236 protein-coding genes and 1 riboswitch (2 of these 237 only partly in view) are annotated in these 218,416 nt (G+C 67.8%); of the genes, 100 read left to right on the top strand and 136 right to left on the bottom strand.

Annotation, left to right across the window (positions count from 1 at the left end; genetic code table 11):
- A protein-coding gene (locus ABD768_RS22920) for a PEGA domain-containing protein (protein ID WP_343981879.1) crosses the window boundary here: on the bottom strand, positions 1-242 show its beginning. Its footprint begins 373 nt before the window's first position; 242 of the gene's 615 nt are visible here — the first part of the coding sequence; it begins with the start codon at positions 240-242; its stop codon lies off the left edge, out of view.
- A gap of 30 nt (positions 243-272) precedes the next feature.
- Positions 273-1,895: a phage tail tip lysozyme gene (locus ABD768_RS22915; RefSeq protein WP_344843781.1), complete on the bottom strand. Its 1,623-nt coding sequence runs from the start codon at positions 1,893-1,895 to the stop codon at positions 273-275.
- A 152-nt stretch (positions 1,896-2,047) separates the two neighbouring features.
- Here ABD768_RS22915 and ABD768_RS22910 point away from each other — a divergent pair, with 152 nt between their 5' ends.
- The 4 genes from ABD768_RS22910 to ABD768_RS22895 all read left to right on the top strand — a co-directional run bounded on the left by ABD768_RS22910 (position 2,048) and on the right by ABD768_RS22895 (position 5,120).
- On the top strand, positions 2,048-2,716 hold the full coding sequence (locus ABD768_RS22910; RefSeq protein WP_343981885.1) for a GntR family transcriptional regulator: 669 nt from the start codon (positions 2,048-2,050) through the stop codon (positions 2,714-2,716).
- Positions 2,717-2,808: 92 nt separating this feature from the next.
- Positions 2,809-3,195 (top strand): phage holin family protein, encoded by a 387-nt coding sequence (locus tag ABD768_RS22905; RefSeq protein ID WP_343981888.1) that lies wholly within the window; start codon positions 2,809-2,811, stop codon positions 3,193-3,195.
- A 19-nt stretch (positions 3,196-3,214) separates the two neighbouring features.
- A complete protein-coding gene (locus ABD768_RS22900; RefSeq protein WP_344843777.1) occupies positions 3,215-3,655 on the top strand; it encodes a low molecular weight protein-tyrosine-phosphatase in 441 nt (146 codons plus the stop codon).
- A gap of 52 nt (positions 3,656-3,707) precedes the next feature.
- Complete coding sequence (locus ABD768_RS22895; RefSeq protein ID WP_344843774.1) at positions 3,708-5,120, top strand: M1 family metallopeptidase; 1,413 nt, start codon at positions 3,708-3,710, stop codon at positions 5,118-5,120.
- A 112-nt stretch (positions 5,121-5,232) separates the two neighbouring features.
- Here the strand turns inward: ABD768_RS22895 and ABD768_RS22890 are convergent, their stop codons facing one another.
- Entirely contained in the window at positions 5,233-6,447 is a 1,215-nt protein-coding gene (locus ABD768_RS22890; RefSeq protein WP_344843772.1) for a pyrophosphate--fructose-6-phosphate 1-phosphotransferase, read from the bottom strand.
- Between the two features lie 90 nt (positions 6,448-6,537).
- Entirely contained in the window at positions 6,538-7,032 is a 495-nt protein-coding gene (locus ABD768_RS22885) for an Lrp/AsnC family transcriptional regulator (protein WP_343981900.1), read from the bottom strand.
- A 63-nt stretch (positions 7,033-7,095) separates the two neighbouring features.
- Between ABD768_RS22885 and ABD768_RS22880 the strand changes: the two genes are divergently transcribed.
- Positions 7,096-8,001 carry a DMT family transporter gene (locus tag ABD768_RS22880; RefSeq protein WP_344843767.1) on the top strand — a complete coding sequence of 302 codons (906 nt, stop codon included), beginning with the start codon at positions 7,096-7,098 and terminating at the stop codon, positions 7,999-8,001.
- Entirely contained in the window at positions 7,998-8,972 is a 975-nt protein-coding gene (locus ABD768_RS22875) for a TIGR03560 family F420-dependent LLM class oxidoreductase (protein ID WP_344843764.1), read from the top strand. Before ABD768_RS22880 ends, ABD768_RS22875 begins: the two co-directional genes overlap by 4 nt.
- Here the strand turns inward: ABD768_RS22875 and ABD768_RS22870 are convergent.
- Positions 8,969-9,967: an acetamidase/formamidase family protein gene (locus ABD768_RS22870; RefSeq protein ID WP_344843762.1), complete on the bottom strand. Its 999-nt coding sequence runs from the start codon at positions 9,965-9,967 to the stop codon at positions 8,969-8,971. The genes ABD768_RS22875 and ABD768_RS22870 overlap by 4 nt on opposite strands.
- 138 nt (positions 9,968-10,105) lie before the next feature.
- Between ABD768_RS22870 and ABD768_RS22865 the strand changes: the two genes are divergently transcribed.
- Together ABD768_RS22865 and ABD768_RS22860 are read left to right on the top strand one after the other, a co-directional pair.
- The gene (locus ABD768_RS22865; RefSeq protein ID WP_328330988.1) at positions 10,106-10,798 is read left to right on the top strand and encodes a response regulator transcription factor; all 693 of its coding nucleotides are present in this window, start codon (positions 10,106-10,108) and stop codon (positions 10,796-10,798) included.
- A gap of 383 nt (positions 10,799-11,181) precedes the next feature.
- Positions 11,182-12,675 carry a sensor histidine kinase gene (locus ABD768_RS22860; RefSeq protein WP_343981911.1) on the top strand — a complete coding sequence of 498 codons (1,494 nt, stop codon included), beginning with the start codon at positions 11,182-11,184 and terminating at the stop codon, positions 12,673-12,675.
- Between the two features lie 80 nt (positions 12,676-12,755).
- On the opposite strand, the gene ABD768_RS22855 is transcribed toward ABD768_RS22860, so the two are convergent.
- Complete coding sequence (locus tag ABD768_RS22855) at positions 12,756-13,079, bottom strand: MerR family transcriptional regulator (RefSeq protein ID WP_343981914.1); 324 nt, start codon at positions 13,077-13,079, stop codon at positions 12,756-12,758.
- Positions 13,080-13,600: 521 nt separating this feature from the next.
- On the opposite strand from ABD768_RS22855, the gene ABD768_RS22850 reads away from it, so the two are divergent.
- Positions 13,601-15,064, top strand: coding sequence for a S1C family serine protease (locus ABD768_RS22850; protein WP_344843758.1), 1,464 nt, complete (start codon positions 13,601-13,603; stop codon positions 15,062-15,064).
- A gap of 105 nt (positions 15,065-15,169) precedes the next feature.
- Here ABD768_RS22850 and ABD768_RS22845 read toward each other — a convergent pair whose 3' ends face one another.
- On the bottom strand, positions 15,170-15,634 hold the full coding sequence (locus tag ABD768_RS22845) for a hypothetical protein (protein ID WP_344843756.1): 465 nt from the start codon (positions 15,632-15,634) through the stop codon (positions 15,170-15,172).
- Between the two features lie 161 nt (positions 15,635-15,795).
- Between ABD768_RS22845 and ABD768_RS22840 the strand changes: the two genes are divergently transcribed.
- Positions 15,796-16,311: a DinB family protein gene (locus ABD768_RS22840; protein WP_344843753.1), complete on the top strand. Its 516-nt coding sequence runs from the start codon at positions 15,796-15,798 to the stop codon at positions 16,309-16,311.
- On the opposite strand, the gene ABD768_RS22835 is transcribed toward ABD768_RS22840, so the two are convergent.
- The 3 genes from ABD768_RS22835 to ABD768_RS22825 all read right to left on the bottom strand — a co-directional run bounded on the left by ABD768_RS22835 (position 16,308) and on the right by ABD768_RS22825 (position 18,521).
- Positions 16,308-17,009 carry a pirin family protein gene (locus ABD768_RS22835; protein ID WP_343981925.1) on the bottom strand — a complete coding sequence of 234 codons (702 nt, stop codon included), beginning with the start codon at positions 17,007-17,009 and terminating at the stop codon, positions 16,308-16,310. The two genes, ABD768_RS22840 and ABD768_RS22835, sit on opposite strands and share 4 nt — an antisense overlap.
- Before the next feature lie 19 nt (positions 17,010-17,028).
- The gene (locus ABD768_RS22830; RefSeq protein ID WP_344843749.1) at positions 17,029-17,928 is read right to left on the bottom strand and encodes a DUF2797 domain-containing protein; all 900 of its coding nucleotides are present in this window, start codon (positions 17,926-17,928) and stop codon (positions 17,029-17,031) included.
- Between the two features lie 263 nt (positions 17,929-18,191).
- A complete protein-coding gene (locus ABD768_RS22825) occupies positions 18,192-18,521 on the bottom strand; it encodes an L-rhamnose mutarotase (RefSeq protein WP_343981931.1) in 330 nt (109 codons plus the stop codon).
- Positions 18,522-18,650: 129 nt separating this feature from the next.
- Here ABD768_RS22825 and ABD768_RS22820 point away from each other — a divergent pair, with 129 nt between their 5' ends.
- From ABD768_RS22820 to ABD768_RS22805, 4 genes are all read left to right on the top strand, one after another.
- Complete coding sequence (locus ABD768_RS22820) at positions 18,651-19,412, top strand: VOC family protein (RefSeq protein WP_344843746.1); 762 nt, start codon at positions 18,651-18,653, stop codon at positions 19,410-19,412.
- 170 nt (positions 19,413-19,582) lie between these two features.
- Positions 19,583-21,490 (top strand): penicillin-binding transpeptidase domain-containing protein, encoded by a 1,908-nt coding sequence (locus ABD768_RS22815; protein WP_344843743.1) that lies wholly within the window; start codon positions 19,583-19,585, stop codon positions 21,488-21,490.
- 41 nt (positions 21,491-21,531) lie between these two features.
- Positions 21,532-21,951, top strand: coding sequence for a nuclear transport factor 2 family protein (locus tag ABD768_RS22810; protein WP_344843741.1), 420 nt, complete (start codon positions 21,532-21,534; stop codon positions 21,949-21,951).
- A gap of 52 nt (positions 21,952-22,003) precedes the next feature.
- Positions 22,004-22,276 carry a TFIIB-type zinc ribbon-containing protein gene (locus tag ABD768_RS22805; RefSeq protein ID WP_343981942.1) on the top strand — a complete coding sequence of 91 codons (273 nt, stop codon included), beginning with the start codon at positions 22,004-22,006 and terminating at the stop codon, positions 22,274-22,276.
- A gap of 6 nt (positions 22,277-22,282) precedes the next feature.
- Here ABD768_RS22805 and ABD768_RS22800 read toward each other — a convergent pair whose 3' ends face one another.
- Positions 22,283-22,594, bottom strand: a complete 312-nt coding sequence (locus tag ABD768_RS22800) for a WhiB family transcriptional regulator (RefSeq protein ID WP_425552233.1) — start codon at positions 22,592-22,594, stop codon at positions 22,283-22,285.
- A 112-nt stretch (positions 22,595-22,706) separates the two neighbouring features.
- Entirely contained in the window at positions 22,707-25,091 is a 2,385-nt protein-coding gene (locus tag ABD768_RS22795; RefSeq protein ID WP_344843738.1) for an immune inhibitor A domain-containing protein, read from the bottom strand.
- Positions 25,092-25,275: 184 nt separating this feature from the next.
- Here ABD768_RS22795 and ABD768_RS22790 point away from each other — a divergent pair, with 184 nt between their 5' ends.
- A complete protein-coding gene (locus ABD768_RS22790) occupies positions 25,276-25,740 on the top strand; it encodes a GNAT family N-acetyltransferase (protein WP_344843735.1) in 465 nt (154 codons plus the stop codon).
- Between the two features lie 29 nt (positions 25,741-25,769).
- On the opposite strand, the gene ABD768_RS22785 is transcribed toward ABD768_RS22790, so the two are convergent.
- Complete coding sequence (locus tag ABD768_RS22785) at positions 25,770-26,639, bottom strand: NAD-dependent epimerase/dehydratase family protein (RefSeq protein WP_344843733.1); 870 nt, start codon at positions 26,637-26,639, stop codon at positions 25,770-25,772.
- 86 nt (positions 26,640-26,725) lie between these two features.
- Here ABD768_RS22785 and ABD768_RS22780 point away from each other — a divergent pair, with 86 nt between their 5' ends.
- Both ABD768_RS22780 and ABD768_RS22775 read left to right on the top strand, forming a co-directional pair.
- Positions 26,726-27,781, top strand: a complete 1,056-nt coding sequence (locus ABD768_RS22780; RefSeq protein ID WP_344843731.1) for a DNA polymerase IV — start codon at positions 26,726-26,728, stop codon at positions 27,779-27,781.
- A gap of 31 nt (positions 27,782-27,812) precedes the next feature.
- A complete protein-coding gene (locus ABD768_RS22775; RefSeq protein ID WP_344843729.1) occupies positions 27,813-28,493 on the top strand; it encodes a hypothetical protein in 681 nt (226 codons plus the stop codon).
- Between the two features lie 286 nt (positions 28,494-28,779).
- Here the strand turns inward: ABD768_RS22775 and ABD768_RS22770 are convergent, their stop codons facing one another.
- The 6 genes from ABD768_RS22770 to ABD768_RS22745 form a co-directional block, all read right to left on the bottom strand.
- Positions 28,780-29,625 (bottom strand): amidohydrolase family protein, encoded by an 846-nt coding sequence (locus ABD768_RS22770; protein WP_344843727.1) that lies wholly within the window; start codon positions 29,623-29,625, stop codon positions 28,780-28,782.
- A 103-nt stretch (positions 29,626-29,728) separates the two neighbouring features.
- Positions 29,729-31,261 carry a sugar ABC transporter ATP-binding protein gene (locus tag ABD768_RS22765; protein WP_344843726.1) on the bottom strand — a complete coding sequence of 511 codons (1,533 nt, stop codon included), beginning with the start codon at positions 31,259-31,261 and terminating at the stop codon, positions 29,729-29,731.
- A complete protein-coding gene (locus tag ABD768_RS22760; protein ID WP_344843723.1) occupies positions 31,258-32,262 on the bottom strand; it encodes an ABC transporter permease in 1,005 nt (334 codons plus the stop codon). The genes ABD768_RS22765 and ABD768_RS22760 overlap by 4 nt, the downstream gene beginning before the upstream one ends.
- Positions 32,259-33,344, bottom strand: a complete 1,086-nt coding sequence (locus ABD768_RS22755; RefSeq protein ID WP_343981969.1) for an ABC transporter permease — start codon at positions 33,342-33,344, stop codon at positions 32,259-32,261. Before ABD768_RS22755 ends, ABD768_RS22760 begins: the two co-directional genes overlap by 4 nt.
- Positions 33,341-34,444, bottom strand: a complete 1,104-nt coding sequence (locus ABD768_RS22750) for a mandelate racemase/muconate lactonizing enzyme family protein (RefSeq protein ID WP_344844029.1) — start codon at positions 34,442-34,444, stop codon at positions 33,341-33,343. Before ABD768_RS22750 ends, ABD768_RS22755 begins: the two co-directional genes overlap by 4 nt.
- Positions 34,445-34,449: 5 nt before the next feature.
- Positions 34,450-35,541, bottom strand: a complete 1,092-nt coding sequence (locus ABD768_RS22745) for a sugar ABC transporter substrate-binding protein (RefSeq protein ID WP_344843719.1) — start codon at positions 35,539-35,541, stop codon at positions 34,450-34,452.
- Between the two features lie 137 nt (positions 35,542-35,678).
- Between ABD768_RS22745 and ABD768_RS22740 the strand changes: the two genes are divergently transcribed.
- The 4 genes from ABD768_RS22740 to ABD768_RS22725 all read left to right on the top strand — a co-directional run bounded on the left by ABD768_RS22740 (position 35,679) and on the right by ABD768_RS22725 (position 38,572).
- A complete protein-coding gene (locus tag ABD768_RS22740; protein ID WP_343981977.1) occupies positions 35,679-36,374 on the top strand; it encodes a GntR family transcriptional regulator in 696 nt (231 codons plus the stop codon).
- 19 nt (positions 36,375-36,393) lie between these two features.
- Positions 36,394-37,245: a fumarylacetoacetate hydrolase family protein gene (locus tag ABD768_RS22735; protein ID WP_344843712.1), complete on the top strand. Its 852-nt coding sequence runs from the start codon at positions 36,394-36,396 to the stop codon at positions 37,243-37,245.
- A gap of 188 nt (positions 37,246-37,433) precedes the next feature.
- Positions 37,434-38,168 (top strand): SDR family NAD(P)-dependent oxidoreductase, encoded by a 735-nt coding sequence (locus ABD768_RS22730; protein WP_344844026.1) that lies wholly within the window; start codon positions 37,434-37,436, stop codon positions 38,166-38,168.
- Between the two features lie 8 nt (positions 38,169-38,176).
- Complete coding sequence (locus ABD768_RS22725) at positions 38,177-38,572, top strand: VOC family protein (RefSeq protein WP_343981985.1); 396 nt, start codon at positions 38,177-38,179, stop codon at positions 38,570-38,572.
- 2 nt (positions 38,573-38,574) lie between these two features.
- Here ABD768_RS22725 and rox read toward each other — a convergent pair whose 3' ends face one another.
- Positions 38,575-39,999, bottom strand: a complete 1,425-nt coding sequence (gene rox / locus ABD768_RS22720; protein ID WP_344843708.1) for a rifampin monooxygenase — start codon at positions 39,997-39,999, stop codon at positions 38,575-38,577.
- Between the two features lie 159 nt (positions 40,000-40,158).
- On the opposite strand from rox, the gene ABD768_RS22715 reads away from it, so the two are divergent.
- On the top strand, positions 40,159-40,536 hold the full coding sequence (locus tag ABD768_RS22715) for a VOC family protein (RefSeq protein WP_343981991.1): 378 nt from the start codon (positions 40,159-40,161) through the stop codon (positions 40,534-40,536).
- Positions 40,537-40,564: 28 nt separating this feature from the next.
- On the opposite strand, the gene ABD768_RS22710 is transcribed toward ABD768_RS22715, so the two are convergent.
- The 11 genes from ABD768_RS22710 to ABD768_RS22660 form a co-directional block, all read right to left on the bottom strand.
- On the bottom strand, positions 40,565-40,936 hold the full coding sequence (locus ABD768_RS22710; RefSeq protein WP_343981993.1) for a hypothetical protein: 372 nt from the start codon (positions 40,934-40,936) through the stop codon (positions 40,565-40,567).
- The gene (locus ABD768_RS22705) at positions 40,933-42,120 is read right to left on the bottom strand and encodes an alpha/beta hydrolase (RefSeq protein ID WP_344843705.1); all 1,188 of its coding nucleotides are present in this window, start codon (positions 42,118-42,120) and stop codon (positions 40,933-40,935) included. The genes ABD768_RS22710 and ABD768_RS22705 overlap by 4 nt, the downstream gene beginning before the upstream one ends.
- 89 nt (positions 42,121-42,209) lie before the next feature.
- Entirely contained in the window at positions 42,210-42,698 is a 489-nt protein-coding gene (locus ABD768_RS22700; protein ID WP_344843702.1) for a hypothetical protein, read from the bottom strand.
- Positions 42,695-43,339 (bottom strand): hypothetical protein, encoded by a 645-nt coding sequence (locus ABD768_RS22695; RefSeq protein ID WP_343982002.1) that lies wholly within the window; start codon positions 43,337-43,339, stop codon positions 42,695-42,697. Before ABD768_RS22695 ends, ABD768_RS22700 begins: the two co-directional genes overlap by 4 nt.
- Positions 43,336-44,661, bottom strand: a complete 1,326-nt coding sequence (locus ABD768_RS22690; RefSeq protein ID WP_343982006.1) for a hypothetical protein — start codon at positions 44,659-44,661, stop codon at positions 43,336-43,338. Before ABD768_RS22690 ends, ABD768_RS22695 begins: the two co-directional genes overlap by 4 nt.
- Positions 44,658-45,428 carry an ATP-binding cassette domain-containing protein gene (locus ABD768_RS22685; protein ID WP_343982009.1) on the bottom strand — a complete coding sequence of 257 codons (771 nt, stop codon included), beginning with the start codon at positions 45,426-45,428 and terminating at the stop codon, positions 44,658-44,660. The genes ABD768_RS22690 and ABD768_RS22685 overlap by 4 nt, the downstream gene beginning before the upstream one ends.
- A gap of 43 nt (positions 45,429-45,471) precedes the next feature.
- Positions 45,472-46,020, bottom strand: coding sequence for a hypothetical protein (locus ABD768_RS22680; protein ID WP_343982012.1), 549 nt, complete (start codon positions 46,018-46,020; stop codon positions 45,472-45,474).
- A 222-nt stretch (positions 46,021-46,242) separates the two neighbouring features.
- Positions 46,243-46,863 carry a histidine phosphatase family protein gene (locus ABD768_RS22675; RefSeq protein WP_343982015.1) on the bottom strand — a complete coding sequence of 207 codons (621 nt, stop codon included), beginning with the start codon at positions 46,861-46,863 and terminating at the stop codon, positions 46,243-46,245.
- A complete protein-coding gene (locus tag ABD768_RS22670; protein WP_344843696.1) occupies positions 46,860-47,630 on the bottom strand; it encodes a CbtA family protein in 771 nt (256 codons plus the stop codon). The genes ABD768_RS22675 and ABD768_RS22670 overlap by 4 nt, the downstream gene beginning before the upstream one ends.
- 40 nt (positions 47,631-47,670) lie before the next feature.
- Positions 47,671-47,874, bottom strand: coding sequence for a CbtB domain-containing protein (locus tag ABD768_RS22665; protein ID WP_328331054.1), 204 nt, complete (start codon positions 47,872-47,874; stop codon positions 47,671-47,673).
- A 54-nt stretch (positions 47,875-47,928) separates the two neighbouring features.
- Positions 47,929-47,993: riboswitch (cobalamin riboswitch) on the bottom strand.
- 111 nt (positions 47,994-48,104) lie between these two features.
- Entirely contained in the window at positions 48,105-48,728 is a 624-nt protein-coding gene (locus ABD768_RS22660) for a hypothetical protein (RefSeq protein ID WP_344843693.1), read from the bottom strand.
- Positions 48,729-48,878: 150 nt separating this feature from the next.
- Between ABD768_RS22660 and ABD768_RS22655 the strand changes: the two genes are divergently transcribed.
- Complete coding sequence (locus tag ABD768_RS22655) at positions 48,879-49,520, top strand: LysE family translocator (RefSeq protein WP_344843689.1); 642 nt, start codon at positions 48,879-48,881, stop codon at positions 49,518-49,520.
- A gap of 72 nt (positions 49,521-49,592) precedes the next feature.
- Here the strand turns inward: ABD768_RS22655 and ABD768_RS22650 are convergent, their stop codons facing one another.
- The 4 genes from ABD768_RS22650 to ABD768_RS22635 form a co-directional block, all read right to left on the bottom strand.
- Complete coding sequence (locus tag ABD768_RS22650) at positions 49,593-50,990, bottom strand: MFS transporter (RefSeq protein WP_344843686.1); 1,398 nt, start codon at positions 50,988-50,990, stop codon at positions 49,593-49,595.
- A gap of 68 nt (positions 50,991-51,058) precedes the next feature.
- Entirely contained in the window at positions 51,059-51,427 is a 369-nt protein-coding gene (locus tag ABD768_RS22645) for a DUF1304 domain-containing protein (protein ID WP_344843683.1), read from the bottom strand.
- Positions 51,424-52,341: a phosphotriesterase family protein gene (locus ABD768_RS22640; protein ID WP_344843681.1), complete on the bottom strand. Its 918-nt coding sequence runs from the start codon at positions 52,339-52,341 to the stop codon at positions 51,424-51,426. Before ABD768_RS22640 ends, ABD768_RS22645 begins: the two co-directional genes overlap by 4 nt.
- Positions 52,342-52,504: 163 nt before the next feature.
- Entirely contained in the window at positions 52,505-54,376 is a 1,872-nt protein-coding gene (locus ABD768_RS22635) for a DEAD/DEAH box helicase (protein ID WP_344843679.1), read from the bottom strand.
- Positions 54,377-54,567: 191 nt separating this feature from the next.
- Here ABD768_RS22635 and ABD768_RS22630 point away from each other — a divergent pair, with 191 nt between their 5' ends.
- Positions 54,568-55,086 carry a DinB family protein gene (locus ABD768_RS22630; RefSeq protein ID WP_344843676.1) on the top strand — a complete coding sequence of 173 codons (519 nt, stop codon included), beginning with the start codon at positions 54,568-54,570 and terminating at the stop codon, positions 55,084-55,086.
- Between the two features lie 3 nt (positions 55,087-55,089).
- On the opposite strand, the gene ABD768_RS22625 is transcribed toward ABD768_RS22630, so the two are convergent.
- The 4 genes from ABD768_RS22625 to ABD768_RS22610 form a co-directional block, all read right to left on the bottom strand.
- Entirely contained in the window at positions 55,090-55,761 is a 672-nt protein-coding gene (locus tag ABD768_RS22625; protein WP_344843674.1) for a TetR family transcriptional regulator, read from the bottom strand.
- Positions 55,733-56,155, bottom strand: a complete 423-nt coding sequence (locus ABD768_RS22620; RefSeq protein WP_343982044.1) for a thiol-disulfide oxidoreductase DCC family protein — start codon at positions 56,153-56,155, stop codon at positions 55,733-55,735. Before ABD768_RS22620 ends, ABD768_RS22625 begins: the two co-directional genes overlap by 29 nt.
- A 6-nt stretch (positions 56,156-56,161) precedes the next feature.
- Positions 56,162-56,605 carry a hypothetical protein gene (locus tag ABD768_RS22615; RefSeq protein ID WP_343982046.1) on the bottom strand — a complete coding sequence of 148 codons (444 nt, stop codon included), beginning with the start codon at positions 56,603-56,605 and terminating at the stop codon, positions 56,162-56,164.
- Between the two features lie 103 nt (positions 56,606-56,708).
- A complete protein-coding gene (locus ABD768_RS22610) occupies positions 56,709-57,794 on the bottom strand; it encodes an amidohydrolase family protein (protein WP_344843671.1) in 1,086 nt (361 codons plus the stop codon).
- Between ABD768_RS22610 and ABD768_RS22605 the strand changes: the two genes are divergently transcribed.
- Entirely contained in the window at positions 57,793-58,158 is a 366-nt protein-coding gene (locus ABD768_RS22605) for a nuclear transport factor 2 family protein (RefSeq protein WP_343982052.1), read from the top strand. The genes ABD768_RS22610 and ABD768_RS22605 overlap by 2 nt on opposite strands.
- Positions 58,159-58,303: 145 nt before the next feature.
- Positions 58,304-59,719, top strand: coding sequence for an ankyrin repeat domain-containing protein (locus ABD768_RS22600; protein ID WP_343982055.1), 1,416 nt, complete (start codon positions 58,304-58,306; stop codon positions 59,717-59,719).
- Here the strand turns inward: ABD768_RS22600 and ABD768_RS22595 are convergent.
- Positions 59,709-60,812 carry a calcium:cation antiporter gene (locus ABD768_RS22595; protein ID WP_343982058.1) on the bottom strand — a complete coding sequence of 368 codons (1,104 nt, stop codon included), beginning with the start codon at positions 60,810-60,812 and terminating at the stop codon, positions 59,709-59,711. The genes ABD768_RS22600 and ABD768_RS22595 overlap by 11 nt on opposite strands.
- 22 nt (positions 60,813-60,834) lie before the next feature.
- On the opposite strand from ABD768_RS22595, the gene ABD768_RS22590 reads away from it, so the two are divergent.
- On the top strand, positions 60,835-61,347 hold the full coding sequence (locus ABD768_RS22590) for a GNAT family N-acetyltransferase (protein WP_344843666.1): 513 nt from the start codon (positions 60,835-60,837) through the stop codon (positions 61,345-61,347).
- Here the strand turns inward: ABD768_RS22590 and ABD768_RS22585 are convergent.
- Positions 61,344-61,739 carry a VOC family protein gene (locus tag ABD768_RS22585; RefSeq protein ID WP_343982064.1) on the bottom strand — a complete coding sequence of 132 codons (396 nt, stop codon included), beginning with the start codon at positions 61,737-61,739 and terminating at the stop codon, positions 61,344-61,346. The two genes, ABD768_RS22590 and ABD768_RS22585, sit on opposite strands and share 4 nt — an antisense overlap.
- A gap of 48 nt (positions 61,740-61,787) precedes the next feature.
- Here ABD768_RS22585 and ABD768_RS22580 point away from each other — a divergent pair, with 48 nt between their 5' ends.
- A complete protein-coding gene (locus ABD768_RS22580) occupies positions 61,788-62,666 on the top strand; it encodes an SCO6745 family protein (protein ID WP_344843663.1) in 879 nt (292 codons plus the stop codon).
- Here ABD768_RS22580 and ABD768_RS22575 read toward each other — a convergent pair.
- The gene (locus ABD768_RS22575) at positions 62,663-62,857 is read right to left on the bottom strand and encodes a hypothetical protein (protein ID WP_343982070.1); all 195 of its coding nucleotides are present in this window, start codon (positions 62,855-62,857) and stop codon (positions 62,663-62,665) included. The genes ABD768_RS22580 and ABD768_RS22575 overlap by 4 nt on opposite strands.
- A gap of 1 nt (position 62,858) precedes the next feature.
- Positions 62,859-63,443 carry a TetR/AcrR family transcriptional regulator gene (locus ABD768_RS22570; RefSeq protein WP_344843660.1) on the bottom strand — a complete coding sequence of 195 codons (585 nt, stop codon included), beginning with the start codon at positions 63,441-63,443 and terminating at the stop codon, positions 62,859-62,861.
- 95 nt (positions 63,444-63,538) lie between these two features.
- Between ABD768_RS22570 and ABD768_RS22565 the strand changes: the two genes are divergently transcribed.
- Positions 63,539-64,765 carry an FAD-dependent monooxygenase gene (locus ABD768_RS22565; protein WP_344843657.1) on the top strand — a complete coding sequence of 409 codons (1,227 nt, stop codon included), beginning with the start codon at positions 63,539-63,541 and terminating at the stop codon, positions 64,763-64,765.
- Here the strand turns inward: ABD768_RS22565 and ABD768_RS22560 are convergent.
- A complete protein-coding gene (locus ABD768_RS22560; protein WP_344843655.1) occupies positions 64,716-65,603 on the bottom strand; it encodes a LysR family transcriptional regulator ArgP in 888 nt (295 codons plus the stop codon). The genes ABD768_RS22565 and ABD768_RS22560 overlap by 50 nt on opposite strands.
- Positions 65,604-65,682: 79 nt before the next feature.
- Here ABD768_RS22560 and ABD768_RS22555 point away from each other — a divergent pair, with 79 nt between their 5' ends.
- From ABD768_RS22555 to ABD768_RS22545, 3 genes are read left to right on the top strand one after another with little or no spacing between them, the layout of a single operon-like run.
- Positions 65,683-66,279: a LysE/ArgO family amino acid transporter gene (locus ABD768_RS22555; protein WP_343982081.1), complete on the top strand. Its 597-nt coding sequence runs from the start codon at positions 65,683-65,685 to the stop codon at positions 66,277-66,279.
- Between the two features lie 42 nt (positions 66,280-66,321).
- Positions 66,322-67,089 (top strand): class I SAM-dependent methyltransferase, encoded by a 768-nt coding sequence (locus ABD768_RS22550; protein WP_343982084.1) that lies wholly within the window; start codon positions 66,322-66,324, stop codon positions 67,087-67,089.
- A 22-nt stretch (positions 67,090-67,111) separates the two neighbouring features.
- The gene (locus ABD768_RS22545) at positions 67,112-67,918 is read left to right on the top strand and encodes an MBL fold metallo-hydrolase (protein ID WP_344843651.1); all 807 of its coding nucleotides are present in this window, start codon (positions 67,112-67,114) and stop codon (positions 67,916-67,918) included.
- Between the two features lie 4 nt (positions 67,919-67,922).
- On the opposite strand, the gene ABD768_RS22540 is transcribed toward ABD768_RS22545, so the two are convergent.
- Positions 67,923-68,840 carry an SDR family oxidoreductase gene (locus tag ABD768_RS22540; protein ID WP_343982090.1) on the bottom strand — a complete coding sequence of 306 codons (918 nt, stop codon included), beginning with the start codon at positions 68,838-68,840 and terminating at the stop codon, positions 67,923-67,925.
- Between the two features lie 52 nt (positions 68,841-68,892).
- On the opposite strand from ABD768_RS22540, the gene ABD768_RS22535 reads away from it, so the two are divergent.
- Positions 68,893-69,594, top strand: coding sequence for a TetR/AcrR family transcriptional regulator (locus ABD768_RS22535; RefSeq protein ID WP_344843647.1), 702 nt, complete (start codon positions 68,893-68,895; stop codon positions 69,592-69,594).
- Here the strand turns inward: ABD768_RS22535 and ABD768_RS22530 are convergent, their stop codons facing one another.
- The gene (locus tag ABD768_RS22530) at positions 69,595-69,978 is read right to left on the bottom strand and encodes a DUF3224 domain-containing protein (protein ID WP_344843645.1); all 384 of its coding nucleotides are present in this window, start codon (positions 69,976-69,978) and stop codon (positions 69,595-69,597) included.
- Between the two features lie 78 nt (positions 69,979-70,056).
- On the opposite strand from ABD768_RS22530, the gene ABD768_RS22525 reads away from it, so the two are divergent.
- A complete protein-coding gene (locus tag ABD768_RS22525; RefSeq protein ID WP_344843643.1) occupies positions 70,057-70,893 on the top strand; it encodes a hypothetical protein in 837 nt (278 codons plus the stop codon).
- Here the strand turns inward: ABD768_RS22525 and ABD768_RS22520 are convergent.
- Together ABD768_RS22520 and ABD768_RS22515 are read right to left on the bottom strand one after the other, a co-directional pair.
- Complete coding sequence (locus ABD768_RS22520; RefSeq protein WP_344843641.1) at positions 70,864-72,132, bottom strand: MFS transporter; 1,269 nt, start codon at positions 72,130-72,132, stop codon at positions 70,864-70,866. The genes ABD768_RS22525 and ABD768_RS22520 overlap by 30 nt on opposite strands.
- A gap of 145 nt (positions 72,133-72,277) precedes the next feature.
- Complete coding sequence (locus tag ABD768_RS22515) at positions 72,278-72,850, bottom strand: DUF4865 family protein (RefSeq protein ID WP_343982104.1); 573 nt, start codon at positions 72,848-72,850, stop codon at positions 72,278-72,280.
- Between the two features lie 70 nt (positions 72,851-72,920).
- On the opposite strand from ABD768_RS22515, the gene ABD768_RS22510 reads away from it, so the two are divergent.
- Positions 72,921-73,802: a hypothetical protein gene (locus tag ABD768_RS22510; RefSeq protein ID WP_344843638.1), complete on the top strand. Its 882-nt coding sequence runs from the start codon at positions 72,921-72,923 to the stop codon at positions 73,800-73,802.
- Here ABD768_RS22510 and ABD768_RS22505 read toward each other — a convergent pair.
- Genes ABD768_RS22505 through ABD768_RS22495 form a run of 3 tightly spaced genes read right to left on the bottom strand, consistent with a single transcriptional unit; the run spans position 73,789 to position 75,524 of the window.
- Positions 73,789-74,184, bottom strand: a complete 396-nt coding sequence (locus ABD768_RS22505) for a GNAT family N-acetyltransferase (protein WP_344843635.1) — start codon at positions 74,182-74,184, stop codon at positions 73,789-73,791. The genes ABD768_RS22510 and ABD768_RS22505 overlap by 14 nt on opposite strands.
- Complete coding sequence (locus ABD768_RS22500) at positions 74,181-75,164, bottom strand: pyridoxal-phosphate dependent enzyme (protein ID WP_344843632.1); 984 nt, start codon at positions 75,162-75,164, stop codon at positions 74,181-74,183. Before ABD768_RS22500 ends, ABD768_RS22505 begins: the two co-directional genes overlap by 4 nt.
- 3 nt (positions 75,165-75,167) lie before the next feature.
- Positions 75,168-75,524 carry a helix-turn-helix domain-containing protein gene (locus tag ABD768_RS22495; protein WP_343982119.1) on the bottom strand — a complete coding sequence of 119 codons (357 nt, stop codon included), beginning with the start codon at positions 75,522-75,524 and terminating at the stop codon, positions 75,168-75,170.
- A gap of 118 nt (positions 75,525-75,642) precedes the next feature.
- Between ABD768_RS22495 and ABD768_RS22490 the strand changes: the two genes are divergently transcribed.
- Complete coding sequence (locus ABD768_RS22490; RefSeq protein WP_425558447.1) at positions 75,643-76,230, top strand: ClpP family protease; 588 nt, start codon at positions 75,643-75,645, stop codon at positions 76,228-76,230.
- Between the two features lie 117 nt (positions 76,231-76,347).
- Here ABD768_RS22490 and ABD768_RS22485 read toward each other — a convergent pair whose 3' ends face one another.
- Positions 76,348-77,508: a trans-sulfuration enzyme family protein gene (locus ABD768_RS22485; RefSeq protein ID WP_344843626.1), complete on the bottom strand. Its 1,161-nt coding sequence runs from the start codon at positions 77,506-77,508 to the stop codon at positions 76,348-76,350.
- 133 nt (positions 77,509-77,641) lie between these two features.
- Here ABD768_RS22485 and ABD768_RS22480 point away from each other — a divergent pair, with 133 nt between their 5' ends.
- The gene (locus ABD768_RS22480) at positions 77,642-78,139 is read left to right on the top strand and encodes an Lrp/AsnC family transcriptional regulator (RefSeq protein ID WP_343982126.1); all 498 of its coding nucleotides are present in this window, start codon (positions 77,642-77,644) and stop codon (positions 78,137-78,139) included.
- Positions 78,140-78,156: 17 nt separating this feature from the next.
- On the opposite strand, the gene ABD768_RS22475 is transcribed toward ABD768_RS22480, so the two are convergent.
- Positions 78,157-79,176: an LLM class flavin-dependent oxidoreductase gene (locus tag ABD768_RS22475; protein WP_343982129.1), complete on the bottom strand. Its 1,020-nt coding sequence runs from the start codon at positions 79,174-79,176 to the stop codon at positions 78,157-78,159.
- Between the two features lie 94 nt (positions 79,177-79,270).
- On the opposite strand from ABD768_RS22475, the gene ABD768_RS22470 reads away from it, so the two are divergent.
- Positions 79,271-79,399: a hypothetical protein gene (locus tag ABD768_RS22470; RefSeq protein WP_343982132.1), complete on the top strand. Its 129-nt coding sequence runs from the start codon at positions 79,271-79,273 to the stop codon at positions 79,397-79,399.
- Here ABD768_RS22470 and ABD768_RS22465 read toward each other — a convergent pair.
- Entirely contained in the window at positions 79,387-79,920 is a 534-nt protein-coding gene (locus ABD768_RS22465; RefSeq protein ID WP_344843622.1) for an NADPH-dependent FMN reductase, read from the bottom strand. The two genes, ABD768_RS22470 and ABD768_RS22465, sit on opposite strands and share 13 nt — an antisense overlap.
- Positions 79,921-80,053: 133 nt before the next feature.
- On the bottom strand, positions 80,054-81,376 hold the full coding sequence (locus ABD768_RS22460) for a M4 family metallopeptidase (RefSeq protein WP_344843620.1): 1,323 nt from the start codon (positions 81,374-81,376) through the stop codon (positions 80,054-80,056).
- Between the two features lie 132 nt (positions 81,377-81,508).
- On the opposite strand from ABD768_RS22460, the gene ABD768_RS22455 reads away from it, so the two are divergent.
- A complete protein-coding gene (locus ABD768_RS22455; RefSeq protein WP_344843617.1) occupies positions 81,509-83,761 on the top strand; it encodes a HelD family protein in 2,253 nt (750 codons plus the stop codon).
- A 193-nt stretch (positions 83,762-83,954) separates the two neighbouring features.
- Here the strand turns inward: ABD768_RS22455 and ABD768_RS22450 are convergent, their stop codons facing one another.
- The gene (locus ABD768_RS22450; protein ID WP_344843614.1) at positions 83,955-84,503 is read right to left on the bottom strand and encodes a hypothetical protein; all 549 of its coding nucleotides are present in this window, start codon (positions 84,501-84,503) and stop codon (positions 83,955-83,957) included.
- The gene (locus ABD768_RS22445) at positions 84,500-86,287 is read right to left on the bottom strand and encodes a PHP domain-containing protein (protein WP_343982147.1); all 1,788 of its coding nucleotides are present in this window, start codon (positions 86,285-86,287) and stop codon (positions 84,500-84,502) included. The genes ABD768_RS22450 and ABD768_RS22445 overlap by 4 nt, the downstream gene beginning before the upstream one ends.
- Positions 86,288-86,431: 144 nt before the next feature.
- Between ABD768_RS22445 and ABD768_RS22440 the strand changes: the two genes are divergently transcribed.
- Positions 86,432-87,103 (top strand): hypothetical protein, encoded by a 672-nt coding sequence (locus tag ABD768_RS22440; RefSeq protein ID WP_343982150.1) that lies wholly within the window; start codon positions 86,432-86,434, stop codon positions 87,101-87,103.
- The gene (locus ABD768_RS22435; RefSeq protein WP_344843610.1) at positions 87,100-87,936 is read left to right on the top strand and encodes a M23 family metallopeptidase; all 837 of its coding nucleotides are present in this window, start codon (positions 87,100-87,102) and stop codon (positions 87,934-87,936) included. Before ABD768_RS22440 ends, ABD768_RS22435 begins: the two co-directional genes overlap by 4 nt.
- On the opposite strand, the gene ABD768_RS22430 is transcribed toward ABD768_RS22435, so the two are convergent.
- From ABD768_RS22430 to ABD768_RS22410, 5 genes are all read right to left on the bottom strand, one after another.
- Positions 87,927-89,057 carry an epoxide hydrolase family protein gene (locus ABD768_RS22430; protein ID WP_344843607.1) on the bottom strand — a complete coding sequence of 377 codons (1,131 nt, stop codon included), beginning with the start codon at positions 89,055-89,057 and terminating at the stop codon, positions 87,927-87,929. The two genes, ABD768_RS22435 and ABD768_RS22430, sit on opposite strands and share 10 nt — an antisense overlap.
- The gene (locus ABD768_RS22425) at positions 89,050-89,985 is read right to left on the bottom strand and encodes a GNAT family N-acetyltransferase (protein ID WP_344843604.1); all 936 of its coding nucleotides are present in this window, start codon (positions 89,983-89,985) and stop codon (positions 89,050-89,052) included. The genes ABD768_RS22430 and ABD768_RS22425 overlap by 8 nt, the downstream gene beginning before the upstream one ends.
- The gene (locus tag ABD768_RS22420; protein WP_344843601.1) at positions 89,982-90,188 is read right to left on the bottom strand and encodes an ASCH domain-containing protein; all 207 of its coding nucleotides are present in this window, start codon (positions 90,186-90,188) and stop codon (positions 89,982-89,984) included. The genes ABD768_RS22425 and ABD768_RS22420 overlap by 4 nt, the downstream gene beginning before the upstream one ends.
- A 27-nt stretch (positions 90,189-90,215) precedes the next feature.
- On the bottom strand, positions 90,216-90,581 hold the full coding sequence (locus tag ABD768_RS22415) for a VOC family protein (RefSeq protein ID WP_343982166.1): 366 nt from the start codon (positions 90,579-90,581) through the stop codon (positions 90,216-90,218).
- Positions 90,582-90,761: 180 nt separating this feature from the next.
- Positions 90,762-90,992 (bottom strand): hypothetical protein, encoded by a 231-nt coding sequence (locus ABD768_RS22410; RefSeq protein ID WP_164602023.1) that lies wholly within the window; start codon positions 90,990-90,992, stop codon positions 90,762-90,764.
- Between the two features lie 265 nt (positions 90,993-91,257).
- Between ABD768_RS22410 and ABD768_RS22405 the strand changes: the two genes are divergently transcribed.
- Positions 91,258-91,809, top strand: coding sequence for a MarR family transcriptional regulator (locus ABD768_RS22405; RefSeq protein ID WP_344843597.1), 552 nt, complete (start codon positions 91,258-91,260; stop codon positions 91,807-91,809).
- Here the strand turns inward: ABD768_RS22405 and ABD768_RS22400 are convergent.
- The 4 genes from ABD768_RS22400 to ABD768_RS22385 all read right to left on the bottom strand — a co-directional run bounded on the left by ABD768_RS22400 (position 91,806) and on the right by ABD768_RS22385 (position 95,154).
- The gene (locus ABD768_RS22400) at positions 91,806-92,684 is read right to left on the bottom strand and encodes a DUF3152 domain-containing protein (protein WP_344843595.1); all 879 of its coding nucleotides are present in this window, start codon (positions 92,682-92,684) and stop codon (positions 91,806-91,808) included. The two genes, ABD768_RS22405 and ABD768_RS22400, sit on opposite strands and share 4 nt — an antisense overlap.
- 146 nt (positions 92,685-92,830) lie before the next feature.
- Positions 92,831-93,592, bottom strand: a complete 762-nt coding sequence (locus tag ABD768_RS22395) for an SDR family oxidoreductase (RefSeq protein WP_344843593.1) — start codon at positions 93,590-93,592, stop codon at positions 92,831-92,833.
- Positions 93,593-93,674: 82 nt separating this feature from the next.
- Positions 93,675-94,442 (bottom strand): SDR family NAD(P)-dependent oxidoreductase, encoded by a 768-nt coding sequence (locus tag ABD768_RS22390; protein WP_344843591.1) that lies wholly within the window; start codon positions 94,440-94,442, stop codon positions 93,675-93,677.
- Between the two features lie 46 nt (positions 94,443-94,488).
- Entirely contained in the window at positions 94,489-95,154 is a 666-nt protein-coding gene (locus ABD768_RS22385) for a TetR/AcrR family transcriptional regulator (protein WP_344843588.1), read from the bottom strand.
- 125 nt (positions 95,155-95,279) lie between these two features.
- Here ABD768_RS22385 and ABD768_RS22380 point away from each other — a divergent pair, with 125 nt between their 5' ends.
- The 4 genes from ABD768_RS22380 to ABD768_RS22365 all read left to right on the top strand — a co-directional run bounded on the left by ABD768_RS22380 (position 95,280) and on the right by ABD768_RS22365 (position 99,394).
- Positions 95,280-96,863: an ABC-F family ATP-binding cassette domain-containing protein gene (locus ABD768_RS22380; protein ID WP_344843585.1), complete on the top strand. Its 1,584-nt coding sequence runs from the start codon at positions 95,280-95,282 to the stop codon at positions 96,861-96,863.
- A complete protein-coding gene (locus tag ABD768_RS22375; protein WP_344843583.1) occupies positions 96,850-97,713 on the top strand; it encodes a Vgb family protein in 864 nt (287 codons plus the stop codon). Before ABD768_RS22380 ends, ABD768_RS22375 begins: the two co-directional genes overlap by 14 nt.
- 63 nt (positions 97,714-97,776) lie before the next feature.
- Entirely contained in the window at positions 97,777-98,688 is a 912-nt protein-coding gene (locus ABD768_RS22370) for a UbiA prenyltransferase family protein (RefSeq protein ID WP_344843580.1), read from the top strand.
- A gap of 34 nt (positions 98,689-98,722) precedes the next feature.
- Positions 98,723-99,394, top strand: coding sequence for a 2OG-Fe(II) oxygenase (locus tag ABD768_RS22365; RefSeq protein ID WP_343982194.1), 672 nt, complete (start codon positions 98,723-98,725; stop codon positions 99,392-99,394).
- Here the strand turns inward: ABD768_RS22365 and ABD768_RS22360 are convergent.
- Positions 99,347-99,862: a MarR family winged helix-turn-helix transcriptional regulator gene (locus ABD768_RS22360; RefSeq protein ID WP_344843576.1), complete on the bottom strand. Its 516-nt coding sequence runs from the start codon at positions 99,860-99,862 to the stop codon at positions 99,347-99,349. The two genes, ABD768_RS22365 and ABD768_RS22360, sit on opposite strands and share 48 nt — an antisense overlap.
- Positions 99,863-99,898: 36 nt before the next feature.
- Between ABD768_RS22360 and pip the strand changes: the two genes are divergently transcribed.
- Positions 99,899-100,852 (top strand): prolyl aminopeptidase, encoded by a 954-nt coding sequence (gene pip / locus ABD768_RS22355; protein ID WP_344843573.1) that lies wholly within the window; start codon positions 99,899-99,901, stop codon positions 100,850-100,852.
- A 22-nt stretch (positions 100,853-100,874) separates the two neighbouring features.
- On the opposite strand, the gene ABD768_RS22350 is transcribed toward pip, so the two are convergent.
- From ABD768_RS22350 to ABD768_RS22340, 3 genes are read right to left on the bottom strand one after another with little or no spacing between them, the layout of a single operon-like run.
- Positions 100,875-101,363, bottom strand: a complete 489-nt coding sequence (locus ABD768_RS22350) for a VOC family protein (protein WP_344843571.1) — start codon at positions 101,361-101,363, stop codon at positions 100,875-100,877.
- Positions 101,364-101,402: 39 nt separating this feature from the next.
- The gene (locus ABD768_RS22345; protein WP_344843568.1) at positions 101,403-102,542 is read right to left on the bottom strand and encodes a Fic family protein; all 1,140 of its coding nucleotides are present in this window, start codon (positions 102,540-102,542) and stop codon (positions 101,403-101,405) included.
- A 56-nt stretch (positions 102,543-102,598) separates the two neighbouring features.
- Complete coding sequence (locus ABD768_RS22340) at positions 102,599-103,567, bottom strand: helix-turn-helix transcriptional regulator (RefSeq protein ID WP_343982205.1); 969 nt, start codon at positions 103,565-103,567, stop codon at positions 102,599-102,601.
- Positions 103,568-103,655: 88 nt separating this feature from the next.
- Between ABD768_RS22340 and ABD768_RS22335 the strand changes: the two genes are divergently transcribed.
- Together ABD768_RS22335 and ABD768_RS22330 are read left to right on the top strand one after the other, a co-directional pair.
- Complete coding sequence (locus ABD768_RS22335) at positions 103,656-104,630, top strand: ATP-binding cassette domain-containing protein (RefSeq protein WP_344843565.1); 975 nt, start codon at positions 103,656-103,658, stop codon at positions 104,628-104,630.
- Entirely contained in the window at positions 104,627-105,439 is an 813-nt protein-coding gene (locus tag ABD768_RS22330) for an ABC transporter permease (RefSeq protein ID WP_344843562.1), read from the top strand. The genes ABD768_RS22335 and ABD768_RS22330 overlap by 4 nt, the downstream gene beginning before the upstream one ends.
- Before the next feature lie 48 nt (positions 105,440-105,487).
- Here ABD768_RS22330 and ABD768_RS22325 read toward each other — a convergent pair whose 3' ends face one another.
- From ABD768_RS22325 to ABD768_RS22300, 6 genes are all read right to left on the bottom strand, one after another.
- On the bottom strand, positions 105,488-106,795 hold the full coding sequence (locus ABD768_RS22325) for an erythromycin esterase family protein (RefSeq protein ID WP_344843559.1): 1,308 nt from the start codon (positions 106,793-106,795) through the stop codon (positions 105,488-105,490).
- Between the two features lie 99 nt (positions 106,796-106,894).
- Positions 106,895-107,335 (bottom strand): SRPBCC family protein, encoded by a 441-nt coding sequence (locus tag ABD768_RS22320; RefSeq protein WP_344843557.1) that lies wholly within the window; start codon positions 107,333-107,335, stop codon positions 106,895-106,897.
- A gap of 33 nt (positions 107,336-107,368) precedes the next feature.
- Positions 107,369-107,683 carry a hypothetical protein gene (locus ABD768_RS22315; RefSeq protein ID WP_343982223.1) on the bottom strand — a complete coding sequence of 105 codons (315 nt, stop codon included), beginning with the start codon at positions 107,681-107,683 and terminating at the stop codon, positions 107,369-107,371.
- A gap of 9 nt (positions 107,684-107,692) precedes the next feature.
- Entirely contained in the window at positions 107,693-108,535 is an 843-nt protein-coding gene (locus tag ABD768_RS22310; RefSeq protein WP_344843554.1) for an alpha/beta fold hydrolase, read from the bottom strand.
- On the bottom strand, positions 108,532-109,068 hold the full coding sequence (locus ABD768_RS22305) for an anthrone oxygenase family protein (protein WP_344843551.1): 537 nt from the start codon (positions 109,066-109,068) through the stop codon (positions 108,532-108,534). The genes ABD768_RS22310 and ABD768_RS22305 overlap by 4 nt, the downstream gene beginning before the upstream one ends.
- Positions 109,065-109,913, bottom strand: a complete 849-nt coding sequence (locus ABD768_RS22300) for an NAD(P)H-binding protein (RefSeq protein WP_344843548.1) — start codon at positions 109,911-109,913, stop codon at positions 109,065-109,067. The genes ABD768_RS22305 and ABD768_RS22300 overlap by 4 nt, the downstream gene beginning before the upstream one ends.
- Positions 109,914-110,005: 92 nt before the next feature.
- Between ABD768_RS22300 and ABD768_RS22295 the strand changes: the two genes are divergently transcribed.
- The gene (locus tag ABD768_RS22295) at positions 110,006-110,947 is read left to right on the top strand and encodes an AraC family transcriptional regulator (RefSeq protein ID WP_344843545.1); all 942 of its coding nucleotides are present in this window, start codon (positions 110,006-110,008) and stop codon (positions 110,945-110,947) included.
- 28 nt (positions 110,948-110,975) lie between these two features.
- Here the strand turns inward: ABD768_RS22295 and ABD768_RS22290 are convergent, their stop codons facing one another.
- From ABD768_RS22290 to ABD768_RS22280, 3 genes are all read right to left on the bottom strand, one after another.
- Positions 110,976-111,926, bottom strand: coding sequence for a hypothetical protein (locus tag ABD768_RS22290; protein WP_344843542.1), 951 nt, complete (start codon positions 111,924-111,926; stop codon positions 110,976-110,978).
- A 4-nt stretch (positions 111,927-111,930) separates the two neighbouring features.
- On the bottom strand, positions 111,931-112,641 hold the full coding sequence (locus ABD768_RS22285; RefSeq protein WP_344843539.1) for a dienelactone hydrolase family protein: 711 nt from the start codon (positions 112,639-112,641) through the stop codon (positions 111,931-111,933).
- A 187-nt stretch (positions 112,642-112,828) separates the two neighbouring features.
- Complete coding sequence (locus ABD768_RS22280; RefSeq protein WP_344843535.1) at positions 112,829-114,064, bottom strand: MFS transporter; 1,236 nt, start codon at positions 114,062-114,064, stop codon at positions 112,829-112,831.
- Between the two features lie 82 nt (positions 114,065-114,146).
- Between ABD768_RS22280 and ABD768_RS22275 the strand changes: the two genes are divergently transcribed.
- The 3 genes from ABD768_RS22275 to ABD768_RS22265 all read left to right on the top strand — a co-directional run bounded on the left by ABD768_RS22275 (position 114,147) and on the right by ABD768_RS22265 (position 116,924).
- Positions 114,147-115,034 (top strand): LysR family transcriptional regulator, encoded by an 888-nt coding sequence (locus tag ABD768_RS22275; RefSeq protein ID WP_343982245.1) that lies wholly within the window; start codon positions 114,147-114,149, stop codon positions 115,032-115,034.
- Between the two features lie 124 nt (positions 115,035-115,158).
- Positions 115,159-116,235, top strand: coding sequence for an ABC transporter ATP-binding protein (locus ABD768_RS22270; RefSeq protein ID WP_344843531.1), 1,077 nt, complete (start codon positions 115,159-115,161; stop codon positions 116,233-116,235).
- Between the two features lie 248 nt (positions 116,236-116,483).
- Positions 116,484-116,924, top strand: coding sequence for a protein-tyrosine phosphatase family protein (locus tag ABD768_RS22265; protein ID WP_344843529.1), 441 nt, complete (start codon positions 116,484-116,486; stop codon positions 116,922-116,924).
- On the opposite strand, the gene ABD768_RS22260 is transcribed toward ABD768_RS22265, so the two are convergent.
- Positions 116,888-117,661, bottom strand: coding sequence for a helix-turn-helix transcriptional regulator (locus ABD768_RS22260; protein WP_344843527.1), 774 nt, complete (start codon positions 117,659-117,661; stop codon positions 116,888-116,890). The genes ABD768_RS22265 and ABD768_RS22260 overlap by 37 nt on opposite strands.
- Before the next feature lie 193 nt (positions 117,662-117,854).
- Between ABD768_RS22260 and ABD768_RS22255 the strand changes: the two genes are divergently transcribed.
- From ABD768_RS22255 to ABD768_RS22235, 5 genes are all read left to right on the top strand, one after another.
- Complete coding sequence (locus tag ABD768_RS22255) at positions 117,855-118,463, top strand: TetR/AcrR family transcriptional regulator (protein ID WP_344843524.1); 609 nt, start codon at positions 117,855-117,857, stop codon at positions 118,461-118,463.
- A gap of 84 nt (positions 118,464-118,547) precedes the next feature.
- Positions 118,548-119,450, top strand: a complete 903-nt coding sequence (locus ABD768_RS22250) for an alpha/beta hydrolase (protein ID WP_344843522.1) — start codon at positions 118,548-118,550, stop codon at positions 119,448-119,450.
- A 69-nt stretch (positions 119,451-119,519) separates the two neighbouring features.
- Positions 119,520-119,876, top strand: coding sequence for a nuclear transport factor 2 family protein (locus tag ABD768_RS22245; RefSeq protein ID WP_343968199.1), 357 nt, complete (start codon positions 119,520-119,522; stop codon positions 119,874-119,876).
- Positions 119,877-119,907: 31 nt separating this feature from the next.
- Positions 119,908-120,303, top strand: coding sequence for a RidA family protein (locus ABD768_RS22240; protein ID WP_343968197.1), 396 nt, complete (start codon positions 119,908-119,910; stop codon positions 120,301-120,303).
- Positions 120,300-120,794, top strand: a complete 495-nt coding sequence (locus ABD768_RS22235; RefSeq protein WP_344843520.1) for a GrpB family protein — start codon at positions 120,300-120,302, stop codon at positions 120,792-120,794. The genes ABD768_RS22240 and ABD768_RS22235 overlap by 4 nt, the downstream gene beginning before the upstream one ends.
- Here ABD768_RS22235 and ABD768_RS22230 read toward each other — a convergent pair.
- Positions 120,787-122,103: an FAD-binding oxidoreductase gene (locus tag ABD768_RS22230; RefSeq protein WP_344843519.1), complete on the bottom strand. Its 1,317-nt coding sequence runs from the start codon at positions 122,101-122,103 to the stop codon at positions 120,787-120,789. The two genes, ABD768_RS22235 and ABD768_RS22230, sit on opposite strands and share 8 nt — an antisense overlap.
- Positions 122,104-122,166: 63 nt before the next feature.
- Between ABD768_RS22230 and ABD768_RS22225 the strand changes: the two genes are divergently transcribed.
- Positions 122,167-123,135, top strand: coding sequence for a helix-turn-helix transcriptional regulator (locus ABD768_RS22225; RefSeq protein ID WP_344843516.1), 969 nt, complete (start codon positions 122,167-122,169; stop codon positions 123,133-123,135).
- Here the strand turns inward: ABD768_RS22225 and ABD768_RS22220 are convergent.
- Positions 123,125-123,532 carry a hypothetical protein gene (locus ABD768_RS22220; protein WP_344843513.1) on the bottom strand — a complete coding sequence of 136 codons (408 nt, stop codon included), beginning with the start codon at positions 123,530-123,532 and terminating at the stop codon, positions 123,125-123,127. The two genes, ABD768_RS22225 and ABD768_RS22220, sit on opposite strands and share 11 nt — an antisense overlap.
- Positions 123,533-123,618: 86 nt before the next feature.
- Between ABD768_RS22220 and ABD768_RS22215 the strand changes: the two genes are divergently transcribed.
- Positions 123,619-124,260: a MerR family transcriptional regulator gene (locus tag ABD768_RS22215; protein ID WP_344843511.1), complete on the top strand. Its 642-nt coding sequence runs from the start codon at positions 123,619-123,621 to the stop codon at positions 124,258-124,260.
- Between the two features lie 11 nt (positions 124,261-124,271).
- Here the strand turns inward: ABD768_RS22215 and ABD768_RS22210 are convergent, their stop codons facing one another.
- Together ABD768_RS22210 and dnaB are read right to left on the bottom strand one after the other, a co-directional pair.
- Positions 124,272-124,634, bottom strand: coding sequence for a VOC family protein (locus ABD768_RS22210; protein ID WP_344843509.1), 363 nt, complete (start codon positions 124,632-124,634; stop codon positions 124,272-124,274).
- A 37-nt stretch (positions 124,635-124,671) separates the two neighbouring features.
- Positions 124,672-125,997, bottom strand: coding sequence for a replicative DNA helicase (gene dnaB, locus ABD768_RS22205; protein ID WP_328335095.1), 1,326 nt, complete (start codon positions 125,995-125,997; stop codon positions 124,672-124,674).
- A gap of 390 nt (positions 125,998-126,387) precedes the next feature.
- On the opposite strand from dnaB, the gene ABD768_RS22200 reads away from it, so the two are divergent.
- Positions 126,388-127,704: an MATE family efflux transporter gene (locus ABD768_RS22200; protein ID WP_344843508.1), complete on the top strand. Its 1,317-nt coding sequence runs from the start codon at positions 126,388-126,390 to the stop codon at positions 127,702-127,704.
- Between the two features lie 50 nt (positions 127,705-127,754).
- Positions 127,755-128,294, top strand: coding sequence for a hypothetical protein (locus ABD768_RS22195; RefSeq protein ID WP_344843505.1), 540 nt, complete (start codon positions 127,755-127,757; stop codon positions 128,292-128,294).
- Position 128,295: 1 nt separating this feature from the next.
- On the opposite strand, the gene ABD768_RS22190 is transcribed toward ABD768_RS22195, so the two are convergent.
- From ABD768_RS22190 to ABD768_RS22145, 10 genes are all read right to left on the bottom strand, one after another.
- On the bottom strand, positions 128,296-128,655 hold the full coding sequence (locus tag ABD768_RS22190) for a YrdB family protein (protein WP_343968177.1): 360 nt from the start codon (positions 128,653-128,655) through the stop codon (positions 128,296-128,298).
- 117 nt (positions 128,656-128,772) lie between these two features.
- Complete coding sequence (locus ABD768_RS22185) at positions 128,773-129,147, bottom strand: DUF4913 domain-containing protein (RefSeq protein WP_164601935.1); 375 nt, start codon at positions 129,145-129,147, stop codon at positions 128,773-128,775.
- Positions 129,137-130,990 carry a type IV secretory system conjugative DNA transfer family protein gene (locus tag ABD768_RS22180; RefSeq protein ID WP_343968174.1) on the bottom strand — a complete coding sequence of 618 codons (1,854 nt, stop codon included), beginning with the start codon at positions 130,988-130,990 and terminating at the stop codon, positions 129,137-129,139. Before ABD768_RS22180 ends, ABD768_RS22185 begins: the two co-directional genes overlap by 11 nt.
- Positions 130,990-132,609 carry an ATP/GTP-binding protein gene (locus ABD768_RS22175; protein ID WP_343968172.1) on the bottom strand — a complete coding sequence of 540 codons (1,620 nt, stop codon included), beginning with the start codon at positions 132,607-132,609 and terminating at the stop codon, positions 130,990-130,992. Before ABD768_RS22175 ends, ABD768_RS22180 begins: the two co-directional genes overlap by 1 nt.
- Before the next feature lie 16 nt (positions 132,610-132,625).
- Entirely contained in the window at positions 132,626-134,146 is a 1,521-nt protein-coding gene (locus ABD768_RS22170; protein WP_344843499.1) for an SCO6880 family protein, read from the bottom strand.
- Entirely contained in the window at positions 134,121-135,668 is a 1,548-nt protein-coding gene (locus ABD768_RS22165) for a TrbL/VirB6 family protein (protein WP_344843496.1), read from the bottom strand. Before ABD768_RS22165 ends, ABD768_RS22170 begins: the two co-directional genes overlap by 26 nt.
- A 1-nt stretch (position 135,669) precedes the next feature.
- Complete coding sequence (locus ABD768_RS22160; protein ID WP_343968166.1) at positions 135,670-136,533, bottom strand: TrbL/VirB6 family protein; 864 nt, start codon at positions 136,531-136,533, stop codon at positions 135,670-135,672.
- Positions 136,533-137,381 (bottom strand): DUF8175 domain-containg protein, encoded by an 849-nt coding sequence (locus tag ABD768_RS22155; RefSeq protein ID WP_344843493.1) that lies wholly within the window; start codon positions 137,379-137,381, stop codon positions 136,533-136,535. The genes ABD768_RS22160 and ABD768_RS22155 overlap by 1 nt, the downstream gene beginning before the upstream one ends.
- Before the next feature lie 45 nt (positions 137,382-137,426).
- A complete protein-coding gene (locus tag ABD768_RS22150; RefSeq protein ID WP_343968160.1) occupies positions 137,427-137,678 on the bottom strand; it encodes a conjugal transfer protein TrbC in 252 nt (83 codons plus the stop codon).
- 32 nt (positions 137,679-137,710) lie between these two features.
- Positions 137,711-138,346 (bottom strand): DUF6668 family protein, encoded by a 636-nt coding sequence (locus ABD768_RS22145; protein WP_344843491.1) that lies wholly within the window; start codon positions 138,344-138,346, stop codon positions 137,711-137,713.
- 249 nt (positions 138,347-138,595) lie between these two features.
- Here ABD768_RS22145 and ABD768_RS22140 point away from each other — a divergent pair, with 249 nt between their 5' ends.
- Complete coding sequence (locus ABD768_RS22140) at positions 138,596-140,002, top strand: PQQ-binding-like beta-propeller repeat protein (RefSeq protein WP_344843489.1); 1,407 nt, start codon at positions 138,596-138,598, stop codon at positions 140,000-140,002.
- On the top strand, positions 139,999-140,241 hold the full coding sequence (locus ABD768_RS22135; RefSeq protein WP_344843487.1) for a hypothetical protein: 243 nt from the start codon (positions 139,999-140,001) through the stop codon (positions 140,239-140,241). The genes ABD768_RS22140 and ABD768_RS22135 overlap by 4 nt, the downstream gene beginning before the upstream one ends.
- Before the next feature lie 70 nt (positions 140,242-140,311).
- Here ABD768_RS22135 and rplI read toward each other — a convergent pair whose 3' ends face one another.
- The 4 genes from rplI to rpsF form a co-directional block, all read right to left on the bottom strand.
- A complete protein-coding gene (gene rplI / locus ABD768_RS22130; protein ID WP_343968152.1) occupies positions 140,312-140,758 on the bottom strand; it encodes a 50S ribosomal protein L9 in 447 nt (148 codons plus the stop codon).
- A 14-nt stretch (positions 140,759-140,772) separates the two neighbouring features.
- Entirely contained in the window at positions 140,773-141,006 is a 234-nt protein-coding gene (gene rpsR / locus ABD768_RS22125; RefSeq protein WP_020390880.1) for a 30S ribosomal protein S18, read from the bottom strand.
- A 78-nt stretch (positions 141,007-141,084) separates the two neighbouring features.
- On the bottom strand, positions 141,085-141,696 hold the full coding sequence (locus ABD768_RS22120; RefSeq protein WP_344843483.1) for a single-stranded DNA-binding protein: 612 nt from the start codon (positions 141,694-141,696) through the stop codon (positions 141,085-141,087).
- A gap of 89 nt (positions 141,697-141,785) precedes the next feature.
- Positions 141,786-142,076: a 30S ribosomal protein S6 gene (rpsF, locus tag ABD768_RS22115; RefSeq protein ID WP_164601910.1), complete on the bottom strand. Its 291-nt coding sequence runs from the start codon at positions 142,074-142,076 to the stop codon at positions 141,786-141,788.
- A gap of 231 nt (positions 142,077-142,307) precedes the next feature.
- Here rpsF and ABD768_RS22110 point away from each other — a divergent pair, with 231 nt between their 5' ends.
- Positions 142,308-143,111: a deoxyribonuclease IV gene (locus ABD768_RS22110; RefSeq protein WP_344843480.1), complete on the top strand. Its 804-nt coding sequence runs from the start codon at positions 142,308-142,310 to the stop codon at positions 143,109-143,111.
- A gap of 33 nt (positions 143,112-143,144) precedes the next feature.
- On the opposite strand, the gene ABD768_RS22105 is transcribed toward ABD768_RS22110, so the two are convergent.
- The gene (locus ABD768_RS22105; protein WP_343968145.1) at positions 143,145-143,558 is read right to left on the bottom strand and encodes a hypothetical protein; all 414 of its coding nucleotides are present in this window, start codon (positions 143,556-143,558) and stop codon (positions 143,145-143,147) included.
- 63 nt (positions 143,559-143,621) lie between these two features.
- Between ABD768_RS22105 and ABD768_RS22100 the strand changes: the two genes are divergently transcribed.
- Positions 143,622-144,161 (top strand): NUDIX hydrolase, encoded by a 540-nt coding sequence (locus ABD768_RS22100; RefSeq protein WP_343968143.1) that lies wholly within the window; start codon positions 143,622-143,624, stop codon positions 144,159-144,161.
- On the opposite strand, the gene ABD768_RS22095 is transcribed toward ABD768_RS22100, so the two are convergent.
- Genes ABD768_RS22095 through ABD768_RS22085 form a run of 3 tightly spaced genes read right to left on the bottom strand, consistent with a single transcriptional unit; the run spans position 144,130 to position 146,658 of the window.
- A complete protein-coding gene (locus ABD768_RS22095) occupies positions 144,130-145,338 on the bottom strand; it encodes an MFS transporter (RefSeq protein ID WP_344843476.1) in 1,209 nt (402 codons plus the stop codon). The two genes, ABD768_RS22100 and ABD768_RS22095, sit on opposite strands and share 32 nt — an antisense overlap.
- Positions 145,339-145,374: 36 nt before the next feature.
- Positions 145,375-146,088, bottom strand: coding sequence for an SDR family NAD(P)-dependent oxidoreductase (locus ABD768_RS22090; protein ID WP_344843473.1), 714 nt, complete (start codon positions 146,086-146,088; stop codon positions 145,375-145,377).
- Positions 146,089-146,097: 9 nt separating this feature from the next.
- Complete coding sequence (locus ABD768_RS22085; RefSeq protein WP_344843470.1) at positions 146,098-146,658, bottom strand: TetR/AcrR family transcriptional regulator; 561 nt, start codon at positions 146,656-146,658, stop codon at positions 146,098-146,100.
- 153 nt (positions 146,659-146,811) lie between these two features.
- Between ABD768_RS22085 and ABD768_RS22080 the strand changes: the two genes are divergently transcribed.
- From ABD768_RS22080 to ABD768_RS22060, 5 genes are all read left to right on the top strand, one after another.
- The gene (locus ABD768_RS22080; RefSeq protein WP_344843467.1) at positions 146,812-147,738 is read left to right on the top strand and encodes an SDR family NAD(P)-dependent oxidoreductase; all 927 of its coding nucleotides are present in this window, start codon (positions 146,812-146,814) and stop codon (positions 147,736-147,738) included.
- Between the two features lie 73 nt (positions 147,739-147,811).
- Positions 147,812-149,152, top strand: a complete 1,341-nt coding sequence (locus tag ABD768_RS22075) for a glycoside hydrolase family 27 protein (protein WP_344843464.1) — start codon at positions 147,812-147,814, stop codon at positions 149,150-149,152.
- 66 nt (positions 149,153-149,218) lie between these two features.
- Positions 149,219-150,349 (top strand): lipid II:glycine glycyltransferase FemX, encoded by a 1,131-nt coding sequence (locus tag ABD768_RS22070; RefSeq protein ID WP_343968130.1) that lies wholly within the window; start codon positions 149,219-149,221, stop codon positions 150,347-150,349.
- Between the two features lie 4 nt (positions 150,350-150,353).
- Entirely contained in the window at positions 150,354-151,355 is a 1,002-nt protein-coding gene (locus ABD768_RS22065) for an alanine racemase (protein ID WP_344843460.1), read from the top strand.
- A 46-nt stretch (positions 151,356-151,401) separates the two neighbouring features.
- Entirely contained in the window at positions 151,402-152,082 is a 681-nt protein-coding gene (locus ABD768_RS22060) for a class I SAM-dependent methyltransferase (RefSeq protein WP_343968125.1), read from the top strand.
- A gap of 8 nt (positions 152,083-152,090) precedes the next feature.
- Here ABD768_RS22060 and ABD768_RS22055 read toward each other — a convergent pair whose 3' ends face one another.
- Positions 152,091-153,248 (bottom strand): NAD-dependent epimerase/dehydratase family protein, encoded by a 1,158-nt coding sequence (locus ABD768_RS22055; RefSeq protein ID WP_343968123.1) that lies wholly within the window; start codon positions 153,246-153,248, stop codon positions 152,091-152,093.
- Between the two features lie 148 nt (positions 153,249-153,396).
- On the opposite strand from ABD768_RS22055, the gene ABD768_RS22050 reads away from it, so the two are divergent.
- Entirely contained in the window at positions 153,397-153,840 is a 444-nt protein-coding gene (locus tag ABD768_RS22050) for a GtrA family protein (protein ID WP_343968121.1), read from the top strand.
- On the opposite strand, the gene ABD768_RS22045 is transcribed toward ABD768_RS22050, so the two are convergent.
- Both ABD768_RS22045 and ABD768_RS22040 read right to left on the bottom strand, forming a co-directional pair.
- Positions 153,770-155,971 (bottom strand): glycosyltransferase family 2 protein, encoded by a 2,202-nt coding sequence (locus tag ABD768_RS22045; protein WP_344843454.1) that lies wholly within the window; start codon positions 155,969-155,971, stop codon positions 153,770-153,772. The genes ABD768_RS22050 and ABD768_RS22045 overlap by 71 nt on opposite strands.
- A complete protein-coding gene (locus ABD768_RS22040) occupies positions 155,968-156,891 on the bottom strand; it encodes an NAD-dependent epimerase/dehydratase family protein (protein WP_344843451.1) in 924 nt (307 codons plus the stop codon). The genes ABD768_RS22045 and ABD768_RS22040 overlap by 4 nt, the downstream gene beginning before the upstream one ends.
- Positions 156,892-157,144: 253 nt before the next feature.
- Between ABD768_RS22040 and ABD768_RS22035 the strand changes: the two genes are divergently transcribed.
- Entirely contained in the window at positions 157,145-161,110 is a 3,966-nt protein-coding gene (locus tag ABD768_RS22035; RefSeq protein WP_344843448.1) for a GH92 family glycosyl hydrolase, read from the top strand.
- A 205-nt stretch (positions 161,111-161,315) separates the two neighbouring features.
- Here the strand turns inward: ABD768_RS22035 and ABD768_RS22030 are convergent, their stop codons facing one another.
- The 7 genes from ABD768_RS22030 to ABD768_RS22000 all read right to left on the bottom strand — a co-directional run bounded on the left by ABD768_RS22030 (position 161,316) and on the right by ABD768_RS22000 (position 170,699).
- Positions 161,316-162,509: a mannosyltransferase family protein gene (locus ABD768_RS22030; RefSeq protein ID WP_344843445.1), complete on the bottom strand. Its 1,194-nt coding sequence runs from the start codon at positions 162,507-162,509 to the stop codon at positions 161,316-161,318.
- A gap of 121 nt (positions 162,510-162,630) precedes the next feature.
- Complete coding sequence (locus ABD768_RS22025; protein ID WP_344843442.1) at positions 162,631-162,996, bottom strand: hypothetical protein; 366 nt, start codon at positions 162,994-162,996, stop codon at positions 162,631-162,633.
- A 41-nt stretch (positions 162,997-163,037) separates the two neighbouring features.
- A complete protein-coding gene (locus tag ABD768_RS22020; RefSeq protein ID WP_344843439.1) occupies positions 163,038-163,763 on the bottom strand; it encodes a M15 family metallopeptidase in 726 nt (241 codons plus the stop codon).
- Complete coding sequence (locus tag ABD768_RS22015) at positions 163,760-166,159, bottom strand: glycoside hydrolase domain-containing protein (protein ID WP_344843435.1); 2,400 nt, start codon at positions 166,157-166,159, stop codon at positions 163,760-163,762. The genes ABD768_RS22020 and ABD768_RS22015 overlap by 4 nt, the downstream gene beginning before the upstream one ends.
- Positions 166,160-166,252: 93 nt before the next feature.
- Positions 166,253-166,684 carry a hypothetical protein gene (locus ABD768_RS22010; RefSeq protein ID WP_344843432.1) on the bottom strand — a complete coding sequence of 144 codons (432 nt, stop codon included), beginning with the start codon at positions 166,682-166,684 and terminating at the stop codon, positions 166,253-166,255.
- 162 nt (positions 166,685-166,846) lie between these two features.
- The gene (locus tag ABD768_RS22005; protein WP_344843430.1) at positions 166,847-169,090 is read right to left on the bottom strand and encodes a transglycosylase domain-containing protein; all 2,244 of its coding nucleotides are present in this window, start codon (positions 169,088-169,090) and stop codon (positions 166,847-166,849) included.
- A 112-nt stretch (positions 169,091-169,202) separates the two neighbouring features.
- Entirely contained in the window at positions 169,203-170,699 is a 1,497-nt protein-coding gene (locus ABD768_RS22000) for a short-chain fatty acid transporter (RefSeq protein WP_344843427.1), read from the bottom strand.
- A 222-nt stretch (positions 170,700-170,921) separates the two neighbouring features.
- Here ABD768_RS22000 and ABD768_RS21995 point away from each other — a divergent pair, with 222 nt between their 5' ends.
- The gene (locus tag ABD768_RS21995) at positions 170,922-171,503 is read left to right on the top strand and encodes a PadR family transcriptional regulator (protein ID WP_343968105.1); all 582 of its coding nucleotides are present in this window, start codon (positions 170,922-170,924) and stop codon (positions 171,501-171,503) included.
- Positions 171,504-171,513: 10 nt separating this feature from the next.
- Positions 171,514-172,593, top strand: a complete 1,080-nt coding sequence (locus ABD768_RS21990; RefSeq protein WP_343968103.1) for an inositol-3-phosphate synthase — start codon at positions 171,514-171,516, stop codon at positions 172,591-172,593.
- 55 nt (positions 172,594-172,648) lie between these two features.
- On the opposite strand, the gene ABD768_RS21985 is transcribed toward ABD768_RS21990, so the two are convergent.
- Both ABD768_RS21985 and ABD768_RS21980 read right to left on the bottom strand, forming a co-directional pair.
- Positions 172,649-173,614 (bottom strand): winged helix-turn-helix domain-containing protein, encoded by a 966-nt coding sequence (locus tag ABD768_RS21985; RefSeq protein WP_344843424.1) that lies wholly within the window; start codon positions 173,612-173,614, stop codon positions 172,649-172,651.
- A gap of 12 nt (positions 173,615-173,626) precedes the next feature.
- Entirely contained in the window at positions 173,627-174,196 is a 570-nt protein-coding gene (locus ABD768_RS21980; protein ID WP_344843422.1) for a hypothetical protein, read from the bottom strand.
- Between the two features lie 140 nt (positions 174,197-174,336).
- Between ABD768_RS21980 and ABD768_RS21975 the strand changes: the two genes are divergently transcribed.
- The 3 genes from ABD768_RS21975 to ABD768_RS21965 all read left to right on the top strand — a co-directional run bounded on the left by ABD768_RS21975 (position 174,337) and on the right by ABD768_RS21965 (position 176,626).
- Positions 174,337-175,200, top strand: coding sequence for a DUF72 domain-containing protein (locus ABD768_RS21975; protein WP_344843420.1), 864 nt, complete (start codon positions 174,337-174,339; stop codon positions 175,198-175,200).
- A gap of 89 nt (positions 175,201-175,289) precedes the next feature.
- Positions 175,290-175,442 (top strand): hypothetical protein, encoded by a 153-nt coding sequence (locus ABD768_RS21970; RefSeq protein WP_344843417.1) that lies wholly within the window; start codon positions 175,290-175,292, stop codon positions 175,440-175,442.
- Complete coding sequence (locus ABD768_RS21965) at positions 175,439-176,626, top strand: hypothetical protein (RefSeq protein WP_343968093.1); 1,188 nt, start codon at positions 175,439-175,441, stop codon at positions 176,624-176,626. Before ABD768_RS21970 ends, ABD768_RS21965 begins: the two co-directional genes overlap by 4 nt.
- On the opposite strand, the gene ABD768_RS21960 is transcribed toward ABD768_RS21965, so the two are convergent.
- The gene (locus ABD768_RS21960; protein WP_344843414.1) at positions 176,598-178,037 is read right to left on the bottom strand and encodes a PEP/pyruvate-binding domain-containing protein; all 1,440 of its coding nucleotides are present in this window, start codon (positions 178,035-178,037) and stop codon (positions 176,598-176,600) included. The genes ABD768_RS21965 and ABD768_RS21960 overlap by 29 nt on opposite strands.
- Positions 178,038-178,161: 124 nt before the next feature.
- On the opposite strand from ABD768_RS21960, the gene ABD768_RS21955 reads away from it, so the two are divergent.
- From ABD768_RS21955 to ABD768_RS21930, 6 genes are all read left to right on the top strand, one after another.
- Positions 178,162-178,680, top strand: a complete 519-nt coding sequence (locus ABD768_RS21955) for a hypothetical protein (protein WP_344843412.1) — start codon at positions 178,162-178,164, stop codon at positions 178,678-178,680.
- Positions 178,681-178,910: 230 nt separating this feature from the next.
- On the top strand, positions 178,911-179,528 hold the full coding sequence (locus tag ABD768_RS21950; RefSeq protein WP_344843409.1) for a transcriptional regulator: 618 nt from the start codon (positions 178,911-178,913) through the stop codon (positions 179,526-179,528).
- A complete protein-coding gene (locus tag ABD768_RS21945) occupies positions 179,528-180,151 on the top strand; it encodes an HAD family hydrolase (protein WP_344843406.1) in 624 nt (207 codons plus the stop codon). Before ABD768_RS21950 ends, ABD768_RS21945 begins: the two co-directional genes overlap by 1 nt.
- Before the next feature lie 83 nt (positions 180,152-180,234).
- Positions 180,235-180,705, top strand: a complete 471-nt coding sequence (locus ABD768_RS21940) for a hypothetical protein (RefSeq protein ID WP_344843404.1) — start codon at positions 180,235-180,237, stop codon at positions 180,703-180,705.
- The gene (locus ABD768_RS21935) at positions 180,702-181,931 is read left to right on the top strand and encodes a hypothetical protein (RefSeq protein WP_344843401.1); all 1,230 of its coding nucleotides are present in this window, start codon (positions 180,702-180,704) and stop codon (positions 181,929-181,931) included. The genes ABD768_RS21940 and ABD768_RS21935 overlap by 4 nt, the downstream gene beginning before the upstream one ends.
- 7 nt (positions 181,932-181,938) lie before the next feature.
- The gene (locus ABD768_RS21930; protein WP_344843400.1) at positions 181,939-182,892 is read left to right on the top strand and encodes a hypothetical protein; all 954 of its coding nucleotides are present in this window, start codon (positions 181,939-181,941) and stop codon (positions 182,890-182,892) included.
- A 43-nt stretch (positions 182,893-182,935) separates the two neighbouring features.
- Here the strand turns inward: ABD768_RS21930 and ABD768_RS21925 are convergent, their stop codons facing one another.
- Both ABD768_RS21925 and ABD768_RS21920 read right to left on the bottom strand, forming a co-directional pair.
- Positions 182,936-184,369, bottom strand: coding sequence for a pre-peptidase C-terminal domain-containing protein (locus ABD768_RS21925; RefSeq protein WP_344843398.1), 1,434 nt, complete (start codon positions 184,367-184,369; stop codon positions 182,936-182,938).
- A 116-nt stretch (positions 184,370-184,485) separates the two neighbouring features.
- Complete coding sequence (locus ABD768_RS21920) at positions 184,486-186,027, bottom strand: pre-peptidase C-terminal domain-containing protein (RefSeq protein ID WP_343968076.1); 1,542 nt, start codon at positions 186,025-186,027, stop codon at positions 184,486-184,488.
- A 174-nt stretch (positions 186,028-186,201) separates the two neighbouring features.
- Here ABD768_RS21920 and ABD768_RS21915 point away from each other — a divergent pair, with 174 nt between their 5' ends.
- A complete protein-coding gene (locus tag ABD768_RS21915; protein ID WP_343968074.1) occupies positions 186,202-186,840 on the top strand; it encodes a dihydrofolate reductase family protein in 639 nt (212 codons plus the stop codon).
- Between the two features lie 83 nt (positions 186,841-186,923).
- A complete protein-coding gene (locus tag ABD768_RS21910; protein ID WP_344843396.1) occupies positions 186,924-187,994 on the top strand; it encodes a glycoside hydrolase family 75 protein in 1,071 nt (356 codons plus the stop codon).
- Here the strand turns inward: ABD768_RS21910 and ABD768_RS21905 are convergent.
- Positions 187,991-189,178 carry a zinc-dependent alcohol dehydrogenase family protein gene (locus ABD768_RS21905; RefSeq protein ID WP_344843393.1) on the bottom strand — a complete coding sequence of 396 codons (1,188 nt, stop codon included), beginning with the start codon at positions 189,176-189,178 and terminating at the stop codon, positions 187,991-187,993. The two genes, ABD768_RS21910 and ABD768_RS21905, sit on opposite strands and share 4 nt — an antisense overlap.
- Complete coding sequence (locus ABD768_RS21900; RefSeq protein WP_344843392.1) at positions 189,175-189,591, bottom strand: acyl-CoA thioesterase; 417 nt, start codon at positions 189,589-189,591, stop codon at positions 189,175-189,177. The genes ABD768_RS21905 and ABD768_RS21900 overlap by 4 nt, the downstream gene beginning before the upstream one ends.
- A gap of 22 nt (positions 189,592-189,613) precedes the next feature.
- Here ABD768_RS21900 and ABD768_RS21895 point away from each other — a divergent pair, with 22 nt between their 5' ends.
- Both ABD768_RS21895 and ABD768_RS21890 read left to right on the top strand, forming a co-directional pair.
- The gene (locus tag ABD768_RS21895; RefSeq protein WP_344843389.1) at positions 189,614-190,252 is read left to right on the top strand and encodes an alpha/beta fold hydrolase; all 639 of its coding nucleotides are present in this window, start codon (positions 189,614-189,616) and stop codon (positions 190,250-190,252) included.
- Between the two features lie 62 nt (positions 190,253-190,314).
- Positions 190,315-191,244 (top strand): acyl-ACP desaturase, encoded by a 930-nt coding sequence (locus tag ABD768_RS21890; RefSeq protein ID WP_343968064.1) that lies wholly within the window; start codon positions 190,315-190,317, stop codon positions 191,242-191,244.
- Here ABD768_RS21890 and ABD768_RS21885 read toward each other — a convergent pair.
- Positions 191,241-191,903 carry a MerR family transcriptional regulator gene (locus ABD768_RS21885; RefSeq protein WP_344843386.1) on the bottom strand — a complete coding sequence of 221 codons (663 nt, stop codon included), beginning with the start codon at positions 191,901-191,903 and terminating at the stop codon, positions 191,241-191,243. The genes ABD768_RS21890 and ABD768_RS21885 overlap by 4 nt on opposite strands.
- Before the next feature lie 76 nt (positions 191,904-191,979).
- On the opposite strand from ABD768_RS21885, the gene ABD768_RS21880 reads away from it, so the two are divergent.
- Positions 191,980-192,453: a DUF4188 domain-containing protein gene (locus tag ABD768_RS21880; RefSeq protein WP_344843384.1), complete on the top strand. Its 474-nt coding sequence runs from the start codon at positions 191,980-191,982 to the stop codon at positions 192,451-192,453.
- Positions 192,454-192,642: 189 nt separating this feature from the next.
- Here the strand turns inward: ABD768_RS21880 and ABD768_RS21875 are convergent, their stop codons facing one another.
- Positions 192,643-192,900: a ribbon-helix-helix protein, CopG family gene (locus ABD768_RS21875; protein ID WP_344843383.1), complete on the bottom strand. Its 258-nt coding sequence runs from the start codon at positions 192,898-192,900 to the stop codon at positions 192,643-192,645.
- A gap of 324 nt (positions 192,901-193,224) precedes the next feature.
- Here ABD768_RS21875 and ABD768_RS21870 point away from each other — a divergent pair, with 324 nt between their 5' ends.
- Positions 193,225-193,647 carry a hypothetical protein gene (locus tag ABD768_RS21870; protein ID WP_344843381.1) on the top strand — a complete coding sequence of 141 codons (423 nt, stop codon included), beginning with the start codon at positions 193,225-193,227 and terminating at the stop codon, positions 193,645-193,647.
- A gap of 111 nt (positions 193,648-193,758) precedes the next feature.
- Here ABD768_RS21870 and ABD768_RS21865 read toward each other — a convergent pair whose 3' ends face one another.
- Entirely contained in the window at positions 193,759-194,043 is a 285-nt protein-coding gene (locus ABD768_RS21865; RefSeq protein ID WP_344843378.1) for a hypothetical protein, read from the bottom strand.
- Positions 194,044-194,282: 239 nt separating this feature from the next.
- Here ABD768_RS21865 and ABD768_RS21860 point away from each other — a divergent pair, with 239 nt between their 5' ends.
- Positions 194,283-194,636, top strand: coding sequence for a hypothetical protein (locus ABD768_RS21860; RefSeq protein ID WP_344843375.1), 354 nt, complete (start codon positions 194,283-194,285; stop codon positions 194,634-194,636).
- A 157-nt stretch (positions 194,637-194,793) separates the two neighbouring features.
- A complete protein-coding gene (locus ABD768_RS21855; protein ID WP_344844023.1) occupies positions 194,794-196,068 on the top strand; it encodes an MFS transporter in 1,275 nt (424 codons plus the stop codon).
- On the opposite strand, the gene ABD768_RS21850 is transcribed toward ABD768_RS21855, so the two are convergent.
- From ABD768_RS21850 to ABD768_RS21835, 4 genes are read right to left on the bottom strand one after another with little or no spacing between them, the layout of a single operon-like run.
- Positions 196,043-197,416: an ABC transporter permease gene (locus ABD768_RS21850; RefSeq protein ID WP_344843373.1), complete on the bottom strand. Its 1,374-nt coding sequence runs from the start codon at positions 197,414-197,416 to the stop codon at positions 196,043-196,045. The two genes, ABD768_RS21855 and ABD768_RS21850, sit on opposite strands and share 26 nt — an antisense overlap.
- The gene (locus tag ABD768_RS21845; RefSeq protein ID WP_343968216.1) at positions 197,413-198,105 is read right to left on the bottom strand and encodes an ABC transporter ATP-binding protein; all 693 of its coding nucleotides are present in this window, start codon (positions 198,103-198,105) and stop codon (positions 197,413-197,415) included. Before ABD768_RS21845 ends, ABD768_RS21850 begins: the two co-directional genes overlap by 4 nt.
- Positions 198,106-198,128: 23 nt before the next feature.
- Positions 198,129-199,427, bottom strand: a complete 1,299-nt coding sequence (locus tag ABD768_RS21840; RefSeq protein WP_344843370.1) for a peptidoglycan-binding protein — start codon at positions 199,425-199,427, stop codon at positions 198,129-198,131.
- Positions 199,424-200,512 (bottom strand): hypothetical protein, encoded by a 1,089-nt coding sequence (locus tag ABD768_RS21835; protein WP_344843367.1) that lies wholly within the window; start codon positions 200,510-200,512, stop codon positions 199,424-199,426. The genes ABD768_RS21840 and ABD768_RS21835 overlap by 4 nt, the downstream gene beginning before the upstream one ends.
- 111 nt (positions 200,513-200,623) lie before the next feature.
- Between ABD768_RS21835 and ABD768_RS21830 the strand changes: the two genes are divergently transcribed.
- The 4 genes from ABD768_RS21830 (at position 200,624) to ABD768_RS21815 (ending at position 204,368) form a co-directional block, all read left to right on the top strand.
- Positions 200,624-201,337, top strand: coding sequence for a response regulator transcription factor (locus tag ABD768_RS21830; protein WP_343968051.1), 714 nt, complete (start codon positions 200,624-200,626; stop codon positions 201,335-201,337).
- On the top strand, positions 201,327-203,210 hold the full coding sequence (locus tag ABD768_RS21825) for a sensor histidine kinase (RefSeq protein ID WP_344843363.1): 1,884 nt from the start codon (positions 201,327-201,329) through the stop codon (positions 203,208-203,210). The genes ABD768_RS21830 and ABD768_RS21825 overlap by 11 nt, the downstream gene beginning before the upstream one ends.
- A 13-nt stretch (positions 203,211-203,223) precedes the next feature.
- Positions 203,224-203,643 carry an MmcQ/YjbR family DNA-binding protein gene (locus tag ABD768_RS21820; protein ID WP_343968046.1) on the top strand — a complete coding sequence of 140 codons (420 nt, stop codon included), beginning with the start codon at positions 203,224-203,226 and terminating at the stop codon, positions 203,641-203,643.
- Positions 203,644-203,858: 215 nt separating this feature from the next.
- The gene (locus tag ABD768_RS21815; protein ID WP_344843360.1) at positions 203,859-204,368 is read left to right on the top strand and encodes a hypothetical protein; all 510 of its coding nucleotides are present in this window, start codon (positions 203,859-203,861) and stop codon (positions 204,366-204,368) included.
- Between the two features lies 1 nt (position 204,369).
- Here the strand turns inward: ABD768_RS21815 and ABD768_RS21810 are convergent, their stop codons facing one another.
- Complete coding sequence (locus ABD768_RS21810) at positions 204,370-205,050, bottom strand: DUF6518 family protein (RefSeq protein ID WP_344843357.1); 681 nt, start codon at positions 205,048-205,050, stop codon at positions 204,370-204,372.
- Between the two features lie 94 nt (positions 205,051-205,144).
- Between ABD768_RS21810 and ABD768_RS21805 the strand changes: the two genes are divergently transcribed.
- The gene (locus tag ABD768_RS21805; protein ID WP_344843354.1) at positions 205,145-205,768 is read left to right on the top strand and encodes a hypothetical protein; all 624 of its coding nucleotides are present in this window, start codon (positions 205,145-205,147) and stop codon (positions 205,766-205,768) included.
- Here ABD768_RS21805 and ABD768_RS21800 read toward each other — a convergent pair whose 3' ends face one another.
- From ABD768_RS21800 to ABD768_RS21775, 6 genes are read right to left on the bottom strand one after another with little or no spacing between them, the layout of a single operon-like run.
- A complete protein-coding gene (locus ABD768_RS21800; protein WP_343968036.1) occupies positions 205,769-206,713 on the bottom strand; it encodes an LLM class F420-dependent oxidoreductase in 945 nt (314 codons plus the stop codon).
- Positions 206,713-207,456: an SDR family oxidoreductase gene (locus tag ABD768_RS21795; RefSeq protein ID WP_344843351.1), complete on the bottom strand. Its 744-nt coding sequence runs from the start codon at positions 207,454-207,456 to the stop codon at positions 206,713-206,715. The genes ABD768_RS21800 and ABD768_RS21795 overlap by 1 nt, the downstream gene beginning before the upstream one ends.
- Before the next feature lie 9 nt (positions 207,457-207,465).
- A complete protein-coding gene (locus tag ABD768_RS21790) occupies positions 207,466-208,149 on the bottom strand; it encodes a histidine phosphatase family protein (protein WP_344843348.1) in 684 nt (227 codons plus the stop codon).
- The gene (locus tag ABD768_RS21785; RefSeq protein ID WP_344843345.1) at positions 208,150-209,214 is read right to left on the bottom strand and encodes a phosphotransferase family protein; all 1,065 of its coding nucleotides are present in this window, start codon (positions 209,212-209,214) and stop codon (positions 208,150-208,152) included. It abuts the gene before it with no gap.
- Positions 209,214-210,020, bottom strand: coding sequence for an SDR family NAD(P)-dependent oxidoreductase (locus ABD768_RS21780; protein WP_343968027.1), 807 nt, complete (start codon positions 210,018-210,020; stop codon positions 209,214-209,216). Before ABD768_RS21780 ends, ABD768_RS21785 begins: the two co-directional genes overlap by 1 nt.
- Positions 210,017-211,246: an acyl-CoA dehydrogenase family protein gene (locus ABD768_RS21775; protein WP_344843342.1), complete on the bottom strand. Its 1,230-nt coding sequence runs from the start codon at positions 211,244-211,246 to the stop codon at positions 210,017-210,019. The genes ABD768_RS21780 and ABD768_RS21775 overlap by 4 nt, the downstream gene beginning before the upstream one ends.
- Before the next feature lie 58 nt (positions 211,247-211,304).
- Between ABD768_RS21775 and ABD768_RS21770 the strand changes: the two genes are divergently transcribed.
- Positions 211,305-212,174 (top strand): TetR family transcriptional regulator, encoded by an 870-nt coding sequence (locus ABD768_RS21770; protein ID WP_344843339.1) that lies wholly within the window; start codon positions 211,305-211,307, stop codon positions 212,172-212,174.
- Between the two features lie 138 nt (positions 212,175-212,312).
- On the opposite strand, the gene ABD768_RS21765 is transcribed toward ABD768_RS21770, so the two are convergent.
- A complete protein-coding gene (locus ABD768_RS21765) occupies positions 212,313-213,323 on the bottom strand; it encodes a LacI family DNA-binding transcriptional regulator (RefSeq protein WP_344843336.1) in 1,011 nt (336 codons plus the stop codon).
- A 131-nt stretch (positions 213,324-213,454) separates the two neighbouring features.
- Between ABD768_RS21765 and ABD768_RS21760 the strand changes: the two genes are divergently transcribed.
- On the top strand, positions 213,455-215,392 hold the full coding sequence (locus ABD768_RS21760; protein ID WP_344843334.1) for a glycoside hydrolase family 30 beta sandwich domain-containing protein: 1,938 nt from the start codon (positions 213,455-213,457) through the stop codon (positions 215,390-215,392).
- Here ABD768_RS21760 and ABD768_RS21755 read toward each other — a convergent pair.
- The gene (locus ABD768_RS21755) at positions 215,383-216,606 is read right to left on the bottom strand and encodes an amidase (protein WP_344843331.1); all 1,224 of its coding nucleotides are present in this window, start codon (positions 216,604-216,606) and stop codon (positions 215,383-215,385) included. The genes ABD768_RS21760 and ABD768_RS21755 overlap by 10 nt on opposite strands.
- A 7-nt stretch (positions 216,607-216,613) precedes the next feature.
- Positions 216,614-218,176 (bottom strand): alkaline phosphatase D family protein, encoded by a 1,563-nt coding sequence (locus ABD768_RS21750; RefSeq protein WP_344843328.1) that lies wholly within the window; start codon positions 218,174-218,176, stop codon positions 216,614-216,616.
- A gap of 143 nt (positions 218,177-218,319) precedes the next feature.
- On the opposite strand from ABD768_RS21750, the gene ABD768_RS21745 reads away from it, so the two are divergent.
- Positions 218,320-218,416 carry the beginning of a GNAT family N-acetyltransferase gene (locus ABD768_RS21745; protein WP_344843325.1) on the top strand. 359 nt of this gene lie beyond the right edge of the window, so the window shows 97 of its 456 coding nt (coding positions 1-97); its start codon is at positions 218,320-218,322; its stop codon lies beyond the right edge, outside the window.

Below are 218,416 nucleotides of genomic sequence, written 5' to 3'. Positions count from 1 at the left end.
TCGTAGCTCTGGAAGCCGTCCCGCTTGGCCAGGAGCTGGTACGTCCCCGGCCGGACCTCGATGGTCCCGCTGGCGGCGATCGGCGCGCCGTTCAGCGTCAGGGTCAGGTCGTTCGGGATCGACTTCACGGTCAGCTCCGCCTTGGGATCGTGCCGCCAGATCAGGAACCCCCCGATCAGGACCACGATCACCAGCAGGGCGACAGCGCCCATCACCAGCGTCCGCCGGCCGTCCTCCTCCATCAGCTGCTCCTGTTTCTCATCGGCGGGCCGCTAGGACTTCTTCTCTGGTGGCTTCGGCTGGTTCTTCAGCCGGGCGACGGCGAATCCACCGGGCACGCCGACCTTGTAGGCATAGCCGGCCTGGGGCACGTGGCCGTTCCCCTTACCCGTCTCCAGCGAGCCGGAGACGGAGTTGTACTTGCCGTAGCTTCCGACGAAAAGATACGTGTGGCCGGGGCCGATGAAGATGTCCCCGGGCTGGAGCTGATCCATCGAGATGCTGTCGAACACGTCGTACTTGCCCGAGGTCCGCAGGTAGTGGTCCATGACGTCCGTGCTCACGTCGGGGTAGTCGGGATCGGCACCGCTCATGTGCATCACCGTGGACACGAACCGGCCGCAGTCACTCCACACGTTGTACCCGTTCTCGCTGTTGAACTTCGGCAGCGCCTCCTGGTACGCCGGTGTCGCGTCGCTCTTGTTGTAGCCGTGCCCACCTTCGGGCCAGGCCAGCGAGATCGCCACCGCGGCGATGTTGCCACTGCCGGCCGCGCAGGCGGTCGCCGGCCCGGTCCCGGGCTTGCCCGGCTCGACGGCACCGCCACCGAAGGTGCTGAGCACCTGCCGGGCAGTGGCTTGGCGCCGCCCGTACTCGGGGTCGTTCGGGTTCGTCGTGAAGATCTCGAACTTGGCCGCGAAGGTGTAGGCCGCGTCGTCGACCGTCTTGGTCGCCTTCATCGCGGTCCCGACGGCCGGCAGCGGCACCTTGCCAGTGCCGTCGAGCTGGTGGATCAGGAAGTTGAGCTGGAACTCCAGCGTCTCGATCTGGCTGTCGGTGGCGCCCATCGAGCGGCCCGCGTTGATGACCTTGCTGGCCGGATACCACTGGACGATCCCCCAGGCCTTGTTGCCCAGCCCGACGGCCGTCGCGGCCGGCGTCTTCACGCCCGAGGTGGTGCCGTTGAGCCGCTGCGGCTCGACGCTCGACTCGTGGATCATGTTGCCGACCATGCCGGCGGCCTGCTCCTTGGTGTAGCCGCTCGAGACCAGGAAGTTGAACGCCTTCTCCTGGTTGGTGCCGCCGACCAGCGGTCCGCCTGCTCCGCCGCAACCACAGCCGCCCGCGCCCGGGGAGTCCGTCGTGCTGAAGAGCGTCGCCGGGTCGGTCTGCTTGAGGTCGGTGCCGTCCGATTCGGTGGCCGCCCAGACCTCGAAGTGCAGATGGGCGCCACTCTTGCCCGGGGCGGCCTCGTCACCCTCGCCCACGGTCCCGATCACCTGGCCGCGGGTGACCGTGTCACCCTTCTTGACCGCCTTGGTGTCGAAGAACCGGTACCAGCTCTCCAGCCCCTTGTCGTGGCTGATCTTGATCCAGTCACCGGAGACCGACTTCACGTTGCCGGCCTCGACGGCGTACACCTTGCTGCCCTTGGCGATGACGAAGTCGACGCCCTTGTGGGTCTCGTCGCCCTCGTCGTCCCAGCCCTGGTCGGGGGTGTGGCTGTCGGTCGGCCAGGCCATCGAGGTCTCGCTCGCGCCGGACGACGGGGTGCAGGCGGCCGCGCTGTCCATGCTGCTCAGCACGCCGACGATCATCGCGATCACGATGATCAGCGGCAGGAAGAACACGAGCATGACGCCACCGATGATCGGCAGTGCCTTGCTGTCACCCACGAGTGTCTCCTTGCTGGAGGGGCGGCCACTGCGTCAAAGACTGCCTGAAAACCAGGTCATTATGTCGAGAGTTATCCACAGGTTGACCGCCGACCTGCTCGCCGCCGGGTGCCGAACGCGACAACGGCGGCTGACTGGACGACAATCGCTGCATGTACGAACGGCTGCGGGTGGACCGCTCGACCACGGTGGACCGGGTCGTCGACGCGCTCCGCGCCGCCCTCTTCTCGGGTGACCTCGAGCCCGGTACGCCGCTGCGCGAGCAGCCGCTGGCCGAGGCGCTCGGCGTCGCCCGCAGTACGGTCCGCGAAGCGATGACGATGCTGGTCACCGAGGGCCTCGCGGTCCGCGAGCCGAACAAGGGTGTCAGCGTCGCGATCCTGCACCCGGCCGCGGTGGCGGACATCTGCCGCGCCCGGTTCGTGCTCGAGTCGGCCGGCATCAGGGCCTGGTTCGACGCCGACGAGCCGGCCCGCGAGCGGGTCCGCGCCGCGATGCGGACCTTCGCCGCGACCGCCAAGGAAGGCGCCGACCCGGAGGCGATGACCGAGACCCACCTGGCCATCCACCGCAGCCTGGTCGCCCTGACCGGCAGCGAGCGGCTGACCGCCACGGCCGACTCGATCACCGGCGAGGCGAGACTCGCGCTGGCCCGTGTCGACGCGCTGCGCCAGGACGCCAAGCAGCAGGTCGCCTCGCACCGCAAACTCGTCCGGCTGCTGGAGAAGGGCGAGCTCGACGAATGCGTCGAGGAGCTCCGCCGGCACCTGGCCGGCGCCGAGGAGTCCCTGCTCGAAGCCATCGCCACCCCGCCCTCCTGAAGTCACCTGTCTTCGGACGCACCGAAGCACCTGCCGGATCCGCGTACGGCGTGGGACGGGTGTGATGAACCCCGGGGTGGCAGGATCGACGTATGAAGAACTTGATCATCAAGTTGCTCGCCAACGCGGTCGCGCTGGCGGTTGCGAGCTGGGTCGTCAGCGGCATCACGCTGCAGGGATCGACCACCGGGCGCCGGGTGCTGACGCTGCTGATCGTGGCGGCCATCTTCGGGATCGTGAACGCGGTGGTGAAGCCGATCGCCAAGCTGATCTCGCTGCCGTTCATCATCCTGACGCTCGGCCTGCTGATCTTCGTGATCAACGCGTTGATGCTGCTGCTCACCTCGTGGATCACCGGCAAGCTCGACGTCCAGTTCCACGTGACCGGCTTCGGCGCCGCCCTGCTGGGCTCCCTGGTCATCACCCTGGTCGGCATGCTCCTCAACGCCGTGCTGCCCGACAAGGCCGAGATCAACTGATGGCGCGGTGACTTCGGCAGTGAGGCGCATCGAGGTCGTCTGCACGGGAAACATCTGCCGCTCCCCGATCGGCGAGGTCGTGCTCCGCGCGAAGCTCGCCGACGCGGGGGTGGACGACGTGGTCGTGACCAGCTCCGGCACGGGCGGCTGGCACATCGGCGACCCGATGGACTCCCGCGCCGCCGCGGCCCTGGCCCGGCGCGGGTACGACGGGAGCGCGCACCGGGCGCAGGAGTTCCGCAGCAGCTGGTTCGCCGACCGCGACCTGGTGCTGGCGATGGACTCCGGCCACCTGACCGCGCTGCTCCGGCGGGGCGGCGACGAGCTCGTCGTACCGGTCGAGTTGTTCGCCGACGAGGACGTACCGGATCCGTACTACGGCGACGACGCCGGCTTCGACGACGTCCTGGACCAGATCGAGAAGGCCGCCGACCGCTGGGTCGACCGGCTTTCCCAATAGGTAAAAGGAAACGGATACGCCCGCGATACGCCCCGGCTGATTACGTGGCGGGATGAAGCTCAGACGACTCCCGCTCGCCGCGACAGCGGTCGCGATGATGATTTCGACGGTGGTCGCCGGACCCGCCACCGCACAAGGGTCCGGCGAACGCCTCTACCCCGACCTCGGCAGCAGCGAGTACGACGCGCAGTCGTACACCGTTGCCTATGACTACCAACCCGGCACGACCCAGATGGCGTCGTCCGTGGACATCGTTGCCCAGGCCGAGCAAAGTCTGTCCGGCTTCAGCCTGGACGCCGTCGCCAAGCAGGTCAGCGCCGTCACCGTCAACGGTCTGCCGGCGGAGTACAAGCTGGACAACACCGCAGAGAAGCTGGTCATCATCCCGAAGCTCCCACTGCTCGAGGGCCTCCCGTTCCGGGTGCACGTCGCCTTCACCGCCGACCGGTCACTGCAGCCGAAGGCGCCGCAGTTCCCCGAGCAGGATCACTTCCAGCACTGGATCCCCGCGGACGACGGCTTCGCGCTGCTCGGTCAGCCCGACCGCTCGCACCTGTTCTTCCCGATGAACGACATCCCGAGCGACAAGGCCGTCGTCACCTTCCGGGTCACCGTTCCGAGCGACCTGCAGGCGGTCGCCGGCGGCACATTGCGCTCCAAGAAGACCGTCGGTGGCCGGACGACGTACGTCTACACGACCCGCGATCCCATCCCCACCGACGTCGCCCAGCTCGCGGTCGGCCACTTCACCGAGATCAAGGCCCGCGGCCCGCACGGACTTCCGGTACGGAGCTATGTGGACACGCCCAAAGCGGCGGCCGCGAAGACGCGGGTCGGACTCATCCCGGAGCAACTGCGCTGGGTCGAGGAGCAGCTCGGTAGCCGGTACCCGTTCGAGACGTACGGAGTACTGGGCATCCGTGGTGAGACCAACGTCGCCCTGGAGAGCGCCACCCTGTCCATGTTCACCGCCGACTACCTGGCCGACCCGTCGACCCAGGGCACGGCCGTGATGGTTCACGAGCTCGTTCACCAGTACTTCGGTGACGCCGTCTCCGTGCGGACCTGGGACGACATGTGGCTCAGCGAAGGCCACGCGAGCTACTACGGCGGCCTCTACGCCTCCGTGAGCGGCGGCCCGTCGTTCGAGGACTTCATCCAGCGGGCCTACGAATTCGACCTCGGCAACCGCCCGCAGTACGGCCCACCCGGTCGCCCGGCCGACACGCTCGACGTGCTCGGCGGTACCAACGCAGGCGGCGCGGTGATGCTCTACGGACTGAAGAAGCAGGTCGGCGCGAAGACCTTCCGGCAGATCGAGCACACGTTCTTCGAGCGCTACCGCAACAAGTCCGCGACCACCCAGGACTACATCGACGTCGCCAACCAGGTCTCCGGCAAGGACCTCACGACGTACATCACCAGCTGGATCTACGGCAAAACCACCCCCGACCTCCCGTCCTGACAAGCCCACATCATGTGGGCTTGAACAAGCACCGGTGGGCTTGAACACGCTATTACTTGTTCAAGCCCACCGTTGGGTGTCCGAGCCCACATGATGTGGGCTCGGACCGGGGTCAGCTGGTCTGCCCGATCTCGGCCAGCAGGCCGGCGAACCACTCCACGGAGGGGTCGAACTCCTTGCCGCCGGCGATCCGCGGGAACTCGATCGCGCGCAGCTCGTCACCGCGCTCCTCGTCGTGCCCGACGACACCGCTCTCGCCGCGCAGCGCCGCGTCGACCGCGTAGTCCGTGCACTGCTTGATCAGCGCGAGGTCGGCGTCGTTGGCCGCGGCGGACCGGCTGAAGTAGCCGCTCTTCTGCACCATCGTCTTCTCCGCGCCGATCCGCTCGGCGAACTGCTTCGCGAACCAGGCGCCCGGGTTGACCGCGTCCAGCTTCACGTGCCCGAACGGGTCCCGCGGCACGTCCTCGCCGCGCGCCTCCAGCTCGGCCACGATCGACGGCACGCCGGCGCCCTCGGACAAGAAGATGGTGACGCAGTCGTTCTCGTCCATCACCGCCTTCAGCCGCTCCGCCTCGGCGTCCAGGTCGATCGTCGCCTCAGGCACGTAAACGGCGTGCACGTCCCAGCCGCTCGCGTCCAGGCCGATGCCCGGGTTCCACTCCTGCGCCTTGACCCACCTGCGGTACTCCGCCGCGGTCGCGGCCGTCAGCCAGCCGCAGTTGCGTCCCATCACCTCGTGGACGACGAGCATCCGTGGGTTCGAGCTGTGCTCCGCGATCACGTTCTTGGCGAAGATCGCGCCCTGCTCGGCAGCGGTCCAGGCGCCCAGGCTCTGCTTGATCGGGATGACGTCGTTGTCGATCGTCTTCGGCAGGCCGACCACGGTCAGGTCGTAGTCGTGCTCCTGCAGGTACGCCGCCAGGTCGGCCGCGGTGGTGTTGGTGTCGTCGCCACCGATCGTGTGCAGCACGTCGACACCGTCCGCGACCAGCCGCTCGGCCGCCACCTGGAGGGCGTTCTGGCCGTCCTGGATCAGGCCCCGCTTGATCAGGTCGGCGGTGTTGGTCAGCTTCACCCGGCTGTTGCCGATCGGGCTGCCACCGAACTTGTGCAGCAGGCCCGCCTTGGCCCGGACCTCGGGCGTGATGTCGAGGTGCCGGCCGCTGAGCAGCCCGTGGTACCCGTTCAGGTAGGCGATGATCTCCACGTCGGGCGCAACTTCGCTGTAGCGCTCGATCAGCCCGCCGACGGCGGACGACAGGCAGGGCGCGAGCCCGCCCGCGGTGAGAAGGGCAACTCTGCGGACAGACTTGTCGGCAGCCATGGTCAGGGTCCTTCCGGAGGTCACTGAAGTCGCCCTCAGCCTAGTGATGCAGACCACTTCGAGCGCTGGTTGGGGTTGAGAGACGGGACCTCACTGACCGAAGTTGACCGGCCTCGGCTCGATCGGGCTGGAGACGATGAACGAGCTGGTGGTCTGCCCGTGCACCAGGAACTTGTCGAGAACCTCCTCGAGCCCCGCGATAGCGGCGACCTGCACGCGCATCAGGAAGCAGTCCTCGCCGGAGATCCGGTGGCACTCGACGACCTCGGGGGTGCGTTGAGCGAGCTCGATGATGCGCGGGATCTGGCCGGGGCCCGGGCGGAGCCGGACCCAGGCGGCGATCGGCAGGCCGAGCGCGGCCGGGTCGACGTCCAGCCGATACCCGCGGATCACCCCGGATTCCTCCAGCCGCGTCACCCGCTCCCGCACGGTCGGCGCCGACACCCCCAGCCGCCGGGCCAGCTCGGTCGTCCGCAACCGCGGATCGGCCGCCAGCTCCTTCAGGAGGCGGACATTCAGCTCATCCAGAACCGGCTTGTCGGTTTGAAGGCTGAGAGCCGCAATCGCATTCGCTTCGGTAATCATCAAGCGCCTCTTCGGTAGGTAACGCCATGGGAAAGCGACAAAGACCTTCCTAGGGTAAACAGAGTGACGACCGTCGTGGAAGCCTCTCCCAAAACCCTGCTTGTGACCGGCGCGGCCACCGTGTCCGTGCTGCTGTGGGGTTCCTCCTTCGTAGCCATCCGCCACGCCGGCACGGAGTTCTCGGCCGGCTCGCTGTCCCTCGCCCGCCTCTTGGTCGGCAGCATCCTCCTCGGCATCTACCTGTACTTCCGTGAGCGCCCCACGCGAGCCAGCTGGCCGACGAGACGCGACTGGCCGCCACTACTCGCCTGCGGCCTGCTCTGGTTCGGCGTCTACAACCTGACCCTCAACGCTGCCGAACGCCGCCTGGACGCCGGCACCGCGGCCATGCTGGTCCACATCGCCCCACTCCTGATCGCCCTGATGGCCGGACTGACCCTGGGCGAAGGCTTCCCACGCCAACTCATCATCGGCAGCCTGATCGCCTTCGGTGGCGTAGTGCTGATCGGTACTGCGACCTCCACCGGCCGCGCCGAGACCTGGGGAGTCATCCTCTGCTTCGTCGCCGCCATCTCGTACGCCGTCGGCGTGGTCGCCCAGAAGCCGCTCCTGACCCGCCTACCCGCCGCACTGGTCACCTGGCTGGCCTGCATGATCGGCACGGTCGCCTGCCTCCCCTATGCCCCCACCCTCGCCAGCGAGGTCAGCACGGCAAGCGCAGGCACCATCTGGTGGGTCATCTACCTAGGCGCCTTCCCCACCGCCCTCGGCTTCACCACCTGGGCCTACGCGCTCCGCCGCTCGACGGCCGGCCGGATGGGCGTGACCGTCTACGCCGTACCAGTGGTCGCCATCGCGCTCGCCTGGCTGCTCCTGGGCGAGACGCCGGCCCTACTCGCACTCATCGGAGGAGCACTCTGCCTCGGCGGGGTCGCCGTCTCCCGAAGTACCGGAAGGAAGTCGTCATGAAGTTCGGAGTCTTCGTACCGCAAGGCTGGCGGATGGATCTGATCGAGCTGGCCGATCCGGTGGAGCAGTGGGAAGCGATGACGGCCGTCGCCCGCACCGCCGATGCCGGGCCGTGGGACTCGATCTGGCTGTTCGACCACTTCCACACCGTGCCCGAGCCGGCCCGCGAGACGGTCTTCGAGGTCTGGACGGCGACCGCCGCGCTCGCCCGCGACACGAAGCGGGTCAGGATCGGCCAGCTGGTCGGCTGCAACGGGTACCGCAACCCCGCCCTCTACGCGAAGATGGCCGCCACCGTCGACGTCGCCAGCCACGGCCGGCTGTTCGCCGGACTCGGCGCGGGCTGGTCGGAGCACGAGTGGACGGCGTACGGGTATCCGTGGACCAGCCTCAAGGACAGGATGGGCTCGTTCCGCGAGTCGGTCGAGCTGATCCACAGGCTGTGGACCGAGGAGGACGTCGTCTTCCACGGCAAGTACCACTCGGTCGACAAGCCGTACGTCGAGCCGCGACGCAAGCCACCACTGCTGATCGGTGGCGGCGGCGAGCAGGTCACGCTCAAGCTGGTCGCGCAGTACGCCGATGCCTGCAACTTCGGCACCGGCCGCGTCGACGTCATCAAGGACAAGCTGTCGGTACTCCGCAAGCACTGCGACGCCGTCGGCCGCGACTACGCCGAGATCGTGAAGACGACCAGCCTCAATCTGTTCCCGATCGATGTCGGCGACGATCCGGTCACCGCGACCGCGAAGGCACGCGGCCGCTACAACCTGGACGAATTCCTCGAGCTCGGCTCAGCCGGCAGCGCGATCGCCAAGGCCGACTTCGCCACCACCAAAGAGATCCGGACGCTTCTCGAGCAGCTTGAAGAGGCCGGCATCCAGTACGTGATCACCTACATCCCCGGGGTCGCGTACGACCACGAACCACTCGAGCGGTTCGCGGCGGACGTCATACCGGCCTTCTCCTAAAGCGTCGCGGCCACTTCGCGCAGCTGGGCGTGGATGTTGCTGTAGGCATCGACTTTGGGGAGCAGCCCCTTGGCGACCTTGGTGACGACGCTGTAGTTGGCGTCGACGACGTTGGCCAGCGGGACCTCGCTGATCTGGCTGAGCAGCTGGTAGGCGTCCAGCTTGTCGAGGCCGTAGAGCTCGCCGAGCCAGCCGACCATGTCGACCTGGCCTGCTCGCCAGGCGTCCTCGAGTGGGCGGCTGGAGCCGACGACGGCGAGGTGGGTGTCGTTCTCGATCCGCGGCCAGGCCGGGCCGGGGGTCTTGAGGAGCTCGACGATCAGTACGACGTTCATCGAGCCTTCGACGGCGGTACCGCAGGACTCGCCCTCTCCTTGGCGGTAGTGGCCGTCGCCGACAGAGAACAGCGCGCCCTCGACGTTGACGCGGAGGAAGCAGGTCGCTCCGGCCCGCATCTCGGGAGTGTCCATGTTGCCGCCGAACACGTCCGGTACGAGCGACGAGCGGACCTCGCCCGCGGCCGGCGCGACCCCGACCGTACCGAGCATCGTCTCGATCGGCAGGGCGAGCTCCAGATCGCTGCCCTGCGCCTGGAATCCGACCGTCTGGCGGTCGGTGTCGACCTCGTAGATCCAGGTCCGCTCGGGCAACGGATCCTGCAGGGTCGCCGTCCGGTCCGTGCTGGTCAGACCGCCGAAGAACGGGATCGTCGCGGACGCACCCCAGCTGCGCGCCGGGGTCAGCTCGACGAAATGCAGGACGAGCGTGTCGCCCGGCTCGGCGCCCTCGACGTAGAACGGGCCGGTCTGCGGGTTGACGAACGGCATGTTGAGGCTGGTGCTGGCCAGATCCGTCGTACTGCGCAGCCGGCCGCAGAACGCGTCCTCGGTCCACAGCCGCATCGCCGTACCGGGTTTGACCCGGCGCAGCGGCGCGGCGCCGCCGAAGGTCCAGGTGAGCTGCTCGTTCGACGGGGTGAATTCGACGATGTCCACGCTCGAAACCTACGTCGGACCGGCCTCCTTCGCGACTGATCAGCGGGTTCTCAGCGGATTCTCAAACAGACCGCATATCGTCGGGAGCCGGAGTTCAACCGGACTTCGGCTTGGACTGCGGGCGAGCGGGAGCGCGAGATGCGGGTACTGGTGGTGGACGACGACCGGGCGGTCCGGGATTCGCTGCGCCGTTCGCTGGAGTTCAACGACTTCGAGGTGGTGACCGCCTCCGACGGCGCCGAGGCGCTCGCGGTGATCGGCAACGTCGAGCCGGACGTGGTCGTGATGGACGTGATGATGCCGCGGCTGGACGGGCTGGAGACCACCAAGGCGTTGCGGGCCGCGGGCAACAACGTGCCGATCCTGGTGCTGACCGCCCGGGACGCGGTCGCCGACCGGGTCGACGGGCTGGACGCGGGTGGCGACGACTACCTGACCAAGCCGTTCGCCCTGGAGGAGCTGCTGGCGCGGCTGCGGGCGCTGCTGCGACGCAGTACGACCCCGGGCGAGGGCGGCCCACGCGGCGAGGTCCTCCAGTACGCCGATCTGGTGGTGGACGTGGACGCGCACGAGGTGCATCGCGGCCAGACCCCGATCCCGCTGACCCGCACCGAGTTCTCCCTGCTGGAGCTGCTGATCCGCAACCCGCGCCGAGTGCTCGAGCGCGCAGTCATCCTGGACGCCGTCTGGGGCTACGACTTCCCGACCACAGCGAACTCGCTGGAGGTCTACATCGGCTACCTCCGCCGCAAAACCGAGGTCGACGGCCTACCCCGCCTGATCCACACGGTCCGCGGCATCGGCTACGTCCTGAGAGACACCCCACCGTGACCACCCAACCCCCACCCGACGACGACTTCCCGCGCTACGTCGGTACCCCCGACGAGGAAACCCTCGAACTCGGCCCCAGCCACAACCGCCCAGGCCGCCCACCCCAGAACAGCTACACCCCTGGCAACCCAGGCACGGCTCCCAAGGCCTCACCGCGCCCAGCAAGCCCCGGGCCGGCACCGCACAGCTCCGGACCGGCTCCTGCGGGCTCAGGCCCGGCTGTTGTCGGAGGATCTGGATCGGGCGGCTCCGGGACGGCTGTTCCGGGCGGCTCCGGACCGGGCAGCTCCGGGACGGCTGTTCCGGGCGGGTCCGGACCGGGCGGCTCCGGACCGGGCGGGTCCGGTCCCGATGGGCCTGCGCCCGCGGGCAACAGTGGCCTGGTGGCCGGCACCGTCGCACGGACCCAGGGCTGGTGGCAGGAGAAGCTGCACCAGCTGAGCCTGCACGCCCGGGTGACCTTGCTCGCCGCCGTCACGGTCGGCCTCGCCGTCGCGTTCGTCAGCATCGGCGCCTACGTCACCGTCCGCCAGCAGATGTACCGCAACCTCGACGCCAGCCTGAAGAACCGCGCCGTGCAGGCCGCCAACAACAAGGTGCTGACGAATTACGTCAACCTGCAGAACGTCTCGTCCGATGCCCTGGGCCTCAGCGACATCCAGGTAGGTCTCGTTCTGGAGAACGGCCAGAAGGTCGGCGCCAAGCTCAGTCCGCTCCCGCCGATGGGCGAGACCGAATTGGCCGTCGCGCGCCGCAGCTCGGAGGACGGCTTCAGCATTCAGACAGTCGGCGTACCCGGCAGCCCTCACCACTACCGGGTGGTCGCGGTACCAGCTCAGTTCTGTCCGATCCCCGATGAGAGTTGCCAAGCCGGCGATCCGACCATTCCCGCGGCGTTGGTGGTTGCGCAGTCGCTCGGGCCGATCGACCGGACCCTGCACAACCTCGGGATCGTGCTGTGGGCCATCGGCCTGCTCGGCGTGATCGGCGCGGCGCTGGCCGGCAACGCGATCGCCCAGTCCGGGCTGCGGCCGCTTGCCCGGCTGACCGGCGCGGCCGAGACGATCGCCCGCACCGAGGACCTCCGGCCGATCCCGGTCAGCGGTTCCGACGAGATCACTCGGTTGGCGGTGGCGTTCAATGCGATGTTGGCTGCGCTGGCGCGGTCGCAGGATCGGCAGCGGCGGTTGGTGGGGGACGCGGGGCATGAGTTGCGGACGCCGTTGACGAGTATCCGGACCAACCTGGATCTGCTCGCGCAGGCCGACAAGCGCGGTGGACTCCGCGCCGAGGACCGGCAGCAGCTGCTCGACGACGTCCGCGCGCAGATGGACGAGCTGACCGCGTTGATCGGGGACCTGACCGAGCTGGCCCGCGACACCCCGCAGGTGCGCGACGCCGAGCTGATTGAGATGCAGAACGTCGTCGAGGACGCCCTGATCAAGGTCCGCCGGCGCGCGTCGGGCATCGAGTGGGACGTCAAGCTGTCGCCGTTCCCGGTCTGGGGCGACGAGCGGCTGCTCGGGCGAGCCGTGACCAACCTGCTCGACAACGCCGCGAAGTACAGCATCCCGGACGACTCGGTCCCGCGGCCGCCGGATGGTGAGCCACTCGGGCGGGTGAGCGTTCGCCTGCTGGACGGCGTACTGACCATCACCGATAGCGGCCCCGGTATCGCCGAGGCAGACCTGCCGCACGTCTTCGAGCGCTTCTACCGCTCCAGCGAGGCGCGCAGCCGCCCCGGCTCCGGCCTCGGCCTGGCAATCGTCAAGCACGCGGCCGAGCAACACGGCGGCATGATCTACGCCCGCAACGCGCCCGGCGCCGGCGCCCAGTTCACCCTCTGGCTCCCCCACGCGGCCACCCAGTCCCGCTGACCGCGGGCTGGGTTCCACAAAACAGGTTCCACAAGACAGCTTGCCGGTCCGCTTGTTGCCGGACCGGCCCGTACTTCGAATCAGTTCTGCTCGTCGTCGCCGCGGAGTTCGGCGTTGATCCGCAAGGCGTCGGCGAGCTGGTCCTCGAGGATGATGATCCGGCAGGCAGCCTCGAGCGCGGTGCCGTTGTCGACCAGTTCGCGGGCTCGTGCGGCCAGGCGCAACTGGTAGCGGGAGTAGCGGCGATGGCCGCCCTCGGACCGCTGCGGCGTGATCAGCTTCGCCTCGTCCAGGCTCCTCAGGAAACCTGGGGTGGTGCCGAGCATCTCGGCGGCCCGGCCCATCGTGTAGGCGGGGTAGTCCTCGTCGTCGAAGGTCGCCGGCCGGCTCTCTGCTTCACTCAAATTCTGCTCCATTTGCGGACTAGGGGTCATGCCACCTCCGTGTCGAGGGCCCCGGCGCTGTGCGCCGGGGCCCTGGGTTTGGACTCTTCACCAACTACCAGCTCGTGAGCCGGCCTCTGCTACCGCTGTTCGCCGTACCGGCCGATCCAGCGGGGATCGCTTGACTGCGTAACCGAGAACCACCTCCGTACGACGATGGGACTGCGGTACCCGCCCGGCGAACTTCAGCCCCGGCGGGCGATCCTGGTGATGTCGTCCTCTCCTTCTCCTCGGTGATCTTCGTACTGCCACTTCGGTCTTGCGGTCTTCCGTCGGCCTTGCTCACTTACCCGGCCGACATGAGGAACACTAGCCACCTCGACGCCGAAAGTCTACTTCCGTCACGTTAGATTTTCGTTCAGGTCCGGCGGAGCTTCCCTCCGGCTCCGATGAAGGTTTCTTCAGCGGATCTTCATGGAGTTCTTCGGTAGCTCTGACGGGATCTTCAGCGGGTTCTCAGGTGCAGCCGCCAAGGTTGACCCATGACCGAGAACCAGCCGCCCCAGCCGCAGAACCAGCCCGGTGACGACACTCCGGCGCAGGGTTCGACGTTCGGCAACCAGCCTGCACAGCAAGCACAGCAGCCTGTGATGCCGACGTACGGCTCGGGCTCACCTGAGCGCACACAGCAGCTGCCGATGGGTGGCTACGGCCAGCACCAGCAGCAGCAGTACGCGCCCCAAGGTGGGCAACAGTGGCCAGGGCAGCACCCCACGGGCGGTGGCGGTGCTGCTCACCAACAGGGCGGGCAGTTCGGGATGTCCGGGACGCATCAGGGGGCGTCACCGGGCCCGAACTGGCCGTTCGGCCCGCAACCGGCCCAGTCTGAGCCCCCGAAGCCGCTGAAGCGGCGCGGTCTGGCTCTGGTGGCAGCCACCGCGTTGCTGGTCGGTGCCGCCGGGGGTGTCGGCGCCGCAGCCGTCTACTCGGCTACGAACGACTCCAGTACTTCGGCCCCGTCGGTGACCGCTCCGCTCAACGGCAGCCAGGCCGCGCCGGTGTCGGCGCCGGACGGCTCCGTGCAGAACGCCGCCTCCAAGGTGCTGCCGAGCGTGGTGAAGATCGGCGTCGCCACTTCACAGGGTGCGGCCACCGGGTCCGGCATCGTGATCAGCAAGGACGGCCTGATCGTCACCAACAACCACGTGGTGGCGGGCGCCGGCAACGGCGGCAAGATCCAGGTGATGCTGAACGACGGCCGGACGATGAACGCGACGATCGTGGGCACCGACCCGCTGACCGACCTCGCGGTGATCCGGGCGGAGGCCAACGACCTCACCCCGGCCGTGCTCGGCAAGAGCGGCACCCTCGGTGTCGGCCAGGGCGTCGTCGCGATCGGTTCGCCGTTCGGGCTGGAGGCGACCGTGACCAGCGGGATCGTCTCCGCGCTCAACCGGCCGGTCACCTCTGGCGACGAGCAGCAGGACAGTACGACAGTCTTCCCAGCAATCCAGACAGACGCCGCCATCAACCCTGGTAACTCGGGCGGCGCACTGATCGACCTCGCCGGCCAAGTGGTCGGAATCAACAGCGCGATCAAGACCGCCGGAGGATCGGGACAATCCGAAGGCGGCAACATCGGCCTGGGCTTCGCAATCCCGATCGACCAGGCCAAGCCGATCATCGACGAGCTGGTGGCCAAGGGCAAGGCCACACATGCACGGCTCGGAGTGGGCGTCGGCGACGCGCAGTCTTCCGCGGCGTTCCAGCAAGGAGCGACGATCGGCGAGGTGACGTCCGGCGGTGCGGCGGACAAGGCCGGCCTGAAGACCGGTGACGTGGTCACCGCGATCGACGGCAAGGTGATCGCGTCAGGGGACGCGTTGGTCGCCGCGGTCCGTTCGCACCGCCCGGGCGATGAGGTGACCATCACCCTCACCCGCGCAGGCAAATCCCAGCAGGTCAAGGCCACCCTCGGCTCCGACAACGGAAACCCGACCGGCTGACCCCCCGATCTCCGTCGTCCCTATCCCCCCCGGGGACGGCGGAGCACCTCCCTGATAGGGACTCCGACCGCCCACCGAGCGGCCGGAGTCCCGTTTTTGTGGAGGTCAGATGTACTGGTTACGGAACGAAGCGAGGTCGCAGTTGATCACGTCGTTGCGCTGGACGTCCCGAAGGCACAGCTGAACCTCCATGCGCAGGATGTTCCTGTCCGGGTTCGAGAACCCGGAGCTGACGAAACCCTCCGTGTGATCCGCACATCCGGACGAGTCCCCCTGCCACGGCGACCACTCCGAGTACGCGCCGTTCCCCCAGATCACCCTCGACCGGACGTACACGCCGTAACCGTCACCGGAACCGTCGCCGGCGCAGTGGTCCTGGGCGTAGCCCTGCTGAAACACCTTGTGCTTCCCGGTGAAATCGACCGATCCCTCGGCGCTACCCCAGCCACTCGGGAACGGTGAGATCGCCGACGTCAAGTAATAGTTTCCGTTGGCCGCGGCCGGCGTGACACCGGCGAACAGCCCAGCGGCCAGCAGCCCCACCACGGCCAGAATCCTGACGATCTTCACAGCCGATCACCCCTGTCATTCTCGCCACCGGGACGGCGGCGTGGGCGGAACGAGTTGGCCGGACTGTAGCCGCCCGATCCGCGTGCGGGAAGGCTCGGCGTGGGTGCTTTCCAGGGTTAATCACGTGCGGCGGTCAGGTCGAGGCGCTAGCGTCCGGGCCTATGACGATGTCTCGGGAGCGGCCGCCGTATGTGGCGGATGAGCGGACTCTGCTGGTCGGCTGGCTGGATCAGCAGCGGGCGCTGGTCCGGTGGAAGTGCGAGGGGCTGGCTGCGGCGGACGAGCAGCGGTCGGTACTACCGACCTCGCCGTTGATGACGGTGGCTGGGCTGGTCTCGCATATGCGCTGGACCGAGCACTGCTGGTTCAACGTGTTGTTCCTGGGTGAATCGCATGCCGACAACCCGCAGTTCCGCGAGGAGCCCGAAGACCTCGACATGATGGTCCCCGGCGTCGCGCTGTCGACGCTGCTCGACGACTTCGAGGCCCAGTGCGCCAAGTCGAACGAGATCGTCGCGGCCCACTCCCTCGACGACACCGGCAAACACCCGGACTTCAAGGCCTCGCAGGCGACGCTTCGCTGGATGCTTCTCCACATGCTCGAGGAAACGGCCCGGCATGTCGGCCACCTGGACACGATCCGGGAGTTGCTCGACGGCAACAAGGGCTACTACTAGTCGGTCATCTCCCAGAGGAGCACCTCGGCGCCTTGCGGGCCGGCGATCACGCGTTGACCGTCGGCTTGCGTCACGCGTGCCGCGTCGGCCGGGCCGAGCGCGACATCCTCCAGCATGACGTTGCCTGTAGCAACAAATAGGTGCGCGCGAGGCGCCTGCGGTAACTGGATCGCGTCACCGGGGGCGAGCCGGGCAACGGAGAGGCCGGCTCGCGGTTGGTTGATGGTGATGGCTGTGGTGGCCTTGTGCTTCGGCAGACCGGAGGCGATCGGCACGAGCTCGCCGACCGGGCTGACTTCGGCTTGCTGGTACGACGGCGTGAGGTCGTACTCGCCTGGGCGGACCCACATTTGCACGTACCGGACGGGTTCTTCGGCGTCGTTGCGTTCGGAGTGGAGAATGCCGCTGCCCGCGCTCATGCGCTGGACCAGGCCGGGGTAGATGATGCCGCTGTGGCCCTCCGAATCCTGGTGGAGCAGGGCTCCCCGTAGTACCCAGGTGACGATCTCCACGTCCTGATGCGGATGCGTGTCGAATCCAGTGCCGGGGGCAACTACCTCGTCGTTGTGGACCATCAGCAGGCCGAAGCCGACGTTCGCAGGATCGTAGTACGGGCCGAAGGAGAAGGAGTGTCGCGAGTCCAGCCAGTCGCTCCGCGTGCGGAACCGGTCGTCGGCACGATGGATCTCGACACTCATGCGCCCAGTCTCGCACTGCTCAGAACAGCGCCTCCTGGTCGTCTCGCCGCGGCGCTGGTTCGAGTTTCTCCAACGGGACGGTGAGTTCGGCATCGGCGGATGCCCGGTCGAGCGTCCAACCGGCCAGCAGGTGGGTATCGAGCAAGAGCAGTCCGGCGGGCGTTTCGGCGTACAGGTCACTCCCGATCGCGCAGACGATCCGCCCGGCGATCACCCCACCTGCCACCGGCTCAGTCATCGCCACGTCGGCATGCAGTCCACCCTCGGGCAGCCCGTACCGCGCAACGTGATCGCTGACCCGAGCCTCACACCGAACCTGCCCCTCAGGCCAGTCCACCGCCGCTGCCCGCTCAACCACCTCCAAGAGCCCGGTACGACGCTCCGCCGCGCTCCCCGGCTGCACCCGCGCAGCCCTCTTCCGGCTGATCCCGACCCGATCCGGCAGTCCCAACGTCGCCCCCAGCGTCATCTCCACCCGCCGGGCCCCCACCAGACTCCCCGCCGAAATCATCACGGACGCCAACGCCCCCTGCTCCAGCAACCGAGCCTCACCCCGCTCGACCGCCGTGATCCCGACCTTGATCACGCTCCCGTGATGAGCCAGATAGACGTTGTACGGCCGAGGATCGTCCAACCGGGTATCAGCCGCCACCGAGTTGGCCCGCTCCATCCCCTGACAGTCCACGCACTGCCCACTACGCCCACCCGCCGCCAACACCGTCCGCGTCGAGCACCCCAACCGCCGCCCGGCCCGCCAAAACCCCACACACCGCCGCTCCCGCACAAACCCAAACCTCAACTCACTCCCAAGCGCCAGCGGGCTACGACGGCTGACATCCCGCCCATCCACAACCCACTCCAGCTGGGCAACCCCATCCACCCACCCAACCCCACTAACCCGCCAGCCACCCTCACCCATCCAGCATTCCTACCACCGCCCACAGACACTCCCCGCCCGTCACCAGCCAACGCGAACAGATCCCCACCACACCCGCACCCAAGGCGCCAACCCCGGAAGACTGCGCCATACCGGCCAGGCCAGCCGAGGCGGGGAGCGACGAGGCCGACCGCGCCCGAGCCAACGCCGGAGTCCGGGTCAGGGGTGGGTGGGAGCGGCCGGAGCGGGGAGTGACGGAGGAGCGGACAGTGCAGGGCGCGTGGGCGAGTACCTGCCCGGGCGTACTAGCTGGTTTGTTCGCTCATGGTCCAGACGTGGCGGAGGGCTTGGCCGCCCGCGCCGTCCGGGTTCTTGGCGAAGCTTTCGACGAACTGGCTCATGTGGTCTTGCCAGCGGCGGTCGATCGGGTCGTTGGACAGCTGGGCGACGGCGGCTTCGTAGTCGTCGCACTCGACCAGGTGGAACAGGTCGCGGCCGCTGCGCCAGATGCTCCAGTCGTGGATGCCGGCCTGGTTCATGACGGTGATCAGTTCGGGCCAGACGCGGGCGTGCTCGAGCTCGTAGGCCTCTTCGGTACCGGGGATCAGCCGGCTGTGCAGTGCTAGGCGGGTCACAATCGTGCAGGATACGCCGGGGCTTGACCGAACCGTTATCCGAACACCCCGTGATCGCCTCGACGTGGCCGGTAGTCCCTGGCAGGTTAAGGGGCTGTTCTGGACACCGCATTCCCGGCAGGAGGACCCATGGTCGAGCGGAGCGTTCCGTGGCCGCCCGGTACGCCGAACTGGGTGGATCTCGCCGCCGACGACGCGTGCGCCGCCGCCCGCTTCTACGCCGGCCTGTTCGGCTGGAGCTGCGAGCAGCAGAGCACCCGCGACTACCGGGTCTGCAAACTGGACGGCTCGGACGTGGGTGGCATCGGCCCCAAGCAACCCGGCACCGAACACCTCCCGAGCCGCTGGACCACCTACCTCGCAACCGATCACCTAGACCGCACGCTCGACGCGGTGACGGCCCACGAGGGCACCGAACTGCTCACCCGCGAGGTCGAGACACACGGCCGGATGGCGATCGCCGCCGACCCGAACGGCGCGATCTTCGGACTGTGGCAGGCCGCCGAACACATCGGCACCGACCGCAGTGCCGATCCCGGCATGCTCGTCTGGAGCGAGGCACTCAGCGAGGACTTCGAGACAGCCAGGGCGTTCTACACCGCCGTCTTCGGCTACCGCGCCGAGGAGATCGGCGGTTACAACCGGTACGCCGCCCTGTACGCCGCTGACAAGCCCGTCGCCGGCACCGGCGAGCTCCACCCCGACTTCCCGGCCGGTACGCCGCCGCACTGGCTCCCGTACTTCGCTGCGGCCAGTACCGACCAGACGGTCGACCAGGCGATCACTGCAGGTGGGGAAATCCTCGGCGAGCCGCTGGAAACCGACTTCGGCCGGATGGCCGTCCTGGCCGACCCGGAAGGCGCCCGCTTCGCCGTCATCCAGCTCGGGTGACGGCCCGGCTAGCGGTTCGGCAGGCACCAGGAGCCAACTAGTCGCGGCAGCCGCGCGTCGTACGGAGGTATGGCCGGTCCCCACGTGAGTATTTTCCCTCTCGTGGCAGGCTGGCCACACGCCGAAGACTGTTCCAGGTGTGTACCCGTCGCCGTGCGAGAGTTGAGAACGTGAAGCGAACTGCTGCCATCGTCTGTCTGAGTGCCGTCCTCGTCACCGCTGGTTGTACCGACAGCAAGTCGGACAGCGGAGGCAAGCCAGACCCCAACAACGAGAAGCAGGCCTCCGCGGAGGTGGTCAAGAACTTCGCCGCCGCCTGGGTCAAGGCGTGGGCGCCGGACGGCAAGCCCGATGCGGCCGCTGCGCTCACCGACACGCCGGCCACCTTCGGCAAGCGCCTGGACGAGGTCGACTCCGCGCTGGTGGCGCAGTCCGTCACGGTCACGCCGCAAGGCGACCCGAAGTGTTCCGACGACAACAACTGCACCCAGGATCTCGCCGTCGAGGCCGTCCTGCGTGGCATCGGCACGATGAAGTGGACGAGCACGGCTGCTGCGGTGAAGACCGGCGACGCCTGGAAGATCAAGGCCTCCGGCGACACCATCTACCCGGGGCTGGGCGAGTCGAACTACCTGAAGCGCGTCCGCGCGCTGCCGGCCCGCGCGTCGATCCTCGACCGCAACGGCCAGCCGCTGACCGCGAACCGTCAGGTCGTCATCGTCGGAGTCGCCTCCGGCAACGTCGCGACCGCGGCGACCTACGCGGCCTTCAAGGCCAAGCTCGACGTCGACGGCGCCAAGCTGAAGGCGCGCGCCATCGCGGCTCCGGCCGGTCAGTTCGTGGACGCGATCACGATCCGGATGAACGAGTGGCAGGCGCTCGCGCCGACCTTCGGCAAGCTGCCCGGCGTGCTCACGATGGGCGGCACGCAGTCGCTCGCGGAGAGCCCGACCTTCGCCCGCTCGCTGCTCGGCACGATGAAGACGGCGACCGAGGAGACCTTGAAGAACGCCGGCCCGACCGCGTCGGCCGTCGACCAGGTCGGTACGACGGGCCTGCAGTACTCGTACCAGCAGCAGCTCGCCGGTACGCCGGGTGGCACCGTCACCTTGCGCGACGGCAAGACCAAGCTGACCATCAAGACGGTCTTCTCCCAGCAGGGCAAGCCTGGTACGCCGGTGAAGACCACCATCGACCCGAAGCTGCAACGCTTCGCCGAGGCCGCGCTGGCGACGAGCAAGCTGCCCGCCTCGCTGGTCGCGATCCAGCCGTCGACCGGGCAGATCCTGGCCGCGGCGAACGGCCCGACGCCGACCAACTACAACCGCGCCTTCCTCGGCCGGTACGCACCCGGCTCGACGTTCAAGATCGTCACCTCGGCCGCGCTGCTCGGCAGCGGGCTGACCGTCAACACTCCGCTGCCGTGCACCAACACGATCAACGTCTTCGGCAAGACCTTCAAGAACTACGACGGGCTCGCGGCGTACGGCAACGGCCCGATGCAGAAGGCGTTCAACGAGTCCTGCAACACCGCGTTCATCTCCCAGCACGCCCGGCTCAAGTCGGACGGGATGACGAAGGCCGCGGCGATGTTCGGCATCGGCCAGGACCTGAAGCTCTCGGTTCCGGCGTACGGCGGTGAGGTACCGGCTCCCAAGGACGACGTCGCCGAGGCCGCCTCGATGATCGGCCAGGGCACTGTCACGGCCAGCCCGCTGGCGATGGCAGTCGTCGCGGGGGCGGTCCAGCACGGTACTGCGCTGAAGCCGGTGCTCGTCCCCGGCAAGGACCCGGCCGGCGCCGCCGCCAGCCCGTTGCCTGCAGCAACCGTCGCCGCCCTCCGCACCTTCATGCGCACCACCGTCACCGGCGGCACCGCGCACGCCCTGGCCCCCTACGGCAGCGCCGCCGCCAAGACCGGTACCGCCGAGGTCGTCTCCAACGGCAAGGTCATCACCAACGGCTGGATGGTCGGCTACCGAGGCGACGTAGCCTTCGCCGTCATCGTCGAAGGCGGCGTCTCCGGCGGCAAAGCGGCGGGCCCCATCCTCGCCAACTTCATCAGCAAGTTCAGCTGACCGACCCGGAATTGTCGGCGGCGGCGTCTACCGTCGCCGACATGACTGGTACCGAGCAGAGCCGGGCGATCGTCCGGCGGTACTTCGACACGATGGCCGCGCTGGACTGGGACGCTTTCGGCGCGGTGCTGGCCGAGGACGTCGTGTACGAGCTGCCGCAGACCGCGGAGCGGATCGTCGGGCGGGAGCGGCTGGTCCGCTTCAACCGTGAGTATCCGGGTGATTGGCGGCTCAGCGTGAGCCGGCTGATCGTCGACCGTGAGAGCGCCGCCGGGTCGATGAACTTCACGGTCGGTGAGGAGGAGATGGTCGGGCTCGTGTACCTCGAGCTGGCCGGTGGGCTCATCGTCCGGGTGACCGACTTCTGGCCGGAGGCCTACGAAGCCCCTGCGGGGCGGGAACATCTGACCGAGCATGGAGTTGGCGGAGTGGATCGGCTCAGCCGGCCCGGTGCTTCCTAAGAAGTCCCTTAACGGGCGGGGTTTCGGGGTTTTCGTCACCTAGAGTTCTCAGATGGAGACCCTGACCTGTCCGAAGTGCCGTGGTTCGATGCGTACGTATGAGCGCAGCGGCGTCACCGTCGACCAGTGCACGGAGTGCCGTGGGATCTTTCTGGATCGCGGCGAGTTGGAGAAGCTGGTCGACGCGGAGGTCGCCTACAACGGGCCTCAGCCTGTGCACCAGCAGGCTCCTCGGTATGAAGACAAGCGGTACGAGGACAAGCGGTATCAGCAGTATCCGCAGCGTAAGAAGAAGAAGTCGTTCTTCGACGAGTTGTTCGACTGAGACGGGCTAGTGGTGGCGGCCGTGGAAGGCGGGTTCGCGTTCTTCCTCGGTGATGCCGCCCCAGACGCCGTACATCTCGCCGACGACCGCCGCATGGTCGGCGCATTCGCGGCGGACCGGGCAGGTGCCGCAGAGCGACTTGGCGACGAGTTCGCGGGCGCGCTTTCGCAGGCCCCGCTCGGATTCGGCGGCGAAGAACAGCTCGGGGTTCACGCCCTGACAAGCGGCGTGATCCTGCCATTCCCAGTTCTCGATCATCGCGGAAGGCAGGCCTTCCGGCGCCTTGGTGACCGCCCCAGCCGGCGGCTTCCGCCTCACTGGGCGATCCAACGTTGCTCAGCCATCACAGACACCTCGTACCTGGTCGGGTTTCGCGCGGCTGTCTGCATAGCCGCCCGCACCCGACCAGGTACCCGCCCTCAAACGTGGGCTACTTCGAGACCACGATCCGCATCGACGTGCCGAGCTGGCTCATCACCCGGATCTTCACTCCGGCATGCGGCACCTTCACGCCGTACGACGGGATCTTCGACGTCCAGAAGTTCAACCGATCGTCGAAGGTCGGCACCGCGTCCTGGCCGCGCACGTAGTTCTTCTTGCCGGCCACGGTGAGGTTGAACGAGTCCGACTTCTGCAACCCGAAGGTCGAGTCGTAGCTCTGCACCGTGCCCCGCCAGTACGTGCCGTCGAGCCGCACCCGCGGTTCCGGGTTCGCATCGATCGGCAGCCATTGCCCCTCACCGGGGTGAACGGCCGTCTCGTTGTTGTTCTGCGAGGTGTCCCAGTACGACACCAGCAGCCCGTCCTGGTACGGGTAGTGCTCGACCCAGTTCGGCCGCGGCGCCCCGACGAAGTTGTACGGGCCGTACTGCAGGTACCGGTTGAACGAGTTGTACGTGTAGTTCGACGCCAGGTAGTAGTTGTCGTAATCCCGCGTCACCGACTCGCCGGACGGCTCGAACCCAACCGCGGTCCAACCATTCACGCCGCTCTCGGCACCGTCGGAGAGCAGCGTCTTGCCACCCGCCACCAGCTTGATGTCGTCGGCGAAGAAGCCCAGCTCATGCGTCGCGGCGTCGGTCGCATACCGGAACCGCAGGTCGATCGTCTTCCCCGCAAAGGCCGACAGATCGAACGAAGCCGGCTGCCACCCCAAGCTGTCGCCGTCGATCCCGTTCGCCTCGGCCGCCTTGGTGATGCTGCCCGGGATGGCCTTCCAGCCCGACCCGTCGTTCACCTCGACGTACGCGTAGTCGCACGCGTCCGCGCCACAGTCCTCGATCTTCCAGTTCGCCTGGAAGGCCAGCGACGCCTTGCCCGCCGGGAGAGTCACCTTGCGAGTCAGCGTGTTCGACAGCTTGTCGCCCGTACCGCTCCACCACGACTTGGTACCGGTGACAGGCTTGACCAGTTGCGTCGTCACCTTCTTCTTCGGCAGTACGACGACAACGCCCTGCGCCCGCTTCGAGTTGTACTCGTGCGGCCCGAGGTCGATCGTCTTGGTCTGCCCGGCCTTCACCGTCTCGTAGTCGAGCCAGCCCAGCTGCAGCTTGTCCCAGGTACCGAGGTCCTGCGGCTTCAGCCCGATGCCGAGGTCGCCCTTGGAGCCCGAGCGGGACTGCGACATCACGCTCCACCAGTTCACCGGGTTCTGGCTCGGCTTGCCGGAGGTGTCGTAGTGGTCCGGCAGCCCGAGGTCGTGGCCGTACTCGTGCGCGAAGACGCTCAGCCCACCGTTCTCGGGCTGGATCGTGTAGTCGCCGATCCACAATCCGGTGCTGCCGATCTGGGTGCCGCCGAGCTTGTTCGCCGACGGCCCGCTGGTGTGGTTGCTGAACGCGTACCAACGGTGCGACCAGATCGCGTCCTCGCCCTGATGCGGGTCGCCATCGGCCTGGTCGCCACCGGCGTGCACGATCTGGAAGTGGTCGATGTAGCCGTCCGGCTCGTTGAAGTTGCCGTCGCCGTCGTAGTCGTAGCGGTCCCACTGGTCGTACGACGCCAGCGCGGACCTGATCTGCGCGTCGGTCTTGCCGGCCGCTTCCTGGCCCTTGACCCACTGCCCGACGGCGTCGCTGATCAGGTTCCAGGTGTTGCCGCAGATGTTGTCGTCGCAGGGGACGCCGTTGCTCCGCCCGTACCGCGCCTCGTTGTAGGGCACCTTGACCCAGTCCGAAACCGTGCCGTCGACGCTGTACCGGCCCGACGACTGCTTCTCGTAGTACGTCTTCACCGAGTCGCCCTTGCCGAAGTACAGCTGGCGATAGTGGTCGGGTGAGTAGTCGGCCTGCCAGACGGTGGAGTTGTCGGTACTCCGGTCCGGCGCCGGGATCGCGTTGTGCAGCGGCCCGTCGTAGGTCAGCGGCCCTTCGGTGTTCGGGTCGGTGTCCTTGTCCGGGAAGTCCGGGTGCCGCTTGTTGCCGAACTCGGCCAGGATCACGAAGATCTTGTCCGTCTTCTCGCGCGCCAACTCGACGTACTGGTCCTTGCGCTTGGCAGCGAGCTTGTCCTGACCACTGGTCGCCGGTACGTCGATCTGCCGCCCGACCCTGACCACCTTGCTCGCGCCGCGTTGCTCGACCTTCGCCGAGCCGTTCAGCACATTGGTCAGGGCACGTTCGCGCAGGTCACGGCGCTTGTCCTCGAGAGCGTTGGGTAGTTCGTCCGGTCCGGCCTTGACCGCGGCCGGGCCGCTGGGGGCATCACCGTCGGCCGGAGCCGGGCCGGCGACGGACTGCGGCAGCTGGCCGAGTCCGGTCAGTACCGCGAGACTCAAGACCCCGATGGCCGTCGTCCGTGCGGGTTCGAAGCGCACACATCCTCCTGGGGGTTCGCCGGCGCCGGCAGGCGCAGCGGCGGCCCCGCGCCGGACAGGAGCCGGTGGCAACTATCGAGCGCGAGGCTACCGCACCCAGGGTCACCGCCCAGTGACCTTGAGCGACGACACCGAGGATGTCCGCTCTCCGTACGGCGACCTGCTGCGGCGGTATGTTCGCCAGATGAGCACACCGTCCATCACTCTCCGGCCGCCGACCGCCGACGAGTACGCCGGCTGGATGACCCGCGGCTGCGAGGGCTACGCCGCCGATATCGGCCCCGCCCGTGACCTCGATCCGGCGGCCGCCCTGGAGGCCGCCTATCAGGAGTTCGGCGCGCTGCTCACCGATGGCCTGGAGACCGAGAACCAGCTGGTCTGGCTGGCCTGCGACGACGACGAGCCGGTCGGCAGCCTGTGGATCGGCACCCAGAAGACGATGCCGTTCATCTACCTGGTCGAGGTGCTCGCCGAGCAGCGTGGCAAGGGGTACGGCCGGGCGATCATGCTGGCCGGCGAGGAGGAGTGCCGCCGCCGCGGCTACACCCACCTCGCCCTGAACGTCTTCGGCAGCAACAAGATCGCCACCGGCCTGTACGACTCCCTCGGCTACGTCGTCGTCACCCAGGAGATGCGCAAGACGCTCTAGCTGCCTCGGCCAAGTGGTCCAGCGCGCCCCTAGCGGCCCTTGGCCAGGTCGGTGATCGCGTCGAGGTGCTTCGGCGACCAGCCGAGTTCGCGCTTGGCCCGGTCGCCGCTCATCCGCTGGTCGAGCGTGTAGGCCTCGGCGATCGGCCCCATCCGCTCGGCCGCCTCTGCCGCCGTCAACGGCTCGAAGCTCCCCGGCCGGCCAGCAGCCTCGGCCAGTGCCGGCGCCAGCTCCTTGAACGGCACGTTCTGCGCGACGCCCAGATACAGCGCCCCGGCCGGAGCGTCCAGCGCCAGCACGTACAGCTCGGCGATGTCCTCGACATGGACGAGCGTCGTGTGGTTCACCCCGTCATCGATCACCGGTACTGCGCCAGTCGCGCGCGCCGGCTCGACGAAGAACGCCTCGATCAACCCGGCCGACCGCCCGTAGACGAGCCCGGGCATCACCAGCACCGGCCGCGATCCGCTCGTCGCCGTCGCCAGCACGCGAGCCTCGTTGTCCAACCGCCAGGCCGTGATCGCCGGCGGGTTCATCTCCGCCGTCTCATCGATCACGCCGTCGGTGTCGCCGTACACCCAGACACCGCCCGTATGCACGTACGCTCCACGCCCGTCGAGCCCCTCGAGCATCGCCTCGGCAGCGGCCAGGTCGATGGCTGCGGCCTCTGGGCTGTTGACGGCGCCGAGGTGAATGACCCCATCGGCGGCCGCTGCGGCGGTACGGAGTACGTCGAGATCGGTCAGGTCGCCGACGACTGCCTTGGCGCCCAGCGCGGTGACCGTGTCGACGGCCTGGTCGCTGCGGGCCAGCGAGGTCACCTCGTGGCCGTGCCGGAGCAGCGCCTCGATCGTCGCGCGGCCGATGTAGCCGGAGCCGCCGGTCAGAAATACCTTCATCTGTGTTCCTTTCTGTCCTCTCCAGCCTCCGTTCGTCGCGCTCCGTAGTCCAAGACCTGTTCTGCCGTCTGTGATACCTCTGGGGTATGAGCACCGCACCGGGCTGGTGGTTGCTGCACGTCGACATGGACCAGTTCATCGCCGCCGTCGAGATCCGGCGCCGGCCCGAGCTGCGCGGGCTGCCGGTCGTGGTCGGTGGATCGGGTGATCCCACCCAGGCACGCCAGGTGGTCGCCACCGCGTCGTACGAGGCGCGCGAGTTCGGCGTGCACTCGGGGATGCCGTTGCGGGCCGCTTTCAAGAAGTGCCCGGACGCGGTGTTCCTGCCGACCGATCCGGCCGCGTACGACGCTGCGTCGGCCGAGGTGATGGGGACGCTGCGGGAGTTCCCGGTGATCGTCGAGGTGTGGGGCTGGGACGAGTGCTTCGTCGGTGCCTCGACGGATGAGCCGGAGGCGTTGGCTGGGGCGTTGCGGGCCGCAGTACTGGAACGGACCGGGCTGGCGTGTTCGATCGGGATCGGCGACAACAAGGTCCGGGCCAAGCTGGCGACCGGATTCGGCAAGCGGGACAGCGGGAGCGGTGCGGGCGTCTATCGGCTGACGGCCGAGAACTGGGTCGAGGTGATGGCGCATCGGCCGGTCCGCGAGCTGTGGGGTATCGGCAGCCGGATGTCGCAGAACCTCAACGAATTGGGGCTTTCCACCGTTTCCGACCTCGCGGCGGCCGACCTCGACGTGCTGACGAAGCGGTTCGGTCCCCGGATGGGCGCGTGGTATCTGTCGCTCGGGCGCGGGCTCGGGGACACCGAGGTGACCGACGTACCGCGTGAGCCGGTGTCGCGCAGTCATGAGGAGACGTTCGCGACTGATCTCGTCACGTTCGAGGAGGTCGCGGAGGAGTTGCGGCGGATCGCCTTGACTGTCACTCGTGAGGTGGTCGCGGAGGGGCGGAGTGTTCAGCGGATCGCGGTGAAGGTGCGGTTCACGTCGTTCTTCACGCCGATCAAGAGCCGGAAGCTGCCCGAGCTCACGCAGGATCCGGAGGTGATCGCAGCTGCCGCGCTCGTTCTGCTGGAGAAGTTCGAACTGCGCCGGCCGGTCCGGCTGCTCGGCGTCCGGGTGGAGTTCCCACGGGCCTGAACTTCTGCCACCGCATCGGCGTCCAACGAGCATGTTCTCCCGCGCAACCGCGATCGGCGCAGCTGTCGCCGTCCTCGCTACCGGCGGTCTGGCCACCGCCGCTGTGGCTCGCTCGCATTCTTCGTCTGATGGTGCCTGGAGCGACGTCGGCGGGGCACCAGCGGTGAAGAAGCCCGCGGCCACTCAGTCGAAGCCGGTCGACAAGGTGCCGGCGTTGAAGGCGGCACAGGTCCGCTACCAGCATCAGAGCTGGGGTGATTCGGCGGCCAAGGCCTACATCGGCATCTGGGCTCCGACGGGCTGGAAGAAGGTGAAGCTGACGCCGTTGGAGGCCAAGTTCACCAGCCCCAACGGCTTGTGGAACCTGCGGGTCGACGCCACCGAGAACGACCAGCTCCTCAAGACCGCCACCGACGACCGGTACGCCCTGATCAAGGCGTCCGTCGCGGACTTCCACCTGATCGCCCGCACCACCGGCAGCACCCCAGCTGCCGAGCACAGCTACCAGGGCATGGTCTTCCACCACGAGACCCTCACCTACACCTACACGGACCCCACCCGCGGCCCACGCCTGGTCATCGACCGCTTCGTCTCCCTGGACACCAACCCGCACCCCCTCTTCGAAACCACCACCGGCGGCCGTCCCCAAGACGCCGCCGCCCTGGCAGCTGTCACCACCAAGGCAACAGAAGACTTCATCCGGCTCCCCTAGCCGAACTCAGACGGACTGTGGATCGTGCCGCGCGGCACCAGCCGACCAACGCAGCTGCTACCCCGTGCCGCAGCACCGCCGGCGGAGCGCAGCGCACGCATAACCCCTACGAACGGCCTCGACGCGCCGAGGCAATCGTTTGCCTGAGGAGTTGTGCGTGCGCTGGGAGTCGCCGTTGCTACCAGCAACCAAGAGCCGGTCGGGCGGGGGCCGTTGGGGGCGAGGTTGCGTTCCCACCATTCCGCCCGTTGGGTGCTCCCGCTCGTCCTTGGGGACAGGGGCGCCGTCAGGGGAGGTTGTAGGTGCGGCGGGCGGTGGTGGCGAAGATGGCTTCGCGTTCGGTGGCGGTGAGGGTGGAGGTCAGGTCTTCTGCGGCTTGGACCACCTCTGGGTACGACGCGGCCAGGAGGCAGACGGGCCAGTCGGAGCCGAACATGACCCGGTCGGGGGTGAAGGCGTCGAGTACAACGTCGACGTAGGGCTGGAGGTCGGAGACCTTCCAGTCGGTCCACGATGCTTCGGTGACCATGCCGGAGAGTTTGCAGGTGACGTTGGGGTGGGCGGCGAGGGCGCGGATGCCGCTCGCCCAAGGCTCCAGGTCGCCGCCGATGACCGGCTTGGAGATGTGGTCGACGACGAAGGACAGCTGCGGAAGTGCTTCCACCGTTTCCAGAGCCGCCGGAAGATGGGGAGTCTTCGTCAGCAGGTCATAGACCAGACCGGCGTCCGCGACCGCGGTGAGACCGGCCCGTACGTCGTCGCGGCACAGCCACCGCTCATCCGGTTCGTCGTGCACCTGATGCCGGATGCCCTTCAGCCACTCGCCGTCCGGCCGTTGCCTCAGCCCCGCCAGCGCGTCCGCGACATCTGCCGCCGTGAGATCCACCCAGCCGACCACACCGGCCACCAGGTCGTTGCTAGCGGCAACTTCCAGGAACTCCGGTGTCTCGGCCGCCACTCCCACCGTCTGCACCAGCACGGTCGCGGTCACGCCGGCCTCCGCGGCAAGCGGAGCGAGGTCGTCGATCGAGAAGTTCCGCCGAACCGGATCCAGCTCCGGCCCGACCATCCAGGTCTGCTCCCGAACATTCAGATCCCACACATGGTGGTGTGCATCAACCCGCCCGCTCACAACCCACTCCAGTCCATCGCCCAGCCCGCTCCACCCGCCGCGCTCGCTCCGACAGCCGCGCTCGCTCCGATTGCTCCGCCGGCCGCGCCGGCTTCCCTCGCCGTCATGCCGGTGCCGGGGCTTCCGCGTGGATCAGGCGGATCACCTGCTGACTCATCGTGTCGTAGTCGTGGTCGTTGGCGACCTCGCCGCGGACCCGGTGGTCGCGCATCACCACGACCCGATCGGCCAGCGTGATCATCTCCGGCAGGTCCGAGGTGATCAACAGGATCGCCAGCCCGTTGGCCGCGAGATCCCAGATCAGCGTGTGGAAGGCATCCTTGGTCCGGACGTCGATCCCCACGGTCGGCTCATCGATGATCAGGATCTCGGTCTTCGCCGCCAGCCACTTGGCCAGCGACACCTTCTGCTGGTTGCCGCCGGACAGTGTGCCGGCCAGTTGCTCAGCCGACGCGATCCGGATCCCGAGCTGCTCGACATAGTCGGCGACCAACGCCGATTCTGCTTTTCGAGGGACATACGACAACCCCGGGATCCACCCGAGCCGCTTCAGCAGCCGGTCCCAGACGGTGACCGCGATGTTGCGGCTGACCGACTGCTCGAGGAAGACACCCTCCTCCTTGCGGTTCTCGGTGACGTACCCGATCTTGTGGTTCTTCAGCGCATCCCGTACGTTCCGGATCCGCACCACCTCACCACGCACCCGTACTTCGCCCGCGGTGATCCGGTCCAGCCCGAGCAACGCCTTCGCCAGCTCGCTCCGGCCCGCTCCGACGAGTCCGTACAGCCCGACGATCTCACCCGGCCGGACGGACAGATCGACATCCACGTGGCCGGTCGCAGTACCGACTCCCGAGAGCTCCAGCAAAGGCGCCGCCTCGGGGACCGTACGCGGCGGCAACTTGAGCGCCTCGTGCACGCGACCGACCATCAGGTCGACCACCTGGTCGCGAGTCAGGTCGGACAACGCCCCCGACTCGAGCACCGACGAGCCGTCCCGCAGCACGGTCACCGTGTCGCAGATCTGGAAGACCTCTTCGAGCTTGTGGCTGACGAACAGCACCGACCGGCCATCGTTCTTCAGCTTCGCGACCACCCGGAAGAGCCGCTCGGCCTCGTTCGGCGTGATCGAGGCGGTCGGCTCGTCGAGCAGCAGCACCCGGCTCTCCACCGACAAAGCCTTCGCGATCTCGACCAGCTGCGCCTGCGCGACGGACAGCTCCGTCACCGGCAGATCCGGATCGAGGTCGAGGTCCAGTTCCGCCAGCCAGCGCGAGGCCTCCGACCGGATCCGGCCGCGGTCCACCAGCCCGCGGGAGGTCGGAAGCTTCTGGAGCAGGATGTTCTCCCCGACCGTGAAGCCCGGGATCAGGTTGCGCTCCTGGTGCACGACACCGATCCCGGCCGACGCCGACTCGTGCGGCGACCCGAAGGCCACTGGCTGGCCGTCGAGCAGCAAGCGCCCGCCGTCCGGCTTGTAGAGCCCGGTGATGACCTTGATCAGCGTGGACTTGCCCGCGCCGTTCTCACCCAGCAACGCATGCACCGAGCCCGCTTCGAGCTTCAGCGTCACACCGTCGAGCGCCCGGACACCCGGGAACAGCTTGTCCACCTCGGAGGCTTCGAAGAGCGTCATGAGACACCTCCGGCCACCGCTGCGTCCGGCGCTTTGACGACGGTTCTTCGCTCTTGCCGACGGGTGCGCACCTGGCCGAGCACGACCGAGCCGAGCACGACGGTGCCGACGACGAAGTTCACCCAGCTCGGTTCGAGGGAGAACTCGGCCCGGGCAGTGTCGACGAAGCGCACGATGAAGGCGGCCAGCACCGTGCCGAGCACAACGGCCGAACCACCGGTCAGCAGGGCGCCACCGATGATCGGCGCGGCGAAGCTCGGCAGCAGCCAGTCGCCGCCGATGCTCTTGTTCACCCCGGGCGAGGACGCGATGGTGAGGATCGCCGCGACGCCGAGGATCGCGCCGGACAGGGTGTGCGCGATGATCACGGAGCGGTCGTTGGAGATCCCCGAAAGCCTTGCGGCGATGGGGTTTCCACCCGAGGCGAGCAGTTGTCGCCCCGGCACGGTCCGGCGCAGCATCACTGCAAGCAGCCCGGCCACCACCAATGCGACCAGGAAGATCAGCGGGAGCACCCCGAACACGGCGTACGAGCCGAAGCTCTTCAGGCCTTGGGGATAAGCGTCGACGGTGCGGGTGCCGACCAGCCGGTACTGGACGCCGAGCAGCACGGTCATCGTGGCCAGCGTGACGATGAAGCCGTTGATCCGGGTGAGCACGACGAGCAGACCGTTCGCCAGGCCGGCCAGCGAGGCGAGCAGGAAGCCGATCAGCAACGCGAGCGGGACAGGGACCCCGTGGTCGGCCATCAGCACGCCCATCGCGCACGCGGCGAACCCGCCGACGGCACCGACGGCGAGGTTGAGTTGGCCCACAGCGAGGACCACCATCTGAGCCAATCCGATCAGCACCGGCACCGCAAGGAACTGAAGCAGTACTCGCAGTGAATTCGCCTCGAGCAGATCACCGTGCGAAGCGATCACCAGGAAGACGAAGAACACCACGCCGATCGCCAGCAAGGTCATCTCGGTCGTCCGCGCGAATCTCAGCAGGGACTTCATCGCTCCTTCACCCCCTGCCGATCGGACAGCACTGTTCGGAACCGGTCGGTCGAGAGCGCGACGAGCAGGATCAGCCCGAGGTAGATGTTCAGGCTTTCGAGCCCGACTCCCAAGAGATCAAGGCCCTTCCGGATCACCGACGTCAGCGCCGTACCGAGCAACGTTCCCCAGACGGAGATGAAGCCGCCGGCCAGCAATGTCCCGCCGAGGATCGGGCCGAGGAACGACGGCAGCATGAACTCCTCGCCGATCGTCGCCTTGATCGAGCCGGTGCTCACCGCGAGCATGAAGCCCGCCAGCGCCGCCAGGCAGCCCGACATCGCGTGCGCCGTGATCACCCGGCGGGCAGTCGGGATGCCCGACAACTCGGCCGCCTTGACCGACGTACCGGTCATCAACAGCTCGCGGCCGAGCTTGGTGCGGCTGTAGATCCAGCCGACCACGACCATCGCGATCACGGCGAACATCGCCAGCTGCGGTACGGCGGGCGATCCGCAGACGTTGCCGATGCAGACGTCCGCGAGCGAGTAGTTGCGCAGCTCGCGCATCCCCGGCGGCTTGGTGACGAAGGCGGCGTTGTCGGTCAGCCCGGTGTAGACGAGTGGGATCAGGCCGAGCAGCAGGAAGTCGAGCGCGAGCGTGACGACGAAGGAGTTGACGCCGGTCCGGGCGATCACCCAGCCGGCGAGGGCGCCGATCGCAGTACCGGCGACCAGGCCGACGAGCAGTCCGGCGTACAGGCTGAAGTGCCAGAGGTCGTACGAGATGCCGGTGATCATCATCGAGAACGCCGCCATCCGGCCGACCGCGAGATTCATGTGGCCGATCGACAGCACGCACATCTGCGCCAGGCCGACCACGGTGAACATCGCGATGTCGCGCAGCAGCGGGAAGACGACGAGTTGCTGGTTGAAGAAGGCCGGGCGCAGGATCCCGAACAGGGCGGACAGCGCCACGACCAGGATCAGCAGGCCGATCCGCTGGTTCGCCCACCACGGAGTACGGCCGCCGCGCGGCTGCTCGACCGGCGCGTCCGGCTCCTGCAGGGCGGCGGTGGCCGTCTCCGAGACGGGTGCGCTCACGAGACCCGCCGGTCGTCGATCGCGTCGCGGTCCCAGTCGATCCCGAGGCCCGGCTCGTCCGGCGCGACAGCGTGGCCGTCGGCGATCTCCATCTCGGACTTCGTGATCGCCCGCAGCTGCGGGATGTGTTCGACGTACCGGCCGTTAGGTACCGCCGCCGTCAGGCTGACGTGGAGCTCCATCAGGAAGTGCGGGCAGACCTCGAGGTTGAAGGTCTCGGCGAGATGCGCCACCTTCAGCCATGGGGTGATGCCGCCGACGCGGGCGACGTCGACCTGGACGATGCCGGCCGCGCCTGCGGCGACGTACTCGCGGAACTGGGAGATCGAGTACATCGACTCGCCGACCGCGATCGGGATCGAGGTCGACTCGGCCAGCCGGACGTGCCCGGTCAGGTCGTCGGCGGGCAACGGCTCCTCGAACCAGCTCAGATCGAGCGGTTCGAAGGCCCGGGCCCGGCGCTTCGCCTCGGCGTACGTCATCGACTGGTTGGCGTCGACCATGATGTCCAGCGCCGGTCCGACGGCATCCCGTACTGCGGACAGCCGCTCCAGATCCTCATGGACCCGCGGCTTGCCCACCTTGAGCTTGACCCCGGGCCAGCCGGCCTTCTGCGACTCGAGCGCGCCGGCGACGAGCTGGTCCGTCGTCAGGTGCAACCAGCCGCCCTCGGTGTCGTAGAGCGGGACACGCTGGCGGAACCCGCCCGCGAGGCGCCAGAGCGGCTCGTCGGCCCGGCGGCAGCGCAGATCCCACAGGGCGGTGTCGACGGAGGCCAGCGCGAGCGAGGTGATCGCGCCGACCGTCGTCGCCCGAGTGGAGGCGAACAGGTCGAACCAGATCGCCTCCACGTTGCGGGCGTCGGCACCGATCAGCCGGGGCAGGAGGTGGTCGCGCAGCATCGCGAGGACGGCGGTACCGCCGGTACCGATCGTGTAGGAGTAGCCCAGCCCGACGTACCCGTCGGTGGTCTCCAGCTCGACGAAGACGGTCTCCTGCTTGAGGAACGCCTGGACCGCGTCGGTCCGGACGGTCTCCACCTCGAGATCGACCAGGAACGCCTCGGCGCGACTGATGGTTGTCTTGGGCAAGGTGTGCACTCCGGTCACTTGCAGCTCAGCTGGGCTGCGAAGTCCTTCTGCAGCTCGGTCGTCTTGGCCTTGCGCTCGGCGTCGTACGTGTCGACGTTGGCCTTGGTGACGACGAACGAGCCGGAGTCGACGATCACGCCGGGGGTCTTCATCGTGCACTGCTTGGAGCCGAGCAGGGCGAGCAGCCAGCCGCCGACGTACGCCTGGCCGACCGGGTTCTGGGTGACCGTCGCGGCGACGCCGCCGGACTTGATCCCGGACAGGATCTTGGCGTCGTCGTCGATCGCGACCACCTTGATCGGGAGCTTGCTGCTGGCAACCCCGTCGGCGGCGGCCACGGCCGGGTTGTAGGCGGTGGTGACGATGCCCTTGATCTCCTTGCCCTTCGAGGCAAGCAGGTCGGCGACCGCCTTCTGCGCGGTCTGCAGGTCCTTGTCGATGTCGGTGATCACCGGCAGCTCGGTCACCTTGCCGTTGGTCTCGGCGATGGCCGTCTTGACGCCGGCGATCCGGCGCTGGGTGTTCGAGTCGACGTTGTTGCCGGTCAGGTGCACGATCGTGCCTTCGCCGCCGATCGCCTCGATCGTCGCCTTGGTCGCCTTGTACGCCGCTGCCTCGACGTCGGTGGACAGGCAGAAGTCGGCCGAGTTGGTGTCACCGGCCGGGCAGGAGGCCAGCGAGCCGACCGCGAAGCCCTTCGACTTCAGGTCCTCGAAGGTGGAGTTGATGTCGGTCGGCGACACCCCGAAGATGCCGAACGCGTTGTAGCCCTGGGCGGCCAGCGAGTTGATCACGTTGTTCTGCTTGCCCTGGTCCCACTCGCCGGTTTCGTTGAACGTCACACCACCGAGCTTGAAATCGGTCTTGTCCTGCTCGGCGGTGGTCTTCCAGGGCTGGAAATAGGGGTGCGCGCCACCGGGGATGAGGGCAAGCTTGACGCTCGAACCGTCCTTGAGCTCGACCGGGCCGCTCGAAGTACCGGTGGAAGCATCGTCTCCGGAGGTGCCGGTGGCGTCGTTGGAGCTCTTGGTGCTGCAGCCGGTTGCGGCCAGCGCAACGACGGCCAGCCCGGCGGCGGTTTTCCGGTAGATCGAGTGGACGGTCATGGGGCTGGCTCCTCAAAGATCCTATAGGATATTGCGTAGCTGATGCTGCCGCTTCACACTGGTGGCGTCAAGACTTGTCGTCATAACGACTGTGCACACCGCCGGTCGGGCATGATGGGGCTTCGGGAGGAGCGACTGTGACAGATGCGCATGTGGGTCTGGCGGGGCAGCTCGCCCGGCTGCCTCAACGGCAGGTGCTGAGCGACGACGTCTACGAGACCGTCAAGGGCCTGATCATGGACAGCGTGGTCGAGCCGGGCACCCGGCTGAACATCGACGCGCTGACCCGCGAGCTGGGCATCTCCCAGACGCCGATCCGCGAGTCGCTGGCCCGGCTGGAGTCGGACGGGCTGGTGATCAAGGAGCCGCTGCGGGGGTATCGGGTGTCTTCACGGCTGACTCGCGAGGAGTTCGAGGACCTGTTCGAGTACCGGCTGCACATCGAGCCGTGGGCGGCCGGCCGGGCGGCTGAGCGGACCGGAGCCGAGGACATGGCTCGGTTGAAGGACGAGATGCTGAGCTACACCGACGTACCGGATCGTCCTGACTACGACAGTTACAAGGCGATGGCCGCGCACGATCAGCGGTTCCACGACCTGGTGCTGGAGCTGTCGGGCAACGAGACAGCTCGGCAGTCCTTCGCGCGCACGCACTGTCACCTGCACCTGTTCCGGCTGTACTACGGCGGCGGGATCGCGACCAAGGCGTTGCGCGAGCACAAGACCGTCGTGGCTGCTGTTCGCAAGGGTGACCCGGTTGAGGCGGCGGCCGCGATGAAGGCACATATCGAAGCGTCCCGGGCCCGGTTGCGGCCTGTGTTCGACCAACTCTGACTCTCTCTTAGGAGTGTTTGTGGAACTGCTGCGCCTCGGCGCGGTCGGCGAGGAGCGCCCGTACGTGCGCGCCACCGACGGCACCGTCTACGACCTGAGCTCCGTCACCGCCGACATCGACGGCGCCTTCCTCGCCTCCGACGGCATCGCTCGTACTCGCACCGCGCTGGCTGATGGCTCCCTGCCGGTGGCTTCGGTCGAGGGGCTCCGCGTGGGCGCCCCGATCGCGAAGCCCGGCGCGGTCGTCTGCATCGGCCTGAACTACGCGGCCCACGCGGCCGAGTCGGGCGCCGAGCCGCCGAAGAACCCGGTCCTGTTCTACAAGCACCCGAACACCGTCGTCGGCCCCAACGACGACATCCTGGTCCCTCGCGGCTCGACCAAGACCGACTGGGAGGTCGAGCTGGCCGTAGTCATCGGCAAGACCGCCCGCTACCTCACCACCGACGAGGAAGCCCTGGCCTGCGTCGCCGGCTACACCATCTCCAACGACGTCTCCGAGCGGGCCCTGCAGCTGGAGGTCTCCGGCGGCCAGTGGTCCAAGGGCAAGTCCTGCGAGACCTTCAACCCCCTGGGCCCCTCTTTGGTCCCCGCTGACGAGATCTCCGACCCGCAGGACCTGACCCTGAAGTCCTGGGTCAACGGCGAGCCCCGCCAGGACTCCAACACCCGAGACATGATCTTCTCGGTAGCCGCCCTGATCCGAGACCTCTCCCAGTACATGACCCTCGACCCAGGCGACATCGTCAACACCGGCACCCCCGAAGGCGTAGCCCTCTCCGGCCGCTTCCCGTACCTGTCAGCCGGCGACACCGTCGAATGCGAAATCCAAGGCCTAGGCAAACAATCCCAAACCCTCACCCAAGCCTGACCCCCCGGAGCCCAGTCATGTTCATCTGGATCCAGGCTATGAACCGCTCGACGAGGAGTCGGTTTCGCTGCTGATCTCGCGGCGTTGATCCTGGGTGTGGGGCACCCAGGAAGAGACGGCCTTCCTTGGGGGGCGTTCTGAGCGTTGACTCGGTTCAACGAATCGGGAAGGCGAGTCAGTTGAGCATCGTGATTGTTACTGGGGGCAGCCGTGGTATCGGGGCTGCTACCGCTATTGCCTGTGCCGAGCGGGGCATGGGGGTTCTGCTTACCTACAACAACAATCCGGAGTCTGCTGAGCGGGTTGTGAAGGAGATCGTCTCGGGCGGCGGTACGGCGGCGGCGTTGAAGCTGGATGTGGCGGACAGTTCTTCGTTCGCGGGGTTTGTCGGTGAGGTTCGGGTGGCTTTGCGGGAGACGTGGGGGCGGGATGGGTTTGAATACCTGGTGAACAACGCTGGGTACGGGCTTTACAACCCCATCGCGACGGTGACCGAGGATGAGTTCGACGGGTTGTTCAAGGTGCATCTTAAGGGGCCGTTCTTTTTGACGCAGGCCTTGTTGCCGTTGATGGTCGATGGTGGGCAGATCGTCAACATGGTCAGTGCTACCAGCCGGACGGCGACCGTCGGAGTGGCGCCGTACGCGAGTTTCAAGGGTGGGCTGGAGGTGCTCACGCGGTACATGGCCAAGGAGTTCGGTGCACGCGGGATCCGGGCCAACTCGATAGCGCCCGGAGCGATTCGGACGGAGCTCGGCGGCGGGCTGACCGATGAGTTCGAGGCGTTGCTGGCTTCACAGACGGCACTGGGACGGGTCGGTGAACCGGAGGAAGTGGGACGCGTCGTCGCGAGCCTGCTGTCCGACGAGAACCGCTGGGTCAATGCTCAGTCCATCGAGGTCTCCGGCGGTTTCCTCATTTAAGGAGCAGGATGCTCGACCATGTTTTCATCTCGGTGAGTGAGCTCGATCGCTCGATCGCCTTTTATACAAGGGTTTTGGCGCCGCTCGGCATCACGACCCGGGTCGACTACGACGGGGCCGACGGTCCGCCGGGGCACCCGGATCTCAAGGGGTTCGGCGCCGATGGGCGGATCTTCTTCTGGCTTCGATCCGGTGACGTGGACAGTCGGGCGGCGCACGTCGGGTTTGTCGCGAACAGTGAGGCGGAGGTGGATGCGGCCTACGCGGCGGCGATCGAAGCGGGGGCCACAGACAACGGCGTACCGGCTGCACGCGTTTACTACGACCCCCGCTATTACGCGGCCAATGTGTTAGATCCGGACGGCTACAGTCTCGAGTTCGTCTACAAGAGCTGGCAGCACTGAACTCAGACGGCCGCGCCGAACCACTTGCCCAGTTGGGTTTCCAGGGATTGCTGGTCCTCGCCGATCCAGACGACGTGCCCGTCCGGGCGCAGCAGGGCGGCGGGGAAATCCAGTTCGTCGCTGCCGTCGATCACGTGGTCGACCCGGTCGGCCCAGCCGCCGATCGAGAGTTTGCCGGACTGATCCAGGAGCAGGCCGCGGCCCTGATGCATCAGGGCGTACAGGCGGTCGTGCTTCAGGACCACGTCCTTCAGCCGGCGACCGAGGAGATGCGGGCCGTCGCCGAAGTCGTACCGGATGTCGACCGACATGATCAGCTGGGTCAGGTACCGGTTCACCTCGTCGAAGTCCATCAGGTCGGACACCAGGCGGCGTACGGCCTGTCCGGCGGGATCGTTGGACATCATCAGGCCTTGGGCGACGACGTTGTCCAAGACGCTGGCCGCAACCGGGTGCCGCTCGACGTGGTAGCTGTCGAGCAGGCCATCCGGTGCCCAGCCGTTGACCTCGGCGGCCAGCTTCCAGCCGAGGTTGAACGCGTCCTGGATGCCGAGGTTGAGGCCCTGCCCACCGATCGGCGGATGCACGTGCGCCGCATCGCCGGCCAGCAGCACCCGGCCGGTCCGGTACTGCTCCACGAGCCGCGTGGCGTCGCTGAACCGGGACGTCCAGCTCGGCGAGTGCACCCCGAAGTCGGTACCGGCCGTGGCGATCATCTGCTTGCTGATCTCCTCGATGGTCGGTGGGATCCGCGGATTCTCCGACACCCCGGCGGCCGGTACTACGACGCGGTACATCCCGTCCCCGACCGGCCCCGCGCCGAACCACAGCTCGGTCTTGCGGACCTCGGTCATCACCTCGGTGACGGTCTCCGGCGACGCGGTCAGTTTCAGCTCGGCCAGCAGCGCCTCCCTGGTCGCCTCCTGGCCGGGGAAGGCGATGCCGATCAGCTTCCGCACCGTACTGCGGCCGCCGTCGCAGCCCACGAGGTAACGCGAGCGGAGCTCCGTACCGTCGGCCAGCTCGACCGTCACGCCTTCGGCATCCTGGCTCAGCCCGACCAGCTCGGCTCCGCGCCGGATGTCGGTGCCGACCTCAGCGGCGTGCTCGGTCAGCACACGGTCGGTGACTGGCTGGAGGATGCCCAGCGTGTACGGGTGGTTGGTGTCGAGGTGCTCCGGCGCCGGCTTGCGGATGCCGGCGAAGAAGCCGCCCACCGGGTACTTCGTGCCGAGCGCCAGGAACCGCTCGAGCAGCCCGCGCTGGTCCATCACCTCCACGGTGCGCGCGTGCATACCGAGCGAACGGACGATCGGAGACGGCTCCAGGAGCCGCTCCAGGACGACCACCTGGACGCCGTGCAGTCGCAGCTCGGCGGCCAGCATCATGCCGGTCGGTCCGCCACCGGCGATGATCACGTCAATCATTCACAATCCCCCAAGGTCGCTTTTGCCCTGATTTTGTTCAGGTTTCTGGCTACGGCGAGTGATTCTCCAGCACACCCCGGGCCTTGCGGCAAGCCCACCCCTGCGCTATAAATTGGTTGTGGCAAGGAGATGCACTTCTCCTTGCCTATTGTTTTGCCCATGACCTCAGTTGTGCGCACGGTGACCTTCGACGCCCGTGACCCCTACGAACTGGCCGGCTTCTGGCTCAAGGTACTCCGCGCCGAGCGCCCCGCGGACGACTTCCCCGGCGAGCAGTACGCCGCGGTGAACACCCCCGAGGTGAACCTCCTCTTCGAACAGAACAACGACGAGAAGACCACCAAGAACCGCCTCCACCTGGACCTGGTCCCCGACGGCCCCCGCGATACCGAAGTCGAATGGCTCCTCACCCTCGGCGCCACCATCACCGCAGACTTCCGAGAGCCCGACGGCACCGGCTGGGTCGTCATGCAAGACCCAGAACACAACGAATTCTGCGTCCTCCGAAGCGCCGCCGAACGAGAAGCCACCAGCTGACCCACTCGTCGGACGGGTGCGTGGGGAACTAGTCGGTGCGTGGGGTTTGGCCGGTGAAGGTTATTCGCCAGTCTGTGGTCCAGGCGTGGACTGTGATGTCGAAGCCGTTGTGGTGGGCGGATAGGCGGTGGTGGCCGGCTTCTGGTGGGGTGGTTTCGGTTTGCCAGCCTCGGGCTTGGAGGGCGGCGGAGGCGGCGGCTATGGCCCAGGCTGGGTCGGGTGAGGTTGGGTTGCCGGTTTCTACGGTGACGCTGGAGACGGTGGCGGGGGCCCGGCCGTCGAAGAGGGCGCCGGGGTTTACAGGGCCGGGGTCGTGGGTGACTACCGGGCGCTGGGTTGGTACGACGATTGCTGCGACCGCGAGTAGTTCTTCGCGGAGGAACTCTCGGGCGTCGGTCATCGCTGCGGCCCCCGGGGTCGTCGTGAGTGCGCTGGGCCAACGGGTCTCGACGGGATACGCGCTCCGTCCGGGACGCTGCCGGGCCGGCGAGAGCCGTCCGCGGGCTGGCGGGAGCCGTCGGCGGGCTGATGGGAGCCGTCGGGGCGGCGGGAGGTTTCGGTGGCGCGGCGGGCCGTTTCGCGGGTGGGGTTGGTGACTGCCACTACACCGTCATACACCTTGGCGGCTGCGCCGGAGAGCTTTCGGAGGCCGGGGCCCCAGGCCAGGTGGGTTTCCTGCATCGGGGTGGTGTCGGTTCTCGAGATGTGGGCGAGGTCGCCGCGGACCACTCGGCCGACGTTGCGCAGGGATTCGCTGTTGGTTCGGTAGTACTCGTTGTGCCAGTGCACGGAGACCGCCTCGTCGGAGGCCAGCGGATCGGCTGTTGCCATCCGGATCGCGTCGGGGAAGTCGGCGGGATCGGGGCCATGCCATTGGGTGTAGGCGACGTAATCGCCCGGTGCGCGTTCGACGTACAGGCGCGTCGGCGGCGCGACCAGGTCCGTTGCCTGGTCGACGTGTTTGTCGATGCCCGGGCTGCCGGTCATGACCACCCTGTCCGGGTGCGCGCCGTTCAGCAGGGCCTGCCCGACCACCTCGGTGCCGTAGCTGTGGCCGACCACCGTAACCATTGCCGAGGGCAACTTGACCTCGGACACCGAGTCGATGAAGGCGGCCAGGCGAGGCGCGGCCTCCAGCGCGGGCGCCTTGCTCATCGCGGCGGGGATCCCCTGCGGCGAGTCGTAGTCGAGCCAGACGATCACGGCGGTACCAGGCCCAGCCTCATGCCGGATCGCCTCACCACGGTCCGCCTGCCCGCCGAAAGTCTCCAGCGAGTTGCCCATCCCAGGCACCAGCAAGGCCACGTTGCGCGCCGACGACAGATCACCCAGTACTTCGACCGCCCGCCCCTGACCCTCGACATCGACGGACCAGAAGTGCCGGTACCGCTGCACCGGTACGACGTTGCCCGAGGCATCGGCCTCGGCAGTCAGCACCGGCCTCAGCAGGTCGTTGACCGTGTCCAGCCGAGTACGGTCCTGCTTGCTCGCAGTCTCCGCGTCGACCGCCGCCTGCAACCGCTCACGCGCGGCAACCAGCAGCGCATGGTTCGCCTCGAACCGTGCGTCGAGTTCTCCCGGCATCGCGACTCCCCGTCAGCGCGCTGTCACCGAAACCTCACCTTGGGCTCCCGGCAGTGTGGCACCCGAAGCCCCGGACGGGAAGAGCCGGCTCAGCTGGTTCGCACGGTATCGAGACGTCGCCGGGCAGCAATCGCTACGACGACCAGCACCAACAGCAGGACCACGGGCGGTCCGGCCCGCCGCACGTACTCCCCGGCGAACCCCCGATCGATCATGTCCGTCCCGACGCCGGTACACGCGCCCCGCTCCCGCGGATCCAGCACAACAGGGATCTCCCCACCAACCGTGCGCCCCGGCAACTCGCTGTGCGCCAGGTCGACGAAACACTCCTGCCCGTCCGGCCCGGCCACCCACACCGTCTGCGCCACGCCACGATCATCCGCCAGCCCCAACTCGAGAACCTTCGCCGTACTCCGGGTCCCGTCCGCCCGCAGCCAGTCCAGTTCCCCCGAGTCAGCTCGCACACTCCGGATCCCGTGCGCCGCCCAGATCAGCAGCACCGCCGCGATCAGTACGGCGGCCCCCGTCAGCACCCGCGCCGGAGTACTGTCACCGGCCAACCTTCGCAGGACACTCATCCGATCGCCGCCTTTCGTCGCAGCCACCCACTGGAATCGAGCAGCGCGAACAACCCACCGCCGGACACCAGCAGTCCGATACTGATCACCGTCGCGGCAGAGTCAGCGGCCGGGTGCAGCAGCCACGCCCAGCCGCGCACCTCGTTGTCGATGTTCTTCCCGAAGAAAAAGGTGCAGAGGGCAAGTAAACACGACGGCAACCAGGCCAGGTCAGCGCCCAGCAGCGCGGCGCCGGCCAGTCCGGCTCCGAGGAATGCCGCCGCGTTCCTCGCTGCCGTTGCGACCGTACCGGCTTCCTCCGCCCCACTGGCCGCCGCTGCCGCGAGACCGACGGCCACGACGGTCAGCACGAGGGCCCAGAACAGCCGGGCGCCGGTCAGACGTGAAGAAGCGACCATCGACTCCAAGGTCGCCATCGCCGTCGCAGTCGCACCTGCGAGCGGAATCGTCAGGATGACCGGCAGCAGCGGCGAACTGCGCACCACCGCGTCGCCCGGCACGAAGGGAACTCCGATGTTCTGGCCCTGCAGACAGTAGGACAGCGCCAGCAGAGCGAGCAGGATCACGCCGGTGCGCAGCGTCCAGCGCGAGCGGACGAAGTACAGCACCGGCAACCGCACGGAGCTCGGGGAGAGACTCATCTGGGCAGCGCCACGGAGGCCGAACAGTTCCAGACGCCGGTGAACAAGGTCGCCAGCGCTCGATGCTGCTCCTCCTTGGTCCCCCGATCGAGGGCCTGCACAGCTTCCGGCGGAAACGAGCCGTCCTCCACCGAATCCGTCCGGGTCTGCAGCCAGCCGTCCAGCGCGGCCCGAGACATGATCACGTTGTCCGGCGGACCCGCCGTCGCGGTCAGGTCGTCGCACATCTGCGCCCCGGAGAACGCCCGCGCGACCTCCCGGCGAAGCGCGCGTTCGTCATGCAGGGTCGCGCCGGACACCAGCAGGCCGGCCTGGCCCTTCGGCACCGACGTGGCACCCCGCGAGATGACGTCGACCCGGGCCGGTCCCGAGGTGACGCCGCCGGCTCGGAGGGCGGTGACGGCCCGGCCGACCGCGGCGTCGATCTCGGCCCGCTTGGAGACCATGGACATCGGCACACAGACCTCCGGGCTGGAGCCGGCACACTGTCGAGGCTCCGGATGCAGCTCGAGCATGGGTCCTGAGTAGACCCAGACCAGGATCACCGAGACCACCGCTGCCACGGTCAAAGCAGTCGTCCGCAGCAGGTCGGCCAGGCGCCCCCAAGATGACCAGCGCAGCGGTAGGGCGAGCAGCACGACGGCCACATACAGGGCCGCTTTGGGCCACAGGTAGCCACCGGCATACCGAAGATCGACGAAGTCGGCAGCGCCGGTACCGACCTGGGTGAACCGCCGAAATCCCCACTGCGCCAGCAAGGTGTTCGCGGCAAGCATTCCCAACAGCAAGGCGGGTGCGGCGAGCGGACCGTTGCTCACTCCACCGATCAGGGCCCCGAAAGCACAGCAGGCCAGCACAGCGATGAACTGCACCAGGAGGGCTCGCGGATCGATCTCGCCGATCGCTCCGGATACGCGGGCGATCACCAGGTGAGTCGTGACCACGATGCAATGGACAAGCACGGCGACGATCCCGACCGGGAGCCAGCTCGCTCGCCAGATCAGTCCCGGGACGGGAAGCCCCTCCTGCAGGCCCTTGAGGCTGAGGCGCCAGCGGTAGGCGTTCCAGGCACAGACACCGGCCAGAACCGGGCCCGCGAAGAAGAGGTAGACGCCCGGACGATCGGCAGCACGCGGATACTCGAACCGCCAGAGATCGAACTCCGAGACCAGGCCGTAGCTGGCCAACCCCAGCAGGACCGGGAGCAGCAGCGCGCAGGTCCACAACGCCAGGCGGTCCGCCAGCCACCATGGAGAGGATTTCCGCAGGCCCGGTTCCGCGGCCGGTGGCGTCTGACGCAGGGTGGTACCGGCGGCGCTCATTCGGACTCTCCGTCCACGCCGGTCAGCCGCAGGAACGCCTGCTCCAGCGGCGACGCGAAGGTGGAAGCGGTCGTCTCGCCCGCCCTGACCAGGTCGCCGAAAGCCCGCGAGGTTCCCTCGTAGACGACCCGGCTGCCAGCCAGTACGACCATCTTCCCGTCGGTCAGATCGACGTCCTCGAGCAGATGAGTGCTGCAGACGATCGCGACCGTCGCCGACAGTTCGACCAGCAGCTCGCGCATCTTCACCCGGCGGCCTGGATCGAGCCCGACAGTCGGTTCGTCGAGCAGCAACAGCTGTGGGCCGTGAACCAGAGCCTGTGCGATACCGGCGCGGCGAACCATGCCACCTGACAGCTGGTCGAGCCGCTCGCCGGCCCGGTCCGCCAGTCCGACCGTGGCCAGCGCCTTCGTCACCGCTTCGTCGATGCTTGCGGTCGGCAACTGCCTCAACCAGGCCATGTAGGCGACGAAGTCGCGGACCCGCATATGGCCGGGATAGCTGAAGTCCTGCGGCAGATAGCCGATCTGACGGCGCAGCTGGGTGCCGCTCAGCCGGCCGGTCCGCTGTCCCAGCAGATCGATCCGGCCGGACCGCGGTGTCTCGGCCCCCAGCAGCAGCCGGAAGAAGGTGGTCTTGCCGGCACCGTTCTCACCGACGAGAAAGGTGAGGCCGTCCCCGATCCCTACGGATACCTCGCGCAGTACCTCACGACGGCCGTAACGGAAGGACACTGCGTCTAGTTCGATGATCGGGGACGACCCCATGGTCTACCTGTTCTCTGCTAGCTGGATGTCGGGCCGGTCGGCGTCAGTCGTCGTACTTCGCGCCACGCAGGTACGACCCGCTCGCGCAGGTGTCGGGAGCCGACACCACGTTCCAGCACGTCTTCATCTGGCCGCGACCGCTGTTCCCGGTCGGGTCGACACCGTTCCAGGTCTCCCAGTACTTCCAGGAGCTGCTCGCGTTCGAGCCGGAGTTGCTCGAACCGTGCCCGTGCCAACCCGTCTGGCACGAGATGCCGCCGCCGGCGTCGGACCAGGAGCTCACGTAGCAGTAGTTCCCGTTGGAGTACCAGTCGTGCTGGGTGAAGGCTCCCCGGTCACCACCGTTGTACCCCGACACTGCCCGGGATGCGGACCAGTCCTGGATGCGCGAACCGCGCCCCGCATCCTCCTTGTATCCCTGCCAGCTCCCGTAGGAGTATCCGGCAGGCTTCCAGCCGGCGAAGTTGACGGCCTGCGGACTCGACGACGATGCCCACGGACCGCCGGGCAGCGCTTCGGCAAGACTCGCCCCACCCACGACCGCGACTGCTGTTCCCACCAGCACCGCGGTCAGGCGTCTACGACGATTCATCTGTTCCTCCCTCGTCCCGGCTCGATGAGCCGGGCTCGGCGCCGGTCGGTGGCCTCACGCTCACGACTCGGCTCCGCTTACGGTAGGTACAGACGCAGTCACCGACAATGAAAAAGTCTATGCCAAAAGTGGCAATCCGGTCGGCGCCGGTGGGAAATCGATGCCCGAAGCACCAATGCGGTTGCCCCCGGCAAGCACAGGCGGCCGGGGGCAGGTCGTGACTCAGCGGAAGGCGAGTGACCAGTTGCCGGCGTGGGCCGACAGGTGGAGGACCGACAGAGGGCGTACGTCGACATGCCGCAGGGACTCGGCGGGCGCGTCGAGGACGTAGAGCACGGCCGCTCGGACCACCGCCGGGTGCACCACCGCCGCCACCGTACGCCGATCCGCCTGGCCCCGGTCGCCGTTATCCACAACCCCGGAACCATCCGCGTCGGAGCCGCCGAAACCCCCAGCGCCCGCGGACCGAGTCAGGTCGCCGAGCCAGTCGGCCACCCGCGTGATGACGTCGTTCTCGGTCTCGCCACCGGGTGGGGCCGTGTGCGGACGCTCGAGCCAGGTCGCCACCGCACCCGGCGATGCCTCGAGCAACTCCTCCAGCTCGCGCCCGGTCCAGTCGCCGTACTCCCGGTCTCGCAGCGCCGGCACCACGACGGGCGACAACCCCAGCGCCGACGCCGTGGCCAGCGCGGCCGTCTCCGGCCCGCAGTAGATCTCGTCGGCGACGATCTTCAGCTCGCGCGCCGCCTCGACCCCAGCAGGGTCGGGTGCGGCGTCACCGCCGAGGACCAGGCCCCGGAGGGCGGGAGTCAGCGCATGCGCGACCAGCGTCAGAGACGTCAAGCGGCAACCACCTCAGAGTCGACCTTCGCCGTACGACGGTCGATCGCCGCCGCGTAGCCGAGCCCGAGGAGCAGCCAGAGCGTGGTCTGGGTGCCCAGCGAGGCCAGCCGGAACTTCCAGAGCAGCGTAGCGGGGAACGTCTCCGGAACCTCGTTGATCGCGGGCAGCAACAGGTACGCGGCGACCACGGTCAGCAGGAACGCGCCTCCACCGACGGCCAGCCGGATCCAGGGAGCAGTGCCGAAGCGGGCCGACCAGCGCGACGCGGCGACGCCGGCCCAGACGGCGAGCAGGCCGATCACCAGGGTCAGCAGGTAGGTGATCGTCCGCTTGGTGATCGTGTCGGGGTCGCCGACCGCGGGTGGGTTCGGTGGGTACTTGAGGAACGGGATCAGCACGATCCCGACGTACCCGGCGGCGGCCAGCCCCAGGGCGGCGTACGAATCGCTGCTGGTCCGCAGGCGGCGGCGCAGGAGCGTGAAGCCGACCGCGAAGATGCCGCCCAGCGCAACGCCGTACAGGGAGGTGGCCAGGAACAGCCCGGCTCGCTGGCCGTCACGGCTGACGAGGGGCTTCTCCTCGGCCTCGTGGCTGTGCCCGGCGGTCGAGCCGTCGTCATGGCTGTGCGCGGCCGCGTTGGCCTCTTCGATCGCGATCGCGGAGTCGATGTGCGATTCGCCCATCACGTACGCGAAGGTTCCGGCCAGCAGGCCGGCGAAGAGTCCGACGATCAGTCCGCGCACCAGGAGGGATCCGAAGGTGCGCATGGCAGTCCTGTCGTTCAGAGAGGTGGTACTACGGCAGGACTCAGTGGCACGGGACGCCGAGCAGGTGCCGGCCGTCGTGCATCAGCTCGTGCAGGTACATGCCCGAGCGCGACAGGGCGCCCTGGTCGAAGCCGACGAGGTACGCGAGCATCAGCGCCAGGACGACGGTGACGAGAGCGATCGCGAGCAGCCGGGGCGAGATGGCCGGGACTGCGACTGAGCGAGCAGGCGTGGTTGCCGACATCGGAGACCTCCTAGGGAAGTGCGCGTCCCTAATCGAAAGGCTGCTGGTGCCTGAGCGTCCTGACTCACGAGCAAGCTCGTTCACAGTGGCGCGGCCGTACCGGTCTCTCACCGGTTTCCCTCATGGCACCGCAGGTTGTCCCCCGAAAGGTAGTCGCCCGCTTCCACCGGGGTCAACGCGCTGACCACGCCCAGGTGATCTTTCCCACCCGGGCGCGGTCGGACAACGGCTCAGCGGTGGTACGTCACCTCCAACTTGGCGCTGTCGCCGTAGAGCTTCTTCCACTGGAGCCGGTCGCCCTCGTTGGGAGCCCGAAGCCCCAGCGTCACGAACTGGTGCTGCACGTCCACAGCCTGCTGCACGACGTCCGGCCCGATGGAGAAGGTCAGCTTCTGGTCCGGCTGCCCCGCACCGGGATAGGCGGCACCTGATGCCGAAGCGACCAGACCGAGCCATGAGCCGGCGAAGGTATTCCAGGTCACCGGTACGTCGGGGTCGATCGGAGCCGTCGACCACAGCTCGACCGGCGTCGGATTCGGACCCGGTGTGTGGTCGAGAACGATCGAGAAGCTGACCGACTCGATCACACCAGCGGCCAGCTCGGCGATGCTGAACCGGAACATCGATCGCCAGAGTCCGCTGCCGCCGAACTCGAGCCCGGCCTTGGCGCGATCGCGATCGAAGGCCCAGTACGACGTACTCGCCCTGGCCTGGTTGATCTGGGTCCACGCGTCGGTGGACTGCGCGAAGGTGAGTGTGCCGGAGGCGCTCGCCTGACCGGCCGACAGGACAATGGGAGCGGCGACCGCCGCGGCGGCGAAGCCCAGGACGGTACGGCGGCTGTGTGTCTGCATGTGGATGAGGTCCCTCGGGCTCGACGATTCGGGATCCTCACCGTGCCAGCTCGGACTAGACCGGAAAACCGTTTCGAAGGTGGTCGAAGGTCTGCTCCGAGGCGCGAAAAACTCCGGGCGGCAGGGCGGCGAGCCACCTACCCTGAGGAGATGCCTTCCGCTCATCACCTGGTCGCCTTTGCGATCACCGCGTTCATCATCATCGTCGTGCCTGGGCCGAGCGTGCTGTTCATCGTCGGGCGCGCGCTGACCGTCGGGCGGCGTGAGGCGGTGCTGACGATGCTCGGTAACACCGTGGGGGCCGCGGTGATGCTGGTTGCGGTGTCGCTCGGGCTCGGGGCGCTGATTGCGGCCAGTGCGATCGCGCTGACGATCGTGAAGCTGGCCGGTGCGGCGTACCTGGTTTATCTCGGCGTGCACGCCTTCCGCTCTCGCAAGTCGCTGGCCGAGGCGCTGAGTAGCGGCGTCAAGCCGGGGAGCGCTCGCCGGGCGCTGCGTCAGGGCTTCCTGGTCGGCGTGACGAACGCGAAGACGGCGGTGTTCTTCGCGGCCGTCCTGCCGCAGTTCGTCGACAAGAACGCGAGCACCTCGGCGTCGGTGCAGATCCTGCTCCTGGGCACGGTCTTCCTGCTCATCGCGCTCTGCTCCGACGGCCTCTGGGCGCTCGTGGCGGGCACGGCGAGGAACTGGTTCGCCCGCTCACCCCGCCGGCTCGAAATGGTCGGCGGCACCGGTGGCCTGATGATCATCGGCCTCGGCGCCAGCATCGCGGTTACCGGAGCGAAGGACTAGCGGAGCGCCACCACACACCAAGCCGGCGAGGCCGAACGCGGCCGCGCTCAGCATGGGTCGGGTGGTGGGCGCTCAGGCGGGTTGGTGTGTGGTGACGGTCCGCCTCCCGGCCAGCACGCCGATCAGGGCGAGCAAGGCGGGTAGGCCGAAGGCGGTTAGGTAGGCCGTGGTGGGTGAGTGGGGGTAGATGGTGGCGAAGAGGGTTCCGCCGATCGCCAGGACTGTGGCTGTGGCGAGGGCGTCGCTGAGTTGGAGGGCGGAGCTGTTGGAGCCCTGTTCCTCGCGAGTCGAGTACTCGAGGACCAGTACCGAGACGGTCGGGAAGACGGTACCCATGCCGAGGCCGGTCAGGCCCCAGCCGAGGATGCCGACGATGACCGGGACGTGCGGGTTGAGCGTGAGGGTCGCGGTCACGATGCCCAGGACGATCGAGACCATGCCGGCCTGCAGGAAGACCGAGTGCGAGAACGGCTGGACCGGCCGGCCCCGGTACCACGACGCCATCGTCCAGGAGAGCGCGCTGACCGTCAGTACCAGCCCGGCGAACGCCGGCGACAGCCCCCGCTCGCGAGTCAGCATCAGCGGCAGGAACACCTCAGCGCCGAACCCCGCCGCCGCGACCAGCCCGCGCAACGCGATAACCGCAGGCAGCCCGGACGAGATCCGGAACGTTCCCTTGGGCAACAACTTCGGCGCGAAGGCCGCAACTCCGGTCAGCCCCAGCACAACCAAAGCAACCTGCAGCGCGCCGCTCTGCTGACCGCCGTAATTCAACACTCCGACGCCCACGGCGGCCGCGACCGCCCAGAGTGCCTGCCGATCCCACAAAGATCCCGCCTTCACGACCGACCCGGCGTTGGCACCGGCCAGCCCGGGCCGCATCACGAGCACCGCCGGAACGGCCAGCGCCGGTACTGCGAGGAACACGATCCGCCAGCTCGTGTGCTCGACGATCAGCCCGGCGATCGCCGGCCCGACCAGCGACGGCACGACCCACCCGGTGGCGAAGGCGGCGAAGATCCGGGCCCGGAGCTCCGGCGGGTACAGGTGTCCGACGACGACGTACAGGGCGACTGTGACCAGACCGCCGCCGAAGCCTTGAATGATGCGACCGGCGACCAGCACCTCCATCGTCGGCGCGGCTCCGGCGATGATCAGACCGAGCAGGAACCAGCCGGTGCCGTACCAGAGCGGCCGGATCGGGCCCTTCAGATCACTCCAGGTGCCCGATACGACCATCGCGACCACACTCGACGCGAGCGGGCCGCCGAACGCGAGCGCGTACAGCGCCAGCCCGTCGAGCGCCTGCGCCACGGTCGGCATCGCGGTGGTGACGGCGAGGTTCTCGAACGCGATCAAGGTGATCAGTGCGACCATCCCGATCGTCAGCGCCCGGTACTGCGGCGCCAGCACGCCGGCGGCCCGGGGTTCGATCGCGATGTCGGCCGGCTGGTCGGCGGTTGTCGTCATGCCGAGCAGCCTCATCTATCAAGTGCACTTGAAGTCAACGCGGTGAGTTCAAGTGCACTTGATGGAGGTCAGGCAACGGCGGCGAGGACGAGCGCGATGATCGGCGGTCCCGCCTGCAGCACGGCCGAGCGGGCCATCCGGCGGTCCGAGGCGATCAGCACGATGCCGGCGCTGGCCATGCAGGCGCAGGCGAACAGCGCGATCGCGTGGCCCTTGTCGCCACCGGCGATCAGTCCGCCGATCGCGCCGAGGGCGAGGAACAGGTTGTAGAAGCCCTGGTTGAAGGCCCACGGCTTGGAGATCGTTGCCTCGGCCTCGTTCGGGATCAGGAACCGCTTGTAGGTGCTCGGCTTCATGAAGAGCAGGCTCTCCATCGCGAAGACGGCAAGGTGGAAGACACCGGCGAGGACGACGAAGATCTGCGCGATCGTGTTCACGAGCGAACGGTACCGCGAGTCACGAACGCACGAGCCGGATTGTCGACGAAGAGTTGTGTCGCGATCTCAGCGCCGAAGGTACGGACCAAGCGCGGTCGTAGGCCGGTCAGCAGGTAGGGGATGCCGGGGCCTTCGCCGGTGGCTGCCCGGGCTCGGGCGGTGGTCGTGTCGCCGCCGAGCAGCAGGCGGTCGGCGTACCCGGCGTCGATGAGCGCGGCGAGGCAGTCGAAAAGGCGTGGATCGGTCGCGTTGTTGGCTCGCGACGGGCCGTCGAAGGCGAGGAACGATCCCCGCGCGGCCAGTTCGAGGTGAAACCGATGATCCGGGAATCGGTTGAGATGCCCGAGGATCACACTCTCCGGCGCGACGCCGGACTCGTCGACCAGCAGATCCAGTACTGCGTCCGCCGCGCTCCCCAGCTCGTGATGGATGGCAATCGGCGCCCCGGTCGCGTGCTGCGCCTCGGCGGCGGCGACCATCACCACCCGCGCGTGCTCATCAAGAACGTGGAACCCGCCGGCGACCTTGATCAACCCCGCCTTGACGCCGCTGTCGCCGATCCCCTCGGTCAGCTCACGCACGAAGATCTCCGCAAGCCGCGGCCGCACCTCGTCCACCAGCCCAGCGGGGTAATGCTCCGCGCGGTGCAACCCGGTCGCCGCAACGAGATGAATCCCTGTGTCAGCAGAGATCTTGGCCAGGTCGGCCGCTTGACGACCGAGCCCGTACGGCGTCCACTGCACGATCGCCTGCCCACCCGCAGCCTTGAAATCCCTGACCTCAGCAGCCGCCGCGTCGGCATCATCCAGCTCTTGCCCCGGCAGCAACGCACTCCGAAAGAACAGATGATCATGCGAGTCAGTAACCCCAAGCTCCCCAGCCGGCAGCTCCCCCAACACAGTCCTGACCGTCACGCCTGTCCTTCCCCACAACAAAGTTGAGCCCGCCCAGGCTATGCCTGGGCGGGCTCAACTCGGTAAGCAGTTCTCGCCGAGCGGGCGAGTGGCCGGAGCGAGCTAGCGGCGATGCCGCGGGCTAGTGCCCGGGGCCGCGCCGCCGGCCCGTACCGGTGGTTGGCTAACGGCTACGCCGCGCGCCACCGGCACGGGTGCCGGCGGAGAATGCGGCTGCTCCAGCCGGACGGCTGCTGGCGCCGGGGGTGGTGGTGCTGTAGGTCTTCGGCGCGGCCGATGAACCGCCGCGACCTTGGGACCGGGTTTTAGTCTGGCTTCCGCCAGTGCGGCCGCCGCCCTGTCCACCGGAGCCGTTGCCCCGGCCGCCACCGCTCGCACCGCGACCTGCACCAGCGCCTGAGCTGGTTGCGGAGCCGGAGCGCTCGGAGCGGGGGCCGCCTGCGCTCTTGCCGGAGCCGGAGCCAGTGCCCCGGCCTGAGCCGGTGCCGCGTGTGGAGCCGGCGCCTCGTGCGGAGCCAGATGCACCGCGGCCTGCGCCGCGACCGCGACCGCCGCCGCCTGCTCGGCGTACGTCGTCGTCGGCGACCACCTTGATGGTCGGGGTGACGAAGGTGCGTTCGCCGGGGGCCAGCTCAGCGAGCAGCGGGTCGCCGACGCGGAGCTTGGTGACCGTGGCGGCGATACCGGCCTTGCGGGTGAGGTCGCGGACGTCGCGGACCTGGTCGTCCGTCATCAGCGTGACGACGGTGCCCTCGGCGCCGGCGCGCGCAGTACGGCCGGACCTGTGCAGGTACGCCTTGTGCTCGATCGGCGGGTCGGCGTGGATGACCAGCGTGACGTCGTCGACGTGGATGCCGCGCGCCGCGATGTCGGTCGCGACCAGCGTCTTGGCGGAACCGTCGGAGAAGGCCTCCAGGTTGCGCGTCCGAGCGCCCTGCGACAGGTTCCCGTGCAGCTCGACAGCCGGAACACCCTGCGCGATGAGCTTCTTGGTGAGCGACTTCGCGCCGTACTTCGTCCGCGTGAAGACCAGCGTCCGGCCCGGCGCCGCGGTCAGGTCGACGAGCACCGGCAACCGGCTGTCGGACTGAACGTGCAGCACGTGGTGGGTCATCTTGGCCACCGGCGACTGCGCCGAGTCGACGCTGTGCGTGACCGGCGACTTCATGAACCGCTTGACCAGGACGTCGACACCGGCGTCCAGCGTGGCCGAGAACAGCAGCCGCTGGGCGTTCGCCGGAGTCGCCTCCAGGATCCGCCGGACGGCGGGCAGGAAGCCGAGGTCGGCCATGTGGTCGGCCTCGTCCAGCACGGTGATCTCGACCTGGTCGAGCTTGGCGTGACCGGTCTTGACGTGGTCCTCGAGCCGGCCCGGGCAGGCGATCACGATGTCGACGCCGCGCTTCAGCTGGGTGATCTGGGGACCCGCGCCGACGCCACCGAAGATGGTCATCGTGCGCAGGTCGAGCGCGTCGGTCAGCGGCGTGATGGAGGCCTGGATCTGCGTCGCCAGCTCCCGCGTCGGCGCCAGGATCAGCGCGCGCGGGTGGTTCGGCCGGCGCTTGGTGCTGCTCGTGGTGAGCCGGGCCAGCACGGGCAGGACGAACGCGTAGGTCTTGCCGGAACCGGTCCGGCCGCGGCCGAGCACGTCCTTGCCGGCCAGCGAGTCAGGCAGCGTCGCCGCCTGGATCGGGAACGGCTTGAGGATGCCGGCGGCCGCCAGCGCCTTGACCAGCCCGGCGGGTACGCCGAGGTCGTCGAAGGTCAGGTTCTCGTCGACGACGGTCGGTGCGACCTCGGCGTACGACGCCTGCTTGCTCTCGGCAACCCCGCGACCGCTGTCGGCGGAACCACGGCGACCGGCCTCGGAGGCGGTCACCGGCCGGCCGGAGCCGGCCGCGGAGTTGTTGCCGTCGGCACCGGTACGGCGCCGGCGACGGGGGCGCGCCGGGGCCTCACCCTGGGCGCGCGGGGGTCGTGCTGAGGTAGAAGGGGTGGAATTGGGCGTGGTGTTGCTGGGGCGGCGTGCCGCCATGAAGTACTCCAAAAGATCGGGGGGTCGTCCTGCCCGGCGCAGCTTTTGAGCCGCGGCGCGTGGTGGTCGACTGCTAGCGCAGCGTATGCACTGAGATCGGCCCGAGGCAGAACTGGGCGGGCCGTCACATTCAGTGTACGGCACTGGCCGACCTCTGGCAGAGAGTTACCTGATCTGGGTATCTTTCCGCCGTGACCGCCGCTGAGGAGTACCGCGTAGCCCCCCCGACCGTAGGCACCGAGCGCGAGCTGCTGCAGGCCTACCTCGACTTCCACCGGGGCACGTTGCTGTGGAAGACCTCGGGACTGACCGGGGAGCAGCTCACCGAGAAGGCGATCGAGCCGTCCACGATGAGCCTGATCGGGCTCGTCCGGCACGCGACCGAGGTCGAGCGGTACTGGATCCAGATCTGCCTCGACGGCCGTTCGTTCGACCTGCTCAAGACCTGGAGCCAGGAGTTCCCCGACGGCGACTTCGACCTGGTCGACCCCGAGCGCGTCGAGGAGGACTTCGCCGACTTCCGCGAGACGACCAAGCTGAACGACGAGATCCTGGCCGGCTATGACCTCGACCACACCTTCGTCCGCCCACGGGTCGGCACCGAGCACACCGTGCGCTCCCTGTACTTCCACCTGATCCAGGAAGCCGCCCGCCACAACGGCCACGCCGACCTCTTCCGCCAGCACCTCGACGGCTCGACCGGCGAGTAGTACTCAGACGCCCTTGAGCTGGCGGATCACGCCGACCAGGTCGTTCACGACGCCCTTCACACCGGGGATGCGGGTCAGCCGCAGCAACCTGTCCACCAGCGGCACTGTGCTGGTGATCAGCAGCTTCGTGCGGCGCAGCCCCGAGCTGTCGTCGTGCACCCAGAACAGGACGATCCCCATCTGCATGAGCCAGAGCAGCTCCGGCAGCTCTGCTCGCAGGTCGGCGGGGAGCTTGAGGTCCGAGCCCTCCACCACCTGACGGAAGATCTCGATACTCGCCTCCCGGGCCGGCCGGGACTCCTCACTGAACGGTGACAGCGGGCTCTTCGGCTCGGCCGCCGTCTTGAAGAACGTCCCGGCGAACTCGTGATAGGGCTCGGACACGTCGAGCCAGCTCCGCAGTACGCCGGTGAGCCGCTTGGTGAACGACTTGTCGCCGGCCAGGATCTCCTGCACTGCTTCGCGATGCAGCACCTGCAGGTGGTCGTAGTACGCCTGCATCAGGTGCTCTTTGGAGCTGTAGTAGTAGTACGCGTTCCCGACCGACACCCCCGCCTCGGTGGCGATGGCCCGCATGGTCGTCTTCCCGTACCCCTGCTCCCGGAACAACCGCAGAGCCGTCGACAGAATCAGCTCACGCGTCTGCTCACCCTTGGCGGTCGCACCGTCCGTCACATCCGTCAGCGTAGTCACCCCCGATCAACTCCGAGTTCCTGCTCCGCAACCCCGCCGCCACCTGCACCATCGCCCGCGCCACCGGCCGCATCGCCGGACTTGCCAGCCGTACTGCGGTCGCCCGGTACTCCCAGGTCGCCCACAGACACACGATCCACGCCCGGTCGCCGACGTACACCGCTCCGTCGTCGGCGACCACCGTCACCTCGCGCAGTGTGGCCGCATGGTCCAGCTCCGGGTAGCGCCGCCTGGCTTCCGTCGACCCCGCCGCGACGAATCCGAGCCGCACCACTCCACCCAGGCCGTTCGGCCCTGGCTTCTGCCCCGCCAACCACTCCTTGAAGCGGCGGCAGAGGCCGCACTGCGCGTCGTACAGGACCACCAGCTCTTGCATGGTTCGTCAGTAGCCCGAGGGCATCGGCTGCTGGGTGCCGGTCAGCGGAGGCTGGAAGGGAGCGGTACCGACGAAGGTGTTCGCGGGGACTGGGGGTGTGGTCATCTCCTCCAGGCGGCTGCGGCGGCGGATCGCGTTGAAGGTCCAGACGTTGAGGAGGTGCAGGACGCCCAACACGACCATCACGATGCCCAGCTTCACGCTGAGTTGCTCGAGTACGCCGCGGGCGTCGACCACGGTGCTGCCGGACCGCAGGAAGAGCGTGACGAAGCCCAGGTTGACCAGGTAGAAGCCGACCACGAGCAGCCGGTTCACTGCGTCGGCGAAGTCCTCGTTGCCGTGGAACACGTCGACCAGGAAAATCCGCCCGTTCCGGCTCAGGGTCCGCGCCACCCAGATCGTCAGCGGCACCGCGATCAGCAGGTAGATCAAGTAGGTGACCACCGTCATTCTCACCACGTCCTCACGTTTTGAACACGTTCAACTCTCTGACAGGACGACAGTAGGCCTGCTTCTTGAACATGTTCAAGAAGCAGGTTCGGTGAGCTGGGTCTCAGCGGATGCGGAGGCCGCGCAGTACTACGGCCGCCGGGGTGGCCAGTACGTCGGGACGCTCCCGCGGGTCTTCGTCGTACGTGACGAGGTCGCCCTCCCCCTCGAGGCCGAGGAACTCCCGGGCGGAGGTGCTCGCGGCCTCCAGCGCCTGGGTGACCGTCAGGCCGTGGCGGACGAGCTGCTCGACCTCACCTGCGACCGTGCCGACGACGTCCGAGCCAGCTAGGACGCGTACGCCGTACTGGTAGGCCAGCTGCAACATCGCCGCCGCCTTCTCCGATCTGGCTTGCCTGCGCGCACGGCGCTCGGGGGTGTCGTTCTCCGCGCCGTACATGGCCGCCGAGAGGGTCGGAGTCCACGCTCCGCCTCGGGCGCCCAGTACTTCGAGATCCTCGGCGGTGAGGTCGTCGCCGTGCTCGACAGAGTCGATCCCCGCCCGGACGAGCTCGCTGACGAATGGAGTCTGGGTGTGTGCCGCGACTCGGGCGCCGCGAGCATGGACGGCGGCAACCATCTCGGCGACGGCGTCGGGCTCGTAGTTCGGGGTCACCGCGCTGCCGCGGATCGGGCCGTCGGGGCCGACCGCGGGGAAGTCGCCGACGAGCTTGATCCACGTGGCTCCGGCGTCGATCTCGGCCTCGACCGCAGCGATCAGGCCTGCGGCCGGTACAGGTTCGTACATTCCCGGGAAGTAGCTGTCCGCCGGCGCGACGAACCGCCCGGCCGCGAGTACGACTGGCCGGCCGTCCTCGGGGCCGGCGGCAAGCTTCAGGGTGACGGACCGATTGCCGCCGACATCCCGCAGCGCACCGACGCCGGCCTGCGCGAGGTCGTCGAGCATCGTCCGCGCCTCGGTCTCGCCGAGCAGTACCGGTCCGTGATCGCCGACGCCGAAGGTCAGGTGACAGTGCGAGTCCACCAGCCCGGGCAGCGCGAACCGGCCGGGCAGTGTCTCCCGGTCGCCTGTGCCCGCTTCGAGATGGACTTGGTCGCCGGCCGGCAGGCCGATTCCGTCGAACACCCAGGTCGCCATGGCCCGATCCTCCCCGGAGATCAGCTCATCGCCCGGCAGAATGCTGGCCATGGCGCTCAAGGAGAAGCACCTGGATCGCTGGGTGCAGGCCTACCGGCGAGCCTGGGAGTCGAACGATCCCGAGCACATCGCCGCCCTGTGGACCGAGGACGCCGCCTTCTACCGCCGCCCCGACGAGGAGCCGGTACTGGGCCGCGACGCGATCGTGAACGCCTGGCTGGAGGTCGCCGACGCGCCCGGCGAGACGCTGTTCGAGTACCAGGTGCTGGGCTTCGGCGACGGCGTCGGCTTCGTCCGCGGCTGGACCACGTACCAGACCGACCCGCTCGGCGAGTACAGCAACCTGTGGGTGATCCGCCTGGACAAGGACGGCCGGGCGCACGAATTCACCGAGTGGTGGATGGAAAAAGCCTGAGGTCGTAGGATCGGGATCAGGCACTCAGGGTGCCACCGGTCCGCGGGAAGGGCTCAGCCCACCTGATCTCGAGGTTGAGTTTGCGGTATCCACCTCCTTTCTCGCCTGACGACGCGGACAGCAGGCACGCAGAGAGGAGGTCGCCATGCCGACCCGTAATCTTCCGAACTCGCCGCGCCTGGAGCACCTGAAGAACCAGGCCAAGACCCTGCTCAAGCAGGTCCGCGCCGAGGATCCCGAGGCCGTCGCGCTGGCCGCCGAGTTCTATCCCGTGAGCACGCTCGCGGACGCGCAGGTCGCGATCGCCCGCAGCTACGGCTTCGCCAGCTGGCCCCGGCTGGTCCACCATCTCGAACTGGTCGACCGCTACAGCCGCTCCCCGCACGAGGCGCCGAGCAGCTCGAACCCGATCGAAGAATTCCTCAAGCTGGCCACGCTGCATTACGGCCAGGACGATCCGGCCCGGCAGCTGGCCGCCCGCGAACTCCGCGATGAAGTTGCATTGAGCAACATCTACACTCAGGTCGTCGCAGGGGAAGTCGAGGCCGTCCGGGCCTCGCTGGCCGACGAGCCATCGCTGGCGAAGCGAGAAGGTGGTCCGTTCCGCTGGGAACCCCTTCTGTACTTGACGTATTCGCGCCTCCCCGTGCCCACCGAAGCACCGCTGGAGATCGCGAAACTGCTGCTCGCCAACGGCGCCGATCCGAACGCCGGCTATCTCTGGTCGGGCATGCCGTCACCCTTCACCGCCCTGACCGGCGCCTTCGGGCGAGGCGAGGGCGACCAGCCACCGCACCAGAACCGGCTGGAACTGGCTCGCGTGCTGCTCGAGGCCGGCGCCGATGCGAACGACAGCCAGACGATGTACAACTGCGGCCCCGGCTGCCCACCGCCGTACGACGACGACCACCTGGCGCTACTGCTCGAATTCGGTCTGGGCAAGGGCGACGGCGGCCCCTGGCACGAGCGGATGACGACGGCGCACCCGACTCCGCGGCAGCTGTTGGAGGACGAGCTGGTCTTCGCTTCCTCCCAAGGCCTGCTGCACCGGGTCGAGTTGATGCTTGCTCAAGGCATCGATCCTGATGCGCGCGGAACCGAGCACCCGGGCTTCTGCGGCCATCGTGCCTACGAGCTGGCGGCGGTGGCCGGCTACACCGAAGTCGCTGAGCTGCTGGAGGCCGCGGGCGCGGCACCACTGGATGACGTGCACGAGTTGTACGCCGCCGCCCTGCGGGGCGAGTCGGTTGCCGCCGACCCGGAATTGGCTGCGCGGGCAGTACGGCGGAATCCGTTCGTACCGATCCGGGCCGCCGAAATGGGGCGGACAGAGGCGATGGCGCCTTTGCAGGAACTCGGATTCGACCTGAGCGTGCTCGCGATGAACACGCCTCTCCACCAGGCGGCCTTCCACGGCCACCTCGACACCGTCAAGAAGCTGATCGAACTCGGCGCCGACCCGTCGATCGAGGATCCCTCGTACCACAGCACGCCGCGCGGGTGGGCCGAGCACAACCACCAGCAAGCGGTCGTCGACTACCTGGACAGCCTCAAGGGCTGACGGTCAGGAAGAGGAACGAGCCGAAGATCATCAGGTGGACCGCGCCCTGCAACAGGGTGGCCCGGCCGGTCGCCAGGGTGAGCATGCTGACCACCACGGTCAGCGCGAACAGCACCATCTCCTTGCCGCCCAGGCCGAGGACGAGCGGCCCGTCGAGCCAGATCGACGCGATGGCGATCGCCGGGATCGTCAGTCCGATGCTGGCCAGGGCCGAGCCGAGCGCGAGGTTGAGGCTGGTCTGGAGGCGGTTCCGCAGTGCGGCTCGTACTGCGGCAACCGTCTCCGGCAGCAGCACCAGCAAGGCGATCACGACGCCCACGACCGCGAGCGGCGCGCCGGCCGCCTCGACCGCGGACTCCAGCTTCGGTGACACCGTCTTGGCCAGGCCGACGACAGCGATCAAGCAACCGAACAACAACGCAAGACTCACCAGGGCGACCCCGGTGCTGGGCGCTTCGGCATGGACGTCTTCTGCATCCTCCTCGGCTGCCTCAGTCACCGGAAGGAAGTAGTCGCGGTGGCGGATCGTCTGGACGAAGACGAAGACGCCGTACATCACCAGCGAAGCGACGCCCGCGAAGGCGAGCTGAGCCGCGCTGAACGTGGCGCCCGGAGTACTGGTCGTGAAGGTCGGCAGCACCAGGCTGAGCGTGACGAGTGCCGTCATCACCGCGAGCGCGCTGCCAGACGCGTGCACCCGGAACTCCTGCGTCTTGTGCCGCAACGAGCCGACCACGAGCGCGAGCCCGAGGATGCCGTTGCAGGTGATCATCACCGCGGCAAAGACTGTGTCGCGGGCAAGCGAAGCGGCCTTGTCGCCACCGGACGCCATCAGCGTCACGATCAGTGCGACCTCGATCACCGTCACCGCGAGTGCGAGGATCAGCGTTCCGAACGGTTCGCCGACCCGGTGCGCCACGACCTCGGCGTGATGAACGGCCGCGATCACCGCCGCGCCGAGGCCGGCGCAGATGAGGATGAGCAGGATCACACCCGGCTTGCTGCCCCAGGACACGGCAAGGACGATGAGCGCGAGTGGGGGCACGGCCAGACTCCAGCGCGGCAGCCCGGAAAGCACATGAGTCTTTGTCATCCCCTGTGATTCTATCGGTTCCATGGAGATCCGAGAGGCCGTCGCACAGGACTGGGACGCGATCTGGCCGTTCTTCCGCGACATCATCACCGCGCGTGAGACCTACACCTACGATCCAGAGCTGACCTTCGAGCAGGCTCAGGCGATCTGGATGTCACCGTCGTCGTCCCCGCCGGCGAGGACGACGGTCGCGATCGATGCCGAGGGCAAGGTTCTGGGCAGCGCGAACATGTACCCGAACCGCCCCGGCCCGGGCGCGCACGTAGCCAGCGCGAGCTTCATGGTCGACGCCGCCGCCCGCGGCCAAGGGGTGGGCAGGGCGCTCTGCCAGGACATGATCGACTGGGCCGGCCGCAGCGGGTTCCGGTCGATCCAGTTCAACGCGGTGGTCGAGTCCAACACCGCCGCGGTGCGGCTCTGGCAGTCACTCGGCTTCGAGATCGTCGGCACCGTGCCCGAGGCGTTCCTCAGCCCCGCGCACGGCTACGTCGGACTGCACGTGATGCACCGGCCGCTCCGGAAGCCGGCGCTCTAGAAGGAGGCGAGCTCCTCGGGGGTGAAGGCACGCAGTACGCAGAACTCGTTGCCTTCGGGGTCGGCCATCACGACCCAGGAGGCGGACTCGTCCTGGCCGACGTCGACCCGCTTGCCGCCGAGGGTCTCGATCCGGGCGATCTCGGCCGCCTGGTCGGTCGGGCGCAGATCCATGTGGACGCGGTTCTTCAGCGACTTGGTCTCGTCGGCCGGTACCCGGAGGAACAGGATGTCGGGCACGATGCCGTCCTCGGGGCTGCCCTCCGGCGGCTCCAGCACGGACTCCTTGTCCACCTCGTGGGTGATCCGCCAGCCCAGCACCTCGGCCCAGAACCGCGCCTGCGCGGCGGGGTCGATCGCGTCGTAATTCACACACTGCACCCGGATACTCATGGCCGACACCCTCTCATCGCCGAGGTTCCATCTGCTTTGATCGGGGGCATGACCGACTCGCGCGCCCGCCGCCTGTGGAAAGTCCTCGAGCCGTTTCACGCGATCACGTACTTCGCGCCGGATACCCGCAAGGCCACTGACGCGCTCGGCCTGCGAGGCGGCTGGATGAGCTACTTCGCCTGCCGGGCCGCTCCACTGGGCGCGGTCGGCCCCGAGCTGGTGACAGCGATCTTCTACAACTTCCACCCGTCGATGGTCGCCCGCGCTATCCCCGACGCATGGACCTTCGCCACGCCCGCGCAGCTCCTGACCACACGCCTGCAGGCGGTAGACAGCGCAGTACGCGCCTTCCCCGGCTCAGACCCAGCCGGTACGCCGATACGCCGCGCCGCCGAATTGGCCCGACACGCAGCCGAGCTGGCCCCGACGGCCGGCCGACCGCTTGCAGCGGCCAACGCAGCACTCCCCTGGCCCGACGAGCCCCACCTCGTGTTGTGGCAAGCCACCACGATCCTGCGGGAGTCTCGCGGCGACGGACACGTCTCCGCGCTGGTCGCGGCCGGACTGTCTCCGTGCCAGGCGCTCGTGACCCTGTCCGCGGCGGGCGGCCCGTCCAAGGAGGTCTTCCAGCTCAACCGGCGCTGGAGCGACGACGAGTGGGCGGCCGCGTCGGAGGATCTCCAGGCACGCGGGTTGCTCACCGCGGACGGCGTACTGACTGATGCCGGGCAGTCGCTGCGGCAGTCGGTCGAGGACACGACTGATCGACTCGCCGAGCAGGGATGGGCAGCCTTCGGCGACGCCGACGCGGAGGAGCTGGACCGGCTCGTCCGGCCGATCAGCGGCGCGATCATGGCCGCCGGCTTGGTACCGGACGACAACCCAATGGCGATGCGCTGGGACGCTACACCGCCTACGGGGCACTAACGCTTCTGCGGACCCCGGAAAGTGACGTAGAGCAGGGAGATCCCGAAGGCCGCGACCACCGGGCCGATGACCGCCCAGATCTGCTTGCCCGACATCGAACTGCCGCCGATGTAGCCGAGCCCCTGCAACGCCCACACCACACCGAGAACCGTCAGCAGCAGGCCGAAGGCCGCCGGTAGCGCTTTCTTCATCTCACGACCCTAGCTGGGCCGAGATGAGTTGGATCGCCTTGGCCAGGTCTTCACCCTTGGGCGCCTTCTCGGGGTCGAAGAGCCAGAGGGCGATCACGCCGAGCATCAGCGCCTGGTAGAAGGTGCCGACCTGCTGGACCGTCTCCGGGTCGGTGTTCTCATCGGCGGACCCGAACAGCATCGCCAGCCCCTCGCGCGCCTCGCCCTGCATCTTCGACAACGCCTCGAGCAGCTCAGGCAGATGCGCGCCCAGGCTCAGCACCTCGTACTGCGTGACCCACAGCGCGCGCGTCTGCGGCGACTCCAGCGTCTTCACCGCTTGACCCCAGGTGGCGGCGAACCGCTCCCGGACGTCGGCCTCTCCCGGCAACTCGGCGCTCATCGCCTTGCCGACGTCGGCGCCCCACTCGTCCAGCGCCTGGCGCATCGCCTCGTTCATCAGCGCTTCCTTGGACCCGAAGTGATAGCCGATCGCGGCCAGGCTCACCCCGGCCGCCGTCGCGATGTCGCGCGCGGTGGTCCGGCTGTAGCCCTTCTCCATCAGGCAGGTCTTCGCGCCCTCGATCAGCGCCTCGCGATTTCCCATGCCGCGATCCTAGCCGACGTCTGACACGAACGTCTTGCACAACTGTCTTAGACCATCGTACAGTCGTCTCGTCACCCCACCTCCAGGAGCTGAAAATGACGAACAAGACGGTGCTGATCTCGGGTGCGAGCGTCGCCGGACCCGCGCTGGCGTTCTGGCTGGAGCGCTTCGGCTACACCCCGACCGTGGTCGAGCGGGCGCCCGAGCCACGGCCCGGCGGCTACGCGGTGGACTTCCGCGGCGCCTCGCTGAAGGTGCTCGAGCGGATGGGCCTGCTGGATCAGGTCCGGGCGAAGGCGACCGAGCTCGGCGAGATGACGTACGTGAACGAGGCGGGCAAGCCGGTCGCCGTGATGAAGTCGACTGTGCTCAGCGGCGAGCTCGAGGTGCTCCGCGGCGACCTGGTCGAGATCCTGTACGACGCCACCCGGACCAAGGTCGAGTACCTGTTCGACGACTCGATCACGACACTGCGGCAGGACGAGACCGGCGTCGACGTCAGCTTCGAGCGCAGCGGCTCGCGGCGCTTCGACCTGGTGATCGGCGCGGACGGGCTGCATTCGAACGTACGCCGGATCGCCTTCGGGCCCGAGTCGCAGTACATCCACGATCTCGGGTACTACAACTCCGTCTTCACCGTCCCGAATCACCTCGGCCTCGACCACACGGCCCGGTTCGTGAACGTGCCCGGCAAGACGGCCGGCACCTACAGCGCGCGGGACAACACCGAGGCGAAGGCGCTGTTCTACTTCACGTCAGAGCCGTTGAAGTACGACCGGCACGACGCGGCGGCGCAACAGCGGATCCTCACCGACGCCTTCGCGGGAGTCGGCTGGGAGGTACCACGGCTGCTGTCCGGTATCGCCGGGTCGCCGGACTGGTACTTCGACTCGGTCAGCCAGATCAAGATGCCGAGCTACTCGATCGGGCGGATCTCGCTGGTGGGCGACGCGGGGTACTGCGCTTCACCGCTGTCCGGGATGGGGACGAGTCTCGCGATCGTCGGGGCGTACGTGCTGGCGGGTGAGTTGGCGGCGGCTGGTGGCGATCACGTGCTGGGCTTGCCGGCGTACGAGGAACGGATGCGGGGGTTCGTCAAGGCTTGCCAGAAGCAGGGAAAGGACAGTGGCCAGTGGTTTGTGCCTGGTAGCAAGGCGTTTCTGAGGATCCGGAACCTGAACTTCAAGCTGCTGCCGTACCTGCCGTGGCGCAAGCTGATCGACGAGCTGCCGTTGAAGGTGGGCAACTCGATCGAGCTGCCGGACTATGCGATCAACGCGTCCGCAGGCCTGCCTCAGCAGCCTGGAGCACAGCAGCGGTGAGGGCGTCCAGGACGGCGGAGTCGAGCTTCCAGTGCTGCCAGTACAGCGGGACGTCGACATACTTGCCCTGGGCAACCTCTATCAAGCGGCCGTCGGCCAGCTCATCCTCCACCATTTCCTCCTCGATCATCCCCCAGCCGAGGCCGAGCCGGATCGCCCGGACGAACGGCCCCGGCGCGGGGATCGAGTGGGTCGGCGGGTCGAGCCGGCGCCGGGTGACTTTGCGGAGCAGGCGGTGCTGGAGCATGTCCTTGGCGTTGAAGACGATCATCGGCGCGGTTTCGAGTGCCTCAGGCAACGGTTTGCCGGTCAGCCAGCGGTCCGCGAACTCGGGGGTGGCGACGGAGAGGTACCGCATCTTGCCGAGCGGTTGGACGCGGCAGCCCTGGACCGGTCGGGGATCGCCGGTGACCGCGGCCAGTACGGTGCCGTTGCGCAGCAGCTCGGCCGAGTGGTCCTGGTCTTCTTGGTGCAGATCGAATGCGGTCACCAGCTCGGGCGGGACGGCGAAGAGAACGGGCAGGAACCAGTTGTTGAGTGAGTCGGCGTTGACCGCGATCGGGAGGCGGAGGCCTTCGAGCCTTCCCTTGACGGCGGCGATCGTCTCGACCTCCAGCAAGGAGACCTGGCGGGCGTGGCGTAGTACGGCCTCGCCTGCTTCGGTGGCGCGGGCGGGTTTGGTCCGCTGGACCAGGACATGGCCGAGGCGGCTCTCCATCGCTTTGATCCGCTGACTGACCGCCGACGGCGTGATCATCAGCTTCCGGGCCGCCGCATCGAAACTGCCCTCATCGATCACGGCCGCGAAAGTGTCCAGCTGAGCTGAGTCGAGCTGCATTTTCGCCTCTTAAGAACTGCTAATGGTGGCGTAGGAAGTTTAGCTGGTTTGTCTTCGGGTCGGCTTCTACGGTCGAGGCATGCCCCTGCTTGCCGGCTTTGCCACCACACTGTCGCTGATCGTCGCGATCGGCGCGCAGAACGCCTTCGTCCTCCGCCAAGGCCTGCGCCGCGAACACGTGCTGCCGGTGGTACTGATCTGCGCGCTCTCCGACGCCGTGCTCATCTCGAGCGGCATCGCCGGCCTCGGCGCGTTGATCACCGGCAGCCGGACCGCACTCCACATCGCGCGCTACGGAGGCGCACTCTTCCTTCTCACGTACGCCGTGATCGCGGCTCGCCGGGCCCTGAACCCGTCGGCGCTCAGCCCGGCCGATCACGCCCCGAGCGCCTTGCGCAGCGTCGTACTGACCTGCCTCGGATTCACCTATCTCAACCCGCACGTGTACCTGGACACCGTCGTCCTGCTCGGGTCGCTGGCCAACCAGCGCGGTACCGATGGTCGCTGGATCTACGGCCTCGGCTCGGTCTCCGCCAGCTTCGCCTGGTTCTTCACGCTCGGCTTCTTCGCCCGGCGGCTCGGCCCGATCTTCGCTCGCCCGCGCGCCTGGCAGTACCTGGACGGCACCATCGCGCTCCTGATGGCCGGACTGGCAGCCTGGATGCTGGTGGGATAAATGGCAGGCGCCCGGAGCGCGGAAGATGCCAGGATGCCAGGCATGGTTGAGCGCGCTTTGAGCTTCGGGTCGGTGGCGGAGGCGTACGACCGGTTCCGGCCGGGGTATCCGCTGGAACTCCTCGAGCTGGTGACGGAGTACGCCGGTGAGCCGCCGATCCGGACGGCGCTCGAGATCGGCGCTGGGACTGGCAAGGCGACGCGTCTGTTCGCGCAGGGCGGGATCGCGGTCACGGCGACCGAACCGGACGCGGCGATGCTCGCGGAGTTGCGCAAGCAGTTGCCGGCAAACGTCACCACCGTGCAAGCCGCTTTCGAGGACTTGCCGCTGGATACGTCGTACGGGCTGGTGTATTCGGCTGCGGCGCTGCATTGGACCAACCCGGTGGGCCGGTGGGAGCGGATGGCCGCACTCGTCCAGCCGGGTGGGGTGTTCGCCAACTTCGGGGTGCCGATCCAGCTGGCCGATCCGGATCTCCAGGAGGCGGCGCGCGCGGCCCGCTTGCCGTACTTGGATGACGACGGCGTGCCATCGCCCGACGGGACATCGGCGGATCGCCCGATGCAATGGCCGGGCACGGAGCTTGAGCAGTCCGAGTGGTTCACCGATGTACGGCAGGTGGTGATCGAACGGCTCCTGCCGATGAGCGCCGTCGACTACGTCGGGCAGCTCTCGACGGTTTCGGCGTACGTGCTGCTCTCGCCCGCCGATCGGGACGAGGTCTTCCGGCGGACGCTCGAGGCTCTCCCCGAGACCGTGGAACTCGACGCGCAGGTCCACGTCCACCTCGCTCGCCGCTTGGGAGACTAGCTTTCTTTGGAGGGTTTGCCGCGTGGACGTGACGGTCTTGTGTGATGCGGTGGCGGTGTTTCCGGAGTCGGTGGAGACGGCGTTGCCGGGCTGGTCTGCAGCGGAGGCTGAGTGGACGGCGGTGGCCGCGCCGGGGAATGTGGCGGCCGAGGGTGGATGGTGGCTGCATTTTCATAGCTACCTGGTGACTTCGGCGGCTGGTGTTCTGCTGGTTGATACGGGGATCGGGCCGGCCGGCGGTGAGGCGGCTGAGTGGTTGGGGACGGCTGGGCGGTTGCCGGCCTTGCTGAAGTCGGCGGGGGTGGCGGCTGGGGAGGTCGACACCGTGGTGTTGACACACATTCATCTGGATCACGCGGGATGGAATCTGGCCGAGGCGGTGCCGCGGTTTGGGAACGCGACGTACGTGGTGCAGCAGGCCGAGGTTGAGCATGCGCGGGGGTCGGCGACGTACGAGCGGTTGGTCAGGCCGCTTGAGGATGCTGGGCAGATGCGGGCTGTGGACGGAGAGGTGTCGCTCGACGGTGGAGTGCGGTTGTTGCCTACGCCGGGGCACACGCCTGGGCATCAGTGCGTGGTGACTTCGCGGGCTGTGCTCGGGGGCGATGTGCTGGTGCATCCGGCGCAGGGGCGCTGGCCGGAGTTGACCTATGTTTACGAGAGGGACCCAGCGGTTGCGGTGACGTCACGGCGGGAGGTGCTGGCGTTGGCGGCGGCTAGCGGAGTACCGATTGCTGCTGCGCATCCGCAGATGGCACTGGACAGTTCCGGGATGCCCTTGCCTGCTAGGGATTCCGGGTTCGGCGTCTGCTCGCCGTACCAGCTCTAGGCGGTCAGCGGTAGCCGGTGGTGTCGGCGGGCTTGCCCTGGGATTCGACCTCGACGATGTAGCGCCAGGCGTCGGGTTGGCTGCCGTCGAGGTCGGTGAAGCCGTAGACCTTGGCCAGTTCGCCGCTGGACAGTGACTTGCCGTGGTACCGGGAGACGTCGGGGTCGGCGGCCAGTGCGGCCACTGCGCGTCCGACGTACGAGGGGCTCTCGGAGATTGCGAAGTGCGGGATGCGCTCGGTCGCGTCGCGCCAGTTGTCCTCGGTGACGCCGAAGCCGTCAAGCATCGCCTCCGAACGCAGCCAGCCGGGAGTGAGCAGGATCGAGGTCGTGTCGTACTTCTCGAGCTCATGCGCCAGCGCGAAGGCCATCCGGCTGACCGCTCCCTTCGCGACGTCGTAGAAGAACGAGACGCGGTAGTTGGTCGCGTTGTACTCGTCCGTGCCGTCGGTCATCTCGACCACCAGGCCGCCGGGCGACTTGATCAGCAACGGCAACGCGAAGTGGCTGGTGATCGCGTGCGTCTCGACGCCGAGCCGGAACAGCTTGAGCCCGTCGTCGAGCGGCGACTCCCAGACGGTCTTGTCCCAGCTCGGTTCGCCGGTCTGGCCCCAGATGTCGTTCACGAGGATGTGCAGCGCACCCTGCTCGGACTCGATCCGCTCGACGAGCGCCTTCACCTGCTCGGGATCGGTGTGATCAACCCGTACTGCGATCCCGCGACCGCCGGCCGCGTCGACGAGCTCGGCGGTCTCCTCGATCGTCTCGGGGCGATCCATCTCCGAGCGCTGTGCTCTGGTGGACCGGCCTGTCACGTAGACGGTCGCGCCGGCCGCGCCGAGCTGGACCGCGATCCCTCGTCCGGCCGCCCGCGTCCCGCCGGCCACCAACGCCACCTTGCCCGCCAGGGTCTTCTCGCTCATCTACTGCCTCCCGGTGTAGCCATACGTTGTATGATTTCGTACCATACGACGTATGGTTAATGCTGGCAAGCCACTTCCGGGCCGCTCGGGACGGCCACGAGCAGGGGAAGAGCGGCTCAGCCGGCACGCCATCCTCGAAGCGGCGCTGCGGATCGTCGACACCGAGGGCCTGGAGGCGATGACGATGCGCCGGCTCGCCTCGACGCTCGGCGTGAACCCGATGTCGATCTACCACCATCTACCGAACAAGGCGGCCGTCTTCGCCGGACTGGCCGAGCTCGTCTTCGCGCAGCTGGAGTCCACCCCGGCCGACGACAGCGTGCCGTGGAAGGACGAGCTGAAGGCCGCGGCCGCCGCCTATCGGGACGCCTTGCGCGCCCATCCGAACCTCGCCCTGCAGATCCTCTCGGACACCTCGGCGGTCTCGGACGTCGTCGTGGCCGTCGTCGAACCGTTCTACCGCTCCCTCGACCGGGCAGGCGCCGATCCACGCCAGATCGTCGAGGCCGTCAACACGATCATCGACTTCATCCACGGCTTCAGCCTCGGCGAGGCATCGGTCCGCGCCGAGACCTTCGACCTCGCGCCCGACCTGCTGACCCGGGTCAGCGCCTTACCTCCCGGCAAGGCGCCAACACTGGTCCGCGTCGTCACCGAACTGGGCGCCGAGGGCCTGGCCTACGACTTCGACACCGGCTTCGCGACCGGCATCGCTTTGCTTGTCGACGGCATCGCCACCCGTTTCGCCCTGTAATCAGATCAGCTGGTAGCGAATCCGGACGTCATGCCCTCCACCAGAGGTGTCGATCTCGAGGGAGCCGCTGATGCCGGCCAGTTCGGCGGTGCCGGAGCCCGGGGCGAACTCGTAGTACAGGGTGCTCTCGCCGTTCATCGTCCCGAACTGCTGCAGCACGACGCTGCCGTTCAGCCCATCGAGGCTGCCTTGGAACAGCTCCAGCGCGACGTATCCCGCCTTGCCCGCTGCCGGATCCCCTGCGGACAACATGCAGCCGGTACTGGTTCCAGCCATCCCACCGGTCCACACCTTGCTGAAGTCGAAGCGACCGGTCGCGTCCAGTAGCGCTTCGCCGGGTTGCAGCTCGATGGTGAATGCTGCTGTCGTTGAGTTGTCGGACATGCCCCGGACACTAGCCGCAGCGCGTCATCCGCTGCTTGTAAGAACACGACAGTCGATTGCTACTGCCCGGAGGTTTCGATGCGCGCCAAGGTTCTCTACGTCAGTGATCTGACTTATCCGGCTCGGGGGCGGCGGTATGGGGATGAGGACGCGTATCTGACCCGGGAGTTGCGGGAGCACTTCGATCTGGCGTTGTGTCATCCGTTGGATGCGGTCGGGTTGATGGACCGGTTCGACGCGGTGATCGTGCGCAACAGCGGGCCGGTGCTGCACTTTCAGGCGGAGTACGACGAGTTCCGGGCCGAGGCGATCGCGCGGGGGACGCGAGTGTTCAACCAGCTCAGCGGTAAGGCCGACATGGTGGGCAAGCAGTATCTGGTGGAGTTGAGCGACGCGGGCTACCCGGTGATCCCGACGACCGACAGCGATCCGTCCACGTTGCCGGAGTCCTTGGGCTATCTGGTGAAGCCGAAGCTGGGCTCGGACTCGATCGGGCTCCGCAAGGTTTCTCGCGACGAGCTGAGCATGCTCGCGCTCGACGGGCTGCTCGCGCAGCCGTTGGTCGATTTCCAGTACGAGGTGTCGTTCTACTTCGTCGATCGCGACTTCCAGTACGCGCTGTACACACCGGATCACAGGCACCGCTGGGAACTCGCGCCGTACCAACCGAGTGAGGCCGACCTGGCCTTCGCCCAGCGCTTCGTCGACTGGAACACCATCGACCACGGCATCCAGCGCGTCGACGCCTGCCGCACCAGCACGACCACGGCCGACGCAACCGGCGCCGGCGAGCTGCTGCTGGTCGAGCTCGAGGACCTCAACCCCTTCCTCTCCCTGGCCTCGACCACGGACGATCGCCGGACCACGTTCGTCGATCGCGTTGCCTCATCCCTCGGCGCCCTGCTCGCTTTGTGAAGCCGGCGGCGGTAATGCCGCCGGCGTGATCAGTGCAGTCAGGAACAACGGGATCGTCAGACCGGCCACCAATACCGGCAACGCGAACCAGACTGCTCCCAGGGCGAATCCCGCATAGACCAAGACGGCGAAGACTTCGGCGAACAGTCCTGACACCGAGGTCACCGTCGCCCGCGCCGGACCCGTGATGGCGTCCTGCAGCCGTGCCTCGGCGACGATGATGACGAGCTGCATGAAGCCATACCCGAGCGCGATCGGCACGAACCCGACAGCCGTCCCACTCAACGCACCCCACGCCAGCAACCCCGCGGACAACGCCAGTCCGACACCGAGCACCCACCCCCGCATCCGGTACGCCGGACCCGCGAGCGCGCCACCAATCGCCTGCGCGGCAACCGTCCCTGCGATCAGCAACGGCACGAGCGCCGTCGAAGCACCGATTCCCCTTGCCAGCAAGGGAAAGTACTCATCGAAAGCCAGGAACCCACCAAGCAGAGCCACAAGCACAACAGCCTTACGAACAACCCGGCTGGTCGCCACCTCCGACAGCCCAGCACGCAACATCGCAACGTACCGCCCGAGCACGCCATCGTCGGCAGACCCGTCTCCGGCCGGCCGCTCGGCCACGCGTCCGTCTCCAGCCGGCCGCTCGGCAACGGGTCCGTCTCCGGCCGTGCCCTCTGCGACAGAGCGTTCTCCAGCCAGGCGTTCGGTTGCTGCTTCCACCTCCTTTGTCTCGTCGGCCGTGGCGACTCGGGTCGCCTCCGGTAGGGACACGGCAACTGCCGCTTGAGCTAGGCAGCTCACAACACTCACGATGCCCAGCAGTGGATAGCCGCCGAGCTTGAACAGTGGTGCTGCCAAGGCGGTCGCCGCCAGGTTCAGGACCAGCGCGGCCGACTTGGCACGGCCGATCAGTCCGGCATACCGGCCGGCGGCTCCGCGCGCGGCGAGTTCGTCGTACACGAGGGCTTCGAAGGTGCCGGAGATCAGCGCGGAGCTGATTCCCCACAGGACGAAGCCGAGCGCGAACCCGGCGTACGAAGGAACGACGATCCAGCCGGCGAAGCCCAGGCCGCGGATCAGCGAGCCGAGCACCAGCAGTTTGCGCCGGGAGAAGACATCCGCCCAGGCGCCGGACGGCACCTCGAGCAGGAAAGCGGTCGTGGACCAGATGATGAACAGCGACGAGACCTCTGTCGCCGAGAGCCCGTGATCGGTGAACAGCAACTGATACACCGGATACAGCGGGATGAAGTCCTGCAGCGCCTCGAAGGCGACGATCCGCGCAGACAGACTGCGCGGGACAGCGTTAGGTCGGCGGCTGGATTGTCAAAGGTGCGGCGCTGAGTAGTTCATACCTCAGAAGATAACCGCGAACCCACTACCCGAACAGCTCCTTTGTTCCAGGTGTGGACAAGTGCAGCACCTGGTACCGCGTCCCCGGCACGATCCCCGGCTCGCCGCTCCACAAGGTGAAATGCACGAGCTCCCATCGCTCCGGATCCACCGCGATCGCCGAGCTGTGGACACCAGGCATCTCAACGGTGCGCTGCAAGGCGGCCAACGCCTCGGCCACCGGCTCCGTCGGATCGACCTCCGCAGGCAACCTCCACACATTCTTCGTCGCACCCAGCGCCGGCTGGTCCACGTCAGCTCCGGCCTTCGCCGCCGCGCCGGTCCAGTGCCGCACACCCGGCCGCCCGAACGACCGGCAGATCCCGCTGAAGAACCCGCCGCCCCACAGGAATCGCCCCATCCCCGCAGCGTCGTTCCACAGATAGAACGGCGCGTACTGATTCACGATCGCCCCGTTCGCCTGGTCCTGCACCAGGTACGCCTTGATCCCCAGCCCCTCGAAGTCGTCTGTCCGGTCCCCCAGCGTCTCCACCCGGCGCCGGATGATCCCCATGTCGTAGTCCGTCGGCAGATTCAGCTCGTACTGCATCGCGTACATGCCGTACATACTAGTTGGTACAGAGCGATATTGAGAAGCTTTTCCACCGGCGGTCCGGCAGGCTTTGGGGATGGCTGACGTGGGCGAGCGGGTCTGGCGGAAAGTTCCCGACGGGGTGCGGGAGGCGCTGACGCGCGGGCTCAGTCCGTCGGAGTTGCAGACGGCTTTGCTCGAGGTCAGTCGGGAGCGGGCGGCTGCGGTGACGCCGGCACGGTTGGTGCAGCGGTGGCGGGAGGATCGGTTCGTGCGGCCGTCCGGAGTCGATCCGCGGGCGCTGGTGAAGACGCAGGCGATGCTGTGGGAGCGCCTGCCGGAGCGGTTCGCGGGCGTGGAGTTGTCGCCGCTGACACCGCTGGGGACGTGCTCGGCGGTGGCGACCATTCACCAGAACATGGTCGTCAGCACGATCCGCGGTACAGAGGTCGCGAGCGATCCGACCAACCAGCTCGCGATCGAGGCCGCGGTACGCCGCCGCGCCGGCCAGGACCGCGTTGACCTCGCCACCTGTCAGCGGGTGGTTCGCGCGCAACTGGTCGACGGACCAGGGATGTTCGCGCACTTCGAGCTGTTCGCACTGGTGTCGAGCGCGCGGGACACCGGGTCGGGGCGGATCGAGGCGGAGATGCTGGTCGACCATCTCCGCTACTGGCACGACGTACTGGGTGATGAGGCACAGTTGACGTTCACCACGTTCGAGCGGACCGCAGTACGGGAGCGGATCGACGACACGGTACGGCCTGCGCTGAAGGTGGAGTTCGCCGAGGATCCTCAACGGGAGAAGGGAATCAACTACTACTCCGGTACTGCGCTCGGCATCGCCCTCCCTGGTGCCGACCTGGGCGACGGCGGCTTCACGCCATGGACCGCCCAGCTGCTCGGAGACGCCAAGGAGCGCTGCTTGATCTCCTGCGTGTCGACCGAGCGGCTGACCGCAGTACTCAGCGGAGCTTGAGCAGGGCCGCCTCGGTGGGCGAGAAGCCGCATGCCTTGACGTAGAAGTCCGCGAGATGCGGCTCGTAGTCGACATGCAGCCACTCGCAGCCTGCCGCGTTCGACTCCTCGGCCGCGAGGCGAACCAGCTCCTTGCCGATGCCTTGCCGCCCGTATGACGGGTGGACAGCTGTGTCGAGGACAAAGGCGTGCGCACCACCGTCCCAGCAGACCTGCACGAAGCCGACGAGCTGATCGTTGCTGAAGGCACCGACCCAGGTGAGCGCGTGCCGCTCCAGCCGCGCGGCCCATGGCTGCACCTCAGGCGGGGACTCGAACGCGAGCGCATGCAGCGTGGACAGCTCGGTGTCGTCGACCGGGAAGCGGGTCCGGTAGTCGATCACGGCGCAGCCTCCGTACTGATCAACACAACCGTGCTGTCGCTGGTCAACGGCAGCAGGTCTCGTGCCGCTCGCAGGCCGGCCAGGGTGGCGGCTCCGCTGGCACCTGATGAGATGCCTGCTCTGCCGAGGTCCTGGACGGCAAGGGTTGCCTCGTACTCCTCCACTGTGACCGCTGCGTCGAGGCCGGCCCGCAGTACCGGCCAGGCGAGGCTTGAGGGTGTGCCGCAGTTCAACCCCGCCATCACCGTCTGCCCTGTCGGCACAGTGAGCAATTCGCCTGCCCGCAAGCTTGTGGTGACACAGGCAGCGCTCGCCGGCTCTACACCGAGCAGTACCGGAGTTAACGGTCCACTGCGGTAGTGGGTGACAGCAGCTTGGGCGACAGAGCCCACACCCATCGGTACTACGACCAGGTCAGGCTCGACGTCGATCTCCCGGAACAGCGTCGAGTATCCGTCGACGATGTGCTGCGGGATGACCTCGTACCCGGGCCAGGCCGAGTCCTGGATCAGCAGCCTCTCCCCTATCGCCTCCTCGGCCGCGGCGGCGACCGCAGCGTCGTACGAGTCGTCGACGATGGTGACGACGGCGCCCTCGGAGCGGATGGCCTCGATGGCGCGGTCGCTGACCACGGCGGGGATGAACACGTGCGCCTTGAGGCTGAGGGTCCTGGCCATCCGGGCTACTGCTCGACCGTGGTTGCCGTCGGTGGCGGTGACCAGCTCAGTGGTCGACGGGTGGTCTTGCAAGGCGCGGTGGATTGCCCACCAGGCTCCGAGCGCCTTGAACGCGGGCAGGCCGAGTCGCTGCGACTCGTCCTTGACCAGGAGCTCGGCTACGCCCAGTTCAGCCGCTAGGGCTGGTACTGAGGTGAGCGGGGTCGGGCGGTAGCCGTCCAGGGTCTGGTGGAAGGTGAGTACGTCTGCGGGCGCAGCCGTAGTACGCCAGGTCCTTGCGGACGGGTTGGTGTGCCAGAGCACTGCCTAGGCGACCAGAGCGAAGGCTTGGGCTGAGGTGGAGTAGGCGTTCGGGGAGGAGACCACGCGTTGCGGTGCCGACTCGGTGACGCGGATCGAGGAGGTCTGGAGGCGCACAGGCAGAGTGGCGCGGACTGCGGTGGCGAGGTCGAACTGCACCTCGGCGAGGAGGTCGGCCAGCTCGAGGTCGAGGGCCCGGCAGATGGCGGCAAGGATCTCCGAGGAGGGTTCCTTGCGACCGCGCTCGATCTCGGAGAGGTACGGGACGGAGACCTGGGCCTGCTCGGCGAGCTCGCGCAGGGTGATCCCCCGCTCGCGCCGCAGCCGGCGGAAGACGTTTCCGATCACCTGGCGTAGCAACACGTCTGGGTCCTCCCCTGCTCCGGTGTCCTTAGGTCGAGTGTGCCACCCCGGGCAGGTCTGCGGTGGGCAGATCTGCCATGGGCAGATTCCTGGGACTCCGCCGCGCAGGGCGGCGACGCTGGATGACATGAGCGAGACCACTGCACCGAATGCCCTCGACAACCACATCTACCAGCGCCTGCTCTGGCAGCGCATCGTCGTGCTCGGCGACGAGATCAAGGACGAGAACGCGAACGCCTTGTGCGCCCAGCTGATCCTGCTGAACGCCGAGGATCCGAAGGCGGACATCTCGCTCTACATCAACTCGCCCGGCGGATCCGTGTCGGCCGGGCTGGCGATCTACGACACGATGAACTTCATCAGCAACGACGTGGCGACGTATGCGATGGGGCTGGTCGCGTCGATGGGTCAGGTGCTGCTGGCGTGCGGGGCGGAAGGTAAGCGGTATTCACTACCGCACGCCCGGATCATGATGCACCAGCCGATCGGCGGGATGGGCGGAACGGCGACAGACATCAAGATCCAGGCGGAGCAGTCGGTCCTCGCCAAGAAAGATCTCGCCCGCCTGCTGAGCCAGCGCACCGGCCAGCCGATCGACCGGATCGAAGAAGACTCCGACCGAGACCGCTGGTTCACCCCCGAACAAGCCCTCGACTACGGAATCATCGACAAGGTCCTCCAGCACCCGGTCCCTGTGCTCACCTAAGCCTGGGCGAGGCCTCACGGCCTAAGAGAATGCTGCAATGCCTGCCCCGCTGAGGTTGGGGTCAGCTGGGCCTGGGTTGGCTGGGGTGGGGCAGCCGCGCGGGGCAGGCGGGGTGGGTCAGGTGGCGGCTAGGGCTTGGGAGAGGTCGTTGGTGAGGTCGTCGGGGTCTTCCAGGCCGATGCTTAGGCGGAGGAGGTTGTTGTGGGGTTTGGCGGAGTCGTCGACCAGGCGGTGGGTTAGGCCTGCTGGGTGTTGGATGAGGGTGTCTACTCCGCCTAGGGAGACCGCGTGGGTGATCAGGTGGAGTGAGGCTGCGACTCGGGCGGCGGAGTCGTAGCCGCCGGTGGTGGTGAAGGCCAGGACGGCGCCGGGGCCGGATTGCTGGCGGCCGATGAGGCCTTGGGGGTCGCACTCGGGTAGGCCGGGGTAGTAGACGTTATCCACAGCCGGGTGGGTGCTCAGCCAGTCAGCTACCTTCTCCGCCGAGGACTGCTGCGCCCGGACTCGTACCGGCAGGGTCTGGAGTCCCCTGTGCAGTTCGTACGCCGCAAGCGGGTGCAGCAGGCCACCAGTCAGGGCACGGACCTGGCGGAGCTTGGCGGTCCACTCGGCGTTGGCTGCGATGACTCCGCCCATGACGTCGCCATGGCCGCCCAGGTACTTCGTTGCCGAGTGCAGCACCAGAGTCGCGCCGTGCTGGGCGGGCTGCTGGAGCACAGGCGTCGCGAAGGTGTTGTCCACAAGCACCGGTACGCCGTTGGCCTGGCGGACGGCTGCGGCGATGTCCACCAACTCCACCGTCGGGTTGGCCGGCGTCTCGACCAGGACGAGCCCGGTGTCGGGGCGGATGGCATCAGCGATACCAGTGGGGGTCACCCAGCTCACCGACGTACCGAGTAGGCCTGTGGATAACAGGTGGTCCGAGCCGCCGTAGAGCGGGCGGACGGCGACGACATGCGGGCGGCCACCGACGACCGTGGCGAGCAGGGCGGCGGACAGAGCGGCCATGCCGGAGCCGTAGGCGACTGCGCTTTCGCAGTACTCGAGCTCTGCGAGGGCCTGCTCGAAGCGGGCGACATTCGGGTTCCACAGGCGCTGGTAGACGAGGCTGCCGCCGTCGGGGCCGTTGCCGAGCGCCAGGGCGTCGTACGAGGCTCCGCCGCGCTCCACATCGGGCAGTGGGTAGGTCGTGGAGAGGTCGATCGGGGGGACGTGGACGCCGAGCGCGGTGAGGTCGTCGCGGCCGGCGTGCACGGAGCGGGTGTCCAGCTGGGTCATGGGGGGCCTCCTCAGGACGGGGTGAGCCTGAGGATGGAATCTTCTGCAGAATCGGGCAAGAGTTCCGAATAAAATTCGTCCACAGGCTTGTCCACACGCTGTGGATTCTGTGGATGGGACTTACAGTGGGGTCATGCCGAAGGATCGTCGGACGCCTGGACCGGCCCCCCGGCCGGTGCCCGCTGCGCTCGACGAGGTCGATCGGGAGCTGGTCCGGCTGCTGACCGCCGACGGCCGGATGCCGAACAACGCGCTCGCCGAGGCGACCGGCATCGCGCCGTCGACCTGCCTGACCCGCGTGCGCTCACTGCGCGAACGCGGCGTGATCCGCGGTTTCCACGCGGAGGTGGACCTGGCCGCGCTCGGGCGACCGCTCCAGGCGCTGGTGGCGATCCGGATCGGCGCCCACTCCCGCGACGACATCGACCGCTTCCGCGCGGCGGCCCCGCGCCTCCCCGGCGTACTGGCGCTCTTCCACGTCAGCGGCGCCAACGACTACCTACTGCACGTATCGGCGGAGAACCCCGACGCCCTCCGCGATTTCGTCCTCGACCACCTCACCGCAGATCCTGCAGTCATCCACGCCGAAACCAGCCTCATCTTCGAACACGTCCGCGGCACCCCCACCTGACCCAACCTGTGGATAACTCAGCGGGGCTTCAGGCCCCAGGCGGTGGCTAGCAGGTCGTAGGAGTGGCGGCGTTCGGCTGGGTTGTGGATGTTGGTGGTGATGATGAGTTCGTCGGCGCCGGCTGAGGTGGCTCGGCGGGTGAGGTCGGCGGCTACCTGGTCGGGGGTGCCTACGGAGACCAGGCCGGCCCACTCCTCGACGGCTGCGCGTTCGCCGTCGGACCACGGGTAAGCGGCGGCTTCCTCGGGGGACGGGAGAGGGCTGGGGCGGCCGGAGCGGAGGCGGAGCATGGAGAGTTGGTTGGCGAGGCTGAGTTGCTGGGCTCGCTCTTCCGTTTCGGCGACGATCGCGGCAAGGGCGAGGATCGCGTGGGGCTTCGGCTGCTCGGGGCTGGGCTGGAAGAGCTCGCGGTACGAGCCGATGACGCCGGCTGGGTCGAGGTTGCCGAAGTGGCCGGCGTAGGCGAAGCCAGTGCCGAGGGCTGCGGCCGCCTGGCCGCCGTACGCGCTGGAGCCGAGCACCCAGACGGGCGGCAGGGGGATGTCGTCCGGCTGGGCGGAGATCGGGGCGAAGGGGTGGCCGGCGGGGAAGCCTTCGGCGTACGCGCGGAGCTCGGTGTACTGGTCGAGGAAGTCGTCGGCGGCTAGGGCCTCGCGGCTGCGGCGGAGGGCCAGTGCGGTGCGCTGGTCGGTACCGGGCGCGCGGCCGATGCCTAGGTCGATGCGGCCCGGGTAGAGCCCGCCGAGGACGCGGAAGCTCTCGGCGACCTTCAGGGGTGAGTGGTTCGGCAGCATGATGCCGCCGGAGCCGACCCGGATGGAGGAGGTCGCGGCGGCGACGGCCGCGATCATCACCTCTGGGCTGGTGCTCACAACGCTGGGGATGTTGTGGTGCTCGGCCAGCCAGTACCGGTGGTAGCCGGCCGCCTCTGCGCTTCTTGCGAGCTCGAGGGTCTCGTGGAGTGCCTCGGACGGGCGCGTCCCCGTCGGTACGGGCGAGAGGTCGAGCACGGACAGGGGCATCGGCTCAGCAGTCACGTTCAACCGTAACCACCACTCGCGGCGGGCTATTCCACCGAGCGGGCGACTTTGTGCTCCATCTGAGCGAGTGCGACCGGGTGGATTCGCTCACGTGAAGCACAAAGTTGTCGGTACGACGGCTTGGTGCCGGTCCGGCGTACCGGCGCGAAGGGTCAACCAGGGCACGGCGTCGGGCGGTTGGCAGCGGTTCGGCGTACCGGGCAAGGGTCAGGCGGGGTAGGGGGTGGTGGTGCGAGCTTCGCGGAGGGGGCGGGACCACCAGGCGAGTTGGGTGAGGAGGGTGGCGGCGGCTGCGGGGGTGGTGGGGTCCTGTGGGGTGCCGTCGGGGGTGAAGGGGTCGGTCGGCTGGTGGAAGCTGAGGGTTTCGCGGATGGTGACGGCGTGGAGTTCGCCGAAGACCTGGCGGAGTTGCTCGGCCGCCCGGAGTCCACCGGAGCGGCCGCCGTACACGATGAAGGCGACTGGTTTCGCGTACCAGGGGCGGCGTACGGAATCGATGGCGGTTTTGAGGTCGCCTGGGTAGCCGTGGTTGTACTCCGGGGAGACGATCACGATCGCGTCGGCCTCGTCGATGCGCGCCGGCAGGTCAGCCGTCGGAGTGCGGCTGAGGTCGATCAGGTCGAGCTTGAAGTCGTCTCTGCGCTCGACCTCCCGCGCGAACCACTCAGCCAGCACGGTGCCGAACTTGCCCGGCTCGGAGTTCCGGACCAGCAGGGCGAGGCGGAGCGGATGCACAGTCACTCCGCCGACGGTAGAACCTCAAGTTGACTTGAGGTCAAACCAACAACATCCGGTGCGAGGGTCCGCTTCCGCGGCCGACCACTCCGCGGTGGTCAAGTCGCCACCGGCCGAGTTGTTGTTTCAGCAAGCCCGCTCACTGGGGGTCAGGTCCCGCCGTGGGCCGGTCAGGCGGGGCCGATTCGGCGGGTGCGGCCGATTCGGCGGGTGCGGCCGATTCGGCGGGTGCGGCCGATTCGGCGGGTGCGGCCGATTCGGCGGGTGCGGCCGATTCGGCGGGTGCGGGTGGTGCGGCGGGTGGGGGGTTGAGGGGTAGGGAGGTGTTGGCGGCTCGGATCAGGTCGGTTGGTTGTGAAGGGTCGGGTGGTGTGGGGTCCGCTTCGGGAGTGGTGGGGAGGACGCCTACTGATTGCCAGGCGGTGGTGACGGCGGTGGCTTCTGGGGAGGTGGGGCCGTAGAGGGTGGCGGCGGTGGCTTGGGTTGCTTCGGCGAAGGTGGTGAAGGTGGCGGTGGAGGTCAGGTTGCCGGAGGTGAGGGTGGTGTACCAGATCTGGCCGGCGGCTTCGTAGGCGTAGCCGGCCAGGGCGGTGGCTACCAGGTAGAAGGCGTGGTTGGGGATGCCGGAGTTCAGGTGGACGCCGCCGTTGTCTTCGGTGGTTTCTACATAGGAAGACATGTGGGCGGGTTGGGGGTCCTGGCCCAGGCGGGGGTCGTTGTAGGCGGTGCCGGGGGCCTTCATGGAGCGGAGGGCGACGCCGGCGACGCCGGGGCGGAAGAGTTCGGCGCCGATGAGCCAGTCGGCTTCTGCAGCGGTCTGGCCCAGGTGGTGCTGTTTGGCCAGCGAGCCGAAGACGTCGGAGAGGCTCTCGTTGAGGGCGCCTGACTGGCCTTCGTAGACCAGGCCTGCCGTGTACTGCGTAACGCCATGCGTCAACTCATGACCAGTGACGTCAATCGAGCGGGTGAAGTCGCCGAAGATCTCCCCGTCGCCATCACCGAAGACCATCTGCGCGCCGTCCCAGAAGGCGTTCGCATACCCATGGTCGTAGTGCACCGTCGAACTCAGCGGCAGCCCGGCTCCGTCGACCGAGTCCCGCCCGAAGCATTCCTTGAACATCGTCCAGGTCGCCCCGGTGCCGTCGTAGGCCTGGTTGACGGTCGCATCGGCCACCGCGGGATCGCCCTCGCGCCGGACCACCGGGCCGGGCAGCGTGGTGCCGTTCTCCGCATCGTGGACGACCCGTCGCGCGCCCGCGTCATCGCCTTCAGACTGAACAGAGCCTTCGGACCGAGCAGGGCCCTCGAGCTGGACCGAGCCCTGCCCGAGCGCGGCCGGGCGGCTTCGGAGTACGGCGTCGTGCTGCAGCGACAGGCGGTAGCGAGCGCGCAGATTCGGGTCGTCCGCGGTCCGCTCGAGGTGTTCGAGCAGGTACGGCGGGACGATGTGATGGACCGTCATGCTGCTGATCGTGCCCTCTGGACCGGGTAGCGCAAAGGGCGAAATGCGATAAACTCAAGGATTTGTGGCTGCCACCAGAGAATTGCCGAAATCGGCACTGGGAACCAACGAGGTGCATTTTATCACGAGGGGTTGGAATTGCTGAATCCGGTCGAGGCTGAACAGGTTTACCTGACGGCTTTCTACGCGACCCTCGACCGTGAGCGGGAGCGTACGGAGGGTCGCCGGCAGGACGAGCAGATCGCCGGTACGCGGAACGCGCAGGCCCTGCACCAGCGCGACGGCCGGGTCCGCGACCTGAACGCCCGGCTGTCCCGGCTGAACGCGGCCGAGGAGGGTCTGGCGTTCGGCCGGCTCGACGACGAGGACGGCGGCGTCCTGCACATCGGCCGGATCGGGTTGCACGACGAGGACTACGAACCGCTGCTGGTCGACTGGCGCGCACCCGCGGCGCGACCGTTCTACATCGCCACCGCCGTGGTGAACGAGGGCATCGTCCGGCGACGGCACATCCAGACCCGGCTGCGTCAGGTGGTCGACGTCCAGGACGAGCAGCTCGACCTGGACCGGACCGCGGACGGCGCGTCCCAGCCGGGCACCGGGGTGGTCGGCGAGGCGGTGCTGCTGAGCGCGCTGGAGGCGCGGCGTACCGGCACGATGGAGTCGATCGTGCGGACCATCCAGGCCGACCAGGACCGGATCATCCGCTCCGAGCTGGCCGGGGTGCTCGTGGTGCAAGGCGGGCCGGGCACGGGAAAGACCGCCATCGCGCTGCACCGGGCGGCTTTCCTTTTGTATACACACCGCAGCCAACTGGAAAAGCGCGGCATTCTGGTGGTCGGCCCCAATTCCACCTTCCTGAAGTTCATCGGCCAGGTGCTGCCGTCACTCGGTGAGGACGGCGTCCGCCTCGTCACCGTCGCCGAGCTGTACCCCGGCGTGACCGCGACCCGCCCCGAGCCCGCCGAGGTCGCCGAGGTGAAGGGCCGCGCGGTGATGGCCGAGGTGATCGAGACCGCCGTCGCCGATCGCCAATGGGTGCCCACCAAGCCGCTCGAGCTGACCGTCGACCGGACCGTACTCCGGGTCGAGCCGGCCGTCGTCGAGGAGCTCCGCGCCGCCGCCCGCGCCCGGCAGCTGACCCACAACCAGGCGCAGCCGTTTTTCCGGACGACATTCATCGAGCACCTGGTCAGCCAGTACGCCGACATCATCGGCGAGGACCCGCTCGGCGGCGAGAACCTGCTCGACGACTACGACCTGGAGGAGTTGCGCAACGAGGTCGTCGCGGACCCCGGCGTCCAGGCTTTGCTACAACAGCTCTGGCCGGTGCTCAGCCCGCAACAACTCCTGATCGACCTGTACGCCGACGAGGCGCGACTCAAATCCGCCGCGCCGCAACTGAGCGACCTCGACCGCGAGCACCTGCTCCGGTACGGCGACGACTGGAGTCCCGCCGACGTCCCGCTGCTCGACGAAGCCGCCGAACTGCTCGGCGACGACGGGCGTGATCTCGCGCGCGAGCGGGCCGAGCGGGCCCGCGCGATCGCTTATGCACAAGGCTCTCTGGACGTTCTGTCCGGTTCGGGCTCGACCGACTTCGACGAGGACGACGAGGCGGAAGTTCTGTCGGCGAAGGACATCCTCGACGCCGAGATGCTGGCCGAGCGTTATGAGGCCGATGACGATCGCACGCTGGCCGAGCGCGCCTCGGTCGATCGGCGCTGGACGTACGGGCATGTGATCGTGGACGAGGCGCAGGAGTTGTCGCCGATGGCTTGGCGGGCGATCGCACGGCGTTGTCCGCTGCGGTCGATGACGCTGGTCGGCGACGTCGCGCAGACGGGTGCGGCCGGTGGCGGGACCAGTTGGCGGCAGGCGTTGGCGCCAACGTTCGGGGATCGCTGGCGGCTGGCGGAGTTGACGATGAACTACCGGACGCCGGCTGAGGTCATGGAGTTGGCTGCTGACGTACTGCGTGAAGTGGACCCGACCGCGGTGGCGCCGCAGTCGGTACGGGCGACTGGGGTACGGCCGTGGCATCTCGACGTACCGGCGGCTGAGCAGGCGGCGTACGTGAGCAAGGTGGCGCATGAGGAGACGCAGCACGGGCAGGTCTGCGTCATCACCTCGCGGCACCGGCTGGAGCTGGTGCAGGAGGCAGTGGGCGACATAGCCGGGATCACCGTGCTAACGGTCGCCGGTGCGAAAGGCCTCGAGTTCGACTCGGTCCTGGTCGTCGACCCCGACGGCATCATGATCGAGTCCCCCCGAGGCCTCCGCGACCTCTACGTAGCCCTGACCCGCTGCACCCAACGCCTAGGCGTCATCGGCCCCCTACCCGACGTACTGCAAGGCTCTGACGCCTGGGACGTCCGCACCTGACCGGACTGTTCTCAAGGCACGTCGACAGCTCTACTGTCGAAGGATGAAGAAGCCTCTTCAGTGTCTTCTCGGCTTACACAGGTGGAGAACCGAGCGCAACGAAGAAGGCGGGCGGTACGAGCTCTGTCAGCGGTGCGGCACCACGCGTGACAAGGTCACGCTGATGGACCACCCGGGGAACTGAGCCGCCACGTCAGTGATTGGCGCAGCACTTGATTTGGTGTTCGACTTCGAAGGGGATGAGGACTCCGCCGGCGGCTGGTTGGACCAGGAGGACTATCTGGCCGTGGCGGCGGATGGGGCGGATGTAGTTGCGGGTGTCTACCAGGGTGGAGTCGTCGACGGGTAGGCCGCCGATGGTTTCTACCTGGTCGATGCCGCAGGTCTCTACAAGCTCTGCTGCGGTCAGGGTGCCGCGAGCGTTCTCTTGGCCGGGGAATGCGACCAGGCGGCCCGCAGTACCCAGCGCTGTTTCCACTGCGGCCACATAGGCGCCGCGGACGAGTTGGCTTGGGCCTGCGACCTCGGGCTCGGCTGCACCCGCGCGGATGACGGCCGAACCGACATCCTGGGTCAGGGACGTCTGGTCGAAGCCGGGCGTGCTGATGGAGACAGCCAGGTGGCCGCCTGACACCACATGGGTGCAGGCGACTACCGGGCCTGTCGCGGACTCCAGCAGGCCGTGGAGGACGTGTTCGGCCTCCACGGTGTCTGCGGAGTCCGCATCGACGGCGATGATCACTTTGTCGGAAGCACCCAGATCGGGTTCGTGTAGAACCACAGGTCCGCCCACGGGTCGGCGTCACCGACCACATCCAGCTGCGGGCCGGCAGGGTCGATCGCTGCACCGAGGTAGCCGACCTGGCTGCGGTTGCCGTCCGTACCACGGACGCGCACGTAGAACGGGTTCTCCGGGTCCGCCTTGCCCAGCGGCAGGACGAGCTCGAAGGTGCCACGCTTGCCCGAGGTGTCCCACTGCTTGACGACCTTGGTGTCCGGCGCAGTGAAGGTGTCCTTGTCGCTGACCGCACCCTTCACCGCACCCACGATCGCGTCGACGCGGTTGAGCGACGGCGTGAAGTTGGCCCAGTTGGGGACGTTCTGCGCGGTGATCCGGATGACGAGCTCGATCGCGCGGCCCCGGCGTACGTGCAAGGCGCCGCCCAGCGGCTCACCGTGGGTTTTGCCGGTCTCGCGGACCTCCATGTCGACGGCCTTGACGAGCGCGCCGTGGTCGACCCAGACGCGGCCGTTGCGCAGGCCCTCCATCACCGCGCGGTAGTCGCGGTTGTCGGCGCCGACGTGCGTCCGGCTGTAGTAGCCCGGGAAGAAGTCGGCCGCGGTGCGGTTGACCGTGCGGCTGTAGACCGGGTCCATGTAGCGCCCGTCGCGGTCGAACTGCGCCTGGTCCGAGCCGTCGGGACGACGGGAGGTCTCGTTCCAGTTGACGTGCGAGTCCGAGTTGGCGCTGATCCACCACGGCTTGCCCTCGGCCAGCAGGCTGTCCCAGAGACCGCCGACGGTCGACGTCATCCAGTCGAAGCCACCCCAGGTCCGGTACGACTCGGCCGGGTACCCGGGGAAGGAGTTCGCGTTCGGCGCGTTGCCGTAGAGGCCGCGAGCGCCACCAGCGCCGATCCCGGCCGGCAGACCGCCGGCCTGGTGACCGGGCGCGCCTTCGAAGCCGACGGCGATCCGCGGGTCGGCGTCGCGCCAGTTGCGGATCTCGTGCGGGCTGTCGATGCCGTTGCGGGCGGGGTGGTTCGCGAGGAACAGCGCGTCGGCGACCCGGCGCTGGTCGACCTGCCGGCCGAGCCACTGGATGCCGTCGAGGGCGAGCTGCTCGTTGGCCGGCGTGTTGGCGCCGGCGTTCTTCACGCTGCCGTCGTAGCCGTTCTCGAACTGCTTGAGTACCTCGACCTCGCGGCTGCCGGGAGCGACGAAGACGGTGCCGTGCTCGGCGGCCGGGATGTTCCACTCCAGGCCCTGGAAGATCAGCGTGTTCTTCAGCTCGGCCCGGGCCGCCTTGATCTGCGGGTTGACCAGGTCGACGCCGATCCGGGCGTGGGTGGCGCCACCGTGGTCGGTGATGACCAGCCAGTCGAGGCCGTTCGCGGCCGCGTGCTGCGCCTGGTCGATGACCCGGTACATGCCGTCGGAGCTCAGCTGGGTGTGGATGTGGTGGTCGCCGGCCAGCCAGACGTTCGGCCGGCCACCGCTGGTGAACACGTGCCCGGTCGGCGAGGTCGCGGCGGCGAACTCGGCGCCGGAGACGGCGAGGGCCGCAGCGCCACCGAGGATCCCGGCCGAGCGGAGCAGACCGCGGCGCGACAACTCGGTCGGCGACAGGTCCTGGTCCGGAATCGACTCGTCCAGCGCCGCGGTGGTGGCGGCGTCCAGCTCGGTGTTCGGGTGGTGATGGTCGTGATCATGACCGTGCCCATGACCATGTCCGTGACCGTGCCCGTGCTCATGGCTGTGATCGTGACCATGACCGTGGCCGGTGTGGTCGTGGGAGTGTCCCATTCGTGCGTCCTCTCGGATGGCGGAATCCGGCGGGATCATCGCCTTTCGGGGTGACATCCAGATGTTGTCCGGATGAACCTCCGCCCTCGCCCGAGCCATGGACAACACACAGCGACGGGACTTCAATGGTTCGCGGGGGGAAACATGAATGGAGAACCGGAAACAGTCACGGAAAGTTTCGAGAACACTCACCCGGGCAGGGACCGCGGTAACGCGACGCTGGCTGCCCTGGCAGGGGTCGCGGTCGGGGTGGTCATCGTCCTGCTGGCCTGGCTGGTCTTCCTGCTGAGTCGGCAAGATTCGGCCAAGGAGACGACGGCGGCGCCGCAGTCGACCGGCGTACCGGTTACGGTGAAGACGATGACCGTGGCTCCGTCGGTCAAAGGCACGACGACGGCGCCTGCCCCGGTACGAACCTTGCCGAAGGCGATCGGCGACGTCCGATCGCTCCCGGCAGGACTCTTCTGCCGGGACCTGAAGAGCAAGGGGTACAGCTACGTGGCGGCGATCGACTACTGGCGGCTGCACGGTCAGCCCAACCAGATGGATGCCGACCGCAACGGTATCCCGTGCGAGACCGTCTATCCACGCAGCGACATCGGGTCGTACTGGAACGGTCGGGAGGTCGTCGGCGTGACACCGCTGGCGTCCGGCCTGTTCTGCCGCGACCTGGCCGACCGGGGTGCGACGTACGCCGAGGCGGTCGCCTACTGGTGGTACTGGGGCCGGCCGGAACGGATGGATGCCGACAAGAACGGCATTCCGTGCGAGACGGTCTACTCGGTTGCCGTGGTCAACGACTTTTGGTTCCAGTGAGGCGGTCCGTCTGGTTGGCCTTCCTGTCCGCGGCCCTGGTGGTCGCGGGCAGTGGGCTGATCGCACTCACCGCGACCGGTGCGTTCGACCGGTCCGATTCCAAGAAGACAACGGAGCCTGTACCGGCGCCGGCGACCAGCGTTCGTACCAAGACCGTGGCTGTGCCGACCACGCCGACCGCTGTACCGAGCGAGCCGGCCGCTGTGCCGACGACCGCGCCGTCTGCTCCTGCGACGCCCGCGCAACCCGCGACGCCGCAGCGGCCGTCCAGGTCGGTGGCCCCGACAACGGCGGCCGCCGTCCGCGCCACCCGGTACGTCTTCCCGATCGGTGGTTGCCGGGCGGATGCTTCGCAGAGTCATCATGATTATCCGGCGTCGGACATCTTCGCGGACAAGGGTTGTAAGTTCGTCTCGCCGGTGGACGGGCGGGTCGATGAGGTGACCCGGGTGGACACCTGGAACAAGAAGACGAACGTCGGGCGGGATCGGGGTGGGTTGTCGATCTCTGTCGTGGGCGTGGATGGGGTTCGGTACTACGGGTCGCATCTGTCGGCCATTGGGGCTGGGATCAAGCCGGGGCTGGTCGTGAAGGCTGGGCAGCCGTTGGGCCTTACCGGGAACACCGGGAGTGCTCAGGTGACGCCGCCGCATCTGCATTTCGGGATCAGCTGGCCTACTGCGCCGGGGCACTGGTGGATCCGGCGAGGGGCTGTGGCGCCGCAGAGTTTTCTCAACGCTTGGCATGAGGGGCGGCAGTTGTCGCCGGTGGCGTTGGTGGGGAAGGTGCGGCGGGCGTACGGAGTCGACCGAGGGTGCCGGGACTACTGCTGACGTAGGGGCCGGAAGAAGGCGCGGATGTCGTCGACCAGGAGGTCGGGGGCTTCCAGGGCGGCGAAGTGGCCGCCTCTCGAGTACTCGGTCCAGTGGGTGATGTTGTGCCAGCGTTCGAGGATGTGGCGCATGGCTGGGTCGGTGGGGAAGACGGCGACTCCGGTGGGGACCTCACTTCGCGCGGCGGGAGGGGCGGTTCGGCTTTCGTAGTACAGGTTGGCTGAGGTGGCGCTGGTGTTGGTGAACCAGTAGATGGAGGCGTTGGCCAGCAGGTGGTCGAGGGCGACGGCGTCCTCGGGGAGCGCGCGAGCCGGGTCGGTCCAGTCGTGGAACTTCTCCAGGACCCAGGCGAGCTGTCCGACGGGTGAGTCGCTGAGGGCGAAGGAGACGGTCTGCGGTTTGGTCGACTGCAGTTCGGCGTAGCCCGTGCCGGTCGCGCGGATGTGCTCGGCCGTCGCCAGCTTGGCCTGGTCTGCTGCGTTGAGGTCGTCGAAGTCGCCGGGCTCGGCCGCTGGGAACCCTAGGCCGCCATTGATGTGTACGCCGATGACGCGGTCGGGTGCGAGTGCGCCGACGAGCGGTGAGACGACCGACCCGGTATCTCCGCCTTGCGCGCCGTATCGGGGGTAGCCGAGGCGATTCATCAGCTCGATCCAGGCGCGGGCGATCCGCTCGTGATCCCAGCCGGGGCCTTCGAGTGGTACCGAGAATCCGTGTCCTGGTACCGATGGCGCGACCACGTGGAATGCGTCCGCAGCATCACCGCCGTGTTCGCCCGGCGAGGTGAGTGGGCCGAGGACCTCGATGAATTCGGCGACCGAGCCCGGCCAGCCGTGGGTCATCAGGAGCGGGATGGCATGAGGCTCGGGCGAGCGTGCATGCAGGAAGTGCACGGTCTGGCCGTCGATCCGGGTCCTGTACTGCGGTACTGCGTTGAGCCGCGCCTCCCACACCCGCCAGTCGAACTCCAGCCACCGCTCGACCACCCCATGCAGGTACTCGACCGGCACGCCCCGCGCCCAGTCACTCGACAGCGATCGCGGCCACCTGACTCCCTGAAGCCGGCGGTGGAGGTCGTCGACGGCTTCCTGAGGGATCTCGATCCGGAACGGCTCAAGCATCGACTGCCCTCGCCTCGGATGCCGGGTCTCGCGTCAGCCGATAGAGGACCTTCGTGTGAACGGTCCGGAAGCCGAGCTGCTCGTAGAGGCGTTGCGCGCCGGTCGGGCTTGCCGCGTCGACGTTGAGTCCGGCGCGCTCGAAGCCGGCCGCCTCGCCTGCTCGCATCGCCTCCGCCATCGCCGCGCTCGCCAGCCCGCGGCCGCGATACTCACGTCGGGTGCCGACCTGCCCGATCCACAACTCCCGTACGCCGGTCGCCTCGGTGTCGGCCGGATACTCATAGGCCAGCGCGTACGCCGCGATGCGATCGCCGTCGAGCATCAGGCGGGAGAGCGCCGGCCGGAATCCGCGATGGCCGGTGAACCACCGCTGCCAGTCCTCCTCGGTCTTGGGCTCGACACCCCAGTGGTCGACGAAGATCTCGTTGTGGGCCAGCCGGAGCGGCTCGTCGTACTCGATGGCGAACGGGATCAGTCGGAAGCCCTCGGCCGGCTGGGTGACGATGGGCTGTTCGGAGTACGGGCGCTGCATCGAGCTGTAGTACCGGGTGGGTTGGTAGCCGTTGGCAAGAGCCAGCACCCGACCACCGTCGTCGATGCTCTGCAACTCGATGTCGACCGTCGCGAACAACTCCAAGGCTCGCCGGGTCGCCCACTCGAACAGCGGCCGCCCGATCCCCTGCCGCCGATACTCCGGGTGAATCCCGCCCCTCACCGTCTCGTCGTCGATCAGGCTGTACCCGACAAGTCGACTCCCCTTCCAGACACTGCGTCCGTCGGCGGCCGCATCGACCACACGCCGCAGACCGACCGCATCGACGTACTCGCCACTTCCATCAGCCGCCGCGATCGCATTGACCAACTCGACGAGCCCCTCAAGTTTGGCTGACCCGAGCGGTCGAACCTCGACACCGCCCGGCCAGCTCATGCCGGCCTCAGGTCGGTGACCAGGCGGAAGCGCCACCGGATCGCCTCGGTGCTGTCGTCGACGGTGAAGGCCGGGTCGTCGATCACGTGCCGGAGGTCCGCGTCGGCGACCAGCCCGGTGGTCGACGTTTTCGTCCCCGCGAGGATCGCTCCGACGAGCTGGTCGCGCAGCGGGCCCGGGAATCCGAACTCGGCCTTCTCCATGCCGGTCAGCCTACGGACGGCGCCAGGTCAGAGGTTGGCGTAGTACTCCGGCTTCATCTGGATGATCTGGACGTAGTTGCCGTCCGGGTCGATCAGGGTGGCGAAGTAGCCGGGGCCGCGGTCCTCGGGTTCGACCAGCCAGTTGACGTCGAGGGTGCGCAGATGGGCGGCGGTCTGCTCGATGTCCTCGACCGCGAAGTTGATGATGAAGCGGCCCGGTTCGGGTGCCTTCGCGTCGACGTCGTCGCGGTGCTCGACGATCAGGCCGAAACCACCGAGGTCGAGAGTGCCGTAGTTGTTCGTCTCGGCGTGGAAGCCGTCGCGGTACCACGCCTTGAGACGGTCGGGGTCGGTACTGCCGAGCAGCATGCTGTTCAGCACTGGGCGGTCCATGGCTGTCTCCTGTTCCGAGCCGGCGATCGGCTCACAGCGGGTACGTCGGAGTCGCGGCGACGGGCTCGACATACCGGGCTGTGAAAGAAGGCGGAGACAGAAAACGTCCGCACCGGTGAGGTTCGGTGCGGACGCTGAAGTGTTTTCGTTTTTACTTGTCCAGGCGCATTGTTCGAGGGTCTAACGGGGGGCTACATCCCACATGCGCTCGCCGGGCAGGGGGTCGGGGAGCCGGTCCACGACGGGCATCGGGTCGTTGGTGACCCGGAGTCCGGCGAAACGACGGCTCATGGCGTGGGCGTACCGCTCGGCCAACGCCGGCTCGGCGTTGTAGTCGGCGATCACGTGCTCACCGAACCAGACTCGTACGCGTCGGCGCTCAGACGTCTGGGTGGCGGTGGCGGTTGTCACTTGTCCTCCATGCAGTTCCAGGGTGGTCGGCCTTAGTCGCGGAGCGAGCGCGGTGCCGGTGCGCCGTGTGTTCACCGTCACGTCAGATCCAACGGACGAGCAGAACGGAAGGTCACGCGCGAAATCTGGGCAATTGTCCAGAACTTCTTCACTCTTTGTTCACCCGTTTCGAAGCTTTGTTCGATTGTTTCGGGAGACGCAATTCATAGCGTTTCCTCAGGTACGACACGCCGAGGCGACCCGGCGGCCTCCGTACGCTGGTGAAGTGACCATCGAAGACGCTGGGACCAAGGCCCTGGCGGTTCCCGACCAGATTGTTTCGCCGACCGGGATCGCCACCGTCCAGACCGAACACCTGATCGGCGACATCAGCGACGCGCTCCGGCTGCTGGACGCCGTGGAGCGGGTCCGCGGCCACGCCCACCCACTGATCCTCGGCCTGCAGGACGCGGTCGGGATCAAGATGCCGGCCGCGCTGGTGCTGAGCGCGATCTCCAACGGGCGCGACTCCGCCGGGGCCGTCGCCAACCAGGTCGGCACCACCACGGGTGAGGCAGAGCTCGCGATCGCGGAGCTCGCTGCCCTCGGACTGGTCCGCACGTCGCCGATGCTGATGGTGACGGGGATGGGTCAGGCCCGCCTGTCCCAGCTCGACGGCCTGACCGTCCGCGTCCTCGACGTGGTCACCGGCATCCTCGGCCCCGCCGACGCCGCCCAGCTGATCCGTCTCCTGCACACTGTTGCCGACGGCCTCGAATCAGCCGCCATCACCGCCAACGCCTCCGACCAACTCCCCCCGACGATCCTCAACAACTAGTTGCTGGGTGTCGGGTCGTCGTACTTGCCCAGCTGACCCTCGTAGCGCTGACCGTTCCGGTAGGGCCACGGGTACGCCGTACAGCCATGCAGCCCCAACGTCTGCTGCTGCATCACGGGCGCCGGCTGTCCCGGACCAGGGCACAGCTCATGCGCGTTGCCGAGCCGATGCCCGGTCTCGTGGTTGATCATGTACTCCCGGTACGTCGTCAGGCTCGCGCCGTAGTTCGGTACCCCCTTGGCCCACCGCGCCACGTTGAGCACGACTCGCTCCCCGATCCGGCAACTCGTGTACTGGTCGAAGCCGCCGCCGCAGTAGGTATCCCGGGTCGCGGGCGTGACGAGCATCAGCTTGAAGTCAGCCGCTTGCCCCGGACCGACCTGCCGGAACCGGTACTTGCCTGCTGAAGCCCAACCCTCTGGCGCGCCATAGGTCTCGCGCACGAAGCTCGCGAAGGCGGCCTGATCGATGCCCTTGATGCCGCCCTCGATCTGGATCTGGAAGGTGAAGAGCTTGCCCGCCCGGCCGATCGTCGCCGGGTTGCCTGGCAAGGTCGTGAAGTCGACCGTCCCGCGGACGGGATAGGTGACCCCCGGATCCCCTTGCCCAGGCGCCGAGTTGGACTGCGGAGAAGCCGGTACTTCGGGAGTCTTGGACTCGGCCGGGGCCCCGGGCTCGGCCGGCGTCTCGGGCTCGGGGGCCTTGCCGGTCGGTGTGGATTTCGGCGAGGCCGCCTTCTTGGGTTGCGTCGACGTCTGGGCCACCGGTCGCTCTGGGTGCTCCTGGCGCGAGAACGGACTGGCCGGCAACTGGAGCAACGCGACGACCGCGACCGCCCCAACGATCCCCAGGGCGGCGATCCTCGTCTTGCGCATCAACAGCTCCTCACTCCGCGCTCCGGTCGAACGCGTCCTCACCCAGTACTTGTCTGATGCGGCGAAAACCCTTCTGTCTTATTTCATACAGCCGTGTCAATTTGAAGGACGAGTTGGTCCACCAACACCTGGTGGAGCTCAGCGGGCTAGCCGACGCGGTCGGTGAGGAAGGACTCCCAGGTATGGGTGCCGGTCGCGTTGGCGGGGGCGAGGTTGACGCCTGCGCGGAAGGCACGGGGGGCCTTGCCGGGGAAGTGGATGGGGAGGAGAGGACGGCGACGGTGGGTGGCTGTGAGGTAGGAGCTGATGATCTCTTTGAGGGTGTAGATGGTGGGACCGGCGATGTCGGGGACCAGGCCGGCGGGTTCGCCTTGGGCTAGTTCGACCAGGCGGGCGGCTACGTCGCGGGCGTCGATCGGCTGGACGCGGAAGCCGGTGGGGACCGGTACTACGGGAAGCTTGGTGAGCGTCTTGGCCAGGGTCAGCACCAGGTCGTTGAACTGGGTGGCGCGGACTGTCGTCCACGGCAGGCCGGACTCCGCGATCACCTGCTCGGCGCCGCGCTTGAACGCGAAGTACGCGAAGGACTCCTGGTCGGCGCCGACGACCGAGATGTAGACGATGTGGGGCTTACCACCAGCTGCCTTGACCGCCTTGACCAGCGTGCGGGCCTTCTCGTCGTCGCCCTTGGCGTCGCCGGCCAGGTGGACGATCGTGTCGACCCCGGCGACTGCGGCGTCGATGCCTTCGCCGGTGGTGAGGTTGCCGACGGCGTACTCGATCCCGTCGGCCGGCTCGTGGCTGCTGCGGCTAAGCACCCGGACCTTGAAGCCGGCGTCCCTCAGCAGCGGGGTGGTCAGCCGCCCGAGGGTTCCTGTGCCGCCGGTGACGAGGACGGTTGCGGTCATGGTTCTGGCTCCTGTCGGTCGGTGCGGCCGCGGTTCTCGCGGCTCTACTTGTCCGACTCGCGCCAGGCGAGAAGTGTGACAGTCAGGCGTAGCGGATGCCCAGACCGCCGTCGACGGACCAGTTGGCGCCGGTGACGAAGGCGGCGGCTTTCGAGGCGAGGAAGCAGACCACCTCGGCGACCTCCTCGGGGGTGCCGACCCGGCCGAGCGGGTGGACGGCGAGGGCCGTTTCGCGGGCGTCGGGGATGGTGTCGAAGAACTCTTCGAGCAGGTCGGTGGCGATGAAACCGGGGCTGACGGCGTTGACGCGGATGCCGTGCGGGGCGATGTCGAGGGCGAGGCTGCGGGTCATGCCGACCAGGCCGGACTTGGCGGCGGCGTACGGGAACATGCCGGCCGTGGTCAGCTGGGTGTGGATCGAGGCGATGTTGACGATCGCGCCGCGCTTGGCCTCGATCATCTCGGGCAGGACGGCGCGGGCCATCAGCCAGGCGCCTTTGAGGTCGACGGCGAAGACGCTGTCCCATTCGGCGACGGTCATCGTGGTCGCGTCGGCGTAGGAGTTCCGGCCGGCGTTGTTGATCAGGACGGTGATCGGACGGCCGAGGGTCTTGGTGAGTTCGGCGACGGATCGGCGTACGGAGTCCTCGTCGGTGATGTCGCCGACGGATGCCGCGATGGTCGCGCCGGAGTGCTCGAGCTCGGCGGCGGTGGTCTCCAGCTCGTCGGGCAGGATGTCGAGGAGCGCTACGGCGGCGCCTTCCTCGGCCGCCTTGATCGCGATTGCCCGGCCGATTCCGCGAGCGGCTCCGGTGACGAGCACGACCTCGTCCGTCAGACGTCCGGACACTTGGTTGCCTCCTTCGGCTTTTCCTCATCCTTTCAGGAGGCGGCTTTCAGGGGGCGCGGAGGATGCCGGCCTTCGCTGCTCGGGCGGCGTCGCGGGCGTAACGGTCGGCGTCGGCCTCGGAGAGGTCCTGGCGCAGGAGGGTCAGCTGGTGGAAGAGGGGTGCGGTCGCGGTCAGGAGGACGCGGTGGGCGTCGGTGTCGGCGGGGATCTCGCCGCGGTCGATGGCGCGGGTGATGACGATGGCGCTGCGTTCGTACCGGTCTTTCCAGAAGCCGTGCAGCGCGTTGGCAGCCTCGGGCGCCCGGAAGGAGGCGGCGATGACGGCCGTCGTCAGGGAGGGTCTGATCGTGAGCGAGGCGTGGATCTCGCGGTTGAGTTCGACGAGGTCGCCTTCGAGGGTGCCGGTGTCGGCGGGGATCCAGGAGTCGTCCGCGCCCATCGCCAGGAGGTCGACCAGCAGGCCGTCGACGGTGCGCCAACGGCGGTACACGGTGGTGCGGTGTACGCCGGAACGCGCGGCGACCGCATCGACGGTGAGCCCGTCGTAACCGTGCTCGGCCAACTCCGCCTCGACTGCCGCAAGCACGTCAGCGCGAACCCGGGCAGTCCGGCCGCCAGGCCTCGCCCGCTCACCGCGAGCGTCATCCCCGCCTTCCGCACCGGTGACGGCCGCATCGGCGGCGGCTGAGGTTGCGTTCCGGGGAGCGGGCATGGCATGATCTTAACGCAACATTCGTCGCATTAGCAGGAGGTAGTCGTGGAGTTCTGATTCGCCGTCGAACCGGTCCACCCGTCTCGGGTGAGGTCCGTCCGTTCCAGCGAGTCAGGAGGACACGTATGTCTACCCAGCTGTCGTTGCAGGAGATCTCCAAGTCGTACGACCATCGCCCGGTGCTCGATCGGGTGAGCTGCGCCTTCCCGCCCGGCGAGGTGAGCGGGCTGATCGGCGAGAACGGCTCGGGCAAGTCGACCCTGCTCCGGATCCTGGCCGGGATCGACCAGCCCGACCTCGACGGCAAGGTGACCATCGCCGGCAGCATCGGCTTCCTGGGCCAGGACAATCCGCTCCCCCTGCATCTCGACGTGGCGGCGGCACTGGACCACGCGCTGGCCGAGTTGCGCGCGATCGAGAAGCGGTTGCTCGAGCTCGAGGAATTGCTTGCTGACGGCAACGTTTCGGTGCTGGACGAGTACGGCGAGTTGCAGACCGCGTTCCAGGTGCGCGAGGGGTACGACGCCGAGGCGCGGTTCCAACGGGCGCTGGCCGGGTTGGGGTTGAGCTCCTTGCCGGGCGATCGGGTGTTGTCGTCGCTGTCGGGTGGGGAGCTGGCGCGGTTGCACTTGGCCGCGGTACTGGTTGCCGGTGCTGAGGTGTTGTTGCTCGACGAGCCGACGAACCATCTCGACCTGGCCGCGACGGTGTGGCTGGAGGATCACCTGCTGTCACGCTCGGGTACGACGGTCGTTGTATCGCATGACCGGGCGTTTCTGGAGCGGGTCGCGTCGACGTTGTTCGAGGTGGACGGCGATACGCATCAGGTCACTCGGTACGGGAACGGGTACGCCGGATATCTCGCGGAGAAGGCGGCCGAGCGGGCTCGGATCGCGCAGGCGCGGCAGGTCTGGGAGGACGAGGTCGCCGTGATGCGGTCGACGGTCGGGACCGCGGCGGATCGGGTCGCCTACGGGCGGCCGATGCAGGACAACAACAAGATGGCGTACGGCATCGCGGGTGATCGGGTGAACCAGGCCGAGCGGAGCAAGATCCGCAATGCCAAGGAACGGTTGCGGCGACTGGAGGAGAATCCGCCGCCGGTGCCGTCGAAGCCGCTGCGGTTCACGGCCGCGTTGCGGACGGCTGGGTCGAGTGGGGTGCTGCTTGATGCGGTGGGGGTGTCGGTGGCCGGGCGGCTGCGGCCTGCGTCGGTTGAGGTTTCGAAGGGTGATCGGTTGCTGATCACCGGACCCAACGGGGTTGGGAAGTCGACGCTGCTCGACGTACTGACCGGTGCGCTGGCGGCCGACTCCGGGTCGGTGGAACGGCGGGGGCGGATCGGGTATCTGGCGCAGGACGTCGTCGAGGCGCGGCCGGATGCGACGTTGCGGGAAGAGTTGATGCGGCATCGCGGGTCCGGGCGGTTGGGGTTGTTCAAGCGGGAGCAGTTGCAGACGCGGGTGCGGGAGCTGTCGACCGGGCAGCGGCGGCGGTTGGCGCTCGCGGAGTTGCTGACCACGCAGTACGACGTACTGGTACTCGATGAGCCGACCAATCATCTGTCGCTGGTGTTGGTGGAGGAGTTGGAGGCAGCGCTGGACGCGTACGACGGGGCGCTGGTCGTGGTGAGTCATGACCGGCGGTTCGTGTCGCGGTGGCGTGGTGAGGTGCTCGAACTGGAGGAGAAGAGTCTTGCGAAGCGCTGAGATCGTTGTTGCTGAGGGCAATGAAGGTCCGTACGGCGTCGCGGTGGGTGGCGACGGTGCGGTGTGGACGACGCTGGTGCACGCGGGGGCGGTGGCGCGGGTCGCGCGGGATGGGGTGGTGTCGCGGTTCTCGGTCGATGCCGACGGGAGCCGGCCGAGTGTGATCGTGGCGGGGCCGGATGGGGCGGTGTGGTTCACCCGGAACGGTGATGAGCGGATCGGGCGGATCGGGGCCGATGGGGTGGTTTCGTCGGTTGAGGTCGGGTCGGGGCCGTACGGGTTGTGCGTGGGGGCGGACGGGGCGTTGTGGTTCACGCTGATGAACGTGGACCGGATCGGGCGGGTGACGGTGGATGGGGAGGTGTCGTTGTTCGAGCTCGGGAGCAGCGGTGGGTTTCCGGCGATGATCACGGCGGATGAGGGCGGGGTGTGGTTCGCGCTCAACCAGGGGAACGCGATCGGGCGGATGGCACCGGATGGCGCGGTGGTCTTGCATCCGTTGCCGACCGAAGGTGCTGGGCCGGTGGGGATCAGCGCGGGGGCGGGTGGGGTCTGGTTCACCGAGTTGCTGGCCGGCCAGGTCGGGCGGATCGACGCTGACGGGAAGATCGTCGAGTATCCGCTGCCGGACCGTTCGTCCAAGCCGCACGCGGTCGTCGCAACCGACGACGGCGGCTGCTGGGTGACGCTGTGGGGCTCGGGTTCCGCGATCCGGCTCGATGCGCAGGGTGCGGTGACCGAGGAGATCCCCCTCGGCGAAAACTCCGAGCCGCACGGCCTGGCAGTCGGCGCCAACGGCGAGGTCTGGATAGCCCTCGAGATCGGTGTCCTTGCGCACATCCACGCCTGAGAGTGAGCCGATTCACCCACCGGAGGGACCCGCTGATCCACCCACAGGAGCAGTGTGGTTTGTGTGACCACACTGGTGGGACCAAGAGTTGTTCGAGTACCGCGGGTGCGGGATGTGCTCGCGGTCGGGCGGCCGGCGTTTTGGGTTGTTTCGGTGGTGCCGTACTACGTGGGGGTTCTGCTCGCCACGCATCGGCTGGTCCCCGCGGTTGAGGTCTGGCCGCGGTTGTTGGTCGGCGCTGTGGTGATGGGACCGTTGCTTTGGCTTTCGGTGTTGGCGATCAACGATGCGTACGACCTGCCTGGGGATCTGATCAACCCGCGGAAGTCGAAGTCGCCTTTGCTTGATGGTCGGGTGACGCTGGCCGAGGCCAAGGTACTGGCGCTTGGTGCTGGGGTTGCTTCGATCGCGGTTGCTTTGGTGGTTGGTCCGCTCTTCGCGGCGGGAGTGGTGCTGGCGGTGGTGTTGGGGTTTGCGTACAGCGTGCCGCCGGTGCGGTTGAAGACTCGGGCCGGGTTTGATGTGGCGGTCAACTCGCTGGCGTTGGGGACGTTCGGGCCGTTGGCGGGGTGGGCGGCGGTTCGGCCTGAGCTGGATGGGTTTCCCTGGGTGATGGCGTTGCAGGGGACGCTGGCGGCGATCGGGTTGTACCTGCCGACGACGCTGGCGGATCTCGAGGCGGATCGGGCGGCCGGGTACCGGACCGTCGCGGTGCGGCTCGGTGCGCGAGCGACGTACCGGCTGGGGTTTGCGTTCTGGATCGCGGCGGCGGGGCTGTCCGTGCTGCTGGCGGCGCTGGACGCGGTGATTCCGCGGAGCATGCTCGCGCTGGAGATCGTGATGGTGCCGGTGCTCGTCGCGGCGTACCGGCGGTTCATCGGGCCGGGGATGACCTTCAAGGGCGTGGTGATCCTTGCGTCGCTGTTCCTGCTGCCGTGCGGGACCTTCGCGCTCACCTACACCGGCGTCCTCTGACTCACACCTCAGCGCCGCCGGCCGTTCCATCGGTATGACCTGGAGAGAAGAGCTCGACGAGCACGGATGCGCGCTGATCGGACAGTTGCTCACGCCGGAGCAGTGCGCGGAGATCGCCGGCCTGTACGACGAGGTGCGGCGGTTCCGCTCGACGATCGACATGGCCCGCTACCGCTTCGGCTCGGGGCAGTACCGGTACTTCGATCACCCACTCCCCGACCTCGTCGCCAAGCTCCGCGAGGAGTTCTATCCGCAACTGCTCCCGGTCGCGCGCGACTGGGCGGCCAAGCTCAACCGCCCCGCGCCCTGGCCGGACACGCTCGAGGAGTGGCTCGACGACTGCCACCGCGCGGGGCAGACGAAGCCGACGCCGATCCTGCTCAAGTACCAGGCCGGCGACTGGAACGCCTTGCATCGGGATCTGTACGGCGATCTCGTGTTCCCGCTGCAGATCGTGATCGGGCTGAACAAGCCGGGCGTCGACCACGAAGGCGGCGAGTTCCTGCTGGTCGAGCAGCGGCCGCGGGCTCAGTCGCGCGGGACCGTCACGATGCTGCCTCAGGGGCAAGGGCTGATCTTCACCACCCGCGATCGCCCGGTGAAGTCGGCTCGCGGCTGGTCGGCCTCGCCGGTCCGGCACGGCGTGAGCACCGTCCGGTCAGGAATCCGGCACACCCTCGGTCTCGTCTTCCACGACGCGGCCTGACGGACCATCGCCCACGACGCCGCTTGAGTTGATCCGCAGGCGGAACGACCGGCGTTCGACGGCGGCGACCACCTCGTCGAGGATCTGGCCGAGCGGCGCCGTGAGCTCTGCATCCAGGTCAGCGAGAGCGGCCGTGGTCGCCTGCCACTCGGCTTCGATGGTCGGCAACAACGAGCGCGTCTTGTCGGTCAGGTGCACGATCCGCTGCCGCGCGTCCTCGCCGGGCTCGAGCGTGACGAAGCCGGACCGGTTGAGCTGGGCAACCGTCTGGCTGGCGGCGGAATGCGTCACCCCGACCGCCTCGGCCAGCGCCCGGATCGACAACGGGCCCTCGGCAACCAGCGTCCGGACGATCGGCGAGAACCGCGGCCGGTACTCCGGCAGGCCCGCGTCCACGTAGACCTTGGCCACGTCACCGTCCAGCAACTCCAGCACATGCCGTAACCGGGTACCGATCGCGCCTTCCATGGAACGTAATCTAACAGCACTGTTATATTCATATCCATGGAGACGCCCGCAACGCAGCCGTATGACCAGGGGATGCTCGACGTGGGCGACGGGCAGCTCGTCTACTGGGAGGTCTGCGGCAACCCCGAGGGCAAGCCGGCTGTGGTGCTGCATGGCGGTCCGGGGTCGGGGGCGGGCGCGTTCTGGCGTCGATTCTTCGACCTGGCGAAGTACCGGGTGGTGTTGTTCGATCAGCGCGGCTGCGGACGCAGTACGCCGGATGCCGCCGAGCCGGACGCTGACCTGAGCACCAACACGACCTGGCATCTGGTCGCCGATATCGAGCGGTTGCGCGTGCACCTCGGCGTCGACAAGTGGCTGGTGCTGGGGGCGTCATGGGGTGCGACGCTGGCCTTCGCGTACGCCGAGCAGCATCCGTCGGCGGTGTCGGAGATCGTGCTGTTCAGCGTCACGAGCACGACTCCGCGCGAGGTCGAGTGGATCACCCGGGACATGGGGCGGATCTTCCCCGAGGAGTGGCGGCGCTTCCGGGACGTCGTACCGGCCGAGGAGCGGGACGGGAATCTCGCGCTCGCCTACAGCCGGCTGCTGCACGATCCCGATCCGGCGGTACGGGACCGGGCAGCGAGGGCATGGTGCGAGTGGGAGGACACGCATGTGTCGACGTACCAGGGCTACAAACCGGATCCCCGCTACGAAGACCCGATCTTCCGGTTGAGGTTTGCGCGGCTGGTGTCGCACTACTGGGGTCACGCGGGCTGGATCGAAGATGGCGCGTTGCTTCGCGACGCTGGCAAGCTGGCCGGGATTCCGGGGGTGCTGGTCACCGGGCGGCTCGACATCAGCAGTCCGCCGGACACTGCATGGGAGCTGGCCCAGGCCTGGCCGGACGCCGAACTGCACATCGTCGGCGACGCCGGCCACGGCGCCGGAAAATCAAGCGTCTCGGAGCTGGTGACGGCCGCAATCGACAGGTTCGCGTCGAGCTGAGCCAGCCACACCTGCAGCTGTACTAGCGCCTGCTGCGCATCTCCGCGTCGAACGAGTCCTGCAGCACCTTCATCGCCGCCAACTCAGCAGGGTCGGCGAACAGCTCGGGCAGCGTCGCCGGGTCCACGTCGTACAGGTGCGTCTGCAACCACCAGATGTTGCCCTGCGGATCCTTGATCCGGCACCCCCGGTCCCCCACGATCCGCGACGTCGTCAGCTCGGTCACCACCGTCGCCCCCGCCTCCAACGCCCGCGCCAGCACCGCGTCCACGTCATCCACGAACACACTCAGCAAGCTCGGCGTATCCGGCCACTCAGGCTTCGAATCGAACGCCATCAACACCGAGTCCCCCACCGTCACCTCCGCATGCCCAACGGTCCCGTCGTCGTTCAGCACCACAAACGACTTCTCCGTCTCGAACGTCCGCTCCACAAACTCCAGCCACTGCACCACTCCCCGCACCGCAACGTAGGGAGTAACGGTTCCTTTGCCACCAGGGTTCTTGGTCATGCCTCAAGTCTCACAGCGGTAGAGGCCAGCTTCTGGCCTCTACTTCAGGCTGTACGGATCGGTGAGAGTGATCGGGGTTCGGGCGATCTCCAGGACCGGCTCGGGAAACCGCGAACCGGCGATGTAATAGCGGGCTCGGGTCCGGCCGACCGGTTCGAGGTACTGAGCGGTGACGAGATCGCGGAGATCGCGCTGAGCCTGTTGGAGGTTGAGCCCCTCGGAGTGTTCGTAGCGAGAGCGCCTGACCCGGCCCTCCATGGCAACGTCATGGAGGGCTGTGACGACCCGCTCGTCGAGACCCGCCTTCTTGGCGAAGTCGTCGAGCGCGCTCCAGGCTCGGCCCGAGCGATCGAGCCGGCTCTGAACGGTCTGCGCCTGCTGGTGATAAGCGATGAGGTTGAAGCGGATCCAGCCGGCGACATCCTGATCGGGAAGATAGACCGCGCCGCGGAGAGTGAGTTCCCGGTAGTACTCCCAGGTGTTGCCGGGGCGTCCGAGCCACGCCTCGATGGAGGAGAACTCTGGAGCCAGCACCCCTTCGCGGGCGATCATCAGCGTCTGTAGCGAGCGAGACATCCGGCCGTTGCCGTCGGCCCAGGGATGGATGGAGACCAGTTGCAGGTGTGCCATCGCCGCCCGGACCAGGAGGTGCGTGGAGTCTTCCGCGTTCAGCCACTCGACCAGCTCTGCCATCAGCGTCGGCACCTCGTCGGCCGGAGGCGCTGTATAGGCGGCGATGCTGGGATCGCGGACGTCAGTGACGTAGACGGCACCCTTGCGCCACTGCCCAGCCGGCTTGCGTGCGGTGTGCCGGTGCCCTTGCAGCATCCAGTGCAGCGCGTTGAGGAATCCCTTGCTGTAGCTGAAGTCCTCGGCATCGTGCAGGGTCTGGAGATAGGTCATCATCCGCTGGTAGGCCAGCGTCTCCTCGCGGTTCTCGTCGGAGACCTCGACGTCACGCTCACCCGCCATCAGATCCTCGACGTCGACCGTCGACACCTTGAAGCCCTCGATCGAGTTGGATCCGGCGACGGCGTCGGCGGTCAGGAACTTCCGCAGGCCGGCGGTCCACTTGGCCGGAGTCGCCAGCACCTGATGTCGCAGCGCCTCCCGCATCCGGTCGATATCCGCGAGCACCCGTTCGTCATCGGCAGCGAGAGCGGGCGTCGGAAAGAGCATACATTCGACGATAGATTGATATAATCATTGCGTCAATGATTGCTCTGGCCCTCTACTCAAGAAGCTGCTGAGGTGTAGCGGGCGGCCAGTTGGTGGGCGGCGTCCTTCAGTTCTTTGGGGCTTTCGAATTCGAGGTCGGATTCGAACATGCCGAAGGTGGCCGCCAGGCCGGTCCAGGACCAGGCGCTGAGAGTCAGGCGGCAGGTGGTGGGGGTCAGTTCTTCGACGAGGGCCTCGTGGCCGGCCCAGCGGGCTATGTCGGAGGCTTTGGCTTGGAGGATGGCGGTGCCTTGGCAGGGCCATTGGTTCTGGGAGCGGAAGCGGTCCGAGATGTAGGTGGAGATGTCGGGGGCGGGGAGTTCGCGCGGGGTGAAGCGCGGACCGGTGGGGGTTTTGGGGAGCATCCGGTCCACCCGGAAGGTGCGCCAGTCGTTGCGGTCGAGGTCCCAGGCGACCAGGTACCAGCGGCCGCCCCAGGTGACGAGGTGATGGGGTTCGACCTTGCGGGGTGGGACGAACTCTTCATCGGTGGCGCCTGGTGAGGCGTAGTCGAAGCGGAGTACTTCGCGAGCGCGCAAGGCCGTGCCGATGGCGATCAGGTGGTCGGAGTCGACCTTGATCCGGCGCGAATCGGCGTACTTGTCGACTGTGGTGACCTGGAGCGCGTCGACGCGTTGACGCAGCCGCGCGGGCATCACCTGGCGGACCGTGGCGAGCGCGCGCAGGGCGCCTTCCTCGATCCCGGTCACCGTGGTCGTCGCGGTCTGCAGGGCGACGGCGACCGCGATCGCCTGGTCGTCGTCGAACAGCAGCGGGGGCAGGTCGGCGCCCGCGTCGAGGCGGTATCCGCCGTCCGGGCCCTTGCTCGCGCGGACCGGATAGCCCAGGTCGCGCAGGCGGTCCACGTCGCGGCGGACCGTGCGCGGGCTCACCTCCAGCCGTTCGGCCAGCAGCGCGCCCGGCCAGTCGCGGCGCGCCTGGAGCAGGGACAGCAGCGAGAGGAGTCGAGCCGAGGTTTCGGACATGAGTTCAGATTGCCACGGTTAACGGCCAGAACCTGTCCTCTACTGCTGGAAATGTCGTCTCCAAGAGGCCCCCGACCAAGGAGACATCGTGATCAGCACCCGAGAACTCACCAAGGACTTCGTGGTGAGCCGTACCGAGACCGTGCACGCGGTCCGCGGCATCAGCCTGGACGTCGAACCGGGCGAGCTCGTCGCCGTGCTCGGCCCGAACGGCGCCGGCAAGACCACCACCCTGCGGATGCTCACCACCCTGATCGCCCCGACCTCCGGTACGGCGAAGGTCGCCGGGTACGACGTGACGACCGACCCGAGCCTGGTCCGCCGGCAGATCGGGTACGTCGGCCAGGGCAACGGCGCGGGCCACTCGCAACGGGTCCGCGACGAGCTCTACGGCCAGGGCATCATCTACGGGCTCGACCAGCGGGCGGCGAAGCGGCGTACCGGCGAACTGCTGGAGTCGCTCGAGCTCGGCGAGCTGGCCAAGCGCAAGGTGTCCGAACTGTCCGGCGGTCAGCGTCGCCGGCTGGATGTCGCGATGGGACTCGTGCATGCGCCCGGACTGCTGTTCCTGGACGAGCCGTCGACCGGGCTGGACCCGCAGAACCGGGCCAACCTGTGGGACCACATCCTGCGGATGCGCGCCGAGCACGCGATGACGATCGTGCTCACCACGCACTACCTCGACGAGGCGGACTCGATGGCCGAACGGGTCGTCGTGGTCGACCACGGCGAGGTGATCGCCGACGACACCGCCGACGCGCTGAAGGCAGACCTGGCGGGCGATCAGCTCGCCCTGACCGTTGCCCCGAGCAACCTCTCCAGGGTCGCCGAGCTGGCGAACAAGCTGCCGGGAGCACGAGAGGTCGTGGCCGAGGCCGATCGGCTGACCGTGCGCGTCCAGGACGGGCCGAGGGCGTTGCCCGAACTCATCGCGGCGGCGCAGCAGTACGGCGTACCGGTCGGCACAGCCCAGGTACATCGGCCGACGCTCGACGACGTCTTCCTCAATCTCACCGGCCGCAGCCTGCGCGAGGCCGACTCCACCGGAAAGGCCGCAGCATGACCACCCTCACCGTTCCCACTCCCACTCAGCAGATCACGCAGCCGGTCAGCCGGAATCTCTTCCGCGACACCTCGTTCGTCATGCGGCGGGAGCTGAAGCCGGTACTGCGTGACCCGTTCTCGCTGATCTTCGGGATGATCCAGCCGCTGGTCTTCCTGGCCCTGTTCGGTCCGCTGCTGGCGGGGTCGCTCGGTGGCTCGCTCGACGGCGGTGTCTGGCAGTGGTTCGTGCCGGCCATCCTGGTGATGACGACCTTGTTCGGTACGTCGGCGACCGGGTCGAACCTGTTGACCGAGTTCGTCACCGGCGCGCACGAGCGGATGCTGGTCACGCCGCTGTCCCGGTCGTCGCTGCTGATCGGTCGGGCGCTGAAGGAGATGGTGCCGCTGTTCGGGCAGGCAGTGATCGTGATCGCGGTGATGACGCCGTTCGGTTTCGACCTGCACCCGGTGGGCGCGCTGGTCGGACTCGCGCTGCTGGCCGTGTTCGGGGTCGGGCTGGGGTCGTTCAGCTACGCGCTGGCGATCGCGGTACGCAAGCAGGAGTGGATGTTCTGGGTGGTGCAGCAGACGTTCCTGTTCCCGCTGATGATCCTGTCCGGGATGCTGCTACCGCTCGAGACCGGGCCGGAGTGGATGCGGGTGGCGTCGAAGTTCAATCCGCTGTCGTACCTCGTCGATGCCGAGCGCACCCTCTTCTCCGGCACCGTCACCTCGACCACGGTCCTGTGGGGCTGGCTGGCCGCCTTCATCACCGTCGCCCTGGGCCTCACCGTCGGCATCCGCTCAATGCTTCGCTCGGCCGACTGAATGCACTGAAGAACCCGAGGCGGCCTCGCCTCGGGTTCTTCTCACGCCTCAGAAGCGGAGATGCGCTGCCGAGACCTGGTTGAGGTGGATGAGCAGGTCGTAGCTCGCGCCGAGCCTGATCGGCAGATCCGGGGTCGGGTAGCCGGTGCCGATGTCGCGCGTCGGACGGCGTACGTCGAGCCAGGCGCGAGTGCCGGCCGGTAGGCGGCGCAGGTCGACCAGGTAGTCGCGGTACGGGACCTTGTCGAGCGTGTACTCGTTGTTGCCCGGCGCCGCCGACGGCAGCGTGAAGGTCTTCAGCTCGCCGGTCGAGATGTCTTGGGAGTTGAAGGATCCGTGATCGAAGGACGTCCCGATGGTGAGGTAGTCGCGCCCGAGCTGCTCTCGCAGGAACGTGCCCTGGGCCTTCGGGTAGTCGGCCGGCGATCCCGTCTCGAGCGCGATGTGCCCGTTGTGCGCCGACAGCATCACCTTCGCGCCCGTGGTGCGTGCCCACCAAGCGGTGTTGGCCGCCATCGACTCGTCACGAAAGTACATCGCCTTCGGCAGTTCCTTCGGGTCCGTGACGTCGAACGAGAAGAACTTCGTCATCTGCCAGATCGCCCGAGCGTGCTGCGCCGCCCAGGTCCGCTCGGGGCTGACTGGCAACGACTCGACCAGTACTACGGCCCGCTGGGCGGCCGCCGCGAGCTTGACGCGCTCGGCGAGCGGCTTGGTGAGGTACGCCGTGCTCCAGGCCTCGTACTCGGCGTCGGAGCGGATACCGGCGTACAGACGCTTGATCTCGTTGAGCCGTGTGGGGCTGGTCTTGCCGACGTAGCCGATGACGTGGTCGAGCAAGGCGGGGCTCGCGTAGCCGAGGTCGTCGCCGACAAAGTGCAGCTTGCGCGCATGGGTGCGGTTGTAGGAGCGCATCCACTCGATCAGGTCGAGGTACTCCTGCGCATTCCAGAACTTGTACGACCCCTGGAAGTCGCGACGCATGATCTCGCGCGGATCGCCGACCCCGCTGACGATGTACCGGTCGAGGTCGAGCCCGGTGCTCCACGACGCCTCGAGGGCGAAAGTGGTGAACCCCTTCCTCTCCACCAGCTCGCGCAAGATCTTGTGCTTGAGCGTGAAGAACTCACTCGAACTGTGCGTCGCCTCGCCGACGCCGACCACGCGAGCGTTGCCGACCATCGCGACCAACGGCCGCAGATCGCGCAGGCCGCTGTCAGCAGCAGTACTACGAATCGGTTGCGCCGCACGGGTGAGCGCAGGCACGGGGTCGGCCGGCGCAGCGGTCGCGGTGATCGTCGATAGAGGCAGCGCCGCCGCAACAAGCAGGGCGGGGAGCGCCAGGAGCCGCTTCATCAGGGTCCTCCGGGGAGTCGGAATCAGGTACTTCCAACCCTGTCCGTCCGAACTCCCCCACCCCATCCAGCAGCCACCCCAACCGGGGTGACCCAGGCTCTACCCTTCGAGCTTCTCCAGCGCGGTACGCATGCCGGCTTCGGCCTCGTCGCCGAGCTTTTTGAACTGGGTCTTGAAGAGCGGCTCGATCAGCCGGGTGACGCCCTTGAACTCGAACTCGGCGCGGTAGGTGACCTCGGTGCCGCCGCTCTCGGTGGCGCGGAACGTCATCGTGTCGAGGGCGGTGACGGTCTTGTTCTCGCCACGGAGCTGGAAGACGTGGCCGGGCTCGAGCTGCCGCACGACGTACTCGAGCTCGGTTTCGCGGCCGGCGAAGGACGACTTGTTCCGGTACTTCGTCCCGGGCCCGCCGTCGCCTTCCAGCTTCACCGTCGACACTGTCCCGGGGTCCCACTCGGTGGTCGTCTCGAAGTCGGACAGGTAGGCGAAAACGCTCTCGACGGACTTCTCCACGGTGACAACGCGCTCGATGGTGATCACCCTCGTCACGCTACCGGTCCGCTCAACCAGAACTTATGCACCGACCCCGCGATCGGCCCGCCGAGCCAACTCGGTGAAGAACTCCCGGTACAGCGGCTCGTCGGCCGTCCGGATCTCGGCCATCGCGAGCAGTTGGCCGGGTGCGCTCGCGTAGAGCGGCTCGTCGAGTTGCTCGACGTTGCCGAAGTACAGGCGGCTCAGCCCTTTCTTGCGGTCCTCGACGCGGACCTTCGCCCACTTCACCGGCGTCCGGTACGAACCGATGATGCGCTTCCGCCGGAACAGCTCGAGGATCCCGCTCTCGACGTGCAGGTAGACGTCGTCGTGCTCGAACACCATCGGTTCCATGGGCGGAATCTAGTTCGTCGAGGTGATGGTGAGGATTTCCGGGATGGCGGTGTCCCAGGTGGGTCTGGGGATTTCGTGGCCGGCGCCCTCGAGGAGGACCACGCGGGCGTTGGGGATCTCTCGGGCCAGGGCTTCGCCGTGAGCTGGGGGGAAGAGGGGGTCTTCGGTGCCGTGGAGGACCAGGGCCGGTACGGCGATTTCGGTGAGGCGGTGGCGGATCGAGCCGCCGGGGGCCACTGACCAGTGGTTCGTGGCCGAGGCGGGGTTGATGCTGCGGGCGAAGGCTTGTGCGTAGAGGGCGCGGCGGGCGGGTTCGTCGTACGGGAGCGAACCGGCGTACAGGCGGTCGTCCGCGATCAGCCGGTCGAGGGCTGCTTCGGTGTCGGACCAGTCGATCGGGGTGTCGTCGGAGAAGCTGGCGCTGAGCTTCTCACTCGGCGGCGGGAGGTCGGGATCCGACGGGCCGCTGGGGCTGGTCGAGGAGACGGTGATGGAGGCGACGCGGTCCGGGTGCTCGACGGCGAGCTGCAGCACGATGGCGCCGCCCATCGACAGGCCGACGAGGTGCGCCTTGTCGATCTTCAGCGCGTCCAGGATGCCGATCGGGTCGGCGACCAGGTCCTCTCCCGTGTACTTCGGGGCGCCCGGCTCGTAGGTGGTCGACCGACCGGTGTCGCGGTGGTCGTACCGGATCACGTAGCGCGGGCCGGCCGCGAGGCGTTCGCAGAACTCGGGCTCCCAGTGGTCCATCGACGCGGATCCCCCGTGGATCAGCAGGATCGCTGGGTCCGCGGGGGATCCGAAGGTGTCGACACACAACTCGACGCCGTTCACAGGAAGGAGGCTCGTCATGCTCCGACGGTAGTAGTGGACGGGGCCGACGGATGCTGGGTTTCAAAGTTCTTCGAAATGCCGGCATGCAGGGCCAGGGCGAACGCGACGACGGCGAGCGTGCTGGTGATGGCCCGGATGTTGTTGCTGGGGTTCCACTTGGACAGGTAGTTCAGCCATTCCGCCGCACCGGCCGCGGAGTGCGGGTCGACGGCGGCGAGCTGGTCGTTCAGCGGGATGTTGACGGCGAAGCTGAGCACGATCACGCCGACCAGGTAGAGGGCGGCGCCGGCCAGCACCCAGGACCTGCCCGGGGTGTTCTTGACGAAGGCGACGATCGTGAGTGCGACGCACACCAGCGCGGTGCCGCAGAAGACCAGCAGGAAGAGCGGGTTCTGGATCCTGACGTTGATCAGGTTCATCGCGGTCGCGCCCTGCCCGGGCGGCATCCGCTCCAGCGAGCTCATCACCGCGGTACCGAAGGCGAAGAACAACCCGGCCATCAACGCACTGCCGACGAGGGCGCTCAGGGTGAGGATCTTGGTGAGGTTCATACCGACCACACCCCGGTCTTCGCGATCTCGCGCGCCCAGTCCGCGAAGTCGCGGGGAGCCCGGCCGAGTACCTGCTGGACGCCGTCCGACACGTACTCCGAACGGTGGTTGCGGATCACCGCGAACAGATCGCGGACGGCCTCCGAGTCCTCGACCGTCTGCCCGTAGCTGACGAGTTCGGCGACGAAATCCTCTGGTTCGAGATCCACGTACTTCACCTGCCGGCCGGTGACCGTCGACAACACCGCGGCGACCTCGGTCAGCGTCAGCGTGCGCGGCCCGGACAGCGAGTACGTCTCGCCGGTGTGCCGCTCGTCGAGCAGCGCGGCCGCCATCACGTCACCGACGTCGTTGGTGTCGATCCACGCCTCGCCGCCGTCACCGGCCGCCACCCGGATCTCGCCGCCGAGCACGTAGTCGAACAGGAAGTCCTCGCTGAAGTTCTGCGCGAACCACGCGGGCCGGACGATGGTCCAGTCGGCGCCGCTCGCCCGGACCGAGTTCTCCAGCTCGACGCCGCTCTGGTAGACCGCGAAGTCACGGCCAGGGCTGCCGACGCCGCGACCGGACAGCAGCACCACCCGGCGCAGCCCTTCGGCCGCCGCCTGCTGGATGAATCGACCGGCCTGGGCCAGCCCGGTCGGGCCGACCGGCGGTGCCAGGTACGCCGTGTCGACGCCGGCCACAGTCGGCGACCAGGTGCTCTCGTCGTACCAGTCGAAGCGCTGCTCGCTCGACCGCGAGGCCAGCCGGTAGGGGACGCCACGGGCGTCCAGTTGCTCTACGACGCGACGGCCGGTCTTGCCTTTGCCGCCGATGATCAGGAACGGGTTCGTTGTTGTCATGGCTCAAGTTCATCGCGGTTGAGTGAGACAAACCATGGTTGTCTGGCGCAATTCGATGTCTGAGAGTCTCAATCCGAGGTACGCTGGCCGACATGGACGTCCTCGATGACCTGCTCACCGGCACCCGGGCCCGCGGTGGCGTGTTCAACCTGACGATCCTGGATCCGCCCTGGGGACTGGACATCGTCGACGAGGCGCCGCTCGCGCTGGCGACCCTGGTCCGTGGTTCGGCCTGGATCCTCCGCGGCGGTCAGCCACCGGTCCGGATGGAGGAAGGCGACGTCGCCGTGCTGTCCGGCACTGAGCCCTATGTCGTCGCCGACCAGCCGGACACCGTGCCGAATCTGCGGATCCACCCGGGCGGCATCTGCGAACCGTTGCCTGGGGCCCCTATCGATTACAGCGCCCGGCTCGGCGTCCGGACCTACGGCGGCCGCCCGGACGGTGAGGCGATGGTGGTCAGCGGCACGTACGAGCTCGAAGGCGATGTCAGTCGACGCCTGCTCTCGGCCCTTCCACCAACTCTTGTGGTACCGGCCGCGAATGTCGCGGGGCACGTGATGGATGTGGTGCTCGGCGAGATCCAGCGCGACGAGCCCGGGCAGCAGTCGGTGCTGGACCGATGGCTCGACCTCGCGTTGATCACCACGTTGCGCGCGTGGTTCGCCCGGCCTGAGTCGCATGCGCCGGGTTGGTACCAGGCGCAGAGCGATCCGGTGGTGGGGCTGGCGTTGCGGTTGCTGCATGAAGATCCGGCGCACCCGTGGAGCGTTGTCGAGCTGGCCGATCGCACAGGGGTGTCTCGGGCCAGCCTGGCCCGGCGGTTCAGTGGTTTGGTCGGTGAAGCGCCGATGGCCTACCTGACCGGGTGGCGGATCACGTTGGCCGCTGACATGTTGCGCGAGACGACCGACACGGTCGAGTCGATCGCGCGGAAGGTCGGGTATGCGAATGCGTTCGCGTTGAGCGTCGCGTTCAAGCGGGTCAGGGGCACGAGCCCAACCGCTCACCGTCGGGCGAGCACCGCGGCCTGACGTTTGCGCTCCGGCCTGGTCGAGACAGTCAGCGATTGAGGATCCAGGCGAGGTCGGTCGACGGGAGATAGGGCTCGAAGACGGGCGGCTCGGCGATGCGGTCCCACAGGTCGCCGGTGGTGCGCGACGGGAGGTAGGCGTTGACGAAGGCGCCGTGGTCGACGCTCACCAGGGTGGCCTCTACGGTCTTCACCCGGTCGGGGAATTCGGCGCGGAGTACGGACTCTGCGGCCGTGAACAGGGCCGGTAGCGTCGGCGGGTTCCCGTATGACGTCCGCAACTGCCGACGGTAGGAGTCGAAGGCCGGCCAGCCGGCTTGGAGGGCTCGGTCGAAGTCGAGTGGGTGGACGGCTTCGGCGTACGGGAGCTTTGCGGTGAGCAGGTGTTTGACCGCCCAGCTCTCGGGGGGCACGGGACCGGCGTCGACGAAGAGCCGGTCGGCCTGGACGAAGGTGGTGGCCAGGACGCGGGGGCTCGGGTCGGTGCGGTCGGCCTTGCGGTGATCCGCGTAGGTCGTCGAGCGGTCGGCGTAGTTGGGGATCAGGTGGATGATTCCGGCGCGCAGCAAGGGCTCCGCGGTGAGGATGCGTTGGCCGAGTGCGGTCAGGTCCGGCGTGTGGATGCCGAGCTGCATCTCGGTGTAGTTGCGCCGGCGTTTGGGTTCGAGCGTCATCGGATCGTCCAGCGGCGCCTGGTTGCTGCTCGCCACCATCAACGGATGGAAGGACCCCGGCCGGTGGTCGGGCAGCACCAGGGTGTCGACGAGCAGCCGGGTGCGTTCGAGCAGCCAGGACTCGTCGGCGGCCGGTACGACGGAGACCGCGAACCGCTCACCTTGTCGCCAGCGGAGTCCGTCCGGGCCGGTGATGAATCGCTTCGCGTACGCCTTGGCGACCAGCTCCGGAGTGGGGGCAGACCGCCGGAAGAAGCGGTTCATCCGGCGGCTCAGCGCGGGATTGCGGCTGTACCCCTGCGCCATCGGCTCAGGCGGTGGTGGCGTCGATGAACGCGAGCGCCTGCGGCCAGGAGAGCCGGTAGGCGTCGGCATTCACCGGATCGCTCTGCCGGGAGCGGTCGGTGTAACCGTGCGCGGCACCGGGGTAGAACTGGGTGATCGTCGCCCCGGTGTCCCGGCTCTGCAACGCCGTCTGCAGCGCTTCGAAATCGGCGACCGGTACGGCGGCGTCGGCGCCCGGGTAGGCGATCAGCACCGGCGCGGTGATGTTGATGGAGTCGGCGATCGCGTCGTACGAGTGGTTCGGCCGGAGCTCGGACGGAACCGTCGGGTGGAAGGCCACCACGTTCGTGAGCCGGTGATCCCTTGCCCCGAGCAACAAAGCGAACCGGCCGCCGAGGCACCAGCCGACCGTGCCGACCTTGGTGCAGCCGAGCTCACCGAGCAGATGGTCGAGGAGCGCGACCTGCTCGGCGAGGGCGGTGTCGTCGTCCAGCCCACCGAGCAAGTCCCCAAGCTCGTCCCGGGTCGAGTTGTCGGTACTCCGGCCCTTGAACGGATCCCAGACCAGCGCGGTGGTCCCCCGCCCCGCCAGCTCGTCCGCCCACACCCGGAGCTGCTCGCCGATCCCGGTGATCATCGGCAGCAACAACATGCCCGGCCCGGCCGTCACTCCGACCGGCCGGGCTAGGTATGCGCTCTGCTCTCCGACCTGTACCTGACTCGCGTCGATGTCCACGCGTCGGAGAGTAGGGCATGGCTGGCGGTTTCGTGCAGTCGCGAGGAGGTACTCGGTGCGGTAGCTCGGCGTGCTGGAGTGAAGGCCTCGATGTTTTTCCATCGTGGCCTTCACTCCAGTGCGCCGAGATGCCGTGCCGAGCACCCCGCAGCACGCACGAAACCGCCAGCCATGCCCGCGTCGACCGTCAGGTTCGGTTGGCCTTCAACATCCGCTGGCCGGCGACGTTGACCAGGACGAAGATGATGGCGGAGAAGAGCAGCAGGGCGAGCTGGTCCGGGAGCAGGGCGACGCCGACGCCGACGGCGAGGACCGGGAGCGCGAGTCCGGCGTACGCGATCAGGAAGAGTGCGGCGAGCACCTCACCGCGCGAGCCGGGGTCGGCCAGCGAGGCCGCGGTCGCGACGGCGCCGCGGAAGACGAGGCCGACGCCGGCGCCGGCGATCACGCCGCCGATGACGAACAGCCAGAGGTTGGGGATCAGGCCACCGACTGCGACTCCGACCAGGCCGACCGACATCAGGACCAGGCCGAGCCGGAGCTGCTGCGGACGGCTGAAGCGTACGAACAGCACCTGGCTGGCCGCTCCCGCGATGAAGACCACAAACGTCACGACCCCGGCGAGCAACCGCGAGGTGTGGTGCAACGTGCCGGCCAGGAACGTCGGCGCGAGCGACGTGAACAGCCCGAAGATCGCGAACGCCGCGAAGGCTCCGACCGCCGTGGCGAAGAACTGCGGCTTGGCGGCACTCGGCAACGCGACCCGCTGCGGCCGGTACGCCGGACGCTCCTCCAGCCGCTCGACCGTCTCGGGCACCAGCGCGATCCCGAGCGCGCTGAGCAGCAACAGGACGAGGAACAACTCGTACGGACGATCCAGCGGCTTCGATCCGTACTCCGCGAGCAGCCCGCCGACGAGCGGACCGAAGGCGAGCCCGCCCAGGTTCACCATCGACGAGATCAGCGCCGAGTGACTCGGGTCCTCGTCCGGCCGGGAGATCCGTCGCAGCTCGGACAGGTGAGCCGTCGCGGTCGCCGTCAGGACGCCGACACCGACACCGCTGATGAAGCGAGCCAGCAGCAGCCCGGGCACGTCCTGCCAGAGCAGGAAGATCACAGCGGCGAGCGCCTCGGTCAGTACTGCGAGCAGCGCGACCCGGCGACGGCCGAGCCAGTCGCTGACGTGGCCGGCCAGGTACAGGCTGACCATCACACCGACCGCGTAGGCGGCGAAGATGACGGTGATCAGGAAGGTCGGGAACCCGTCCCGGCGCTGGTAGATGGCGTAGAGCGGGGTCGGGACCGTCGAGAACGCCATCGTGGTCAGGAACGCGACGGCGATCATCCAGAAGCCGGCGCCGTGCGCGATGTGCACGCGGGTACCGGCCTTGTCGAGCGAGCGAGGGCCGGAGAGAGTTGTCATGCTTCTAGGTTGCGGCGATTGATCTATCGAGTCCAACGAATCTTCTTGCACTGTCTTATCGAGGATAGCGATAATTGGAGCTGTGGACAGCAGACAACTGGAGTACTTCGTCGCCGTCGCGGAGGAGCTGAGCTTCACCCGGGCGGCGCAGCGGCTCTTCACCGTCCAGTCGACCGTGTCGGCGGCGATCCGGGCGCTGGAGACGGACCTGAAGACGACGCTGTTCGATCGGTCGACCCGGCGGGTGACGCTGTCGGATACCGGGGAGGCGCTGCTGCCCGAGGCGAAGGCTGCACTGGAGGCGCTGGACCGGGCCCGCGCTGTGGTCGAGGAGGCGTCGACCGGGCTGCGCGGCAGCGTGCGGATCGGGACGATGACGAGACTCGGGCTGGTCGATCTGGCCTCGCTGCTGGGCGCCTTCTATCAGCGGTATCCGCTGGTCGACGTTCAGGTGACGACCTCGCCGACGGGGTCGAGCGGGTTGGCCGACGATGTGCGGCACGGGCGGCTCGACGTCGCTTTGGTTGGGTTGAGCGCGGCGGAGCTGACGGGGCTGGAGCCGCGGGAGTTGGCGACGGTGCGGTTCGTCGTACTGGTGCCGGCTTCGCATCGGCTGGCCGGGGCGGATGCGGTTCGGCTCGAGGAGCTGGCCGGGGAGCGGTTCGTCGACATGCTGCGCGGGTTCGGGAATCGGACGGCGGTGGATCGGGCTTTCGATCAGGCCGGCATTCCCCGGCGGGTGCAGGTGGAGGTACCGGATCTGACAACCGTGCCGGACTACGTGCGGGCAGGGCTGGGAGTTGCCGTCGTACCGGAGATCGATCTGGAGGACGTGCCCGGCGTGGTCCGGCTGCGACTGGCGGGGACGGAGCTGGCGTGGACGTTGTCGGCGATCACCTTGAGCGGCAAACGGCCGAGCCGAGCCGTGACCGCGCTGCTGGATCTGATGGCGGCGTCGGTCCGGGCGTGACGCATGCCACTTTGTTGATACATCACCAACCCGACGTACGCTCGAAGTAGACACCCACTCCTGGGGGCCTTTGCTACGGATCGTCCGGCACGTTCCTGCCGGCGGAGGAAAGGAAGTCAGCGACATGGCCACTGTGTCGTTCAAGGGAGCAACCCGGGTCTATCCCGGCACCGAGATCGCCGCCGTCGACAAGCTCGACCTGGACATCCAGGACGGCGAGTTCGTGGTCCTGGTCGGACCGTCGGGCTCTGGTAAGTCGACCGCGCTGCGGATGCTCGCCGGGCTCGAAGAGGTCAACGAAGGATCGATCTACATCGGTGACCGCGACGTCACCAACAGCCCGCCGAAAGAGCGGGACATCGCGATGGTGTTCCAGAACTACGCGCTCTACCCGCACATGTCGGTCGCGGACAACATGGGCTTCGCGCTGAAGATGCAGGGCATCCACAAGGAAGAGCGGGCCAAGCGAGTTCTTGAGGCGGCGAAGCTGCTCGGCCTCGAGGAGTACCTGGAGCGCAAGCCGAAGGCCCTGTCCGGTGGGCAGCGTCAACGGGTGGCGATGGGCCGCGCGATCGTGCGTGATCCCCAGGTCTTCCTGATGGACGAGCCGTTGTCGAACCTCGATGCGAAGCTGCGGGTCCAGACCCGCACCCAGATCGCCGAGCTGCAGCACCGGCTGGGCGTCACGACCGTCTACGTCACCCATGACCAGATCGAGGCGATGACGATGGGCGATCGGGTAGCCGTCCTGAAGGACGGTCTGCTCCAGCAGGTCGACACCCCGCTGAACCTGTACGACGCCCCGAAGAACCTGTTCGTCGCGGGCTTCATCGGGTCGCCGGCGATGAACCTGATCGAGGCAGAGATCGTCGACGGTGGCGCGATGATCGGCGACTACAAGGTGCCGATCGCCCGCGACCTGCTGGCCAAGGCCGGCGACGACAAGACGATCGTGCTCGGCATCCGGCCGGAGTCGTTCCATCTGGCCGACGAGGGGCTGGCGGTGAAGGTCTCGGTGATCGAGGATCTCGGCTCCGACGCCTACCTCTACGGCAGCGCCGTCCACACCGACGACCAGCAGATCATCGCCCGCGTCGGCACCCGCCTGCACGACGAGAAGGGCGCCGTCGTCCACCTCGCCCCGCAGCCGGACAAGCTCCACCTCTTCTCGAAGTCCACCGAACTCCGCATCTCCGCCTGACCCCACCACCCACCATCTGAGGGGTTATCCCCTCAGACCCCCACCGCCCACCACCCACCATCTGAGGGGTTAACCCCTGAGATGGTGGGTTGCCTAGCCGGATCCCAAGGGGGCAACCCACCATCTCAGGGGTTAACCCCTCAGATGGTGGGGCGGGGTCAGCGCGGGCGCGGGGTGCGCGGGCGCGGGGGCGCGGGGGGCGGGTGGGGTGGGGTGGGAGGTAGGGGCGGGGGCGTTAGCGTCGGGGGGTGGAGACGTGGGAGTTGGGTGCGGGCGGGGTGTTGAGGTTGCCTTCGGGGCGGTTGGTGCGGGGGCGTGGGGTGCGCGACGGGGTGCCTGGCGGGGTGCTTCCGGCGTACGGGGTGTATTTGCTGGGGAAGGAGCCGCCGGCGGTTCCGTGGGAGTCTCGGTGGGTGGTGTGGCCGGACTTTCGGTTGCCTGCTGATGATCGGGATGCCCGGGACGCGTTGGTGGGGGTGCTTGCGCGGGCGGGTGATGAGCGGGTGGAGGTTGCTTGCGCGGGCGGGCGCGGGCGGACCGGTACTGCGCTGGCCTGCTTGGCGGTGCTCGATGGGGTTCCGCCGGCCGATGCGGTGGCCTACGTGCGGGCGAATTACCACGCCAAGGCGGTGGAGACCTTTTGGCAGAAGCGTTATGTGAGGCGCTTCAGGGCCTCGAGCGATTCCTGAGCGGGGGTGCCGACCAGGAGGGATTGGCCGGGAGCCGATTGAATGTCGAAGGTCTGGTAGGTCAGGGTGAGGCGGCCGGCGACCGGGTGGTTGAAGGTCTTGACCGTGCTGCCGAGGGTGTTGACGCCGTGTTGCTTCCACAGTTCGGCGAATTCGTTGCTGCTGGCAAGTAGTTCGCCGATGAGTTGCTGGACCGACTCGTTGTCCGGGGACGCCAGGCGGAGCGCCTCGACAGACTCGCGGGCGACCGAGGGCCAGTCGTCGAAGAGGTCGCGGGCCGCCGGGTCGTGGAACAGGTTGGTCATCATCGGGCGCAGGTCTTCGAGTGGTGACAGCAGTGCCGCGGCGAGGGCATTGCAGGCCAGGACGTCCAGGCGGCGATTGATGATGTAGGCAACGGCCTCGTCGAAGGCATCCATGAGTTGCCGCAGCGCTGGCGCGACTTCTTCGGAAGGCGTCTCGGGCTTCGGGGCCAGGCCTGCTAGTTGGTACGCGTACCAGCGACCGTTCTGACCGAGGCGAAGGGCGCGAGCGATGGCATCGACAACCTGGCCCGACGGGTTGCGCTCGCGACCTTGCTCCAGACGGGTGTAGTAGTCAGCGCTCACGCCCGCAAGCACAGCGACTTCCTCGCGTCGCAGGCCGGCGACCCGCCGAGCACCTGATGCGGCCAGCCCGACCTCCTCGGGCGTCAGCTGCGCTCGGCGTACGCGGAGGAACTCGCCTAAGTCGTTCATAACGTTGAGATTAGCGTCCCGTGCTCGGCGTGGTTCGAGTGATTGTGGCGCCCAGGTGCGTGCATCGCGGTACTTGAGGAGCGTCCTCGATGCGGAGCATCGTGGATGCTCGTCAAGTGCCGTGAGGTGCGTGCCTGGGCGCCACAAGCGCCGAACCACGCCGAGCACGGGACGCTCAGCTACTGTCACGCAGATGGATGAGGATGCTCCGGAGAAGGTGGGCTATCGGCGGTCTGCGGGGTCGGCGCGTGGTGAGGCGCGGCGGCGCGAACTGCTCGAGCGCGTGACCGATGAGGTCGGGGCCAACGGGTTGGTGGACTTCTCGCTCCGCCGGGCCGCGCGGGCTGCCGGTACGACGCACAAGGTGTTGCTCTACTACTTCGACGGGCCCGAAGACTTGCTCACCCAGGCCGTGCTGCAACTGCGTGAGCGACGGATCGACCGCAGCCTCGCAGCCGCGGATCTGGCGGACTCGACGCTGGCCGGCCGGGTACGGGCGATGTGGCCGGTCCTCGTCGGCGACGAGTCCTGGGTGCTCGACCAGGCGATCGGCCTCGCGATGTACGACTCCGCCCGGTACGCCGAACTCGCCCGCACCGCGTCGGTGCGCTACCTGCCCGCGCTGATCTCGATCTGCCCGCCCGACTGGCCGGACGAGCGCAAGCATCAGGTGTCCGAGTTCATCCTCGCCGTGCTGCGTGGATTCCTGATCGAGTGGCGGACGAGTGGCGACGGACCCGGGATCGAATCCGGCTTCGCCGCGTTGAGCCGGGCGCTCGACCACGAGGAGGCCAGGACCTAGCGCGTCAGCTTACGACTCGACAGTTTGCGAACCACGTGGTTCACTTTTGGCGTCGGAGAGTCTTCGCCAGAGGTGGGGTGCGTCATGGAACGCGAGTCGGTGCGGTTCGTCAGCGGGGATGCGGAGTGCGCGGCCTGGTACTACCCGGGTAGCAACGGTGGGTGCGTGGTGATGGCCGGTGGGTTCGGGGTGACGAAGGAGCCGGGTACGGACCTGTTCGCCCCGCGGTTCCAGCGGGCCGGGTTCGGCGTACTGGCCTTCGACTATCGGCGGTTCGGGGAGAGCGGCGGCTCACCGCGACAGGTGGCGCGGGTCGGTGAGCAGCTGGTCGACTGGCAGGCGGCGATCTCGTACGCCGGGTCGGTGCCTGGGGTCGAGAGGGTCGCGGTCTGGGCGTTCTCGTTGTCGGGTGGCTACATCTTCCCGATCGCCGCGCGGAATCCGCAGTTGGCCGCAGCGATCGCGCAGACGCCCAACGCGGATGGGCCTGCTGCCTCCCGCAATGCGGCGCGGCACCAGAAGCCGCTGGCGATGCTGCGATTCGCTGGACGCGCTTCGGCCGACGCGCTCGGCAGTCTGATCGGGCGGCCGCCGCTGCTAGTTCCGCTGGTCGGGCCGCCTGGCACGGTTGCGCTGTTGACGACGCCGGACTCGCTGCAGACGGACGAAGCTCTTAACCCGGGCAATAAATACAGCGACTGGATCCAGGCAGTCGCCGCCCGCTCAGCCCTGCGAATCACCGCCTACCGGCCCGGTCGCGCTGCCTCGCGAGTGAAGATCCCGCTCCTGGTCGTCGTCGCCGACCAGGACCAGACGGCACTCGCCCAACCTTCCATCGACGCTGCTGCGCAGACCCCTGGCGCAGAACTCCTTCGCGTGCCTGGCGGCCACTACGCACCCTTCCTCGAGCAGCACGACGTCGTGGTCGAGGCCGAAATCGCCTTCCTGACAAAGCATCTGGTCGCGACCGACCGGCAGCCCACCTGAGCGTGGGTGTGGTGCACCTAGGAAGAGCCGATCTGCCGCGGAGGCGGTTGGCGGCGCAGGGTGGCAGGTATGGAGAAGCGAGTGGCGCGGTGGGTCGAGAGCTATGTGAAGGCTTGGCGGAGTGGGGATGCGGCGGAGATCGGGGCGCTGTTCAGTCCGGGGGCGGAGTACCACGAGTGGCCTTATGCGACCGACTGGATCGGGCGGGAGGCGATCGTCGAGGGGTGGCTCAGCCGGCAGGACTGGCAGGCGGGTGGGTGGGAGTTCGAGTGGTCTCTGCTGAAGATCACCGGGGATACGGCTGCGATCGGTGGTACCGGCGTGTATCGCGAGCTCGGGACGTTCTCGAACTTGTGGACGGTGACGCTCGACCGGCGGGGCAAGTGCGTGATGTTCCGGATGTGGAACAACGAGATATCCGTTTGACGGTGGCTGCCGCGGCGCGTTTGCTCTGAGGGTGACGATCGAGCGCAGCAATCCCCCGGCCCTGCACGCGACTCCCGGCTACCACCACGTGACGAAGATCCGCGCCGACGAGCTGATCATGTTCGCCGGGCAGTGCCCGCTCCAGCCGTCGGGTGAGCTGGCCAAGGGTGGGCTGAGCGGGCAGACCGAGCAGGTGATCCAGAACATCCTGCTCGCGCTCGAGGCAGCCGGCGCACGGCCGGAGGATGTCGTGCGGACGGTCATCTACGTGGCCAGCCCGGATCGCGCGCAGCTCAGCGCGGTCTGGACCCAGCTCAACGAGTCGCCGCTCGCGCCGGCCTTCACCAGCGCGAGCACGCTCCTCGGCGTCGCCCAACTCGGCTTCCCCGGCCAACTGGTGGAGATCGATGTGACGGCTGCTCTGTGAGAGCGCCTGCCGAGGTCGTCCCGTACGACGAACGCTGGCCGGACTGGTTCGACCAGATCCGGGTCGTGCTCGAGGGGCTGCTCGACGGGCTGTCGTACGAGATCGAGCACGTGGGAAGTACCGCAGTACCCGGTCTTGCCGCCAAGCCCATCATCGATATCGATGTGGTCGTGCCGAGTCCCGATGAGGTTCCGGCGGCCGTGGCCGCGTTGGTGTCCGGCGGCTATGAGCATCAGGGCGATCTCGGCGTCGCCGGCCGGGAGGCGTTCGGGTTGCCGGCCGAGGTGGCGCAGTACCACCATCTGTATGTCGTTGTGGACGGCAACAAGGCCCACCGCGATCATGTGATGCTACGGGATCGGCTGCGGGTGGATCCGGAGGCGCTTGCCCGGTACGCCGCACGTAAGCGGGAGCTGGCGCCGTTGTTGCTGACGGACCGTTCCGCTTACGTCGACGGCAAGAGCGCGTTGATCGGGGAACTACTCAGGTGATCGAGTGGTTGGCTTGCAGCAGACCGTGTGGATCGTAGATGCCACGGAGCCACTTGAGGCGGTCGTGGTCGGCGGGCTCGAAGGCGTACCGGAGTTCGTCGTCGGTGAGAGGGCCCATGCTGAAGTTGAGGGATCGGCCGATGATGTCTTTCGACCAGGGCGCGAGGATCGCATCGTGCAGGGCTCGCAGGTCGTCCTCTCCTGGTGACAGGACAGTCATCGAGTACTGCGCGTCGCGGTGCCCGACAGCGTTCTCAACGGCCGGCTTCTGCGACAGCGCACCACCAAGGTGCCGGATCCCAACCACACACATCACCGGCGCACTCGGCCCGGCCAGCTTAGGGATGGTGTCGAGGGTTTCAGGGTCGAGATCGCTCAGCAACGCATTGCGAGAGCTGAACGCATCGGGCCGCCCGGGCTCGTCGAAGATCCTCCCGGACTCACTGAACGGCAACTCGCCCACGGTATCGACAAGCGGCTCGCCCAGAGCATCGCGAAGGATGCTGACCAACCGTGGGGCGTCGAGACCATCCGGGATGATGCTGAGTTGGATTTGGGTGACGTACTTGCCTCGGAGTTCGGTGGGGATCTGCTTGAGGTTGGGGAGTGGGAGGACGGCTGCGGCTGAGGTGACTGTGTCAGGGACGGCTCGGGTCCAGTCGTGCCAGGTTTTGAGGACGTCGGGGGTTGTCGCGAGGTCGTAGTACAGGCTGCCGCCGTGGAGGGTGGGGACGGGGAAGAGGTCGATCTCCATCGCGGTGACGATGCCGAAGTTGCCGCCTCCGCCGCGGAGGGCCCAGAAGAGGTCGGGGTCGTCTTCGGCCTGGCGTAGCTCGCCGTCGGGGGTGACGACCTCGATCCGGCGTACGTGGTCGGCGGCGAAGCCGTAGCGTCGCGCCATCAGGCCGAGGCCGCCGCCGAGGGTGTACGGGACGGCGGTGACGCCGGGGAAGCTGCCCGACAACGGCGCGAGACCGTGCGGCGCGGTCGCGTCGATCACCTGCTGCCAGGTCGCGCCGGCTTGGACCCAGGCAGTCCGGTTCCGCGCATCGACGGTCACCTGGTTGAGACGAGTGGTCGTGATCAGGAGGCCGCCGTCGAGCGGAGCGCCGTGTCCGTGGCCGCTGGCTTTGACGGCAATCTTGAGGCCGTGCTCGCCGGCGTACCGGACCGCGCGCTGCACGTCCTCGGGAGTGGTGGCGCCGACGATGTGGGCGGGCCGATGGGGTTCGCGCCGCTGGAAGCCGAGCCGCTCCTCGTCGTACCCGGGAGTGCCGACGGTCCAATGCTTTCCGGTGAGCTGATTCATGCCACCGACGCTAGAAGCCCTTCCGGACTCACATTGTCCGCAAGGTGTGCCAATCTGAGATCCATGAGCACGCGGAAGGACCTGCCCGGGCGACTTCTGCGGCTGCTCGCGCTACTGCAGAGCCGCCGCGAGTGGTCCGGAAGCGAGCTCGCCGAGCGCCTGGGCGTCACCGACCGGACCGTACGCCGGGACGTCGAGCGCCTCCGATCCCTCGACTACCCGGTGACTGGCACGACCGGTACTGCGGGTGGCTACCGGCTCGCATCGGGCAAGAACGTGCCGCCGCTGGTGCTCGACGACGACGAAGCCGTCGCGGTGGCGATCGGATTGGCCGGGGCTGCGGCGTCCGGCGTCAGCGGGATCGCGGACAGCTCGATGAGCGCACTCGCCAAGCTCGAGCGAGTCCTGCCGGCTCGACTGAGGCCGTCGGTGGCTGCCGTCGGTGCCGCGGAGGTGGTCGGGCGGGAAGGTGCTCCACGGGTGGATCCCGGGCTGCTCGCAGTACTGGCTGCTTGTTGCCGTGATCTGGAGATCGTTGCCTTCAGCTACAAAAATCGGCGCGGGGACGACAGCCGGCGACGGGTGGAGCCGACGCAACTGGTGTCGGTGGTCGGCCAGTGGTATCTGCTCGCCTTCGATCCGGAGCGCGACGACTGGCGGACGTTCCGGGTGGACCGGATCGGCGAGCTGGCGCCGACCCGGCATCACTTCACTCCGCGCGAACTGCCGGCGGCTGACGCGGCGACGTATCTCGCCGAATCGTTCGCGGGCGCCTCGTACCGGCACAGTGTCCGGATGGTCGTGCAGTTGCCGGCCGACGAGGTCCGCCGGAGTTTCTTCCACGGGTCGCCGGGGACGATCTCGCCGCTCGGGCCGGACAGTTGCGAGTACCGATTGAGCGCGGACTCCCCCGGGATCCTGGTCCAGTACGTCGCGGCGATCGTTGCCTCCGGCGCCGACTACACGTTGGAGGCGTCGCCGGAGACCGCCGCGTTGTTGCGGACGGTCGGGTCGCGCTTGGTCAGGCCGTGATCAGGCCCAGGCCCAGCGTCACGACACCGGCCGCGAGCGAGAGGGCGCCCACCCAGAGCACCCAGATGAACTGGTTCGGCTTGGTCAGGCCCTTGCCTGCCGACGAGGCGAAGAAGCCACCCGACATCAGGATCGCCGCGACCGGGATGCCGAGCCGGCCGAGCCAGAGCGGGAAGCCGGTCAGGCCGGTCTGATCGACGTACAGGAGTCCGACCAGGCTCAGGATGACCAGGACACCGGCGTGACCGTGGCCGGCCCGGGCGAACGACTTCTGGAAGTCCGTCATCGGGACGTCGCCACGGACGATCTTGGTCATGAACCAGCCGCCGATCTGGATCGTGACGATGGTGAGCAGGATCGCTCCGGCGATGATCCGGGACGCGTCGCTCAACTGCATGGGCCTTCTCCTTGCATGGATAGTGACGGTATCCGTTTATGGATACTGTTACTATCTATCACGGTCGAGGGAAAGGCAAGGGATTTATGCGGATCGCAGAGCTGAGCCGAATCTCCGGGGTGCCGGTGCCCACGATCAAGTACTACCTTCGCGAGAACCTGCTCCCCCCGGGCGAGCTCACCAGCCCGAACCAGGCCTCGTACGACGAGACGCACCTCCACCGCCTACGCCTGATCCGCGCCCTGGTCGACCTGGCCCAGGTCCCGGTCGCCGGTGTCAAGGACGTCCTCGAAGGCCTCGACTCGCCCACCATGCCCCTCCACGACAAAATCGGCCGAGCCCATCGAGCCATCACCCCCCAACGCCAACTCCCCTCCACCTCAGAGGCCCACGACGCCGCGACTACTCAGGTACAGGAACTTTTGGCGTCGCGCGGCTGGTCGGTAGAGCCCGACGCCCCAGCCCTCAACACCCTGATCGAAACGATCGCCGCCCTGCGCACCCTTCACCAGGACCACCTCGTCGATTTCCTCGACTCCTACGCCGCCGCCGTCGAGTCCTTCACCGAGATCGAGGTTGCCGCCGTCACCACCCGCGCCTCCTCCGACGAAATCGCCGAAAGCGTCATCGTCGGCACCATCCTCGGCGAAACCCTCATCTCCAGCCTCCGCCTACTGGCCCAGGAATCCATCTCCGCCAAACGCTGGACCAAACGGGCCGGCAACTAGCGGTCGGCCTGTCAGAGGTGCTGGACGATCTGGATGGGGTTGCCGTCGGGGTCGGCCGTCCAGGCGATCAGCAACCGATCGAGCCACTTGTGTGGGGATGCCAGAGCGGGCGCACCGCTCGCGGTCAGTTCGGCGAACGCCGCAGTCGTGTCGTCAGTCCAGAGGATGACAGCGGCTCGCTGGCCTTCAGGCACTGGATCAAGGCCGTGATCGTCGCGCGTGGATGCGACAGAAGCGATGCCGAGCTTGTAACCGTCCAAGGCCAGATCGAGATGGATCGGCTCACCCTCGGTGGGCACCCTGAAGGTCTCGGTGAATCCCAGACGCGCATAGAACGCGGCGGCGCGTGGGAGATCCTGGCTGAACAGGATCACTTGCGGACTGTGGAACAACACGCCACCCCCTGACCGACTAGCCGTCGTGGGCCATGTCTACGAAGCGGGAGTAGTGGCCCTGGAAGGCTACGACTATGTCGGCGGTGGGGCCGTTGCGGTGTTTGGCGACGATGAAGTCGGCTTCGCCGGGGCGGGTGGATTCGCGTTCGTAGGCGTCTTCTCGGTGGAGCAGGATGACGACGTCAGCGTCCTGTTCGAGGGAGCCGGACTCGCGGAGGTCGGAGGCCATCGGGCGTTTGTCGGAGCGTTGCTCGGAGCCTCGGTTGAGCTGGCAGATGGCGATCACCGGGAGCTCTAGTTCCTTGGCGAGCAGCTTGATCGAGCGGGAGAACTCGGAGACCTCGAGCTGGCGGGACTCGACCTTCTTGCCGGACGTCATCAGCTGGAGGTAGTCGATGACGATCAGCTTCAGGTCGTGCCGCTGCTTGAGGCGGCGGGCCTTGGCGCGGATCTCCATCATCGTCAGGTTGGGCGAGTCGTCGATGAACAGCGGGGCCTCGGAGACCTCGCCCATCTTGCGGGCCAGCCGGGCCCAGTCCTCGTCGGTCATCTTGCCGTTGCGCATGTGGTGCAGCGGCACCTTCGCCTCGGCCGACAGCAACCGCATGGTGATCTCGTTTCGGCTCATCTCGAGCGAGAACACACACGACGTCAACCCGTGCTTGATCGACGCGGACCGCGCAAAATCCAGCCCCAGCGTCGATTTGCCCATCGCCGGCCTGGCCGCGACGATGATCATCTGGCCGGGGTGGAGGCCGTTGGTCAGTTCGTCGAGGTCGGTGAAGCCGGTGGGGACGCCGACCATGGCGTCGCCGCGGGAGTCGATCGCCTCGATCTCGTCGAGGGCGCCTTCCATGATGTCTTTGAGGGGGGCGTAGTCCTCGGTGGTGCGCTTCTCGGTGACGGAGTAGATCTCCGCCTGGGCCTGGTCGACGACGTCGTCGACCTCGCCTTCGCCGGCGTAGCCGATCTGGACGATCTTGGTGCCGGCCTCGACCAGGCGGCGCAGGATCGCCTTCTCCCGGACGATGTGCGCGTAGTAGCCGGCGTTGGCGGCCAGCGGGACCGACGCGACCAGGGTGTGCACGTACGGCGCGCCGCCGATCCGGCCCATCTCGCCGCGCTTGGCCAGCTCGGCGGCGACGGTGATCGCGTCGGCGGGCTCACCCCGGGCATACAGGTCGGTGACCGCGTCGAAGACGATCTCGTGCGCCGGCCGGTAGAAGTCCGTGCCGCGCAGGGTCTCGATCACGTCGGCGATCGCGTCCTTGCTGAGCATCATCGCGCCGAGCACGCACTGCTCGGCGGCCAGATCCTGAGGTGGGGTGCGGTCGAAGCCCATCTCAGGGTTGCGTTCTTCGTTCCCGCCGCCCGGCCCCCCGCGGAACTCCGCAACGCTCACTCGTCCAGCCTCCTCGTTCTGCCCTGTTTCGAACACCTGATCGAACCCTAGCGAACATCGCCGACACTTTCGCGGGCAGTCACGCGACCGTACGCCCCTCACGCCGACCCCTGGTAGCCAGCCGTCCACAGGGGGTGTGGACAAGCCGTGCATAACCCCACGATGAGCTGTGCACAGGTTGGGCATATCCCTGTGGATATCTGGGGACAAAGATCCACAGCCCGGGCCTGACCTGCGGTTTTGTCCGCCCACAACTGTGGAGAAGAAAAAGATTCGATACCCACAGGTCCAGTGCGCGGCGCACCGGCGCGGCCAGGCACAATGAGCCCCATGCCCCTTACCAGCTGGTCGCAGGATCGGGAGATTCTCCGGCTGGCGGTACCGGCCTTCTTCGCGCTGGTGTCGGAGCCGCTGATGCTGCTCGCCGACTCGGCGATCGTCGGCCATCTCGGTACGCCGCAGCTCGCGGCCCTCGGCGTCGCGGGCACCATTCTGCAGACGCTCGTCGGCATCTGCGTCTTCCTCGCCTATGGCACCACGTCTGCGGTCGCCCGGCGGATCGGGGCGGGTGACCACCGAGGCGCGCTGACGCAGGGCATCGACGGACTCTGGCTGGCCCTGCTGCTGGGCGTAGTACTTGCCATCGTCGGCGTACTACTCGCCCCACTGGCCATCAGCGGCTTCGACCCGTCGCCGGACGTCGCGGACTACGCAGTGACCTATCTGCGGATCAGCTGCCTCGGCATCCCGTCCATGTTGCTGCTGCTGGCGGCTACCGGCGTACTGCGGGGTCTGCAGGACACTAAGACACCCATGATCGTGGCGATCTCCGCCAACCTCGCCAACATCGGCCTGAACCTCTTCCTGGTCTACGGACTCGACCTGAACATCGCCGGCTCAGCACTGGGCACAGCGATCGCCCAGACCGCAGCAGGAGTCGCACTGGTCTGGGTGGTAGTCCGTGGAGCCCGCCGCGACGGCGCCAAGCTACGTCCCGACCGCCCTGGCATCCTCGCCTCGGCGCAGGCCGGAATCCCTTTGGTGGTTCGCACTCTGACGTTGCGCGTGGCAATCGTCCTGACAACGTTCGTCGCCACTTCCCTCGGTACTACGTCAGTCGCCGCCCACCAGGTCGCCTTCACCCTCTGGTCCTTCCTGGCGCTGGCACTCGACGCCATCGCGATCGCCGCGCAGGCGTTGACCGGCCGGGCTCTCGGAGCGGGCGACGTCGCCGGGACGCGGGCGATCACGCGGCGGATGATGTGGTGGGGGCTGGTCTCGGGCTTCGTCGGCGGACTCGCGTTGTGGGCGCTGCGGGACCTGTACGTCCCGTGGTTCACGTCCGATCCCGAAGTACGGCACACGCTGGCCGCGATCCTGCTGGTGGCGGCGCTGTGGCAGCCGGTCAACGGGGTCGTCTTCGTGCTGGACGGCGTACTGATCGGCGCCGGCGACGGGCCTTATCTGGCGATCGCCGGGGTGATCGCGCTCGTACTGTTCGTGCCGCTGGCGCTCAGCGTGCTGTGGTTCGACGGGGGCGTGGTGGCTCTGTGGTGGGCCTTCGGCGGCTTCATGCTGCTCAGGCTGCTGACCCTGCTGACCCGCGAGCGCCGGGACAGCTGGCTGGTGACCGGGGCGACACGCTAGGCGGCTGACCTGGTTTTGCGGCATCGTGGGCTGCGGACGGAAGGAGCGGCATGGCCGACACGGACGACGACGACCTGGAGCAGGTCCACGAGGACGCGGAGCTCGATGCCCGCGAGGAGCGTGAACTGCGCGAGGCCCGGCTGCGGCGCGACGTTGCCGCCGAGCACGACGCCGAGGTCACCGACGCGATGCGCCGCGCCGATGTCGCCGAGGGGAATCACCGTCGCCTCCGCGCGCAGGCTGCCGACGAGCGGCTGCTGGGCCGGTCCGACTCAGCCCACGCCGCGCGCCTGCGTGCAGATGCTGCTACTCGGGACGACGCCACCGACCTGCGGGCTGCCGACCGGGCCCAGGCCAGGTCGGACTCTCGCTACCGCGCGGCCGTCGATGACGATCGCCGGGCCGACTGGAACTATGCCGAGGGCCGTGCCGAGCGGAGCCGGTCCGAGCAGGCTCCTGCTGCGGAGGCTGTCCGCAATGCTCCGGTGGAGCCGCCGGTGGCCCGCAAGAACGTCAAGCCGGTCCGGCGCCGGATGAAGGACAAGGAGCAGGACCCGAAGGCCCTCCGCCACTTCGGCCTCGGCGACTGACCTAGCTGGGTGTGGCCGCCGCGGTCAGGTGGCCGGCGCGGATGATCACGAGGTTGGCGGCGACCACCAGGACGAAGACGGTCGCCAGGATGTGGTGGTCGCGCGTCCACAGCGCGAGGCCTGCCAGCCCGAAGAAGGCAACCTTCACGACGGTCGTGATGACCGGGTTGCCGTAGCTCGCAGTAGGGGCGGCGAACAGACCCCAGATGACGGCGGCGGCCACCGGCAGCCCGATGGCGAGCACGAGGCGGAGCGCAGTACTGCTGCTCGCGTTCCAGCCCCACCAGGCGAACACCGCAAGGCCGGCCAGCTCCACCACGAAGGCCAGGCCCAGGTTGCTCCAGCGCCAGATCTCGTACATCGTCCCCAACCCCTCACATAACGAGAGCAGCGCTCTCTCTTGCTGCCAGTGTGGGTGCTGCCGACAGCAAAAGCAAGAGCACTGCTCTCGAAATGTTCTACCGCTCTCCGAGACCGGTCAGATGCCGCGCAGATTCGGTTGGCGCTGGTCGAAGAAGAGGCCGGCGGGCGGCTCCTCCACGGGAAGCGGTGGGATCGGGTAGTCGCTGTGCACCCCGCGGCAGGCCGCGAACGGGCCGTCCGGGTCGAGCAGCGCCTGCATGTGCGGGTCTGCGTGGTCGCGCCACCAGACCGACATACCGGTCGCCGGGTCGAGCCGCAGGTGCTCCCAGGCCCGCCAGATCGAGTCCAGCCGGCTCAGAGCCTCGGCATGCCGGAACCACTCCGGGCACCACATGTACTGCTGGCCGATGCGCCGGCAGTACAGGTAGACCAGGCGGTCCTCGACGAAGGCCGCGACGTGCGGGTAGAAGAGTTCCTGCTCACCATCCACGGCGCTGCTCCTCCGTCTGCTCCCAGATCGGCACCGGCGGGCCCGACGGCGCGGCCGGGGCCTGAGGCGCCCCACCCGTGCCGGCTGCCACCCATGCGTTCGCCCCACCCTGCACTGCCATCCCCGCAGCAGCACTCGGGTCGTGGTGGGCCAGTGAGGCCTTCACGGCGCCCGCGTCGGGGCGTGCCATCCACGGTACGGTCTTGATCATCGTCGCCGGGATACCGGACGGGAAGATGACAGCGCGGCCGGGCGGCATCGAGGCAAGGTCGGAGACCTCCATGATGTGGTGCCGCTGGGTCTGCTTGCTCGTCCCGCGCTCACCCTTGTTGTACGAGACCGAGCTGGACAGGATGTCGTAGTCGCCGATCAGCTTGCTCAGCCGCTCGAGGAAGTTCGCGTCGGACGCGCCACCGCCGTACACCCGGATGTTCGCCGCGGACCAGAGCTTCTCCATCCCGCGCTCGCCCCAGCACTCCATCCCCTGCGCCCAGGACTGCAGGATCGTCATCAGCACGATGCCGCGGGAGCCGAAGTGGCTGTAGAGGTCCGGCAGGTTCTTCCAGCGGCAGACGTTCGCCGCCTCGTCCAGTACGCCGACCAGCGGGTTGGGCAGCCGCCCCATCGGACACGTCTTGGCGTAGTCCTCGGCGGCCTCGACGACGGCCACCGTCAACGCGGTCACCAGCGGGCCCGCAGTACCGGCGCCTTCCTTGGACAGGCTGTACAGCGTGCCGCCCTCGCGGACGAACTTGTGCGGGTTGAACTGCGGCCGGTTGTCGTTCGGCCCGGCCGGGGTCACCCAGCGCGTGACCTTGCGGTTGACCAGGAACTGGGCGCTCTGCTGGGCGGTGCCGTAGACACCGGCGCGCTGCTTGTCGGGTGCGTTGATGACGCCGGACAGTGCGTCCGCGGAGAGCTGCAGACCTGGGGTGGAGCGCAGGATGCGCTCGGGCTCGTCGTTGCGCTGGTCGGCCAGCCAGCTGTAGACCTGCGTGATCGGGCGCTTCGCGACGGCCGCGGCGAGCAGCAGACCGGCCAGCAGGTCCGTACCGGCTGAGTCGAAGAAGGCGTCCGTCTGGGCGCCTTCCTTGCGCTGCGAGGCGACGAAGTGCTCCGCCAGCTCCCGCGCCTTCGTCTCGTCGGTGATGTAGCTGAGCGGGTTCCACCACCAGCTGTTCGGCTCGCTGCAGACCTCCTGCGGGTCGAACACCCAGACCGGGCCCTTCTTCGACCGGGGGTCACGGGTGGCGTCGACGATGTCGCGCTTGTTCGAGGTGGCCACCACTGCGCCCGGAGCGTCCAGGATCGCCGGTACGGCGCGAGACGTCGTCTTACCGGTACGGGGACCCCAGATGTCGACGTGCATGTCCTCCCAGGACCCGAAGACCTCCAGGTTGTCCCGGACGGTACGGCCGATCATCACGCCCGGCCCCGCGTGCCCGGCGCCCAGCCGGTTGGCGATCTCCTGCGCGCCCTGGCGGGTGAGCTTGTAGATCTCCTTGCGCTTCGACATCAGCTGCGCGGACTTGTCCACCCGGGAGCCGGAGTCGCGCCTCCTGGTGACCAGGTACCAGGCGCCGACGGTCAGCAGGCCGAGCACGACGATCTCGATGATCAGTACGCCGGTGGCCGCGCCGGACCAGCGGACCCGGCCGTTGAGCAGGTCGGAGATGTTGCTCATCGGGTCGCTGACCGGCCGGGTGTGGTTGATCGCGGCGGCGATCTTGGTCGCCACCCAGGTCCCACCGACGACGAGCGCGAACAACCCGATCCCGATGAAGACCAGGACCGACTCCGCGGACAGCCCACCGGGGCCGGTACTTCTCTTGCCTTCAGCCATTACTCATCAACTCCCGTGCGCGCGACTACGCGGGTGGTCGGGTCCGGGGGCGGCAGTGCCGTCATCGCCGGGTCGTCGAAGGTGTACTCCTCGACGACCTCTTCGGTGCCGTCGTCGAGGAGCTCGACCTTCAGTGGCCGGCCGTCGGCGCCGGTCTTCCACAGCTTGTTCGTGTCGTTGATCTCGCGCTCGACCGAGGTCAGCCCGACATGCACCGGGATGCCCGGCCGTCCACCGACCTTGACCAGGAAGTTGCCTCGCCCGGGTGGTGCCGCTTCCTCACCGGTCGCCGGGTCCCACGCGGGCGGGTCCTGCCAGCCGATGAGCATGTTCTGCTCCTCGCCGGACAGCGGTACGACGGCGGTCAGGTTCTCCATCTCGGCGCGCGGCAGACCGCCGCAGATCACCATCCCGGAACGCTCGACGAAACCCTTCGCCTTCATCCGATCCTCGGAGTGCTCCAGCGCGAGCAGGTCGGACATCGTGTGCGAGATCATCGCCATCCCGACACCGCGCTGCCGGTTCAGCCGGGTCAGCGCGTCGACCCGGTCGACCAGGCCGCGGCCGGCCCGGAGTACTCGCCAGAGCTCGTCGAGGATGACGAAGTAGTGCCGCCGGGGCTCGAGACCGGCGTCCGCGAGGGCCTGCGAGACGGCGACCGCGCCGAACCCGTACGACCAGCAGGCCAGCAGTACGGCGGCCTGCAGGCTGGTCTCGGAGTCGTCGATGTTCGAGACGTCGAAGACCACCGGACGGTCCATCTTCATCGGCTGGTCGGTCTGTTCGGAGAAGATCTCGCCGAGCCGGCCGCCGCCGACCAGACCGATCAGCGACGCCTCGAGGCCTTCGGTGATCTGCCGGTAGCGGTCCATGCTGCCTCGGTCGAGCGCGACGTCGCGGACCCGGTCGGGCGCCTCCTGGACGACCTGCAGCAGGTCACGGAGTACGGGGGTGCCCTCGTGGCGCTCGTCGAGCACCTTGAGCGCCTCGTCGAGGATGGTCTCCTCGCGGTCGGTCGGCGGCGCGGACCGCATGATCGAGATCAGCGCCGACACCATCGTCGACCGCCGGCCGTGCGCGTCGGCCTGGATCGCCTGCCGCGCGCTGCCGGTGAGCCGCAGCGCGGCCTGCCGGGACTCGCCCGGGTCGAGCACGTTCAGGTGCCCACGGCCACGACCGAGCTCGATCACCTGGCCGCCGAGGGCCACGACGAGGTCCTTGTAGTCGGGCTTCAGGTCGCCCAGGACCAACGGCATGACCCCGTACCCGGCCAGGCCGAGCGCCATCCGCCGGGTGATCGTCGACTTGCCCAGACCGGGCTTGCCGAGCACGAACATCGACGGGTTGGAGATCAGCTTGGCGCGCATGAACCAGCTGATCGGGTCGCAGCACATGGTGGCGCCGGACAGGATGTTGCGGCCGATCGGCACCCCGACCATCGGGCTGCCGGTCCCGGCCGAGAACGGCCACATGCCGCAGACCTGGACCGTCGTACCGCGCCACTCCTGCGGTGCTTGCAGGTAGGTCGAGTAGCCGCGGGCCGGGCCGGGCCAGCCGCGAGGCATCGGCCGGCGGCCACCCCGGCTCGGGTCGACCGGCTTCTTCTCCTTCTTGCTCACACTGACTCCCGCTGGGTCATAGCGATTCCCGGAGGCCGGCCGGAACCGACAGGTGGCTCTGCAGCACGACGCCGAGCGGCAGCGCCGCCACGAAGGCGGAGTCCTGCGACCCGTACGCCGGGCGCAGCAGTACGCGGGCGGTCGCGCCGAGGTTGTCGATCGCGGCGACCATGTCGGGGATCTGCTCAGCCGTCATCACCGTGCCGGTGACGACCAGGCCGAAGTTGACCAGGCCGGCGCCGCGGGCCTCTTCCATCGCGGTCCGGTCGGCTGCCCTGGCCTCGGTCATCGACCGGGCCGACGGGCGGGACGACGTGGTCGCCCGGAAGGACGCGTTGCGCTTGTCAGCCTCGACCATCCGGGCCGCAGTGGCGGCGTCGAGCGGGCGGTAGAGCAGCGTGACGCGCTTGCGGTCGATGTCCGGGTGGGGACCGACCAGCTGGGACAGTACGGACGAGAAGACCTCACCGCGCGGCGCCTGGGTCATCTGCCAGGTCACCGACCAGGCGCTGTCGTGCCGGTACTTGTCCCAGAACGACTGGGCACCGGCCGGGCCGACGTCCGTCCACTGCAGCTCGGGCGACATGCCCTGGCTACGGGCCTCGTCGATCAGTCCGGCGGCAGCAGGGTCGTACGCGATCCGGATCGTCTCGCAGAGTTCCTGCGCGTTGACCGGCCGGGCGGCGCCCGCACCGGTGGAGTTGAGGCTCTGGGTCAGCGCAGGGAGCCGGGACGCGAGCTCACGGCCCATGTCCTCTTCCTTGCGTCGCTTGCCGCTGCGGTCGGTGCCCTTGAAGGTCAGCGCGACCCGGGCCGAGACCAGCGCGGAACCCTCGGGGTAGGTCTGGACGACCTCGGTCAGCATCGCCCGGGCGATCGCCGGGGTGCCTTCCTGCATGTTGTTCATCACCTCGCGGCGCAGCCGGATCCCGGTGTCCGGGGCGCTCTCGACCGTCACCGAGGCGGCGATGATGCCCGGCTCGTGACCCAGCGACGCGAGCCACTGACCCCAGTGCGCGACCCAGACGTCGATCTGGTCCTCGTCGACCAGCGACGCACCGTCGGGCTCGGCGTTGATGATCACCGTGAAGTGCCGCGTACTCGGGTAGAACAGCAGCGCGAACGGCCGGCCGTAGGAGTCCTTGTACTCGCTCAGCTGGGAGGCCGCCGCCAGACCGGGCAGCTGGAACTTGCCCCACGGCGTCCGCCCGAGCGGACCGGAACGGTAGATGTTGTGCTTGGCCATCTTTGCTCGCTGCCATCCAATACGGGTCGAGAGCCGTTGCAGGGCGGACTGGTTGTGTTTGTCCTTCAGCATCAGCAGCAACAGGGAGCTGCCGACGATGAGCATGACCACCAGCGCAGCGCCCAGACCACCGGCGGTCAGGGCGATGATGGTCATCACCATGCCGCCCATCATGATTCCGGTGCCCAGCGTCCCCAGGCCGCCGATACCGGCCGAGGCCGGCTGGCGCCAGTTGCCGTAGGTCCGCGGGGCGGTCCGGACGTTGTCAGCCGCTGCCACTTGGTCCCTCATCCATCGCGTCGTTGTTGATCGTCTCGTTCGCGCCCGCCTGGGCCGCGTCCTTGGTCACGTCGATGCCCTTCTTGACGGCAGCCGCGGTGGCGACCACCGCGATGCCGACCGGGCCTGCCGCGGCACCGGCACCGGCGGCCGCACCACCGGCGGCAGCTCCACCGCCTGCGGCAGCACCACCCGCAGCGGCACCGCCACCACCAGCGGCCGCGCCGCCCGCAGCACCACCGCTCGCGCCACCAGCCGCTCCGCCACTCGCTCCACCACCTGCGCCACCACCGGCACCACCACCTGCACCGCCTCCGCCGCCGGCGGGCGAGGCACCCCCGCCGGAACCACCGGTACCACTGGGCTGGGGTGAGCCGCTCGGACCTGACGGAGCCTGCTGACTCGGCCTGCCGACGTTACGGGCACCGCTGGGCCCGTCGCCCTGGCTCTGGGCCGACTCGTTCACCTTGTCGCCGATCTTGTCGGCGCCGATCATCTTGGCCGCGATCATCCCGGCACCGGCCGAGCCCGCCGTCGCGGCGACCATCGGCGCGATGAAGCGCATCAGGGCCGGCAGCGCGAACAGGGCCAGTACCAGCATCGTGATGCCGACGATCATGTTCATGATCTGCAGGCCGACCGGGTCCTTCACCTCGCTGAAGTTGAAGCCGTGGCCGTTGTTGGACGCCAGCATGATGGCGGTCGCATAGACCAGGGCGGCCACCGGTTTGTACAGGACGAAGGCGAGCAGCCAGGACACGATCCGCTTGAACCAGGCCTTGCCCATCTCGGTGTTGGTCGCCGCCGCCGCGATCGGCAGCACGCCGAGCAGCAGGATCAGCATCCCGCTGCGGACCACCATCAAGACGACCTGGATCACCGAGGCGAGCAGGGTCAGGATGCCGATCGTGATCAGCAGGCCGATACCGAGCCCGCCGGTCGCCGCCGCCGAGAAGCCCATGATGCCCTTCATGGCGTCGCGGAAGCCGTCACTGGCGTGGAGCACCTGGTCGGGTTTGTCCAGCTCGATGCAGGTCCAGCCCGATGCGTCCTTGGCAGCGTCGCCGGTGGCCGTCACCGAGGTGGTCACGATGCAGTTCGCGAACTGGTCGCCGAACGAGATCAGCGCCTGGACCACCGCGATGCTGAACACCGAGGCGGCACCGAAGGTGACCAATGAGCGGATCAGGTCACGGGCCGTCTCGCCGCGTTGGGTGTACGCCATCTGGATGGCCGCCACGAACACCCCGAGGGTGGCGACGGCGATACCGATGTACTGCGTATGGGTCCAGATCCAGCCGACCGTGCCGCTCGCCGGCTGGCCGGTCGCCTCACTGCCCACCGGCGGGGTGGGGATGTAGACCCAGAAGGTGGCGATGGTGGCGAACATGCTGGCCACCGCCTCGGCCAGTGCGTCGAGAATTGGCTGGAACACGAGTTCGATCAACTTTCCGACGGCAGTTCCGAGTGCGTCCTTGACCCAGCCCAGCAGGCAGTCGTACCAACTGCCGGCGCAGAGCGCGATCCTGATCATCTCAAGCCGCCTTCGGGGAGACGAAGCGCAACAGAGCGGGGAGCGCGACGATGCCCATCACCATCATCGTCACGCCCGTGATGACCTTGAGTGAGTCGTCGGCCGGTGCGGACATCAGCTTGATCGCGGTCGCATAGATCAGCGCCGCCACCGGTTTGTAGATCACGAACGCGACCAGCCAGGAGATCGACCGCTTGAACCACATCATGCCCATCTCGGTGTTGGTGGCCGAGGCGGTCAGCGGCACCACGCCGACCAGCAGGATCAGCATCCCGTAGCGGATGATCATCAAGACCAGCTGGATCAGTCCGCTGATCACCATCAGGATCCCGACCAGGACCACCAGCGCCAGCCCGATCCGGCCCTTGAGCGGATCGGTGAGCTTGGCGGTCAGGCTGTCCTCGAAGGTCTTGCCCTTGCCCAGTGCCTCCTTGATGATCCAGCCCGAGAAGCTGTCCGAGGCCTCGATCAGCAACGCGGCGAAGCCGGTGATCCCGGCCGAGACCATCGCCATCGTGATCAGGCTCTTCAGGATGTCGCGGAGTGGCTCACCACGCTGCGAGATGGCCATCTTGATCGCCCCGGAGATCACCGCGATCGACGCGGCGAAGATCAGGATGTACTTGGTGTGGCCGGAGACGAAGCCGATCGTCTCGTTGCCCTGCAGATTCGGTGACTGGATGTCGACCCAGAGGAAGCCGACCGCCTTGACCACCGCGACGACAGCCTCGATCACCATCGCCTTGATCGCGTCGAAGATCAGCCCGAAGAAGCCGCCGAGGGCGACGTTGATGGCCTTGCCCAGGAACTCGGTGATGCAGTCGTCCCAGTTCGGCGGCCACCAGCAGTTCATCAGTGGGATCATCACGCGCCCCCGAACCGGACGTACCCGGTCATCGACTGCAGCAGGTCGGGCTCGGTCGAGCCGTTGAAGCTGCCGTCGGTCTGCAGCACGCCCTTCCAGTCACCCTTCGACCAGGCCATCGTCACCGGGATCGAGGCGACGTTCTTGTCGTCGATCCGGACCGCGATCGCGATGATCGCCCGGGTCGGCAGGTAGTCGAGCACCTTGAAGGCGGTGAACTGGGCCACCGACTTGGTCTGCCCCGGCGTCGGCGGCGTCGCCTTGCCCTCGGCCAGCGCCAGCTGCAGTCCCTCGTTCGGGACGAACCGCTCGCGCAGTACCGGGATGGTCAGGTCCGGGTTGCGGATCTGGCCGAGCGTCACCAGGGCGGCGAGCACCGCGCCGGTGGGCGAGTGGGCGAAGCAGGAGCGGACTCCAGCGCTGTTCGTCAAGGCCGGCCCACCCTCCTGCTGCGTCGGGATCAACATGTCCGCCTCGAACTCCCAGGTGACCGCCGTCGGCGTCGTCCTGGGGATCCGCTGGTCGGGATTCAGGGTCTTGCAGCCGCCGCGGCCCGGCCTCGGGCGAGACGGCGGCGGGGTCGTCGTACCGGTCGGCTCCGCCGGCGGCGTCGCCGTCTCGGTCGGTTCCTCGGTGGGCTGCTCGGTCGGAGCGGTACGGGTGGTCGGCGCCGTCGGCTGGCTCGCCGGGGTGTTGTTGCCCCGGGCGACGAACCAGACCAGGAGGCAGACGAGCACCGCACCGACGACGATCACCGAGGCGACGAACCCGCGCCCCTGCCAAATGGCCTCGTCGTCGGTGCCGCCACCTCCGGCCCCGGAGTCGTCGTCCCTGCTGAACAGTCCCACTCCCGGATCAGCCTCCGGCGGTCGGGCGCGGGCAGTGGTTCAACGTCACGTCAGCTGTCCGACGAGGACGGTCGCGGACGCGATCACGATGCAGGCGGCCAGCACCCAGCCGAGCCGGGCGGCGTGCTCGCCACCCTCACCGCGACGCTGTCCGACGGCCATCATGGCGCCGGCGATCAGGATGCCGAGGATGCAGACGGTGAAGGCGATCCAGCGCACCCAGTCGACGACCTTGAGCAGCTTGTCCGAACCGGGCGGCGGAGTCCCGCCGTTGCCCATGATCAGGTCGGGAATCATGTGTGCCAACATCATCATTGCGGTGTTGCCTTTCAGTAAGGGGCGGGGTATCCCGCTGGATTCGACGCGCGAAGAGCGTAGATGGATTCAAGGACTTCGAAAACCTCGTCCGGGGTGTTGTCAGGGGTGGGATCCTCCCCCCTTCGCCACTCCTCGATCCACGGAATGTCCCAGACCCTCGGAACTCCTCCGCCGACGATGTCGGCGAAATCGTCCAGCACTCTGGGCAACCGGCCGGGTGCGTCGGCGATCAGCACCAGGCCGAGCACAGCCACTCCCTGGACCACTCCGGATGCCCACTCGATCGCAGCGCGCTGGGCCGCTCGCAGACCCGATCCATGGGTCCGGGCGACCAGTACCACCGGAGTCGGCACCGGTGGGGGCGGGATCGGCCAACGGTGGCCGGCCGCCCTGGTGCCGGGCAACAGTTGCGACATCGTCGTCTCGCCCGCTCCACCGTGCACACCGACCCACCACAGGGTGTCGGCGGCCGGAATCGCGAACTTGGGCAGCCGCTGGTCCTCCGCCGGCGCCGGTACGCCGTGCTGCGGCGTCGCCGGGCCTCGCGGAGTCAGGTCTGACTGCTGAGGTGGGCCCTGCTGCAGCTGCTGCGGACCAGGATCCGGCTGTTGTTGCCGGGTCCACGGATTCTGCGGCGGTTGCGTCATCGGCCCTCCTCTCGCGGTGTGTCACAGGCTGTCGCCCACAGTATTCTCTCGCTATCCGGGTGTGCTGGCGTGACCCATCCACAGGCGAGGATGTTTCTACCCCCTTGTCGGGGTCAGACGAGCCGGGTCCGGCTCGCGTTCTGGCATGCCATCGGGCGGAAGCATGAGTTACGGGCGGACGACATGCTAGAACGGCATCGGCAGAGACGGTTCAACGAGGGAGTTTTGTGGCTGGAATGAGAGGTCACCGTGGCTGAGAAGGGCATTCCGTCCTGGCCGAAGGTGACGATCCGGCTGTACGACGACCACAACGCCGAGGTGAAGATCGCCGGCCGCAGTCACCCGGTCAACCACCACGACCCGCGGCAGGCGGCGATCCAGCTCGTCAGTGAGCGCGCAGCACAACTCGGCCGCCCGGTGAAGGCGACCGCGATCGAGTCGGACGGCGCGTCCTGGCCACTGATCATCCACCCCGACGGCCAGGTCGAGTCGGTCGACGTCGATGTCAAAAGCAGCAAACCGATCTGGCCGATCATCGTCGCGACGGTCGTGGCCGGCTTGCTGATCGCCGGGACGGCCCTGTATCTGGTCGTCCTCCGGCCGCCCGGCGACGACGTGACCAAGCCGACTGTCTCGCCGAAGCTGCCGGAGCTGCCCGCGCCGAGCGTCGGCCCGGACCAGTTCGCCGCCCGGCCGGTGCCGATGGGCTGGACGCCTAACGCCAGCTGGACCGTGGATCTCGATCCCGACACCGCGCCTGCCGTCTCCCCCGACGGCAAGGAGGTCGCGATCATCACGCCGGACGAGAAGATCGCGGTCTTCGACAGCAACGGCAAGGTGCTCTGGCAGGACAAGGTGCCGCGTGGCTCCGAGACCCCGGTCTACACCACCGTCGACGGCAAGCCCGTCGTGGCCGTGGTCGCGCCGGAGTCCCTGTACTACTGGGCCGGCGACGGTGCCGAGGCAGTCGAACTCGAGCTGCCGAACTCGGCGACCGTCCAGTTCTTCGGTACGTCGCCGCTCGTCGTGCTCAGCAGCGATGCCGGCGCGAGCGTGGTCTCCGGCGGCGCGCTGAAGGCGCTGCCGACCGCTCAGCGGCTGACCACGTTGCTGCTGGCCGAGGGCGACAAGGCGCTCTCCGCGCGGTACGCGGGTCCGTTGTACTGGGACCAGCCGGACAAGCAGGTCGTCGCGGTGATGCCCAAGACGCCGAAGGGCGCGACGGTCATCGACCACATCGTTGCCGCCAGCCCCGGTCGCGCGCTGGTGGTCTGGAAGACCCCGGTCGTCGACCGGGTGATCCCGACGGTGAACGACAGCACCACCGGGGCCACGCTGGCGATCTGCCCGACTGTCGCCGCCAACGAGGCGGCCGGCTGGCAGTGGGTGCCCGACGAGGCGCACAAGGTGGCGGCGTGGGGTGAGTGCCTGATCAACTTCGGCAGCAAGAAGACCGTGTTCACGAAGGACTTCGAGCCGCTGTCGATCACGGGGGTGACCGTCTACGGCCAGTCCGGCAGCAACCTGCTCGCCGGTACGCCGGGAAGCAAGTTCCGTACCCTGCCCGCCGACACCGCCCGTCCGTGGGGCGTAGCAGGCACCCACGCGATCGTCGTCCACGACGGCACCCTCTATGCCCTGGACAAGGCAAAGTGAACCGCCGCCCCCTGGCCGCTCTCTGCGCCGCCCTACTCCTCCTGCTACCGGCCCTCCCGGCCACAGCCGCCGGCGACGACCCCAGTCCCCAGTCCTGGCCCACCATCGAAAACCCAGGAACCAGCGGCGGCTCAGCCAACGACCCCAAAACAGTCGACTGGCCAGAAATCACCAAGCCGGACAACAGCTCGTCCAACGACCCCAAACCAACAGAATGGCCGGCCCCCGAACCCGGCTGACCTAAGCCTGTGGACAAAGGCGAAGGCCCGCTCTCCGATGGAGAGCGGGCCTTCGTTTGGTGCTGGGACCTCAGACCGCCTGGACCTCTAGGCGGACGGTGGCGGCCACGTCGGAGTGCAGCTGCACTGAGACCTGGTGCTTGCCGGTGGTCTTGATCGGCGAGCCGATGGTGATGGCGCGCTTCTCGACCAGCGGGCCACCCGCGGCCTTGATCGCCGCGGCGATGTCCGCCGGGGTGACCGAGCCGAACAGACGACCGGTCTCGCCGGCCTTCACGTTCAGCGTGACGCCGAGCTGCTCGAGCTGGTTCTTGACCTCGCTCGCGTGCTCCTTGCCCTGGATCGCCCGGGCGTCACGCGCCCGCTTGATCGACTGGATCTGCTTCTCCGCACCACGGGTCCAGCCGATGGCCAGACCACGCGGGACGAGGTAGTTGCGGCCGTAGCCGTCCTTGACCTCGACAATTTCGCCGGGGGCTCCGAGGCCCTCGACTTCCTGCGCCAGGATGAGCTTCATGTCTCAGACCTCCCTCAGCGAGCGGTGCTCGTGTAAGGCAGCAGAGCCACCTCGCGAGCGTTCTTGATAGCGGTTGCGACATCGCGCTGGTGCTGGACGCAGTTGCCCGTCACCCGGCGCGCGCGGATCTTGCCGCGGTCGGAGATGAACTTGCGCAGCAAGCCCGTGTCCTTGTAATCGACGTACGTTGCCTTGTCCTTGCAGAAGCCACAAACCTTCTTCTTGGGCTTCCGAATGATCTTGGCCATTGTGGTGCTCTCTTCCTACTAGCTAGAGCCCGGCTGCTGCCGGAATGGTCATTCGGTCAAACAAAGTCCTGCAGCGGATCAGAACGGAGGCTCTTCCATCGAGCCGCCGCCACCCTGACCTGCCCAGGGGTCGTTCTGCGGGGCCGCGGACTGACCGCCGCCACCGCCACCACCGGCCGGAGTGGCCCACGGGTCGTTCGCCGGGGCACTGCCGCCACCCTGGTTGCCGCCGAAGCCGCCACCGGAATTGCCGCCGCCACCGCCGCCGAAACCGCCGCCACCGGAGTTACCGCCACCACCGAAGCCACCGCCGCCGCCGTCGGTGCGCGACGTCTTGGAGATCTTCAGCGTCGCGTACCGCATGCTGGCGCCGATCTCCTCGACATCGCACTCGAAGACGGTCCGCTTGTTCCCGTCGCGGTCGTCGTAGCTACGGGCCTTCAGGCGACCGTGCACGACGACCCGGGAACCGCGGGTCAGAGATTCGGCGACGTTCTCGGCAACCTGGCGCCACACCGAGCACGAGATGAAGAGGGTCTCCCCGTCCTTCCACTCGTTGGATTGCCGGTCCAGCGTCCGCGGGGTGCTCGCGATGGTGAAATTCGCCACCGCGGCGCCCGAGGGCGTGAACCGCAGTTCCGGATCACCCGTCAGATTGCCGATCAGGGTGATAGGTGGTTCGCCTGCCATTGCCGTTCCTCCTGCATTCGGGTGTGGCTGTGTCTACAGCTATCAGTAGCGGATGGCACCGACACCGGAGCTGTTGACGACCCCAGGGATCAGTGCTGGTCCGGACGGATGACCTTGGTGCGCAGGATCGACTCGTTCAGCGTGAGCTGACGGTCGAGCTCCTTCACGACCGCCGGCGTGGCGGTCAGGTCGATGATGGCGTAAATGCCCTCGGACTTCTTCTTGACGTCGTAGGCCAGCTTGCGACGGCCCCAGATGTCGAGCTTCTCGACCGTGCCACCTTCCTTGCGGACGATGTTCAGGTACGTGTCGAGGGACGGTTCGACGGTGCGCTCTTCGAGCTCAGGGTCGAGAATCACCATGACTTCATAACGACGCATGCGCGAACTCCACCTCCTTCGGACTTTGGCGGCCACGGTCTTTCCGTGGCAGGAGGGCGATGCGTGCCCGCCGCCGACAATCGCCGTCGGCGCCGAGCTGGGTCAAGCAGTAAGCCCGGTCGAAGGACCGGGCCCACACCAACAGAATACCAGCGCCTGGACGCCCCCTTGACCACTATCCACAGGCCTGCTTCTCGCGAGTTGTCGGTGGCCGGTCATAGGGTGACCGGCATGAGCTTGAAACTTGGGGCGCACGTCGAGCAGAACGACCCACTGGCCGAGGCTGCCGACCGGGGCGCCGAGGTGGTGCAGTTCTTCCTGGGCGACCCGCAGGACTACAAGGCCCCGAAGGTGGCGTACGCCGACGGCGCGGAGGCGCTGAAGGTGCGGGCCGAGGCCGAGGGGATCGACCTGTTCGTGCACGCGCCGTACCGGCTGAACGTGGCGACGCTGAACAACCGGATCCGGATCCCCAGCCGCAAGCTGCTGCAGCAGACCCTGGACAAGGCGGCCGAGATCGGCGCCAAGGGCGTCATCGTGCACGGCGGGCACGTCGGCGAGGACGACGACCCCGAGGCGGGTTTCGACAACTGGCGCAAGTGCATCGAGCGCGCGGACCTGCCGGTGCCGCTGCTGATCGAGAACACCGCCGGCGGCGAGAACGCGATGGCCCGCAAGCTGGAGCGGATCGCCCGGCTGTGGGACGCGGTGCAGAGCTCGGGCAACGAGCACGTCGACCGGGTCGGCTTCTGCCTGGACACCTGCCACTTCCACGCCGCCGGCGAGGACCTGCCGACCGTGGTCGAGCGGGTCGTCGCGATCACCGGCCGGATCGACCTGGTGCACGCGAACGGGTCGCGGGACGCGTTCGGCTCAGGCGCGGACCGGCACAGCAACTTCGAGGAGGGCGAGATCGACCCGGCCGAGATCGTCGCGGTGGTGAAGGCCGCCGACGCTCCCGTCGTGGTCGAGACCCCGAACGGCGACCACGGCCAGAAGGCCGACATCGACTACCTCCGCGCCCATCTGAAGTAGTAGAGCGCCGGGGACCTGCAGGCCGGCCAGCAGTCAGCTGGCCGGCTCGTCGTCGGCCGGTGGGCGGTTCAGGTTGTGGATCCAGTAGGTGATCCCCCACGGCAGGAGCAGAGCCAGGCTGCCGGTGTCGCGGCCGGGGATGAGGATGTCGGCGCCGACGGCGATGACCAGGCAGATGGCCGAGAGCTGGAACAGGTTCGTCGGGCCGACCTTGGTGCCCAGAGTGACCCGCCCCAGCCCGCAGGCCACGTACAGGGCAGCCAGGGCGAGGATGGCGAGCCCGGCGAGGGCGATGCCCACCCAGGCGGCCGAGCCGTACCTGTCCGAGGACTTGACGATGTCGGCGACCAGAAAGACGCCGATGAACGCGGTGAGCACGGCGCAGCCCCAGAGCACGCGGATCGTGGTGCGCTGGGCGCGCTCGGGATTCGGTTCGGCAGCAGCCATGCGCGGGACGGTACCGCAGACCCGAAGACCCTCGGTGCACCAGCCGCAGACGAGAATGGCCCGATGCAGACCTGGGCCGACCGACTTCCCGACCTGTACGCCCCCGGCCACTGGCCATGGGGTGAGCTCGACGTCCAGTTCACCACCGAGCAGCCGGCCGACGAGCTGATCAGCAACGCGCACGTCGTCGGGCGAACCGAGGGCGGCATCGTGGTGTGCGCCAACGACCTCGGCTGGCGGTTCCTGCCCGGCGGCACGCGCGAGCCGGACGAGACGATCGAGAGCCTGGTCGAGCGTGAACTCCTCGAAGAGGCCGGCGCCCGCCCCACCGGCCCACTCATCTGGCTCGGCGGCCATCGAGCCGACCACCGGCGACCCGAGCCGTACCGGCCGCATCTGCCACACCCGGTCTCGTACTGGACGAACTACGTGGTCGACGTCGTGGTCGACAGCCAGCCGACCAATCCCGACGATGGCGAGCAGGTCACCGAGGTACTCGTGCTGCCTCCGGACGAGGCGATCGCCTACCTCGACGCGATGGACGACAACCACGGCGTGATGGGCAACCTGGTCAGGCTGGCTCAGGCAATGGGTCTGGTCTGACCGACCACGGCAGTACGAACGCACTGACCAGACACAATCCGCCGGCGACGAACATCGCCGTACGCAGGCTGGTCAGCCCCGCCAGTACGCCGCCCGCAGCCATGAACGCGGGCTGGACCGACCGCGACGTGATCGACCACGAGGTGAGCACCCGAGCCATGAACCCGTCCTGCGTGACCTCCATCCGGTAGGTCGCGAACGACGGGTTGAAGGCACCAGCCGCAATCAGCAGGCCCGTCTCGGCCGCGATCAGCAGCACGAATCCGCCCAGACCGGGCGTCGCCAACGGCAGCAACAGCAGCCACGGCGTGCGCAGTACGCCGAAGACCAACAGCATCCGGTGCAGCCCGAGCCAACGAGTCAGCCGAGGCGCAAGCCAGGCGCCGACCACTCCGCCAAGGCACGGCACCCCAGCGACCAGCCCGTACTGCCACGGCTGCATGTGCAGGTCACGCAGCATCAGCACGGGCAGCAGCGGCGACATCATCATCACGGGGCCGCCGAACAGCTGCGAGTTCCAGAACAGCGACCGGAGCCCCCGATCGCGCCAGATGTAGCGCCAACCGGCAACGACGTCGCGCTTGCCCTGCCGCGCGACCGGCGCCGGCTCAGGCTTGCGAATACGCCGGACCCCAACCGCCGAGAGCAAGTACGACACCGCATCGATCGCCAGCGTCAACGGAGCGCCGACCAGGCTGACCAGCGCGCCACCGATCGGCGGCCCGACACTCAGAGTCGTCCAGGTGGTCGACTCGAACCGGCTGTTCGCCTCGGCCCGCCCCTCGACTGGCACCAGCGCTTTCAGATGCGCACCACTCGCCGCCGTGAAAGCGATCAACGCCGCCGACTGAACCACCCCGACCATGCACAGCTGTGGATAAGTCAGCGCATCGAAGGCCACCGCGACCGGCACGCTCAGCAGCGCGACGAACCGCACGACATCCGCAGCGATCATCACCGGCCGTTTGCGGCGCTCCTCGATGAAGTCCCCCATCGGCAACGCCAGCGCGGCACCAGCCAGCGCCGACAACGCGGCCAGCAGCGCCACCTGGAAGGTGCTCACGTCGAGCACGAGGACGGCGACCAGCGGCAGCGCGCCGTACCCGATCCCGCTTCCGATCGCGCTGATCGCATAAGCGGTCCACAACCGCCGGAAGTCCTGATTCAGTGACGGCACGCGCCCGAGCGTAGAAGCCGCCACTGACAAGACAAGTCAGCGCAGGTTCAGCCCGCCGTCGAGCACGATCACTTCGCCGGTCAGGTAGCCGTGCCCGGCGATCGTCGCGATCAGGTCCGCGACATCCGCCGGCTGCGCCGCACGACCCATCGGTGCGGTTTTCCACAGGGTCTGGGCTTCGGTCCAGTCGGCTGTCATGGGGGTGTCGACCAGGCCGGGGGCCACTGCGTTGACGCGGACCTCGGGGCCGAGGGCGGCAGCCAGAAGCTTGGTGACGTGGTTGAGGGCGGCTTTGGTCGCCGCGTAGGCGATCGAGCTGCCTTTGGGGCGGACGCCGGCGTGGCTGGTGACGTTGACTATCGCGCCGCGCGATTCGCGGAGGGCGGGCAGAGCCGCGGTGCACAGGAGCCACGGCGCGATGAGGTTCACCTCCAGGAGGCGGCGCCAGTCGGCGGCAGACAACCCATCAAGCTCCGCATGCGGCACCGGCCAGCTGATGCCGGCGTTGTTCACCAGTACGTCGAGCCGCCCGAACTCAGCCAGAACGGCAGGCACCAACGCCGCCGCCTCCTCGTCCCGCGACAAATCAGCCTGCAAGTAGGTCCCACCCAACTCAGAAGCCAGCGCGACCCCCGCATCCCGGCTACTACGCGAGTGGACCACCACTGTCATCCCGTCGGCAGCGAACCGCCGTGCCGTCGCCTCCCCGATCCCAGAGGTCGACCCGGTCACCAGCGCCACTCTCTGCATGGCCACACCCTAGGAGGAGCGGTAGCGCAGGCCATCCATCAGCAAGTCGAGCAAGCGACCGGCCTGCTCCCGGTTGGAGCTTGCGGCGAGCGCCACCCCGCTCAGGCTCATCAGCACGTCCTCGGAGGAGAAGTCCGGCCGGATCTCTCCAGCGGCGGCAGCAGCTTCCAGCAACGGCTGGATCGCGCCGGTCAGCAGCTCGAAGCTGTGCGCGTACGGATCCGCCCCGGAGGCGATCAGCGCCCGCAGCGCATCAGCCATCCCGATCTTGCGAGTCATGAAGTCGACGAAGCGATCCATCCACGCCCGCGTCGCCTCGACCGGCGGCATCGCGGCGAGCAGCTCGGGCGCGGCCGCGCAGACAGCAGCGAGCTCGCTGCGATAGACCGCCTCCACCAGCGCCTCCCGGGTCGGGAAGTGCCGGTACAGCGTGCCGATCCCGACCCCGGCGTTCTTCGCGATGCCCTCGAGCGTCGCGTCCGGGCCGCACTCCGTGAAGGCCTTGCCGGCGGCGTCGAGCAGTAGATCGCGGTTGCGCTGGGCGTCTGCCCGCAACGGCCGCTCACTCATCCGCTCCCCCTCTCGACGCCGGTCAGCACCTGCCTGACCCCCAGAACCTAGCGGACCCAGCCGTGCGCTTGTGAAACGGAGGTCCCTCCGGTTAACTGAAGATCTACCGGAGGCTCCTCCGGTTAAACCATAGCTCAGGACAGGAAGAGTCGGATGAGCAGAATCACCACCCCCTTCACTCGCGAGTCGACCGCCGCGGAGGTTCTCGCCGGCGTCGACCTGACCGGCCGCCGGGCCGTCGTCACCGGTGGCGCGTCGGGCATCGGCGTCGAGACCGCCCGGGCCCTCGCAGCAGCCGGCGCCGAGGTCACCCTGGCCGTCCGCAACCTCGAGGCCGGCGAGAAGGTCGCCGCCGACATCATCGCGACGACTGGAAGCAAGGGCCTGTACGTCGCTCCGCTGGAGCTGGCCGATCGCGCCTCGGTGCGAGCCTTCGCCACCAACTGGCAAGGCCCGCTGCACATCCTCGTCAACAACGCCGGCGTGATGGCCGAGCCGCTGAACCGTACGCCGGAAGGCTGGGAGCACCAGTTCGCAACCAACCACCTCGGCCATTTCGGACTGGCCCTCGGACTGCACCCGGCACTGGCGGCCGCCGGGGACGCCCGGATCGTCTCGGTCAGCTCCTCGGCCCACCAGCGGGCCGGCGTCGACTTCGACGACATCCACTTCGACCGCCGTCCGTACGACCCCTGGCTCGCCTACGGCCAGTCCAAGTCGGCGAACGTTCTCTTCGCGGTCGAGGCAGCCAAGCGCTGGGCCCCTGACGGCATCATCACCAACGCGCTGATGCCGGGCGGAATCCGGTCCGCCCTGCAGCGTCACATCGACGAGGAGGACCCGGCCCTCAAGGCGACCTTCGAGAGCTACCCCTGGAAGTCGACCGAGCAGGGCGCCGCCACCTCGGCACTGCTGGCCGGGTCGCCGCTGATCGACGGAGTCACCGGCCGGTACTTCGAGGACGTCAACGAGGCCGAGCGGACCGTAGTACCGGGCCTGTCCGGAGTAGCTGAGCACGCGCTCGACCCGGAGGCGGCGTACCGGCTGTGGGAGCTCTCGCTCGACTTGATCGCGGAGTAGACGTGTTTCTTGCCAGAGTTAAGTAACGGTCGTACGGTCCCTCCTATCTGCTCTCGATGGAGGGACCGCCCCGATGATCTCCACTCGTGTACTGCGAATCGCCCTGGTGCTGCCGCTGCTCGCAGCGGTCGCGCCGGGCTCGACCGCCGAAGCCAGAACCACCACCGAAGCCAAGACCAGCTTCACCAAGCCCTTCATGGGCTGGAGCAGCTGGAGCAACGAGTCGTCCACCCGGGCGACGTACGGAACAGCCTGGCTGACCGAGGCGCACATCAAGGACGCCGCCGACGCGGTGGCGACCAAGCTCAAATCGGCCGGCTACAGCTACATCAACATCGACGCGGGCTGGAACGCGACGATGGCGTGGAGTTTCCACAGCGACGCCAACGGGATCCCCGATCCCGATCCGGCCCGGTTCCCGAGCGGGATCAGCGGGATCGCGAGCTACATCCACGGCAAGGGCCTGAAGGCCGGCATCTACATGGCGGCCGGGCTCGAGCAGGAGGCCTACAACAAGAGCGCGCCGATCGCCGGCACGAGTTGCACCGTCCGCGACATCGTCGTCCTGCCGCTGACCCCCACCAACAAGTGGGGCGGCAACTGGAAGGTCGACTACAGCAAGCCCTGCGCGCAGCCGTACTTCAACTCGATCATCGACAAGTACGCCTCCTGGGGCGTCGACTTCCTGAAGGTCGACGGGGTGACGGCCGACAACGTGCCCGACATCCAGGCGATCTCGCAGGCGATCGACCAGTCCGGGCGCTCGATCTGGCTGACCGCCAGCGCCTGGCCGGTGGATCTTGCGGCCGGCGACGGACTGCGGCCGTGGGCGAACGGCGTACGGATCGACACCGATGTCGAGTGCTACTGCGGTACGACGTCGACGTGGACCAGCTCGATCGACGATCGCTGGGCGGACCTGCCCAACTGGCTGAGCAAGCTCACCTCGAGCTACCTGCCCGATCTGGACTCGATGCCGATCAACAACAACACCGGCAGCGCACTCCAGGACGGGCTCAACGACGCCGAGCGGCAGTCGGTGATGACGTTCTGGTCGATGGCGTCGGCTCCCCTGTACGTCGGTGGCGACGTCTACTGGATGGACAACTCGGCCATCGCGATCCTGACCAACCCCGAGGTGGTCGCTGTCGACCAGGCGGCGGTGCTGCCGACTCGCATCACGGCGGGCAATTCACAGGTCTGGAAGAAGGTCATCAACGGCGTCACGTACGCGGCCGTCTACAACCTCGGATCGTCGTCGGCCAACATCACCGTGAACTGGAGTTCTCTCGGCCTGAGTGGCAGCAAGACCGTCCGCGACCTGGTGGCGCGGACGGATCTCGGCAGCTTCACCAACAGCTGGACTGCCTCGAACGTGCCCGCCCATGGGTCCCGTTTGATCAAATTCGGCTGAGCGGTAAGCGGTCAGGTTCCCGGCTCGGCTACGGTCTTGCGCCTCGGGCCGGTAACCTGACCGACCGTGAGTGACTTGAGCATCCGGACCATCTCCGCCGAGCAGCACGCCGCCTACCTCGCGGCGCAGCCCTCGGCCAGCTTCCTGCAGACCCCTGGCTGGGCGGCGGTGAAGAGCGAGTGGAAGGCCGAGTCACTGGGCTGGTTCGATCCGGCTGCTCCCAACGATCTGCTGGGCGTCACGCTGGTGCTCTACCGGCAGATGCCGAAGGTCAAGCGCTACCTCGCCTACCTGCCCGAGGGCCCGGTGATCGACTGGGACGCGATCGACCTCGGCCGGTACCTGCGCCCGCTGGCCGAACACTGCCTGGCGCAAGGCGCCTTCGGCCTGCGGATGGGTCCGCCGGTGCCGATGCGGCGCTGGCGCGCTCAGACGATCAAGGACGCCATCGCCGGCGGGCAGCAGCCCAAGCTCGGCGACGTCCGCCCGGATGTGATCGAACCGTCCGGCGCGACCGTGGCGGCACAGTTGCGCGCGCTGGGCTGGAAGGCGCCGCGAGCGGTCGAGGGATTCGCGGCCGGTCAACCGCAGTACGTCTTCCAGGTGCCGCTGGCCGGCAAGACCGAGGACGACCTGCTGACCGGGATGAACCAGCAGTGGCGGCGCAACATCAAGAAGTCGGCCAAGCTGGGCGTCGAGGTCACCCTCGGCACGGCCGAGGACCTGAAGGCCTTCCACGCGCTGTACGTCCTGACGGCCGAGCGGGACCACTTCACCCCGCGGCCGCTGCCGTACTTCCAGAAGATGTACGAGGCGATGTCGACCCAGCCGGCCGACTGCTGCGACTTCCGGCTCTACATGGCCTACCACGAGGGCGATCTGGTCGCTTCGACGATCTGGGTCCGGGTGGGCGGTCATTCCTGGTACTCCTACGGTGCCAGCTCGACCGCGAAGCGAGACGTCCGTGGATCGAACGCGATCCAGTGGCGAATGATGAGGGACGCGCTGAGCTCTGGCGCGTTCGTGTACGACCTACGGGGCATCACCGACACCTTGGACCCGAACGACTCGCATGTCGGGTTGATCCAGTTCAAGACCGGCACCGGCGGCGAAGCCGTCGAGTACGTCGGTGAGTGGGATCTGCCGTTGAACAAGGCGCTCTACACCGCATTCGACCTCTACATGAGACGGCGATGACAACATGCCCCTGATCCTGCACATCGATTCCGATCGATGGCGCGACCACCTTCGTTCCACGTGGAACCCCGACATCGTCCCGGTCGCCAAGGGCAACGGGTACGGCGTCGGCAACACCCGGCTGCTGGCCGAGTCCCGCGCGCTCGGCGCCCGGACCGTCGCGGTCGGGACGTACACCGAGGTCCCGCCGGACTTCAAGGACGACGTCGTGGTGCTCACGCCGTGGCGGCCGTTCCTGGAGATCCCGCAGGGCAAGAACGTCATCCACACGGTCAGCCGGCTGGCCGACCTGGTCTCGATCCCGGCCGGCAGCCGGGTGCTGATCGAGGTCCAGACGTCGATGCGCCGGCACGGCATCGGCGCCCGCGAGCTGCGCCACACGATGCTGCTGAACGCGCTGGACCGGATCAAGTTCGAGGGCTGGTCGCTGCACTTCCCGATGGGCGCGGGCGGTACGTCCGCGAACATCAGGGAGGCTCAGGAGCTCAGTCGCGCCGCCCGCGCGGTCCGCAACGGTCCGGTCTGGGTGTCGCACGTCCCGGCGCAGAAGCTGGCCGACATCGGCGAGAACGTGAAGCTCCGGATGGGCACCGGCCTCTGGCTGGGTGACCGCGGCGCGTTCACCGTGCGGGCGACCGTGCTCGACGTCCATTCGGTACGCCGCGGCGAACGCGTCGGCTACCGGCAGCGCCGGGTGGCCGGCGACGGGCACATTCTCGTCGTCTCCGGTGGTACCGCGCACGGCGTCGGCCTGGAGGCCCCGACCGCGGCGGCCACCGTCCGGCAGCGCGCGATCGCGATGGCCAAGGGCAGCCTGGACGCCGCCGGGATGGCGTTGTCGCCGTTCACGATAGAGGGCAAGCAACGCTGGTTCGCCGAGCCGCCGCACATGCAGGCCAGCATGCTGTTCCTGCCGTCCTCGGTCGCCCCACCGGCCGTCGGCGACGAGGTCGGCGTGGACGTCCGCTTCACCACCACCGTCTTCGACAAGATCTCGATGGACTGAGCCGGGGCTTGACTTCAGGTGCACCTGAAGTTCGAGCCTTGGCGGTATGGGTGACTACGACTTCTTGGAGGGCCTCCGGCTCGGCGCCGGTGACACCTGTGTGGATGTCGGTTGTGGCGACGGAACCGCCGTCGCCGCGCTGACGCACGCGCACGTCAAGGCGATCGGGATCGATCCGGATCCCGAGGTGATCGCCGTCGCGGGCAGGCGGACGCCTGGCGCGGTGTTTCACGTGGCACATTCCGGCGATCTGCCGCTCGAGGACGAGTCGGTCGACGGCTACCGCGCCGCGAACGTCTTCCACTTGCTGCCGGACCCGCTGCCGACGTTGGCAGAGGCAAGGCGGGTACTACGCCCTGGCGGGCGGATCGCCCTGATCGGTCAGGACTACGGCTTCCTGCTGCTCGACAGCGACGACCAGGACCTGACCGACGTGATCGGTCTCGGGCTGGAGTCGCGGTCGGTGGCGCCGCGGGCAGCCCGGAGCTATCGCGATCTGCTCCTCGACTCCGGGTTCCGCGACGTGGAGGTCGCCGTCCATGCCCGGATCACCACCGACTACCGGCAACTGGCCGACGACCTGGCGGATGCCGCAGCGGCTTCGATCAAGAAGGCGCTGATCACCCGCGAGGACGCCGACGGCTGGCTGGCCGAACAGGCCGACCGAGGCCGGCGCGACCGCTTCCTGGGCATCGCACCGATCCTCGTCGTCACCGGCACCCGCTGATCCGCGTACTAGCCGGTCTTCAGTCCCCCACGCCACGTGACGGTGGGCAGCAAAGCGCCGAGGTTCACCCGGTCCTTGTGCTCGGCAACGATCGGGAACATCGACTCGATCAGCGTGTCCGACAGTAAGTGTGGCTGTAGGCCGAGGCCGACCAGGCCGGTGTGCTTGACGTTGTAGTAGTGCTCGGGCTGCTCGACCCGTGGGTTCTCCAGGTGGTCGACCTGGACCGGACCGGGGAAGGTATCGGCGACCAGCTCGGCGATCTCCGCGACCGAGAAGCTCTCCGTCATCTGGTTGAAGACGCGGAACTCACCGACCTCCGCCGGGTTCTCGACCGCGAGCCGGATGCACTCGATGGTGTCCCGGATGTCCAGCAGGCCACGCGTCTGGCCGCCGGTGCCGTAGACGGTCAGCGGCTCGCCGAGCACCGCCTGGATGACGAAGCGGTTCAGCACCGTGCCGAAGACGGCGTCGTAGTCGAACCGCGTGGCCAGCCGCGGATCGCGGATCGTCTGCGGTGTCTGCTGGCCGTAGACCACGCCCTGGTTGAGATCGGTCACGCGCAGTCCCCACACCCGGCAGCCGAACTCCAGGTTGTGCGAGTCGTGCACCTTGCTCAGGTGGTAGAACGAGCCCGGCTTCTTCGGGTAGAGCATCCGGTCCTTGCGGCCGTTGTGCTCGACCTCGAGCCAGCCCTCCTCGATGTCGATGTTGGGCGTGCCGTACTCGCCCATCGTGCCGAGCTTGACCAGATGGATGTCCGGGTCGATCTCGGCCACGGCGTACATCAGGTTGAGGGTGCCGATCACGTTGTTCTGCTGCGTGTACACGGCGTGCTGCCGGTCGATCATCGAGTACGGCGCCGCCCGCTGCTCGGCGAAGTGCACGATCGCCTCGGGGCGGAACTCCCGCACCACCCGATAGACGAAGTCGGCGTCGCACAGATCGCCGGAGTACGCCGTGATCTGCTGCCCCGACACCTCGTGCCAGGCTGCCACCCGGGTGTCGAGATCCTCGATCGGGACCAGGCTGTCGACACCGAGTTCGCGGTCGTACCCTCGCCGCGCGAAGTTGTCGAGCACCGCTGTCTGATGTCCGCTGTCGGACAGATGCAGTGCTGTCGGCCACCCCAGGTAACCGTCACCACCCAGGACGAGAACGCGCACGGACCAACCACCTTCCGGACGGAAATGTTGCCTTTGTCCTGTCATGTGTACCCAGCCAGTGGAGGATTCACCTGCGTGGAAGCTGGCAATCTCCTGTGAATCCGGTCGCAGGTGCAACGGCTGGGACGGACGATGCAGAATGGGCGACGTGAAGAGGCCGGCCAACTTGCTGACATGGGCCAAGTACTCAGCGTCATCACTGGTGGCCACCGCAACCAGCGAGGTCTTCTTCCTGCTCTGCTACTGGATCGGTACGACGTCCGCAGTGGCCAGCGTGATCGCGTTCGCGGCCGGTGCCGTGCCCAACTACTTCCTGAACCGCCGCTGGGCGTGGAACCAGCAGGGCCGGGTCTCGGCCCGGCGCGAATTGTTGCCCTACGCAATCATCGTGCTGGGCAGCGCGGCCGTCGTGATCGCCTGCACCACCGCCGGCGACCATGTCGTCCGCGGCTGGATCGATTCGCACACCTGGCGGACGATCCTGGCCGGTGCGGTCTTCCTGGCCGCGAACGCTTTCACGTTCATCCTGAAGTTCGTACTGTTCGACCGCTACGTCTTCTCGGGACGCGAACGTACTCCCGCCACCAGGTAGTGGTCATCACGCGCGCGTAGTTGGCGCCGTAGACGAGCCCCGGTCCCTTCTTGCTCGTCCCGTCTCCTCTGCGCCGCATAGTCATCGGCAACTCGACCACCCGGGCACCGCTGGCCAGTACGCCGAGCAACAACTCCGACGACTGGTACTGCGGTTCGCGCAACGTCACCTTGCAGGCAAGGGCTGTCCGCATCGCGCGGAACCCGAACGACGTGTCGGTCAACCGCCGCATGGTCAGAATCGACGCCAGGGCAGCAAAAACGCGAACCCCGAGCCAGCGCAACCTGCTGTCCGCGTCCTCCTCGCCCAGGCGTCGTGAGCCGGTGACGAAGTCGGCCTTGCCGTCGAGGATCGGCTGCAGCAACACGTCGAGCTCATCGTTGTCGTACTGTCCGTCAGCATCCGTAGTGGCGACGTACTCCGCTCCGCCCTGCCCTGCCAGCTGGTAGCCGAGCCTCAGCGCAGCACCTTGCCCGCGGTTGCGCGGAGCAACGCAGACGTATGCACCTTGCGCTACAGCGATCTCGGCCGTGTTGTCCTCGGCTCCGTCGACGACCACCAACACGTCGACCGGCAGCCCGGCGCAGGTCTTCGGCATGTTCGCCAGCACCGGGCCGATGCCGCCCGCTTCGTTGTACGCCGCAATCACCACGACGACCGGCGCGAAAGCCACGACGCCATGTCTGGCCCGAAAGTCGTCCAGCGCTTCGGAATCGGTCTGGTCCGGATAGTTGTCCAGCGGCGGCCGCGCCTGATCCTTGCCGAGGATCGCCCGCAGACCCAAGGCTCCGGCAAGCGGGAAGAACACGAGGCCTGGCAACTGATAGCGCCAGGAGAACTCAAAAGCCGCTGACCCCAGTAAGAGGATCACCCCCGCCGCTGCAGGCAGGAGAGCAGCAGCGCGCAACCCTGACTGCCTAGCCCGACCAACCCCAGCCACTGCGGCCAGTGCGATCAGTACTGCGATCCCTAGCGCCAGACCTGACGTGTAGCCCCCATTGAGTTGGTAGGCGCGCAGTACGGCGGCTGGGCCGTGGTTGACGTGGGGAGCTTGGCCACCCCACTCCTGCGACGCCTCAGCCGTGTGCGGGTCCTCGAGGTTCGGGTAGGTCAGCTGGAACTGCCAGCGCTCCAGCGGTACGTCATCCGGCGAGGTGGTCCTGGTCGGCGCGAATCCCTTGAGGAAGTCCTTGGTCGCGGCCCACGCGACATCGAACGGCTGATGCTTGATCACCAGCGAGCTGAACTCCTGGGCCAGCTCCTGCTTGGTCGTGCCGGGTGGCAGCGGTCCAGGCCAGTTCGGGTCGCCGTAACGGTTGTGCGCGTATTTATCCACACCCAGTCGCCGGCCGAGTGGCTCCTCCGGGCAGAACAGCTTGGTGCCCGCGTTGAGCGGCAGCTTGGCGCAGTCGGCGACCTGAGCGGTACGGCCGTACAGGACGGTGACGTCCGCGCCGGAGATGGCCCACTTGCCTGTCTCGCTGTGGATGTAGCCGACGTAGGCGCCGAAGACGAGGGTGAAGCCGGCCAGGGCGGCAGCGGTTCGCAGTACGAGCCGGCCGCGGTGGTGACGCCAGTCGGAGCCGACTACGACGAGGTACAGGACCGCGGCGACGATCAGGGTCAGCCCGATCGTGCGTACTGCGAAGGTGGCACCCAGGAGGAGGCCTGCGAGCAGTGCCCGCTTCCAGCCCGGCTTGCCCCAGCCGAGCAGGGTCCAGAGGATCGCTACGAGCAGCACGTCGAAGGTGGTCTCGGCCATGATGTTCTGCTCGATCTGCACCTGGTAGGCGTCGAGCAGGATCGGTGCGGCGGCCACTGCGGCCAGCCAGCGGTAGACGGTGAGCCGCCGGGCCAACGCGTAGATTGCGACGCCTATGGCCAGCCCGGCCAGGTGCTGCACGATCACTACGCCGGTGAGGCCGCCGAGATCGACCAGTGGCTTCAGGACGAAGTCGTAGCCGATCGGGTTGAGCTGATCGGGCTTCAGGTCCTTCATGTTGGTCAGGTACTGGACCGAGTCGACGTAGATGATCGCCGGTCGATAGGCGATGGTCGCCAGGACCCGCAGTACCAGACCCACCACCAGGAAGATGGCGAGCAACCAGTGCGTCCGGAGCGCCCTTCTCACTGGGCTTGGAAGTACTGCCAAGTCCGTGCCAGGCCGTCCTCCAGCGAAACCGTGGGCCGGTAGCCGAGCGTCTCCGCGCTGGCGGACACGTCGACGACCACGGCCGGCATCTCGCCGGCCGGTGCCTCCACATGCTCGGCCGGTACTCCGGCACCCGTCACTGCGCGCACTGTGTCGACCAGGTCGAGCACTGAGACCGAGTTGCCCGAGCCGATGATGGCGCGGCCGTCGAACCGGGTGTCGAGCGCCAGGAGCACGGCAGCGACCACGTCATCGACGTACACGAGGTCCCTGCGCTGTTTGCCGTCGCCGTAGACCTTCACGCCGGTACCGGCGAGGGCTGCTCGCATCATGCGCGGCACGAAGCTGTCCTTGTGCGACATGCCCGGGCCGTAGACGTTGGTGAAACGCAGAGCGGCCGTCGCCAGCCCGTAGCTTCCGGAGTACGCCGAGAGCAGCATCTCGGCCGCTGCCTTCGTGGCGCCGTACGGCGTGAGCGGGCGCAGCGGCTGCTCGGCAGTGATCGTCTCGGTGCCGACATTGCCGACTACCGCGTTGGTGGAGGCCATCACGAAGCTGTCGACGCCGCTACCGCGGGACAACTCGAGCAGCACCTGGGTGATGGTGACGTTCTCGGCGAAGGTGCGCATCGGGGCGTCGACGGAGCGCAGTACCGACGTCAGGGCCGCCAGGTGGACCACCGCCCGCGGCCGCGTCTCGAAGGCCGCGATGCAGACCTCCTGCTCGGCCAGGTCACCGGTGATCACCGTGATGCCCGCGTCGTCGGCCCACGCCGCATCCGCCGGCTCCCGGTCGACCGCCGTCACCGGCAGGTCCCGCTCGCGCAGTGCAGCCACCACGGCCCGCCCGATGAAGCCCGCGGCACCCGTCACGAGCACCCTGTCGTCGAATCCGTCCATACCAGCAACCTACCGGTGAGGGTCCAACTCGCCGACGGCCGGAAGCGGTCCGCCACGAACCCTTGACCAGGGGTGACGATGATGGGGAAGATCACCCCGGACGCGGGCTGACAACCTTGTCATCGGGGCCGCGTAAACCTCCGGTACGCGGCGACCGCCGTACGCCGGTCTTGTCGTGCAAGGAGCGTTGATGGATCTCCGCCGCCCCCTGGGGCTCGTCACGGCCGTCGGGCTTGTTGTGACAATGTCTGCCATGTCCTCCACGTCAGCGAGCGCCGGTTCCTCCGCGAGCCCGGCCGCCGAAGCACAGCCGGCCGTGTCCGGTTCCAGCTTCTTCACCTCTTTCGAGCCGGGCCAGCCACAGCCCGGGTACACCGACGCGGTCGAGACCGGCCCCGACGGTCAGCCGCGGGCAGGCGGTGTCGAAGGCCCGACGCCGACCGGGATCGGCGGCAGCGAGATGGACAAGGTCGTCAAGGTGACCGCGAACGGCGAGAACACCGGCTCCGGTGAGATCGCGACCAACGCGGCCGACGGTGACAAGTTCACCAAGTGGCTGGTCTTCGAGCCGACCGGCTGGCTCACCTACGAGACGTCGGCCCCGGTGGTGATCCGCAAGTACGCGCTCACCTCGGCCAACGACGCCGACGGCCGCGACCCGCAGAACTGGACCGTCTCCGGCTCGAACGACGGGACGACCTGGACCACCTTGGACACCCGGACCGGCGAGAGCTTCGCCAACCGGTTCCAGACCAAGGAGTACAGCTTCTCCAACGAGACGGCGTACAAGTTCTTCAAGTTCGACGTCACGCTGAACCACGGCGAGGACATCGTCCAGCTCGCCGACTGGTACCTGTCCAACGGCGCCCCGCTGCCGCCTCCTGGTAAGACGGCAGAGTCTCGTCTGGACTCCGGCCCGACGAGCGCGTACAACGCCCGCGCCCGGACCGGCTTCACCGGCGTCAAGTCCTTCCGGTACGCCGGTCACCAGACCGCCGAGGGCCGGGGCTACACCTGGAACAAGATCGCCGACGTCGACCTGACCATCGGCCCGGACACCCAGCTCGGGTACAAGATCTTCCCCGAGCACGTCGAGGGCGACCTGAGCTACCCGAGCACCTTCGCCGCCGTGGATCTGGCGTTCTCCGACGGCACCTACCTGAGCGACCTGAAGGCCAAGGACCACCACGGCTTCGAGCTCAGCCCGCGCGGCCAGGGCGATGCCAAGGGCCTGTCGACGAACCAGTGGAACAACGTCGAGGCCGACCTGGGCAAGGTCGCCGCCGGCAAGACGGTGACCCGCATCCTGGTCGGCTACGACAAGCCTTCCGGCCCGGCGGACTTCCGCGGCTGGATCGACGACGTCCGGATCAGCAAGGCGACCACCTCGGACGCCGCCTCCCAGCTGACCGCCCGGCATCACCCGTCGGACCTGGCGATCACCACCCGCGGCACCAACTCCACCGGCGGCTTCTCCCGGGGCAACAACTTCCCCGCGACCGCCGTCCCGCACGGCTTCAACTTCTGGACGCCGGTCACGAACGCCGGCTCGATCTCCTGGCTGTACGACTACGCCAAGGGCAACAACGACCAGAACAAGCCGGAGATCCAGGCGTTCTCGATCAGCCACGAGCCGAGCCCGTGGATGGGTGACCGGCAGACCTTCCAGGTGATGCCGTCCACCGCCGACACGCCGACGGCGAACCGTGACGCGCGGGCCTGGTCGTTCAGTCATGACAACGAGATCGCCCGGCCGTACTACTACGGCGTCACGTTCGACAACGGCAACGCGGCCGAGCTGACCCCGACCGACCACGCCGCGATGATGCGGTTCTCGTTCCCGGCCGGCAAGGCGTCGCTGATCTTCGACAACACCAGCAACCTCGGCGGCCTGACGCTCGACGCGGCGAACGGTGTGGTCACCGGCTACAGCGACGTGAAGAGCGGGCTGTCGACCGGCGCCGGCCGGTTGTTCGTGTACGGCGTCGTCGACCAGAAGGTCGTTGCCAGCGGCAAGCTCGCCAACGGCGGCGGCGCGAACGTGGGCGGCTACTTCACCTTCGGCCCGTCGGTGAAGCAGGTCCAGCTGCGGATCGCCACCTCGCTGATCGGCACCGCGCAGGCGAAGAAGAACCTCGAGCTGGAGCTGGCCGAGGGCAGCCGGTTCGAGAAGGTCCGCAACGCGGCCCAGAACGCCTGGGACGCCAAACTGTCGACGATCGAGGTCGACGGTGCGACCACCGACCAGCTGCACACGATGTACTCCAACCTGTACCGGCTGTTCCTCTACCCGAACAACGGCTCGGAGAACACCGGTACCGCCTCGAACCCGGTGATCAGCTACGCGTCGCCGACCTCGCCGAAGGTCGGGGCGGACACGCCGACCACGACCGGCTCGAAGATCGTCACCGGCCAGACCTACGTCAACAACGGGTTCTGGGACACGTACCGGACGGTCTGGCCGGCGTACAGCCTGTTCTCGCAGGACGACGCGGCCGATCTGGTCAACGGGTTCGTCCAGCAGTACAAGGACGGCGGCTGGATCTCACGCTGGTCCTCGCCTGGGTACGCCAACCTGATGGTCGGCACCAGCTCGGACGTCGCCTTCGCCGACGCCTACCTCAAGGGGATCAAGGGCATCGACGTACAGGCTGCCTACGACGCGGCGCTGAAGAACGCTGCGGCTCGCCCGCCGACAGACAACGTCGGCCGCAAGGGGCTCGACCACTCGGTGTTCAACGGCTACACGGCCAACACCACCGGTGAGGGCTTCAGCTGGTCGATGGACGGCTACATCAACGACTTCGGCATCGCGAACATGTCGAAGGCGCTGTACGACGCGGCCAAGAGCAGCGACCCGCGCAAGCAGGAGTACAAGGACAACTACGACTACTACCTGAACCGCGCGCGCAACTACGTCGCGCTGTTCGACCCGGCGCTGAACTTCTTCCAGGGCCGCAACGGCGACGGGACGTGGGGCAACTCGCCGACCACATTCGACCCGATGGACTGGGGTCACGACTACACCGAGACGAACGCCTGGAACATGGCCTTCTCGACCCCGCAGGACGGCGCCGGCCTGGCCGCCGTGTACGGCGGTCGCGACGGGCTGGCGAAGAAGCTCGACGAGTTCTGGAGCACGCCGGAGGACGCGCTGCACACCGGCGGCTACGGCGGCACGATCCACGAGATGCTCGAGGCGCGGGACGTCCGGATGGGCCAGTACGGTCACTCGAACCAGCCGTCGCACCACATCGCCTACATGTACGACTTCGTCGGGCAGCCGTCGAAGACGCAGGAGAAGGTGCGCGAGGTCCTCGACCGGCTCTACCTCGGGTCCGAGATCGGCCAGGGCTACCCGGGCGACGAGGACAACGGCGAGATGTCGTCCTGGTACCTGTTCAGCATGCTCGGCTTCTACCCGCTGCAGGTCGGCTCGCCGAACTACGCGATCGGGGCACCGCTGTTCACCAAGGCGACGGTCCGGCTGTCCGGCGGCAAGAAGCTGACCATCAGCGCGCCGAACAACAGTGCGACGAACAAGTACGTGAAGGGCGTCAAGGTCAACGGCAAGGCGTGGAGCTCGACCAACCTGCCGCACGACCTGATCGCGAACGGCGGCAAGATCGAGTTCGACATGACCGACCAGCCGTCGACCTGGGGCTCCGGCCGCAACGACGCCCCGCCTTCGATCACGACTCCGGGCGAGGACCCGAAGACGTGGCGCGACTCGACCGAGGACGCCGGTGCGGTGGTCTCGGCCGGTGGAGTCGACGTGTCGGCACTGACCGACAACGACTCGAAGAAGCAGGTCACACTGACCGGCGCGACGCCGACCGTCTCGGTCCAGCTGGAGCAGGGCCGGCCGGTCACGATGTACACGCTGACCAGTGGCAACACCGGGGTCGCGCCGTCGGCCTGGACGCTGGAGGGTTCGAACGACGGGACCACGTGGGCCGAGGTGGACAAGCGGGCTGGTGAGTCGTGGGCCTTCCCGGCGTACACGCGGTCGTTCAGCGTGGCCGCGCCGAAGAGCTACACACAGTACCGGCTGGTGATGACTCCGGCGGCCGGCGCTTCCGGCGTCACGCTGTCCGAGCTGGAGCTGCTCGGCACGCTGAAGGGTGTCGAGGCGGGCGTCCACCCGAGCGACAAGCGGGTCGCCCAGGCCAAGCCGAGCGTCACCCCGTCCCAGCCGATCGACCGCAACTTCGGCTGACACGACAAAGCGCGGCGACCGCCACCGCGGTCGCCGCGCTTCTCGATATCTTCCGGCGGAACCTGCCCCTGAGAGGTTCCGCCGAAGAACTTATGGAGGGGTGGCGACCCCGCCCGGCCTGCCACCCCAACACCAGTACTGACGAGCAAGACTCCGGTTCGGTTGCCTCGGCCCCAATCTGTCCACATCCTGGACAGATCAGCTGTCAGCCGGTCCAGCGGCCGGTGAAGAAGGCTGCGGCCCAGATGGCCGCCAGAGGGACTGCCACCGCCAGGTAGAGGCGGCCTAGCCAGGGTTTTCGCTCGGCCAGGACCGCTAGGCCGATCCAGAGCGGCCACCAGAGCAGGGTGGCGCGGGTGAGTGAGTAGATCCAGAAGGACGTCACGAAGGCAGCGATGGTGCTGGCTACCCAGGCGGCCTCGCCCCAGGAGTGGCGCCAGAGGAGCCACGCGAGCAGGATCAGGCCGACGGCCAGCGCGACCAGCTCGGCCCGGAACATCCAGGTCCAGTCGCTGTGGTCGGCGGCGAAGTGGCCCTTGGTCGCGGCTTCGACGGTGTGCTTCAGGGAGATCCACGGCTTGGTGAACTCGCGCGCCCAGCCCTTCTCCTGCGCCTCCTGCCAGGCGAACCAGGAGCCGTGGATCTGCTTCAGGTAGGCCATGAAGCCGAGCACCGGTACCGCCGGCAAGAACAGCCAGGGCAGCGAGTACCAGTCGCGCTTCTTCGAGGTGAGGAACTCGACGCCGAGCGCGAAGATCAAGAAGATGCCCGACACCCGGACCGTCGACGCGAGCGCGACGAACAGTGCCGCCCGCGCCCATCTCCCCTGCCGGGCCGCGAGCCAGCCCGGAAAGGCGAAGGCACAGAACAACGCCTCCGTGTACGGCGCCGCGAGAAAAACCCCCACCGGCGCCGCGAACCAGATCAGCGCCGCCTTCGGCCCGAAGCTCGTCAGCTGAGGGAACTCGTACTGCGCCAGCCGGGCCAGGTAAACCCCCGCCACCGCACTGGCCACGAGCGAAACAACCACCCCGCCGGCAACCGGACCGATCCCGATCCAGCCGACCACCCGCATCAGGTACGGCAACCCCGGAAAGAACGCCGCCAACGGAGCTCCGGACGGCTCGCCATGGTTGTACCCGTAGTCGGCGATCGCCTTGAAATGCCACACATCCCACTGCAGCCAGGCATGCCACACATTCGGATAGTCGGTCCCCCGGTTGAACAGCAACGGCGCCGACACCGAGATCACGAAGATCCCGATCCGGCTGACCAGCCACCACCCGAGCGTCTCCCGGAACGTCAGATCAGGCCGCCACCGGATCCCCAGCACCGCCCCATCCTTGGCCCGCCGAGCCCGCCGCGGCTGCTCCTCGGAAGCGGCCCGCTCAACAACCACCAGACGCCCATTTCTGCGCACAGCAACCCTGCTGCGCAACCTTCCGCCTAGGCGCCTTCACACCCCCATCGTGCCCCATCCCCATTTCCCAGTCGAACAAGCCGCCCCCAGCCCGCTCGGCCTACCCGCCGCCACTCCGCCCCCAGAACACCACCCCACCAGCGGCCACCGTGACCACCCCGGCCCCCATGATCACCACCGGAATGACCGTCGTCCGCGCCGACACCAGCTCGATGTCACTGACCTTGCCTGACCATTCACATCGTGCGCTGATGGGAAAGAACCCCGGCTTGGTCGTAGCCTCCGGCTCCCCAACCCCGGACGGACCGGACAGCCGCGCTTGACAGAGCTCGGCAGCACCGGACTGGTCATAGGCAAGCCACACGAAGAACGCATAAATCAGCGCACCGAACCCCAACAGGCAGAGCCCGACCACCGCACACGAAACAGCCAACCCTCGCCGCGCGTAGTCCGACCGCATCGTCACCTGGCTCCATTCATCTGGTCCATCAGCCGGCCCGGATCGGATCAGCTGACCACTCCCTGCCTGCGATGGAAGTCCGCCGAGCGTCGCACCGCAGCCGACGAGAACGGAATCTCCTCACCGGTCCCGGCCCCCTTGCCGGGCAACTCGGTGTACCCCCGCAAGACGGCGGCAAGATCCTTCAGCCGTCGATCCCCCGGCGGTACGTCGATCTGGAAATGCCCTTCGTCCACGGAGTCCCGGTAATCCGCTCCCCACCGGATCACCCCGCCGCACTGGGCGAGGATGTCCCGGACCACGAGCATCTGCCAAGGATAGAGGCCCCCTCGCAGGCCGGCGGGAAAGTGTCCCGGCAAGAGATCGATCGCGGTACCTGAGCAGTGGTTGCTTTCATGCTGTGAGGCGAACCGCCCCAATGGCTTGAAGCCGACCAACTCGCCGGCCCGGATTTCGGCTACCTCGTAATGAAATCTCCGCGCCACATACTGGAGAACCACTGAGACGTCCGGATCGGCCAGCACTGTCAGTTCGGCATCCGCGCCCTGCACCGCGGCCGTGCTGAGCGGCACCCGATCGATCGGCCAGCCGTTCGCGCTGCTCGTCCGGCCGGTCGCGGACCACGGACGGGCGTCCCCGAGGACGCTGACCGGTACTGCGAAAGCCCTGCCCGCAGCCAGCTCCGGCAGCACGCCGACGACTGCCACCGCGACCGCGGCCGTCAGCACCGAGCGACGGGTGAACCCGCTGAGACCGGCGATCTCTGCTGTCATGACATCGTCCTTTCCTGACGTTGACGCTGGGCGGCCTTGGCGAACAGGGCCTTCTCGTTGCCGGTCCGGACCAGGAGGGTGTCGGCGAAGCCGCGGCAGAACCGTTCGATGGTGTTCCGGTGGATCGCCTCGCCCCAGATGTCCGGAACGTCCTTGGCCAGCGCCGTCCGGATCGGCAGGTACTCCGCGTTGGTGAGCAGGTACAGAGCCGCGTCACCGACCGACTGCTGGTTGTTCTGGAACCGCAAAGTCAGGAAGTTCCGGAATCTCGTCGCGACCTTGATCGACGCGGAGTTGCCGGCGACGGTGTAGTAGGACTTGACCGTCGCCGAGAAGGAGGGATTCATGGCCAGCAGCCGAGCCAGGTTGAGGCTGTCGAGGTCCTCCAGCAGGTTCCGGTTGTCGAAGGAGTTGTCCAAGTCGATCTTGCCGAGATTGTCGCTCACCCAGACGTACGCGTCGGCGTTCTGCTCGCGGACCCGCCAGTACTGCGCGAAGAGAGTGATGAGGTCGCCACCCCAACCACCGAGGTCACCGATCTGCGCCTTGTCGAAGGGGCTGCCGGCGACCCACACGCGGGCGGACTCGATCGATGCCGCCCAGTGAGACACCTTGAGGTCGTCGAACGTCATCGGTTCGGTGAAATAGGTGATCCGGTCCGGAAAGCCGGCCTGCGCGAGCCTGGCATCGGCCACGGCCGTGAACGGGCCGTCGGCGGACTCGAGCTTGAAATAAAGCAGCCACTGGTAGTCGTTGTAGTCCGGAAGTCGCAGGTAGCGAAGCGTGAGGTCGATAGCCCGCGCCGCTCCCTGACCTTCCGAGGCGGCGAAGTCGAGCGCCGCATCGTACAACGCACTCAGATAGGCGTTGAACTGCTGAAGAACCGGAGCGTCGCGACGCAGCGACCGCACTCCGGGGTCCCGGCCGGACTTCACGTCCTTGTCGATGTCGATCTTTCCGGTGCCGGTGCCGAGGGTGAGCGTCTGGATCTGGTTGAACGACCAGTTGACCGGCAGTGGGAAACCCATGTTCCCGCTGAAGCCGGTCGACATACCGCTGACGAAGCTGAACCGCGCGTACGTCTGGGAGCTCACCTGGGTGCAGAGATTGCGCGAACCGTAGACGCCGTGCGGGTAGACCTTGCCACGAGATCTCAGCCCGGCCTCGACTCCCTGGAAGTACGGAACGATGTTGCTCTCGATCTCATCCTGGGTGGCGTCGTAGTCGACCGCGAAGTACAGCGCCGTCCCAGGCGAGAACCCATAGCCGCGGGCCGCGTCGTGGGCCTCCAACGCGTTCGCGAAACCCTGGGTGAAGGTGAAGTCCGTGACCACCCGGCCGTTCGCCTGGTAGATGGGGAACAGAGTGAGGCCGGCGGCGAGGATCGTCGCGATCTCGCCGGGTTGGATCTTCTTGTTCTTGGTAGATCCTGGCACGTTGGTGAGGTACCGGCCGACGGTCTGATAGCCCGCCGCCTTCACCGTTGCCGCGCGCTCGGTGGTGATGTAGTCCAGACTGCAGTCGAAGGCCCTGCCGGGGCGCTCCGGATCGCCCGTACTGACCAGCAGCTGGGCCCAGGTCGCGTAGTTGCCGCTCCCGGTCTCGTCGAGTCCGGAGAACTTCTGGAAGCGGATGACCCGGCCGGCGAGATCGCTGCCGAACGAGCCGTCGAAGGCATTGTCGTAGGTGTTGAAGACCATCGCGGCCTGGAACAGGTGAACGAACTGACGGGCTCCGTCGGTTGATCCCTGCTGGACCAATCCCTGGGCCTTCAGGTTGGCCTGGGTGGTGGGGCCGAAGGTGCCGTTGGCCTGGGTGTCGGACAGGCCGAGCTCGAACTGGAGGGCGAAGATCAGGGCCTTCTGCACGTCGCGGGAGAAGTGCCCGTCGCACGGCATCATGAAGAACGGCACCCGGTCGTAGTACCGGTTGTTCATCCACTGCTGGACGGTCCGGATGGTCTCCAGCCCGCCACCCATCAGCACATAGGCGTCCATCGTCAGCAGAGCCTTGAAGACCTTGGGACTGACCTTTCCGTTCACCCGTCCGCCGAGGCCCATATCGGTCATCATGTTGCTGATCGCCTGACCCGTGGCGCTTCCGTACTGCCCGTTGATGAGTCCGGGACCGTAGCCCTTGCAGTAGCAGGCGCACTGGATGATCTTCACCAGGTTCTGGTTGGCCTCGCCGGTGCCGATGTCGCCGTGCGCGATCAGTGCGCTGATCGTTCCGGGGCCGAAGTTGTTGGACAACGCCGTGATCCCGAGCTCGTGCTGAAGCGCCCGGGTGAGCGAGTACATCGTCGCCCAGCCGGTCTTTCCCGTCTCGGGGGCGGCGACATAACCGGAGACGTTCGCATAGGTCGCATTCACCCACTGCTGGGCCGCTAACACCATCTGGTCCATTGAATCCCTCTCGAGTCCTGTCACCGGGCGGCAGAAACGGCACCTCGAGGAGGTGCCGTTTCGCTGTCCGCTACCGGACCTGGATCAGTTGCAGCTGAAGGCGGTGGTGTGGTTCATGATCGTCGCACCGGCGGCGTTCTTCATCACGCTGGTGGCGTCCATGCACCCGACGTTGCGCGACAGCGGGCCGGCGTAGTACTTGAAGGTGCCGGCATCCGTGGTCTTGGCCGGGTGGTCGCTGTCCCAGACGGACAGCGACATGTACTTGCTCATTCCGTAGTACTTGCCTCTAGCAACCAGCTTGGCGCAGGTCACGCCCGATCCCTTGTACCAGTACAGGGTGGCCGCGAGCACACCGGCGGAGTCGAGGTAGTCGCGCTTCGCCTGCACCTCGGACGTACACGTCGCAGTGACGGCCGCGGACGCCGTGGACGCGCCCGAGAGCGGCATCAACAGGGCCAGGCCGCTGACGGCGGCCACTACCCGGAAGACGGACTTGTTCCTCGAGAACTGCATGAATGCTTTCTCCTCTGATCGGCAACGGCGAAAGCTCGGCCAGCCCGGCCGGGCGCACCGAAAGCTATCCGTAGCGATCGAGCCGCGGCAACGGTTCTGCACGTTGTTGCAAGTCAGGGAAAAGCGAACGGCACCTCGGTGTCGAGGTGCCGTTCGGTGGTGCTATTGACCGCCGCCGCCGGGTGTCTCCGGGGTGTTCGTCGGCTTGGTCGGTTTGGTCGGGATCGACGGCCAGCCCGGTGGTTTCGTGGTCTTGGTGTTCGTCGGGGGCGGCGGCGTCGGGCTGTTGGTGTTGGTCGGCGGGGGCGGGGTGTTCGAGGGCGGCGGCGTGTTCGACGGGGGCGGCGTGTTCGATGGCGGCGGGGTGTCCGTCGGCGTCGGGGTGAACGTCGGCGTCGGGCTGTCCTCGATCTCGGCCTTGTCCGGCTCGGCGAACGGCTCGTCCGGCACACCCTTGAGGGCCGGCTCCATGTAGGCCAGCCAGGTCCGCACCGGCCAGTTGCCACCGAAGAACGCATCGTCGCTGCTGTACGGGTCGAGGTCACCCTCACCGGTCTTGCCGGCCCGGTACAGCACGGCAGTCGACAGCTCTGGTGTGTAGCCCACCCACCACGACGTCAAGGTGTCCTTGCCTTCCTTGCAGCCGCCACACGCCTTGTCTGCCTTGCGGTGCTCGAGGGCGACACCACCAGCGGTACCGGTCTTGCCGGCCACCGGCCGGTCGAGGGCCTGGGCCTTGTCGCCGGTGCCGTGCTTGCCGTCGACCACGTTCTGCAGAACGTAGTTGACCATGTTGGCCACCCGCGGTTCGAAGACCTGCTTGCCCTTCTTCGCGATGATCTCCTTCTGGTCCGTCCAGGTCTTGAAGTTCGGGCCACTGACGGACTTCAGGACATGCACCGGCACGGCCTTGCCACCGGCCGCGAAGGTCGCATAGGCGTTGGCCATGTCGACCGGTGACGCGTACGGGTCCGGGCCGAGCACGGTCGACGGGTTGTTCCGGCCACGTTCGAGGCTGGGGCTCTTCGGCACGCCCGCCAGTTCGGCAGCGTTGACCAGTTTCGCCGGACCGTTCTCCATCTGCTTGTCGACCAGGTCGTAGAAGGCGGTGTTGATGGACTGCTCCATCGCCTCCATCAGGTCGACGTCACCGTAGCTGCGGTCGAACTCGTTGTTGAGTTCCTGGCCCTGGACCTCGATCGGGCTGTCACCCTGGAACTTGTCGTAGATGCTCCGGTCATCCATCAGCGCCGCCGCCAGGGCGAACGGCTTGAAGGACGAGCCGGGGCGGCCCGGGGCGGTGGCCCAGTTCAGCTGGCTCTTCAGGTAGTCGGGGCCGCCGTACATCGCCACGAGCTGCCCGGTGCCCGGCGTGACCGACGCGAGTCCGACATGGAGATTGTCGCGCTTCTTCGGCAGCTCGCTCTGGGCTGCCGCGACCATCATGTTCTGCCTGCGCTTGTCGAACGTGGTGACGACCTTCAGGCCGCCGCCGCTGATCTGGTCCTGCGGGACCAGCTTCCCGAGTTCCTTCTTGGCCATGTCGAGCAGGAAGCCGTTCGGGCCCTGGTACTTGCCGCCGCTCTTCTTCGGCTTGTTGATCACCGGCAGCTTCGCGCTGTACTGCGCTGCTTTCGCCTCCGTGATCGTTCCGCTCTGCCGCATGCCGTCGATGACGTACTGGTACCGCTCCAGGATCCGCTTCTGCGCCGCGGCCGACTTGTTGTCCGGGTCGAACCGGGTCGGGTTGTTCAGCACGGTCGCCAGGAAGGCGGCCTGCGGAATGCTCAGTTTGTTCGGCTCGGGAACGCTGAAGTACGCCTGGCCGGCCGCCGCGACGCCGTACGCGCCCTCGCCGAAGTAGATGGTGTTCAGGTACCCCTCGAGGATCTGCTTCTTGTCCTGCGACCGGCTCAGCTTGGTCGCGATGAAGAGCTCGGAGAACTTCCGGGAGAACGTTCGCTCCTGGGTCAGGTACATGATCTTGACGTACTGCTGAGTGATCGTCGAACCACCCTGGAGTTGCTCACCGCGGGCGATGTTGAAGGCTGCCCGCGCCATGCCCGACGGCGACACGCCCGGGTTCGTCCAGAAGGTCCGGTCCTCTGCCGCAATCATCGCGTCCTGGACGTACTTCGGGATCTGCGCCAGCGGCACCGAGCGGCGGTTCTGCTCGTAGAAGGTGCCCATCACGGTCTTGCCGTCGGAGTAGTAGACGGTCGTCGTGTTCGCCGCGAACTCCTTGTTGGGGTCCGGGATGTCGGTCGTCTGGTAGCCGATGAAGAAGGCCGCGACGACGCCGATCACACCGAGGAAGAACAGCCCGAGCAACCAGCCCGCTACTCTCAGTGCCCAGTGTTTCTTGCGGCGTGCGCGGGTAGGAGCCTTCCTACGACCTTCACTCACAGTGCAATCCTCGACGATCTCGCTGAAGTCATTGCGTCACAGAGTACGGCGGATGTGGTAACGGTCCCTATTCCGCCTTGGATCGTAGCCGCCTCACCCGGTCAGCACCGACTCAGCCGGTCACGTGCGGTGCGAGCAGCGTCACAGCGATCAGCGCGGCCGGGAAGCAGGCGAGGAACATGGTGAACGTGTAGCCCATGATGTCGCGCGCCTTGAGCCCGAGGATGGCCAGCGTCGGCAGCATCCAGAACGGTTGCAGCAGGTTGGCACTGGCCTCTCCGAGGTCGTACACGACCACCATCCAGCCCGCGTCGACATGCAGCTGGTTGGCCGCGTCCAGCACATAGGGGGCCTCGATCACCCACTTGCTGCCACCACTGGGCACGAACACCCCCAGCACGCAGGAGTAGATGGCCACCAGCGGCGGGAAGAAGAACTGGTTGCTTGCCTGCACCAACCACCCGGCCAGCCTCGCCGAGATGCCGGTGTACGCGATCATGCCGAAGATGCCGCCGTACAACGGGAACTGCAGCAGTACTCCAGCCGCTGCCGGCGCACCGTCGCGCACGGCCCGCGCCATCCGCCACGGCCGCCAGTGCAGCAGCATGGCGAGCAGGAACAGGATCAGGTTGACGGTGTTCAGGTCGAGCGCGTTGAAGAAGCTCTTGCCGTCGAAGTACCGCACCAGGTAGATCGCGCCGAGCAGCACGACCAGCAGGCTGAACAGCGGCGAGTGCTCCAGCCAGTCCCCCGGCCGGCGCTGCTCGTCGTCCTCACAGTCCACCCGCTTCCCGTTGTACGCCGAACCGCGCCCGATCAGCGGTCGCAGCTCGATGCCGATGTCCTCGGCCGTCTTGGCGTTGCCCTCCCCGGGTGCGACGAACCACGCCATCGTCACGCCCACGGCGTACACGATCACCGTCGCCACGATCGCTTGCCAGGTGAAGATCGTGTCGCTGAGCGGGATCAGCCCACTGGCGTGCCCGCCGGCCCGGATCACCTCCTGCACCGGCGCGGGGCTACTACTCGCGCTGGCGACCTGCAGAGCGGCCGAGCCGGATAGCCCCTGCGCCCAGACCGTGCCGAGCCCCAGGAACGCCATCGCACCCAGTGCCCGGTAGTCGGCCTTCGGCACGTTGCGGGCGACCTCACGGGCCAGGATGGCGGCAAAGATCAGGCTGAAGGCCCAGTTGAGGTACGACGCCAGCATCGCGACCGCGGCGACGAAGGCCACCGCCGTACGGGGTGACTTGGGGATCCGGGCCAGCCTGGTGATCAACCGGGCGACCGGGCCGCTGGTGGCCACGGCGTACCCGCCGATGATGATCATCGCCATCTGCAGCGTGAAGGTGATCAGGCTCCAGAACCCGAGCCCCCAGGCGTCGACCAGGCCGTAGCCCTTGGTCGCGGCCGGGTCGTCCGGGCGCTTCAGCAGCGGCTCGCCGGTGATCAGCCCGAAGACGAGCACCACGAAGGTGCCGACCAGCACGAATCCGAACGCGTCCGGCAACCACTTCTCGGTGAAGGCGGTGAAGCGCAGCGCGGTCCGGGCCAACGGGCCCTCGCCCTCGGTGCCGTGCTTCGCGTGCTTCCCATGGCTGTCCGCCATGACCCTCCGCTCCTGACCCACGACGCTGTGTCAGCTGATTAACGCAGATCAGCGCCTGACGTAACAGGTTTTTCCGCAGTGGGTCGTGGGATAGCTAACAAAGTCCGTCTTTGTCAGGAGTTGTCCACAGCTGACCGCCGTGCTTACAGTGGCGGAGCGATGTATCAACTCGATACATCAGGTCATGACAAACCATGACAAAATGGTCGAGGGAGGTGGGTCATGGGAAACCGCAGCGGGGTCCTGGAACTCGCCGTACTCGGCCTGTTGCACGAAGCGCCGATGCACGGATACGAGCTCCGCAAGCGCGTCAACGCCCAGTTCGGCTGGGGACGCGTGCTGTCGTTCGGATCGCTCTACCCGTGTCTGAAGGCGATGCTCCGCAACGGACTGATCTCCGCCGACGCCGGTACGACCGACGCCGGGCGGAGGCAGAAGATCGTCTACACGATCACGGCTGACGGCAAGGACCACTTCGCGCAAGCGATGCACGACGCCGGACCGTCGGCGTGGGAGGACGACACGTTCGGCGTCCGGTTCTCGTTCTTCGGCCGGACCGATCCGGCCACCCGGTTGCGCATCCTCGAGGGCCGACGGGCCCGGATGGAGGAACGGCTGGCCAACTTCCGGGCCGCGATGAGCCGGACCGCGGAGCGGGTCGACGCGTACACCCTCGAGCTGCAACGGCACGGCCTGGAGTCGGCCGAGCGCGAGGTCCGCTGGCTGAACGAGCTGATCGACGGCGAACGCAGCCGGCAGCGGCCCCCTGAAGAGCACCAACCGCCTGTTCCACCCCCCAACTAAGGAGTTCCAGATGACTTCGATCCGCGTAGCGATCGTCGGTGTCGGCAACTGCGCCAGCTCGCTCGTCCAGGGCGTGCACTACTACCGCGACGCGAAGCCCGACGAGCGCGTCCCCGGTCTGATGCACGTCCAGTTCGGCGACTACCACGTCCGCGACGTCGAGTTCGTCGCCGCGTTCGACGTGGACGGCAAGAAGGTCGGACTCGACCTCGCCGACGCGATCGGCGCCAGCGAGAACAACACGATCAAGATCTGCGACGTGCCGCCGAGCGGTGTCACCGTGCAGCGCGGTCACACCCTGGACGGCCTCGGCAAGTACTACCGCGAGACCATCACCGAGTCCGACGCGGCGCCGGTCGACGTCGTCAAGGCGCTGAAGGACGCGCAGGTCGACGTCCTGGTCTGCTACCTGCCGGTCGGTTCCGAGCAGGCCGCGAAGTTCTACGCCCAGTGCGCGATCGACGCCAAGGTCGCGTTCGTCAACGCGCTGCCGGTGTTCATCGCCGGCACCAAGGAGTGGGCCGACAAGTTCACCGAGGCGGGCGTGCCGATCGTCGGCGACGACATCAAGTCGCAGATCGGCGCCACCATCACCCACCGGGTGCTGGCCAAGCTGTTCGAGGACCGCGGCGTCACGGTCGACCGGACGTACCAGCTGAACGTCGGCGGCAACATGGACTTCAAGAACATGCTGGAGCGCGACCGGCTGGAGTCCAAGAAGATCAGCAAGACCCAGTCCGTCACCTCGCAGCTGGTCGACAAGATCGACCCGCGCAACGTGCACATCGGCCCGTCCGACTACGTGGCCTGGCTGGACGACCGCAAGTGGGCCTTCATCCGGCTCGAGGGCCGCAACTTCGGCGACGTCCCGCTGTCGCTGGAGTACAAGCTCGAGGTCTGGGACTCGCCGAACTCGGCCGGCATCATCATCGACGCGATCCGCGCGGTGAAGATCGCCAAGGACCGCGGCATCGGCGGCCCGATCCTGTCCGCCTCGTCGTACTTCATGAAGTCGCCGCCGGAGCAGTACGCCGACGACGTCTGCCGCGACCTGGTGGAGAAGTTCATCAAGGGCGAGGTCGAGCGCTGAGCTAGTCCCCCTGTACTACGGAAGGCCTCCCTGCTCGTCCTGAGCAGGGAGGCCTTCAGCGCGCTTGGGCAGCGTCGATGTCGAGGAGTAGGTCGGCGCGGGAGGTACGGGAGTACAGGACTCGTTTGCCGTCTCGGCGTGAGGTGCAAAGGCCGGCTGAGACGAGTACTGCGAGGTGCTGGCTGACAGTGCCGGGGCTGAGGACGAGGGACTCGGCCAGGGCCGTCGTTGAGAGTGGGACGCTCAGGTGCGCCAGGATGGCGGCTCTGGAGCGGCCGATGAGGGCGTCGAGGCCGCCGACGATCGACTCGACCGGGCGTTCCCAGAGTTGGCCGGCGCCGCGTGCGGAGTACGCGATCACTGGCGGGGTTGAGTTGTCCGCGAGCATCACACCCGGCCCGCGGAAGACCAGTGGCAGCAGCCAGAGCCCCTGGCCAGTGGAGGGCAGCCGTACCTGTCCCTGGCCGAGCGCGAGGGTTAGGCCGTCTCCTGCCCAGGTGACTGCGTCGTGCAGCTCGTCGAGTGCTCGTTCGAGGCCGTCGGAGGCCAGGGCGACGGATCGGTGGGCGATGTCGGCGCCGGTGATCGCCTCGATGCGTCCCCAGAGGGGCTCGAGTACTGCCGTCCAGTACGCCGCCATGGCTTCGGCTGTGCGTTCGGCGTACTCGCGACTGGGCATCCGCCCGATCCGCGAGCCGAGCTCGCGTAGTACCCGGAGATCCGACTCGAGGACCTGCTCGTCCGTCGTGGCGAGCCGGGCGAACTGGTCGAGCGGGTGGGCCGGGCGGGCCGACGGCATCGGACCCAGGAGATCGGGGATGAAGTGATCGGCCTGCGTGAGCTCCAGCAGCAGCGCGAGGTCGAAGTCCGGGTCGCGCGGCACCCGGGGCTGCAGGTGCCGGTGCAGCTGGAAGTGCTGACGGTGGTTGATCAGGGTCAGGCTCGCCGTCGTCTCCCAGACCGCGTCGCTGGTGAACCGGACCTTGGTGAGGTCCGGCACCGTCAGCTCCAGCTCGATCATGGTGCTCTCCTCTTACCCGGCGGATCCGACGTGCTCTTCGAGCAGCGTGCCCTGGTCGAGAACCGTCAGCCACCGGCCGTGCTTGTACGTGTACGTCACCGCCGTGACAGCAGTGAACCAGTAGTCGAGGCGCGGAATGGCGTACTTCGTGGTGTATACGATGAAGCCGGTCTTGCAGCCGTCGACCTTGCGCGTCTGCTCGGTCCACGACCAGACCGAGTCCTTGCTGATGAAGCGTGGCTTGCTTGCCGCGGCGACCGCATCGAGGCCGACCCGGACACGACCGTCGGCGACGATGCTCACCACGCCTTTGTCGTGACCGGCGAGCCAGGTGTCCCGGTCGAAGTCGCGGAACGACTCCATGTCGGTCCGCTGCGCCTGGTCGAACTTCTGCGCACAGGACTTGGCCTGTGTCGTCGCTGTCCTGCCGTGGACTGCCGCGTCGTCGTGGGTTGCCGTTTTGTCGTGGGTTGCCGTGCTGTCGTGTGCCGCTGTTGCGGCGTTGGCGGCGCCCGGCATGGCGACGACCGCGGTCGCGGCGGCCACCAGGCTTACTGCGCGGCGGGTGGCGGATCGGTTCATGACGACTCCTTGTTCCTAGGCCCTGTCCGGATGAGGGGCACGAGGGAAGGCTCAGGGTCCAGGCGCCGGCCTTGCCACGATTCGGCGGCAGCCGAAACGTCGGCGTTTGTTGTCGGTGCGGTTCGGTAGCGTCTTGCCTCATGCAGCTGCATGTGGGGTGCGCGATGTGGACGCACACGCCGTGGAACGGGCGGTTCCTGCCGCATCCGCTGCCTGCCTCGGAGCGGCTGGAGGCGTATGCGACCTGGTGCAACGCGGTCGAGGGCAACACGACCTTCTACGCGACGCCGGCACGGGCGACGGCGGAGATGTGGGCCGCGCAGGTCGCGCCGGACTTCCGCTTCGTGCTCAAGCTGCCGAAGGTGATCACGCACGATCTGCGGCTGCACGATCAGGCCGACGTGGAGTTGCGTGCGTTCCTGGAGGCGATGCGGCCGCTCGGGTCGCGCGCGCATGCGTTGTGGATTCAGTTGCCGGCGTCCTTCGGTCCGTCCGAGGTGGGGGCGTTGGCGGCGTTTCTCCGGCGGGCGCCCTCGAGCTTCCGGTACGCGGTCGAAGTACGGCATCCGGCGTTCTTCTCCGACGATCGGGCGACGCAGCAGTTGGAGCAGGTGCTCGGGCGGGTGGGGGCCGAGTGGGTGCCCTTCGACACGATGACGCTGTTCGAGACGGCTGCTTCGAGTTATGGCGAGCGGGAGGCCTGGCTGAACAAGCCACGATTGCCGCGCCGGACGCGGGCGCTCACGCAGTACCCGATCGTGCGGTACATCGGGCGGGACGACGTCGAGGTGACGGCCGCAGGCTGGCAGTACCTCGCGGATCAGACCGCTGTGTGGTTGCAGGAGGGGCGGTCGCCGACGGTCTTCCTGCACACTCCGGACAACGTCGAGGCACTTGCATTGGCTCGGCGGTTCTACGACGACGTCCGCTTGCGGGTGCCTGAGCTGGTACCTGTCCTGCCGCCGCCCGTAGCGGTTCCAGCGGAGCCGCCGACCCTGTTCTGAGGGTTGTCCACAGCTGAGAAATCCGCGGCTGAACGCGGGATGAAAGTCCATATGTTCCCCGGTGAGACCAATCTCCCGGGAGGACAGCCATGGAATCCACTGAAGACCGCTACATCCGCACCCAGCCGCTGATCGCCGACCTGCGCCGGCGCGCGGAGACCTGTGAGAACCCACAGGAGCAGGTCAACCTGCGACGATCCGTGGACTCCCTGATCCGCATGGCCCTGGCGCTCGCACCGTGATCGCCTCGCTCGAGGAGCTGCTGGAGCAGCATGCGTGGGCGGCGCTGCGCATCAGCGGCGCCGACCAGACCGCCTGGAACGGTGAGATCGTCGAAGCCGGCGAAGGAATCCTCGGCCTCGCGCACTGGGACGGCACGCTGCATCTCGACCGCGAGTACATCCTCGACCCCTTGCGAGATCTCTACGACCGAGCGGATGAGCCGCGGACCGAGGCCGAGCTGCTCCGCTGTCGCGAGGCGCTGGTGACGCTGCTGCACGAGCAGTCGCATTTCCTCGGTCCTGCGGGTGCCACGCAGGAGGCGGCGCGTGCGGCCTTCAAGCTCCCCGGCGGCCGTGCCTTGGAGGAAGGCGTCGCCGAGGCCTGGGCGCACCACCATCTGAACGACTACATCCGCGAGCTCGGCATCGACAAAGTTGCCCCCGGCATCCTTCACGTCCGCGGCGAACCGTCGTACGCCGCGTTCGTCCCGGCCGTCCGCCTCTTCGCCGCCGACCTCGACCGCCTCTCCGGCGCCCCCGCCGGCGAAACCCTCGACCTGCTCAACCGCCAGACCGCCGAGGGCCAATGGCACCAGGCAGTCACCCGCATCTACCACTCCACCCAGCTGCCCCACCTGGTCCCACCCGACCAGGCCCCAGCCGTCCGCCTCCATCTGGAGCAGGCCTTGCGCTCATCCTTCAAAGCCCTGGAACTCTACGAACCCCTCCCTCGAGGCTTCGCCGCCTCCCGCTCCCAGGCCGCCACCACCAGAACCCTCACCCTCCTCCACCAAGAACTAGCCACCGCCGAACGCCACTACACCCCCGCCCCACGCCTTTCCCGAATCCACCTGTCCCCACCGCCCATGCCCACCACCCCACTCCGCCCCATCCCACCGACCGCTCCACAGAGCCGCCCCACCCCGCCGCCGATCTCCATCGCATCGAGCCAGGCCGTGCCGTCGCCTCTGTCTGCCTCGCCCAACCTGACGGCGCCGGCCGCCCCCATGGGCGATCCAGCCACACCTGCCGGGACGTCCGCGTCAACCCACCGGCTCAGCCCGGCCGATTCCTACCAAGCCGCGGCACACGCCTTCGACGGAATCAGCCCGCCAACCGCTTCCACGCCCGCCCCTCCACCCGCCGCGATCAGGGCCACCGCCTCGGCCGGCACAGCTACGAGCGTGAGAGACCTGGAACGCTGACCGTGCCCTGATCCCCCACGACCGTGATCACCTGTCCGTCCTCGACCACGCTCATCACGCCCGAAACCCCAAGCACAGCAGGGATCCGATGCTCCCGCGCAACGATCGCCGCATGCGACAGCCGCCCACCGACCTCGGTCACCACTCCGGCGACCACTCCGAACAGGGGCGTCCACGCAGGATCGGTGAACCGGCACACCAAGATGTCCCCCGCCTCGACCCGCCCGAAATCCCCGACCCCATGGATCAACCGCGCTGGCCCGGACGCCGTTCCCGGGCTGCCGGCGACTCCGCGGAGTACAGGCTCATCGTCCGTCTGCCACGGCTGATGTCTCGCTTCGCGTCGCGGCTGATCCGTGGCATCGAGAGGAGCTGTGATCGGCCGAGCCTGCAGGAGCCAGACCTGATCGTTCTCCATCGCGAACTCGATGTCCTGCGGCCCACCCATCAGCTCGGCAACCTGCTGCCCCAACCGCACGATCCGCCTGACCTGCTCGTCTCCTAAACACAACTCCTTCCGCTGCTCGACCGGCACTTCACTGGAGACAACGCCGTGACCATCACCACCAGCCACCCGATCCCGCCTGACGCCCTTGCTGCCACACCGCCGCTCGATCTCCCCATCGGCCTGCACCACAAAGCTGTCGGGCGTCACCACCCCCTGGACCACGCTCTCCCCCAACCCCCACGACGCCTCGACCACAGCCGCGCCACCTGGCGTCCGAGGATCAGCAGTGAACAGAACCCCGGCCACCTCCGCATCGATATGCCGCTGCACGATCACCGCGATCTCTGGTGCTTGTCCGGGGTGACGCAGCCGATAGGCGACCGCACGCCCACTCCACAACGAGCCCCACACCAACTGAACCTTCGCGACGACCGCAGCCAAACCCTCGACCGCCAGATAGCTGTCGTACTGCCCCGCGGCCGAGCCCTCCTCACCGTCCTCACCACCACCCGACGACCGCACCGCAACCGGCGCATCCCCCAGCACCTCCACCACCCCACCCAACTCCTCCACCAACCACCCCGGCACAACCGCATCCCCACACCCATGGCCGACACCAGCGCCGTCTGCCGTGCCCGAACCGGAGCCAGTGCCGGAGCCAGTGCCAGTGCCGGTGCCGGTGTCGTGGGCGGTGCCGGTGTCGTGGGCGGTGCCGGTGTCGTGGCCGGTGCCGGTGTCGTGGCCGGTGCCGGTGTCGTGGCCGGTGCCGGTGTCGTGGCCGGTGCCGGTGTCGTGGCCGGTGCCGGAGCCGGACTGGTTGGGATGAGTGGCGGCGGAGCGGTGGGCGGCGTTGGGGATTACGAACCCTGGGGGGACTGGGAAGCCGGCGCGGATCAGGCGGCCCAGCGCAGCTGCTTTGGCGCCGGCGTTCTCGGGTGTGGCTTCGGTGAGCGGGATGATCAACGGGTGCTTCCCTCCGGGACAGTCGGCCAGCGATCGGATCTCGGTGCTCCCTCGCGATGACCCGTCCTCACGGGCGGAGCTTCTGCGGGCTTAACTTCAACAGAATGTTGACAACGTTTTGTTGATGATGGACCGTTTCGGGGTGCAGCGCAATGAGGGTGTGGACGAGTCGGCGAGTGATCAGCGGCAGGCCGCGCGGGAGCGGGATGCCCGGGAGCAGTTGTTGGCGGTCGGGGCTGATCAGCTGGGGCGGCGGCCGTGGCAGGTTGGGGCGATGCCGCCTTCTGCGGTCGATCTGATCCAGTTCTTTCTGTGGCGGTCGAGTTCCGCGCCCTGGGGCGAGCCAGCCGGTGCTGATCAGGCCGGTGCTGATCAGGCCGGTGCTGATCAGGGCAGTTCTGGTCAGAGCAGTGCTGGTCACGAGATGACGCGGGCGGTGGTGGCTGCGCTGCAGTTGTTGCCGGCGGCTCGGGCGGAGATCGATCAGCTCGAGACCGGGTTGTTGTTCGCGGCGCGGGGGCTTGGGCTGACCTGGGCTCAGATGGCCCAAGCACTCGGACTGAATTCACCACAGGCCTGTCAGCAACGCCTAGACCGCCTCACCTCCCGGAGCGGTCGATCGACCGAGGGACTCGCACCATGACCACCCCGGGGCCCCCGCCAGCCGGAGCCACTGGTGCTTCGGCCGGAGCCGGCGGTACTTCGGCCGGAGCCAGTGGCACTTCGGGCGGAGCCAGTGGTACTTCAGCCGGAGCTGGCGGTACTTCGACCGGGGCCAGTGCTACTTCGGGCGGAGTTGGCGGCACCTCGGGCGGAGTTGGTGGTGCTTCGGGCGGAGCTGGTGGTGCTTCGGATGGAGTTGGCGGGCGTTCCGTGGCGGGGTTGTTGGTGCTGCATGCGGTTCGGTTGAAGGGGTTTGGGGACGAGGTTGCGGTTGCCGGGCGGTTCGGGCTCGAGGTGGACGTGGCGGCGGAGTTCTTGCTTGACTCGCAGGCGTTCGGGTGGGTTGCGTGGAGTGAGTTCGCCGGATCTCGTGGTTGGTCGCTGACGGAGGCTGGGCGGGCGGAGAATGCGCGACAGCTCGCCGCCGAACTCGACCAGGTGGGTGGGCGAGCGGCGATTCAGCAGGCGTACTCGGACTTTCTGCCGCTCAACGGGCGGTTACAACAGGCTTGTACCGATTGGCAGTTGCGGCCGACAGCGAGCGACGCGCTGGCGTTCAACGATCACACCGACCTGGACTGGGATCAGCGGGTCGTCGACGAGTTGGGCGCGCTGGGCGACTCACTGCGGAAGATCTCGGAGCAGATCGGTGCGGTCCTGGAGCGGCTCGACGGGTATGACGACAGATTCGCGGCAGCGCTGAGCCGGGTGCGCGCGGGGGACGGTAGCTGGGTCGATCGGACGGGGGCTGACTCCTGTCACACCGTGTGGTTCGAGTTGCACGAGGACCTGATCGCCACACTCGGTCTGACTCGGGGCACGCACTGATGGCGCCGATCCGGCACGTGCTCTTCGATGCCGACGGGGTTCTGCAGGACATGCCCGGTGGCTGGTACGCCGCGATGGAGCCGTATCTCGGCGACAAGGCGCGCGAGTTCCTGCATCGGACCTGGAAGGAAGAGCTGCCGATGCTCGCCGGACACGGCGACTACCTGCCGTTGCTGGCGGCAACGCTCGCGGAGTACGGGGTGGAGACTCCGGTCGAGGTCGTCTACCGGGACGTGTGGCATCGGATCGTTCCGAGCGACGAGTCGTTCGCGATCGTGGAAGCCCTTCGGCAGAAGGGTTATGGCGTCCACCTGGGCACGAACCAGGAGAAGTACCGAGGTGGGCACATGCGCACGACTCTCGGCTACGACGAACTCTTCGACGTCAGTTGCTACTCCTATGACCTCGGTGTCGCCAAGCCCGACCCAGCCTTCTTCGTCGAAGCCGCCCGCCGGATCGCCGCTGACCCATCGACCATCCTGTTCATCGACGACACCGCCGCCAACGTCGAGGGCGCAAGCCGGGCCGGCCTCGCCGCCGGACGATGGGACCTGAGCCAAGGCCACGACCCACTTCTCGCGCTGCTCCGCGAACACGGCATCGAACTGCCCCCACCAGCCTGAGCAACCGGGCCGAGGAACTACGACGAGCCCTGGGTCAGGAGATACTCGAGGTTCCGGGACACAGATCGTAGGCGGAGGCTGGGATGGACGACGCTGCACTGATGAGCGAGCACGACACGCTCAGGCGCGAGTTCCTGGCTGGGTCGTTGGAGCCTGCCGAACTGGTTGCCATGAGCGTGTTGCTGCGGGCTCAGTCGAGCGATCTGCCCGAGGACGACCGACGCCGGTTCGAGGGAAAGCTGGATGCGCTCGAGCGGCTGGCGGGGTACGGGAAGTCGCCGGCCGGTGTTGCCCCGGACCCCGACTCGGCGGTCAGCCGGGCTACGAAGGCCCTGCGGGAGGCGCGGCAGAGCGGCGGGACGTCTGAAGAGCGGATCGCGCGAGCTGAGCACGGGATCGCTCAGATCCGTGCGATCGCGGCGGACGCGACCAGTCCCAGTCAGCGGATGGCGATCCTGCGGACGACCGACCTGCTGGCCCGTCTCGCGTCGTCGCTGCGTCAGGACAGCTCAGCCGACGCGGGACCGAGCGACCGGGATGAACCGCCTCGATGAGCGAATCGGAGCCGGAGTACCCGAAGACCTTCGACGAGCTCACGGCGCGGCACGCCGAGATCGCGAAGGAGCTGAGTGGAGCCGGTCAGACCGCCTGGAACGGCACCCTGATCGAGACCGACAACGGTGACCTCGGGGTCGCCAACTGGGACGGCAGTCTCGAACTCGACCGTGAGGCCGTCACCCAGCCGCTGCGCGACATGTACTCGTCGCCTGGCGAGCAGCGCGACGACGCGACCCTGACGGAGTACCGGGACGCATTCGTGACCCTGCTGCACGAGCAGTCCCATTTCCTCGGGCCCGAGGGCGCCACGCAGGACGGGGCCAGGATCGCCTTCCAGGAGTTCGAAGCCCAGGCGCTCGAAGAGGGCGTCACCGAGGCATGGGCCCAGGACAACCTGGACGACTACCTGGAGCGGACCGGAGCGGACCAGATCGCGCCCGGGATCGAGACCGCCACCAGTGAGACCTCCTATCCCGAATTCGTTCCGGCCGCGCGGGAACTGGCGTCCGGGATCGGGGAGCAGGCGGGGATGACCCAGGGCGAGGTGCTGACCGAGCTGAACAATCAGACCGCCGAAGGGCAGTGGTCCAGGGCGACCGACCTGCTCTACGAGTCCAGCGACCTACCGCAGCTGGTGCCGCCCGATCAGGAGGAGAGCGTCAAGCAGGCGATCGAACAGAAGATGCGGGAGGAGTACGGCCGGCTGGACGGCCTCGACGAGGACAGCCCGACCCTCGAGGCGCAGTCGGCCGCGATCGGCCAGGATGCCGTCAGTGCCGGTCTGGCCGAGGCCGAACGCCAAGAGAAGGTCTTCGCTCCCCCCGCAGCCGAGACGCAAGTCGACCTGTCGGCCCAGGCCCAGGCCCAGGCCCAGGCCCAGGCTCAGACCCAGACTCAGCCTGAACTGGCCGGCGCCGCCGAAGCCGCTGGACCCGCGGCCACCCAGCCCGCGATCGACTCCACTCCCGCGGTAGGTGAAGGATCCGGTACGCCGGAAGCGCCCGCGCGTACCGGGACAAGGACCCCCGGACGGGCTGCCGGCGAGCGCGACGCCGATCACGCACTCCGGCTGGCCACCGAGGGACAGCGCCCGATGGGCAGCTCTGTTCGGCTCGACGAGAGCTCGTTCGGTAGTCGACGCGGCGGCGGGCACGGTGCCGAGCAGGCGCATGGTCAGTCCCAGCGACCCAGCGGGCCAGGGGGTACTGGTCGTGGCGAGTAGGTCCGGCGTGGAGCAGAGTACGGGGCTGAGCGGACCGCAGGCTCGGGTGGCGGCGAGCGACATCCTCGCGGCCATCGACCTGAGTACCGGCTCCAGCGCTGAGCAGATCGCGAGACTGGAGCAGGCCATCTCGTCCATCGACCGGCTCGGCGGACGATGCGACGACGAGATCGACCGGCTGTCCGTGCTCCGGATGAAAGAGTCCTTGCGACTCCTGGCCGGACCGGACAGCACAGGTGGCGGCGGAGTGCTGCCTGGCCTCGCGACCTGGGACGGAACCTTGCTGCTCGACGAGGTGCACGTGACGGGACCGCTGAAGCAGATGTACGACCAGCCCGCGATGCCCAAGTCACCGGAGACCTTGCGGCGGTACCGATTCGCGCTCTCGGAGATGTTCCACCAGCAGTCGCATCTGCTGGCCGCCGCCGGTACGTCGTACCGGGCTTCCATGGCGGCATTCGCGGACCCGGCCGTGCGGCTGCTCGAACTCGGGGTCACAGCTGCTTGGACGGCTCGGCATCTGGACGACTACCTGCAAGCCCTCGGCATTCCGCAGCTAGCTCCCGGCATCGAGCAGGTCAGCCTTCCGGACGGTTATCCGTCGTACTTGCCGGCAGCCGAGGCGCTGAGCACAGCGATCGGCCGTCGGGTCGGTCTCGCTCCCGACGAGGTACTCCGACGGCTGAACGCCGTCACTCCCGCCGGGAAATGGCCGGAGATGACGACCCTGCTGCTGAATGCGAGCGGCCTGGGAGCAGTCGTTCCACCAGACCATCGAGCGGCGGTGGCCGGACGAGTCGACCAGGCGATGCGGGCGCCGTTGCGGGCGATGGCGACTCTGCGAGTGACCGACGGCGATGAGCCCGGCGTGCAGGCGACCTCACGCGCCGCCGGGCTGGCCAGCGTGGATGCGGCGGTAGGGACGATCGCGGCCGTCCGCCGGGAGTACACCACCCACTGATCCCGGGCTCCCGCCTCACCAGAGAGCGGGAGCCCGGGATGAATCAGGAAGGGTTGATGGCCAGGCCGTAGGCGCCGCGGCTGCCGTAGGTGGAGTAGCCGGTGTTGAGCGGGTCTCCGTAGCCGACGTTGTCGATGCGGAGGTAGTAGGTGCCGGGCTGGAGGTTGCTGGTGACGGTGGCGCTCAGGCCCGTCGGGGTGCCGGCGTTGGACTGGCCGGACGCCGGGTCGGCTGAGGTGACCACCGTGCCGGCGGAGTTGAGCAGGTCGAGCTTGATGTCCAGGTTGCCGCCGATGGCTGCGGCGCTGGCCGTTGCCGTGTAGTTGCCGGCCGTGGTGACGTCCACCCGGTAGACATCAGTGTCGGTCTCGGCCGCGATGAAGCCGTTGGCGGTGGCGCCGATGGCGAGAGCCGCGGCGGCACTCGTGGTGTCGCCTGCTTCGTCGGTACGCAGCGCGAGGCCGTGGGTGCCGATGACCGAGTAGTCGTCCTCGGTGTTGTTGGCGCCGGAGTACTCGCCCTTGCTCCACTGGCTGATGCCCCGGTAGTAGCCGACGCCCATGATCGGCGCCCAGGAGCCGTGGCCCTCGTAGTACCCGACGGATGCGGTGCCGTCGTGGCCGAGTCCGACGTTGTGGCCGGCTTCGTGGGAGGCGGCTTCGGCGAGGTTCTTCGCGCCGGTACCGACGCCCTTCGTGAACACCAGCGCGGGCTGGTAGTAGTCGTGCTGGCCTGCGTTGTCGTAGACACCGATGTAGGCGACGCCGCCGCAACCACAACCGGACTGGTACCAGGTGTCCGGATCGATCAGTACACGCGTGCCGTACTGGAGGTCGGAAGCGCTCGTCCGGTTGATCGCGTCCTGGGCCGGCTGCTGCGTCGTGACGTCGACATCGAAGGCGGCGTAGTCCTCCGCGACCCGCGCCCATACCTCGTGTACTACGTCTTGCTCGGCGGTACCGAACGTCGCCGGGTTCCCGTCGGTGTCGTACGGCGAGACGTTGACCGGGTCGATCCCCTTGTCCGCGTTCCACGCCGTACCGGTGATGCTGTGGCCGTCGAAGTCGAGGTAGATGACCCGGTTCGAGCCAGGCTTGCTGTGCAACTCGAAGGCCGGTCCCTCGGCGGCGGCGACGGCCTCGGTCGCCCAGCGCGGTGACGCCTCGGGAGCCTTCTGCGCTGGAGTCAGGACAGGTTCGCGGAAGAAGAGCCGACCGGCGGAGTCGAGCCAGGCGGTCTTGTCGGAGGCGAGCGTGTCCCGCAGCCGGGCCTCGGACAAACCGTTGCGCTGGGCAACTTCTGCCAGCCGAGACCGGAGATTGGTCAGCGCGGCCTTACCAGGTGTCGGTTGACCGAGCAGTTGGTCGAGCGGCTGTTGCTGTGCGTCGGCTTGGGTGCCGGCAGCAACTGCCAGCGCTCCGAAGACGACGGCACCGACACCTACGAGCGCACCGGTACGACGGAATTTGCTGATCATTTGGAATCCTCCTCAAGGATTCCCCCCAGAAACAAACAGTTCCGCCCCCGCGGACGTAGCCCGAGGACATGTGGACGGGCCGAGCGCCCACATGTCCCGGGCCACAACTAGGTGGGTCAGCCGGCGGTGACCTTGACGGCGTACGCGCCGCGGCTGCCGTACGTCGAGTAGCCGGTGTTCAGCGGATTGCCGTACCCGGTGTTCTCGACCCGCAGGTAGTAACGCCCGGCGCTCACCTGCCGGTTGATGCTGGCGCTCAGCCCTGTCGGCGTGCCCGAGTTGGACTGCCCCGACGCCGGGTCGGCGGTCGCGACGACCGCGCCGGACGAGTTGAGCAACTGGAGCTTGATGTCCAGGTCGCCACCGACCGAGGCGGCGTTGGCCGCGAAGGTGAAGGTGCCGGCCGCCAGGTCGATCGAGAAGGTGTCGACGTCCGAGTCGTTGGCGTAGATGCCGTTGACGGCGGTGCCCAGCGTGAGCGGCGTCGCGTCACCGGTGGCGTTGCCGTGGTCGTCGGCGCGCAGGGCCAGGCCGTTCTGCCCGATCACCGCGAAGTCGTCTTCCTTGTTGTTCGCGCCGGAGTACTCGCCCTTGCTCCACTGGCTGATCGCCTTGGAGTAGCCGACACCCATGATCGGCGCCCACGAACCGTGACCGCTGTAGTAGCCGACCGAAGCGGTGCCGTCGTGGCTGAGCCCGACGTTGTGGCCGGCTTCGTGCGATGCGGCCTCGGCGATGTTCTTCGCGCCGGTACCGACGCCCTTCGTGAACACGAGGGCGGGCTGGTAGTACGAGTGCTGCGAGGTGTTGTCGTAGACGCCGACGTAGGCGACGCCGCCACAGCCGCAGCCGGACTGGTACCAGCTGGTCGGGTCGATCACGACGCGGGTTCCATACTGCTGGTCGGACGAACCGGACCGGGTGATGGCCGACTCGGCCGGCGCCTGCGTCGTCACGTCGACGTCGAACGGCGCGTAGTCCTCGGCGACCCGGGCCCACACCTCGCGGACCACGTTCTGCTCGGCCGTGCTCCAGTTGCCGGTGTTGCCGTCGGTGTCGTACGCGGTGATGTTCACGGTGGCCGGCTTGCCGTTGGCGTTCCAGGCGGTGCCGGTGATCGTGTGCCCGTCGAAGTCCAGGTAGATGACCCTGTTCGAGCCGGGCTTGCTGTGCAGCTCGAAGGCGGGACCGGTCGCCGCGGCGACTGCCTTGGTCGCCCACTGCGGGGACTTGGTGGTGGCGGTGCGTGCTTTGGCGGAGGCGACCGGCTCGGAGTAGAAGAGCTTGCCGTCCTTGTCCAGCCAGCTGGTCTTGTCGGTCGCCAGGATCCGCTGCAGCTTCTGCTCGGCGATGCCGTTGCGCTCGGCCAGCTCGGCGAGTCGCGGCTGCAGCTTGCCGAGGGCGGCCTTACCTTGGAGCGGCCGGCCTCCGAGCAACGATGCCAACGGAGCTGGGGACGGAGTCTGGTCAGCGCCTGCCTGGTTCGCGGCGACTACTGCCAGCGATCCGAACAAGACGGCGCCGGTGCCGACCAGGGCACCGGTTCGGCGGAACCTGCTGTGCATTCTGGGGTCCTCCTCGGGGACTCCTGACGGCTGCTCGGCGAGTACGCCGGGGCGGCGGGGAGCAGCGTCATGCCTCACTTGTGGTGCGCTCACGCGCACTCTGCGTAGAGTGCCCCATCGGTTGCCTCGGTGTATACATTTCCCCGAGGAATTTACATTTCCCCGCACTCTGTGACCTGGATCACATCGAAGCGGATGTCGATTCAGCCAGGCCTCACCCGACGCGTCGTCGACAGCAGGACACACCGCGACGAATCGGAGACGACCATGAAGCTCACACTGCACACCTTCCTCAGCATCGACGGCGTCATGCAGGGTCCGGGCGGCTTCGAGGAGGACCGCAGCGGCGGCTTCGACCGCGGCGGCTGGCTGATGCCGTACGGCGACGAGGTGATGGGCGAGATCGTGGAGGGCTGGTTCGCCGAGGCGGACGCCATCCTGCTCGGCCGGACGACGTACACGATGATGGAGGCGTACTGGTCACAGATCCACGACGGCAGCAACACCGCCACCGGACTGAACGACCTGCCGAAGTACATCGCCACCTCCACTCCGCTCGAGCCGGTCTGGAACGACAGCACCGCGATCGGCGGCGACATCGTCAAGCAGGTCGAGGAGCTCAAGGCGAAGCCCGGCCGCGAACTGCAGATCCACGGCTCGTGCGCACTGGCCCGCTCGCTGCACGCGGCCGGCCTGATCGACGAGTACCGGCTGATCACCTTCCCGGTCGCGGTCGGCACCGGCAAGCGGCTGTTCACCGAGGACGCCCCGGCGACCGGTTTCAAGCTGATCGAGAGCCGCGTCACCGGCACCGGCGCGGTGTACTCCGCGCTCACCCCGACCCCGTTCCGGACCGGCACCGCCGTGATCGAGGACGGCAGTTCCACTTTCAGCGTCGACAGCTGAAGTTCCGGAACCACAGGCTCTTGACGAGGCGAATCACCTCTCTGATAGTTAGGAAAGTTTACTAACTATCAGAGAGGTGAAAGATGCGTAAGTTCCGCCCCATCGCACTTGCCCTCGCCCTGTTCGGCGCCGCTTTGCTGGTGCCGGCCGTCGCGACCTCAGCGTCCGCAGCGACCACTACCTACCAGGCCGAGAACGCGGCCCGGACCCAGGGAGTGGTCGAGTCCAACCACGCCGGCTACACCGGCACCGGGTTCGTCAACTACGACAACGTGACCGGCTCGTCCGTCACGTTCACCGTGAACGTCGGCACGGCCGGCAGCGCGTCGCTCGCGTTCCGGTACGCCAACGGCACCACGGTCAGCCGGCCGATGACGATCGCCGTCGACGGCACCACCGTCGCGACCCCGCAGTTCGCCAGTACCGGCGTCTGGACCACCTGGAACACCACGACGGTGAACGCCACGCTGTCGGCCGGCTCGCACACCATCAAGACCACCGCCACGACCGCCAACGGCGGCCCCAACCTCGACTCGCTCACCGTCACGGACGCCGGCGGCGGTGGCGGTGGCGCGCCGACCGCGGCCGAGCTGCTCGCCAAGGTGACCACCTGCAGCCAGATCTCCAACGGCACCTACAAGACCGACGAAGAGCTCGGCCGCACCATCCCGGTCTGCGGCAAGAACGGCGCCGTCTTCTGGAAGGCCGACATGGACATCGACTGCGACGGCATCCGCACCACCCAGTGCAACGAGAACACCGACTGCTGCTTCCAGCCCGACACGGCGTTCCACACGTCGGCCGACGCGCCGTTGAACGCGGCGCAGCTCCCGTATGTCGTGGTCCCCAGCCCGAGCAGCACCTGGAACTACCAGAACTTCCAGATCGCCGGTGGCGGTGTGGTCGCGGTGATCTACAACAACCAGGTCACCTATGCCGTGGTCGGTGACACCGGCCCGACCGACATCATCGGCGAGGCCTCGTACGCCGCCGCGCAGCAGCTCGGCATCAACCCCGACCCGAGCAACGGCGGCACCGACTCCGGTGTCACGTACATCGTGTTCAAGAACTCGACCATCAACCCGATCGAGAACCACGACCTCGCCGTGTCGCGCGGCCAGGAGCTCGCCCGGACCTTCATCAACAACAACTAGAGCACCAGCACCTGGCGGATCGACGTACCGGCCGCCAAGGTGTCGAAGGCTTCGTTGAGGCTCTCCAGGCGGACCGTCGAGGTCAGCAAGCGGTCGACCGGCAGACGGCCCGCCTGGTAGAGCGCGATGTAGCGGGGGATGTCGCGGCTCGGGATCGCCGATCCCAGGTAGGAACCCTTGAGCGTGCGCTCCTCCGCGACCAGGCTGACGGCCGGAATGCTCAACAGCTGCGAGGGATGCGGGAGCCCGACGGTGACCGTGGTGCCGCCGCGGCGGGTCGCGGCATAGGCCTGTCCCAGTACTACGGAGCTGCCGACCGTCTCGAACGCGTAATGCGCGCCCCCGGCCGTCGCCTCCCGCGCCTGCTCGACCACATCGTTGCCCCGGGCATCGATCGCGTGGGTGGCGCCGAGCTCCAGCGCAAGGGAAAGCTTCTCCGGTACAACGTCCACTGCAACCAGCGGATGCGCTCCGACCAGAGCGGCGCCGAGCAGTGCGGACAACCCCACGCCCCCGAGCCCGAAGACCACCGCACTCTGCCCCGCCTGGACCCTCGCCGTGTTGACGACGGCGCCGACGCCCGTCATCACCGCACAGCCGAAGAGCGCGGCGATCTCAGGCGGCAGCGACGGATCGATCCTGACGGCCGAGCGGGCCGAAACCACTGCATGGTCGGCGAATCCGGAGACGCCGAGGTGGTGGTGGACGTCCGAGCGACCCGGTTGTCCGGAGGACCCGTCGAGGCGGCCGGCCAAGCTGCTGGTGCCGATTGGCGGTGGTTCAGCTGAGGTGGTCAGGCGGCGCGTGCCGCCTAGGAGGGTGCCGGCCGTGTTGGCGGCGGCTCCTGGTTCGCAGAGGGCGGCTCGGCCTTCTGCGCAAGGGGCGCAGGTGCCGCAGGCTGGTACGAAGGCGAAGCCGACCGTGTCGCCCGCCTTGAAATCGGGCGACTCCGACTGGATCACCTCGCCGGTCGCCTCGTGGCCGAGCAGCATCGGCATCACCCGCGGACGGGAGCCGTCGATCACCGAGAGGTCGGAATGACAGAGTCCGGCCGCGCGGATGCGGACCAGCAGCTCACCCGGGCCCGGCGGCGCGAGCTCGACCTCCTCGATGCTGAGCGGTCGCGATTCGGCGTACGGGCTCGGCAGTCCCATCTCCCGCAGTACTGCGCCACGAACGATCATCCGCTGATCCCTTCGAGAGCGGTCCGGATCGGGGCCGGGATCTGGACGGGCCGACGCTCAGACCGATCCACGAAGACATGCACGAACCGTCCGGTCGCAGCAGGTTCGACGGAGCCGGCGCGGAACAGGCCGATTTCGTAGGTGACGCTCGAGTTACCGAGCTTCGCCACCCGCAACCCGGCATCCACAGTCTCCGGGAACGCCAGCGACTGCTTGAAGCTGCACTGCGACTCGACGCAGAGTCCGATCACCTCGCCGCGGTGGATGTCCAGCTCCCCGGCCCGGATCAGGAACTCGTTGATCACCGTGTCGAAGAAGCTGTAGTACTCGACGTTGTTCACGTGCCCGTAGACGTCGTTGTCCTTCCACCGCGTCCCGATCGCGAGGAAGTGCGGGTAGGCGCTCCGATCCATCCGTCCACCCTAAGGTGATGCGATGACCTACGTGCTGATTCCAGGCGCCGGTTGCACTCCATGGCACTGGCATCCGCTGACCGCCGAACTCCAGGCGCGCGGGCAGGACGTCGTCGCCGTCGACCTCCCGTGCGACGACGAGACCGCAGGGCTGCGCGAGTACCGCGACGCGGTGCTGAAGGCGGTTGGTCAACGGACCGAGCTGGTGCTGGTCGCGCATTCGCTCGGCGGCTTCACCGCAGCGGCCGTCTGCGAACAGTTGCCGGTGGACCTGATCGTCTTCGTGGCGGGCATGATCCCGCGACCACAGGAGGCGGTGAGCGAGTACTGGAGCAATACGGCGTACGACTGGAAGGGCGATCCGGACTCGGACTACTTCTTCCAGGACCTACCGGTGGAGGTCGCCGCCGAGGCGAGGCGCCGGCTGAGGTCGCAGGCCGGGCGGCCGATGGACGATCCAGCGTTGTTCGAGCGCTGGCCGGACGTACCGATGCAGGCCGTGATTGCGACCGAGGATCTGCTGTTCCCGGCCGGCTATCTCCGCAAGCTGACCGTCGACCGGCTGGGGGTCGCGCCGACGGAGCTGCCCGGCGGGCACTTCCCGATGCTCGGGCACCCGGGCGAGCTCGCCGGTCTGCTGGAGGGGTGGCGACGGACATAACCTACGGTTGCGTAACTTACGGTGCCGTAGGGTGGGGGTATCCGCCCGACGAAGGAGATCCGGTGAACGACAAGCTGGTCACGAACCTGCTGCACGAGCTGGAGCCTGTCGTCGAGGAGAATCTCGAGCGGCACCTGGCGATCACCAAGGACTGGAACCCGCACGACTACGTGCCGTGGAGCGAGGGCCGTGACTTCGCCTTCCTCGGCGGCGAGGACTGGGCGCCGGAGCAGTCCCGGCTCGACCCGGTCGCCAAGGTCGCGATGATCACCAACCTGCTGACCGAGGACAACCTGCCCTCGTACCACCGCGAGATCGCCACCCAGTTCGGGCTGGACGGCGCGTGGGGCACGTGGGTCGGCCGCTGGACCGCCGAGGAGGGCCGGCACGGGATCGCGCTGCGCGACTACCTCGTGGTGACCCGCGGCGTCGACCCGGTCGAGCTCGAGGTGGCCCGGATGGCGCACATGACTGCCGGGCACGAGGTCGACAAGAACATGCTCGAGGCGATCGCCTACGTCAGCTTCCAGGAGCTCGCCACCCGTGTCTCGCACCGCAACACCGGCAAGGCCACCGGCTGCGCGATCGCCGACCAGTTGCTGGCGCGGATCGCCACCGACGAGAACCTGCACATGATCTTCTACCGCAACCTGGTCTCGGCCGCCTTCGAGTCGGCCCCGAACGAAACCATGCGGGCGGTCGTCAACGAGGTTCGGGACTTCTCGATGCCGGGCGCCACCATGGAGGGGTTCGCCCGGAACTCGGTGACGATCGCCAAGGCCGGCATCTACGACCTGCGGCTGCACCACGACGAGGTGGTCGCCCCGATCCTGCGGATGTGGAAGGTCTTCGAGCGCGAGGACCTCAGCGGCGACGGCGCCAAGGCCCGCGACGAGCTGGCCGAGTTCATGACCGCCCTCGACGCCCAGGCCTCCCGCTTCGTCGAGCAGCGCGCCCGTCTCCTCGAGCGCCAGGCAGCCCGCGCCAACTAACCCGTACTACGTACGCCGTCCTCACCCACATCGCAGGCCGGCCGCCGCGGCATCCCGTAGCGGCGGGCCGAAGCGCTTTGCTGGGCCAGTCGCCTGAGGGCCAGCAGCACCGGCCCTCCCAGTGCGGTGACGAGGACCGTTGCCTCGACCGTTCGTTGACGGTCGTCGGCCGGTAGGGCGGCGACTTCGGCGTCGGCGACCTGCGTGGCCGCCGACGCGTACGTCTTCAGCAGGTCGTCGTCGAGGTGATAGCCCACCTTCTCCAACGCGTCGAGCGCATTCGCCAGGAGCGCTCGATCCGGCGACCCGGAGTGGACCTCCCAGCCGCGCTCGGCGATGAGGTCGTCGACCCGGCGCCGGGACTCGTCGGTCGCCGGGAGGTCGGTGGGGATCAGCGCGCCATGGGCCGCGCCCAGGACGTCGTGCATCTCGAGGGACTCCTCGTCGACCTCGGCGAGCACGTTGCGGACCCGGGCCAGCGACAATCCGCCCGCCTCGACGAGCGCCCGGATCAGCCGGAGCCGGCGGACGTGCGTTTCGTCGTACCGGGCTCTGGTCGCGCCGACCGCTTCGCCGGCGGGCAGCAGGCCCTCGCGTAGGTAGTACTTGATCGTCGCCACCGGCACGTCGCTCTGCCGGGACAGCTCAGCGATCCACATCCGCGCCTCCTCTTGACTTTTGGAGAGTATCACTTTCCAATATTGGAGAGCGAGACTATCCAACAAGGAGGCAGCGATGAGCGTGATCGAGGGACGGCAGACCGCGGCGTACGAGGGCGAGATCGTCGTCTTCGTGATCGGCTTCCGGGTGAACAAACTGCGCGCGTTCCGCCAATGGCTGCCGGTGGCCCGCGCGATGGTCCCGATGCTGCGCGAACTGACCGCCGACAAGGACAGCGGCCTGCTCGGCTTCCGCACCTTCCCCGGCCTGCGGACCACGACGATGATCCAGTACTGGGAGTCGGCGGAGAAGCTCCAGGCCTTCGCCAACGACCCCGGCCGCACCCACCGCCCGGCCTGGACCAACTTCTTCAAGTACGCCTACCAGGGCAACAACGTCGGCATCTACCACGAGACCTACGTAGTCCCCACCGGCCACACCGAAACCATCTACGGCAACATGCCCATCACCGGCCTCGGCAAAGTCGCAGGCGTCATACCGGTGAACAAGCGGGGCCAGACCGCGGCCGAGCGGCTGGACGTCCGATAGGTCAACAACTCCAGGCCGCAACAGACAAAGGACCCACGGCCTGCGTGCGGCGGCATGGGCCCTTCGACATCTGTGGAACCGAGTCTCACGGTTCGGCTGGCCCCGGCTCAGCCGGGACATGATCAGAGGTGTGTGTCGGTCGGCAGGATGACTGCAGGATTCGGCCATTGGCGGGGCCGATCGTCCCGGTCATCCCACCAGCAGAATCTCCCGGACTCGCTGCGTGCCGTCTTCGTCCTTTTCGACGATGGCGAGCGTGTTGCCCTTGTCCAGTTCGTCTTCGATGAACTTCAGGACACTGATCGCGCGACGAATCGTCTCCGTCAACGACAACCCTCGGCGGCCGGCAAGCCACCGGAGCGCATCCATCGCATCGGCTGCCAGATTGACGGACAGCCGAACGACCGCGGACGTGACGACGTCGTTGTTCTCCTTAGTATTCGACATGGAGGGTCGACCTTTCACAGTGAGGTACCGGCCATCGGGCACCGGCGGGCAGTTTCCTTCACTCCTCTCTTCAGTTGGGACTGAACTGGGGCGGTTTCGCTCTCAGGCGCGCACCTATGCCGGGTGAGCGCGCTCCCACCAAGGTACAACAAGTTATGTGCACATCCTACGTAAAAGTAGCGCCTCTCATACACATTTAAAGAAACTGTTATGCGTTAGCCATACTGCTGAGTATGCATCGGCATGTGTCATGCTGACTACACAGCTGGCCAGGTGCCCCGGGGGCACTGCTCCACCAGGCCGCCGCAGTAGAGGAGAACGTCCGTGGTCCCTGCTACCCAGAACGAGGGGTCGGACCGGGCGCCTGACGAAAAAGGCGCCCGCTCGACGCCCATCCCTGACAGTTCCGCCGTACCGGAGGAGGTGCTGCGCCCACAGGCGGACGTGGACGTGGAGTTCGCCGAGATCGCCGCCACCTTCCCGGAGGCCTTTCTGTCGTTGCCCAAGGTTCTCGAATACGGCGGCATCATGCCGTTCGCGTTCACCGAGGACGTCCCGACCGTCGCCAAGGAGCAGCCCGGCCAGGAGCCGGCCGTCGACCTCAGGCCATCCGCACTCACTCCACCATGGGCATCGAAGGGAAAGCTGATCGCAGTTGCCCTGGGTGGCGCGCTCCTGACGCCGCTCGCGGCCGCGGTAGTCATCGCTTACCGCTCCAGGCAGGTCGCGCAGATCCGCACCGCCTAGTGCCGGGTCCCCGGTCCGACCAGGCCGGCGACCAGCGCGAACCCAGCACGAAGAGCTGGCGCAAAGGCCCGTCGACACCTCCGGCGGGCCTTCTTCGCGTCGCCGGCCGAGTCAGCCGACCAGCATGATCTCCCGGACCCGCTGCCGGCCGCCGTCGCCGGTCTCGACGATGGCGAGCTTGTTGCCTCGCTCGACCTCGTCCTCGACGAACTTGAGCACCGCGATCGCCCGCCGGACCGTCTCCGTCAGCGACAGCCCGCGGCGAGCCGCCAGCAGCCGGAGCACGTCGGCGACATCGGCCGCGAGATTGATCGACAGCCGGACGATCGCGCGCGCCGACAGCTCGGGCGGCGCTTCGGCGAGGGTGATGGTTTCGACCTTGGTTCTGGTTGTCATGTCGGGCGTCCTCCCACTGGGACCACAGAGTCCACGGATCTGTCGGTGACCGAGTGACACGCTCAGTCACCGTCTGAACACAATCTTTACTTTAGCGCAGATGGTACGCATCGCATACACCTCAGAGCGTCGATTCAACATCGTGATGTGCGTATTTGATGCGTATGTTTTACGCCATCTGTGTGGCAGACTGCTGTTGCGGCCCCTCTCCCCTCCCGGCCGTGAAAGGAGAAGTGGCTATGGCCGATGATTCCGGCCACGAGGATCCGGAGCCGTCATCCGCCGCCGCGGATGACGGGACGGGTGCCGGTCAGGAAGCGATCGAGGAGGTGACGGAGGACGAGTCGCCGAAGCCGATCAGCGGGCACCCGGTGCTCGAGTCCGGTGAACTACTACTGCGGATGCGCGAGCGGGCGCGCGGCCGGCTGGCCATGTTGCTGGCGGGCCTGGCGGGGATCGTGCTGATCGCCAACGTGGTTGCCGACTTCAGGCTGCCGCCGGCCGACACGGTCGAACAACTGAAGAATCTGCTGTCGGTTGTGGTGGCGGGTCTGGTGGGCACCTTGATCACCCACTACTTCCCCAAGAACTGACGGAGAGGAGCCACAGGAAGGACCCGCCAGAAGAAAGCTGGCGGGTCCTTCGTTGTCCATCAAACTCCTGCGCCGGGGCCACGGGCATCGGGAATCTCGGACCACAGACACGTCCTGGTCGGTCACATCGGCCGACTACAGTGCAGGCGTGCAGTTCATGCGGGACTTGGGGCGGTTGTTGCGGCGGGGGGATTTCCGTCGGCTGTTTGCTGTTCGGTTGACGTCGCAGTTCGGGGACGGGGTTTTTCAGGTCGCGTTGGCGGCTTATGTGTTGTTCTCGCCGGAGCGGGCGCCGGATGCGGCGGCGATCGCCGGGCTGTTCGCGGTGGCGTTGCTGCCGTTCTCGGTGCTGGGGCCGTTCACGGGAGTGCTGCTTGATCGGTGGTCCCGGCGGCAGATTCTGTTCGGGGCGAATCTGACCCGGGCGGCGCTGGTGCTGCTGGTGGGTGGAATTGTTGCCTTGGGCAACGCGGGTGTGCCGTTCTATCTGGCGGTACTGCTGACGTTGGGGGTCAACCGGTTCCTGCTCAGCGGGCTCTCGGCGGGGCTTCCGCATGTGGTGGAGCAAGATGAGTTGGTGATGGCCAATGCGGTCACGCCTACCTCCGGTACTGCGTTCTTCCTCATCGGCGGGGGTGTCGGGGCGGGAGTCAAGCTCATCTCCGACTCGGACTTGGCGGTGCTCGGTACGACGGCCGCCGTCTATCTCACCGCCGCCCTTCTCGCGTTGCGACTCGGGCGCAAGCAGCTCGGGCCGGATCTGACCGGCGACGAGCCGGGGGTGGTCGAGGCGATCCGCGGCATCGTGGCCGGGCTGATCGACGGTGGCCGGCATCTGAGGGAGCGGCGGCAAGCGGCCCTCGGGCTGGCGGCGATCGGGTCGCTGCGGTTCTTCTTCGGGCTCGTCACGGTCGCGATGATCCTGCTGTACCGCAACAAGTTCTACGGTCCCGACCAGCTGGACCAGGCATTCGGCGCGCTCGCACTGGCGACCGGGGCAGTCGGCGCCGGCCTCTTCATCGCCGCGCTGGTGACACCGTGGGCTACGAGGGTTCTGACGCTGCGCCGGTGGATCACCGTGCTGTTCGTCGCGGCGGCCGTGGTGACGGCGGTACCGGGCGGGCTCTATACACAGCCCGCGATCCTAGTGTCCGGGTTCCTCACCGGCTTCTGCGCGCAGGGCGTGAAGATCAGCGTCGACACCCTCGTCCAGACGGGTGTCGACGACGTCTACCGCGGCCGGGTCTTCTCGCTGTACGACATGATCTTCAACGTCGGGCAGGTGTCCGCGGCCGCACTCGGCGCGGTCATCCTGCCCGACGACGGGAAGTCCTACCCGGTTCTCACCTTCGTGGTCCTCGGCTTCCTGCTGACCGCGTTCCTGTACTCGCGGTCCTCCGCAACGGTCACGCACTCCCCCGCAATGCCGTGATCGGCTGAATGGCCGACGCCTTCCAGGCCGGGTAGGTGCCGGCGATCAGGCCGATCATCGCGCCGAGGAAGGGCGCTCCGAAGGTCAGCTTGTTGTCGAGGATCGGCGTCCAGTCCCGGGCGAACGAGACCCCGACGGTGAGCAGCACCCCGACGGCCGTGCCCAACAGGCCGCCGAGGAAGCCGACGATCACGCTCTCCACCAGGAACTGCCCGGCAACGTGTCGTCGCGCGGCGCCCAGGGCCCGGCGCAGGCCGATCTCGCTGACTCGTTCCAGCACCGACAGCAGCGTCACGTTCGCGATGCCGAGGCCGCCGACCAGCAGGGCCACCGCACCCAGCAACAGGAACAGCGCGTTCAGGTTCGACTCGACGCCCTTGCGGACGCCGCCTTGCTTCGGTGGCGCGTCGACCTTGAGCGAGCTCGGGTTGTTCGGGTCGATCGCGACCGGCGCCTGCTTGGCGATCAGCTGCGCGGCGCCGACCGACGTACGGATCTCGACCGACTCCGGCGCCTTCAGCTTGTACGCCGTCTTGGCCGTCCCGTTCGGCATGATCACCGAGTCGAGCAGCTCGGCCTTGCCGCTGACCGAGTCGAGGATGCCGATCACCGTGTACGCCTGGTCGCCGATGAAGACGGCCGGCTGCGAGTCGACCCGGTTGATGCCGAGCCGCTTGGCCGCGTTCTTGCCCAGAACGACGACCTTGTCCCCGCGGGCGTCATGACCCGCATCGAAGAACCGCCCGGTCTTCAGCACCGAGCGGACCGCGTCGAACAAGCCACCCGACGCGGCCATCACCTGCAGGTTGAGTCCGTCCTTCTGTCCGTCCAGCCCGGCGACGCTGTGGACTGTGTCGTCCCCGACGTCGACGTTGCTGACCGTGCCGGCGGCGTCGACTCCGTTCAGCCGGACGATCCGCTGCGGCGCGTCCCACGGCAACTGGGTCGCCTGTTCGTCGGAGCCGTTGCTGTCCGGGCTGACGACGACACGAGTCGCGGCCGCCAGGTCGAACAGCTGGGTGATCTGACCAGCCGCCGTCTGCCCGAGCCCGACCGTGCCCACCAATGCGGCGATCCCCAGCACCGTACCGAGCGTCGTCAGAATCAACCGCGTCGGCCGAGCCGCAACCCCCGCAAGCGCCTCGTCGAGCAGATCCCGCAACGCAGGCCCGCTCTTGCGCCGTGGTGTCCCAGCACGCGTTGGCCGTTGGTCGTCTCGGCGGGCGCCGGCGATTTGCCGCACCACGCTCGCCAGCGCAAGCCGCCCCGGCTTGCGCTGGCGATGCGAGGTGGACGGCCCGCCGGCGGGATCCGGGGGGCCTGCTTGAGGTTTCTTCCGCCAGCTCACCACTGGAGGGTCCCGTCGACGATGCGGACCCGGCGCTGGGCGCGTTCGCTGACGTGGTCGTCGTGGGTGATCACCGCGAGCGTCATGCCCTCGTGGTGGAGTTCGTCGAACACCTCGAGGATCGCCTCCGCATTGGCACTGTCCAGGTTTCCCGTCGGTTCGTCGGCGAGCAGCAGACTCGGCTCGGCGACCAGCGCCCGGGCGATCGCGACCCGCTGCCGCTCGCCGCCCGACAGTGTCGTCGGCCCGAACTCCATCCGGTGTGCCAGCCCGACCCGTTCCAGGGCGACTCGTGCACGCGCCATCCGCTCCTTCCGGGGCACTCCGACGTACACCATCGAGAGTGCGACGTTCTCCAGCACGGTCCGGTGGTCGAGCAGATGGAACGACTGGAACACGAACCCGATCCGCTCACCCCGCAGCACGGCCCGCCGCCGCTCCCGCAGGCTCATCGTGTCGACGCCGTCGAGCCGGTAGACGCCACCGGTCGGGTTGTCGAGCAGCCCGAGCAGATGCAGCAGCGTCGACTTGCCGGACCCCGACGGGCCGACGATGGACAGGTACTCACCTTCGCGGATGGTCAGGTCGATCTCCCGGATCGCCTGGACCTCGGGCGGCCCGGGGAAGAACCGCCGGACGCCGATCATCTCGACCACCGGCGCCGGTAGCGCCACCGCCGTCGAGCCCATCGGCGCGATCGCGCTCGACGCGGTCATTTGCCGACCACCACTTGATCGCCCTCGGACAGCTTCGCGTCCCCGGTCGCCGTCACCTGGGCGAACCCGTCGGCCGACAGTCCGACCTTGACCGGTACCAGCTCGACCTTGCCGTCACGGAGTACCTCGACCCGCGAGCTGCCGTCCGAGCCCGCTGAGAGCGCGGCCAGCGGCACGGTCAGTACCTTGCCGTTGGTGCTCTTGAGCGGGATCGTCACCTTGACGTTCGCGTCGCGCAGCCGGTTGAGCTGGGCCGCGGTCAGCGACTTCGGCGAGATCACCACGCTGTACTCGTCCCCGCTGCCCGTGATCCGGACGATGGTCGCCTTGATGATCGTGCCGTCGCCGATGTCGAATGTGGCCGGCATCCCGGCCTTGAGCCGCTCCTTGGTCGCCGCATCCACCTTCACGCTGACCACCAGCGAGGCGCCGCTGGCCGACATCACCACTCCGTTGACCGTTCCACCGCGCTCGACCTTGACCTCGTCGACCCGGCGCGGCAGCGACTTCACGTAGACGACTTCCGACACCGGCAGCGGCGTACCGGCCTTGAACTCGGCTTCGTTCTTGGCCTCCACCGCGTCGGCCAGGTTCTCCTCGGCGTCGTCGACCGCGCCCTGCTGCACGGTGGTGTCCGCCTTGCCCGGGCCGGCCTTGGCCTGCTTGAGCGCGACCTTCGCCTGCCGGAGCGCGTTCTTCGCCGCGTCGACGTTCTTGTCGGCGGCGTCCACGGCCTGCTTGAGCTGCTCGTCCGGCTCCGGTGCGTCGTACCCGGCCGCCTCGTAGAGCTTCTCCACCGCATGCGAGGTGTCTGTCGTGTACTTCGTATCGACCTTGCCCGGATCGAACCCCAACTTCTCCAACGTCTGCTCGAGCTGCAACACATCCGGCCCCTTCGACCCCGGAGCAAGCGCCCGGTACATCGGCAGTACGCCGGGAAGCCCGATCACCGGCCGACCCGCGATCTCCAAAAGCGCCTTGCCCGCCTGGAGCGTCGAACCCACCTTCGGAACCTTGCCCGTCACCACGGCCGGCGTCTGCAGCCCGCTCGTCTCGACCCGGATGTTCACCGCTCCGTCGAACGAGGTGTCCCCCCGTCCGACGACCTTGCTGGACAACGCCTTCAGCTCCACCGGCACGGTGATCTGCGAGGCCTTCGGCGGCGCCGTCTTGGCCGCCGCGTCCTCGGGCGACATCAACCGGCTGCCGGCGGCGACGCCCACCCCGAGCGAGAGCGTCGCCACCGCGGAGACTCCGACCAGGACCCGGCGGCGCGACTTGGGTGAGGCGGTCACCGCTCCGACACCGAGTCGCGGTACGCCCCGAGCTGGGTCTTGTTCGCCGCGACGAACTCCTTCTCCAGCTCGTACTGCGCCTTCTTGGCGGGCTCGTCGTAGACCTTCTTCTTGCAGCCCTGGTCCGCCTTGGCCAGCTCGATCTCTTCTTTGCGCAGGTCGGCCAGCTGGGCGGCCGGGACCTTGTCGAGCGACGGCGCCTGGAACACCGTCACGTTGCCCTTGCCGTCGCCGCCGGCGCTGGTCGGGCCGCCGTCCTTCTTCGCGCCGGTGAGCTTGTCGAGTTTCTCGCTGATCGAGGACCGCGGGTCCTCGAGCTTCTTGAAGCCGCTGTGACCGGCGTCGGCCAGGCAGTCGGCCCAGGCGGCGGTCGCGTCGATCACCCGCTGGTCGGCCTCGAACCGCTTCCGCAGCGCGTCGAGGTCCTTGAACAGCGAGTCGAACTTGGCGAAGTCGGCCTGGTGGTCCTCGGCCTTGCCGTAGACCTCTTCGGCGGCCTTGCCCCGGCAACCCATGTCGGTCGGCTTGCCCTTGCCGTCGGCCGGCTGCATGGAGATCACTCCGCCGCTGCCGTTGCCGCTGATCGCGAGCTGCCCGTTCAGCGCCTTGTCGTAGGCCTTCTGCGCGTTCGGTGACAGCGCCTTGCGGATCTTGGCGTTCGGATCGTTGTTCTGCGCGTCGTCCGGCTTGCCCCAGTCGATGGTGCTGACGCCGTAGCCGTACTGCTCGGCGAACTTGTCCGGCGGCAGGTTGAAGGCCTCGTCGAACTTGCCCTTCTTCTCCTGCTCCGGCGGCACCACCACGTAGTCGAACCCGGCGGACTTCATGCAGGCGGCCGTCGACTCCTCGATCTTGCGCTGCTTGGCCAGCTGCTCCTCCGACGACTCGTTCGGGCCGCCGATCGCCCGGGTGGCCATCATCGGGCCACCGGAGTTGCTGATGAAACCGTCGCCCATGTACTCCGCGAGCGGGCTCTTGTCCTCGCCGTTCTTGACCGGTTCCTTGTCAGCTGCCGAGCTGCTCGCTCCACAGCCGGCGAGAGCCAGGACGGCCACCAGGGAGAGCGCTATGCGTGAGTTCTTCATGCCGTGGAGCGTGGCTGGAACGCTGTGAAGAACCTGTGAAGGACCGATCAGCACCCGATGCTCTCAGCCGATCTTCATCGAAATCTCATGAAGATCAGTCATCGTCAAGGCATGCCAGCCCGGATTCTGATCGCCGAAGACGATCTCAAGCAGGCGGAGCTGATCCGGCGCTACCTGGAGCGTGAGGGCCACCTGACCGTGGTCGTGCACGACGGGCGGGCCGCGATCGACGAGGCCCGCCGGCGCAGCCCGGACCTGCTCGTCCTGGACGTGATGATGCCCAAGGTCGACGGTCTGGACGTCTGCCGGGTGCTGCGTGCCGATGCCGCCGGCAACGGCGACGTACCGATCATCATGCTGACCGCCCGGTCCACCGAGGACGATCTGCTGCTCGGCCTCGACCTGGGCGCGGACGACTACCTGACCAAGCCGTACAACCCGCGCGAGCTGGTGGCCCGGGTCCGGACCGTACTGCGGCGCACGCGGATCCGCTCCGAGGGTGAGGTCTACCGGGTCGGCGCGCTGGAGATCGACCCGGTGCGGCACGAAGTACGGCTGGACGACGAGCTGGTCGAGGTCACGCCGGCCGAGTTCAAGATCCTCGCCTGCCTCGCCGCCTCCCCCGGCCGGGCGTTCTCCCGGCAGCAGTTGCTGGAGCACGCGTTCGGCTTCGACCACTACGTCTTCGACCGGACGATCGACGTCCACGTGATGAACCTGCGGAAGAAGATCGAGCGGGCGCCGGCCAGCCCGGCGTACCTGAAGACTGTGTACGGCGTGGGCTACAAGCTCGCCGACAAGGTGGTGACGACCGATGCGTCGTAGTGTCCTGCTGAGATTTCTCGGGCTCTCGCTCGCCGTCGCGCTCGGCGCGGTCATCGCGACCGCCGTGATCGCCACCTACAGCACCTCGGAGAAGCTCCAGGGCGAGCTCGACCAGAACACGTCGCAGCTCCAGGTCGACGGCGACATCTACAGCCAGCTCAGCACGTACGCCGTCGACAACACGACCTGGTCCGGCGTCGACAAGCTCGTCTCCACGCTCTCCGACCAGACCGGCCGGCGGATCGCGCTGACCAAGCCCGACGGTACGGTGCTCGCCGACTCGGCCCGGATGCTCGGCGCCGGCCCCGACCTCCCCTCGGTGCCCGCGGCAACCATCGACGTGAGCACGCAGCCGGGCGTGTCGATGTGGAGCACCAGCGGCGTGCCCGCGGTCGCCGCCGGGACGGCAGCGCCGCGTTCTGTGACGTATCGGGCGGCCACCGCCGTCGCGCTCGGCAGCCAAGCGCCGGGCTCGCCGGACTGGGGGCTGACGGACGCGGAGAAGCACGAGCGGGACCGGCTCACGGACGAGGCGGCCGCCTGCATGGAGGCCCGTGGCACCGATGTCACCAAGACCGAGCCGGCCGCCGGCGGTTACGCCGGATTGATCGTCGAGTCCGGGCAGACGTCCGACGGCGCCACCGTGAAGCAGTTCCAGGACCCGGCCACGCTCGCGAACGACCCGTGCGTGCCGCCAGGGCTGTACGCGCCGAGCGCGAAGGCCAAGGCGGTCAACGTCGACGAGATCCAGCGCGCTGAGCGGTGCCTGGACTCGGCCGGTGAGACCTACGACCTGGGCACGAATTCGGCGTACGGGCTGCTCTCCGTCGTACCGGTGGACGGCCAGTCCCCGGCGTCGGCCGCCTTCGCGACCTGCGTCGACACGGCCCGGACCGAGGCCCTCGCGCCGTATGTCGCGCCGGAGGCCAAGCTCTATCTCGGGGCGAAGAGCACCTTCAACGTCTTCTCCGGCGAAGGCCTCGCCCGTACTGCGGCCACCGCGCTCGGCGTACTCCTGATCGCGGCGCTGGTGATGGTGTTCGCCGGCCGCCGGCTGGTTCGGCCGATCCTGGCGCTCACCGGCGCGGCCCAGCGGATGACGAACGGCGACCACGCCGCCCGGGTCCCGGTGACCGGGCGGGACGAGGTGGCCCGGCTCGGGCACGCGTTCAACGCGATGGCCGAATCGATCCAGCATCACGATCACCAGCGCAAGGCGATGGTCAGCGATGTCGCCCACGAGTTGCGGACGCCACTGGCCAACATCAAGGGGTATCTCGTCGCCTCCGAGGACGGGGTGGTGCCGCTCGATCGTGAGCTGGTGACCTCGCTGCTGGAGGAGGCCGGGCTGCTCGAGCGGCTGGTCGCGGATCTGCAGGATCTCGCCCTGGCCGATGCGGGCAAGCTGCGCATCCATCCTGAGCTGAAGGACCTGTCCGAGCTGGCGCAGCAGGTGGTGTCGGCGCATCGGCCCGCGGCTGAGGCAGCCGAGGTCACGCTGACGGCTGAGGTCAGCGGGCCGGCGCCGGCGGTGGTGGACAACGCACGGATCCGGCAGGCGCTGGGCAACCTGGTCTCGAACGCGATCCGGTTCACGCCCAGCGGCGGGCGGGTGCTGGTCGGCGTACGGCGGGACGGCAACGGCTACAACCTGACTGTCGCGGACAACGGGACGGGGATCTCGGAGGAACACCTGCCCTATCTGTTCGACCGGTTCTACCGAGCCGAGCAGTCTCGCAGCCGGACGACCGGTGGGAGCGGGCTCGGCCTGGCCATCACCAAGCATCTGGTCGAAGCGCACCACGGCACGATCGCGGCGACCAGCCGGGTCGGGCACGGATCGACTTTCACGATCCATCTACCTGCGCGGTAATTAGACTGCCGGGATGGCGAGGAGTCGGAAGGCTCGGGTGGCCGACGTGCATGCGGTCGCGGCGGGGATGCCGCACGTGACCGTGGTGCAGGGCGGCGGGGAGAACCCGGTCTACCAGGTCGGCGGCAAGTCGTTCGTGTTCTTCCGGACGCGGCGGCCGGACGCGTTCGATCCCGAGACGGGCGAACGGTACGACGACGTGATCGTGTTCTGGGTGCCTGCCGAGGAGGACAAGCTCGCGCTGGTGGCGGACGAGAGCAACCCCTTCTTCACCACGCCGCACTTCGACGGGCATCTGTCCGTGCTGGTCCGCGGCAGCCGGCTGGGCGAACTCACCGTGCAGGAGCTGACCGAAGTCATCCAGGACGCCTGGCTCTCCCGCGCTTCCAAGCGCCGCGCCACCACCTGGCTCGAAGAACACCGCCTGACATAGACCCCTCCCCTGCAAAACTACGAAGCGTGAGCTCACCGACACCTCCTCCTGGTCAGAACGGTCCGCAAGGTTATGGGCCGCCGCCGCAGGGGTACGGGTCACCGCCACAGGGGTACGGGCCGCCGCCCCCGGGCTATGGGCCACCACCGGGATATGGGCCGCCCGCGTACGGGCCGCCGCCGAAGCGGAGCAATGTCGGGTCGATCATCGGGATCGTGGCCGCTGTCGTCCTGGTACTGATGACGATCGTCGGCCTGGTCGTCATCATGCAAGGCGAGGGTGAGGGCGAGGTGCCGACCGAGCCACAGGGGCAGCCCGGTCTGACCCAACCCAGCCAGCAGGTGCCGAGCGAGGGGCTCCCACCGAGTCCTACGGCGACTGCGACGGCGCCTGCTCCCGGGCCCCGCGTGGCGGCGGCCACGGCGATGGCGGCGAAGTTCGTGGCATTCATGAGCGCGAACCAGCAGAAGGAGGCCGCGGCACTCGGTTGTGAGGACTCGAAGCAGCTTCTGCCCGGCGCGCTGATGCTGATCGTCGACGAGCAGACCAAGCTCAAGGTCAGCGGCAAGGCGATCGTCCAGGAACCCGGCACGACCGCCTACCCGATGCGGATCGTACTGGTCCCCATCGCCGGGAAAACCCGCTTCGGGCCGGAGAGCGGTTTCGTGCGGATCCAGGACATCTCCGGTCAACCGCTGTGCGTGCGGATCTACGAGCTGAAGTGACTCAGCCGGCCAGCAGCATGTCGAGCAGGCCGTAGGCGGCGACGCCGAGTAGACCCAGGGGGATCAGGAGGATGAATCCGGTCACCCGGTCACGGCTGCTGTGGGCCAGCGACAGCGGCGCGAGGACCGCCGCGATGAGCTCGAGCCGGCCGGAGGCGTGCTTGTTCTCCACCCGCCAGAGGAAATGGATGCCCTCGGCAAGCAGTACGGCGCTCAGCAACGCCACCGCGACGACCGACCGGCTGAGGTGCCACAACCGCGCCTCGGCCCGATCCGACTCGCCACCGCTGCTCAACCAGGTGCCCGTACTCCGCACCGCGCCATCCTCACTCCACCACGTCCCAGCGACCCCGAAGACGGGTCCACCCACGAGCGCGGCGAGGACCCAGACCGCCATGGTCGATGCCGAGCTGGTGACCCCTTCGATGAAGCGGGCCGATACGTAGTACCCGGTCAAGGCACCGAACAGGGTGATGAAGCCGATGAGCGCCGACCACCCGGTCGGCAAGCGCCAGGCGGCGGTGACCATGAAGGCGACGATCACCCAGACGACGCCCGAGTTGGCCAAGGTGTTCCAGTTGCCGGGCAGCTCGCCCTGCAGGTACTGGGTGAGGAATCCCAGCGCGACCCCGACCACCAGCGCACCGGCCACGGCCCTGACTATTCGTGAGGGATCGGTCACCGGATCAGTCTGCTGCACGGCAAGGGGCAAGAGCCGTCGAGACGCGCGAGCGAACGGCAGGTCGGGATGGACCTCTCGCTGCCACACTTGCCTCGTGAGCTACCCACCGCCGCAGAATCAGCCCAGCAACTGGGCGGCGCCGCCGTACGGCACGCCGCCGCCGAAGAACCGGGCGGGCCTGATCATCTTCCTGATCGTGGTGCTGATAGCGCTGATCATCGGCGTGATCGGATTCGTCGCCTACCGGCTCACTTCCGGCTCCGGCGGGAGCGACGGCGGAACGGCACCGGCAGGTCCGCTGACCAGTACCCAGGTGACCACGGCACCGAAGCCGGCGCCCTCCAAAGTCGTGCCCAGCAAGCCTGTGCTCAGCAAGCCCGCACCCACGCAGACCGCGCCGAGCAAGCCGGTGGTCAGCAAGCCGGCCGCCGGAACGAAGCAGGCCGCGTTCGCCCTGGCCGGAAAGTTCGCCGGTCAGCTCAACGCCGGCGACACCGACGCCGCGGTCGCGATGACCTGCGCCGACACCAAGGCGACGATGCCGACCCTGATCGACTTCTGGATCGGGGGAAAGACCAGCCTCACCGTGAGCGAGCCGGTGCTCGGCGAAGATCCCTACGTCGTTCGGTTCACGGGCACCACCAAAGGCCAACAGGTCACGGGGATGGTCATCGTCCAGGGGCCCTGCGTCAAGGTCTTCCAGCTCTCCGCGAACTGATCAGGGCGCCAGCGAACGGGCGGTCTCCAGGAGGTCCGCGCCGGTCGGCAGGGTGGCGAGGATCGGGGTGTCGAGGCCGTTGGCGACGTACTCGTTGATCTGCGCCCGGCAGTCCGCCGCCGAGCCGTGCACGACCAGGTCGTCGATCACCTCGATCGGCACGGCGGCCATCGCGGCGTTCCGGTCGCCGGCCGCCCACGCGTCGCGCATCGTCTTCATCGCCTCGCCGCGACCGAGCCAGTCGTGGAAGGCGGCGTACCCGGGAACGGTCAGGTAGGTCGCGATCAGGAACCGGCCGATGTTGCGGGCCATCTCGGCGTCCTCGGTGACGCAGACGAAGATCCGCGCGGCCAGCTCCTTCTCGTCGCCGAGCTCGGCCCGCACCTGCCGGACGTCCGCCGCCGACAGCCAGTTGGTGATCGCGCCGTCCGCCTCCCGCGCGGCCAGCTTGAGCATCTGCGGGCGGAGCGCGGCGAGCATGATGGCGGGCGGTACGTCGGGCGCCTTCTCCAGCCGGAACCGCTTGATCGTGAAGCTGTCGAACTCGCCGTCGACCTTCTCCCCGGCGAACGCCTGGCGCAGGAACCGCAGGACGTCACGGGTGCGAGCGAACGGCGGGTCGTACGCGATCCCGTTCCAGCCGGTGACGATCGTCTCCGACGAAGCCCCGATCCCCAGCACGAACCGCCCGGGCGCGAGATCGGCCAGCGCGGCCGCGCTCATCGCGAGCGCCGCCGGACCGCGGGTGTGAACCGGTACTACGGCCGTCCCCAACCGCAGCTCCTGCTCCCACTCCGACGCCAGCACCAGCGGGGTGAACGCATCGGCGCCGGCCACCTCGGCCGACCACAAATCGGTGTACCCCAGCGAGGCCAACTCGGTGATCAGCGGCTTGTGATCCCGGATCGGTACTCCGGTCAGCGGAACCGTCAGACCCCAGCGCATCAGATCATCCTCTTCACGAGCGGCAGCGGAGCGTACTTGAGAACCCTTGCCATCACGGCCCAAGGCCGGCCGGGCACGAACGCCTTCGCCTTCTCGGCCTCGATCGCGGCCACCATCGCCCGGACGCCGGGCACGGTGTCGACGATCAGCGGAGTCTTGGCGACGTGCTCGTTCAGCTCGGACTTGATGTAGCCGGGAGCGATCGTACTCACCTTGATCGGCTTGCCGAGCAGTTCGAGCTGGAGGCCTTCGGACAGGGTCGCGACGGCGGCCTTCGTCGCCGCGTACGTGGTGACCGACTTCGGCAGGCCGCGCACGCCGGCGACCGACGAGATGAAGACCAGGTGGCCGGCGTTCCTTGCCCGGAACAGCTCCATGGCTGCTTCGGCCTGGGCGAGGACGGCGGTGAAGTTCGTCTGGGCGGTGATCAGGTTGGCGTCGAAGCGGCCGGTGCCGAGTGGCGCGCCCTTGCCGATGCCGGCGTTCACGATGATCCGGTCCAGGGTGAGCTCGGCGTCGATCGCGCGGAACGTCTCGAAGACCGCGTCGTGATCGTTCACGTCGAGGGTGCGGACCAGGATGGTCAGCTCGGGATGCTTGCTGGTCAGCTCGGTCTGCAGCGCTTTCAGCCGGTCTTCGCGCCGGGCGGTCAGCGCGAGGTTGTGGCCCTTGGCGGCGAATTGCCTGGCCATCTCCTCGCCCAGGCCCGAGCTCGCCCCGGTGATCAGGATGTTGCGTCGCATCAGGTCGCCCTATCTGTAGGAGAGCAGTTCGGTGCCGTCGAGATGGCCGTGTTCGTTGAAGCTCACCAGGGTGAGTCCGCTGTGGCCGACAGTGAGCTTGGTGATCGCGGTGTTGACGGTGACCGGGTTGAGCTTGAGCCACAGGTCGTCGGTGCCGTTGAGGAGCCGGCTGGTGACCGCGGCGATCGGGCCGCCCGAGGTGAAGACGACGGCGGTCTCGCCCTTGCCGAGGCGGGTCGCAGTACGGCGTACCGCGTCCTCGGATCTTTGGCAGAAGGCCTGGAAGGACTCCGGATAGTCGTCGCCGTCGGTCTCGACCCAGCGTTGCGTCGCGGCGGTGAACATCTCTTGGAACGCCCTGGTCGGGTGGCCGGTGCGGGCGAGGTCGGCCAGTAGGACCGCGCGGCGTTTGTAGGCAGGCTTGTACGCGACGATCACGTGGTCGTGGTCGAACTCGTTGAGGCCTTCGTCGATCTCGGTTGGTACTTCGATGCCGGCTGTCCTGAGGGCGATCTCGGCGGTCTGCGCGTGGCGGCGCATCGCGCCCATGACGACCCGGGTCGGCTTGATACCGCGTTCTGCGAGCGCCTTGCCCAGTACCGCGGACTGCTGCTCGCCCTGCGGCGAAAGCCGGTCGTAGTCGCTGCGCCCGAACGACGCCTGCGCGTGCCGGATCAGGTAGATGGCCGGCATTCAGCGGCTCATGATCTTGCGACAGCGCCGCTCGAGCAGATTGACCGGCAGCCAGAGATTCTTGAAGCGCGGATTGCGGGTCTGCTTGTGGTGATACCGGTAGTAGATCTGCTGCGCGATCACCGCGAGCCGGAACAACCCGAACACCTCGTAGAAGGCCCAGTTGGAGGCGTCGAGACCGGTCTTCTCGCAGTAGTACCGGACGATCTCGTCCCGCCCGATCATCCCCGGCACATCAGAAGGCTGCAGCCGGAACCTCCTGAACGCCCAGTCGTCATCGGCTTGCACCCAGTAGGCCAGCGCACTTCCGAGATCCATCAACGGATCCCCCAGCGTCGCCAGCTCCCAGTCCAGCACCCCGACGATCTTCAGCGGGTCATCCGGCGCCAGCACCACATTGTCGAGCCTGAAGTCGTTGTGGATAACGCAGATCCGCACATCCTCTGGCTTGTTCGCTTCCAGCCAAGCCATCACCTTCTCGAAACTCGGCACATTCCACGTCTTGGCCTTCCGGTACCGCCCATTCCATCCGGAGACCTGCCGCTCGACGAACCCCTCGCCCTTCCCCAGATCCGCCAGCCCAGCAGCCACCGGATCCACCTGATGCAGATCGACGAGCGTATCGATCAACCTGTACCCGAGCTGCCGGGTCTGCTCCGCGGTCAGCTCGACCCCCAACTCGGACCGCCGCGGGATCGTCCCGGCGATCCTCTCCATCACGTAGAACTCCGAACCGATCACCGCATCATCGTTGCAGTAGGCAACCATCCGGGGCACGTACGGAAAGACCGGCGCCAACTGCTGCTGGATCCGGTACTCCCGCCCCATGTCATGCGCACTCTTCGCCTTGGTCCCGGCCGGCGGCCGGCGCAGGATCAGATCCTGGCCGGAGTACCGCAGGAGGTAGGTGAGGTTGGACGCCCCACCCGAGAACTGCCGAACCTCCGGAAGCTCGTCCGGCAGTTTCGTCTGCTGCCGGAGCCAGGTGTCCACAGCCAGTACGTCGAAGGCGTCCTCGTCGCGGACCGGTCGGGCGCCTTCGACTGCGCTTGGGTTGGGTGGCATCAACGGTCTCCGGCGGCCTGCTTCGTCGCGGTTTCGGCCCGGTCGCGGGCTCGGGTGGCGATCTTGCGCATCTGGCGGTCGTACAGGGGGCGGGCGAAGCGTTTGGTGCGCCAGGCGAGCAGGGCCGGGCGGTCGGGGATGATCAGGAACTGGTGCTTCTTGATGCCGGTGATGACGTTGGCGGCGATCTCGTCGGCGGTGCGCGGGGACTTCTCGATCAGCTTGCGGGCGGTGGCGCGCATCTCGATGTCGTCGCCCTGGATCGAGTCGCCGAGGTTGGTACGGAAGAAGGACGGGCAGACGACGGAGACAGTCACGCCGTACGGGTGAAGTTCGTGTGAGAGCGTCTCGGAGAGCGCGACGACGCCGGCCTTCACGGTGTTGTACGAGCTCATCATCGGCGGGTGCACGAGCCCGGCCGCCGAAGCGGTGTTGACGATGTGGCCGGAGCGCTGACGCTTGAAGAGCGGCGTGAAGGCACGACAACCACGCACGACACCCATCAGGTTGATGTCGACGACGCGGTCCCACTCGTCCAGCGACTCGACGTCGATCCGCCCGCCGGTTGCGATCCCGGCGTTGTTGACCAGGATGTCGAGCCCACCCCAGTTCTCCTCACACCATGCGACCGCCTTGTCCCAGTCCCCCGCGTCGCGCACATTCAGCTGCCGGTACTCCGCGCCTGCCGGCGGCGTCGACTCCGCCGCCACGTCGGTACTGAGAACTTGGTGGCCGTCAGCAACAAACCGGGCAACGAGCGCCGCCCCGAGTCCACTGGCCCCACCGGTGACGAGAACCCTGCTCATTCGGACTCCTTGTACTTCGCCAGCTCGATCTTCGCGACCACTCCACGATGCACCTCGTCCGGCCCGTCGGCCAGCCGCAATGCGCGCGCACTCGTCCACGCCCCGGCGAGCGGGAAGTCATCGGACAGCCCGCCACCGCCATGCAGCTGGATCGCCATGTCGATCACGTCCTGCGCCATCCGAGGCACGGCGACCTTGATCTGGCTGACCTCGCTCAACGCGCCGGCCAGGCCCTTCGTGTCCAGCAGGTACGCCGTCTGCAGCACCAGCAGCCGCGCCTGGTTGATCGCGATCCGAGCGTCGGCGATCCGTTCGCGGTTGCCACCGAGGTTGACCAGCGGCTTGCCGAACGCGGTCCGGCTGGTGCCCCGCAGGATGGCCAACTCGAGCGCCTTCTCGGCCAGCCCGATCAGCCGCATGCAGTGGTGCACGCGACCGGGACCGAGCCGGCCCTGGGCGATCTCGAACGCGCGACCAGGACCGACCAGGATGTTGGACACCGGCACCCGCACGTCGGTGAAGGAGACCTCGCCGTGGCCGTGCGGTTCGTCGTACCGGCTCATGGCGGGGAGCAGGCGCTCGACCTTCACGCCGCGGGCGTCGCGCGGCACGAGGACCATCGTGTGTCGGGCGTACCGATGGGCGTCGGGGTCGGTGAGGCCCATGAAGATGAGCAACTCGCAGTCCGGGTGGCCGACGCCGGTGCTCCACCACTTGCGGCCGTTGATGACGACCTGGTCGCCCTCGACGATCGCGGTGGCGGCCATGTTGGTCGCGTCGGAGGAGGCGACGTCGGGCTCGGTCATGCAGAACGCGGACCGGATCGTGCCTTCCAGCAACGGCTCCAGCCACTGCTGCTTCTGCGCGGCGCTGCCGTAGCGGAGCAGGACCTCCATGTTGCCGGTGTCGGGGGCGTTGCAGTTGAACACGTACGGCGCGATGAACGAGCGGCCGGTCAGCTCCGCGATCGGGGCGTAGTCGAGGTTGCTCAGTCCTTCGCCGTACTGCTCGTTGCCGGGCTCGGCGGGTGGCAGGAACAGATTCCACAGACCCTGCTTGCGGGCCTTCGCCTGCAGCTCCTTGAACGCAGGCTGCGGCTCCCACGGATCACTGGCGGCCTTGGTCGCGGCATGCATCTCGGCCTCGACGGGCTCGATCTCGGTCCGGATGAACCCGTCGACCTGCCCGATCAACTCCTGCGCCCTCGCGGACGGTTCGAACCCCATCACGTCTCCTCGGTCGGCTCCCTTGACGGTAGCGCGTTACTGAGCAATGCTCAATAGCGTGAAAGCCGGTGAACAAACCCCCACCGATGCGTCCACGCGAGCCGGGGAGAACACGGCACCACAGGCCGAGCCGGATGGGTCAGCGCGGGACGGCGCTGAGCCGTCGCTGACGGCTGACGCGCAGGCGTCGCCGGAGCCGTCGCTGCAGGCTGACGCGCAGGCGTCGCCGGAGCCGGAGCCTGACGCAGCGGCTTCGCCGGAGCCGGAGCTGGAGGCTGACGCCGCGGCGTCGCTGGGGGACGGTGGGGTGCGGGCACGGGGCGGGGCTGAGGTACCGGATGGGCGGCGTCGGCGGTTGACGGCGGAGGATCGGCGGAAGCAGTTGGTGGGGATCGGGCTGATGATGCTGCGGACCCAGCCGATTCACGAGCTGTCGATCGATGCGGTCGCGGCGGAGGCGGGGATCTCGCGCGGGCTGCTGTTCCACTACTTCCCGACCAAGCGCGACTTCTACGTCGAGGTGATGAGCGCCGCCGGCCGCCGCCTCTTGCGGGTCACCAAACCCGACCCCGACCTGCCGCCCGACGAGCAACTCCGCCAGATGCTCTTGTCGTTCGTAGCCTTCGTCACCCGCCGCCGAGACTCCTACATCTCCTTCGTCCGCGGCGCTGCCGGCGGCGACAACTTCGTCGTAGAGGTCTACGCCACCACCCGAGCCGGCCTCACCAACCGGGTCCTCACCCTCCTCGGCACTCCCGACGCCACCGCCCCGGCGTCACCCATCCGCCTCACCGTCCACGCCTGGCTCGCCTACGTAGAAGACCTGACCATCGAATGGTCCGGCCTCCCCGAACCCGACCGCCCGACCACACCAGACGAACTGGTCACCCACTTCATCGCAGCCCTAACCGCCCTCCGCGCGCTGTAGTCACCACCCGCCCCGGCCCGCTGGCCCGGGCGCCCACGCACGCACAACTCCGCCGTACGACGGTTGATGCGGTGGCAGCACCGGACTGGCAACGACTTATGCATGCGCCGGCGAGCGCGGCTGGAGGGACTTCGTGGGTTAGCGCGGAGGGGCTGTGGAGTTGCGGATGACTAGCTCGGTGGCCAGTTCTACGTGGAGGGCTTCTAGTTCGTGGCGGTCGAGGAGGCGGGTTAGGAGGCTTACTGCCATTCGGCCCATTTCCTGGAGGGGTTGGCGGACGGTGGTGAGGGCTGGCGTGGTGGAGCGGCTGATGTCTATGTCGTCGAAGCCGGCGATGGAGAGGTCGTGGGGGACGGAGAGGCCTCGGGTGGCGGCGGCTTGGAGGGCGCCTACTGCTGCTTTGTCGTTGAAGGCGATCAGCGCGGTGGGGCGGTCGGGGAGGTCCAGGAGTTGGGCGGCGGCGCGGTGGCCGTGTTCGGTGGTGGGTTGGATCGGGCGGACGAGGGTGGGGTCGGGGAGGATGCCGGCGTCGGCGAGGGCGGCGGCGTGGCCGCCTAGGCGGGCGTCGGAGGCCAGCCATTCGCTGGGGCCGCCGATAACGCCGATCCGGGAATGGCCGAGCGACAACAGGTGAGCCGTGACCTGCCGCGCCCCGGCGAAGTGGGCTGCGGAGACGGCAGCGATGTCGCGCGGCAGCGGCGTACGGGGATCGACGACGACAAACGGGAACCGCCGCGCGCGGAGCTGGATCAGCTCGTCGCTCGTCTCCGGCGGCAGGATCAGGATCGCGCCGGCCAGGTCGCGCTGCGCGGGCAACTTGGTGAGGACCTGGTCATGCTGCGTCGCCTCACCCGCATTGAGCACCAGCCGCCGCCCATGCCGGTCCAATGTCTCCGCGATCGACGAAACGATCAGCCCGAAGTAGTCGGTCAGCACATACGGACACCGCAGATACACCGCCCCGCCAACCGGCTTCGGCGACCCGCCCCGCGGATTGGGCGCCCGTACGCCGAGCCGCTCCACCGCCCGCTCGACCAGTTCACGGGTGGCCGGCGCGACGTTCCCCTGCTGGTTGAGCACTCGCGAAACCGTCGCGATCGAGACGCCGGTCTCGGCCGCGATGTCCCGGACCGTGGCCCTACCCGGCATTTGTTACATCGCCTTGTTTCACACTCCGGACGCTAGCAGATCTTGACAGCCCTCGCCTGCCGTCGTTTCCTGAGGCGCAGATGTTGCGTTCTTGTTTCATTTGTTACATCGGGGTTGACCTGAGGAGAACGATGAAGAGACCTGCGATCGGCGCCGTCGTGGCCGGCTCCGCCCTACTACTCAGCGGACTGTCGGCCGGGGCCCACGCCGTCGAACTGTCCCCCGCGCAAACCCAGCAAAGCGGCAAGACCAGCAAGGCGAGCGTCTGGGTCACCACCCCCGACCGCGCCGAGCTCATGCACCAGCGTCCGGACGTCGCCTTCGCCAAGGGCCAGAGCACGCAGACGACCATCACGGTCGACCCGGCGACGAAGTACCAGACGATGGACGGCTTCGGCGCCTCGATCACCGACTCGTCCGCGGCGGTGCTCTACCGGCTGACCCCGGCCGTGCGCGACCAGACGATGCGCTCGCTGTTCGACCGTGACCAGGGCATCGGCGTGAGCTTCCTGCGCCAGGTGGTCGGCTCGTCCGACTTCACCGCGGCGCCACAGCACTACACCTACGACGACGTACCGGCCGGACAGACCGACTTCCCGCTGCGGCACTTCAGCATCGCGCACGACCAGGCGCAGATCCTGCCGCTGCTGCGCCGGGCCAAGCAGCTCAACCCGTCGCTCAAGGTCATGGCGACGCCGTGGAGTCCGCCGGCCTGGATGAAGACCGGCGACTCACTGGTCGGTGGCCGGCTCAAGGACGACCCCGCGGTCTACAACGCCTACGCGCGCTATCTGGTGAAGTTCGTGAAGGCGTACGAAACGGCCGGCGTACCGGTGGACTTCATCTCGATCCAGAACGAGCCGCAGAACCGCAAGCCGAGCGGATACCCGGGCACCGACATGCCGGTCCGCCAAGAAGCCGCAGTGATCGAGCAGCTCGGCCCACTGCTGCGTGCGTTCAGCCCGCGCACCAAGATCCTCGGCTACGACCACAACTGGACCACGCACCCCGGCGACATCAACAGCACCCCACCCGGTGAGGACCCGGAGACCGACTACCCGTACCAGCTGCTCGACAGCCCGGCCGGCAAGTGGCTGGCCGGTACGGCGTACCACTGCTACTCCGGGAACCCGAGCAACCAGAGCAACCTGCAGAAGCCCTTCCCGGACAAGGGCATCTGGTTCACCGAGTGCTCCGGCTCGCACGGCGCCAACGACACGCCGCCGCAGATCTTCCGCGGCACACTGACCTGGCACGCCCGCACGCTGATGCTCGGGACCACCCGCAACTGGGCCAAGTCGGTCGTCAACTGGAACATCGCGCTGGACGACAAGGGCGGCCCGTACAACGGTGGTTGTACGACCTGCACCGGACTCGTCACCGTGCAACCGGACGGCAGCGTCACCACCGACGCGGAGTACTACACGATCGGCCACCTGTCGAAGTTCGTGCGGACCGGCGCCGTACGGATCGCCAGTACCTCGTATGGCACGACCGGCTGGAACGGGCAGCTCATGTCGTCGGCCTTCCGCAACCCGGACGGCTCGACCGCGCTGGTCGTCCACAACGAGAACGACGACCCGCGGACCTTCGCGGTGGCGGTCGGCGACGAGTCCTTCGAGTACACGCTGCCGGGTGGCGCGATCGGCACCTTCGTCTGGCAGCGGTCGCCGAAGTCGTCGATGACTCCGGTTTCGCTGGACGGCGCGACGGCTAGCGCAGTACCGGCTGCCGATGCGGCGCTGGCGTTCGACGCTGACGGCTCCACTGTCTGGCAGTCGAAGGCAGCGCAGGCTGCTGGTCAGTACGTGCAGGTGGATCTCGGTACGGCGAAGCAGTTCCGACGGATCGCCATCGACAGCGGCGGCAACACCGGCGACTTCGCTGCCGCGTGGCAGGTGTCGACCAGCTTCGACGGCACCACCTGGCGTCCCCTGGCCTCAGGCACCAGCACGGGTCAGCTCACCAACGTCGACGTGAAGCAGACGCGCGCTCGCTTCGTCCGGATCGCCAACACCGGTACGAGCGACCACTGGTGGTCTCTCGCGGACGTGAGGCTCTACAGCTGAGCTTCGATCCACAGCGCCACAGCGCCGGCCTTCTGGTTGTCCCGGGCAATGACCTGGAGACCAACCGGGAGGCCGGCGGTCTTCAGCGGGATGGTGATGGCAGGGACGTCGGCGATGTTGGCCAGGCGGATATGGCGCATCAGGGTGGCTCGGACGTCTGGTGCGTCTCCGAGCAGTGGAGCGACGATGGGCACCGTCGGCACGACTACTGCGTCGACGTGGTCCAGCACCTCGGACAGTTGCCTGGCCAGCTCGGCTGCGGTTGCTCGGGCCTGAACGTAGCGCCAGGCCGGTACCTCTGCCGCTTCCCGCAGACGTTGCTGGACATCTGGCTGGTAGAGCTCCGTGGACCGACCCATGTGGTTCGCCACCGCCTCGGGACCTTGCAGGTCGACACCTGTCCTCAGTGTGGTCGCCCAGTCAGGCAGCTCGACCTCCACTGTCGGCAGCTTCCCCAGCGCCTGCTCCCACACGGCACTGACCTCCGCGTCATAGTCCCTGTACTCCGGATTGCCCGGCACCCCCAGTCGCGGCGTACTGACAGCCGCCCGATCACCGCCGGACAGCGCAGCAATCGCATAGACCGCATCGGCAACGGACCCGGTCAACACCCCAACCACGTCAAGGCTCTGGGCGAGCGGCCATACCCCGTCGATCGGCAACGTCCCCCTGGTCGGCTTGAACCCGACTACCCCGCACAGCGCCGCCGGCGTCCGCACTGACCCGGCGGTGTCGGTACCGATCGCCAGTGGCACGACCCCGGCCGCTACTGCTGCAGCAGCCCCCGAGCTGGAGCCCCCGGTCATCCGCGACAGGTCATGCGGGTTGAGGCACGGCCCGGTGCGATTCGACGTACCGGTGCAGCCGTAGGCGAACTCATGCGAGTGGCTGAGCCCGATGACGACCGCACCGGCCGCACGCAACCGGCGTACGACGTCTGCGTCCTTGACCGCCGGTGCATCCAGAGAGGCCGAGCCGCAGCGGTAGGGCAGCCCCTCGACCTCGATGATCTCCTTGACCAGCACCGGGATGCCCGCGAGCGCGCCAACCCGGTCATGCCGAACAGCCGTCGCGCGAGCACCTTCGACGTCCAGGTGGACGACAGCGTTCAGGTGAGCCGCGTCGGCCGCTCGCTGCAGGGCCTGCTCGACCAGGTCGACCGGGTCGAGTTCACCTGCACGGACAGCGGCCGCAGTTGCTTCCAGAGAGGGCACTGGTCAATCAGATCACCTCTACTGTCGAGCTGCCCCGAGCAGTACGGACCTGGTAGCTGGTGCTGACGCCTGCGTTGGCGTGCAGCTTGTCTACGGCCCGGTAGGAGAGCTTGGCATCGTCCTGGGTGACCTCGAGTACGCCGTACCCGTGCTGCCGCATGTCGACCTGCTTGAGATGCGGGTTGTACTGCAGCCGCTTCTGCTCCTCCGCCTTCGCACCGGCCACGCCCTTGGTGTCGCCGGTGTTGGTCGAGGACACGGACGGTACGACGAACTCGACACCGGCCCGCCGCGTGCCGCCGGGGTTGCCCGGCGTACCGGGTGCGAAGCCCGTGTCCCACAGCTCGCCTGAGAACGTGTCGTGGTCGTCGCCGGTGACCACGACCAGGTCGGACACGCGCTCGGCCGCCAGCGACAACAGCTCGGTGCGCTCGGCGCCGTACCCGTCCCAGGTGTCCATGAATGCACGCTCGCCGGCCGCGCCGGTGACCATGCCCATCATCATGTTGGGGTTCGCCAGCACCTTCCAGCGCGCACCCGACGACCGCAGCCCGTCCTCGAGCCACGCCTTCTGCGCCGGGCCGAGCATGCTGCGACCGGGTGCGTCGGCGGCCTCGCAGATGATGCTGCCGCCGTCGTCGCAGGGCTGGTCGTCCTTGTACTGCCGGTTGTCGATGGCGAACAGCTCGACGGTCCGGCCGAGCTTGAGCGAGCGGTAGGTCCGCGTCATGTCGTCGGCGTAGCGAGGTACCGGCATCCGCTCGAACCACGCGTGCCAGGCGGCGCTCTTCTTCTCCTGGAAGAACAGCTCCGGCAGCGTCCAGTTGTCCTTGCTGTAGTTGTTGCGGAACTCGTGGTCGTCCCACAGCGGCAGGAACGCGTGCTGCGCGTGCATCGCCTTGAGATCCGGATCGCTGCGATAGAGCGTGTACTTCGCTCGCATGCTCGGCAGGATCTGCGGATAGAGGTTGAGGTCGATGCCACGGACTCCGGGCACGGTGGCCTCGTAGACGTAGTCGCCCAGGCAGACGACGAGGTCGAGGTCCTCGGCGGCGAGGTGGCGGTGCGTCGCGTAGTACCCCTCGGTGAAGCCCTGGCAGGTGAAGAAGCCGATCCGGACCGGCTGGTTCGAGTCGGCAGGGCGCAGGGTCTGGAAGCGGCCGACCGGGCTGACGGTGTCCTTGCCGCGGAACTGGTAGAAGTACTCCGCGCCGGCGGCGAGCCCGTTCGCCTGGAAGTGCACGCAGCCGTCCCACTGCTTCTCCGCGATCACCGTCTCGACGATCTCCGGGCTGCTCAGGTCGCGCTGCTTCGACACCACGATCGCCAGCTCGGCGTCGCCGTCGAAGAGCCCGCGTGGCACCCGGGTCCATAGCGTCGCGCCGTCGGTGCGTGGGACGCCGGCCATGATCCCCTCCGGAAAGGTGGCACCGCGGACCAGGGTCGGCGAGGCGTCGGCGGCGGTGCGGAGGGTCGGCGTACCGGTGCTCCAGGCGGTGGCCGGAGCAGCTGCGGTGGCACCGGCGACGCCCAGGGCGCCGAGGACGGTCCTGCGGGTGAGGTCAGCCATGCAGAAAATACTGAGAGGTAACGATGAATCTGGGAAGACCTCAGCGCGACCGATCGGTGACAGCCTGTCGACCTCACTGGCCACCGAACAGGCAGTGAGGAAAGCGAAACAGCAGCGTCACGGCTGATTGCTAGCGTCGGCGCATGGAGCTGATGGAGGGCGTCGAGCTACGCCACGCCGACCGGACCGATCCAGCCGTCCTCGCACTGGCCACCGCCCAGCAGAGCGAACTGGCCGCCC

The sequence above is a fragment of the Kribbella ginsengisoli genome (assembly GCF_039537185.1).
Classification (GTDB): domain Bacteria; phylum Actinomycetota; class Actinomycetes; order Propionibacteriales; family Kribbellaceae; genus Kribbella; species Kribbella koreensis.
Note: the sequence above shows the minus strand (reverse complement) of the source record. Positions and strands in the feature narration are given on the sequence as shown.

What these genes read in the sequence shown, in the direction of transcription:
- ABD768_RS22295 (WP_344843545.1), top strand. Translation starts at nt 110,006, where the DNA reads ATGGACGTCCTCGATGACCTGCTCACCGGCACCCGGGCCCGCGGTGGC.
- ABD768_RS22835 (WP_343981925.1), bottom strand. Translation starts at nt 17,009, where the DNA reads ATGAGTGTCGAGATCCATCGTGCCGACGACCGGTTCCGCACGCGGAGC.
- ABD768_RS22605 (WP_343982052.1), top strand. Translation starts at nt 57,793, where the DNA reads ATGGCGCTCAAGGAGAAGCACCTGGATCGCTGGGTGCAGGCCTACCGG.
- ABD768_RS22555 (WP_343982081.1), top strand. Translation starts at nt 65,683, where the DNA reads ATGCCCCTGCTTGCCGGCTTTGCCACCACACTGTCGCTGATCGTCGCG.
- ABD768_RS22810 (WP_344843741.1), top strand. Translation starts at nt 21,532, where the DNA reads ATGACTGGTACCGAGCAGAGCCGGGCGATCGTCCGGCGGTACTTCGAC.
- ABD768_RS22305 (WP_344843551.1), bottom strand. Translation starts at nt 109,068, where the DNA reads ATGAACCTCACCAAGATCCTCACCCTGAGCGCCCTCGTCGGCAGTGCG.
- ABD768_RS22895 (WP_344843774.1), top strand. Translation starts at nt 3,708, where the DNA reads ATGAAGCTCAGACGACTCCCGCTCGCCGCGACAGCGGTCGCGATGATG.
- ABD768_RS22585 (WP_343982064.1), bottom strand. Translation starts at nt 61,739, where the DNA reads ATGAGTATCCGGGTGCAGTGTGTGAATTACGACGCGATCGACCCCGCC.
- ABD768_RS21795 (WP_344843351.1), bottom strand. Translation starts at nt 207,456, where the DNA reads ATGCGACGCAACATCCTGATCACCGGGGCGAGCTCGGGCCTGGGCGAG.
- ABD768_RS21945 (WP_344843406.1), top strand. Translation starts at nt 179,528, where the DNA reads ATGGCGCCGATCCGGCACGTGCTCTTCGATGCCGACGGGGTTCTGCAG.
- ABD768_RS22565 (WP_344843657.1), top strand. Translation starts at nt 63,539, where the DNA reads ATGACGAACAAGACGGTGCTGATCTCGGGTGCGAGCGTCGCCGGACCC.
- ABD768_RS21990 (WP_343968103.1), top strand. Translation starts at nt 171,514, where the DNA reads ATGACTTCGATCCGCGTAGCGATCGTCGGTGTCGGCAACTGCGCCAGC.
- ABD768_RS21970 (WP_344843417.1), top strand. Translation starts at nt 175,290, where the DNA reads ATGGAATCCACTGAAGACCGCTACATCCGCACCCAGCCGCTGATCGCC.
- ABD768_RS22875 (WP_344843764.1), top strand. Translation starts at nt 7,998, where the DNA reads ATGAAGTTCGGAGTCTTCGTACCGCAAGGCTGGCGGATGGATCTGATC.
- ABD768_RS22570 (WP_344843660.1), bottom strand. Translation starts at nt 63,443, where the DNA reads ATGGGAAATCGCGAGGCGCTGATCGAGGGCGCGAAGACCTGCCTGATG.
- ABD768_RS21750 (WP_344843328.1), bottom strand. Translation starts at nt 218,176, where the DNA reads ATGGCTGACCTCACCCGCAGGACCGTCCTCGGCGCCCTGGGCGTCGCC.
- ABD768_RS22200 (WP_344843508.1), top strand. Translation starts at nt 126,388, where the DNA reads ATGCCCCTTACCAGCTGGTCGCAGGATCGGGAGATTCTCCGGCTGGCG.
- ABD768_RS22635 (WP_344843679.1), bottom strand. Translation starts at nt 54,376, where the DNA reads ATGGCGGCACGCCGCCCCAGCAACACCACGCCCAATTCCACCCCTTCT.
- ABD768_RS21875 (WP_344843383.1), bottom strand. Translation starts at nt 192,900, where the DNA reads ATGTCGAATACTAAGGAGAACAACGACGTCGTCACGTCCGCGGTCGTT.
- ABD768_RS22830 (WP_344843749.1), bottom strand. Translation starts at nt 17,928, where the DNA reads ATGGGTGAGGGTGGCTGGCGGGTTAGTGGGGTTGGGTGGGTGGATGGG.
- ABD768_RS22850 (WP_344843758.1), top strand. Translation starts at nt 13,601, where the DNA reads ATGACCGAGAACCAGCCGCCCCAGCCGCAGAACCAGCCCGGTGACGAC.
- ABD768_RS22460 (WP_344843620.1), bottom strand. Translation starts at nt 81,376, where the DNA reads ATGACGGTCCATCACATCGTCCCGCCGTACCTGCTCGAACACCTCGAG.
- ABD768_RS22300 (WP_344843548.1), bottom strand. Translation starts at nt 109,913, where the DNA reads ATGACAACAACGAACCCGTTCCTGATCATCGGCGGCAAAGGCAAGACC.
- rpsR (WP_020390880.1), bottom strand. Translation starts at nt 141,006, where the DNA reads ATGGCCAAGATCATTCGGAAGCCCAAGAAGAAGGTTTGTGGCTTCTGC.
- ABD768_RS21975 (WP_344843420.1), top strand. Translation starts at nt 174,337, where the DNA reads ATGCAGCTGCATGTGGGGTGCGCGATGTGGACGCACACGCCGTGGAAC.
- ABD768_RS21765 (WP_344843336.1), bottom strand. Translation starts at nt 213,323, where the DNA reads ATGCCGGGTAGGGCCACGGTCCGGGACATCGCGGCCGAGACCGGCGTC.
- ABD768_RS22245 (WP_343968199.1), top strand. Translation starts at nt 119,520, where the DNA reads ATGGAGAAGCGAGTGGCGCGGTGGGTCGAGAGCTATGTGAAGGCTTGG.
- ABD768_RS22425 (WP_344843604.1), bottom strand. Translation starts at nt 89,985, where the DNA reads ATGAGCTGGCCGGGCGGTGTCGAGGTTCGACCGCTCGGGTCAGCCAAA.
- ABD768_RS22620 (WP_343982044.1), bottom strand. Translation starts at nt 56,155, where the DNA reads ATGCAAGAGCTGGTGGTCCTGTACGACGCGCAGTGCGGCCTCTGCCGC.
- ABD768_RS22280 (WP_344843535.1), bottom strand. Translation starts at nt 114,064, where the DNA reads ATGACAACTCTCTCCGGCCCTCGCTCGCTCGACAAGGCCGGTACCCGC.
- ABD768_RS22705 (WP_344843705.1), bottom strand. Translation starts at nt 42,120, where the DNA reads ATGCCGGGAGAACTCGACGCACGGTTCGAGGCGAACCATGCGCTGCTG.
- ABD768_RS22220 (WP_344843513.1), bottom strand. Translation starts at nt 123,532, where the DNA reads ATGCAGTTGAGCGACGCGTCCCGGATCATCGCCGGAGCGATCCTGCTC.
- ABD768_RS22530 (WP_344843645.1), bottom strand. Translation starts at nt 69,978, where the DNA reads ATGTCCGACAACTCAACGACAGCAGCATTCACCATCGAGCTGCAACCC.
- ABD768_RS22100 (WP_343968143.1), top strand. Translation starts at nt 143,622, where the DNA reads ATGCAGACCTGGGCCGACCGACTTCCCGACCTGTACGCCCCCGGCCAC.
- ABD768_RS22075 (WP_344843464.1), top strand. Translation starts at nt 147,812, where the DNA reads ATGATCTCCACTCGTGTACTGCGAATCGCCCTGGTGCTGCCGCTGCTC.
- ABD768_RS22000 (WP_344843427.1), bottom strand. Translation starts at nt 170,699, where the DNA reads ATGGCGGACAGCCATGGGAAGCACGCGAAGCACGGCACCGAGGGCGAG.
- ABD768_RS22590 (WP_344843666.1), top strand. Translation starts at nt 60,835, where the DNA reads ATGGAGATCCGAGAGGCCGTCGCACAGGACTGGGACGCGATCTGGCCG.
- ABD768_RS21910 (WP_344843396.1), top strand. Translation starts at nt 186,924, where the DNA reads ATGCGTAAGTTCCGCCCCATCGCACTTGCCCTCGCCCTGTTCGGCGCC.
- ABD768_RS22560 (WP_344843655.1), bottom strand. Translation starts at nt 65,603, where the DNA reads ATGCAGCTCGACTCAGCTCAGCTGGACACTTTCGCGGCCGTGATCGAT.
- ABD768_RS22775 (WP_344843729.1), top strand. Translation starts at nt 27,813, where the DNA reads ATGTTCTCCCGCGCAACCGCGATCGGCGCAGCTGTCGCCGTCCTCGCT.
- ABD768_RS21860 (WP_344843375.1), top strand. Translation starts at nt 194,283, where the DNA reads ATGGCCGATGATTCCGGCCACGAGGATCCGGAGCCGTCATCCGCCGCC.
- ABD768_RS22145 (WP_344843491.1), bottom strand. Translation starts at nt 138,346, where the DNA reads ATGACGCAACCGCCGCAGAATCCGTGGACCCGGCAACAACAGCCGGAT.
- ABD768_RS22725 (WP_343981985.1), top strand. Translation starts at nt 38,177, where the DNA reads ATGCTCGACCATGTTTTCATCTCGGTGAGTGAGCTCGATCGCTCGATC.
- ABD768_RS22700 (WP_344843702.1), bottom strand. Translation starts at nt 42,698, where the DNA reads ATGAGTGTCCTGCGAAGGTTGGCCGGTGACAGTACTCCGGCGCGGGTG.
- ABD768_RS22680 (WP_343982012.1), bottom strand. Translation starts at nt 46,020, where the DNA reads ATGAATCGTCGTAGACGCCTGACCGCGGTGCTGGTGGGAACAGCAGTC.
- ABD768_RS22685 (WP_343982009.1), bottom strand. Translation starts at nt 45,428, where the DNA reads ATGGGGTCGTCCCCGATCATCGAACTAGACGCAGTGTCCTTCCGTTAC.
- ABD768_RS22655 (WP_344843689.1), top strand. Translation starts at nt 48,879, where the DNA reads ATGCCTTCCGCTCATCACCTGGTCGCCTTTGCGATCACCGCGTTCATC.
- ABD768_RS22105 (WP_343968145.1), bottom strand. Translation starts at nt 143,558, where the DNA reads ATGGCTGCTGCCGAACCGAATCCCGAGCGCGCCCAGCGCACCACGATC.
- ABD768_RS22385 (WP_344843588.1), bottom strand. Translation starts at nt 95,154, where the DNA reads ATGCCCGCTCCCCGGAACGCAACCTCAGCCGCCGCCGATGCGGCCGTC.
- ABD768_RS21905 (WP_344843393.1), bottom strand. Translation starts at nt 189,178, where the DNA reads ATGATCGTTCGTGGCGCAGTACTGCGGGAGATGGGACTGCCGAGCCCG.
- ABD768_RS22610 (WP_344843671.1), bottom strand. Translation starts at nt 57,794, where the DNA reads ATGGCCAGCATTCTGCCGGGCGATGAGCTGATCTCCGGGGAGGATCGG.
- pip (WP_344843573.1), top strand. Translation starts at nt 99,899, where the DNA reads ATGGAGACGCCCGCAACGCAGCCGTATGACCAGGGGATGCTCGACGTG.
- rox (WP_344843708.1), bottom strand. Translation starts at nt 39,999, where the DNA reads ATGATTGACGTGATCATCGCCGGTGGCGGACCGACCGGCATGATGCTG.
- ABD768_RS21940 (WP_344843404.1), top strand. Translation starts at nt 180,235, where the DNA reads ATGGACGACGCTGCACTGATGAGCGAGCACGACACGCTCAGGCGCGAG.
- ABD768_RS22195 (WP_344843505.1), top strand. Translation starts at nt 127,755, where the DNA reads ATGGCCGACACGGACGACGACGACCTGGAGCAGGTCCACGAGGACGCG.
- ABD768_RS22225 (WP_344843516.1), top strand. Translation starts at nt 122,167, where the DNA reads ATGAGCACGCGGAAGGACCTGCCCGGGCGACTTCTGCGGCTGCTCGCG.
- ABD768_RS22415 (WP_343982166.1), bottom strand. Translation starts at nt 90,581, where the DNA reads ATGGACCGCCCAGTGCTGAACAGCATGCTGCTCGGCAGTACCGACCCC.
- ABD768_RS21785 (WP_344843345.1), bottom strand. Translation starts at nt 209,214, where the DNA reads ATGCCACCCAACCCAAGCGCAGTCGAAGGCGCCCGACCGGTCCGCGAC.
- ABD768_RS21835 (WP_344843367.1), bottom strand. Translation starts at nt 200,512, where the DNA reads ATGAAGAACTCACGCATAGCGCTCTCCCTGGTGGCCGTCCTGGCTCTC.
- ABD768_RS22615 (WP_343982046.1), bottom strand. Translation starts at nt 56,605, where the DNA reads ATGACGGTGGTCACCTACTTGATCTACCTGCTGATCGCGGTGCCGCTG.
- ABD768_RS22310 (WP_344843554.1), bottom strand. Translation starts at nt 108,535, where the DNA reads ATGACGAGCCTCCTTCCTGTGAACGGCGTCGAGTTGTGTGTCGACACC.
- ABD768_RS22595 (WP_343982058.1), bottom strand. Translation starts at nt 60,812, where the DNA reads ATGACAAAGACTCATGTGCTTTCCGGGCTGCCGCGCTGGAGTCTGGCC.
- ABD768_RS21915 (WP_343968074.1), top strand. Translation starts at nt 186,202, where the DNA reads ATGAAGCTCACACTGCACACCTTCCTCAGCATCGACGGCGTCATGCAG.
- ABD768_RS22540 (WP_343982090.1), bottom strand. Translation starts at nt 68,840, where the DNA reads ATGAGCGAGAAGACCCTGGCGGGCAAGGTGGCGTTGGTGGCCGGCGGG.
- ABD768_RS22180 (WP_343968174.1), bottom strand. Translation starts at nt 130,990, where the DNA reads ATGGCTGAAGGCAAGAGAAGTACCGGCCCCGGTGGGCTGTCCGCGGAG.
- ABD768_RS22345 (WP_344843568.1), bottom strand. Translation starts at nt 102,542, where the DNA reads ATGCTCTTTCCGACGCCCGCTCTCGCTGCCGATGACGAACGGGTGCTC.
- ABD768_RS22445 (WP_343982147.1), bottom strand. Translation starts at nt 86,287, where the DNA reads ATGGGACACTCCCACGACCACACCGGCCACGGTCATGGTCACGATCAC.
- ABD768_RS22890 (WP_344843772.1), bottom strand. Translation starts at nt 6,447, where the DNA reads ATGGCTGCCGACAAGTCTGTCCGCAGAGTTGCCCTTCTCACCGCGGGC.
- ABD768_RS21825 (WP_344843363.1), top strand. Translation starts at nt 201,327, where the DNA reads ATGCGTCGTAGTGTCCTGCTGAGATTTCTCGGGCTCTCGCTCGCCGTC.
- ABD768_RS22765 (WP_344843726.1), bottom strand. Translation starts at nt 31,261, where the DNA reads ATGACGCTCTTCGAAGCCTCCGAGGTGGACAAGCTGTTCCCGGGTGTC.
- ABD768_RS21865 (WP_344843378.1), bottom strand. Translation starts at nt 194,043, where the DNA reads ATGACAACCAGAACCAAGGTCGAAACCATCACCCTCGCCGAAGCGCCG.
- ABD768_RS22270 (WP_344843531.1), top strand. Translation starts at nt 115,159, where the DNA reads ATGGCCACTGTGTCGTTCAAGGGAGCAACCCGGGTCTATCCCGGCACC.
- ABD768_RS22360 (WP_344843576.1), bottom strand. Translation starts at nt 99,862, where the DNA reads ATGGAAGGCGCGATCGGTACCCGGTTACGGCATGTGCTGGAGTTGCTG.
- ABD768_RS22315 (WP_343982223.1), bottom strand. Translation starts at nt 107,683, where the DNA reads ATGGAACCGATGGTGTTCGAGCACGACGACGTCTACCTGCACGTCGAG.
- rplI (WP_343968152.1), bottom strand. Translation starts at nt 140,758, where the DNA reads ATGAAGCTCATCCTGGCGCAGGAAGTCGAGGGCCTCGGAGCCCCCGGC.
- ABD768_RS22365 (WP_343982194.1), top strand. Translation starts at nt 98,723, where the DNA reads ATGACCTGGAGAGAAGAGCTCGACGAGCACGGATGCGCGCTGATCGGA.
- ABD768_RS22350 (WP_344843571.1), bottom strand. Translation starts at nt 101,363, where the DNA reads ATGACCAAGAACCCTGGTGGCAAAGGAACCGTTACTCCCTACGTTGCG.
- ABD768_RS22745 (WP_344843719.1), bottom strand. Translation starts at nt 35,541, where the DNA reads ATGACCGTCCACTCGATCTACCGGAAAACCGCCGCCGGGCTGGCCGTC.
- ABD768_RS22820 (WP_344843746.1), top strand. Translation starts at nt 18,651, where the DNA reads ATGGTCGAGCGGAGCGTTCCGTGGCCGCCCGGTACGCCGAACTGGGTG.
- ABD768_RS22670 (WP_344843696.1), bottom strand. Translation starts at nt 47,630, where the DNA reads ATGCGCACCTTCGGATCCCTCCTGGTGCGCGGACTGATCGTCGGACTC.
- ABD768_RS22480 (WP_343982126.1), top strand. Translation starts at nt 77,642, where the DNA reads ATGCCGAAGGATCGTCGGACGCCTGGACCGGCCCCCCGGCCGGTGCCC.
- ABD768_RS22150 (WP_343968160.1), bottom strand. Translation starts at nt 137,678, where the DNA reads ATGATTCCCGACCTGATCATGGGCAACGGCGGGACTCCGCCGCCCGGT.
- ABD768_RS22580 (WP_344843663.1), top strand. Translation starts at nt 61,788, where the DNA reads ATGACCGACTCGCGCGCCCGCCGCCTGTGGAAAGTCCTCGAGCCGTTT.
- ABD768_RS22085 (WP_344843470.1), bottom strand. Translation starts at nt 146,658, where the DNA reads ATGAGTGAGCGGCCGTTGCGGGCAGACGCCCAGCGCAACCGCGATCTA.
- ABD768_RS21780 (WP_343968027.1), bottom strand. Translation starts at nt 210,020, where the DNA reads ATGAGCAGGGTTCTCGTCACCGGTGGGGCCAGTGGACTCGGGGCGGCG.
- ABD768_RS22760 (WP_344843723.1), bottom strand. Translation starts at nt 32,262, where the DNA reads ATGAAGTCCCTGCTGAGATTCGCGCGGACGACCGAGATGACCTTGCTG.
- ABD768_RS22170 (WP_344843499.1), bottom strand. Translation starts at nt 134,146, where the DNA reads ATGAGGGACCAAGTGGCAGCGGCTGACAACGTCCGGACCGCCCCGCGG.
- ABD768_RS22600 (WP_343982055.1), top strand. Translation starts at nt 58,304, where the DNA reads ATGCCGACCCGTAATCTTCCGAACTCGCCGCGCCTGGAGCACCTGAAG.
- ABD768_RS21830 (WP_343968051.1), top strand. Translation starts at nt 200,624, where the DNA reads ATGCCAGCCCGGATTCTGATCGCCGAAGACGATCTCAAGCAGGCGGAG.
- ABD768_RS22230 (WP_344843519.1), bottom strand. Translation starts at nt 122,103, where the DNA reads ATGAATCAGCTCACCGGAAAGCATTGGACCGTCGGCACTCCCGGGTAC.
- ABD768_RS22785 (WP_344843733.1), bottom strand. Translation starts at nt 26,639, where the DNA reads ATGAAGGTATTTCTGACCGGCGGCTCCGGCTACATCGGCCGCGCGACG.
- ABD768_RS22885 (WP_343981900.1), bottom strand. Translation starts at nt 7,032, where the DNA reads ATGATTACCGAAGCGAATGCGATTGCGGCTCTCAGCCTTCAAACCGAC.
- ABD768_RS22120 (WP_344843483.1), bottom strand. Translation starts at nt 141,696, where the DNA reads ATGGCAGGCGAACCACCTATCACCCTGATCGGCAATCTGACGGGTGAT.
- rpsF (WP_164601910.1), bottom strand. Translation starts at nt 142,076, where the DNA reads ATGCGTCGTTATGAAGTCATGGTGATTCTCGACCCTGAGCTCGAAGAG.
- ABD768_RS22790 (WP_344843735.1), top strand. Translation starts at nt 25,276, where the DNA reads ATGAGCACACCGTCCATCACTCTCCGGCCGCCGACCGCCGACGAGTAC.
- ABD768_RS22840 (WP_344843753.1), top strand. Translation starts at nt 15,796, where the DNA reads ATGACGATGTCTCGGGAGCGGCCGCCGTATGTGGCGGATGAGCGGACT.
- dnaB (WP_328335095.1), bottom strand. Translation starts at nt 125,997, where the DNA reads ATGGGCTTCGACCGCACCCCACCTCAGGATCTGGCCGCCGAGCAGTGC.
- ABD768_RS22020 (WP_344843439.1), bottom strand. Translation starts at nt 163,763, where the DNA reads ATGACAGCAGAGATCGCCGGTCTCAGCGGGTTCACCCGTCGCTCGGTG.
- ABD768_RS22065 (WP_344843460.1), top strand. Translation starts at nt 150,354, where the DNA reads ATGCCCCTGATCCTGCACATCGATTCCGATCGATGGCGCGACCACCTT.
- ABD768_RS22780 (WP_344843731.1), top strand. Translation starts at nt 26,726, where the DNA reads ATGAGCACCGCACCGGGCTGGTGGTTGCTGCACGTCGACATGGACCAG.
- ABD768_RS22215 (WP_344843511.1), top strand. Translation starts at nt 123,619, where the DNA reads ATGCGGATCGCAGAGCTGAGCCGAATCTCCGGGGTGCCGGTGCCCACG.
- ABD768_RS21880 (WP_344843384.1), top strand. Translation starts at nt 191,980, where the DNA reads ATGAGCGTGATCGAGGGACGGCAGACCGCGGCGTACGAGGGCGAGATC.
- ABD768_RS22395 (WP_344843593.1), bottom strand. Translation starts at nt 93,592, where the DNA reads ATGACCGCAACCGTCCTCGTCACCGGCGGCACAGGAACCCTCGGGCGG.
- ABD768_RS21900 (WP_344843392.1), bottom strand. Translation starts at nt 189,591, where the DNA reads ATGGATCGGAGCGCCTACCCGCACTTCCTCGCGATCGGGACGCGGTGG.
- ABD768_RS22525 (WP_344843643.1), top strand. Translation starts at nt 70,057, where the DNA reads ATGCGCGCCAAGGTTCTCTACGTCAGTGATCTGACTTATCCGGCTCGG.
- ABD768_RS22695 (WP_343982002.1), bottom strand. Translation starts at nt 43,339, where the DNA reads ATGAGTCTCTCCCCGAGCTCCGTGCGGTTGCCGGTGCTGTACTTCGTC.
- ABD768_RS22110 (WP_344843480.1), top strand. Translation starts at nt 142,308, where the DNA reads ATGAGCTTGAAACTTGGGGCGCACGTCGAGCAGAACGACCCACTGGCC.
- ABD768_RS22660 (WP_344843693.1), bottom strand. Translation starts at nt 48,728, where the DNA reads ATGCAGACACACAGCCGCCGTACCGTCCTGGGCTTCGCCGCCGCGGCG.
- ABD768_RS22715 (WP_343981991.1), top strand. Translation starts at nt 40,159, where the DNA reads ATGACCTCAGTTGTGCGCACGGTGACCTTCGACGCCCGTGACCCCTAC.
- ABD768_RS22805 (WP_343981942.1), top strand. Translation starts at nt 22,004, where the DNA reads ATGGAGACCCTGACCTGTCCGAAGTGCCGTGGTTCGATGCGTACGTAT.
- ABD768_RS22710 (WP_343981993.1), bottom strand. Translation starts at nt 40,936, where the DNA reads ATGACCGACGCCCGAGAGTTCCTCCGCGAAGAACTACTCGCGGTCGCA.
- ABD768_RS22255 (WP_344843524.1), top strand. Translation starts at nt 117,855, where the DNA reads ATGGATGAGGATGCTCCGGAGAAGGTGGGCTATCGGCGGTCTGCGGGG.
- ABD768_RS22690 (WP_343982006.1), bottom strand. Translation starts at nt 44,661, where the DNA reads ATGAGCGCCGCCGGTACCACCCTGCGTCAGACGCCACCGGCCGCGGAA.
- ABD768_RS21995 (WP_343968105.1), top strand. Translation starts at nt 170,922, where the DNA reads ATGGGAAACCGCAGCGGGGTCCTGGAACTCGCCGTACTCGGCCTGTTG.
- ABD768_RS22440 (WP_343982150.1), top strand. Translation starts at nt 86,432, where the DNA reads ATGAATGGAGAACCGGAAACAGTCACGGAAAGTTTCGAGAACACTCAC.
- ABD768_RS22325 (WP_344843559.1), bottom strand. Translation starts at nt 106,795, where the DNA reads ATGAAGCGGCTCCTGGCGCTCCCCGCCCTGCTTGTTGCGGCGGCGCTG.
- ABD768_RS22160 (WP_343968166.1), bottom strand. Translation starts at nt 136,533, where the DNA reads ATGATCCCACTGATGAACTGCTGGTGGCCGCCGAACTGGGACGACTGC.
- ABD768_RS22080 (WP_344843467.1), top strand. Translation starts at nt 146,812, where the DNA reads ATGAGCAGAATCACCACCCCCTTCACTCGCGAGTCGACCGCCGCGGAG.
- ABD768_RS22015 (WP_344843435.1), bottom strand. Translation starts at nt 166,159, where the DNA reads ATGGTGTTAGCGGCCCAGCAGTGGGTGAATGCGACCTATGCGAACGTC.
- ABD768_RS21935 (WP_344843401.1), top strand. Translation starts at nt 180,702, where the DNA reads ATGAGCGAATCGGAGCCGGAGTACCCGAAGACCTTCGACGAGCTCACG.
- ABD768_RS22090 (WP_344843473.1), bottom strand. Translation starts at nt 146,088, where the DNA reads ATGCAGAGAGTGGCGCTGGTGACCGGGTCGACCTCTGGGATCGGGGAG.
- ABD768_RS22190 (WP_343968177.1), bottom strand. Translation starts at nt 128,655, where the DNA reads ATGTACGAGATCTGGCGCTGGAGCAACCTGGGCCTGGCCTTCGTGGTG.
- ABD768_RS22260 (WP_344843527.1), bottom strand. Translation starts at nt 117,661, where the DNA reads ATGAACGACTTAGGCGAGTTCCTCCGCGTACGCCGAGCGCAGCTGACG.
- ABD768_RS21775 (WP_344843342.1), bottom strand. Translation starts at nt 211,246, where the DNA reads ATGGGGTTCGAACCGTCCGCGAGGGCGCAGGAGTTGATCGGGCAGGTC.
- ABD768_RS22330 (WP_344843562.1), top strand. Translation starts at nt 104,627, where the DNA reads ATGACCACCCTCACCGTTCCCACTCCCACTCAGCAGATCACGCAGCCG.
- ABD768_RS22010 (WP_344843432.1), bottom strand. Translation starts at nt 166,684, where the DNA reads ATGCAGTTCTCGAGGAACAAGTCCGTCTTCCGGGTAGTGGCCGCCGTC.
- ABD768_RS21895 (WP_344843389.1), top strand. Translation starts at nt 189,614, where the DNA reads ATGACCTACGTGCTGATTCCAGGCGCCGGTTGCACTCCATGGCACTGG.
- ABD768_RS22865 (WP_328330988.1), top strand. Translation starts at nt 10,106, where the DNA reads ATGCGGGTACTGGTGGTGGACGACGACCGGGCGGTCCGGGATTCGCTG.
- ABD768_RS21845 (WP_343968216.1), bottom strand. Translation starts at nt 198,105, where the DNA reads ATGGGCTCGACGGCGGTGGCGCTACCGGCGCCGGTGGTCGAGATGATC.
- ABD768_RS21800 (WP_343968036.1), bottom strand. Translation starts at nt 206,713, where the DNA reads ATGCGCTGGGGTCTGACGGTTCCGCTGACCGGAGTACCGATCCGGGAT.
- ABD768_RS22420 (WP_344843601.1), bottom strand. Translation starts at nt 90,188, where the DNA reads ATGGAGAAGGCCGAGTTCGGATTCCCGGGCCCGCTGCGCGACCAGCTC.
- ABD768_RS22575 (WP_343982070.1), bottom strand. Translation starts at nt 62,857, where the DNA reads ATGAAGAAAGCGCTACCGGCGGCCTTCGGCCTGCTGCTGACGGTTCTC.
- ABD768_RS22905 (WP_343981888.1), top strand. Translation starts at nt 2,809, where the DNA reads ATGAAGAACTTGATCATCAAGTTGCTCGCCAACGCGGTCGCGCTGGCG.
- ABD768_RS22910 (WP_343981885.1), top strand. Translation starts at nt 2,048, where the DNA reads ATGTACGAACGGCTGCGGGTGGACCGCTCGACCACGGTGGACCGGGTC.
- ABD768_RS22040 (WP_344843451.1), bottom strand. Translation starts at nt 156,891, where the DNA reads ATGGACGGATTCGACGACAGGGTGCTCGTGACGGGTGCCGCGGGCTTC.
- ABD768_RS21855 (WP_344844023.1), top strand. Translation starts at nt 194,794, where the DNA reads ATGCGGGACTTGGGGCGGTTGTTGCGGCGGGGGGATTTCCGTCGGCTG.
- ABD768_RS21955 (WP_344843412.1), top strand. Translation starts at nt 178,162, where the DNA reads ATGATGGACCGTTTCGGGGTGCAGCGCAATGAGGGTGTGGACGAGTCG.
- ABD768_RS22550 (WP_343982084.1), top strand. Translation starts at nt 66,322, where the DNA reads ATGGTTGAGCGCGCTTTGAGCTTCGGGTCGGTGGCGGAGGCGTACGAC.
- ABD768_RS22430 (WP_344843607.1), bottom strand. Translation starts at nt 89,057, where the DNA reads ATGCTTGAGCCGTTCCGGATCGAGATCCCTCAGGAAGCCGTCGACGAC.
- ABD768_RS21820 (WP_343968046.1), top strand. Translation starts at nt 203,224, where the DNA reads ATGGCGAGGAGTCGGAAGGCTCGGGTGGCCGACGTGCATGCGGTCGCG.
- ABD768_RS22510 (WP_344843638.1), top strand. Translation starts at nt 72,921, where the DNA reads ATGGCTGACGTGGGCGAGCGGGTCTGGCGGAAAGTTCCCGACGGGGTG.
- ABD768_RS21980 (WP_344843422.1), bottom strand. Translation starts at nt 174,196, where the DNA reads ATGAACCGATCCGCCACCCGCCGCGCAGTAAGCCTGGTGGCCGCCGCG.
- ABD768_RS22515 (WP_343982104.1), bottom strand. Translation starts at nt 72,850, where the DNA reads ATGTACGCGATGCAGTACGAGCTGAATCTGCCGACGGACTACGACATG.
- ABD768_RS22650 (WP_344843686.1), bottom strand. Translation starts at nt 50,990, where the DNA reads ATGACGACAACCGCCGACCAGCCGGCCGACATCGCGATCGAACCCCGG.
- ABD768_RS22250 (WP_344843522.1), top strand. Translation starts at nt 118,548, where the DNA reads ATGGAACGCGAGTCGGTGCGGTTCGTCAGCGGGGATGCGGAGTGCGCG.
- ABD768_RS22290 (WP_344843542.1), bottom strand. Translation starts at nt 111,926, where the DNA reads ATGGCGCAGGGGTACAGCCGCAATCCCGCGCTGAGCCGCCGGATGAAC.
- ABD768_RS22035 (WP_344843448.1), top strand. Translation starts at nt 157,145, where the DNA reads ATGTCCTCCACGTCAGCGAGCGCCGGTTCCTCCGCGAGCCCGGCCGCC.
- ABD768_RS21925 (WP_344843398.1), bottom strand. Translation starts at nt 184,369, where the DNA reads ATGATCAGCAAATTCCGTCGTACCGGTGCGCTCGTAGGTGTCGGTGCC.
- ABD768_RS22340 (WP_343982205.1), bottom strand. Translation starts at nt 103,567, where the DNA reads ATGTCCGAAACCTCGGCTCGACTCCTCTCGCTGCTGTCCCTGCTCCAG.
- ABD768_RS21885 (WP_344843386.1), bottom strand. Translation starts at nt 191,903, where the DNA reads ATGTGGATCGCTGAGCTGTCCCGGCAGAGCGACGTGCCGGTGGCGACG.
- ABD768_RS22380 (WP_344843585.1), top strand. Translation starts at nt 95,280, where the DNA reads ATGTCTACCCAGCTGTCGTTGCAGGAGATCTCCAAGTCGTACGACCAT.
- ABD768_RS22400 (WP_344843595.1), bottom strand. Translation starts at nt 92,684, where the DNA reads ATGCGCAAGACGAGGATCGCCGCCCTGGGGATCGTTGGGGCGGTCGCG.
- ABD768_RS22535 (WP_344843647.1), top strand. Translation starts at nt 68,893, where the DNA reads ATGGTTAATGCTGGCAAGCCACTTCCGGGCCGCTCGGGACGGCCACGA.
- ABD768_RS21760 (WP_344843334.1), top strand. Translation starts at nt 213,455, where the DNA reads ATGAAGAGACCTGCGATCGGCGCCGTCGTGGCCGGCTCCGCCCTACTA.
- ABD768_RS21985 (WP_344843424.1), bottom strand. Translation starts at nt 173,614, where the DNA reads ATGATCGAGCTGGAGCTGACGGTGCCGGACCTCACCAAGGTCCGGTTC.
- ABD768_RS22665 (WP_328331054.1), bottom strand. Translation starts at nt 47,874, where the DNA reads ATGTCGGCAACCACGCCTGCTCGCTCAGTCGCAGTCCCGGCCATCTCG.
- ABD768_RS21790 (WP_344843348.1), bottom strand. Translation starts at nt 208,149, where the DNA reads ATGCCGGCCATCTACCTGATCCGGCACGCGCAGGCGTCGTTCGGGCGC.
- ABD768_RS22165 (WP_344843496.1), bottom strand. Translation starts at nt 135,668, where the DNA reads ATGATCAGGATCGCGCTCTGCGCCGGCAGTTGGTACGACTGCCTGCTG.
- ABD768_RS22485 (WP_344843626.1), bottom strand. Translation starts at nt 77,508, where the DNA reads ATGACCCAGCTGGACACCCGCTCCGTGCACGCCGGCCGCGACGACCTC.
- ABD768_RS22060 (WP_343968125.1), top strand. Translation starts at nt 151,402, where the DNA reads ATGGGTGACTACGACTTCTTGGAGGGCCTCCGGCTCGGCGCCGGTGAC.